194 protein-coding genes, 1 tRNA gene and 1 pseudogene (1 of these 196 only partly in view) are annotated in these 228,718 nt (G+C 71.4%); 95 read left to right on the plus strand and 101 right to left on the minus strand.

All coding sequences use genetic code 11. From position 1 onward, the window contains the following. Positions 1 to 341 precede the first annotated feature (341 nt). The gene (locus AC07DF_RS34740; RefSeq protein ID WP_478980402.1) at positions 342 to 1,229 is read left to right on the plus strand and encodes an arginase family protein; all 888 of its coding nucleotides are present in this window, start codon (positions 342 to 344) and stop codon (positions 1,227 to 1,229) included. Positions 1,230 to 1,298: 69 nt separating this feature from the next. On the opposite strand, the gene AC07DF_RS34745 is transcribed toward AC07DF_RS34740, so the two are convergent. Beyond that, positions 1,299 to 2,765, minus strand: coding sequence for an amino acid permease (locus AC07DF_RS34745; RefSeq protein ID WP_478980404.1), 1,467 nt, complete (start codon positions 2,763 to 2,765; stop codon positions 1,299 to 1,301). A gap of 234 nt (positions 2,766 to 2,999) precedes the next feature. Between AC07DF_RS34745 and AC07DF_RS34750 the strand changes: the two genes are divergently transcribed. Next, positions 3,000 to 3,716 carry a MerR family transcriptional regulator gene (locus tag AC07DF_RS34750; RefSeq protein WP_478980406.1) on the plus strand — a complete coding sequence of 239 codons (717 nt, stop codon included), beginning with the start codon at positions 3,000 to 3,002 and terminating at the stop codon, positions 3,714 to 3,716. Here AC07DF_RS34750 and AC07DF_RS34755 read toward each other — a convergent pair. The 4 genes from AC07DF_RS34755 to AC07DF_RS34770 all read right to left on the minus strand — a co-directional run bounded on the left by AC07DF_RS34755 (position 3,702) and on the right by AC07DF_RS34770 (position 8,786). Beyond that, positions 3,702 to 5,888, minus strand: coding sequence for a 3-hydroxyacyl-CoA dehydrogenase NAD-binding domain-containing protein (locus AC07DF_RS34755; RefSeq protein ID WP_478980408.1), 2,187 nt, complete (start codon positions 5,886 to 5,888; stop codon positions 3,702 to 3,704). The two genes, AC07DF_RS34750 and AC07DF_RS34755, sit on opposite strands and share 15 nt — an antisense overlap. A 34-nt stretch (positions 5,889 to 5,922) precedes the next feature. Beyond that, a complete protein-coding gene (locus AC07DF_RS34760; RefSeq protein ID WP_478980410.1) occupies positions 5,923 to 7,137 on the minus strand; it encodes an acetyl-CoA C-acetyltransferase in 1,215 nt (404 codons plus the stop codon). 11 nt (positions 7,138 to 7,148) lie between these two features. Further along, complete coding sequence (locus AC07DF_RS34765) at positions 7,149 to 8,294, minus strand: CaiB/BaiF CoA transferase family protein (RefSeq protein ID WP_478980412.1); 1,146 nt, start codon at positions 8,292 to 8,294, stop codon at positions 7,149 to 7,151. Between the two features lie 111 nt (positions 8,295 to 8,405). Beyond that, the gene (locus tag AC07DF_RS34770) at positions 8,406 to 8,786 is read right to left on the minus strand and encodes an MmcQ/YjbR family DNA-binding protein (protein WP_478980414.1); all 381 of its coding nucleotides are present in this window, start codon (positions 8,784 to 8,786) and stop codon (positions 8,406 to 8,408) included. Between the two features lie 92 nt (positions 8,787 to 8,878). Here AC07DF_RS34770 and AC07DF_RS34775 point away from each other — a divergent pair, with 92 nt between their 5' ends. After that, positions 8,879 to 10,057, plus strand: a complete 1,179-nt coding sequence (locus tag AC07DF_RS34775; protein ID WP_478980416.1) for a saccharopine dehydrogenase family protein — start codon at positions 8,879 to 8,881, stop codon at positions 10,055 to 10,057. Positions 10,058 to 10,079: 22 nt separating this feature from the next. Here AC07DF_RS34775 and mmpA read toward each other — a convergent pair whose 3' ends face one another. Beyond that, positions 10,080 to 10,226, minus strand: a complete 147-nt coding sequence (gene mmpA, locus AC07DF_RS34780) for a morphogenic membrane protein MmpA (protein ID WP_478980418.1) — start codon at positions 10,224 to 10,226, stop codon at positions 10,080 to 10,082. Between the two features lie 180 nt (positions 10,227 to 10,406). Between mmpA and AC07DF_RS34785 the strand changes: the two genes are divergently transcribed. Then, positions 10,407 to 10,601, plus strand: coding sequence for a hypothetical protein (locus AC07DF_RS34785; RefSeq protein ID WP_478980420.1), 195 nt, complete (start codon positions 10,407 to 10,409; stop codon positions 10,599 to 10,601). On the opposite strand, the gene AC07DF_RS34790 is transcribed toward AC07DF_RS34785, so the two are convergent. The 3 genes from AC07DF_RS34790 to AC07DF_RS34800 all read right to left on the minus strand — a co-directional run bounded on the left by AC07DF_RS34790 (position 10,589) and on the right by AC07DF_RS34800 (position 12,776). Continuing rightward, positions 10,589 to 11,281: an endonuclease V gene (locus AC07DF_RS34790; protein WP_478980422.1), complete on the minus strand. Its 693-nt coding sequence runs from the start codon at positions 11,279 to 11,281 to the stop codon at positions 10,589 to 10,591. The two genes, AC07DF_RS34785 and AC07DF_RS34790, sit on opposite strands and share 13 nt — an antisense overlap. Before the next feature lie 75 nt (positions 11,282 to 11,356). After that, the gene (locus tag AC07DF_RS34795) at positions 11,357 to 11,680 is read right to left on the minus strand and encodes a plasmid stabilization protein (protein ID WP_478980424.1); all 324 of its coding nucleotides are present in this window, start codon (positions 11,678 to 11,680) and stop codon (positions 11,357 to 11,359) included. A gap of 70 nt (positions 11,681 to 11,750) precedes the next feature. Continuing rightward, the gene (locus AC07DF_RS34800) at positions 11,751 to 12,776 is read right to left on the minus strand and encodes a WD40/YVTN/BNR-like repeat-containing protein (protein WP_478980426.1); all 1,026 of its coding nucleotides are present in this window, start codon (positions 12,774 to 12,776) and stop codon (positions 11,751 to 11,753) included. 324 nt (positions 12,777 to 13,100) lie between these two features. Between AC07DF_RS34800 and ssgD the strand changes: the two genes are divergently transcribed. Continuing rightward, complete coding sequence (ssgD, locus tag AC07DF_RS34805; protein WP_184588159.1) at positions 13,101 to 13,517, plus strand: spore wall synthesis regulator SsgD; 417 nt, start codon at positions 13,101 to 13,103, stop codon at positions 13,515 to 13,517. Between the two features lies 1 nt (position 13,518). Here ssgD and AC07DF_RS34810 read toward each other — a convergent pair whose 3' ends face one another. After that, a complete protein-coding gene (locus AC07DF_RS34810; RefSeq protein ID WP_478980428.1) occupies positions 13,519 to 14,355 on the minus strand; it encodes an isocitrate lyase/PEP mutase family protein in 837 nt (278 codons plus the stop codon). A gap of 61 nt (positions 14,356 to 14,416) precedes the next feature. Further along, positions 14,417 to 15,070 (minus strand): GOLPH3/VPS74 family protein, encoded by a 654-nt coding sequence (locus tag AC07DF_RS34815; RefSeq protein WP_478980430.1) that lies wholly within the window; start codon positions 15,068 to 15,070, stop codon positions 14,417 to 14,419. Between the two features lie 293 nt (positions 15,071 to 15,363). Here AC07DF_RS34815 and AC07DF_RS34820 point away from each other — a divergent pair, with 293 nt between their 5' ends. From AC07DF_RS34820 to AC07DF_RS34835, 4 genes are all read left to right on the plus strand, one after another. Continuing rightward, positions 15,364 to 16,989, plus strand: a complete 1,626-nt coding sequence (locus AC07DF_RS34820) for an ABC-F family ATP-binding cassette domain-containing protein (protein WP_478980432.1) — start codon at positions 15,364 to 15,366, stop codon at positions 16,987 to 16,989. Positions 16,990 to 16,999: 10 nt separating this feature from the next. Next, on the plus strand, positions 17,000 to 19,273 hold the full coding sequence (locus tag AC07DF_RS34825; RefSeq protein ID WP_478980434.1) for an ATP-binding cassette domain-containing protein: 2,274 nt from the start codon (positions 17,000 to 17,002) through the stop codon (positions 19,271 to 19,273). Positions 19,274 to 20,038: 765 nt separating this feature from the next. Further along, positions 20,039 to 20,815: a dimethylargininase gene (ddaH, locus tag AC07DF_RS34830; RefSeq protein WP_478980436.1), complete on the plus strand. Its 777-nt coding sequence runs from the start codon at positions 20,039 to 20,041 to the stop codon at positions 20,813 to 20,815. A 189-nt stretch (positions 20,816 to 21,004) separates the two neighbouring features. Further along, complete coding sequence (locus AC07DF_RS34835) at positions 21,005 to 21,985, plus strand: acyl-ACP desaturase (protein ID WP_478980439.1); 981 nt, start codon at positions 21,005 to 21,007, stop codon at positions 21,983 to 21,985. 55 nt (positions 21,986 to 22,040) lie between these two features. Here AC07DF_RS34835 and AC07DF_RS34840 read toward each other — a convergent pair whose 3' ends face one another. Then, positions 22,041 to 22,286, minus strand: coding sequence for a WhiB family transcriptional regulator (locus tag AC07DF_RS34840; RefSeq protein ID WP_478980441.1), 246 nt, complete (start codon positions 22,284 to 22,286; stop codon positions 22,041 to 22,043). A 235-nt stretch (positions 22,287 to 22,521) separates the two neighbouring features. Between AC07DF_RS34840 and AC07DF_RS34845 the strand changes: the two genes are divergently transcribed. Continuing rightward, complete coding sequence (locus tag AC07DF_RS34845; RefSeq protein WP_478980443.1) at positions 22,522 to 23,307, plus strand: VOC family protein; 786 nt, start codon at positions 22,522 to 22,524, stop codon at positions 23,305 to 23,307. A gap of 4 nt (positions 23,308 to 23,311) precedes the next feature. Here AC07DF_RS34845 and AC07DF_RS34850 read toward each other — a convergent pair whose 3' ends face one another. Beyond that, the gene (locus tag AC07DF_RS34850; protein ID WP_478980445.1) at positions 23,312 to 24,361 is read right to left on the minus strand and encodes a LacI family DNA-binding transcriptional regulator; all 1,050 of its coding nucleotides are present in this window, start codon (positions 24,359 to 24,361) and stop codon (positions 23,312 to 23,314) included. A gap of 80 nt (positions 24,362 to 24,441) precedes the next feature. Next, entirely contained in the window at positions 24,442 to 25,422 is a 981-nt protein-coding gene (locus tag AC07DF_RS34855; protein WP_478980448.1) for a multicopper oxidase domain-containing protein, read from the minus strand. 189 nt (positions 25,423 to 25,611) lie between these two features. Here AC07DF_RS34855 and AC07DF_RS34860 point away from each other — a divergent pair, with 189 nt between their 5' ends. Next, the gene (locus AC07DF_RS34860) at positions 25,612 to 28,089 is read left to right on the plus strand and encodes a ThuA domain-containing protein (RefSeq protein WP_478980450.1); all 2,478 of its coding nucleotides are present in this window, start codon (positions 25,612 to 25,614) and stop codon (positions 28,087 to 28,089) included. Between the two features lie 44 nt (positions 28,090 to 28,133). Then, positions 28,134 to 30,278 carry an OmpL47-type beta-barrel domain-containing protein gene (locus AC07DF_RS34865; RefSeq protein WP_478980769.1) on the plus strand — a complete coding sequence of 715 codons (2,145 nt, stop codon included), beginning with the start codon at positions 28,134 to 28,136 and terminating at the stop codon, positions 30,276 to 30,278. A gap of 3 nt (positions 30,279 to 30,281) precedes the next feature. Here the strand turns inward: AC07DF_RS34865 and ligD are convergent, their stop codons facing one another. Together ligD and AC07DF_RS34875 are read right to left on the minus strand one after the other, a co-directional pair. Further along, positions 30,282 to 31,310, minus strand: a complete 1,029-nt coding sequence (ligD, locus tag AC07DF_RS34870) for a non-homologous end-joining DNA ligase (RefSeq protein ID WP_478980452.1) — start codon at positions 31,308 to 31,310, stop codon at positions 30,282 to 30,284. Positions 31,311 to 31,362: 52 nt separating this feature from the next. After that, positions 31,363 to 33,123 (minus strand): SpoIIE family protein phosphatase, encoded by a 1,761-nt coding sequence (locus AC07DF_RS34875; RefSeq protein WP_478980454.1) that lies wholly within the window; start codon positions 33,121 to 33,123, stop codon positions 31,363 to 31,365. Positions 33,124 to 33,281: 158 nt separating this feature from the next. Between AC07DF_RS34875 and AC07DF_RS34880 the strand changes: the two genes are divergently transcribed. Then, a complete protein-coding gene (locus AC07DF_RS34880; RefSeq protein ID WP_478980456.1) occupies positions 33,282 to 34,346 on the plus strand; it encodes an ATP-dependent DNA ligase in 1,065 nt (354 codons plus the stop codon). Positions 34,347 to 34,353: 7 nt separating this feature from the next. Here AC07DF_RS34880 and AC07DF_RS34885 read toward each other — a convergent pair whose 3' ends face one another. Continuing rightward, complete coding sequence (locus tag AC07DF_RS34885) at positions 34,354 to 35,544, minus strand: zinc-dependent alcohol dehydrogenase (protein ID WP_478980458.1); 1,191 nt, start codon at positions 35,542 to 35,544, stop codon at positions 34,354 to 34,356. Positions 35,545 to 35,750: 206 nt separating this feature from the next. Here AC07DF_RS34885 and AC07DF_RS34890 point away from each other — a divergent pair, with 206 nt between their 5' ends. After that, positions 35,751 to 36,731 (plus strand): DUF3048 domain-containing protein, encoded by a 981-nt coding sequence (locus AC07DF_RS34890; protein WP_478980460.1) that lies wholly within the window; start codon positions 35,751 to 35,753, stop codon positions 36,729 to 36,731. Positions 36,732 to 36,754: 23 nt separating this feature from the next. Here AC07DF_RS34890 and AC07DF_RS34895 read toward each other — a convergent pair whose 3' ends face one another. Beyond that, complete coding sequence (locus tag AC07DF_RS34895; protein WP_478980462.1) at positions 36,755 to 37,219, minus strand: MarR family winged helix-turn-helix transcriptional regulator; 465 nt, start codon at positions 37,217 to 37,219, stop codon at positions 36,755 to 36,757. A 208-nt stretch (positions 37,220 to 37,427) separates the two neighbouring features. Here AC07DF_RS34895 and AC07DF_RS34900 point away from each other — a divergent pair, with 208 nt between their 5' ends. The 7 genes from AC07DF_RS34900 (at position 37,428) to pcaDC (ending at position 43,906) form a co-directional block, all read left to right on the plus strand. Beyond that, positions 37,428 to 38,183: a CoA transferase subunit A gene (locus tag AC07DF_RS34900; protein ID WP_382486434.1), complete on the plus strand. Its 756-nt coding sequence runs from the start codon at positions 37,428 to 37,430 to the stop codon at positions 38,181 to 38,183. Beyond that, positions 38,183 to 38,827, plus strand: coding sequence for a CoA transferase subunit B (locus AC07DF_RS34905; protein WP_478980463.1), 645 nt, complete (start codon positions 38,183 to 38,185; stop codon positions 38,825 to 38,827). Before AC07DF_RS34900 ends, AC07DF_RS34905 begins: the two co-directional genes overlap by 1 nt. Continuing rightward, positions 38,824 to 40,026 carry a thiolase family protein gene (locus AC07DF_RS34910; RefSeq protein WP_478980465.1) on the plus strand — a complete coding sequence of 401 codons (1,203 nt, stop codon included), beginning with the start codon at positions 38,824 to 38,826 and terminating at the stop codon, positions 40,024 to 40,026. The genes AC07DF_RS34905 and AC07DF_RS34910 overlap by 4 nt, the downstream gene beginning before the upstream one ends. Before the next feature lie 87 nt (positions 40,027 to 40,113). Further along, the gene (gene pcaH, locus AC07DF_RS34915; RefSeq protein WP_478980467.1) at positions 40,114 to 40,887 is read left to right on the plus strand and encodes a protocatechuate 3,4-dioxygenase subunit beta; all 774 of its coding nucleotides are present in this window, start codon (positions 40,114 to 40,116) and stop codon (positions 40,885 to 40,887) included. Between the two features lie 6 nt (positions 40,888 to 40,893). Continuing rightward, positions 40,894 to 41,499, plus strand: coding sequence for a protocatechuate 3,4-dioxygenase subunit alpha (gene pcaG / locus AC07DF_RS34920; protein WP_478980469.1), 606 nt, complete (start codon positions 40,894 to 40,896; stop codon positions 41,497 to 41,499). Next, on the plus strand, positions 41,496 to 42,788 hold the full coding sequence (gene pcaB, locus AC07DF_RS34925) for a 3-carboxy-cis,cis-muconate cycloisomerase (protein WP_478980471.1): 1,293 nt from the start codon (positions 41,496 to 41,498) through the stop codon (positions 42,786 to 42,788). Before pcaG ends, pcaB begins: the two co-directional genes overlap by 4 nt. Next, positions 42,785 to 43,906 (plus strand): bifunctional 3-oxoadipate enol-lactonase/4-carboxymuconolactone decarboxylase PcaDC, encoded by a 1,122-nt coding sequence (gene pcaDC / locus AC07DF_RS34930; protein ID WP_478980474.1) that lies wholly within the window; start codon positions 42,785 to 42,787, stop codon positions 43,904 to 43,906. The genes pcaB and pcaDC overlap by 4 nt, the downstream gene beginning before the upstream one ends. 119 nt (positions 43,907 to 44,025) lie before the next feature. Here the strand turns inward: pcaDC and AC07DF_RS34935 are convergent, their stop codons facing one another. After that, positions 44,026 to 46,710, minus strand: a complete 2,685-nt coding sequence (locus AC07DF_RS34935) for an ATP-binding protein (protein WP_478980476.1) — start codon at positions 46,708 to 46,710, stop codon at positions 44,026 to 44,028. 180 nt (positions 46,711 to 46,890) lie between these two features. Between AC07DF_RS34935 and AC07DF_RS34940 the strand changes: the two genes are divergently transcribed. The 3 genes from AC07DF_RS34940 to AC07DF_RS34950 are packed head-to-tail and all read left to right on the plus strand — an operon-like array spanning position 46,891 to position 50,791. After that, complete coding sequence (locus tag AC07DF_RS34940) at positions 46,891 to 48,192, plus strand: MFS transporter (RefSeq protein WP_478980478.1); 1,302 nt, start codon at positions 46,891 to 46,893, stop codon at positions 48,190 to 48,192. Positions 48,193 to 48,196: 4 nt separating this feature from the next. Then, a complete protein-coding gene (locus tag AC07DF_RS34945; protein WP_478980480.1) occupies positions 48,197 to 49,351 on the plus strand; it encodes an anhydro-N-acetylmuramic acid kinase in 1,155 nt (384 codons plus the stop codon). Between the two features lie 57 nt (positions 49,352 to 49,408). Next, positions 49,409 to 50,791 carry a DUF2510 domain-containing protein gene (locus AC07DF_RS34950; RefSeq protein WP_478980482.1) on the plus strand — a complete coding sequence of 461 codons (1,383 nt, stop codon included), beginning with the start codon at positions 49,409 to 49,411 and terminating at the stop codon, positions 50,789 to 50,791. 160 nt (positions 50,792 to 50,951) lie between these two features. Here AC07DF_RS34950 and AC07DF_RS34955 read toward each other — a convergent pair whose 3' ends face one another. Further along, entirely contained in the window at positions 50,952 to 51,563 is a 612-nt protein-coding gene (locus tag AC07DF_RS34955; RefSeq protein ID WP_478980484.1) for a TetR/AcrR family transcriptional regulator, read from the minus strand. A 164-nt stretch (positions 51,564 to 51,727) separates the two neighbouring features. On the opposite strand from AC07DF_RS34955, the gene AC07DF_RS34960 reads away from it, so the two are divergent. Together AC07DF_RS34960 and AC07DF_RS34965 are read left to right on the plus strand one after the other, a co-directional pair. Next, on the plus strand, positions 51,728 to 52,552 hold the full coding sequence (locus AC07DF_RS34960; protein WP_478980486.1) for a phosphatase PAP2 family protein: 825 nt from the start codon (positions 51,728 to 51,730) through the stop codon (positions 52,550 to 52,552). Then, positions 52,549 to 53,502 carry a DMT family protein gene (locus AC07DF_RS34965; RefSeq protein WP_478980488.1) on the plus strand — a complete coding sequence of 318 codons (954 nt, stop codon included), beginning with the start codon at positions 52,549 to 52,551 and terminating at the stop codon, positions 53,500 to 53,502. Before AC07DF_RS34960 ends, AC07DF_RS34965 begins: the two co-directional genes overlap by 4 nt. Here AC07DF_RS34965 and AC07DF_RS34970 read toward each other — a convergent pair. Further along, positions 53,492 to 55,543, minus strand: coding sequence for a phosphocholine-specific phospholipase C (locus AC07DF_RS34970; protein WP_478980490.1), 2,052 nt, complete (start codon positions 55,541 to 55,543; stop codon positions 53,492 to 53,494). The genes AC07DF_RS34965 and AC07DF_RS34970 overlap by 11 nt on opposite strands. A gap of 169 nt (positions 55,544 to 55,712) precedes the next feature. Here AC07DF_RS34970 and AC07DF_RS34975 point away from each other — a divergent pair, with 169 nt between their 5' ends. Continuing rightward, positions 55,713 to 56,996, plus strand: coding sequence for an MFS transporter (locus AC07DF_RS34975; RefSeq protein WP_478980493.1), 1,284 nt, complete (start codon positions 55,713 to 55,715; stop codon positions 56,994 to 56,996). A 12-nt stretch (positions 56,997 to 57,008) separates the two neighbouring features. Here AC07DF_RS34975 and AC07DF_RS34980 read toward each other — a convergent pair whose 3' ends face one another. The 3 genes from AC07DF_RS34980 to AC07DF_RS34990 form a co-directional block, all read right to left on the minus strand. After that, positions 57,009 to 58,241 (minus strand): hypothetical protein, encoded by a 1,233-nt coding sequence (locus AC07DF_RS34980; protein WP_478980495.1) that lies wholly within the window; start codon positions 58,239 to 58,241, stop codon positions 57,009 to 57,011. Beyond that, positions 58,238 to 58,666, minus strand: coding sequence for a peptidoglycan-binding protein (locus AC07DF_RS34985; RefSeq protein ID WP_478980497.1), 429 nt, complete (start codon positions 58,664 to 58,666; stop codon positions 58,238 to 58,240). Before AC07DF_RS34985 ends, AC07DF_RS34980 begins: the two co-directional genes overlap by 4 nt. A 1,176-nt stretch (positions 58,667 to 59,842) precedes the next feature. Then, complete coding sequence (locus tag AC07DF_RS34990) at positions 59,843 to 60,049, minus strand: LysM peptidoglycan-binding domain-containing protein (RefSeq protein WP_478980499.1); 207 nt, start codon at positions 60,047 to 60,049, stop codon at positions 59,843 to 59,845. Between the two features lie 178 nt (positions 60,050 to 60,227). Between AC07DF_RS34990 and AC07DF_RS34995 the strand changes: the two genes are divergently transcribed. Genes AC07DF_RS34995 through AC07DF_RS35005 form a run of 3 tightly spaced genes read left to right on the plus strand, consistent with a single transcriptional unit; the run spans position 60,228 to position 62,406 of the window. After that, positions 60,228 to 61,298, plus strand: coding sequence for an aromatic ring-hydroxylating dioxygenase subunit alpha (locus AC07DF_RS34995; RefSeq protein WP_478980501.1), 1,071 nt, complete (start codon positions 60,228 to 60,230; stop codon positions 61,296 to 61,298). Next, a complete protein-coding gene (locus AC07DF_RS35000) occupies positions 61,295 to 61,474 on the plus strand; it encodes a hypothetical protein (protein ID WP_020273480.1) in 180 nt (59 codons plus the stop codon). The genes AC07DF_RS34995 and AC07DF_RS35000 overlap by 4 nt, the downstream gene beginning before the upstream one ends. Continuing rightward, a complete protein-coding gene (locus AC07DF_RS35005) occupies positions 61,471 to 62,406 on the plus strand; it encodes a PDR/VanB family oxidoreductase (RefSeq protein ID WP_478980505.1) in 936 nt (311 codons plus the stop codon). The genes AC07DF_RS35000 and AC07DF_RS35005 overlap by 4 nt, the downstream gene beginning before the upstream one ends. Here AC07DF_RS35005 and AC07DF_RS35010 read toward each other — a convergent pair. Then, positions 62,321 to 63,172 (minus strand): IclR family transcriptional regulator domain-containing protein, encoded by an 852-nt coding sequence (locus AC07DF_RS35010; RefSeq protein ID WP_478980507.1) that lies wholly within the window; start codon positions 63,170 to 63,172, stop codon positions 62,321 to 62,323. The two genes, AC07DF_RS35005 and AC07DF_RS35010, sit on opposite strands and share 86 nt — an antisense overlap. Before the next feature lie 192 nt (positions 63,173 to 63,364). Here AC07DF_RS35010 and AC07DF_RS35015 point away from each other — a divergent pair, with 192 nt between their 5' ends. From AC07DF_RS35015 to AC07DF_RS35030, 4 genes are read left to right on the plus strand one after another with little or no spacing between them, the layout of a single operon-like run. Next, the gene (locus tag AC07DF_RS35015) at positions 63,365 to 64,339 is read left to right on the plus strand and encodes an ABC transporter substrate-binding protein (RefSeq protein WP_478980509.1); all 975 of its coding nucleotides are present in this window, start codon (positions 63,365 to 63,367) and stop codon (positions 64,337 to 64,339) included. 13 nt (positions 64,340 to 64,352) lie between these two features. After that, positions 64,353 to 65,126: an ABC transporter permease gene (locus AC07DF_RS35020; RefSeq protein ID WP_478980511.1), complete on the plus strand. Its 774-nt coding sequence runs from the start codon at positions 64,353 to 64,355 to the stop codon at positions 65,124 to 65,126. After that, positions 65,123 to 65,902 carry an ABC transporter permease gene (locus AC07DF_RS35025; protein ID WP_478980513.1) on the plus strand — a complete coding sequence of 260 codons (780 nt, stop codon included), beginning with the start codon at positions 65,123 to 65,125 and terminating at the stop codon, positions 65,900 to 65,902. The genes AC07DF_RS35020 and AC07DF_RS35025 overlap by 4 nt, the downstream gene beginning before the upstream one ends. Positions 65,903 to 65,922: 20 nt before the next feature. Beyond that, on the plus strand, positions 65,923 to 66,702 hold the full coding sequence (locus AC07DF_RS35030) for an ABC transporter ATP-binding protein (protein ID WP_478980515.1): 780 nt from the start codon (positions 65,923 to 65,925) through the stop codon (positions 66,700 to 66,702). Here the strand turns inward: AC07DF_RS35030 and AC07DF_RS35035 are convergent. The 7 genes from AC07DF_RS35035 to AC07DF_RS35065 form a co-directional block, all read right to left on the minus strand. Beyond that, entirely contained in the window at positions 66,699 to 67,415 is a 717-nt protein-coding gene (locus AC07DF_RS35035) for a GntR family transcriptional regulator (protein WP_478980771.1), read from the minus strand. The genes AC07DF_RS35030 and AC07DF_RS35035 overlap by 4 nt on opposite strands. Positions 67,416 to 67,435: 20 nt before the next feature. Continuing rightward, the gene (locus tag AC07DF_RS35040; protein WP_478980518.1) at positions 67,436 to 68,437 is read right to left on the minus strand and encodes a proline racemase family protein; all 1,002 of its coding nucleotides are present in this window, start codon (positions 68,435 to 68,437) and stop codon (positions 67,436 to 67,438) included. A 5-nt stretch (positions 68,438 to 68,442) separates the two neighbouring features. Continuing rightward, on the minus strand, positions 68,443 to 69,333 hold the full coding sequence (locus AC07DF_RS35045) for a dihydrodipicolinate synthase family protein (protein WP_478980520.1): 891 nt from the start codon (positions 69,331 to 69,333) through the stop codon (positions 68,443 to 68,445). Next, positions 69,330 to 70,694, minus strand: a complete 1,365-nt coding sequence (locus AC07DF_RS35050; RefSeq protein ID WP_478980522.1) for an FAD-dependent oxidoreductase — start codon at positions 70,692 to 70,694, stop codon at positions 69,330 to 69,332. The genes AC07DF_RS35045 and AC07DF_RS35050 overlap by 4 nt, the downstream gene beginning before the upstream one ends. Then, positions 70,684 to 70,998, minus strand: coding sequence for a (2Fe-2S)-binding protein (locus AC07DF_RS35055; protein WP_478980524.1), 315 nt, complete (start codon positions 70,996 to 70,998; stop codon positions 70,684 to 70,686). The genes AC07DF_RS35050 and AC07DF_RS35055 overlap by 11 nt, the downstream gene beginning before the upstream one ends. Continuing rightward, complete coding sequence (locus AC07DF_RS35060) at positions 70,995 to 72,149, minus strand: NAD(P)/FAD-dependent oxidoreductase (RefSeq protein WP_478980526.1); 1,155 nt, start codon at positions 72,147 to 72,149, stop codon at positions 70,995 to 70,997. The genes AC07DF_RS35055 and AC07DF_RS35060 overlap by 4 nt, the downstream gene beginning before the upstream one ends. Before the next feature lie 70 nt (positions 72,150 to 72,219). Beyond that, positions 72,220 to 72,879 (minus strand): MmyB family transcriptional regulator, encoded by a 660-nt coding sequence (locus AC07DF_RS35065; RefSeq protein WP_478980528.1) that lies wholly within the window; start codon positions 72,877 to 72,879, stop codon positions 72,220 to 72,222. A 238-nt stretch (positions 72,880 to 73,117) separates the two neighbouring features. Here AC07DF_RS35065 and AC07DF_RS35070 point away from each other — a divergent pair, with 238 nt between their 5' ends. The 3 genes from AC07DF_RS35070 (at position 73,118) to AC07DF_RS35080 (ending at position 74,719) form a co-directional block, all read left to right on the plus strand. Further along, positions 73,118 to 73,777 carry a helix-turn-helix domain-containing protein gene (locus AC07DF_RS35070; protein WP_478980530.1) on the plus strand — a complete coding sequence of 220 codons (660 nt, stop codon included), beginning with the start codon at positions 73,118 to 73,120 and terminating at the stop codon, positions 73,775 to 73,777. A 32-nt stretch (positions 73,778 to 73,809) separates the two neighbouring features. Beyond that, complete coding sequence (locus AC07DF_RS35075) at positions 73,810 to 74,340, plus strand: toxin-antitoxin system, toxin component (protein WP_478980773.1); 531 nt, start codon at positions 73,810 to 73,812, stop codon at positions 74,338 to 74,340. A gap of 157 nt (positions 74,341 to 74,497) precedes the next feature. Next, positions 74,498 to 74,719 (plus strand): hypothetical protein, encoded by a 222-nt coding sequence (locus AC07DF_RS35080; protein ID WP_478980532.1) that lies wholly within the window; start codon positions 74,498 to 74,500, stop codon positions 74,717 to 74,719. 111 nt (positions 74,720 to 74,830) lie between these two features. On the opposite strand, the gene AC07DF_RS35085 is transcribed toward AC07DF_RS35080, so the two are convergent. Further along, positions 74,831 to 75,490 (minus strand): 4'-phosphopantetheinyl transferase family protein, encoded by a 660-nt coding sequence (locus AC07DF_RS35085; RefSeq protein ID WP_478980534.1) that lies wholly within the window; start codon positions 75,488 to 75,490, stop codon positions 74,831 to 74,833. Continuing rightward, positions 75,487 to 76,347, minus strand: a complete 861-nt coding sequence (locus tag AC07DF_RS35090; protein ID WP_478980536.1) for a metallophosphoesterase family protein — start codon at positions 76,345 to 76,347, stop codon at positions 75,487 to 75,489. The genes AC07DF_RS35085 and AC07DF_RS35090 overlap by 4 nt, the downstream gene beginning before the upstream one ends. A 257-nt stretch (positions 76,348 to 76,604) precedes the next feature. Here AC07DF_RS35090 and AC07DF_RS35095 point away from each other — a divergent pair, with 257 nt between their 5' ends. Then, positions 76,605 to 77,732, plus strand: coding sequence for an ATP-grasp domain-containing protein (locus AC07DF_RS35095; RefSeq protein ID WP_478980539.1), 1,128 nt, complete (start codon positions 76,605 to 76,607; stop codon positions 77,730 to 77,732). A gap of 52 nt (positions 77,733 to 77,784) precedes the next feature. Here AC07DF_RS35095 and AC07DF_RS35100 read toward each other — a convergent pair whose 3' ends face one another. The 5 genes from AC07DF_RS35100 to AC07DF_RS35120 form a co-directional block, all read right to left on the minus strand. Next, a complete protein-coding gene (locus AC07DF_RS35100; RefSeq protein ID WP_478980541.1) occupies positions 77,785 to 78,654 on the minus strand; it encodes a sulfotransferase family protein in 870 nt (289 codons plus the stop codon). A 140-nt stretch (positions 78,655 to 78,794) separates the two neighbouring features. Then, positions 78,795 to 80,045 (minus strand): alpha-L-fucosidase, encoded by a 1,251-nt coding sequence (locus AC07DF_RS35105; RefSeq protein WP_478980543.1) that lies wholly within the window; start codon positions 80,043 to 80,045, stop codon positions 78,795 to 78,797. A gap of 3 nt (positions 80,046 to 80,048) precedes the next feature. Continuing rightward, positions 80,049 to 83,090 carry an alpha-mannosidase gene (locus tag AC07DF_RS35110; protein WP_478980545.1) on the minus strand — a complete coding sequence of 1,014 codons (3,042 nt, stop codon included), beginning with the start codon at positions 83,088 to 83,090 and terminating at the stop codon, positions 80,049 to 80,051. 71 nt (positions 83,091 to 83,161) lie between these two features. Next, positions 83,162 to 84,499 (minus strand): 6-phospho-beta-glucosidase, encoded by a 1,338-nt coding sequence (locus AC07DF_RS35115; protein ID WP_478980547.1) that lies wholly within the window; start codon positions 84,497 to 84,499, stop codon positions 83,162 to 83,164. Next, on the minus strand, positions 84,496 to 85,260 hold the full coding sequence (locus AC07DF_RS35120) for a DeoR/GlpR family DNA-binding transcription regulator (protein ID WP_478980775.1): 765 nt from the start codon (positions 85,258 to 85,260) through the stop codon (positions 84,496 to 84,498). Before AC07DF_RS35120 ends, AC07DF_RS35115 begins: the two co-directional genes overlap by 4 nt. A gap of 147 nt (positions 85,261 to 85,407) precedes the next feature. Here AC07DF_RS35120 and AC07DF_RS35125 point away from each other — a divergent pair, with 147 nt between their 5' ends. The 9 genes from AC07DF_RS35125 to AC07DF_RS35165 all read left to right on the plus strand — a co-directional run bounded on the left by AC07DF_RS35125 (position 85,408) and on the right by AC07DF_RS35165 (position 98,138). Continuing rightward, positions 85,408 to 86,460, plus strand: a complete 1,053-nt coding sequence (locus AC07DF_RS35125) for a carbohydrate kinase family protein (protein ID WP_478980549.1) — start codon at positions 85,408 to 85,410, stop codon at positions 86,458 to 86,460. Positions 86,461 to 86,506: 46 nt separating this feature from the next. Beyond that, the gene (locus tag AC07DF_RS35130) at positions 86,507 to 87,781 is read left to right on the plus strand and encodes an ABC transporter substrate-binding protein (protein ID WP_478980551.1); all 1,275 of its coding nucleotides are present in this window, start codon (positions 86,507 to 86,509) and stop codon (positions 87,779 to 87,781) included. A 126-nt stretch (positions 87,782 to 87,907) separates the two neighbouring features. Further along, positions 87,908 to 88,792, plus strand: a complete 885-nt coding sequence (locus AC07DF_RS35135) for a carbohydrate ABC transporter permease (RefSeq protein WP_478980777.1) — start codon at positions 87,908 to 87,910, stop codon at positions 88,790 to 88,792. Further along, the gene (locus AC07DF_RS35140; protein WP_478980553.1) at positions 88,789 to 89,637 is read left to right on the plus strand and encodes a carbohydrate ABC transporter permease; all 849 of its coding nucleotides are present in this window, start codon (positions 88,789 to 88,791) and stop codon (positions 89,635 to 89,637) included. The genes AC07DF_RS35135 and AC07DF_RS35140 overlap by 4 nt, the downstream gene beginning before the upstream one ends. Before the next feature lie 171 nt (positions 89,638 to 89,808). Then, the gene (locus AC07DF_RS35145) at positions 89,809 to 90,699 is read left to right on the plus strand and encodes an alkaline phosphatase family protein (protein WP_478980779.1); all 891 of its coding nucleotides are present in this window, start codon (positions 89,809 to 89,811) and stop codon (positions 90,697 to 90,699) included. Further along, on the plus strand, positions 90,696 to 93,671 hold the full coding sequence (locus tag AC07DF_RS35150) for a glycoside hydrolase family 2 TIM barrel-domain containing protein (protein ID WP_478980555.1): 2,976 nt from the start codon (positions 90,696 to 90,698) through the stop codon (positions 93,669 to 93,671). The genes AC07DF_RS35145 and AC07DF_RS35150 overlap by 4 nt, the downstream gene beginning before the upstream one ends. A gap of 58 nt (positions 93,672 to 93,729) precedes the next feature. Continuing rightward, entirely contained in the window at positions 93,730 to 95,556 is a 1,827-nt protein-coding gene (locus AC07DF_RS35155) for a LamG-like jellyroll fold domain-containing protein (RefSeq protein ID WP_478980557.1), read from the plus strand. Positions 95,557 to 95,578: 22 nt separating this feature from the next. Further along, on the plus strand, positions 95,579 to 97,258 hold the full coding sequence (locus AC07DF_RS35160) for a PHP domain-containing protein (RefSeq protein WP_478980559.1): 1,680 nt from the start codon (positions 95,579 to 95,581) through the stop codon (positions 97,256 to 97,258). Positions 97,259 to 97,310: 52 nt separating this feature from the next. Next, complete coding sequence (locus AC07DF_RS35165; protein WP_478980561.1) at positions 97,311 to 98,138, plus strand: PaaX family transcriptional regulator; 828 nt, start codon at positions 97,311 to 97,313, stop codon at positions 98,136 to 98,138. Here the strand turns inward: AC07DF_RS35165 and AC07DF_RS35170 are convergent. From AC07DF_RS35170 to AC07DF_RS35185, 4 genes are read right to left on the minus strand one after another with little or no spacing between them, the layout of a single operon-like run. Continuing rightward, positions 98,129 to 98,584 carry a MaoC family dehydratase gene (locus tag AC07DF_RS35170; protein ID WP_478980563.1) on the minus strand — a complete coding sequence of 152 codons (456 nt, stop codon included), beginning with the start codon at positions 98,582 to 98,584 and terminating at the stop codon, positions 98,129 to 98,131. The two genes, AC07DF_RS35165 and AC07DF_RS35170, sit on opposite strands and share 10 nt — an antisense overlap. Before the next feature lie 15 nt (positions 98,585 to 98,599). After that, the gene (locus AC07DF_RS35175) at positions 98,600 to 100,105 is read right to left on the minus strand and encodes an acyl-CoA synthetase (RefSeq protein WP_478980565.1); all 1,506 of its coding nucleotides are present in this window, start codon (positions 100,103 to 100,105) and stop codon (positions 98,600 to 98,602) included. A 10-nt stretch (positions 100,106 to 100,115) separates the two neighbouring features. After that, positions 100,116 to 100,991 carry an amidohydrolase family protein gene (locus AC07DF_RS35180; protein WP_478980781.1) on the minus strand — a complete coding sequence of 292 codons (876 nt, stop codon included), beginning with the start codon at positions 100,989 to 100,991 and terminating at the stop codon, positions 100,116 to 100,118. A gap of 11 nt (positions 100,992 to 101,002) precedes the next feature. Next, positions 101,003 to 101,920 (minus strand): SDR family NAD(P)-dependent oxidoreductase, encoded by a 918-nt coding sequence (locus AC07DF_RS35185; protein ID WP_478980567.1) that lies wholly within the window; start codon positions 101,918 to 101,920, stop codon positions 101,003 to 101,005. A gap of 218 nt (positions 101,921 to 102,138) precedes the next feature. Between AC07DF_RS35185 and AC07DF_RS35190 the strand changes: the two genes are divergently transcribed. The 7 genes from AC07DF_RS35190 to AC07DF_RS35220 all read left to right on the plus strand — a co-directional run bounded on the left by AC07DF_RS35190 (position 102,139) and on the right by AC07DF_RS35220 (position 112,149). After that, positions 102,139 to 102,564, plus strand: a complete 426-nt coding sequence (locus AC07DF_RS35190; RefSeq protein ID WP_193477522.1) for a MarR family winged helix-turn-helix transcriptional regulator — start codon at positions 102,139 to 102,141, stop codon at positions 102,562 to 102,564. A 137-nt stretch (positions 102,565 to 102,701) separates the two neighbouring features. After that, entirely contained in the window at positions 102,702 to 103,991 is a 1,290-nt protein-coding gene (locus AC07DF_RS35195) for an MFS transporter (protein ID WP_478980570.1), read from the plus strand. After that, positions 103,988 to 105,361: an alpha/beta hydrolase family protein gene (locus AC07DF_RS35200; protein ID WP_478980572.1), complete on the plus strand. Its 1,374-nt coding sequence runs from the start codon at positions 103,988 to 103,990 to the stop codon at positions 105,359 to 105,361. Before AC07DF_RS35195 ends, AC07DF_RS35200 begins: the two co-directional genes overlap by 4 nt. Further along, positions 105,358 to 106,188 carry an IclR family transcriptional regulator gene (locus AC07DF_RS35205; protein ID WP_478980574.1) on the plus strand — a complete coding sequence of 277 codons (831 nt, stop codon included), beginning with the start codon at positions 105,358 to 105,360 and terminating at the stop codon, positions 106,186 to 106,188. The genes AC07DF_RS35200 and AC07DF_RS35205 overlap by 4 nt, the downstream gene beginning before the upstream one ends. A gap of 66 nt (positions 106,189 to 106,254) precedes the next feature. After that, positions 106,255 to 109,461, plus strand: a complete 3,207-nt coding sequence (locus AC07DF_RS35210; protein WP_478980576.1) for a hypothetical protein — start codon at positions 106,255 to 106,257, stop codon at positions 109,459 to 109,461. Between the two features lie 4 nt (positions 109,462 to 109,465). Next, entirely contained in the window at positions 109,466 to 110,452 is a 987-nt protein-coding gene (locus AC07DF_RS35215) for a hypothetical protein (RefSeq protein ID WP_478980578.1), read from the plus strand. Positions 110,453 to 110,754: 302 nt separating this feature from the next. Beyond that, complete coding sequence (locus AC07DF_RS35220; protein WP_478980580.1) at positions 110,755 to 112,149, plus strand: glycoside hydrolase family 16 protein; 1,395 nt, start codon at positions 110,755 to 110,757, stop codon at positions 112,147 to 112,149. Positions 112,150 to 112,199: 50 nt separating this feature from the next. Here the strand turns inward: AC07DF_RS35220 and AC07DF_RS35225 are convergent, their stop codons facing one another. After that, positions 112,200 to 113,087, minus strand: coding sequence for a helix-turn-helix domain-containing protein (locus tag AC07DF_RS35225; RefSeq protein ID WP_478980784.1), 888 nt, complete (start codon positions 113,085 to 113,087; stop codon positions 112,200 to 112,202). A gap of 166 nt (positions 113,088 to 113,253) precedes the next feature. On the opposite strand from AC07DF_RS35225, the gene tkt reads away from it, so the two are divergent. The 8 genes from tkt to AC07DF_RS35265 are packed head-to-tail and all read left to right on the plus strand — an operon-like array spanning position 113,254 to position 123,792. Next, positions 113,254 to 115,338: a transketolase gene (gene tkt / locus AC07DF_RS35230; RefSeq protein WP_478980582.1), complete on the plus strand. Its 2,085-nt coding sequence runs from the start codon at positions 113,254 to 113,256 to the stop codon at positions 115,336 to 115,338. 19 nt (positions 115,339 to 115,357) lie between these two features. Next, complete coding sequence (tal, locus tag AC07DF_RS35235) at positions 115,358 to 116,503, plus strand: transaldolase (RefSeq protein WP_478980584.1); 1,146 nt, start codon at positions 115,358 to 115,360, stop codon at positions 116,501 to 116,503. Continuing rightward, positions 116,500 to 118,176, plus strand: coding sequence for a glucose-6-phosphate dehydrogenase (gene zwf, locus AC07DF_RS35240; protein WP_478980586.1), 1,677 nt, complete (start codon positions 116,500 to 116,502; stop codon positions 118,174 to 118,176). The genes tal and zwf overlap by 4 nt, the downstream gene beginning before the upstream one ends. Further along, positions 118,173 to 119,108 carry a glucose-6-phosphate dehydrogenase assembly protein OpcA gene (opcA, locus tag AC07DF_RS35245; RefSeq protein WP_478980588.1) on the plus strand — a complete coding sequence of 312 codons (936 nt, stop codon included), beginning with the start codon at positions 118,173 to 118,175 and terminating at the stop codon, positions 119,106 to 119,108. The genes zwf and opcA overlap by 4 nt, the downstream gene beginning before the upstream one ends. Further along, complete coding sequence (gene pgi / locus AC07DF_RS35250; protein WP_478980590.1) at positions 119,101 to 120,789, plus strand: glucose-6-phosphate isomerase; 1,689 nt, start codon at positions 119,101 to 119,103, stop codon at positions 120,787 to 120,789. Before opcA ends, pgi begins: the two co-directional genes overlap by 8 nt. 1 nt (position 120,790) lies before the next feature. Next, positions 120,791 to 121,675, plus strand: a complete 885-nt coding sequence (gene gnd / locus AC07DF_RS35255; RefSeq protein WP_478980592.1) for a phosphogluconate dehydrogenase (NAD(+)-dependent, decarboxylating) — start codon at positions 120,791 to 120,793, stop codon at positions 121,673 to 121,675. Between the two features lie 4 nt (positions 121,676 to 121,679). Then, a complete protein-coding gene (locus tag AC07DF_RS35260) occupies positions 121,680 to 122,267 on the plus strand; it encodes a histidine phosphatase family protein (RefSeq protein WP_478980594.1) in 588 nt (195 codons plus the stop codon). A gap of 58 nt (positions 122,268 to 122,325) precedes the next feature. Further along, on the plus strand, positions 122,326 to 123,792 hold the full coding sequence (locus tag AC07DF_RS35265; RefSeq protein ID WP_478980596.1) for a membrane-associated oxidoreductase: 1,467 nt from the start codon (positions 122,326 to 122,328) through the stop codon (positions 123,790 to 123,792). On the opposite strand, the gene AC07DF_RS35270 is transcribed toward AC07DF_RS35265, so the two are convergent. Together AC07DF_RS35270 and AC07DF_RS35275 are read right to left on the minus strand one after the other, a co-directional pair. Beyond that, positions 123,779 to 125,584, minus strand: a complete 1,806-nt coding sequence (locus AC07DF_RS35270; protein ID WP_478980598.1) for a bifunctional sugar phosphate isomerase/epimerase/4-hydroxyphenylpyruvate dioxygenase family protein — start codon at positions 125,582 to 125,584, stop codon at positions 123,779 to 123,781. The genes AC07DF_RS35265 and AC07DF_RS35270 overlap by 14 nt on opposite strands. A gap of 14 nt (positions 125,585 to 125,598) precedes the next feature. After that, on the minus strand, positions 125,599 to 126,474 hold the full coding sequence (locus tag AC07DF_RS35275) for a shikimate dehydrogenase (protein WP_478980600.1): 876 nt from the start codon (positions 126,472 to 126,474) through the stop codon (positions 125,599 to 125,601). 141 nt (positions 126,475 to 126,615) lie between these two features. Between AC07DF_RS35275 and AC07DF_RS35280 the strand changes: the two genes are divergently transcribed. Beyond that, the gene (locus tag AC07DF_RS35280; protein ID WP_478980602.1) at positions 126,616 to 127,281 is read left to right on the plus strand and encodes a TetR/AcrR family transcriptional regulator; all 666 of its coding nucleotides are present in this window, start codon (positions 126,616 to 126,618) and stop codon (positions 127,279 to 127,281) included. Positions 127,282 to 127,443: 162 nt separating this feature from the next. After that, positions 127,444 to 128,802: an MFS transporter gene (locus AC07DF_RS35285; RefSeq protein ID WP_478980604.1), complete on the plus strand. Its 1,359-nt coding sequence runs from the start codon at positions 127,444 to 127,446 to the stop codon at positions 128,800 to 128,802. Positions 128,803 to 128,872: 70 nt separating this feature from the next. Here AC07DF_RS35285 and AC07DF_RS35290 read toward each other — a convergent pair whose 3' ends face one another. Together AC07DF_RS35290 and AC07DF_RS35295 are read right to left on the minus strand one after the other, a co-directional pair. Next, on the minus strand, positions 128,873 to 129,283 hold the full coding sequence (locus AC07DF_RS35290) for a VOC family protein (protein WP_478980606.1): 411 nt from the start codon (positions 129,281 to 129,283) through the stop codon (positions 128,873 to 128,875). Between the two features lie 108 nt (positions 129,284 to 129,391). Continuing rightward, positions 129,392 to 129,781 (minus strand): VOC family protein, encoded by a 390-nt coding sequence (locus tag AC07DF_RS35295; protein ID WP_478980608.1) that lies wholly within the window; start codon positions 129,779 to 129,781, stop codon positions 129,392 to 129,394. Positions 129,782 to 129,932: 151 nt separating this feature from the next. Here AC07DF_RS35295 and AC07DF_RS35300 point away from each other — a divergent pair, with 151 nt between their 5' ends. Next, entirely contained in the window at positions 129,933 to 131,162 is a 1,230-nt protein-coding gene (locus AC07DF_RS35300; protein WP_478980610.1) for a serine hydrolase domain-containing protein, read from the plus strand. A 5-nt stretch (positions 131,163 to 131,167) separates the two neighbouring features. Here AC07DF_RS35300 and AC07DF_RS35305 read toward each other — a convergent pair whose 3' ends face one another. The 3 genes from AC07DF_RS35305 to ribA form a co-directional block, all read right to left on the minus strand. Beyond that, positions 131,168 to 132,322, minus strand: a complete 1,155-nt coding sequence (locus tag AC07DF_RS35305; RefSeq protein ID WP_478980786.1) for a saccharopine dehydrogenase family protein — start codon at positions 132,320 to 132,322, stop codon at positions 131,168 to 131,170. Next, positions 132,315 to 133,406 carry a saccharopine dehydrogenase gene (locus AC07DF_RS35310; RefSeq protein WP_478980612.1) on the minus strand — a complete coding sequence of 364 codons (1,092 nt, stop codon included), beginning with the start codon at positions 133,404 to 133,406 and terminating at the stop codon, positions 132,315 to 132,317. Before AC07DF_RS35310 ends, AC07DF_RS35305 begins: the two co-directional genes overlap by 8 nt. A 157-nt stretch (positions 133,407 to 133,563) precedes the next feature. Continuing rightward, positions 133,564 to 134,223, minus strand: coding sequence for a GTP cyclohydrolase II (ribA, locus tag AC07DF_RS35315; protein ID WP_478980614.1), 660 nt, complete (start codon positions 134,221 to 134,223; stop codon positions 133,564 to 133,566). A 41-nt stretch (positions 134,224 to 134,264) separates the two neighbouring features. Here ribA and AC07DF_RS35320 point away from each other — a divergent pair, with 41 nt between their 5' ends. Further along, positions 134,265 to 135,029, plus strand: a complete 765-nt coding sequence (locus AC07DF_RS35320; RefSeq protein WP_478980616.1) for a creatininase family protein — start codon at positions 134,265 to 134,267, stop codon at positions 135,027 to 135,029. Positions 135,030 to 135,154: 125 nt separating this feature from the next. Here the strand turns inward: AC07DF_RS35320 and AC07DF_RS35325 are convergent. The 5 genes and pseudogenes from AC07DF_RS35325 to AC07DF_RS35345 all read right to left on the minus strand — a co-directional run. Then, positions 135,155 to 136,147: pseudogene (locus tag AC07DF_RS35325) on the minus strand (lysylphosphatidylglycerol synthase transmembrane domain-containing protein); the annotation flags it as partial. Further along, positions 136,144 to 137,244 carry a class I SAM-dependent methyltransferase gene (locus tag AC07DF_RS35330; RefSeq protein ID WP_478980618.1) on the minus strand — a complete coding sequence of 367 codons (1,101 nt, stop codon included), beginning with the start codon at positions 137,242 to 137,244 and terminating at the stop codon, positions 136,144 to 136,146. The gene AC07DF_RS35330 and the pseudogene AC07DF_RS35325, both read right to left, overlap by 4 nt. Continuing rightward, a complete protein-coding gene (locus AC07DF_RS35335; protein WP_478980620.1) occupies positions 137,241 to 138,440 on the minus strand; it encodes a glycosyltransferase family 4 protein in 1,200 nt (399 codons plus the stop codon). The genes AC07DF_RS35330 and AC07DF_RS35335 overlap by 4 nt, the downstream gene beginning before the upstream one ends. After that, a complete protein-coding gene (locus tag AC07DF_RS35340; protein WP_184588322.1) occupies positions 138,437 to 138,835 on the minus strand; it encodes a 6-pyruvoyl trahydropterin synthase family protein in 399 nt (132 codons plus the stop codon). Before AC07DF_RS35340 ends, AC07DF_RS35335 begins: the two co-directional genes overlap by 4 nt. A 172-nt stretch (positions 138,836 to 139,007) precedes the next feature. Next, entirely contained in the window at positions 139,008 to 139,988 is a 981-nt protein-coding gene (locus AC07DF_RS35345; protein ID WP_478980623.1) for a zinc-dependent alcohol dehydrogenase, read from the minus strand. Between the two features lie 108 nt (positions 139,989 to 140,096). On the opposite strand from AC07DF_RS35345, the gene AC07DF_RS35350 reads away from it, so the two are divergent. Then, positions 140,097 to 140,858: a CDP-alcohol phosphatidyltransferase family protein gene (locus AC07DF_RS35350; RefSeq protein WP_261678874.1), complete on the plus strand. Its 762-nt coding sequence runs from the start codon at positions 140,097 to 140,099 to the stop codon at positions 140,856 to 140,858. 12 nt (positions 140,859 to 140,870) lie between these two features. On the opposite strand, the gene AC07DF_RS35355 is transcribed toward AC07DF_RS35350, so the two are convergent. After that, entirely contained in the window at positions 140,871 to 141,254 is a 384-nt protein-coding gene (locus tag AC07DF_RS35355; RefSeq protein WP_382826103.1) for a winged helix-turn-helix transcriptional regulator, read from the minus strand. 115 nt (positions 141,255 to 141,369) lie between these two features. Here AC07DF_RS35355 and AC07DF_RS35360 point away from each other — a divergent pair, with 115 nt between their 5' ends. Further along, positions 141,370 to 141,771 carry a Rid family hydrolase gene (locus tag AC07DF_RS35360; protein ID WP_478980626.1) on the plus strand — a complete coding sequence of 134 codons (402 nt, stop codon included), beginning with the start codon at positions 141,370 to 141,372 and terminating at the stop codon, positions 141,769 to 141,771. Positions 141,772 to 141,778: 7 nt separating this feature from the next. Here the strand turns inward: AC07DF_RS35360 and AC07DF_RS35365 are convergent, their stop codons facing one another. Next, entirely contained in the window at positions 141,779 to 143,293 is a 1,515-nt protein-coding gene (locus AC07DF_RS35365) for an ABC transporter substrate-binding protein (protein ID WP_478980628.1), read from the minus strand. Positions 143,294 to 143,400: 107 nt separating this feature from the next. Here AC07DF_RS35365 and AC07DF_RS35370 point away from each other — a divergent pair, with 107 nt between their 5' ends. After that, a complete protein-coding gene (locus AC07DF_RS35370; RefSeq protein WP_478980630.1) occupies positions 143,401 to 144,357 on the plus strand; it encodes an ATP-binding protein in 957 nt (318 codons plus the stop codon). A gap of 20 nt (positions 144,358 to 144,377) precedes the next feature. On the opposite strand, the gene AC07DF_RS35375 is transcribed toward AC07DF_RS35370, so the two are convergent. After that, a complete protein-coding gene (locus AC07DF_RS35375; RefSeq protein ID WP_478980633.1) occupies positions 144,378 to 144,920 on the minus strand; it encodes a hypothetical protein in 543 nt (180 codons plus the stop codon). Positions 144,921 to 145,091: 171 nt separating this feature from the next. Here AC07DF_RS35375 and AC07DF_RS35380 point away from each other — a divergent pair, with 171 nt between their 5' ends. Beyond that, entirely contained in the window at positions 145,092 to 145,739 is a 648-nt protein-coding gene (locus tag AC07DF_RS35380) for an HD domain-containing protein (RefSeq protein ID WP_478980635.1), read from the plus strand. Positions 145,740 to 145,746: 7 nt separating this feature from the next. Here AC07DF_RS35380 and fusA read toward each other — a convergent pair whose 3' ends face one another. From fusA to AC07DF_RS35400, 4 genes are all read right to left on the minus strand, one after another. Beyond that, a complete protein-coding gene (fusA, locus tag AC07DF_RS35385; RefSeq protein WP_478980637.1) occupies positions 145,747 to 147,786 on the minus strand; it encodes an elongation factor G in 2,040 nt (679 codons plus the stop codon). Positions 147,787 to 148,128: 342 nt separating this feature from the next. After that, complete coding sequence (locus AC07DF_RS35390; protein ID WP_478980639.1) at positions 148,129 to 149,043, minus strand: YceI family protein; 915 nt, start codon at positions 149,041 to 149,043, stop codon at positions 148,129 to 148,131. 151 nt (positions 149,044 to 149,194) lie between these two features. Next, positions 149,195 to 150,031, minus strand: coding sequence for an NmrA family NAD(P)-binding protein (locus tag AC07DF_RS35395; RefSeq protein ID WP_478980641.1), 837 nt, complete (start codon positions 150,029 to 150,031; stop codon positions 149,195 to 149,197). Between the two features lie 85 nt (positions 150,032 to 150,116). Then, positions 150,117 to 150,710, minus strand: coding sequence for a TetR/AcrR family transcriptional regulator (locus AC07DF_RS35400; RefSeq protein ID WP_478980643.1), 594 nt, complete (start codon positions 150,708 to 150,710; stop codon positions 150,117 to 150,119). Between the two features lie 95 nt (positions 150,711 to 150,805). Here AC07DF_RS35400 and AC07DF_RS35405 point away from each other — a divergent pair, with 95 nt between their 5' ends. After that, entirely contained in the window at positions 150,806 to 151,849 is a 1,044-nt protein-coding gene (locus AC07DF_RS35405) for an NAD(P)-dependent alcohol dehydrogenase (RefSeq protein ID WP_478980645.1), read from the plus strand. On the opposite strand, the gene AC07DF_RS35410 is transcribed toward AC07DF_RS35405, so the two are convergent. From AC07DF_RS35410 to AC07DF_RS35430, 5 genes are all read right to left on the minus strand, one after another. Further along, positions 151,813 to 152,826: a hypothetical protein gene (locus AC07DF_RS35410; RefSeq protein WP_478980647.1), complete on the minus strand. Its 1,014-nt coding sequence runs from the start codon at positions 152,824 to 152,826 to the stop codon at positions 151,813 to 151,815. The two genes, AC07DF_RS35405 and AC07DF_RS35410, sit on opposite strands and share 37 nt — an antisense overlap. Before the next feature lie 93 nt (positions 152,827 to 152,919). Further along, positions 152,920 to 153,786: a GNAT family N-acetyltransferase gene (locus tag AC07DF_RS35415; RefSeq protein ID WP_478980649.1), complete on the minus strand. Its 867-nt coding sequence runs from the start codon at positions 153,784 to 153,786 to the stop codon at positions 152,920 to 152,922. A gap of 65 nt (positions 153,787 to 153,851) precedes the next feature. After that, entirely contained in the window at positions 153,852 to 154,931 is a 1,080-nt protein-coding gene (locus AC07DF_RS35420) for a maleylacetate reductase (RefSeq protein ID WP_478980651.1), read from the minus strand. Continuing rightward, entirely contained in the window at positions 154,928 to 155,797 is an 870-nt protein-coding gene (locus AC07DF_RS35425) for an intradiol ring-cleavage dioxygenase (protein ID WP_478980653.1), read from the minus strand. Before AC07DF_RS35425 ends, AC07DF_RS35420 begins: the two co-directional genes overlap by 4 nt. A gap of 84 nt (positions 155,798 to 155,881) precedes the next feature. Continuing rightward, positions 155,882 to 157,630, minus strand: coding sequence for an FAD-dependent oxidoreductase (locus tag AC07DF_RS35430; RefSeq protein WP_478980655.1), 1,749 nt, complete (start codon positions 157,628 to 157,630; stop codon positions 155,882 to 155,884). Positions 157,631 to 157,821: 191 nt separating this feature from the next. Here AC07DF_RS35430 and AC07DF_RS35435 point away from each other — a divergent pair, with 191 nt between their 5' ends. Continuing rightward, complete coding sequence (locus tag AC07DF_RS35435; protein ID WP_478980657.1) at positions 157,822 to 159,558, plus strand: sigma-54-dependent Fis family transcriptional regulator; 1,737 nt, start codon at positions 157,822 to 157,824, stop codon at positions 159,556 to 159,558. 106 nt (positions 159,559 to 159,664) lie between these two features. Here the strand turns inward: AC07DF_RS35435 and AC07DF_RS35440 are convergent. Further along, positions 159,665 to 159,749 (minus strand) — tRNA-Leu (locus AC07DF_RS35440). A 142-nt stretch (positions 159,750 to 159,891) separates the two neighbouring features. Here AC07DF_RS35440 and AC07DF_RS35445 point away from each other — a divergent pair. Further along, a complete protein-coding gene (locus AC07DF_RS35445; RefSeq protein WP_478980659.1) occupies positions 159,892 to 161,268 on the plus strand; it encodes a DUF2254 domain-containing protein in 1,377 nt (458 codons plus the stop codon). Positions 161,269 to 161,285: 17 nt separating this feature from the next. On the opposite strand, the gene AC07DF_RS35450 is transcribed toward AC07DF_RS35445, so the two are convergent. Genes AC07DF_RS35450 through sucC form a run of 3 tightly spaced genes read right to left on the minus strand, consistent with a single transcriptional unit; the run spans position 161,286 to position 164,913 of the window. After that, the gene (locus AC07DF_RS35450) at positions 161,286 to 162,827 is read right to left on the minus strand and encodes an aldehyde dehydrogenase family protein (protein WP_478980661.1); all 1,542 of its coding nucleotides are present in this window, start codon (positions 162,825 to 162,827) and stop codon (positions 161,286 to 161,288) included. A gap of 41 nt (positions 162,828 to 162,868) precedes the next feature. After that, the gene (gene sucD / locus AC07DF_RS35455; protein WP_478980663.1) at positions 162,869 to 163,768 is read right to left on the minus strand and encodes a succinate--CoA ligase subunit alpha; all 900 of its coding nucleotides are present in this window, start codon (positions 163,766 to 163,768) and stop codon (positions 162,869 to 162,871) included. 14 nt (positions 163,769 to 163,782) lie between these two features. Next, positions 163,783 to 164,913 (minus strand): ADP-forming succinate--CoA ligase subunit beta, encoded by a 1,131-nt coding sequence (gene sucC / locus AC07DF_RS35460; protein ID WP_478980665.1) that lies wholly within the window; start codon positions 164,911 to 164,913, stop codon positions 163,783 to 163,785. Positions 164,914 to 165,057: 144 nt separating this feature from the next. Between sucC and AC07DF_RS35465 the strand changes: the two genes are divergently transcribed. From AC07DF_RS35465 to AC07DF_RS35480, 4 genes are all read left to right on the plus strand, one after another. Further along, a complete protein-coding gene (locus tag AC07DF_RS35465) occupies positions 165,058 to 166,740 on the plus strand; it encodes a thiamine pyrophosphate-binding protein (RefSeq protein WP_478980667.1) in 1,683 nt (560 codons plus the stop codon). Positions 166,741 to 166,749: 9 nt separating this feature from the next. After that, on the plus strand, positions 166,750 to 167,991 hold the full coding sequence (gene frc, locus AC07DF_RS35470) for a formyl-CoA transferase (RefSeq protein WP_478980669.1): 1,242 nt from the start codon (positions 166,750 to 166,752) through the stop codon (positions 167,989 to 167,991). A 4-nt stretch (positions 167,992 to 167,995) separates the two neighbouring features. Beyond that, positions 167,996 to 170,140, plus strand: coding sequence for an acetate--CoA ligase family protein (locus tag AC07DF_RS35475; protein ID WP_478980671.1), 2,145 nt, complete (start codon positions 167,996 to 167,998; stop codon positions 170,138 to 170,140). A 120-nt stretch (positions 170,141 to 170,260) separates the two neighbouring features. Next, on the plus strand, positions 170,261 to 171,649 hold the full coding sequence (locus AC07DF_RS35480; protein ID WP_478980673.1) for an OFA family MFS transporter: 1,389 nt from the start codon (positions 170,261 to 170,263) through the stop codon (positions 171,647 to 171,649). 97 nt (positions 171,650 to 171,746) lie between these two features. Here AC07DF_RS35480 and AC07DF_RS35485 read toward each other — a convergent pair whose 3' ends face one another. The 19 genes from AC07DF_RS35485 to AC07DF_RS35575 form a co-directional block, all read right to left on the minus strand. Further along, positions 171,747 to 172,826, minus strand: coding sequence for a sugar phosphate isomerase/epimerase family protein (locus AC07DF_RS35485; RefSeq protein ID WP_478980675.1), 1,080 nt, complete (start codon positions 172,824 to 172,826; stop codon positions 171,747 to 171,749). A gap of 82 nt (positions 172,827 to 172,908) precedes the next feature. Next, a complete protein-coding gene (locus tag AC07DF_RS35490) occupies positions 172,909 to 174,327 on the minus strand; it encodes an alkaline phosphatase family protein (protein WP_478980677.1) in 1,419 nt (472 codons plus the stop codon). Next, positions 174,324 to 175,493 carry a metabolite traffic protein EboE gene (gene eboE / locus AC07DF_RS35495; protein WP_478980679.1) on the minus strand — a complete coding sequence of 390 codons (1,170 nt, stop codon included), beginning with the start codon at positions 175,491 to 175,493 and terminating at the stop codon, positions 174,324 to 174,326. Before eboE ends, AC07DF_RS35490 begins: the two co-directional genes overlap by 4 nt. A 3-nt stretch (positions 175,494 to 175,496) precedes the next feature. After that, complete coding sequence (locus AC07DF_RS35500) at positions 175,497 to 176,417, minus strand: TatD family hydrolase (protein WP_478980681.1); 921 nt, start codon at positions 176,415 to 176,417, stop codon at positions 175,497 to 175,499. After that, positions 176,417 to 177,142 carry an EboA domain-containing protein gene (locus AC07DF_RS35505; RefSeq protein WP_478980683.1) on the minus strand — a complete coding sequence of 242 codons (726 nt, stop codon included), beginning with the start codon at positions 177,140 to 177,142 and terminating at the stop codon, positions 176,417 to 176,419. The genes AC07DF_RS35500 and AC07DF_RS35505 overlap by 1 nt, the downstream gene beginning before the upstream one ends. Beyond that, positions 177,139 to 178,119 carry a sugar phosphate isomerase/epimerase family protein gene (locus AC07DF_RS35510; protein WP_478980685.1) on the minus strand — a complete coding sequence of 327 codons (981 nt, stop codon included), beginning with the start codon at positions 178,117 to 178,119 and terminating at the stop codon, positions 177,139 to 177,141. Before AC07DF_RS35510 ends, AC07DF_RS35505 begins: the two co-directional genes overlap by 4 nt. Continuing rightward, positions 178,116 to 179,153 carry an SCO3242 family prenyltransferase gene (locus tag AC07DF_RS35515; protein ID WP_478980687.1) on the minus strand — a complete coding sequence of 346 codons (1,038 nt, stop codon included), beginning with the start codon at positions 179,151 to 179,153 and terminating at the stop codon, positions 178,116 to 178,118. Before AC07DF_RS35515 ends, AC07DF_RS35510 begins: the two co-directional genes overlap by 4 nt. Further along, the gene (locus tag AC07DF_RS35520) at positions 179,150 to 180,337 is read right to left on the minus strand and encodes an inositol-3-phosphate synthase (protein ID WP_478980689.1); all 1,188 of its coding nucleotides are present in this window, start codon (positions 180,335 to 180,337) and stop codon (positions 179,150 to 179,152) included. The genes AC07DF_RS35515 and AC07DF_RS35520 overlap by 4 nt, the downstream gene beginning before the upstream one ends. A 79-nt stretch (positions 180,338 to 180,416) precedes the next feature. Further along, positions 180,417 to 184,139, minus strand: a complete 3,723-nt coding sequence (locus AC07DF_RS35525) for a ThuA domain-containing protein (RefSeq protein WP_478980691.1) — start codon at positions 184,137 to 184,139, stop codon at positions 180,417 to 180,419. A gap of 101 nt (positions 184,140 to 184,240) precedes the next feature. After that, complete coding sequence (locus AC07DF_RS35530) at positions 184,241 to 185,239, minus strand: sugar phosphate isomerase/epimerase family protein (protein ID WP_382486637.1); 999 nt, start codon at positions 185,237 to 185,239, stop codon at positions 184,241 to 184,243. Between the two features lie 15 nt (positions 185,240 to 185,254). Beyond that, positions 185,255 to 186,469: a Gfo/Idh/MocA family protein gene (locus AC07DF_RS35535; protein WP_478980693.1), complete on the minus strand. Its 1,215-nt coding sequence runs from the start codon at positions 186,467 to 186,469 to the stop codon at positions 185,255 to 185,257. A gap of 61 nt (positions 186,470 to 186,530) precedes the next feature. Next, positions 186,531 to 187,577, minus strand: coding sequence for a substrate-binding domain-containing protein (locus tag AC07DF_RS35540; RefSeq protein ID WP_478980696.1), 1,047 nt, complete (start codon positions 187,575 to 187,577; stop codon positions 186,531 to 186,533). Positions 187,578 to 187,594: 17 nt separating this feature from the next. After that, positions 187,595 to 188,614, minus strand: a complete 1,020-nt coding sequence (locus AC07DF_RS35545; RefSeq protein WP_478980698.1) for an ABC transporter permease — start codon at positions 188,612 to 188,614, stop codon at positions 187,595 to 187,597. Beyond that, on the minus strand, positions 188,611 to 190,128 hold the full coding sequence (locus tag AC07DF_RS35550; RefSeq protein ID WP_478980700.1) for a sugar ABC transporter ATP-binding protein: 1,518 nt from the start codon (positions 190,126 to 190,128) through the stop codon (positions 188,611 to 188,613). Before AC07DF_RS35550 ends, AC07DF_RS35545 begins: the two co-directional genes overlap by 4 nt. Before the next feature lie 104 nt (positions 190,129 to 190,232). Then, positions 190,233 to 191,414, minus strand: a complete 1,182-nt coding sequence (locus AC07DF_RS35555) for an ROK family transcriptional regulator (protein WP_399016471.1) — start codon at positions 191,412 to 191,414, stop codon at positions 190,233 to 190,235. A gap of 209 nt (positions 191,415 to 191,623) precedes the next feature. Then, the gene (locus AC07DF_RS35560; RefSeq protein WP_478980703.1) at positions 191,624 to 192,301 is read right to left on the minus strand and encodes a GntR family transcriptional regulator; all 678 of its coding nucleotides are present in this window, start codon (positions 192,299 to 192,301) and stop codon (positions 191,624 to 191,626) included. Positions 192,302 to 192,454: 153 nt separating this feature from the next. Further along, positions 192,455 to 193,393, minus strand: a complete 939-nt coding sequence (locus AC07DF_RS35565) for a beta-ketoacyl-ACP synthase III (RefSeq protein ID WP_478980705.1) — start codon at positions 193,391 to 193,393, stop codon at positions 192,455 to 192,457. A gap of 174 nt (positions 193,394 to 193,567) precedes the next feature. Further along, the gene (locus tag AC07DF_RS35570) at positions 193,568 to 193,708 is read right to left on the minus strand and encodes an MFS transporter small subunit (RefSeq protein ID WP_478980788.1); all 141 of its coding nucleotides are present in this window, start codon (positions 193,706 to 193,708) and stop codon (positions 193,568 to 193,570) included. Beyond that, complete coding sequence (locus tag AC07DF_RS35575) at positions 193,677 to 195,008, minus strand: OFA family MFS transporter (protein WP_478980707.1); 1,332 nt, start codon at positions 195,006 to 195,008, stop codon at positions 193,677 to 193,679. The genes AC07DF_RS35570 and AC07DF_RS35575 overlap by 32 nt, the downstream gene beginning before the upstream one ends. 227 nt (positions 195,009 to 195,235) lie before the next feature. On the opposite strand from AC07DF_RS35575, the gene AC07DF_RS35580 reads away from it, so the two are divergent. The 5 genes from AC07DF_RS35580 to fdhD are packed head-to-tail and all read left to right on the plus strand — an operon-like array spanning position 195,236 to position 201,675. Further along, on the plus strand, positions 195,236 to 196,207 hold the full coding sequence (locus AC07DF_RS35580) for a 2-dehydropantoate 2-reductase (protein ID WP_478980709.1): 972 nt from the start codon (positions 195,236 to 195,238) through the stop codon (positions 196,205 to 196,207). After that, positions 196,204 to 198,123, plus strand: a complete 1,920-nt coding sequence (locus AC07DF_RS35585; protein WP_478980711.1) for a molybdopterin oxidoreductase family protein — start codon at positions 196,204 to 196,206, stop codon at positions 198,121 to 198,123. Before AC07DF_RS35580 ends, AC07DF_RS35585 begins: the two co-directional genes overlap by 4 nt. A gap of 6 nt (positions 198,124 to 198,129) precedes the next feature. Then, positions 198,130 to 199,962: an NAD(P)H-dependent oxidoreductase subunit E gene (locus AC07DF_RS35590; RefSeq protein ID WP_478980713.1), complete on the plus strand. Its 1,833-nt coding sequence runs from the start codon at positions 198,130 to 198,132 to the stop codon at positions 199,960 to 199,962. Continuing rightward, complete coding sequence (locus AC07DF_RS35595) at positions 199,959 to 200,819, plus strand: 2Fe-2S iron-sulfur cluster-binding protein (protein ID WP_454362412.1); 861 nt, start codon at positions 199,959 to 199,961, stop codon at positions 200,817 to 200,819. The genes AC07DF_RS35590 and AC07DF_RS35595 overlap by 4 nt, the downstream gene beginning before the upstream one ends. Positions 200,820 to 200,826: 7 nt before the next feature. Then, positions 200,827 to 201,675, plus strand: a complete 849-nt coding sequence (gene fdhD, locus AC07DF_RS35600; protein WP_478980715.1) for a formate dehydrogenase accessory sulfurtransferase FdhD — start codon at positions 200,827 to 200,829, stop codon at positions 201,673 to 201,675. A 94-nt stretch (positions 201,676 to 201,769) separates the two neighbouring features. Here the strand turns inward: fdhD and AC07DF_RS35605 are convergent, their stop codons facing one another. Next, on the minus strand, positions 201,770 to 202,207 hold the full coding sequence (locus AC07DF_RS35605; RefSeq protein WP_478980717.1) for a MarR family winged helix-turn-helix transcriptional regulator: 438 nt from the start codon (positions 202,205 to 202,207) through the stop codon (positions 201,770 to 201,772). A 104-nt stretch (positions 202,208 to 202,311) separates the two neighbouring features. Here AC07DF_RS35605 and AC07DF_RS35610 point away from each other — a divergent pair, with 104 nt between their 5' ends. From AC07DF_RS35610 to AC07DF_RS35620, 3 genes are all read left to right on the plus strand, one after another. Further along, entirely contained in the window at positions 202,312 to 203,229 is a 918-nt protein-coding gene (locus AC07DF_RS35610) for a quinone oxidoreductase family protein (RefSeq protein ID WP_478980719.1), read from the plus strand. Between the two features lie 156 nt (positions 203,230 to 203,385). After that, positions 203,386 to 205,257, plus strand: coding sequence for an exo-alpha-sialidase (locus AC07DF_RS35615; RefSeq protein WP_478980721.1), 1,872 nt, complete (start codon positions 203,386 to 203,388; stop codon positions 205,255 to 205,257). Positions 205,258 to 205,268: 11 nt separating this feature from the next. After that, positions 205,269 to 206,507, plus strand: coding sequence for a DUF4185 domain-containing protein (locus AC07DF_RS35620; protein ID WP_478980723.1), 1,239 nt, complete (start codon positions 205,269 to 205,271; stop codon positions 206,505 to 206,507). On the opposite strand, the gene AC07DF_RS35625 is transcribed toward AC07DF_RS35620, so the two are convergent. Beyond that, positions 206,443 to 207,456, minus strand: a complete 1,014-nt coding sequence (locus AC07DF_RS35625) for a bile acid:sodium symporter family protein (RefSeq protein ID WP_478980790.1) — start codon at positions 207,454 to 207,456, stop codon at positions 206,443 to 206,445. The genes AC07DF_RS35620 and AC07DF_RS35625 overlap by 65 nt on opposite strands. A 176-nt stretch (positions 207,457 to 207,632) precedes the next feature. On the opposite strand from AC07DF_RS35625, the gene AC07DF_RS35630 reads away from it, so the two are divergent. The 3 genes from AC07DF_RS35630 to AC07DF_RS35640 all read left to right on the plus strand — a co-directional run bounded on the left by AC07DF_RS35630 (position 207,633) and on the right by AC07DF_RS35640 (position 211,588). After that, positions 207,633 to 208,511, plus strand: coding sequence for a LysR substrate-binding domain-containing protein (locus AC07DF_RS35630; RefSeq protein WP_478980725.1), 879 nt, complete (start codon positions 207,633 to 207,635; stop codon positions 208,509 to 208,511). A gap of 298 nt (positions 208,512 to 208,809) precedes the next feature. Continuing rightward, entirely contained in the window at positions 208,810 to 210,636 is a 1,827-nt protein-coding gene (locus AC07DF_RS35635; RefSeq protein ID WP_478980727.1) for an AMP-dependent synthetase/ligase, read from the plus strand. A 160-nt stretch (positions 210,637 to 210,796) separates the two neighbouring features. Beyond that, positions 210,797 to 211,588, plus strand: coding sequence for an aldo/keto reductase (locus AC07DF_RS35640; RefSeq protein WP_478980792.1), 792 nt, complete (start codon positions 210,797 to 210,799; stop codon positions 211,586 to 211,588). Positions 211,589 to 211,677: 89 nt separating this feature from the next. On the opposite strand, the gene AC07DF_RS35645 is transcribed toward AC07DF_RS35640, so the two are convergent. After that, positions 211,678 to 212,586: a class I SAM-dependent methyltransferase gene (locus AC07DF_RS35645; protein ID WP_478980730.1), complete on the minus strand. Its 909-nt coding sequence runs from the start codon at positions 212,584 to 212,586 to the stop codon at positions 211,678 to 211,680. Positions 212,587 to 212,723: 137 nt separating this feature from the next. After that, positions 212,724 to 214,445 (minus strand): glycoside hydrolase family 6 protein, encoded by a 1,722-nt coding sequence (locus AC07DF_RS35650; RefSeq protein ID WP_478980732.1) that lies wholly within the window; start codon positions 214,443 to 214,445, stop codon positions 212,724 to 212,726. A gap of 416 nt (positions 214,446 to 214,861) precedes the next feature. On the opposite strand from AC07DF_RS35650, the gene AC07DF_RS35655 reads away from it, so the two are divergent. Both AC07DF_RS35655 and AC07DF_RS35660 read left to right on the plus strand, forming a co-directional pair. Further along, complete coding sequence (locus tag AC07DF_RS35655; RefSeq protein ID WP_478980734.1) at positions 214,862 to 217,780, plus strand: glycoside hydrolase family 48 protein; 2,919 nt, start codon at positions 214,862 to 214,864, stop codon at positions 217,778 to 217,780. 216 nt (positions 217,781 to 217,996) lie between these two features. Next, positions 217,997 to 220,654: a cellulose binding domain-containing protein gene (locus AC07DF_RS35660; protein WP_478980736.1), complete on the plus strand. Its 2,658-nt coding sequence runs from the start codon at positions 217,997 to 217,999 to the stop codon at positions 220,652 to 220,654. Between the two features lie 44 nt (positions 220,655 to 220,698). Here AC07DF_RS35660 and AC07DF_RS35665 read toward each other — a convergent pair whose 3' ends face one another. Together AC07DF_RS35665 and AC07DF_RS35670 are read right to left on the minus strand one after the other, a co-directional pair. Then, entirely contained in the window at positions 220,699 to 222,570 is a 1,872-nt protein-coding gene (locus tag AC07DF_RS35665) for a rhamnogalacturonan lyase (protein ID WP_478980738.1), read from the minus strand. 38 nt (positions 222,571 to 222,608) lie between these two features. Beyond that, positions 222,609 to 223,577, minus strand: coding sequence for a helix-turn-helix transcriptional regulator (locus AC07DF_RS35670; RefSeq protein ID WP_478980740.1), 969 nt, complete (start codon positions 223,575 to 223,577; stop codon positions 222,609 to 222,611). 39 nt (positions 223,578 to 223,616) lie between these two features. On the opposite strand from AC07DF_RS35670, the gene AC07DF_RS35675 reads away from it, so the two are divergent. Both AC07DF_RS35675 and AC07DF_RS35680 read left to right on the plus strand, forming a co-directional pair. Next, positions 223,617 to 224,096, plus strand: a complete 480-nt coding sequence (locus AC07DF_RS35675; RefSeq protein WP_478980742.1) for a hypothetical protein — start codon at positions 223,617 to 223,619, stop codon at positions 224,094 to 224,096. Continuing rightward, positions 224,093 to 224,569 carry a hypothetical protein gene (locus AC07DF_RS35680; RefSeq protein WP_478980744.1) on the plus strand — a complete coding sequence of 159 codons (477 nt, stop codon included), beginning with the start codon at positions 224,093 to 224,095 and terminating at the stop codon, positions 224,567 to 224,569. The genes AC07DF_RS35675 and AC07DF_RS35680 overlap by 4 nt, the downstream gene beginning before the upstream one ends. On the opposite strand, the gene AC07DF_RS35685 is transcribed toward AC07DF_RS35680, so the two are convergent. Together AC07DF_RS35685 and AC07DF_RS35690 are read right to left on the minus strand one after the other, a co-directional pair. Further along, positions 224,538 to 225,281: a class I SAM-dependent methyltransferase gene (locus tag AC07DF_RS35685; protein WP_478980746.1), complete on the minus strand. Its 744-nt coding sequence runs from the start codon at positions 225,279 to 225,281 to the stop codon at positions 224,538 to 224,540. The two genes, AC07DF_RS35680 and AC07DF_RS35685, sit on opposite strands and share 32 nt — an antisense overlap. 4 nt (positions 225,282 to 225,285) lie before the next feature. Continuing rightward, positions 225,286 to 225,591, minus strand: coding sequence for a 4a-hydroxytetrahydrobiopterin dehydratase (locus AC07DF_RS35690; protein WP_478980748.1), 306 nt, complete (start codon positions 225,589 to 225,591; stop codon positions 225,286 to 225,288). 127 nt (positions 225,592 to 225,718) lie between these two features. Between AC07DF_RS35690 and AC07DF_RS35695 the strand changes: the two genes are divergently transcribed. After that, positions 225,719 to 226,534 carry a helix-turn-helix domain-containing protein gene (locus AC07DF_RS35695; RefSeq protein ID WP_478980750.1) on the plus strand — a complete coding sequence of 272 codons (816 nt, stop codon included), beginning with the start codon at positions 225,719 to 225,721 and terminating at the stop codon, positions 226,532 to 226,534. Here AC07DF_RS35695 and AC07DF_RS35700 read toward each other — a convergent pair. Then, positions 226,516 to 226,941, minus strand: coding sequence for a hypothetical protein (locus AC07DF_RS35700; protein ID WP_478980752.1), 426 nt, complete (start codon positions 226,939 to 226,941; stop codon positions 226,516 to 226,518). The two genes, AC07DF_RS35695 and AC07DF_RS35700, sit on opposite strands and share 19 nt — an antisense overlap. Before the next feature lie 239 nt (positions 226,942 to 227,180). On the opposite strand from AC07DF_RS35700, the gene AC07DF_RS35705 reads away from it, so the two are divergent. Together AC07DF_RS35705 and AC07DF_RS35710 are read left to right on the plus strand one after the other, a co-directional pair. Further along, the gene (locus AC07DF_RS35705) at positions 227,181 to 228,044 is read left to right on the plus strand and encodes a helix-turn-helix domain-containing protein (RefSeq protein WP_478980754.1); all 864 of its coding nucleotides are present in this window, start codon (positions 227,181 to 227,183) and stop codon (positions 228,042 to 228,044) included. Between the two features lie 93 nt (positions 228,045 to 228,137). After that, a complete protein-coding gene (locus AC07DF_RS35710) occupies positions 228,138 to 228,605 on the plus strand; it encodes a nitrate reductase molybdenum cofactor assembly chaperone (protein ID WP_478980756.1) in 468 nt (155 codons plus the stop codon). A 21-nt stretch (positions 228,606 to 228,626) separates the two neighbouring features. On the opposite strand, the gene dnaK is transcribed toward AC07DF_RS35710, so the two are convergent. Then, a protein-coding gene (dnaK, locus tag AC07DF_RS35715; protein WP_478980758.1) for a molecular chaperone DnaK crosses the window boundary here: on the minus strand, positions 228,627 to 228,718 show its final stretch. The gene runs 1,774 nt beyond the window's last position; the window shows 92 of its 1,866 coding nt (coding positions 1,775–1,866); the start codon falls outside the window, past its right edge — the gene reads right to left on this strand; the stop codon is at positions 228,627 to 228,629.

Consider the following 228,718-nt stretch of genomic DNA (forward strand, 5'->3'; position numbering starts at 1 on the left):
GGGCCGCACACGGAGGCCCCACCGCATCACGCCGACAGGGCCGCACACGGAGGCCCCACCGCATCACGCCGACAGGGCCGCACACGGAGGCCCCACCGCATCACGCCGACAGGGCCGCACACGGAGGCCCCACGGCATCACGCCGACAGGGCGGCACACGGAGGCCCCACGGCATCACGCCGACAGGGCGGCACAAGGGGGCGCGGCGGCCTCACGCCGGGCCGGGCTCGGCTGCGCTCTCGCTCCGCCCGGTCGTCGGCGCGACTGCTCCCCGGTGTCGGTCTACCGTGGGCCCATGCGCCCGGGTGTACGGGCCCGGGCCTCGTTCGGAGGAGCCGGGCGTGCGGGATGTGGCGATCGTCGAGGCGCCGTCCGTGCTGGGGCTGCGGCCGACCGGGGTCGAGGGACTGCCGGAGGCGCTGCTCGGGGCCGGGCTGGCCGAGGGGCTGAGAGCGGTGCGGGCGGGCCGGGTGGAGCCGCCCGCCTACGCGCCGGAGCGGGATCCGGACACCGGGGTGCTCAACCCGGACGGCATCGCCGAGTACTCCGTGGCGTTGGCCGACGCCGTCGGCGGGGTCCTCGACGACGGCCGGTTCCCGGTGGTGCTGGGCGGCGACTGCAGCGTGCTCCTCGGCAACCTGCTCGCGCTGCGCCGCCGGGACCGGCACGGGCTGCTCTTCCTCGACGGGCACACCGACTTCTACCAGCCGTCGGCGGAACCCACCGGTGAGGCGGCCTCCATGGAACTCGCCCTGGCCACCGGGCGCGGCCCGCGCGTGTTGGCCGACCTGGAGGGCCGGGGCCCCCTGGTGCGGGACGAGGACGTCGTCGCCCTGGGCTTCCGGGACACGGAGGAGTCCGCGTCCTACGGCGTGCAGCCGCTGCCGCCCGCGCTGCACGCGCTGGACCTGGACACGGTGCGTGCCCTGGGGGCGCCCGAGGCGGCCCGGCACGCCGTCGGCCTGCTGACCGACGACGGCGCGGGCGCCGGGTACTGGATCCACCTCGACGTCGACGTACTGGACGACACGGCCATGCCCGCCGTCGACTACCGCCTGCCGGGCGGCCTGACCTGGCAGGAACTGGAGACCGTCCTGCGCACGGCACTGTCGGGCGGCGGAGCCGTGGGCCTCGACATCGCGATCTTCAACCCACGGCTGGACCCCGACGGGTCGATCGCGGAGCGTCTGACCGCGTGCCTGCTGCGGGGCTTCGACCGGCGGGGCTGAGCATGTCGCGACCACTGGCCAGGCTTCTGAAGGGGGCCCGGACCAAGGCCGTGAAAGGGCCCTGGCCCGCTACTTCGTCAGCTGCGACAGCTCCTGGTCGGCCGTCGTGGAGACCCGGCGGCGGACGCCGAACCAGCCCGCGATCAGCATGGCCGCGATCAGCGGGACGAGGAGGAGGGTCTTGCGGCCGACCTCGGGGTCGTTCCACATCATGCCGAGGCAGGCCAGCAGGAAGACGATCGTGGCGATCTCCGTGACCGGGGTGCCGGGGAGGCGGAAGGAGGGGCGGTCGACCAGGCCCGCCTTGGCGCGGCGGACGAAGACCAGGTGACAGATCATGATGATCACCCAGGTGCTGATGATGCCGAGGGAGGCGACGTTCAGCACGATCTCGAAGGCCTGGGCCGGCACCAGGTAGTTCAGGCCGACGCCGAGCACACACACCGCGCAGGTCAGCAGGATGCCCCCGTAGGGGACCTGGCTGCGGTTCATTCGGGCCGTGAACTTCGGGGCCGAGCCCGCCATCGCCATCGAGCGGAGGATGCGGCCCGTGGAGTAGAGGCCGGAGTTGAGGGAGGACATCGCCGCCGTGAGGACCACCAGGTTCATCACGTCGCCCGCCGCCGGGACGCCGATCTTCGACAGGACCGTGACGAAGGGGCTCTGGTCGGCCGAGTAGACCGAGCCGGGCAGGAGCAGGGCCAGCAGGACGACGGAGCCGACGTAGAAGAGCCCGACCCGCCACATGATCGAGTTCACCGCGCGCGGGACGACCTTCTCCGGCTCGGCGGTCTCACCCGCGGCGACACCGACCAGCTCAAGCGCTGCGTACGCGAAGATCACGCCCTGCATGACCAGGACGACGGGCATCATGCCGTGCGGGAAGACGCCGCCGTTGTCCGTGATCACGCCCAGGCCCGGCGTCTGGCCGCCCACCTCGTGCTGTGTGGCGATCAGGAAGATGCCGATGAACATGAAGCCGACGAGCGTGGCGACCTTGATGATCGAGAACCAGAACTCCATCTCGCCGAAGATCTTCACGGAGATCAGGTTCACGGCCAGCACGACCGCGAGGGCGGCCAGCGCGAGCGCCCACTGCGGGATGTCGGTGAACAGGCTCCAGTAGTGCGTGTAGAGCGCGATCGCGGTGATGTCGGCGATGCCGGTGGTCGACCAGTTCAGGAAGTACATCCAGCCGGCGACATAGGCGCCCTTCTCGCCGAGGAACTCGCGCGCGTACGACACGAAGGAGCCCGAGGAGGGGCGGTAGAGCACGAGTTCGCCGAGGGCCTTCACGACGAAGAAGGCGAAGACGCCGCACACCAGGTAGGCGATCGCCAGCGCCGGGCCCGCGTTGTGCAACCGCCCGCCGGCACCCAGGAAGAGTCCGGTGCCGATCGCGCCGCCGATGGCGATCATGTTGACGTGGCGGGCCTTGAGGTCCTTGCTGTAGCCGGCGTCACCCGCGTCCGCGGGCACCTGGGCCGCGTCGCTGGGGGATGCGGCTGCTGCCGTGTTCACGGCGTCCTTGCTCACGGTGGATCCACTTCTCTGGTGCGCCCGAGCGGGTCACGCTCGGCTTTCCGGACGTACATAAGGTCTGCGCCCTCTGTAAAGGCACAGACCAAGGGGCCACCTTCCCCCACCGAGCGCGACTCACGCGGTGGCATGCGTCACAGAGCGCTACTTCTCACAGCACCGTCACATCGGTCACCGGAGGTTTCACAGCACAGGTTTCACAGCACTGGTGAGACAGCGATACTGCTGCACATGACGACCGACACCGAGGAGCCGACCCTCACGATCGACGAGCTGGCCGCCCGGGCCGGTGTCACGGTGCGCACGGTCCGCTTCTACGGCACGAAGGGGCTGCTGCCGCCCCCGGTGCTCGGCCCCCGGCGTGTGGGGCACTACGGGCGGGAGCACCTGGCCCGGCTGGCGCTGATCGAGGAGTTGCAGCGGCAGGGCATGACGCTGTCGGGCATCGAGCGCCAGCTGCGGCAGCTGCCCCCGGACCTGAGCGCACACGACCTCGCCATCCACCGGGCCGTGGTCGCCTCCTGGACGCCGGACACCGTGGAGACGGTCACGCCCGGAGAGCTGGAGCGGCGGGCCGGGCGGCCGCTCGGCGCCGAGGACGTCGAGCGGCTGGTCGCGATGGGCGTGGTCAGGCCCACGGACGGCGGGTACGAGGCTGGCCTCGGTCTGCTCCGGCTGGGCGTCGGGCTGCTGGACGTGCCGCTCTCCCAGGAGGCGATCTTCGCGGCGCGCAAGGTTCTCATCGAACACACGCGCGCCGCGGCCCGTGAACTCTCCCAGCTCTTCCGGGGCGAGGTGGCGGAGCGTGACGCCCGGGACGTGCGGTCCCTGTCGGCGCACATGCACCCCTTGGTGGTGCAGGCGCTCCTCACGGTCTTTCAGCGGTCGCTGAAGGAAGAACTGGGCGAGTGGCTCACGGAGCCCGGGGAAGGGTCAGCCCCGGGCTGAGTCGCTGAACCGCTCCCCCTTCTCCGCCTTGTCCACCAGCAGCGCGGGCGGGGTGAACCGGTCTCCGTAGCGCTCGGCGAGTTCCCGCGCGCGTGCCACGAAACCGGGCAGGCCCCCCTCGTAGCCGTTGATGTACTGGAGCACGCCGCCGGTCCAGCCCGGGAAGCCGATGCCGAAGATGGAGCCGATGTTGGCGTCGGCGACCGAGGTCAGCACGCCCTCCTCCAGCAGCCGGACCGTGTCCAGCGCCTCGGAGAAGAGCATGCGCTCCTTCATGTCCTCGAACGGGATCTGATACCCCGGCTTGGTGTAGTGCTCGCGCAGTCCCGGCCAGAGTCCGGCGCGCTTGCCGTCGTCCCCGTAGTCGTAGAAGCCGGCGCCACCGCTGCGGCCCGTGCGGCCGAACTCGTCGACCATGCGGTCGATGACGGACTCGGCGGGGTGGGCCGTCCAGGTGCCGCCCGCCTCCTCCACGGCACGCTTCGTCTCGGCCCGGATCTTGCGGGGCAGGGTCAGCGTCAGCTCGTCCATCAGGGACAGCACCTTGGCCGGGTAGCCGGCCTGGGCGGCTGCCTGCTCGACCGACGCGGGCTCGATGCCCTCGCCGACCATGGCGACGCCCTCGTTGATGAAGTGCCCGATGACGCGGGAGGTGAAGAAGCCGCGCGAGTCGTTGACGACGATCGGGGTCTTGTTGATCTGCCGGACCAGGTCGAAGGCGCGGGCCAGGGCCTCCTCGCCGGTGCGCTCGCCCTTGATGATCTCGACGAGCGGCATCTTGTCGACCGGCGAGAAGAAGTGCAGTCCGATGAAGTCGCTCTGGCGCTCGACGCCCTCGGCGAGTGCGGTGATGGGGAGGGTGGAGGTGTTGGAGCACAGCAGGGCGTCCGGCTCGACGATGTCCTGGATCTCCTGGAACACCTTGTGCTTGAGGGAGGTGTCCTCGAAGACGGCCTCGATGACGGCGTCACAGCCGGCCAGGTCCTGTGCCTCGGCGGTGGGGGTGATCCGGGCGAGCAGGGCGTCGGCTTTCTCCTGGGTCGTGCGGCCCTTGGAGACGGCCTTGGCGCACAGCTTCTCGGAGTAGCCCTTGCCCTTGAGGGCCGCCTCCAGGGAGACGTCCTTCAGGACGACGTCGATGCCGGCGCGGGCGCAGGAGTAGGCGATGCCCGCGCCCATCATGCCGGCGCCCAGGACGGCGACCTTGCGGACCTTCGTGGGCTCGATGCCCTTGGGGCGGTTGGCGCCGGAGTTGACGGCCTGGAGGTCGAAGAAGAAGGCCTGGATCATGTTCTTCGAGGTCTGCCCGGCCGCGAGGTCCACGAAGTAGCGGGCCTCGATGACCTGGGCGGTCTCGAAGTCGACCTGGGAGCCCTCGACGGCGGCGGCGAGGATGCCCCGCGGGGCCGGGTAGGGGGCGCCGTTCGTCTGCTTGCGCAGGTTCGCCGGGAAGGCGGGCAGGTTGGCGGCGAACTTGGGGTTGGCGGGCGTGCCGCCGGGGATCCGGTAGCCCGGCTTGTCCCAGGGCTGCTGGGCCTCGGGGTTGGCGTCGATGAAGGCGCGGGCCTTGGCGAGCATGTCCTCCCGGGTCTCGGCGACGTCGTCGACGAGGCCGTTCTCCAGGGCGCGGCGCGGGTTGTACTGGGTGCCCTGGAGGAGGACCTTCAGCAGGGCGTCGGCGATGCCGAGCAGCCGGACGGTGCGGACGACGCCGCCGCCTCCGGGGAGCAGGCCGAGGGTGACCTCGGGGCAGCCGATCTTGGAGCCGGGCGCGTCGAGCGCGACCCGGTGGTGGCAGGCCAGGGCGATCTCGTAACCGCCGCCCAGGGCCGCGCCGTTGAGCGCGGCGACGACCGGCTTGCCGAGGGTCTCGATGCGGCGCAGGTTCCGCTTGATCGCCATGCCGCCGTCGAACAGCTCCTGGGCCGTTTCGGGGGTGACGCGGATCAGGTCGCGCAGGTCGCCGCCGGCGAAGAAGGTCTTCTTGGCGGAGGTGATGATGACGCCCCGGATGGAGTCCTTTTCGGCCTCCAGGCGGTCGGTGACGGCGGCGAGGGAGTCGCGGAACGCCTGGTTCATGGTGTTCGCGGACTGGTTCGGGTCGTCGATGACGAGGGTGACGAGGCCGGTGCGGTCCTGTTCCCAGCGGATGGTGGTGGATTCAGTGCTCATGTGGAGGTGCTCCGTGTGATCCGTCGGGAGGGGGTCAGATGCGCTCGACGATGGTGGCGACGCCCATGCCGCCGCCGACGCACAGCGTGGCGAGGCCGTAGCGCTTGTCCTGGCGCTCGAGTTCGTCGACGAGGGTGCCGAGGATCATCGCGCCGGTCGCGCCGAGGGGGTGGCCGAGGGCGATCGCGCCGCCGTTGACGTTGACCTTGTCCAGGGACAGGCCCATGTCCTTCACGAAGCGCAGCACGACCGCCGCGAACGCCTCGTTGATCTCGACGAGGTCGATGTCGTCGATGGTCAGTCCGGCCTTGGCGAGGGCCTTGCGGGTGGCGGGGGCGGGGCCGGTGAGCATGATGGTGGGCTCGGAGCCGGACACGGCGGCGGAGACGATCCGCGCACGCGGCGTGAGGCCGTAGCGCTCGCCGACCTCCTTGGAGCCGATCGCGACGAGCGAGGCGCCGTCGACGATGCCGGAGGAGTTGCCCGCGTGGTGGACGTGGTCGATCTTCTCCACCCAGTGGTACTGCTGGAGCGCCACCGCGTCGAAGCCGCCGAGTTCGCCGATGTCCGCGAAGGACGGCTTGAGCTTGGCGAGGGAGTCGGCGGTGGTGCCGGGGCGCGGGAACTCGTCGTGGTCGAGGACGACGAGGCCGCTGCGGTCCTTCACCGGGACGACGGACCGCTCGAAACGGCCGTCCTTCGTGGCGGTGGCCGCGCGCTCCTGGGAGAGGGCCGCGTACTCGTCGACGTCCCGCCGGGAGAAGCCCTCGATGGTGGCGATGAGGTCGGCGCCGATGCCCTGCGGCACGAAGTTCACCTCGAGGTTGGTCATCGGGTCGTTGAACCAGGCGCCGCCGTCGGAGGCCATCGGCACCCGGGACATCGACTCGACACCGCCCGCGAGGACGAGGTCCTCCCAGCCCGAACGCACCTTGGCGGCGGCCAGGTTGACGGCCTCCAGGCCCGAGGCACAGAAGCGGTTCTCCTGCACACCGGCGACCGTGTCGGGCAGGCCCGCGGCGATGGCGGCGATCCGGGCGATGTCGGAGCCCTGGTCGCCGACCGGGCCGACGACGCCGAGCACGATGTCGTCGACGGCGGCCGGGTCCAGGTCCGGGAAGCGGGCGCGGATCTCGTGGATGAGCCCGACGACCAGGTCGATGGGCTTGGTGCCGTGCAGGGAGCCGTTGGCCTTGCCGCGCCCGCGCGGGGTGCGGATCGCGTCGTACACATACGCTTCGGTGCTCACGAGGGGGCCTTTCACTGAGGGTTTCGGGACGACGGGAGGAGCCCGGGGACGTCCCAGTCCCGGGCGATGTCCGCCGTGTCGGCGCCCGGCCGCGCCGGGCCGGTGCGGACGGAGGTCGGGGTCGCGGAGAAACGGGGGGCCGGGGCGGGCTGGGTGATGCCGCCGTGGTCGGTGAAGGTGCCGCGGGCGGCGAGATGCGGGTGGCGCGGGGCCTCGCGCAGGGACAGGACGGGCGCCACGCACGCGTCGGAGCCCTCGAAGACGGCCGTCCACTCGTCCCTCGTCCGGGTCTTGAAGCGGACCGCGATCTGTTCGCGCAGTTCACCCCACCGGGTGACGTCCTTGCGGGCCGCGGCCTGGTCCTCGATGCCGAGGAGGGTCAGGAACTCCTCGTAGAACTGCGGCTCCAGCGCGCCGACGGCCATGTGCAGGCCGTCGGCCGTCTCGTACGTCCCGTAGTACGGGCAGCCGCCGTCCAGGAGGTTGGCGCCCCGGCGGTCCTGCCAGCCGCCGGCGGCGAGCATGCCGTGGATCATCGTGGCGAGGTGGGCGGTGCCGTCGACGATGGCGGCGTCGACGACCTGACCGGTGCCGGTCGCCCGCGCGTGGTTCAGGGCGGCGAGGACACCGACGACGAGGTACAGGGAGCCGCCCGCGTAGTCGCCGAGCAGGTTGGCCGGGACGGCCGGCGGCTCGTCCGGCCGGCCGATCATGCCTAGCGTGCCGGTGGGGGCGATGTACGCGATGTCGTGCCCGGCGCGCTCGGCGAGCGGGCCGTCCTGGCCCCAGCCGGTCATCCGGCCGTAGACGAGGCGCGGGTTGCGGGCGTGGCAGGCCTCGGGGCCGACGCCCAGGCGCTCGGCGACTCCGGGGCGGTATCCCTCGACCAGGATGTCGGCGCGTGCGGCGAGGTCGAGCACGCGGCCGGGGCCGTCCGGCGACTTCAGGTCGACGACCACCGAGCGCTTGTTGCGGTTGGTGACGTCGTAGGCCGGGTCGATGGTGAGTCCGGGGCCGCCGGGGCGGTCGACGCGCACGACGTCGGCCCCGAGGTCGGCCAGAAGCATGGCGGCGAACGGGCCGGGCCCGATGCCGGCCAGCTCGACGACGCGCACGCCGGTGAGCGGGCCGTGTCCTGGCGTCCTTGCCGTGGTCATCCAGCCCCCAGTGCTGTGACACAACTGATGTAACACCAGTGATGCTAAGAAGGCGCTCCGATCGGCACAAGACCTGAAGAGAGCAAGCGCTTAGTAATCTGCCCGACGGAGTCAGTCCGCGTCCAGTTCCGCTATCAGCCGTTTCGGCGCGATCACCCGATAGCTCTCCTCCACCCAGTCGCAGAGCATCTCCGCGGCAGGGGCTCCCTGCGCCTCCAGGGGGATGCTCACCCAGCCCGCCTTGCCCAGGCCGTAGCCGGCGGGCTCGGCTCCGGGGCTGGACATGGCGTGGGCGTGGGCCGTGTCGTCCTTGAGCTTCACCGTCACACCCAGGGGGTAGCTGCCGTCCTGGACGCCGAGGAAGACGAACACCTTCTTGTTGACCTTCGCGACGGACTCGCCCCAGGGGAACTCCTCGACGGCGCCCGGCAGCCTCAGCGCGAACTCGCGCACTTTCTCCCACTTCTTCAGGGCATTCCTGGGCACGGCCATCGTCGTTCCTCCGGGCTCGTCGTCGGGCTCCGCACCCCTCACGCTAGCCTCGGCCACCGACAGCGGCACGGGCTGCACGACCGAGGGGTGTCATGAGCAGGCTGAAAAGGACGGACCGTCCGTACGACATCGTGCTCTTCGGAGCCACCAGTTTCGCCGGAGCGCTCACCGCGGAGTACCTGGCCGCGCACGCACCGGACGGGCTGCGCTGGGCGATCGCGGGCCGCAACGCGCAGAAGCTGGAGCGGCTGCGCGAGCGACTGCCGGACAACGCGGAGGTGGGCGTGCTGCGAGCGGACGTCACCGACCCGGCCTCGCTGCGCGCCCTGGCCGAGCAGGCGCGCGTGGTGGCCACGACGGTCGGCCCGTACGTGAAGTACGGCGAGGAACTCGTGGCCGCCTGCGCGGACGCCGGGACCGACTACCTCGACCTCGCGGGCGAGCCGGAGTTCGTGGACCTGATGTACGTCCGGCACGACGCCCGCGCGCGGGAGACCGGGGCGCGGCTGGTGCACGCCGCCGGCTTCGACTCGATCCCGCACGACCTGGGCGTGTACTTCACCGTGCGGCAGTTGCCCGAGGACGTGCCGCTGACCGTGGAGGGTTTCGTCACCGCCGACGCGGCCTTCTCGGGCGGGACCTTCAACTCGGCCCTGAACCAGTTCGCCCGGCAGCGGGAGATGGCGGCGGCCGTGCGGGACCGGCGGCGGCACGAGCCGCGGCTGGTGGGACGGCGGGTCTCCGCGCCGATGGGTTCGCCGCGGTTCGCCAAGGAGGTCGGCGCCTGGGCGCTGCCGATGCCGACCATCGACCCGCAGATCGTGCGGCGGTCGGCGGCGGCCCTCGACCGGTACGGCCCCGACTTCCGCTACCGGCAGTACGCGGCCGTCCGGCACCTGCCCGTAGCGGTGGGCGGGGTCGCGGCCGTCGGCGCGCTGGTTGCGGCGGCCCAGGTGCCGCCCGCGCGGCGCTGGTTGTCGGACCGGCTCAAGCCCGGGGACGGGCCGAGCCCCGAGAAGCGGGCGAAGAGCTGGTTCTCCCTGCGCTTCGTGGGCGAGGGCGGCGGCCGGCGGGTGTACACGGAGGTCTCGGGCGGCGACCCGGGGTACGACGAGACGGCGAAGATGCTCGCCGAGTCGGCGCTGTGCCTGGCCTTCGACGAGCTGCCGAAGACGGCGGGCCAGGTCACCACGGCGGTCGCGATGGGCGACGCGCTGATCGACCGGCTGCGCGCGGCGGGCATCCGCTTCCGCGTCGCGTCGGCCCGCTGAGGGACCGCCGAGGGGCTCCGTCCTACATCGGCCACTCGGCGATGGTGTAGATCATCCCGGCGATCCAGGCGAGCCCCGCCAGCACGGCCAGGACGAGCCCGATCGTGACGGCACGCTCGGCCGTCTGGGTCGGTGCGGCAACAGGCTTGGGAGCGCGGTGCGTTGTCATGCGCCCCAGCCTGCCGACCGGGGTGACGGCCGGGCATCCGTACAGGTACTCAGAGCCGGTACTCAGATCGGCCGCCCGCCTCGCCGGCCCCTCTTCCCCCTGCTTGAGACTTTCGGCGTTCCACCCCTGGTGGGCCGCTCGAAAACTGCCAACAAGGAGTTCAATGAAATCCTTGAAGGCATGAGATTCCTCCTGGAAGTTTCCCTGGACGAGGCGGCGTTGGCGAAGGACCCGGCGGGCGAACTGGGCCGGATCCTCAGGTACTGGGCCGGCAATCTGCGCCACTACGACCTCGTCCCCGGGGACGAATCGGCGATCTACGACTCGGAGTATCGCGAGGTGGGCCGCTGGCGGGTGGACGGTCAGGCCGAGTAGGTCTCCCTGAGCGCCTCGCGGCACAGCGCGTCCGCTCTGCGGGTGGTTTCCGGGAGGCGGTACCCGGGGGTCAGCGCGAGGGTGTGGGCGCAGGCGACCGCGAGCGTCACGCGGTGGCCGACCGAGACGAAGACCGGCTTGACGGCCTCACGGGTGCGCAGGGCGCGGCCGACCTCCTCGGAGCCGGCGAGCAGCGGGGAGCTGCTGCCGCGCGGGGTGTCCGGGTCGTCGTAGGCGAAGGTGAAGGGGTTCTTGGCGACGCCGATCGTGGGGAGGCCGGTGAGGACGCCGAGGTGGCTGGCGAGGCCGAAGCGGCGGGGGTGGGCGAGGCCGTAGCCGTCGCAGACCACCAGGCCCGGCGGGAGCGGCAGGGCGTCGAGCGCGGCCAGGACCGTGGGGATCTCGCGGAAGGCGAGCAGTCCGGGCACATAGGGGAAGGAGACGCGGCCCACCGCCGTGGCCTGCGCGACGACCTCGAGGCTCGACGCGTTGAGGACGACGGCTGCCGCCGCGACGACGTCGCGTTCGTCGTCGTAGGCAACGTCGACCCCCGTCACATGGCCCGTGCCGGGCGGTGGTCCGGGTTCGTCGAGGATCACGCGCTCGCGCAGTTCGTCCTGGACGGCGCGGGCCTGTTCCTCGGTCGCGGGCCAGCTTTCGGGGATGCGTACGGTCGTCATGGTGGGGCCGAGCCTACGGGCAGCGCGGAGGCCGGCGGGACCAGGGCGTCCCGCCGGCCTCGGGAGACCCGCGCCTCACTTGTTCAGTGCGCGCTGCAGCTGGCTCTTGTTCATGTTCGAACGGCCCTCGACGCCCTTGCGCTTGGCCTCCTGGTACAGCTGGTCGTAGGTGGGGCCCTGAGAACCCTGGCCCGACCGCCGGCCACCGCGCTTGCCGGAGGACATGTCCTTCGTGGAGGTGCGGCTTGCGGTCTTCGACTCGCCGGAGCGGGCGCGTTCCTTGTTCACCGTCCGCGCGGCGATCTCCTTGGCGCGGCCGGTGCTCTCGCCCCGGTCCTTCGCGCTGTCCTTGATGTGCTCGTACTGGCGCTCCCGCTTGGAGCTGGAACCGCGTGGCATCACCGCTCACTTCCTTTCACGACCAGTGAACGAGTACCCACATTGCCAACGATCAGGGCGGTCCGCATGCTCAGTGCTCCAGGCGGGCAACCCGGCCCTTCTCACCGGCGGCCCAGCACCCTCGGTCCGGGGCGCAGTCGACGGTGTCGTAGGAACCGGTGTCGACCGTCCGCCAGGTGCGGCCGCCGTCCGCGGTGAGGTCGGTGCCGGTGGGGCCGACCGCGAGGGCGGTGGTGCGGCTGTGCGGCAGCCAGGCGACGCCGGAGCGGTAGGCGGGCGGGGGTGTGGCGGCGGGGTGCCAGGTGCGGCCGCCGTCGGGGGTGCGCGCGGCGGCCCGCGGGGAGGGCTGGTCGGGGCGGAAGTCACCGCCGACGGCGAGGCCGTGGCCGCGGTGGCGGAAGGCCAGCGCGAAGACGCCGCGGGCCGGGTCGCCCGCCGGGAGGGCCGTGTCGGTGGCCGTCCAGGTGCGCCCTCGGTCGGCGGAGTGCAGCACGCGTGCGCGTGCGGCCCCGCCGGTGGCGAGCCAGACGTCCTTCGGCCCGGAGGTGACCAGGCACTGGCCGCTCGCCGCGAATCCGGCCTCGCCGTCCTGCGCGGCCGGCATGCCCGCGTTCGGCAGCACCTTCCAGGTACGGCCGCCGTCGCCGGTCGACAGGATGCGGAACTTCCCGTCCACCGGGTCGCTCATGGCGAGGCCGTGGCGGGGGCCGAAGAAGGCGAGGCAGTCGTAGAAGGCCTTCGGGTCGGTGTTGCGGAAGGACTCCGTCCAGGTCGCCCCGCCGTCGTCGGTGCGGTACACCCGGGACGCCTCGCCCTCGCCGATGGCCAGGACCACGGCCCGGCGCGCGTCGAACGCCTCGACGTCCCGGAACTGCAACTCCGCCGCGCCCGGGGGCGAGACGTTCCGCCAGGTCGCCCCGCCGTCGGTGGTGCGCAGCACGGTGCCGCCGGTCCCGGCGGCCCAGGCGGTGTTCCGGCTGACGGCGGCGAGGCCGCGGAACCGTACCTCCGGGGTGCCGGTGTCCTTCAGTTCCCAGTGCGGGACCCGGTGCTCGGGCTCGTGCGCCTGCGCCGGTAGCGCGGTCAGGGCGGCCATTGCCGCCGCGCATGCCGCCACCGCGGTCGTTCCGCGCCGTGTTCGTCCCGTCCGTCGCGTGCTCCCCAAGCGCCTCATGGCCGGGGAAGCTAGCCCACCGCCCGGGCGCCGTCCAGACGGCCTCGCGGGCGTCCCGGGTGTTCCGGCGGTCGCCACAAGTGCCCGCCGTGGCACATGAGGAGAGTCACGTCACTCTGGTGCATGAACGCGGTGACGGAGGTCACTCGCCTTTCGTGTGCACGGATTGGCTGAATCCGGCGTCTCTTCCAATGCCCGGCCTCATACGGCCGGAAGTCCGTCCAGCCGTCACAAGGGAGCAAGGCGTTGTCCATCGTCATCGAGCAGCCCGTGGAGGCCCGTCTCGTCGCCGCCGCGCCGCGAATGCCGAGCATTCCCGCGACGCTCCACTACGACCGACGTGACCCGTTCGCCGTCCGCATGACCTTCCCCGCCCCGGCCACGCTGGAGGGCGTGGAGGTCTGCTGGACCTTCTCCCGTGAGCTGCTCGCCGCGGGCCTGAAGGAGGCCGAGGGACACGGCGACGTGCGGGTGCGGCCCTACGGGTACGACCGCACGGTGCTGGAGTTCCACGCCCCCGAGGGCACCGCCGTCGTGCACGTCCGTTCCAGTGAGGTGCGCCGGTTCCTGGAGGCCACGAGCGAGCTCGTGCCCGTCGGTCTCGAGCACCTCCAGCTGGATCTGGACCACGGTCTGGCGGAGCTGATGCGGGACGCGTGCTGAGCTAACGTCCCCGCGCCAGCAGGGCGTTGACCTCGCCGTAGTCCAGAGCGTCCGCGAGTGACCCGTATGTCCCCGTCTCCAGCAGCTCCCGCGCGGCTCGGCGGACCAGGGCGTGGGCGGCCTGGGCGACGCCCGAGCCCACACTGACACGAGCCACTCCCAGGGCCGCGAGTTCGGCGACCGGCGGTGCGCCCGGGCCTGCCATGACGTTCAGCGGCCCGTCGACACCGTCCACGAGTTCCTTCACGATCCCCGGGTCGACGGCCCCGGGGACGAAGATCCCGTCGGCCCCGGCGGCGAGGTACGCGGCGGCCCGCTCCAGTGTCGGACCTACTCCCCCGGCACCGCTCAGGAAGGTGTCGGTCCGGGCGTTGACGAACAGCGGCACGCCCGCCGCGTCAGCCGCCTCGCGGGCGGCGGCGATCCGCCCGGCCTGCTCCTCGACGTCCCGCAGCGCTCCGCCCGCTCCGGCGCCGGCGTCGTACAGCGCGTCCTCGATGTTCACGCCCACCGCTCCCGCGGCCAGAACCGCTCGGACGGTGCCGGCGACGCCCTCGGCGTCCTCTGCGTAGCCGCTCTCGATGTCCGCGGTCACGGGGACGGTCACGGCGCCGGCGATGCGGGCGACGGCTTCGAGGGCCGCGTCGCGCTCCACCCGTTCGCCGTCCGGCGCGCCGAGCGCCCAGCCGAGCCCGGCACTGGTCGTCGCCACGGCGGCGGCCCCCGCCTCCTCGACCAGCCGGGCGCTCACGGCGTCCCAGGCGTTGGGCAGGACCAGCGGGGTCCCGGGGACGTGCAGGGCGCGGAAGGCCGAGGCCAGGTCGTTCTGTTTCGTCATACGGGCAACCCAAGCAGCGGGGCGGGGGCCGTGGCTGGCGGGAATCCGGCATGAACGTGGGTCAGGTCCGGGCGGGCGCCCTCGACTCCGCCGCCACCGCCCCACGCACCTCGCGCACGATCTCCCCCAGCCCGGGCGCCACCGCCCCGGCGCGCACGGTCAGCTCCTCGACCCGCTGCCCATGGGCGCGGACGTCCTTCTCGGGCAGCAGGTCCGCCGCGGCGCCGAGGGCGACGAGCGCCGCGTCCCGCTCGGACGTCTCGGCGACCGGCAGGGGCCCCAGGAGGATCCGTCGTGTCTCGTCCCGCAGCGCGTCCACGGCGGCGGCGCGCTCCAGCGCGTACTCGACGGACGGGAACACACCGAGGACCCGCTTCTTCTCCGCCCGCAGATACCCCCCGGCCACGAGCTGCTCCCGCACGGCGTCGAGGGTCACCCGGGCCCGCAGTGTCACCCAGGTGCGCCAGGAGTGCGGGCACGATTCGTGGACCAGTTCCAGCAGCCCGTCGAGGACCGCGTCACCGGCGCGCGCGTCGAGGTCGACCGGTGTGGCGATGCCGTCATCGTCGGTGAGCAGGCCGCGCTGGGCCAGTTCGGTGAGGGCGCCGGCCCGCACCAGGCCGGCCAGGTGGCCGGCGTGTGCGGCCGGCGGCCGCGCGGAGTCCCAGGCCAGCAGGCAGAGCCGGGCGGGCAGCGAGAGCGGGCCGTCGGTCACGGGGCCTCCTGGAGGCGCTCGGGCCTGACGTTAATGCGTTGACAGGCCTGACACCCCCTCGTACGTTGGGGAGCGTCCTGTTGCCGCCGATTGGAGAAGGACGTTGCTCGTCTGAGGTCCTGAGACACCGCGTCACACACATCAGGTGTGTGCGCTGCGTGCGACCTCGGCGATCGAGCCGTCCTCCGGTGCGGGGCTTTTCTCATGCCCGTGGACTCCTTCCTCCCTGGTCGCAGGTGTCTCGATACGCGTTTGCCCCTGACCGCATCAAGCAACCGCGAAAGAGGCCCCGTATGCCTGCTTCCATCACCGTCACGTCCCTCTCCTTCACCTGGCCCGACGGCTCCTCCGTCTTCGAGGGCCTGGACGTCGCGTTCGGCCCGGGCCGCACCGGCCTGGTCGGTGTCAACGGATCGGGAAAATCAACCCTGCTGAAGCTGATCGCCGGTGAACTCGCACCGGCCGACGGCGCCGTCCGCGTCGCCGGCGAGGTCGGCTACCTCCCGCAGAACGTCACGCTCGACACCACCCTGCGCGTCGACCAGGCACTCGGCATCGCCGCACAGCGGGCCGCGCTGCACGCCATCGAGGCGGGCGACGTGGCCGAGGCGCACTTCGAGACCGTCGGCGACGACTGGGACGTCGAGGAGCGCGCCCTCGCCACCCTGGGCGAACTCGGGCTCGGGCACGTCGAGTTGGACCGCACCGTCGGCGAGGTCTCGGGCGGCGAGTCGGTCCTGCTGCGCCTGGCCGCGCTGCTGCTGCGCCGGCCCGACGTGCTGCTGCTGGACGAGCCGACCAACAACCTCGACCTGTACGCGCGCAGGCGGCTGTACGGGGCCGTCCAGTCCTGGCCGGGCGTGATGGTCGTCGTCAGCCACGACCGTGAGCTCCTGGACCTCGTCGACCAGATCGCGGATCTACGCTCCGGGGAGATCACCTGGTACGGCGGTAACTACTCGGACTACGAGGAGGCCCTGGCCGTCGAACAGGAGGCGGCCGAGCGCATGGTGCGCGTCGCCGAGTCCGATTTCCGCAAACAGAAGCGCGAACTGGCCGACGCCCAGGTCAAGCTGGCCCGCCGCAAGCGGTACGGACAGAAGATGTTCGAACAGAAGCGCGAGCCGAAGATCGTCATGGGGGCGCGCAAGCGCGCGGCACAGGAGTCCGCGGGCAAGCACCGCATCATGCACGAGGAGAAGCTCGCCGAGGCCAGGGAGCGTCTCGACGAGGCGGTGGAGGCCGTACGGGACGACGACGAGATCCGTGTCGACCTGCCCTACACGGCCGTGCCGCCGGGGCGTACCGTCCTCACCCTCCAGGATCTCGGGCTCCGCTACGGCGCCCGCGTGGCGGGCGGCTTCGAGCTGCGCGGTCCCGAGCGGGTCGCGCTGATCGGGCGCAACGGCTCGGGCAAGACCACGCTGCTGCGCACGATCACCGGCGAGCTGGACCCGGAGTCGGGCGACGTGCGGACGCATGTCCCCCTGCGGTTCCTGCCGCAGCGGCTCGACGTTCTCGACGGGGAGCTGACCGTCGCCGAGAACGTGGCCCGGTTCGCGCCGGACGCCACCAACAACCGGATCCGGGCGCGCCTGGCCCGCTTCCTGTTCCGGGGAGCCCGGGCCGACCAGAAGGCGGCGACCCTGTCCGGCGGCGAACGCTTCCGGGCGGCGCTGGCCGCGCTGATGCTGGCGGAGCCCGCGCCGCAGTTGCTCATGCTCGACGAGCCGACCAACAACCTCGACATGGCGAGCGTGCGGCAGCTGACGACGGCCCTGGAGTCCTACGAGGGGGCGCTGATCGTGGCCAGCCACGACCTGCCGTTCCTGGAGTCGATCGGCATCACGCGCTGGCTGCGGCTGGAGGACGGAGAACTGAAGGAAATCACGCCAGAGGCTGTCGGGTATCCCGCCTAGCGTCGGCGGCATGACCGACTTCACGCACGATGCCATCACCCTGACCGGAGCACGCGAGAACAACCTCAAGGACGTCACCCTCCGCATCCCGAAAGGCCGGCTGACCGTGTTCACCGGCGTTTCGGGGTCGGGGAAGTCGTCCGTCGTCTTCGACACGATCGCGGTGGAGTCGCAGCGCCAGCTCAACGAGACGTATCCCTGGTTCGTCCGCAACCGGCTGCCCAAGTACGAGCGGCCGCACGCGGACGGCCTGGAGGACCTCTCCCCCGCGATCGTCGTCGACCAGCGGCCGGTCGGCGGCCACTCCCGGTCGACCGTCGGCACCATGACCGACGTCTACTCGGTGATCCGGGTGCTGTTCTCCCGGCACGGCACCCCGAGCGCCGGACCGGCCACGGCCTACTCATTCAACGACCCGTCGGGCATGTGCCCCGACTGCGACGGCCTCGGCCGTACGGTCCGGCCCGACTGGGACCGCATCGTGGACCCGGACCGCTCCCTCGCCGACGGGGCGGTCCGCTTCCCGCCGTTCGCCGCCGGGACCTGGCAGGGGCAGACGTACACGAACAGCGCCGAGCTGGACCCCGACAAGCCGGTGGGCCGGTTCACGGCCGCCGAGCGGGAGTTCCTGATGCGCGGGCGGCCCGGCAGCAAGGTCACCGTCAACGGCACCGGCGGCACCTGGAACACCGACTACGAGGGGCTGGCCGACCGGTTCGAGCGGCTGTACCTGAAGCGGGACCTGTCGGCCATGAGCCAGAAGACCCGCGACCTGGTCCGGGAGTTCCTGGTGGAGGGCGTGTGCCCGGCCTGCCGGGGAGCCCGGCTCAACCCGGCGGCGCTGGCGACCCGGATCAACGGGCGTTCCATCGCCGACTGCGCCGGGATGCAGGTCACCGACCTCATCGCCGTACTGAAGGAGATCGACGACCCGGTCGCCGGGGTGGTCGCGGGGGCTGCGGTGGCCGCACTCGAGCGGATCGAGACCATCGGGCTCGGCTATCTCAGCCTCGACCGGGAGACGGCCACGCTCAGCGGAGGGGAGGGGCAGCGGCTGAAGACGGTGCGGCACCTCGGCTCCAGCCTGACCGGGATGACGTACATCTTCGACGAACCGAGCGTGGGCCTGCACCCGCGCGATGTGGGCCGCCTCGGCGATCTGCTGCTGCGGCTGCGCGACAAGGGCAACACCGTGCTGGTCGTCGAGCACGACCCGGACGTGATCGCGCTGGCCGACCATGTGGTGGACATGGGGCCGGGGGCGGGCGCCGGGGGCGGCCATGTGGTGTTCGAGGGCACCCCTGAGGAGCTGGCCGCGTCCGGCACGCTCACCGGCCGCTGTCTGCGCACGCGTACGACCGTCAAGGACGAGGTGCGCGGGCCCGTCGGCGACCTCTGGGTCAAGGGGGCGGACCGGCACAACCTGCGCGACGTCACCGTACGGTTCCCGGCCGGTGTGCTCACGGCGGTGACCGGGGTCGCCGGGTCGGGAAAGAGCACCCTGGTCGCGGAGTTCACCGACGCCCACGACGAGGCCGTGGTCGTCGACCAGTCGTCGATCGGGGTCTCGGGCCGGTCCACTCCGGCGACCTATCTGGGGATCATGGACACGGTACGGAAGATCTTCGCCCGGGAGACGGGGGCCGAGGCGGGCTTCTTCAGCTTCAACTCGAGCGGTGCCTGCGGCACCTGCGAGGGCCGGGGGATCATCTACACCGACCTCGCCTTCATGGACCCCGTGACGACGACCTGCCACGACTGCGAGGGGCGGCGCTTCAGGGACGAGGTGCTGCGGCTCACCGTGCGGGGCGGTTCCATCGCCGACGTCCTGGAGATGACGGCCGAGCAGGCGCTCGGCTTCTTCGACGACACGGGCGTACGGCGCCGGCTGCGAGCCCTGCGGGACGTGGGGCTGACGTATCTGACGCTCGGCCAGCCCCTCTCCACGCTCTCCGGGGGCGAGCGGCAGCGCATCAAGCTGGCCACGCGGCTGCACCGGACGGGCGTGGTCTACGTTCTCGACGAACCGACGACCGGTCTGCACATGGCGGACGTGGAGGGGCTTCTCGTCCTGCTGGACCGGCTGGTCGACACGGGCAACACGGTCGTCGTCGTCGAGCACAACCTGGACGTGGTCGCCCGCGCCGACTGGGTGATCGACCTCGGCCCGGACGGCGGCAGGGGCGGCGGCGAGGTCATCTTCGAGGGAACGCCGCGGCAGCTCCTGGAGGCGGAGGGGTCGTCCACCGGGGAGCATCTGCGGCGGGTGGTGCGGCGGGGGTAGGGGGCTTGCCTTTGCCCACCCACCCGCCCGAATCGGTTGGGCAGAAGGCTGGACTTGCCTTACTCCGGGGCTCCGCCCCGGGCCAGGGCCCCAGCGGGGGCTTCGCCCCCTGCGCCCCCAGCGGGGACTCCGTCCCCTGCACCCCTGAGCCGGGCTCCATCCCCCCTGAGCCGGGCTCCACTCCCTCCACCCCCGAGCCGGACTCCGCCCCCTTCACCCCCGAGCCGGGCTTCGTCCCCACCACCCCCCGAGCCGGACTCCACACCCACCACCCCCCGAGCCGGACTCCACACCCACCACCCCCGAGCCGGGCTTCGTCCCCTCCACCCCCGAGCCGGACTCCACACCCACCACCCCCGAGCCGGACTCCACACCCACCACCCCCCGAGCCGAGCTCCACACCCACCACCCCCCGAGCCGGACTCCACACCCACCACCCCCGAGCCGGACTCCACACCCACCACCCCCGAGCCGAGCTCCACACCCACCACCCCCCGGGCCGAGCTCCACACCCACCACCACCGAGCCGGACTCCGCCCCCTCCACCCCCGAGCCGGGCTTCGTCCCCTCCACCCCCGAGCCGGGCTCCACACCCCTGCGACCCCCCGGCGCCGCACCCAGGTCCTCCCTCCCTCCCCTCCCGGGGGTGTCCTCCTGCGGGATCGACCTGCATCATGGTCGGCTGACGCCCGATGCGTTCCGGTCGATCCCGGAGGTCCTGTCGGTGCGGTCCAGACACGTCCCATCCGATACGGAGTCACGCTCGTGCCCAGCAAGAAGGCCCTCGTCCGCCGCCCCAGCCCGCGTCTTGCCGAGGGGCTGGTGACGCACATCGAGCGGGAGAGGGTCGACGCCGACCTCGCGGTCGAGCAGTGGGAGGCGTACGTGACGGCCCTGCGCACGCACGGCTGGGACACCGTCGAGGTGGATCCGGCCGACGACTGCCCCGACTCGGTGTTCGTCGAGGACACGGTCGTGATGTACCGGAACGTCGCGCTGATCGCCCGGCCGGGTGCCGAGTCCCGGCGTGCGGAGACCGCCGGGGTGGAGGAGGCCGTGGCCGGTCTGGGCTGCTCGGTGAACTGGATCTGGGAGCCGGGCACGCTGGAGGGCGGCGACGTCCTGAAGATCGGCGACACCGTGTACGTGGGCCGGGGCGGGCGCACCAACGCCGCCGGCGTGCAGCAGCTGCGCGCCGCGTTCGAGCCGCTGGGCGCGCGGGTCGTCGCCGTGCCGGTGAGCAAGGTGCTGCACCTGAAGTCGGCGGTGACGGCGCTGCCGGACGGCACGGTCATCGGGCACATCCCGAAGATGGACACGCCGTCGCTGTTCGCCCGCTTCCTGCCGGTGCCCGAGGAGGCCGGCGCGCACGTGGTCCTGCTCGGCGGTGACAAACTGCTGATGGCGGCGAGCGCGCCGAAGACCGCGGAGCTGTTCGCGGACCTGGGGTACGAACCGGTCGTCGTGGACATCAGCGAGTTCGAGAAGCTCGAGGGCTGTGTGACGTGCCTCTCGGTGCGGCTGCGGGAGCTGTATGCCTGACCCGGCCGCCCCGTCCCTCTTCCGGCCCTCGGCCTGCGGCTCCCGGGGACGGCGCCGAGCGCGCGAGCGACCCGCTGATCAGCGACCTTTACAGCGCCCTTAACCTACGGCATCGTAACCTACGGAAACGTAGCCTACGATGCCGTAGGTTACCGCTCACCGCTCGTACGCATGTCCCCTGGAGAGTCCATGACGATCGCCACTCCCCACCTCGGCAGCCCCGCCGGCGCCTGGACCGACGCTCAGCTGCTGTACGCACTGGAGGAAGTGGTCGAGAAGGAACTCAACCGGCATCTGCAGGTCGCCAAGGACTGGATGCCGCACGAGTACGTTCCGTGGACCGACGCGCGCAACTTCCCCGGCCTCTTCGAGGACGGCGAGGCCTGGGAGAAGGAGCAGTCCAAGGTCACCGAGATCGGCCGCATCGCGCTCGTCGTCAACCTTCTCACCGAGGACAACCTGCCCAGCTACCACCACGAGATCGCCTCGCTGTTCGGCCGCGACGGCGCCTGGGGCACCTGGGTGCACCGCTGGACGGCGGAGGAGGGCCGGCACGGCATCGTGATGCGCGACTACCTGCTCGCCTCGCGCGCGGTGGACCCGGACAAGCTGGAGGAGTTCCGGATGTCCCACATGAGTGAGGGCTTCGAGTCGGACAACCGGCACTCGATGCTGCACTCGGTGGCCTACGTGGCCTTCCAGGAGCTCGCGACCCGCGTCTCGCACCGCAACACCGGCCACCAGTCCGGGGACCCGGTCTGCGACCGCATGCTGGCGCGCATCGCCACCGACGAGAACCTGCACATGGTCTTCTACCGGAACCTGCTGAAGGCCGCCTTCGAGCTGGCGCCCGACCTGACGATGATGGCGGTGCGCGACGTCATCGTGAACTTCCGGATGCCCGGCCACGGTATGCCCGGCTTCGAGCGGGCCGCCGCGCAGATGGCGATCGGCGAGATCTACAACATGCGCATCCACCACGACGACGTGCTCCAGCCCGTGCTGCGCTTCCTGAAGATCATGGAGGTCGACGGCCTCGGCCCCGAGGGCCGCAAGGCTCAGGAGGAACTCGGCCTGTTCATGGGCGGCCTCGACTCCGAGGCGTCGAAGTTCGACGAGAAGCTGGCCGCGCGCAAGGCCCGCATGGCGGCCCGGGCGGCCGGCGCCTGACCCTGTGCACACGGCTTTGAGGCCCCGGCCGGCACGATCGGCCGGGGCCTCGCGGCTAGCTGGACGTACGTCGCAGCGCCAGCCGTTCCTTCTCCGACAGACCGCCCCAGACGCCGAAACGCTCGTCGTTGTCCAGCGCGTACTCGAGGCACGCCGTGCGGATCGGGCACAGGCCGCAGATCCGCTTCGCCTCCCGCACCGAACTGCCCGGTTCGGGGAAGAAGAAGTCCGCCCCGGTCTGCGCGCACAACGCTTCCTGCTGCCAGGCGAGTTCGGGCGAGGTGATGGTGTCGATGTGCATGGCCAGAAGCGTTGCGGTCGGCGAAAAACGTTCGATCAACGCGGGATCAACACCGCGTTCACCCACCCCGGGCCACTCCGATCATCACCTCTTGAACAAGCCGACGCACGGCGGCGCGCTGGGACGTCGCGCGGCACACCCCCGGCGGCGCTCCGGCGCGCTCCGGCGGCGCTTGTCGGTGGGCGGTGCCAGACTCGACGGTGAGACGACGGGACCCTGTGCGAGGAGGGCGACCATGCTCACCACCCGGTATGTCACCGGCGCTCCGAACTGGATCGATCTCGGCACACCCGACATCGACGGCGCCGCCGCCTTCTACGGGGACCTGTTCGGCTGGCGGTTCCAGCCGGGCGCCCCGGATGTCGGGGGGTACGGCCTCTTCCAGCTCAGTGGCAGAACCGCCGCCGGCGGTATGCAGACCACACCGGAGCAGGGCCCGCCCTCCTGGTCGGTGTACTTCCAGGCCCCGGACGCGGACGCCACGGCGAAGGCGGCCGGGCAGGCGCGCGGCTCGGTGCTGATGCAGCCGATGGACGTGCGGGACCTGGGCCGTATGGCGATCCTCGCCGACCAGGCGGGGGTGTCGTTCGGCCTGTGGCAGCCGGGGCGCAACAAGGGCCTGGACGTCGTCCAGGAGCACGGCTCGCTGTGCTGGGTGGAGCTGTACACGTCGGACGTCCCCGCCGCGGCCGCCTTCTACCACTCCGTGCTCGGCCTGGAGACCGTCGGCGTCGAGTTCCCCGGCGGCACCTACACCGCTTTCGTCCCCGCCGGAGAGCCCGAGGGCGCCATGTTCGGCGGCGTCGTGCCGCTGGCCGACGACCCGGTCGAGGAGGAGGCGTACTGGCTGCCCTACTTCGAGGTCGCCGACCCGGACGCCATCGCCGACCTGGCACAGGAGCTGGGCGGCACCGTCCGCCTGCCCGCCACGGACCTGCCGGGCGCCGGCCGCCTGGCCAAGCTCGCGGACCCGTACGGGGCGCGCTTCGCGGTGATCCGCAGCGAGCCGCAGGCGGCCTGAGGCACTACGCCGACGCGCGCCGTACCAGTGTCGTCGGGAGCACCACGCTCGAGGGCGCTTCGGCGGCGCCCTCGTCCGGACCGCCGTGCGAGGTGCCGCGGTCGAGGTCGCGCAGCAGCAGGCGGGCCATCAGGCGGCCCATCTCCTCGATGTCCTGACGGACCGTCGTGAGGGGCGGGTCGGTCTGTTCCGCGACGGGCAGCATGTCGTCGAAGCCGATCACGGCGACGTCGTCGGGGACACGCCGTCCGGCCTCGCGCAGGACGCGCAGGGCACCGGAGGCCGTGAGGTCGTTGGCGGCGAACACCGCGTCCACGTCCGGGCAGCGGTCGAGGAGCTCGCGCATCGCACGCTCGCCCCCGGCCGGGGTGAAGTCGGCCTCGGCGATCAGCCGCGGGTCGGCGTCCGCCATGACGTCCCGGTAGCCGTCGAGCCGGTCCGCCGCGGAGGTCTGGTCGAGTGCGCCGGTGATGTGCGCGATCCGGGTGCGACCGAGGCCGGCCAGATGGCGGACGGCGTCGCGGGCACCACCCCGGTTGTCGCTGTCGACGTACACCACACCGCGCCGGTCGCCGCTCCAGCCCGGCCGCCCGCCGAAGACGGTGGGGACACCGGCCCGCTGGATCAGCTCCGGCAGCGGGTCGTCGAGGTGCAGGGAGAAGACGAGGGCCCCGTCGACATGTCCGCCGGCGAGGTACCGGCCGACCCGGGCGTGATCGTCCCGGCCCTCCGTGAGCAGCAGGACGAGCTGGTTGTCGTGGGCCGTGAGTTCCTTGCTGATGCCGCGCAGCTGGAGCGCGAAGAAGGGGTCGGCGAAGACCCGGGTCTCGGGTTCGGCGACGACGACCGCGATCGCGTCGTGCCGCCGGGTCACCAGGGAGCGGGCGGCCTGGTTGGGCACGTACCCGAGTTCGTCGACGGCCTTGCGGACCCGCTCCACGAGGACGTCCCGCACCCCGTCACCACCGTTGACCACACGCGAGACGGTGGCCCGCGAGACACCGGCCCGGGCGGCCACGGCCTCCAGAGTGGGACGCGGCGCGGTGTCGGTCACTTCGGGCTCCTCATCTGCGGCTGCGGATCAGGATAGCCCCGGGTGCGCGTCCTGGTGAGAGCGCTCTCGCCCCGCGTTCCTCAGTGCTCGTGCGCCTGCTGCTCGCCTCCGAGTTGCCCGTGCTCGTGCGGGTCGTACCCGGGGATCGTCCCGTCCGGCTTCTTCACGAGGAACAGGCCCACCATCCCCATGTCGGAGTGGCTCTGCACATGGCAGTGGTACATCCAGGCGCCGGCGCCGACCCCCTCCCCCGCGATCACCTGGAAGCCGAAGGAGTCGGCCGGGCCCGTGATCTTGTTGTCGATGACCTGGCTGGGGTCGTCGGGGCCGGTCAGCATGCCGGTGCGGTTGTCCGCCCAGCGGTGACCGTGCATGTGGAACGTGTGGTAGAACTCGCCGTGCGTGATCACGACGAACTCGACGCGATCCCCCACCGTGGCCTCGAAGTTCGGCCCGGAGTGCGGCGGCCTGTTGTTGATGCGCATGTCGTTGAAGACGACCGTGTGCGTCCGGTCCGGCAGGACGTCGCCCTTGCGGCGGACGATGACGGGGCCGAACAGGCCTTTCTGCAGTCCCACCGTGCCGTGTTCGGTGCCGACGACGTGGTCGTGGTAGTGCCAGTAGCCCGCGCTGCCCGCCCGCCAGGTGCCGTCCTTGCGGCGGCCGGGGGCGTGGGTGCGCCAGGTGTAGGTGCGGGTGCCGCCCGGTTCGACATGGCTGCGGTTCATCTTCGTGCCGTCGCTGGTGATTTCGTAGTCCAGGCCGTGGACGTGCAGGCTCACGGCCACGTCCATGGTGTTCTCGAACTCGATGTGCAGGGTGTCGCCCTCGTTGAGCTCGATCAGCGGGCCGGGGACGGTCGCCTTGCCCTTCTCGAGGCCGTAGCCCATCTGACCGTCGGCGAGCTTCTCGGCGTACAGCTTGATGCGCTTCACCTCGCCTCCGGCGGGTGCCGTCTTCGCCGGTCCGTCGGCGCTGATGGCCTCCGGCGCCACGGACAACGATGTCGCGACGGCCGCGGTGCCCAGCAGGACCCGCCGGTTGAAGCTGCGTCTGTCCATGCGGAACTCCCCACCCTGGTAAGGCTTTTACGGAGGCGTACCTGTGATGAACCTGTGCGACGGTACCGGCCGGGCCCCCGTTTATCCACACTCAAGACAAAGTTGGAGCCATCCCGGTCATAGGTATTGGCGAGAGATGCAAAGGGGTTTAGCTTCCTTGGCGGTGTTGCTGTGACCGTGGAGGTGCCCATGCACTTACGAGGGTTGAGCAAGAGAAGACGCGTCTGGGCGGCCTCCGTGGCCGCCGGAGTCGTGACCGCCGGGCTGCTGTCGGGGCCGGCCGCGAACGCGCGGCCCTATCCGGAACCCCCGCTGACAACGATGTCGATCAAGTCGCCGCCGGGCGGCGCGAACGTACGGGTGCTGATCTTCCACGGTTCCGCGGCGGCCGGGGAGGAGTCCCCGGTCGTGAACGCCGGGATCGAGGCGATCGAGAAGATCGGGCTCTCGGGCCCGGCGAACCGCCGGTTCAAAGTCGAAGCCACCGGTGACGCCTCGGTGTTCACCAATGAGACGAGGCTGGGCCGCTTCAACGCGATCGTGTTCCTGACCGGCGGGGGCGACGTCCTCGACGCGGAGCAGGAGGCGGGCCTGGAGGCGTACATGGAGGCCGGCGGCGGTTTCGTCGGCCTCCATGACGCGGCACGCGCGGAGCCGTACTCGGACTGGTTCACCGGACTCGTGGGAGCCCGCCCGGCCGCGTCGAGCCCCTCGGCCGTGCAGCGGGCGACCGTCGAGGTCGGCGACCGCAGGCACCCGGCCACCAAGGAGCTGCCGGTGCAGTGGAAGCACCCGGACAAGTGGCTGAACTGGGTGAAGAACCCGTCGGGTGACGTCCATACGGTGGCCCGGGTACGGGAGTCGAGCTACCAGCCGGGCTCGGGCGCCAACGGCTGGGACCACCCGGTCAGCTGGTGCCGCGACTACGACGGCGGCCGCTCCTTCTACACCGGCATGGGCGGCACGGTGTCGTCGTACGACGAGACCGACTTCCGCACCCATCTGCGCGGCGCGCTGCTGTGGACGACCCGGCTGGAGCAGGCCGACTGCAAGGCGACCATCAACGCCAACTACCAGGCGGAACGGCTGACCAAGCCCAACCAGCCGGGGCAGAACGACCAGATCGGCGAACCGCACGGGCTGGTCACCGCGCCCGACGGCCGGGTGTTCTACATCGGCCGGGGCGGCGCCGACTCCTCGCAGCCGGTGGTCACCGACTGGAACAACCCCGACATCGGCAAGGGCAAGGGCGAGATCCACGTCTACGACCCGAAGACCAAGCAGGTCACACTCGCGGGTGCGCTCACCGTCTTCGGCAACAAGGGCGGCGGCGACGAGCTGGTCAAGGTCGAGGAGGGGCTGCTCGGTATCGAGCTGGACCCGCGGTTCGCGCAGAACGGCTGGGTGTATCTGCACTACACGCCGCACTCGCAGATCAACCGCGACACCCGGATGGCCGAGCGGCGGGTCTCCCGTTTCACACTCGACCAGGCCACCAACAAGCTGGACCTGTCCAGTGAGAAGGTGCTGCTGAAGTGGCCGGTACAGATTCACAGTTGCTGCCATTCGGGCGGCGGGATGGCCTGGGACTCGAAGGGCAATCTCTACATCGCCACCGGTGACAACAACTCCAGCGGATTCAGCTCCGGTTACTCGGGCAACAACCCGCAGCCGAACTACAAGGGCGTCTCCTTCGCGGACGCGCGCCGCACGGCCGGCAACACCAACAACCTCAACGGCAAGATCCTGCGCATCCACCCGGAGCCCGACGGGACGTTCACGCTCCCCGAGGGCAACCTCTTCACCGGGAAGGAGACCGACGAGGGAGGCGGCAAGACCCGCGGCGAGATCTATGTGATGGGGGTCAGGAACCCCGCCCGTATCTTCGTCGACAAGTCGACCGACGTGCTCTACGCGGGATGGGTCGGTCCGGACGCGAGCGCGCCCTCGACGACCTGGGGTCCGGCCAAGTACGACACGTTCGCCGCCATCACCGAGGCGAGCAACCGCGGCTGGCCGTACTGCATGGGCAACAAACAGCCCTACCGGGACCGCAATCTGCCGGACCCGTCCAAGCCGCTGGGCTGGTACGACTGCGACCGCCCGAAGAACGAGTCGCCGAACAACGACGGCCTGGTGAACCTGCCGCCGGTCACCGGCAACAACATCTGGTACTCACCGCAGGGGGGTGCGCCGGACTACCCGCGGGACGCGAACGGCGTCCCGTCGTACAAGCCGGAGGAGGCGACGTACCGGCTGCCCTGGCTGAAGGGCGGTGGCCAGGCCGCGATGAACGGCCCGGTCTACCGGTATGACGCCGGCAGCACGAGCGGGGCGAAGTGGCCCGCCTACTGGGACGGCAAGTGGTTCGTCGGTGACTTCTACGACGCCGACCAGCCGCGCAACGCGGTGCTCATGGACCCGAAGACGCAAGGAGACGGCGGTCTGCCAGTGCACTCGGAGTCGCTGAAGAAGATCGTGCCGATCGGCAACGACGGCATCAAGAACCTCATGGACTGGAAGTTCGGTCCGGACGGCGCGCTGTACGTCCTCGACTACGGCCGCGGCTTCTTCACCTCGGACTCCAGGTCGGCCCTGTGGCGGGTCACCTACAAGGGCGGCGGGCCGACCCCGGCCGCCGACCAGCTGGCGAGGGGGACCGAGTGACCCGGCACGCAAGAATCTGGGCCGCCCTGCTGGCCGCCCTGCTCATGATGCTCGGCGTGCAGGCGATGCCGGCGTCCGGGCAGCCGAAGGCGAAGGCCGCCGAGCAGGTCCTCACCTGGACGGCCGGCAACGACATCGACAAGTACCTCTCGGCGCCGAAGACCGCGGTCGCCGGCTCGGCCACGATCGTGTTCGAGAACAGCGTGGCCACCGGCAACACCACGGGCATGCCGCACACGCTGACGTTCGTGACGAGCGATCCCGAGTTCAACGACGACGTCCAGCTCAACATCCTGGCCAACCCGAACGACGCCCAGGGCGGCAAGTACACCGCCCAGGTCACGCTCACGCCCGGCCGGTACTTCTACCACTGCACGATCCCCGGCCACGGCCAGATGCAGGGCATCCTGACGGTGACCGAGGGCACCGGCGAGGACACCACCGCGCCCGAGGCGTCGGCGCACGTGAGCGGGACGCAGAACACCGAGGGCGAGTACGTCGGCTCGGCGAGCGTGGCGCTGCACGCCACCGACGAGGGCGGCTCCGGCGTCGAGAAGGTCGAGTACGCGATCGGTGACGCGGGTGCCTGGCAGCCGTACACCACGCCGGTCGTCTTCGACCAGGTCGGCACCCACAAGGTCCGATTCCGGGCCTTCGACAAGGCGGGGAACGTCTCCGCCGAGAAGAGCACCGCGTTCACGGTCGTGGCGCCGCAGTCGGACGACACGACCGCGCCGGAGACCTCGGCGACGGTGAGCGGGGAGCGCAACCCCGACGGGGCGTACATCGACATGGCGACCGTCACCGTCTCCGCCTCCGACACCGGCTCCGGGGTCAACACCATCGAGTACGCGATCGGCTCGGGCGCATGGCAGCCGTACACCGCGCCCGTGATGGTGCACGAGGTGGGTGCGCACACCGTCCGCTACCGCGCCGCCGACAAGGCGGGCAACGTGGCGGCGGAGAAGAGCGTGCGGTTCACGGTCGTCGCCGCGCCGCCGCGGGACACCACCCCGCCGGTGACGGGCGTGGCCGTGGAGGGCACGAAGAACTCCGCCGGGGCGTACGTCAACAGCGCCCGGGTGACCGTCACGGCGACCGACGAGCACGGTTCGGGCGTCGAGAGGATCGAGTACTCGCTCGACGGCGGGCCGTACCTCGCGTACGCCGCCCCGGTGGTGGTCGACCGGGCGGGTGCGCACACCGTGGCGTACCGGGCCACGGACAAGGCCGGCAACACCGCGGCGGCCCGCACCGTCACCTTCACGGTCGTCTCGGGCCAGGTTCCGGCGCCCGACTGCCCCGAGTACGACGAGCGGACGACGGTGTTCGTCGGCACGGTGGACTCCGGGGTGCGCAACCGGGTCACCGACAACCGCTGCCGGATCGGCGAGTTGATCGAGGACGAGAAGGAGTGGACGTCCCACGCGCTGTTCCTCAAGCACGTGACGTCCGTCCTCGACGCGCTGCTGAAGGAGGGCGTGATCGACCAGCGCGAGTACAACGCCGTCCGGAAGGCCGCCCGCCAGTCCGGCATCGGCAAGCCCGGCCAGACCGAGGGCTATCGCGCGCTCTTCGACGGCAGCGCGGAGTCCCTGGCCAAGTGGCAGCAGGTGGGCGGCGGTTCGTTCGGGCTGAACGCCGACGGGACGATCACCTCCAGCACCACGACGCCCGGCATGGGCATGCTGTGGTTCCCGGAGCGCAAGTACGGCGACTTCTCGCTGAAGCTCCAGTGGCGTGACGACGCACCGGGCACGGGCAACGCCAACTCCGGTGTGTTCGTGCGCTTCCCCTGGGTCCACGACCACCCGGAGGAGTCGCGCCCGGAGTGGGTCGCCATCAAGTACGGGCACGAGGTGCAGGCGCTCGACCGGCCCGACGGCGACATGTACAAGACGGGGTCGGTCTACGGCTTCGACCGGGTGGGGCTCGCCGGAGCCGGCGTGACCCAGAAGGGCACCTGGAACGACTACGAGATCCGCGTGGTCGACCAGCACTACTCGGTGTACCGCAACGGTGTGCTGATCAACGAGTTCGACAACACCGGCGGCCAGGCGTTCACCCCGCCCCGCTCGGACGACCCGGGCACGGACGGGCGGCGGTTCGCCTCCGGCTACCTCGGGCTCCAGGTGCACGGCACGACGGACGTGGTGTCCTACCGGGACATCCGGATCAAGGAGCTGTAGGCGTCAAGGAGCCGTAGGAGGCTTCTCCTTGCGGGCCCTGCTCGGCTGTACCCGTCTGGGTTCTCCCGGCATCTTCGGATACTCGGGCGGGTACGGCAGGTCCCCCAGCCCGTGGTCGTGCTCGTCACGGCGGGCGAGGTCGAGCAGGGACTCCAGGGAGTAGCGGTGGTCGTCCATGTCCGCGTGCACGTCGCCGAGTTCGGCGAAGCGCGCGGGCATGGTCGAGAGGTCGAAGTCCTGGGGGTGGGCGACCCCCACCTCGTCCCAGCGCAGGGGCGCGGAGACCGGGGCGTGCGGGCGGGGCCGTACCGAGTAGGCGGAGGCGATCGTGCGGTCGCGTGCCGTCTGGTTGTAGTCCACGAAGATGCGTCTGCCCCGCTCCTCCTTCCACCACTTGATGGTCACCTGGTCCGGCATGCGCCGTTCCAGCTCCCTGCCGACGGCGATGGCGGCGCGCCGGACCTGGGTGAAGGTCCAGCGCGGTTCGATGGGCACGAAGACGTGCAGGCCCCGGCCGCCCGAGGTCTTGGGGAAGCCGCGCAGCCCGCCGAACTCGTCGAGGACGGCACGGAGTTCGTGGGCGGCGCGGACCGCGTCCTCGTAGTCGGTGCCGGGCTGCGGGTCGAGGTCGATGCGGAGTTCGTCCGGGCTGTCGACGTCGTCGCGGCGCACCGGCCAGGGGTGGAAGGTGAGGGTGCCGAACTGGGCGGCCCACACCACCGCTCCGACCTCGGTGGGGCACATCTCGTCGGCGCTGCGGCCGCTGGGGAAGGTGATGTGCGCGGTCGGGATCCAGTCGGGCATGTTCTTGGGCGCCCGCTTCTGGAAGAAGTTCTCGCCGTTCACGCCCTCGGGGTAGCGCTCCAGGGTGGTGGGCCGGTCGCGCAGGGCGCGCAGGATTCCGGGGCCGACGGCGAGGTAGTAGCGGGCGAGGTCCAGCTTGGTGAAGCCGCGCTCCGGGAAGAACATCTTGTCCGGGCTGGACAGCCGTACGGTCCGGCCGCCCGCTTCCAGTTCCACCGCGTCACCCATGCTCGCCACGGTAGGCGCAGGGCGTGGGCCGCGCATGCGGAGCGTTCGGGCGTCACGGGGCGCGCAGGCGGGTGGCGAGGAGGGTGACGTCGTCCTCGGTGGTGCCGTGCACGAGGCGGGCGAGGAGGGCGTCGACGACGCTCTCCAGGGGACCGTCGATGTCGAGGCGCAGATGCGTCAGGCGTCGCAGCGAGGAGTCGATGTCCCTGCGGCGGTCCTCGATCAGCCCGTCGGTGTACATGAGCAGCACGGTTCCGGGCCGCACCGGCAGGGTCAGTGCCTCGTACCCGCCGAGGTCGGTGCCGAGGGGCGGTCCGGTCGGGACGTGCACGAGTTCGGCCGGTTCGTCGGGGTGCAGCAGCACGGGCGGCGGGTGCCCGGCGCCGGCGAAGGTGCAGGTGCCCTGGCCGGGGTCGACGAGGGCGAGCAGACAGGTGGCCACCCGGTCCAGGCCGATGCTCGCCAGCCGGTGGTCGGCCTCCTGGAGGATCCGTTCGACGGGGGCGCCGGTGGCGGCGATGCTGCGCAGCAGGGAGCGGTACTGGCTCATGGCGACGGCGGCGGTGAAGCCGTGGCCCATGACGTCGCCCATCACCTGGAGGGTGCGGCCGCAGGGCAGGGCCATCGAGTCGAACCAGTCCCCGCCGACGAGGGCGCGCTGCCCGGCGGGGAGGTAGCGGGAGGCCGTCTCGATGTCCGGGTGCGGGGTGCCGGGCTCGGACATCAGGGCGCGTTGCAGTTCCAGTGCCATGGTGTGTTCGAGGGTGTACTGCCGGGCGTTGTCGATGGAGACGGCGGCCCGGGCGGCGAGTTCCTGGGCCACGACGACGTCCTCGTCGGTGAAGGGCGCCGAGTCTCCGGCGCGGCACAGGTACAGGACCCCGACCGGGTGGTCCCGCGTGGGCAGGGGAACCACGACGACGGAGTGGATCCCGACGTCGCGGAGCACCTCCACGTTGAGTTGCGTGCGCAGCATCTTCAGCATGACGTCGTCCGAGGCGAGGTTCCCCACCCACGGGCGCCCGGTGTCGAGGCAACGCCGGGTCGGGGAATCGCGAGGGACGTCGAAGTAGTACCCGGACTCCGCGGTGAGACCGATGCGGCCGACGACGTCCGGGCCGCCCGCCGAGGCGATGACCCTCAGCCGGAGGACGCCGGGGGCCGGGGGCGGCAGATCATCTGCCCCCTCCGTGTCCAGCGTCCATACCGCCGCCCGGTCGGCGAGGCTCGGCACGACGAAGTCGGCCAGTTCCCCACAGGTCTGCTCGACGCGGAGTGTGGTGCCGACCCTGGTCGCGGCGGTGTCCAGCAGGGCAAGGCGCTGGTGAGCCCGCTCCAGGTCGTCCATGTACTGGCGCAGACCGCTGACCTCCACGGCGACGCCGCACAGGCCGAGCACACGGTCGTGGTCCTCCAGCCGGTGGTAGACCGCGCTCCACTGCCGCTGCCGGAACGGCGTCGGGGCGCGTGTGGTGCCGGTGACGGTCAGGGCCCTGGAGCGGCCGTCCCCGAGGACCATGCGCAGGACGTCCTCCGAGCGGTGGATGTTCGGCAGTACCTCGGCCATGGTCCGGCCGTGGAACTCATCGGGCCGCACACCGCCCATACGGGCCATGGCTTCGTTGACGTACCGGAAGCGCAGCCGTTCGTCGAGGATGGCCACCGCGGCCGAGGTGCCGTCCAGGACGTTGCGGAGGATCTGGTACTCGTGGGCCTGCTCGACGGCCTCGTCGGGTGCGCCAGAGAGCATCGACACGAGGGCGTCCTCGGCACCGGAGAAAAGCGACTTCAGCGGTAGCTGGTCGAAGCCCACGCGGATCCTCCTCGTCCGCCCCCCGCATCAGAGCACGCCACGTTCCAGTGTGTCGCCGGGGCCCCGCCTCCGCATCCTCGGATGATCCCATCCTGACCTGCGGCTTTCCCCTCCGTGCTCAACAGGCGGAGCCCGGGGGCGGCTCTTAGAGTCAAGGCATGGACCTCCCGGTGATGCCCCCCGTGCTGCCCATGCTCGCCAAGTCCGTGGCGGCGATCCCCGTAGGTATGCAGTACGAGGCCAAGTGGGACGGCTTCCGGGCGATCGTGTTCCGCGACGGGGACGAGGTCGAGCTCGGCAGCCGTACGGGCAAGCCGCTGACCAGGTACTTTCCCGAGCTGGTGACGGCTGTGCGGGAGCGGTTGCCGGAGCGCAGTGTGGTGGACGGGGAGATCGTGATCGCCCGGGAGGGGCATCTGGACTTCGACGCGCTGACGGAGCGGATCCATCCGGCGGACTCGCGGGTGCGGATGCTGGCGGAGCGGACGCCGGCCTCGCTCGTCGCCTTCGATCTGCTGGCGCTGGGGGACGAGTCGCTGATGGACGTCCCGATGACCGACCGGCGGGAGCGGCTGGCCGGGGAGCTGGCGGGGGTGACGGCGCCGGTGCATCTGGCTCCGGCGACCACCGACATCGAGGTGGCGCGGCAGTGGTTCGAGCAGTACGAGGGGGCGGGCCTGGACGGTGTCATCGCCAAGCCGCTGACCGTGCGCTACCGCCCGGACGAACGCGCGATGTTCAAGATCAAGCACGAACGCACGGCGGACGTGGTGGTCGCCGGGTACCGCCTGCACAAGAGCGGCCCCGTGGTGGGCTCGCTGCTGCTCGGCCTCTACGACGACCGGGGCACCCTCCAGCATGTGGGCGTGTCCGCCGCCTTCCCGATGAAGCGGCGCGCCGAGCTGGTGGAGGAGCTGGAGCCGCTGCGGATGGACGACGCCACAGGGCATCCGTGGGCCGCCTGGGGTGAGGAGGCCGCGCACGAGAAGGCCCGGCTGCCCGGGGCGCCGAGCCGCTGGTCGGGCCGCAAGGACCTGTCGTGGGTGCCGCTGCGGCCGGAGCGGGTGGCCGAGGTGGCGTACGACCACATGGAGAACGGGCAGCGTTTCCGGCACACCGCCCGCTTCCGCCGCTGGCGCCCGGACCGGACCCCCGAGAGCTGCACCTACGCGCAGCTCCAGGAGCCGGTCCGCTACGACCTGGCGGAGATCCTCGGGGGCTGAGCGAGGCTCAGGGCTGCATCAGCACCTTGACCGCGCCGTCCTGCTTGCGCTGGAACATCTCGTACGCGTGCGGAGCCTCCGACAGCGGCACCCGGTGGGTGGCGAAGTCCTCCACGCCGAGCGGGTCCTCGTCGGTCAGGTACGGGATGATGTCGTCGCTCCAGCGGCGGACGTTGGCCTGGCCCATCCGCAGCTGGATCTGCTTGTCGAACAGGGTGAGCAGCGGCAGCGGGTCCGCCATGCCGCCGTAGACGCCCGAGAGCGAGATGGTGCCGCCGCGGCGCACCAGCTCGATGGCTGTGTGCAGCGCGGCCAGCCGGTCGACGCTGAAGCGCTCGGCGATCGGGCCGCCCAGCTTGCGGGGCAGGACCGCCGCGGTGTTCTGCACCATGCGGGCGGCCGCGCTGCCGTGGGCCTCCGTGCCGACCGCGTCGATCACGGCGTCCGGGCCACGGCCGTCGGTCTCGTCGCGGATCGCGGCGACCAGTTCCTTCTCGTCGTCGAAGGACCTGAGGTCGTACGTCTCCACGCCTCGCGCGCGGGCCCGGCGCAGCCGCTCCGGGACCAGGTCCACGCCGAACACCCGCCCGGCGCCCTGGAGCTGGGCGACGCGGCAGGCCATGTCGCCGATGGGTCCGAGGCCGAGCACGGCGACGCTGCCGCCCTGCGGGACGCCGGCGTAGGCGACCGCCTGCCAGGCGGTGGGCAGGACGTCGGAGAGGTAGACGAACCGGTCGTCGGGCGGGCCTTCCGGGACCTTGATCGGGCCGAACTGCGCCTGCGGGACCCGCAGGTACTCGGCCTGGGCACCCGGCACGGCGCCGTACAGGCGGGTGTAGCCGAACAGGGCGGCACCCATGCCCTCGCCGCTGACCTGGGTGGTCTCGCACTGGGTGGGCAGGCCGGTGAGGCACATCCAGCAGTTTCCGCAGGCGATCTGGAACGGCACCACGACCCGGTCCCCGGCCTGGAGGTCGGGTACACCGGCGCCGACCTCCTCGACGATGCCCATGGGTTCATGGCCGAGGATGTCCCCCGGTGTCATGAACGGCGTGAGCACTTCGTACAGATGCAGGTCGGAGCCGCACAACCCGGTGGAGGTGATGCGGATGACCGCGTCCGTCGGCTCCTGGATCGTCGGATCGGGCACGTTCTCCACCCGCACGTCACGCTTGCCCTGCCAGGTCACTGCCCTCATCGCCTCGCGCTCCCTCCGTCGGCGTGCGCGTCGGTCGTTTCGGCGAGTCCCCGAGTACCCGGGTGCCCCGCACTGAACCTTGAGCCGATCGGCGGATGCGACGGGGACACCGTCCCGCCAGAAACGATCGCCTGTGGCCATTGATGCTCAGATAAGCGCACAATCAGGACAAACGGATGACATGAGGCGCGGTGGCGACGGTGGGCATGGGACGAGAGGCGCGCGGACGGCGGGCGGCGACGACAGCGGCGCTGCTGGCCGCGACGGTGACGGCGGCCCTGGCGGCGGGCTGCACCAGCGGGGGCGGTCCGCCGGACGACGGTCGGGGACCGGCCAGTGCGTCGGAACGCGGCGCCTCACCCACGGCGACCGGCGGATCCGTGCTCGCCGTCAAGATCGACAACGCCGGCGCGGCCCGGCCGCCCACGGGTGTCGACGCCGCGGACGTGGTGTACGTGGAGCAGGTCGAGGGCGGGCTGAGCCGCCTGATGGCGGTGTACGCGACGAAGCTGCCGCAGGCGGTCGGCCCGGTGCGCAGCGCACGCGAGTCCGATCTGGAGCTGCTGCGCCAGTTCGACCGGCCCACACTCGCCTTCTCCGGCGCCCAGACGAAGCTCCTGCCGCTGATCGACAAGGCGCCGCTGCGCGCGGCGACGCCGGGCAGCGCCTCCGACGCCTTCTTCCGCGACCCCGACAGGTCGGCCCCGCACAACCTCTATGTGCGGCCCGAGCGGATCATGCCGGAAGCCCCTGGCCTGGCCGCCCTGACCACCGGCTTCCGCTACGGCTCCGCCCCCGCGGGCGGCACCGGGACGAACTCGCAGACGGTGCGCTATCCGGCGGCCCGTTTCACCTTCACCTGGTCGGACTCCCGGGACCGCTGGCTGGTCGGCATGGACGGCACGCCGGCCACGACGGCGGACGGCGAGCGGATGGCGGCCGCGACGGTCGTCGTGCAGTACGTGAAGGTGCGCGAGTCCGCCTTCCGGGACTTCCTCGGCAACAACACGCCGTACACCGAGACGGTGGGCTCGGGGAAGGCGAAGGTGCTGCGCGACGGGCGGGCCTTTGACGTGAACTGGGAGCGCGAGGACGCGACGGACGGCACGGCGTTCACCACTCGCGACGGCACACCCGTGAACTTCGCGAAGGGCCAGGTGTGGGTGGTGTACGCCGAGGCGCCCTGACCGGCCCGCGCGGGCCGCGCCGGTCAGCGGGGCGCCACCAGGGACTCGCCCGGATTGCGCAGGCCTTCGGCCGCGTCCGACACCCGCCGGATCAGGTCGAAGAACACCGTCTGCTCCTCGGCGGTCAGCGGCGCGAGGAAGATCTGGTTCATCCGGGCGGTGCGCACGGTCAGCTTGCGGTGGGTGCGCACACCGTCTTCCGTGAGGCGCAGCAGGAAGCGGCGGCCGTCCTGCGGGTCACGGACCTTGTCGAGCAGCCCGCGCCGGATGAGCCGGCTGATCACCTCGGCGATGGTGGACCGGTCGAGCCCCACCCGCTCCCCCACCGTGCGCTGGTCCAGGCCGGGCTCGGCGACGAGTGTGTTGAGGACCGCGTACTGGGGCGAGGTGATCTCCTCGGAGACCATCGTGTTCCACAGCAGGTAGTGCGCCTGCTGGAGCCGCCGGGCCAGGTGCCCGGGGTGGGTGGTGAGGTCGGCCGCCGCCATGTGCACCCCTCGGTCGGTTTTCGTTGGTGCACTGAACAATACCGGTCTGCTCCCGGGCTGTCTGCCGACCACACAGGGGAGCGGAGGCGCATACGTCGAGCTCTTGACGCCCTGCTGCGGCGATGGCAGCGTGAGAGGAGCTTCACGGAAATACTCAGTGCGCTGACTAATCAAGGTCGGGGTGCTCGGAAGAGATGGGGCTTCTCGGATGGACAAGGTGGTCGCCACAGCCCTGGAGGCGGTGGCCGATGTGCCCGACGGCGCGTCGCTCGCGGTGGGCGGTTTCGGGCTGAGCGGTGTGCCGAACGTGCTGATCCAGGCGCTTTACGAGCGCGGGGTGGCCGGGGTGTCGGTGGTCTCCAACAACTGCGGGGCGATGGAGTCGGGCCTCGCGGTCCTGCTCGCCGCCGGCCGGATCGCCCGGGTGACGGGCTCCTACATCGGCGCGAACAAGGAGTTCGCCCGGCAGTACCTGGCCGGGGAGCTGGAGGTCGAGCTGATCCCCCAGGGCACGCTGGCCGAGCGGCTGCGGGCCGGCGGCGCCGGGATCCCCGCCTTCTACACCCCCGCCGGGGTGGGCACCCAGGTCGCCGAGGGCGGTCTGCCGTGGCGCTACGACGGTGAGGGCGGGGTCGCGCTGGCCTCGCCGCCGAAGGAGGTCCGGGAGTTCGACGGGGAGGAGTTCGTGCTGGAGCGGGGCATCCGCACCGACTTCGCCCTGGTCCGGGCGGCGAAGGGCGACCGGCACGGGAACCTGGTCTTCAACAAGTCCTCCCGCAACTTCAACCCCCTCGCGGCGATGGCCGGGCGGGTGACGATCGCCGAGGTGGAGGAACTGGTGGAACCCGGCGAGATCGATCCGGACGCGGTGCACCTGCCCGGCATCTTCGTGCAGCGGGTGCTCGCGCTCACCCCCGAGCAGGCGGCGGACAAGAAGATCGAGCAGCGGACGGTGAGGTCCTGATGGCCTGGACGCGTGAACAGATGGCCGCGCGGGCGGCGCGGGAACTGCGGGACGGCCAGTACGTCAACCTCGGCATCGGCCTGCCCACCCTCATCCCCAACTACCTGCCCGAGGGCGTCGAGGTCGTCCTCGAATCGGAGAACGGCATTCTGGGCACCGGCCCCTACCCCACCGAGGACACCGTCGACCCGGACCTGATCAACGCGGGCAAGGAGACGGTGACGGTCCTGCCGGGCGCGTCCTTCTTCGACTCGGCGCTGTCCTTCTCCATGATCAGGGGCGGGCACATCGACGTGGCCGTGCTCGGTGCCATGCAGGTGTCCGAGCGGGGCGACCTGGCCAACTGGGCGATCCCCGGCAAGCTGATCACCGGTATCGGCGGGGCGATGGACCTGGTGCACGGCGCCCGTACGGTCGTCGTCGTCATGACCCACACCGCCAAGGACGGCTCGGCGAAGATCCTCACCGAGTGCGCCCTGCCGCTGACCGGCAAGGGTTGTGTGAACCGGATCATCACCGACCTCGGCGTCCTCGACGTCACCGAGGACGGGCTCGTCCTGGTCGAGACCGCACCGGACGTGAGTGCCGAGGAGATCGTCGCGAGGACCGACGCCGAACTGACCGTCCCGGAGGGCCTGAAGTGAAGGACGTCTACCTCGTCGACGCGGTCCGCACCCCCATCGGCCGCTACAACGGCTCTCTCGCCTCGGTCCGCCCGGACGACCTCGGCGCGCACGCGATCCGCGAACTGCTCGCCCGCACCCCGGACCTGGATCCGGCGCGCATCGAGGACGTGTACTTCGGCAACGCCAACGGCGCTGGAGAGGAGAACCGCAACGTCGGCCGCATGGCGGCCCTGCTGGCGGGGCTGCCCACCTCGGTGCCGGGCGTGACCGTCAACCGGCTGTGCGCGTCCGGTCTGGAGGCCGTGATCCAGGCGGCTCGCGCCATCGCCGTCGGGGACGCCTCGATCGCCGTGGCCGGTGGCGTCGAGTCGATGACCCGGGCGCCCTATGTGCTGCCCAAGTCCGACAAGCCCTTCCCGGCCGGGCACACCGAGTTGTACTCCACCACCCTCGGCTGGCGCATGGTCAACCCCCGCATGGAGCCGCAGTGGACGATCCCGCTGGGCGAGTCGGCCGAACTCATCGCCGACAAGCACAAGATCAGCCGTGAGCAGCAGGACGAGTTCGCGCTCCGCAGCCATGCCAAGGCGGCGGGTGCGCAGGCACAGGGGCTGTTCGATGCGGAGTCGGCACCCGTGGCGGTCCCGCAGCGCAAGGGCGACCCGGTGGTCTTCGCCGCCGACGAGTGTGTCCGTCCGGACGCCTCCCTGGCGGCGATGGCCAGGCTGAAGCCGTCGTTCCGGGCGGAGGGCGGCACGGTGACCGCGGGCAACGCGTCACCGCTCAACGACGGGGCCGCAGCGTTGCTCCTCGTCGACGAGGAGGGCCTGAGGGCCACGGGGCGCGAGCCGCTGGCCCGGGTGTCCGCCACCGGCGTCTCCGCGACCGACCCGCACTACTTCGGGCTGGCGCCCGTGGAGGCCGTCAACCGGGCGCTGGCCAAGGCGGGCAAGGGCTTCGACGACCTGTCGGTGCTGGAGCTGAACGAGGCGTTCGCGGCGCAGGTGCTGGGGTGTGTGGCCGAGTGGCCCGAGTTCGACCCGGCGATCCTCAATCCGCAGGGTGGTGCGATCGCCCTTGGCCATCCGCTGGGTGCGTCCGGGGCACGGCTCGCCGGGACTGTCGCCCACCAGCTCGCCCGGCGCGGCAGTGGCGTCGGTGTCGCCACGCTGTGTATCGGCGTGGGCCAAGGGCTTGCGCTTGTTCTGGAACGTTAGGCGTTCGGCTGCGGGCCGTGTGTGGCTGGTCGCGCAGTTCCCCGCGCCCCTGACGGGGCACGATCCTCAAGAACCTCAGGGACCCCCATGACTCTCACTCAGCACGACATCGACCAGGAGATCGCGGCCGAGCACGCCGCGTACGAGAAGCGGCTCGCCGACGGCGGGCCCGTCGAGCACCAACCGCGTCGCGACTACGCGCCGTACCGCTCCTCGGTGCTCCGGCACCCCAAGCAGCCGCCGGTCACCATCGACGTCAGCAAGGACCCGGAGCTGGTGGAGCTGTCCTCCCCGGCCTTCGGGGAGCGGGACATCACCGAGATCGACAACGACCTCACCCGGCAGCACGACGGCGAGCCGATCGGCGAGCGCATCACCGTCTCCGGCCGGCTGCTGGACCGCGACGGCCGTCCGGTGCGCGGCCAGCTCGTGGAGATCTGGCAGGCCAACTCGGCGGGCCGCTACGCCCATCAGCGCGAGCAGCACGACGCCCCGCTGGACCCGAACTTCACCGGCGTGGGCCGCACGCTCACCGACGCCGAGGGCCGCTACCGCTTCACCACCGTCCAGCCGGGCCCGTACCCGTGGCGCCAGCACGTCAACGCCTGGCGGCCGGCCCACATCCACTTCTCGCTCTTCGGCTCGGCCTTCACCCAGCGGCTCGTGACGCAGATGTACTTCCCGAGCGACCCGCTGTTCCCCTACGACCCGATCATCCAGTCGGTGACGGACGACGCGGCCCGGCAGCGACTGGTCGCCACGTACGACCACAGCCTGTCGGTGCCGGAGTTCTCGATGGGCTACCACTGGGACATCGTGCTCGATGGGCCGCAGGCCACCTGGATCGAAGAAGGGCGCTGACCTGCCATGACGAAGATCGACACCAGCAGGCCCGAGAGCGTGCTGCCCACCCCCTCGCACACCGTCGGCCCGTTCTACGGCCACGCCCTGCCGTTCCGCGGCGGTGAGGACATCGCGCCCGCAGGACATCCGGACACGGTCACCGTGCACGGCTACGTCACCGACGGCGAGGGCAAGCCGCTGCCCGACGCCCTGATCGAACTGTGGGGCCCGGACCCGCAGGGCAACCTGGCGACGGCCGACGGTTCGATGCGCCGCGACCCGGCCTCGGGCGGCTTCCTGGGGCGCAACGGCGTGGAGTTCACGGGCTGGGGACGCGTCCAGACCGACGCGAACGGCCACTGGTACGCGCGCACGCTGCGGCCCGGTGCGCGCGGACGGAACGCCCCGTACCTCAGCGTGTGCGTCTTCGCGCGCGGGCTCCTCCTGCATCTGTACACCCGGCTCTACCTGCCCGGCGACGTGGCGGCGCTCGCCGCCGACCCGCTGCTGTCCCGGCTGGAGGACGGGCGCCGCGACACGCTGATCGCCGTGGAGGAGGCGCGCGGCACGTACCGTTTCGACATCCGCCTTCAGGGCGAAGGCGAGACGGTCTTCCTGGAGTTCCAGTGACAGCTGCGCACGGCGACACCGGCCTGCTCGCCCCCGGGTGGGCCGACTCGGCGGCCGCGTCCGCCACGAGCGACCACGCGTATCTGCGGGCGCTGCTCGAGGCGGAGGCGGCGCTGACCCGGGCCCAGGCGGCGCTGGGACTCGCCCCCGCCGAGGCCGCGACGGCGGTGACCGAGGCGGCCGCGGGCGCCTTCGACGTACCGTCCCTCGCCGCGCGGGCCCGCGCGGGCGGCAACCCCGTCATTGCGCTGGTCGCGGAGCTGACGAAGGCCGTCGGCGAGGAGCACGGCCCCTACGTCCACCGGGGCGCGACCAGCCAGGACATCATGGACACGGCCACGATGCTGGTCGCCGCGCGGACCCTGGACCTGCTGCTCGCCGACCTCGGACGCACCGAGCGGGCCCTCGCCCGGCTGGCCGCCGAGCACCGGGACACCGCGATGCCGGGGCGGACGCTCACCCAGCACGCCGTACCCACGACGTTCGGGCTGAAGGCGGCCGGATGGCGGGCGCTGGTCCTCGACGCACGGGACCGGACGACGGCCGTACGGGACTCGTTGCCCGCCCAACTCGGCGGCGCGGCGGGCACGTTGGCCGCGTTCGGGGCGTACGGCGCGAGCGATCCGACCGGGCTGCCGGCGGCGTACGCCCGTGAACTCGGCCTCAGGGCACCCGATCTGCCCTGGCACACCCTGCGGACGCCGGTCGCCGACCTCGCCGGATGCCTCGCCTTCACGGCGGGCGCGCTCGGGAAGATCGCCGTGGACGTCCTCACCCTGTCGCGCACCGAGATCGCCGAGGTCGCGGAGGGCAGCGGCGGGGGCTCGTCCGCCATGCCGCACAAGTCCAACCCCGTACGGTCCACCCTCATCGCGTCCGCCGCGCGACGGGCACCGCAGCTCGCGGCCACGCTGTACGGCTCGCTGGCGGCGGAGGACGAGCGGCCGGCCGGGTCCTGGCACGCCGAGTGGGAGCCGCTCAGGGACCTGCTGCGGCTGGCCGGCGGGGCCGCCAGGGACGCCGTGGAGCTGGCCGAGGGACTACGGGTCAGGCCCGAGGTGATGCGCGAACACCTGGACCTGACCGGCGGGTTGATCGTCTCCGAGCGGCTGTCCGCCGAACTGGCCCCGGTGCTGGGCCGCGCCCGCGCCAAGGAACTCCTCACCCGGCTGGCCGCCGGGGGACGCCCGCTCGCCGAGGCACCGGAGCTGGCGGGCGTCGACCTCGACCCCACCCACTACACCGGCTCCGCCGGAGCCCTCACCGACCGTGCTCTGGAGCGACGTTGACACTCCTGAACCACCGCAGCGAAGGCCCCGCCTCCGCTCCCCCGCTGCTGCTCGGCCCCTCCCTCGGCACGTCGTACGCCCTGTGGGACAAGGTGGCGCCCGAGTTGTCGATCACCCACCGGGTGGTCCGCTGGGATCTGCCGGGGCACGGCGGTTCGGCGGCCGGGCTCATCGAGGCCGGCGCGACGGTCGGTGACCTCGCCGGCCTGGTGCTGGCACTCGCCGACTCGCTCGGCATCGAACGGTTCGCGTACGCGGGCGTGTCGCTGGGCGGGGCCGTGGGCCTGCATCTCGCGGCGCACCGTCCGGAGCGGCTGTCGTCGCTCGCCATGATCTGCTCGTCGGCGCACTTCAACGGTCCCGGGCCGTGGGAGGAACGGGCCGCGCTGGTGCGGCGGGAGGGGCTCGCCGGGCTCGCGGAGGGCGCGGACGCGCGCTGGTTCACGTCCGGGTTCACCGTGCCCGAGCTGGTGCGGGACCATCGGGACGCCGACCCGGGCGCGTACGCCGCATGCTGTGACGCGCTCGCCGCGTTCGATCTGCGGGACCGGCTGCCCGAGATCGCCGTGCCGACGCTGCTGGTCGCCGGCCGCGAGGATCCGGCGACACCGCCCGCGCATCTGCGGGAGATCGCCGACGCGGTGCCGGGCTCGACGCTCGTCGAGCTCCCGGGCGCCTCGCATCTGGCCCCCGCACAGTGCCCGGAAGCCGTGCTGACCGCGCTGCGGGCCCACTTCGGCGAGTCCGCCGGACGCGGGATGGAGGTGCGGCGCGAGGTGCTCGGCGACCCGCACGTCGACCGGGCGCAGGCCCGGCAGACGCCCTTCACCGCGCGCTTCCAGGACTTCATCTCGCGCTACGCCTGGGGCGAGATCTGGACCGACCCGACGCTGTCGCGCCGCGAGCGCAGCATGATCACCCTGACCGCGCTGGTCGCGCACGGCCACTACGACGAACTGGCCATGCACGTCCGGGCGGCCCGCCGCAACGGACTCACGCCCGACGAGATCGGCGCCGTGCTGCTGCAGACGGCCGTGTACTGCGGGGTGCCGGCGGCGAACTCGGCGTTCGCGACGGCCCAGCGGGTACTGGCCGAGGAGGACCCCACCGGAGGGTGATCCCGCTGGTCGTGGGCCGCGACGGCGCACCCGAGCCCTGTGGGCGCACGCTGCGGCGTCCGACCCCGCGGTGCGCGGTCGGCTCGCGGCGGTGACCGACCAGCCGCTCCGCGTCTGAGCTACGCCGGTCCGACGCCGGCCTTGAGCACGGCCCGGGCCCGCTCCGCCAGTCCGTCGGCACCGCACGAGACGGCCAGGTCCAGGCCGCGCTCGAGCTCGCTCACCGAGCGGGCCAGGATGCCGTACTCGATGCGGGCCGCCGCGTGCTCGTACTGGCAGGGCGACGCCTCCAGGTAGGTGACGGCCTGGGCGGCGAGCCGGACCGCGCGCTGCCCGGTCTCCAGGGCGGCGGCGCAGCGCAGGGCCTCGCCGATGGCGGTGTCCGTGCCGAAGCGCTCTGCCTGCCGGCGGACGTCGACGGCGAGCCGGGCGGCACGGGCCGGGTCCTCGGTGCTGAGGGCCCGGGCGAGGTCGGTGGCCCAGGGGACGAGTACGGGGTTGTGGTGGCCGCGTGCCGCCGCGGCCTTCTCGGCGGCCTCCAGTTCGTTGATGCCGTCCTTGGTGCGGCCGACGGCCAGCAGCAGCCGGCCGCGCACCGAGCGCGGGTCCGGCAGGACGATGGTGGAGGGGTAGGGCGGGGCGAAGCCGTACCGTTCGGCGACCTCCCACGCCTCCTGGACATGGCCGCGGGCGAGCAGCGTGTCGACGAGGTTGCAGGTCGCGGACCAGTACAGCGGCAGGCCGCGGCCGACGCGCTCGGCGAGGCGCAGCGACTCGCGCAGGGACGACTCCGCCTCCTTCAGCCGGCCCCGCCTGCGGTGGCCGAGCCCGACGTAGGCGTGCGCGAGAGCGAGGTGGCCGCCGCTCCAGCCGGCCGTCTCGTAGGCGCGCAGGGCCTCGTTGTAGAGGGTCTCGGCGCGGTCGAGGCGGTCGGTGAAGGCGTACGCGTTGGCCAGCATCAGCAGCAGTTCGATGCCCCACTCGGTGTCGGTCCAGCCGAGCCCGGGGGCCAGGCGGCCGTTGACGAGGGCACGGTCGCACAGTTCGGCGACCTCCTCCGCGTTCTCGCCGTGCATGAGGGCGTCGAAGCCGCGCAGCATGAGCAGCGCGCGTTCGGAGTTGTCCCGGCCGGTGCAGGTGGCGGCGAGATCGGCGAGCCGCCGGGAGCGGTCGGGTGAGCCGGCCTCGCCGGCGTGTATGCCCTCCCACATGAACTGCACGGCCTGGAGCCGCATCCGGGCGGGCCCGGGCCGGAGCCGGGCGGCCTCCGCCTCGACCGTGCGGACCGCTTCCTCCAGCTGGTCGTTGTGGAGCAGCGCCTGGGAGAGGCGGAAGACGGCGTCGACCCGCTTGTCCCCGCCGAGGCCGGGCATGCCGAGCGCGGTCCGCAGATGGCCGATGGTGCGGGCGGGCGCGGTCAGGAAGGTGGCCTCGGCCAGTTCGTACAGCACGTGCGGGTGCGACTGAGGCCGGGGTGGTTCCCTCAGGGCGCGCTCCAGGCAGCGGCGGGCGGCGTCGGGGGCGCCGACGGCGAGGTGCTCGCGGGCGGCCTCGCGCAGCTGCCCGACGAGTTCCTCGTCGTCGTCCGGGTGGACTTCGAGGAGGTGGCGGGCGGCCGCGGCGGCGCCGCGCCCCTCGTCGGTGACGATCCGGGCGGCGATGCCGTGCATGGCGGTGCACAGGGCGTCGGGTATGGAGTTGTAGACGGCGGTGGCGATCAGCGGGTGGACGAACTCCAGGTCGCCGTCGGCGCCGCGGCCGGTCGCGGGGTCGGGTGTGGTGAGGATGCGGGCGGTGCGCAGCAGTTCGGCGCAGCGGCGGGCGTCGTCGGGCCCCAGGGTGGCGAGTTTGGCGACCAGGCCGGTGGTGATGCCGGTGCCGAGGATGGCGGCGGCCCAGGCGAACCGAGTCGCGTCGATGCCGAGTTCCTCCAGGCGGGCGACGAGGCCGCCGCCCCGGGCCGAGCGGTTCAGTTCGCGCAGCTCCCCGGCCCGGGCCTCGACGGGTTCGACCTCGCTGTCCTGGACCTTGGCGAGGAGTTCGACGGTCTCGTAGGGGTTGCCCGCGGTGACGGCCCAGACCTCGCGGCAGAACGCTGCGTCGGCGTGCGGGCCGAGGGTGGCGCGGGTGAGTCCGGCCGTCGCGTCCGGGGTGAGCGCGCTCAGCGTCGCGACGGGGCCGTCCGCGGCGGCGGCGACGGTGTCGAGGTGGCGGGCGCTGGTGCCGGAGACCTCGCCGGGGCGGCGGGTGACCACGACCAGCACGGACATCTCGTCGAGGCGCTCGGCGAGCCCGGCCAGCCAGTGCAGGGTCTCCTGGTCGGCCCAGTGGGCGTCGTCGATCAGCAGCACCAGCGGCCAGTCCCGGCGGGCGAGCCGGCGCACGGCGGCGACCAGTCCGTCGCACACGCCCTGCGGGTCGGCCTGCCGGTCGCCGGGTTCCGCTATGCCGAGGGCGGGGCCGGCGATGTCGTACCAGTCGCCGAGGTACTCGCGGGCCTCCTCCGGGAGCATCGACACCAGTGCCGGCTGCAGCAACTGCCGTACCACGTTGAAGGGGACCGACCTCAGGGTCTCGCCGCCGCGTGCCGACCAGACCGTGCAGCCGCGGGCTTCGGCGATGCGGCGGGTTTCGGCCAGCAGCGTGGTCTTGCCGAGTCCGGCCTCGCCGCGGAAGACCAGCAGTCCGCCGGACGAGGAGCGGTCCGCGCACAGGCCCTCGACCGCCCGCGCGACGGCGGCGACTTCCTCGTCGCGCTCCCAAAGGGAAGCCGAGGCGCCGGCCGTGGGCCGTACCTCCGTCATCCCGCTACCTCCCCAAGTCGCCCGAACGACGTACAGACGTCGAGCGTAGCCGTCCGATTGCCTGAGCGGAGGGCGGTCCGGGCACCAGTTGCCGTGACGGGTGACACCGACGGCGATCGGACGGCACAACCGGCCCGTCACCAGCCGCCTTCGAGTCAACAAGGCACAACGGTACGGGAGGTGACGTTCATTCACCAGGGACGGGACACACGGCGCGGCCGGCGGGCGCTGGTCGCGGGGTCGGTGGGCAATCTCATCGAGTGGTACGAGTTCGGCGTCTACGGCTACTTCGCGACGATCATCGCGGCGCGGTTCTTCACGCCGGAGGGCGGCAGCGAGATCGAGGCTCTGGTGAAGACGTACGCGTCGTTCGCGCTCGCGTTCTTCTTCCGACCGGTCGGGGCGGCGCTTTTCGGCCGTCTCGGGGACCGGGTCGGCCGTCGCCCGGTGCTGATCCTGGTGATCACGCTGATGACGGTGGCGACGACGCTCATCGGCGTGCTGCCGACGTACGCCCAGGCGGGCGCTCTGGCGCCCTGGCTGCTCACCCTCCTGCGGGTCCTCCAAGGGCTGTCGGCCGGCGGGGAGTTCGGCGGGGCGGTGTCGGTGATGACGGAGTTCGCTCCGCCGGGCCGGCGGGGCCTGTACGGGTCGTGGCAGTCGTTCACGGTGGCACTGGGGCTGCTGGGCGGTGCGGGCGCGGCGGCGCTGCTGGCCACCGTGCTGACCGAGGAGCAGCTCGGCGCGTGGGGCTGGCGGCTGCCGTTCCTGCTGACGCTGCCGCTGGGGCTCGGGGCGTTGTGGCTGAGGCTGCGGCTGGACGAGACGCCGGAGTTCGTGGCGGAGCGGTCGCGGGAGACGCCCCCTCCGCGCGAGGTCGCGAGGGCGATCGCGCTGGGCGCGGGGCGGATCATGGGCTGGGCCGCGGCCGGATACACGTTCCTCGTGGTGCTGCCGTCGTATCTGCAGAGTTCGCTGGGTGCGAGCTTCCAGCAGGCGCTGGTCGCCACCGTGCTGGCCAATCTGGGCTTCGCGGTGACGATCGTGCCCGCGGGGCTGCTCAGTGACCTGCTCGGACGGAGGGCGGTGATGCTGACGGGCGCCGTGCTGGTCGTGGTCCTCTCGGTGCCCTTGCTCAACCTTCTGCAGGAGCCCGGCGTTTCGAACACCGTGAAGGGTGTGGCGGTGTGCGGCGCGGGTGCCGTGGTGGGGCTGATGGCGGGGCCGGGCCCGGCGATGCTGTCGGAGATGTTCCCGGCACGGGTGCGATATACGGGCCTGGGACTCGCCTACGCGCTGTCCAATGCGGTGTTCTCGGGGTGCGCCGGGCTCATCATCACGGAGACGATCGAGCGGACGGGGAGCGTGGACATCCCCGCGTACTACGCGGCGGCGGCGTGCGCGGTGAGCGTACCGGCCCTGCTCACGCTGCCCTCGCGGAGGGTGCGCGGGGCGGAAGCGGCAGCGGAGAGGACGGGTTGAGGCGATGCGGGTGATCGGTCTGATGTCCGGCACGTCGTACGACGCGATCGACGCGGCGGCGGCCGAGCTGGACCTCGTCGGCGACAGCCTGGTGCTGAAGCCGCTCGGCATGGTGAGCGAGGCGTACGACGGCGAACTGCGCGAGACCCTGTCGGCCGCCCTGCCGCCGGGGACCACCACACTGGGCGAGGTGTGCCGGCTGGACACCCGGATCGGGCAGGCCTTCGCGGCGGCCGCGCTCCGGGCCGGCCGCGAACTCTGCGACGGGCGGGCCGAGTCGGTGGCCTCGCACGGGCAGACCGTCTACCACTGGGTCGCCGAGGGAGAGGTCCACGGCACGCTTCAGCTCGGACAGCCGGCCTGGATCGCCGAGGCGACCGGGCTGCCGGTCGTCGCCGACTTCCGGCCGCGTGACATCGCCGCCGGCGGGCAGGGGGCGCCGCTGGTCAGCCTGGTCGACCAGCTGTGGCTGCGCGGCCGGCCGGGCCGGCCCGTCGCACTCAACGTCGGTGGTATCGCCAACCTCACCGCACCCGACGGGACCGCCTTCGACACCGGCCCGGGCTGCGCGCTGATCGACGCGGCGGCGCGGGGGTTCAGCGGCGGGGCCCTGTCCTACGACACGGACGGGGCCCTGGCCGCCCGGGGCCGGGTGCACGGGCCGCTGCTGGACCGGCTGCTCCAGGAGCCGTACTACGCGCTGCCCGCCCCCAAGACGACGGGCAAGGAGCTGTTCCATCTCGGTCATCTGCGGGACGCGCTGGCCGGGTTCGGGACGCTGCCCGCCGAGGACGTCGTCGCCACGCTGACGAGGCTCACGGCGCGGACCGTGGCGGACGCGGTGCGGTCGGTGGGCGCGACGGAGGTGATCGCCTCCGGCGGCGGGACGCGCAACCCCGTGCTGATGAGGATGCTCGGGGAGCTGCTGCCCGGGGTGGCGGTGCGCGCGTCGGACGAACTGGGCCTGCCGTCCGGGGCGAAGGAGGCCTACGCCTTCGCCGTCCTGGGGTTCCTGACCCTGCACGGCCTGCCCGGCAGCTCACCCACGAGCACCGGTGCCCGGCATCCGAGCGTGCTGGGATCGGTGACCCCGGGCCGGGACGGGTTGCGGCTGCCACCGCCCGCCCGCACGTTTCCGTCCCGCTTGATCCTGGAATGACCGGTCCTGGTCGACTCCTCTCATGCCTCTTTCACCGACGCCTCATACGGTGGGGGCATGACGCAGGAGACTCCTTCCGGGTGGTACCCGGACCCCGGACAGAAGAGTGACGGGCCCGCCACCGAGCGCTGGTGGGACGGCAAGGCCTGGACGGCCCGCATCCGTCCGGCCCAGCCGCGGACGCATCCGGCGGCTGAGGAGGGTTCGGCTTCTGCGGGGGACTCGGGCGCGGCGAAGGGCCCGGCCCCTGCCACAGGCTCCGCTTCGGGGGATCCGGCCGCCGCCGAGGGCTCGGCACCCGCAGGGGACTCGGGCACAGCGGGCAGCCCGGCCCCTGCGGCAGGCTCGGCCTCTGCGGGGGATTCAGCCCCTCCGGAGGATCCGACCACGGCCGGGCACGGCAGCGCCGCCGGACATCCGAGCGCCCCCGTACCCCCGGGCGCCGCTGGGCACCCCGGAGCCGCCGGGCACCCAGGCACCCCCGGGCACCCGGACACCACCGCACACCCCGGCACCGCCGGATATCCGAGCACCCCCGGGCAGCACCCCCCGGGCTCGCCCCAGTACCCCAACTCCCCCGGATACCCGGGCGTCGGCGCCTACCCCTCCTACCCCGCCGCACCTCCCACCGCCAAGGGAAGCCGGCTGCGGGTCGGGATCGCCGTCACGGCGGCCGTCGTTGTGCTCGCGAGCATCGGGGTCGGGGTGTACGCGCTGACCGACAGCGGCGGCTCGGGCGGCGGTTCGGCCACCTCGCAGGGGCCGGGCGGCCCGGGCGCACCCGGCGGCCAGGGCGGGCCGTTCGGCGGGCCGGGCGGGTCGGGTGGATCCGGAGGCGATGGCGGCTCCGGAGGTTCCGGAGGTTCCGGTGGGCAGAGCCCGTCTCCCGAGCGGTCCGAGCCGCCGAAGATCAGGAGCGGGTCGGTGACCGACGCGGTCAGCGGGATCAGCATGCCGATCCCGAAGGGCTGGTACGGCCAGGAGATCACGGTCGGCGCGCAGGTCACGTCCGACGACTCCTACAAGTGCCCCGGCGACACGTCCTCGACCTGCACGAAGGGTGGAGCGTACTCCGCACCGGCCCTGGCCCTCGGAAGCAAGGGCAGCACCGCCGAGGAGGTCGCCAAGGCCGACATCTCCGCCAACGCCGAGGAGTCCTACGGCGGCAAGCCCTACGGCGGGATCACCTCGCACGACGTACTGGCCGCCAAGGCGGTGACCGTGGCCGGGCAGAAGGGCTACCTGGTCCGCTGGAAGGCCGTCACCAGCAAGGGCGCCGACGGCATCGTCGAGTCGCTCGCGTTTCCCTCCCCCGCGAACGCGAAGCAGATGGTGGTCGTCCGGTTCGGCGTGGACGCCGACCAGAAGGAGTCCGTCCTGGACGAGATCACCCAGGGCATCAAGGTGTCCACCGGCAGCGGCAACGGCCAGGACGTCTGACAGGGAACGACCGCCGCGCCCGGAACCGGTCGGCCGGGTGGGGCGCCCCCGCCGCTCACAGGGGCACCCCACCCGGCCGGGGGGTGCGCGCCGCCCCCGTCCCCACGGGTCGGCGCGGTCGGGTCACCGTCCGGTCATCCGACGGACGGCGGCCCGGGTCTCATCTCAGGCCCAGAGCCGGCAGCACGGCGGCCTCCACGAACCGGACCAGATAGTCCGGATCGGCCCACTCGCCCTCCAGGACGGGCCGCACCCGCAGAACGCCGAACATCTGCGCGGGGACGTACTCCAGCGCCGGATGGTCGGCGGGCACCTCTCCCCTCTCGACCCCACGCCGGATGATCTCCTTCAGCGCGGCGATCTCCGGTTCGATCAGCGCCTCGCGCAACGCGCGCTGCAGCTCCGGGTCCTGGGGGGCCGCGTGGGCGAGCGCCTGGAGGAGCTGGGTGTCCCGGCCCGACAGCTCCCCCGCCGCCCGGGCGGCCTCACGCAGGTCGTCCGCGAGCGAGCCGGTGTCGATGCAGCGCGTCCGCCGGTGGGAGCGCAGCGCCGCCGCGACGAACTGGGGCTTGGTCTTCCACTGACGGTAGAGCGTGGACTTGCTGCAGCGGGTGCTGGCGGCGATCCCCTCCATGGTGACGGAGTCGTAGCCGCACTCGCGGAGCTGCTCCAGCACGGCGTCGAAGAACTCCTGCTCACGCTCCGGCGTGATCTTGGAGCGGCGTGTGGCACCGACCGGCTCGGGTCGGTCGTCCGCAGCCTGCGGCGTCATGCCCTGCTCCTGGCTTCCCTCGGGCGGCCGAAAAATTCCGGCCGGCAGTGTGTTCTAGATCTATCGATACGCCAGTGTACCGGAACGCGACCGTATCGGTACACTGGCGTATCGGTACGCACTCGTACCGATAACAGCACCACCGTCACCGAAGGGGCCGGGGGATGAATGCCCGCACCGAGCCTGCGCCGGCGGGGTCCGACGCGACAGCGCCACCACCGCACGTCATAGCCCGACCGCCGCTCGTCCGGGAGCTCCTGCTCGTCGTGGGGCTCTTCCTCGTCTACAAGTTCGGCCGGCAGCTGGCCACGGGCCACACCGGCGAGGCCTTCCACAACGCTCAGCGCGTGTGGGACTTCGAGCGAGCGGTCCATCTGCCCGGCGAGGGCGCGGTGCAGTCCCTGCTGCTGCACGGCGACGGTCTGGCGCATGTCGCGAACACCTACTACGCGGCCGTCCACTTCCCGGCCACCGTCGCCTTCCTGGTCTGGCTCTATCTGCGCCGCCCGGCCCACTATGTGTGGGCCCGCCGGGTCCTGGCCGCCGTCACCGCCGCCGCGCTGGCGCTGCACCTGCTTTTCCCGCTCGCCCCGCCCCGGATGCTGGCCGCGACCGGGCTGGTGGACACGGCGCGCGTGTACGGGCCGTCGGTCTACGGCGATCCCGCGACCGACTCCCTGTCGAACCAGTTCGCGGCGATGCCGTCGCTGCACTTCGGATGGGCTCTGATGGTGGCCGTCGGCCTGATCGTCGCGACCCGCACGCGGTGGCGCTGGCTCTGGCTGGCACACCCGCTGCTGACGCTGCTGGTGATCGTCGGCACCGCGAACCACTACTGGCTGGACGCGATCGTGGCGGCGGCCCTGCTCGGTCTCGCGCTGGCGGTGATCTCCTTGCCGCACCGCACGGCGACCACGGCGGGCCGCGCGCGGGACAGCCTCCTACCGGCTCAGCGGGACGAGCGGGCACTCGCGGGAGCCGGCCGATGAACGCCGTCGTCGTGGCCGTCGCCCTGTCCCTCGTCTCCGCCGTCGCCTACGCGGCAGCGGCCGTCGCCCAGGAGCGGCTCGCCTCCCGCTCCCCCGGCGCGGGCGTGCTGCGGCTGCTCGGCAGCGGCGCCTGGTGGTCGTCGGTCGGACTCAACGCGTCGGCCGCGCTGCTGCACGTCGTGGCCCTGAGGTACGGGCCGTTGACGGTGATCCAGCCGCTGGGTGCGCTCACCCTGGTCGCGGCGGTGCCCATGGGGGCGCGGCTCGCGGGACGGCGGGTGAGCACGGTCGAATGGAAGGGCACCGCGCTGACGCTGCTCGGCCTGGGCGCGATCCTGGTCACGGCGTCCGGCCCGGCGCCCGACGATGTGCTGAGCGTTCCCGAGGCACTGACGGTGGCCGGTGCCACCGCTGCCCTCATCGGTGTGCTGTCCCGGCCGGGCACCCGCCCCGGGCTGCGGCACGCGACCGCTTCCGGCATCACGTCGGGAGTCGCCTCGGCCCTCACCCAGACGGTGACGGTGGCCGCGACGGACCGGTCTGGTCCGCTGCTGAGCGTCCAGGTGGTCGGGGTGGCGCTGCTCGTGGCGGCCTTCGCGGCCGGCGGGCTGCTGCTGTCACAAGTGGCGTACCGGGGCGGTCTGGGCGCCCCGCTCGCGATGGTGACCCTGGCCAACCCGCTGGCCGCCGCGGTGATCGGGCTGTCGCTGCTGGGCGAACGCCTCCAGGGCGGCCCGGCCGGCGTACTGCTCGCGCTCGCCGGGGCCGGCCTGGCGTCCTGGGGCGTGGTGCTGCTCAGCAGGGCGGCACCGGTGGAGGAGAACCGCCCGGTGGACGACGACCATCCGGTGGCCGCCGTACTGGCCCTGGAACCCGGCTCGGCCACGGCCGAACCGGCGTTGGTGCCCCGGACGCACGATCCGGGGCACCTCACCCCGGCTACCCGGTGATGATCGCCGGGTCGCTCACACCCGGCCGGCCGTTCTCGACGTGTCCCGCGAACCGCCGCACGAACGCCGCGTCGCCCTCGTCGGTGACGGTCAGGTCGTACCAGCGGCGGCTGCGGTCGAGGTCGACGGTCCGCCGTACCTTCGCGCCCGGGCGGACGGTGACCGTCGAGGGCCGGCCGCCGTAGCCGTCGGAGAGCTTCAGCCGTGCCGTGCCTGAGCCCCTGTTGGTGAAGGTCAGTTCGACGTCGTCACCGGTGTGGCGTGCGGTGACCTCGCAGCCGGCCGTCTTGTTCGACCCCTTGAAGACCCGCACGAAGCCGTTCGGGCCGTGCACGGTCAGGTCGTACGAGCCACCGGAGTACGCGGAGTTCCAGGTGTCCGAGAGCGTCTTGCCGGCCCCGGTGGTGTACATCCAGGGGCCGTCTGCGCGGTTGCCGGACGTGATGTGGAAGGCGGCGCCGGCCTTCGGCCCGGAGGCGAAGGCAAGGGTGAGCTTCCCGGCGGCGGCGTCGACCGAGGCGTCAACGTGCGGGGCGTACTTCAGCGGCCGGGTACGGCGCAGACCGCGTTCCTGCCGGGGCATGCGCGGGTCGGCGGGCGGGGCCGGCTTGTAGTCGGGGTGGCGTTCGCGGTCCTGCGGCTCGTACTCGTCGGTCCCGGGCAGCGGGACCGGCCGCGCGTCCTTGCGGGAGAAGTCGAACGCGGCCGTCAGATCACCGCAGATGGCCCGGCGCCAGGGCGAGATATTGGGCTCGCGCACCCCGAAGCGGCGTTCCATGAACCGCAGGATCGAGGTGTGGTCGAGGGTCTCGGAGCAGACGTAGCCGCCCTTGCTCCACGGCGAGACGACCAGCATCGGGACCCGGGGGCCGAGGCCGTAGGGGCCGGCGGTCTTCTTGCTGTCGCCCGGGAAGAGGTCGAGGGAGACGTCGACGGTGGACAGGCCCCGGGAGGCGTCCTTCGGGGGCAGCGGCGGCACCACGTGGTCGAAGAACCCGTCGTTCTCGTCGTACGTGATGAACAGGGCGGTCTTCGACCAGACCTCCGGGTTGGAGGTGAGCGCGTCCAGGACCTGGGCGATGTACCAGGCGCCGTAGTTCGAGGGCCAGTTGGAGTGCTCGGAGAAGGCCTCGGGGGCCGCGATCCAGGAGATCTGAGGGAGCTTGCCCGCCTTGACGTCCGCCTTCAGCCGGTCGAAGTAGCCTTCGCCCGCCTTGGCGTTCGTACCGGTGCGGGCCTTGTCGTACCAGGGGTCGCCGGGCTGGGCGTCGCGGTACTTGTTGAAGTACAGCAGGGAGTTGTCGCCGTAGTTGCCGCGGTAGGCGTCCTCGATCCAGCCCCAGGAGCCCTTGGCGTCGAGGCCGTCGCCGATGTCCTGGTAGATCTTCCAGGAGATGCCGGCCTGCTCCAGGCGCTCCGGGTAGGTCGTCCAGCCGTAACCGAGCTCGGCGTTGTCGAGGACCGGTCCACCGCCGGTGCCGTCGTTGCCCGTGTAGCCGGACCACATGTAGTAGCGGTTCGGGTCGGTGGAGCCGATGAACGAGCAGTGGTAGGCGTCGCAGACGGTGAAGGAGTCGGCGAGGGCGTAGTGGAAGGGGATGTCCTCGCGGGTCAGGTAGGCCATGGTCGTGGTGCCCTTGGCGGGCACCCACCGGTCGTACTTGCCGCCGCTGTAGGCCTGCTGGCCGTCGGGCCAGGAGTGCGGCAGGCCCTCCAGGAACTGCATGCCGAGATCGTCGGCGTCCGGGTGGAACGGCAGGATCTCCTTGCCGTCCTTCTCCTGGTGCCAGACCGGTTTGCCGTTGTCGAGCGTGACCGGACGCGGGTCGCCGAAGCCGCGGACACCTCTCAGGGTCCCGAAGTAGTGATCGAAGGAACGGTTCTCCTGCATCAGGACGACGATGTGCTCGACGTCCTCGATCGACCCGGTGCGGTGGTTCGCCGGAAGCGCGGCGGCGCGCTGGATGCTGGCGGACAGCGCACTGAAGGCCGTGGTGGCACCCGCGAGTTGAAGAAAGCGGCGCCGGTTTACTTCGGACATGTAGGACAGACCTCTCATCCTGAGGTGCGGGATGGCCGGAACATGACGGAATCTGCGCGGAAGGAGTGTTTCAGGGACACCAAACGCCAAGGAAGGGGCGCGTGACACTCGTGTGAAAGTCACCGGTACGGAAGGTGTGCCCGGGCGTCGGCAGGGGAGGGTGAGGGGCGTGACAGAGACGCAGACGGTTTCCCCGCCGACGAAACGGCCCGTCCGCCAGCTCCTCGCCGCCTCCGTGGGCAACGCCGTGGAGTGGTACGACTGGTACGCCTACACGTTCCTGGCGACCTATATCGCCGCCCAGGTCTTCCCCGAGAGCGCGGACAACTCGCTGGTGCCGCTGCTGTCGACGTTCGCGGTCTTCGCGGTGGGCTTCTTCATGCGGCCGGTCGGCGGGCTGCTGATGGGCGCGGTCGCGGACCGGCACGGGCGGCGGGCCGCGCTCACGGTCACCATCCTGCTGATGGGCGGCAGCAGCCTGCTGGTCGGACTCACCCCGACCTATGCCTCGGTGGGCGTGCTGGCTCCGGTGGTCCTCGTCCTCGCCCGGCTGCTGCAGGGCCTGTCCGTGGGCGGCGAGTTCGCGGCCTCCACGACCTTCCTGGTGGAGTCGGCGGGCCCCGGCCGGCGCGGGCTGTTCTCCAGCTTCCAGTACGTGTCGACGACCATCGGGCAGCTCGTCGCCTCCGGCGTCGCGACACTGCTGGTGGACACGCTGAGCGACGGGCAGATGAACGGCTGGGGATGGCGGGTCCCGTTCGTGCTCGGAGCCGTGCTGAGCCTGGTCGGCTTCTGGATCCGGCAGGGCGCGCAGGAGACCCGCAGCGCCGAGCAGCAAGAGGCACCGCGTCCGGGCCTGTTCGAGGCGCTGCGCAGGCACCCGCGCGAGTCGCTCCTGATCTGCGGCATCACGGCGGGCGGCACCATCGCCTACTACACGTGGACGTCGTACCTGCCGACGTACGCCGAACTCAACGCGGGGCTGGAGAAGTCGGACGCGCTGCTCGCGGGCACCATCTCACTGGCATTCTTCGCCCTGCTGCAACCGCTCGGCGGGCTGCTCTCGGACCGCTTCGGCCGCCGCCCCCTGCTGCTCTTCTTCGGCCTGGGCTTCGCGCTCCTGTCGGTGCCGCTGCTGCACAGCCTGCGCGACTCGTTCGCCGTGCTGCTGCTCGTGCAGTGCGCGGGCATGGTGCTGCTGACCGGTTTCACCTCGATCAGCGCGGCCGTGAACGCGGAGGTCTTCCCGCCCCGGGTCCGGGCGGCCGGCATCGGCTTCCCCTACTCGCTGACGGTGGCCCTCTTCGGCGGCACGGCTCCGTACGTGGGCACGCTGTTCAAGGAGATGGGCCACGCCGGGCTGTTCCCCTGGTACGTCGCGGTGCTCTGCCTGCTGTCGTCGCTGGTGTATCTGCGACTGCCGGAGACGGCCCACGCACCGCTCCGCCGGTGAGCCGGCGGCCCGTCATGGCCCGGGCCGCCGGCCCGACTCCCCCGCTCGCTCCCCCGCCCGTTCCTCCTCGCGCGCGTCCTCCCTCACGCCCTCCCTCGCGCCCTCGAGAGGCCCTTCGTACTCTCCGTTTCCGGACTGGTCGGCGGCGGACGGTGAGGGCGCCGCGGGCTCGCCCTCGACCGCGACCTCCTTGACGGCGGCCCGCTCGGGGTCGGTCGCGGCCTCGGTGGGCCGGCCCACCTCCGCCAGGGTCATCTGGGCGCGGTCGTCGACGAGTCGGGTCACCAGGTGCTGGGCGGCCCCGAAGGCCGCGGCCCAGCCGAGGACCTGAGCCCTGCTGTCGAGGTCGCTGAGCCCGGGGACGAAGGCGCCCCGGATCAGCAGCAGCCCGAGGAAGGCGGACAGGGCGCCGGTGGGGAACTTCAGCACCGCCGACGCCAGGGGCAGCATGTAGGGGGAGTCGGTGCCCCGGATGCGGCGCAGTGAGGCGATCACGGTGAGTGCGGCGCCGGCGAGCCCGGCGATCTCGACGGTGAGGATGTCCTTCGGCTGGGCCAAACTGCTGGCGGGGGTGCCCGCCCTTTCGTCGGGATGCTCCGCCGTGGGGCACACGACATCGACCCCGCTCCCGTTCCCGGGCTCCACTTTGGGCGTGAAGCACAGGCTCAGCGACTGGGGGAAGAACCAGCCGTAGACGGCGAGGCCCGCCACACCGAGCAGGACGACGAACGTCGCGGTCCACAGGATGTTGCGCAGGCTGCGTACCCGGGCCAGCTCGTCGTCCAAGGCGTTGTACGCGGCGTCGAGCGCCCGGACCATGAGGTCACGGTCGCTCGGTGAGAGCTCGCCGGAGATGATGGAACGGAGCCGCCGGCCCAGGCGGACACGTCGCGGGTCGTCCGCTTCCAGATGATCCTTGACCAGGGCCATGACCTCGCTGGCACGGCCGGCGGCTTCCTCGTCGGAGACCAGCTGCAGGAGCGTCACCTCCGCGCTGCGTATGTTCGACCAGACGCCCTCACGCGCGGCCGATCCGGACCAGACACGCCGCCATCCGAAATCCTCGTCGGCAGCCGCTCCGGCCTCTTCCAGATGGCCCCGCATTCCCTCGACGAGCGTCTTGCGGTCTTCGGAGCACGGCTTGACACGTTCGCGTTCCAGCTGGGCTTCGAGATAGGCGATCCGGGTTTTCGCCCGTGCGCGCCAAGCGGTCCGCGGTGGCCTTCCCGGATCGGTTCCGGTCACTCGTAGACGGCGGGTACGCGCAGCTTGTTCCACGACTTCTTGCCCGGTATGCCGTCAGCGTCCTGGCCTCTGAATCCGCATTTCCACTGCCAATTCGCGTACGACTTCCGGTCCGCTTCGCTCCAGCGCAAGTCGGGCCCGTCGGCGTACACCCCGCAGCCCTCGTCGATGAGGCGGTAGCCCATGGCCTCGATGACCGGGCTGCTCACAGAGGGCTGGAAGAAGTCGGCCCCGGGAAAGCGTTCGAACTCACCCTCCATTTCCGGGGGAGCCACGCGGATCCGCTGTGCGGGGTAAATGACATCCGGATCCGCGATCTGGGGGTTCCACTCCAGAATCTGGTCCAGCGTCACGCGATGCATCCGCGCGATCTTACTGAGCGTGTCGCCACGTTTCACTGTGTAGAACTCTACTGTCTTTTCCATGTGTCCACACTAAGCGAATCGCCCGCCATGGAAAAGTCGAGAAATTCCGTTTCAGTTTCACTTTTTGATTCGGAAACGGCTTTCGTCGAAACCGCCTCACCGGCGGACGACGACCAGGGCGATGTCGTCCTGCCCTCCGTCGGCGACACCCTGTGGTGCAGCAGTCCGTCGGCGAGTTCTTCCACCTCGCACTCGACGTCAGGACAGGGGGATACGCGCCGCCACCTGCACGGGTGCGCCCGGCCGGTCGCTCGCCCGCCGCCGTGACTCGGGGTGAGCCGACGGGACGGCTCACCCCGAGTCACGGAGACTTCTTCCTCACCGGCATCTGGGCCAGCTTCGCCGGAGTGTCCTGTGAACCACGGCCGACACCGCCACCGCCTTCGACCACACCGGCAGCGTCCAGCTCCCCGCACGCGCCCAGAATCCACTCGATGCACCGACCGGTACCAGGCCCTGGCCTGGCTGGAGGCCGAACTCGCCGGCATGACCGCCGTGATCAGCCGCACCGCCGTTCCCGGCCCGCGCGAGATCTCCTGGCAGCTGGCCGACCAACTGCGCCTGCACTTCTACGGGCGGCGGCATACGGTCCAATGGCAGGCCGCGGCGACGCGTCCACCGCGACTTCGGCCGGCTCGAACTCGCCCTTAGCCGCGCTGAAAAGTCTCTACTCATCGCTCGCGAGGGGAGAGACCCCAGTCAGAAGACCGACTGCCTGATCACCCTGGGCACTGCACGGCGCCTGGAGGACCACCCCGACATCGCCGCCGCCCACCTCCAGGAGGCCGACGCGCTCGACAGGCCTTGGCCCTCGCCCGCGCCCTGGACCTACGCCCCGCAGAACACCGCGCCCTGACAGCCCTCACCGCGATCGCCCACATCACCGGCATCCCTGAATACGCGGCATCCCTGAACACGCGTGGCCGGAAGGCCGACGGTTGATGGCGGCCGGGAGATTTCTTATCGGCGGCGGTGCGAGCCCTTTCGAGATGCCCCGCTTCCTTCGATGAGCGTCTTGCTCTCTTCCGGGCGGGGACCGACGCTTTCGTACTCGAGTTGCGCTTCGAGATGGGAAACCCGCGTTTTCGCACGCGCGCGCAACGCCAACAGCGGCGGCCCGTTACGCAGGCCTGTCATTCGGCTGCGCGTACGGGCCGGCCAGCTTTCTGCTCTGGATCACTCGCTCTCGTACTCACCGTCCTCTCCGCCCGCGTCCCGGGGCGGGGCCACGCGAATCCGCTGGCCGGGGTGGATGAGGTCCGGATTCTCGATCTGCGGGTTCCACTCCAGAATCTGATCCAGACTCACGTGGTGCATCCGCGCGATCTTGGTGAGATTGTCACCGCGTTTCACTACGTAGAACTGCGTTCGTGTCTTTTCCATGCATCCAGCCTAAGACAATTCCCCGCAAGGGCAAACTGCAGAATTCTGTTTCGATTTCACTTTTTGATTCGGAAACCGCTTCTGCCGAAGGCGGCTTCCGCCTGGCGGAAGGGCCGTTGCGGCGCCCGGAGGGCCGCCCCGACGATGACGGCACGACCAGAGACGGGAGCCAGTGCCCATGCCTCACATGACCGCCTTCGCCAGGAACCAGTGGTACGTCGCCGCCTACAGTCACGAGGTGGGGCGGGAGTTGCTCGGACGGACGATCCTCGGTGAGACGCTCGTGCTCTACCGGACCGAGGGGGACGGCACGCCCGTCGTGCTGCACGACCGGTGTGTGCACCGGCGGTACCCGCTGTCCGAGGCCCCGACGCGCCTCGACGGCGACCGGATCGTGTGCGGGTACCACGGGTTCACGTACGACACGACCGGTACGTGCGTGTACGTGCCCGGGCAGAAACGGGTGCCGCGCACGGCCCGGGTCGCCTCCTACCCGGTCGTCGAACAGGACTCGCTGATCTGGGTGTGGATCGGCGACCCGGCGCTCGCCGATCCGCAGAGCATCCCGCGGGCCAGGCACCTCGACTCCCCCGGCTGGGTCACCGTGCGCGGCATGGAGCCCATCGACTGCGACTACGGCCTCCTGGTCGACAACCTCCTCGACCTGTCCCACGAGACCTATCTGCACGGCGGGTACATCGGCACCCCCGAGGTCGCCGAGACGCCGATCACGACGGAGGTCGACGAGGGCGCCGGGATCGTCCGGGTGAGCCGGCACATGGACGATGCCGCCTGCCCGCCGTTCTACGCCAAGTCCACCGGAATCGAAGGCCGGATCACCCGCTGGCAGGACATCGAGTACCACGCGCCCTGTCTGTATCTGCTGCACAGTCGCATCGCCCCGGTCGGTGTGCTGCCCGAGGCGGACGGCAGCGACCCGAACGGCTTCCACACCGAGATCACGTACGCGATCACCCCGTCCGGCGACGGCAAGGTGTACGACTTCTGGGCCGTCTCCCGCGACTGGGCGACCGACGACGCCGAGGTCACCGAGTTCCTGCGCGGCAACAACCACACGGTCGTGATGCAGGACGTCACCGCCCTCAACCTGCTGCAGAAGACCCTCGGCACCGAGCGCACCGGCTACCAGGAGCTGAGCATCAACATCGACACCGGTGGCCTGGCCGCCCGCCGTATCCTCGCCCGGCTGGTCGAGGAGGGCGAGAAGCCCGTGGAGAACGTCCAGTGACGAGCCCGACCGGAGAGGTCTACCGTATCGACTGGCTGCCCGGCACCGATGTCCTGCACGGCACCTGCCACTGCGGCCGGGAGCACACCGCGCAGGACCCGGTGGAGATGTGGGAGTGGATGCTCGCCCATCCTCAGGGGCATGACGTCGACGAGCCGCGAGGGAACAGTTCATGAGCGTGTACGAAGACGAACTCGTCGTCGAGCGGCGTGAGTCGGCCGCCGACGGCGTGCTCGCCCTCACCCTGCGCCACCCGCTCGGCGAGCCGCTCCCGGTGTGGGAGCCGGGCGCCCACATCGACGTCGTGCTCGGCCCCGGGCTGGAGCGGCAGTACTCGCTGTGCGGCGATCCGGCGGATCGGTCGGCCTGGCGGATCGCGGTGCTGCGCGAGCCGGACGGCCGGGGTGGATCGGCCCATGTGCACGAGCAGGTGGGGCAGGGCGACAAGGTCCGGGTGCGCGGGCCCCGGAACAACTTCGGCCTGGAGCCCGCCCCGCGCTACCGGTTCGTCGCGGGCGGCATCGGCATCACCCCGATCCTGCCGATGCTGGCGGCGGCCGAGGCGTCGGGCGCCGAGTGGACGCTGCTGTACGGCGGGCGCACCCGCCGGTCGATGGCGTTCGGCGAGGAACTGGCCCGGTACGGCGACCGGGTGACGATCGCGCCCGAGGACGAGACGGGGCTGCTGGACCTGCCCTCGGTGCTGGACGACGTACCCGCGGGCACGCTCGTCTACTGCTGCGGCCCCGGCCCGCTGCTGGACGCGGTGGAGGCCCGGAGCCCCTCCGGAGTGCTGCGCGTCGAGCGGTTCCGGCCGAAGGAGCAGGAGACGAGCGGCGACACCGGGTTCGAGGTGGAGCTGGCGCGGAGCGGCAGGACACTCGCCGTGGCGCCGGACGTGTCCGTGCTGGACGCCGTGCGCGACGCCGGGGTCGAGGTGCTCTTCTCCTGCACCGAGGGCACCTGCGGCACCTGTGAGACCGACGTCCTCGACGGCACGCCGGAACACCGGGACTCCGTGCTCACCCCTCAGGAGCGGGAGAGCGGCGAGACGATGATGATCTGCGTGTCCCGGTGCCGGGGGCGACGGCTGGTACTGGACTTGTGATCCGCAGGTCGGCCTCGATCCCGGCGACGGTCGCCAGCAGGTGCGGCAACAGGTCGCGCCGTACGGAATCGACGGAGTTGCGCCCGGCGTGCACGGCGATGTTGACGGCCGCGACCACCTCGCCGTCCCGGTCCCGCACCGGGGCGGCGACCGACCTCAGTCCCTCCTCCAGTTCCTGGTCGACGACGGCGTAGCCCTGCCTGCGGACGCGGCGAAGCTCCGCCCGCAGGGCCTGGGGCGTGGCGATCGTGCGCGGGGTGAGGGGCTTCAACTCCGCCCGGGCGAGCCTGGCTTCGACGTGTTCGTCCGGCAGGTGGGCGAGGATCACCCTGCCCACCGACGTCACGTACGCCGGGAAGCGGGTACCGACCGTGATGGACGCGGTCATGATGCGGCGGGTCGGGACCCGGGCGACGTACACGATGTCGTCGCCGTCGAGGACGCAGAGCGAGGACGATTCCCTCACCCGCGCGACGAGTTGCTCCAGATGGGGCTCGGCGATCTGGGGCAGCGTGTAGCTGGAGAGGTAGGAGTAGCCGAGTTCCAGCACCCGGGGGGTGAGGCGGAAGCGGCGGCCGTCGGTGTGCACGTAGCCGAGGTCGGCGAGGGTGAGCAGGAAGCGGCGTGCCGCCGCGCGCGTCAGCTCACAGGCCCGCGCGACCTCGCTCAGGGTCAGCGCCGGGTGCTCGGCGTCGAAGGCGCGGATCACGGCGAGGCCGCGCTCGAAGGACCGGACGAAATGCGGTGCGCGGGCTTCAGCGGACATCCTGGGCCTCCGGCGGGACGTACGACCGTGCGCTGTGCGCACGCTAGGAGTACGGGTCTCGGGATGTCAACGACCGGTACCGGCACGGGCATTGACCATGGAGCGAACCCGGCTCTACGTTCTCGCTGAGCACAAGCGTGCTGTCTGCGCACAACCTGTCGGAGAACCACAGCCGGTCCCACAGGAGGAGTCTTGCGTCGTCGTCTCTTCACCCGTCTCGCGGCCGTGTCCGTCCTGCTCACCGCGGCGGCCTGTGGCTCGTCCGACGGCGGTGGCGCCTCGGACGCGGGCGCCTCGTCCGGCGGTGTGACCACCGTCGAGGTCGGGCTCATTCCCATCGTCGATGTGGCACCGCTCTACCTGGGCCAGGAGAAGGGCTTCTTCGCGAAGCAGGGCCTGAAACTGCGGTTCACCACCGCGCAGGGCGGCGCGGCGATCGTGCCGGGTGTGGCCAGCGGTCAGTTCCAGTTCGGGTTCTCCAACGTGACGTCACTGATGGTCGCCCAGTCCAACAACGTGCCGATCAAGGCCGTCGCGAACGCGATCGCCTCGACCGGTGTCGAGGGCAAGGACTTCAGCGCGATCACCGTGGGCAAGGACAGTCCGATCAGATCGCCGAAGGACCTGGAGAGCAAGCGGGTCGCCATCAACACCCTGAAGAACATCAACGAGACGTCCGTGCGCGCGTCGGTGCGCAAGGCGGGCGGCGATCCGGACAAGGTCGAGTTCGTCGAGCTGGCCTTCGACCAGATGCCGGCCGCTCTCGACAGCGGGCAGATCGACGCCGCCCAGGTGGTCGAGCCCGCCCTCGCCACCGTCAAGAGCCAGGGCGGCCGTGAGATCGCCTCGAACCTGGTGGACGTGGCACCCGGCCTCACCGTCGCGCTGTACTTCACCTCGACCCGGTACGCCCAGCAGCACCCGGACGTGGTCGAGAAGTTCCAGAAGGCGACCGCCGAGTCCCTCGCCTACGCCGACGCCCACCCGGACGAGGCCCGGCAGATCGTCACCACGTACACGAAGATCCCGGCGGCGGTGCTGGACAAGGTGACCCTGCCGAAGTGGCCGGCGGAGCCGAACCGCGCCTCCATCGAGGCACTGATGAAGCTCGGCGAGGAGGACGGCCTGTTCAAGTCGACGCCGGATCTGGACAGGCTGCTGCCGTGAGGGGCACAGACGCATGAGGGGCGTGAACGCCGCACTCGGTGCGGCCGGGCTCGGCGCCTTTCTCGCCCTGGGTGAGGCGGTACCCCGGCTCGGCCTGGTCGAGGAGGCCTACTTCCCACCCACCAGCCGTATCGCCGCAGCGCTCGCGGACGAGACGGCCGACTCGGCCTTCTGGACGGCGCTCGGCGACACGCTCACCGGCTGGGCGCTGGGCCTGGCGATCGCGTCCTGCGCGGGGATCGTGGTGGGCGTGCTGCTCTCGGTCGTGCCGTATCTGCGGGCGGCGACGGCCTCGACGATCGAGTTCCTGCGCCCGATCCCGTCGGTCGCGCTGATCCCGCTGGCGGTGCTGCTGTACGGCACGGAACTGCGCTCGGTGCTCCTCCTCGTCGTCTACGCGTCGTTCTGGCAGGTCCTGATCCAGGTGCTGTACGGCGTCCAGGACGTCGACCCCGTCGCCGACGAGACGGCACGGTCGTACGGCCTCGGTCCCTGGGCGCGGATCCGGCATGTGCTGTGGCCGACCGCGCTGCCGTACGTCATGACGGGCGTCCGGCTGGCGGCGGCGGTCGCGCTGATCCTCGCCATCACCTCCGAACTCGTCATCGGGGCACCGGGGCTGGGCAGGCGCATCGGGGTGGCACAGGCCTCGCAGGCGGTGCCCGAGATGTACGCGCTGATCGTGGTGACCGGGCTGCTGGGTCTGCTGATCAACGTCGGCGCGCGCACGGTGGAGCGGCGGGCGCTGGCCTGGCACCAGTCGGTGCGCGGGGAGGTGGCGGTGTGAGGCGTCTGCTGCCGCGGCTGGTGTTCGCCGTCGCCCTACCGGCCCTGCTGGTGACGGTCTGGTGGGTGGCGTCCGCCGGCAGCACGGACGTGTACTGGCCGCCCCTGCGGACGATCCTGGAGGCCTTCCCGGACGTGTGGACGGCGGAGCGCCTGCGGGGCGACGTACTGCCCAGCGTGCTGCGGCTGGCGGGCGGTTACGCGCTGGCGGCGGTCGTGGGGGTGGCGGTCGGTACGGCCATCGGGTCGTACCGGCGGGTGCGGGCGGTGTGCGAGCCGGTCCTGGAGTTCCTGCGGGCGGTACCGCCGCCGGTGCTGGTGCCGGTCATCATGCTCTTCGCGGGGATCGGCGACACGATGAAGGTCACGGTGATCGCGGCCGGCTGCGTGTGGCCCGTCCTGCTCAACACGGTCGAGGGTGTGCGGGCGGTGGATCCGGTGATGGCCGAGACGGCGCGCTCGTACGGCATCACGGGTGCGGCGCGGCTCAGGAAGCTGGTGCTGCGGTCGGCGAGCCCGCAGATCTTCGCGGGCCTGCGCCAGGCCCTTTCCATCGGCATCATCCTCATGGTGATCAGCGAGATGTTCGCCGCGAGCAACGGGCTCGGCTTCACCATCGTCCAGTTCCAGCGCGGCTTCGCGATCCCGGACATGTGGACCGGCATCCTCGTGCTCGGTCTGCTCGGCTTCCTGCTGTCGGTGGTCTTCCAGTGGGTCGAGCGGCGGGTGCTCGGCTGGTACCACGGTCTGCGCGCCTCGGCCCGGCAGTCGCCGTGAACCTCTCGAAAGGGCGGACCATGCTCGACGTACGGGGCCTGAAGAAGGTCTACGAGGGTTCGGGGCGGCGTGTGGAGGCGGTCCGCGACCTGACCTTCGCCGTCGACGCCGGAGAACTCGTCTGTCTCGTCGGGCCGTCGGGCTGTGGCAAGACGACGCTGCTGAAATGCGTGGGAGGGCTGCTCGCACCGACCGGCGGTGAAGTGCTCCTGGAGGGGCGGAAGGTGAGCGGTCCGCCGCCCGGGATGGCGTTCGTCTTCCAGGAGTACGGGCGCAGCCTCTTCCCCTGGATGCGGGTCGGCGAGAACGTCGGACTTCCGCTGCGGCAGAAGGGCTTGGGAAAGGCCCGGCGCCGGGAACTGGTGCGCGACGCGCTGGAGTCGGTGGGGCTGGCGGACGCCGTGGGGGCGTATCCCTGGCAGCTGTCCGGCGGAATGCAGCAGCGGGTGGCCATTGCCCGGGCGCTGGCGTACGAGCCCCGTGTGCTGCTGATGGACGAGCCGTTCGCGGCGGTGGACGCGCAGACCCGGGCCGAGCTGGAGGACCTGGTCAGGGGGCTGTGGCGGGAGCGCGGCATCACGATCCTGTTCGTCACGCACGACATCGACGAGGCCGTCTACCTCGGGGAGCGGGTGATCGTGCTGTCCGCCTCCCCCACCGTCGTCCGGGAGCAGCTGAAGGTCGATCTGCCCGTCGAGCGCGATCAGCTGCACACGAGGGTGGATCCGCGCTTCGCCGAGCTGCGCACCCATGTGTACGAGCAGATCCAGGCCGCGAAGAAGGGAACCGCCGCGTCCTAAGAGCTCGGTCCGGTCTGCCGTCTGGAGGCTGCGGGTCGTGGGGGCTGGTCGCGCAGTTCCCCGCGCCCCTGAAGGGCGCTTGCCCACAGTCCCCGGACGTGTCCGAGGTGCCGTGTCATCACCGCCCGGACAGCCTCCTCGTCCCGGGCGAGCAGCGCTTCCAGGATCTCCAGGTGCTCCTCCGCCGACGCCTCCAGCCGGCCCTGCTCGACGAGCGCGGTCAGTCCGTACAGCCGGGAGCGGCGTCTGAGGTCCCGTACGACGTCGACGAGGTGGTCGTTGCCGGCGAGGGCCAGCAGGCCGAGGTGGAACGCCAGGTCGGCCTCGACGTAGGCGATGAGGTCGCCGGCCGCCGCGGAGGTGACGATCTCCTGGGCGACCGGGCGCAGTGCCTCCAGCGCCACCGGGTCGGCCGTGACCGCCAGGCCCGCCGTCGTGGGGATCTCGATCAGCGCCCGGACGTGGGTGTACTCGTCGAGTTGCTTCTCGGAGACGGCGGTGACCCGGAAGCCCTTGTTCGGCACGGTGTCGACGAGGCCTTCCTTGGCGAGGTCGAGCATGGCCTCGCGCACGGGGGTGGCGGAGACGCCGAAGCGGGCTGCGAGGCCGGGCGCCGAGTAGACCTCGCCCGGGCGCAGTTCACCGGCGATCAGGGCGGCCCGCAGCGCGTCCGCGACCCGCTCCCGGTGGCTGGGCTTTCTGCTGCCCAGCATGGGCAGCGCAGGGGTGCGGCTCACAGGACGAACCCCGCCGGGAACGGGTCATCGGGGTCCAGCAGGTACTGGGCGGTGCCGGTGATCCAGGCGCGTCCGGTGAAGCTGGGCAGGACGGCCGGGCGTCCGGCCACCTCGGTCGTGCCGAGCAGTCTGCCGGTGAACCGGGTGCCGATGAAGGACTCGTTCACGAACTCGGTGTGCAGCGGGAGTTCGCCGCGGGCGTGCAACTGGGCCATGCGGGCGCTGGTGCCCGTGCCGCAGGGCGAGCGGTCGAACCAGCCGGGGTGGATGGCCATGGCGTGCCGGGAGTGGCGGGCGTCCGAGCCGGGGGCGGCCAGGTAGACGTGGTGGAGGCCGTGGATGGACGGGTCCTCCGGGTGGACGGGCGGGTCCTCGGCGTTGACGGCGGCCATGAGGGACAGGCCGGCGGCGAGGATGTCGTCCTTGCGGGACCGGTCGAAGGGCAGGCCGAACCGCTCCAGCGGCAGGATGGCGTAGAAGTTGCCGCCGAACGCGAGGTCGTACGTCACCGTCCGGCCGTCGGCGAGGGTGGCCTCGCGGTCGAGGGCGACGGCGAAGGAGGGCACGTTCTGGAGGGTGACCGCCTTGGCGACACCGTCCTCGACGGCCACCTCGGCGACGACCGGGCCCGCGGGGGTGTCGAGCCGGATGGTGGTGACCGGCTCGACGACCTCGACCATGCCGGTCTCGACGAGCACGGTCGCCACGCCGATGGTGCCGTGCCCGCACATCGGCAGATATCCGGAGACCTCGATGTAGACGACGCCCCAGTCGCAGTCGGGCCTGGTGGGCGGCTGGAGGATCGCGCCGCTCATGGCGGAGTGCCCGCGCGGCTCGTTCATCAGCAACTGCTTGATGTCGTCGCGGTGTTCGCGGAAGTACAGCCGCCGCTCGTTCATGGTGGCGCCGGGGACGGTGCCGATGCCGCCGGTGATCACACGGGTGGGCATGCCCTCGGTGTGCGAGTCGACGGCGTGCAGGACGAGTCTGCTGCGCATGGTCACTACGCCAATCCGGCCGCTACGGCCTTCTCGGTGGCGGCTCGGACGGCGGCCTCCTGCTCGGGCAGCAGCGGCACACGCGGCGGACGGCAGGGGCCGCCGTGGCGGCCGACGAGGTCCATGGACAGCTTGATGGCCTGGACGAACTCCACCCGCGAGTCCCACCGCAGCAGCGGATGCAGCTGCCGGTACAGGTCCCGCGCGGTGCCGAGGTCGCCGTCGACGGCCGCGTGGTACAGCTCGACCGAGGCCTGGGGCAGCGCGTTCGGGTAGCCCGCGACCCAGCCCTTGGCACCCGCTACGGCCAGCTCCAGCAGGACGTCGTCCGCGCCGATCAACAGGTCCAGTTCGGGAGCGAGTTCGGCGATCCGGTAGGCCCGGCGGACATCGCCGGAGAACTCCTTCACGCCCCGGATGTGCCCCTCGCCGTGCAGCCGGGCGAGCAGCTCCGGCACCAGGTCGACCTTGGTGTCGATCGGGTTGTTGTACGCCACGACCGGCAGGCCCGCCTTCGCGACCTCGGCGTAGTGGGCGACGACGGAGCGCTCGTCGGCGCGGTAGGCGTTCGGCGGCAGCAGCATCACCGCCTGGCACCCCGCCTCGCCCGCCTGTTCGGCCCAGCGCCGGGACTCGGCGGACCCGTAGGCGGCGACGCCGGGCATGACGCGCTGCCCGCCGATCGCGGCGACGGCCGTCTCTACGACCCGGGCGCGCTCCTCGGGGGTGAGCACCTGGTACTCGCCGAGGGAGCCGTTCGGCACGACGCCGTCGCAGCCGTTCTCGACGAGCCAGGCGCAGTGCTCCGCGTACCGGTCGTAGTTCACGGAGAGGTCGTCGTTCAGCGGGAGCGCGGTGGCGACGAGGACGCCGCGCCAGGGGCGGTGATCGGTCATGACTGTCCCTCCTGGGAGTGTTGCCGTGCGAGGACGCCGAGCGGCACGGGACGGGCGAACGGCCTTCTGGACGGGGCGGGCGGGCAGCCGGCGAGGCCCGCGACGGCGACGGCGCACATCCGGCCCTGGCACCAGCCCATCCCGGCCCGGGTGAGCAGCTTCACGGTGCGTACGTCGCCCGCCCCGAGGTCCAGGGCGTCGCGCACGGCACCGGCGGTGACCTCCTCGCAGCGGCAGACCACGGTGTCGTCGGTGACCTGCTCGGGCCAGTGCGCGGGCGGCGCGTAGGCGGCTTCGAGGGCGGCGGCGGATCTGCTGAGCCGTGCACGGGCCTTGAGGGCTGCCGGGGCCGGGTCGGCGACGGTGCCGTGCAGGTACGCGGCGGCGGAGCACCCTGCGATGTGTCCCTCGGCGAGGGCGAGGGCCGCGCCGCCGACGCCGGTGGCCTCGCCGGCCGCCCACACGCCGGGCACGTCCGTGCGCTGCTCGGGGTCGACGGCCACGGTGAGCCCGTCGAGGCCGCAGCCGAGGCCCTCGGCCAGGTCGGTGTGCGGGAGCATGCCGTGGCCGACAGCGAGGGTGTCGCAGGGCAGTCGCCGCTCGGTGCCGGGCCGGACACGTCCGGCGGCGTCGAGGGCGGCGATCGTGACGCCGGCCAGCCGGTCGTCGCCGTGGGCACGGACGACGGTGTGCCGGGCGAGGAACGGCACGCGGTGACGCAGCAGCCGGGCGGCGTATCCGGCCCCCTCCGGGAGCTTGCCCGCCAGGGCCCGGCCATGGCGGGCAAGGCGCTTGGGGTCGGCGGACTCGACGAGCGCGGCGACCTCGACACCGGCCGCCGCGAGCCCGGTCGCCACGGGCAGCAGCAGCGGCCCGGTCCCGGCCACGACGGCTCGGCGCCCCGGCACCACGAGCCCGCCCTTGAGCATGGCCTGGGCGCCCCCGGCGGTGACGACGCCCGGCAGGGTCCAGCCGGGGAAGGGCAGCACCTGCTCGTAGCCGCCGGTGGCCAGCAGCACGGCACGGGCCCGCACCTCGGCCGGCTCCTCCTGCGCCGGCCCGAGCAGCGCGTGCACGACGAAGCCGCCGGAGCCGCGCTCCACACACCACACATGATGATCGGTCAGCACCCGTACGGCACTGGCGGCGAGTCCGTCGCGCAGCCGCTCCCAGGTCCGCCACTGGTGGTGCAGCGCCTCGGGCCGCCCGGCGCCGAGCCCGGCGGCGGGCTGCCGGTAGAACTGCCCGCCCGTCTCCGTCGCCCCGTCGACGAGCGCGACCCGCGTGCCCCGCGCGGCCGCCGCGAGGGACGCGGCGAGACCGGCCGGTCCGGCCCCGATCACGACCAGGTCAGTCCGCATGACGCACCCCATCGTGGCCCGTCCCCTCCTGTGTGCCGATCACGTCCCCCGGCCGTACCGGCACCAGACAGGCGCGTTGGTTGGGGCGGCCGTTGACGCTCACCAGGCAGTCGAAGCAGACGCCGATCCCGCAGAACACCCCGCGCGGACGGCCCTCGCCCCGGGTGGCGCGCCAGGAGGTGACGCCCGCCGTCCACAGCACGGCGGCGACCGTCTGCCCGGGCAGCGCCTCGACCGGCCGCCCGTCGAACGTGACCGTGAAGGCGGGGCCGGGCCTGGCTCCCGCCAGCTCCAGCGGATTCACTCGGCCTCCTCGGTGAAGCGATCGGGCCGGAACGGGCCGAGGTCCAGGTCGGGCACCCGCCCGGTCAACGCCTGGGCGATCAGCTGCCCGGTGCCGGTGGCGAGCCCGATGCCCGCGCCCTCGTGCCCGCAGGCGTGGAGAAGTCCGGGCGCCCGGGGGTCCGGGCCGATCGCCGGCAGATGGTCCGGCAGATACGGCCGGAAGCCCACGTACGTGCGCAGGGCCCTGACATCGGCGAGGAAGGGGAAGAGGCCCGTCGCTCCCGCCGCCAGCGCGCGCAGTGCCGGGAGCGACAACGACCGGTCGAAGCCGACCCGTTCGCGGCTGGCGCCGATCAGGACCGGCCCGGCGGGCGTGCCCTCCACCACCGGGGAGGTCTGCAGCGCCGCCGAGTCGCTCGCGACATCGCCCACGTAGTCGGCGGCGTACACCTTGTGCCGGACGCGCGGCGGTAGTGGCTCGGTGACCAGGACGAAGCCGCGCCGGGGCAGCACCGGCAGGGAAACGCCCGCCCGGGCCGCGATCTCGCCGCCCCAGGTGCCGGCCGCGTTGACGACGGCCGGGGCGTGGATGGCGCCCCGGCCGGTCCGCACCCCGCGCACCGCGCCGCCGGGGTCGCGCAGCACGGCGGTGACCTCCCGGCCGGTGAGCAGCCGGGCGTTCGAGGCGCGCAGCAGGTGGGCCGCCGCGAGAGCGGGCATCACCTGGGCGTCCTGCGGGTAGTGCATGCCGCCCGCAAGCCCGGGAGCCAGGTAGGGCTCCAGATCGGAAAGCCGGTCGGGCGGCACGGAGACGGCCTCGACCCCGGCCGCGCGCTGCCCGGCGGCGAGTTCCTCGAGACCGGCCAGTGCCCCGTCGGTGCCGGCGACGACGACACCGCCCTTGGCCTCGTACTCGACGGTCTTCCCCAGCCCTTCCCGGGCCAGTTGGTCCCACAGCCGGGCGGACAGCAGGGCCAGTTCGAGCTCGGGTCCGGGCTCCTTGTCGGAGACGAGGAGGTTCCCCTCCCCGGCGCCGGTCGTACCGCCGGCCACCGCGCCCCGGTCCACCACGACGACGTCGAGGCCGGCACGGGCCGCGTACAAGGCACAGGCGGCGCCGACCACTCCGGCTCCGACCACCACGACATCGCAGGTCAGCGACTCGCTCACGCCAGTACTATGTCACACACCACATCGTCTGGGAATGGGGCGAACACTGGTGGAACGCGGCGGGAAGGGCTCAGTCGGCCGCCGGTACGACCCTCAGGTGGGAGGCGGCACGACGCGTCCCGCGCTCCCGGGACGGGGCGCGGCGGGCCTCACGCAGCACGAACGTGAGGCGGGTGCAGCCCAGTTCCTCGAGCGTCCTGGACGTCTCGACGACGACCCGGCACTCGGTGGCACCCCTGCGCGGGTCCGGGTGCAGCAGCGGGCGTACGGCACCGTCGTGCTCGACGGCGTCCTCGCCGACCGAGCGGATCCAGTGCGGCAGGCCCTGCCGGTACGCGGCCTCCATGATCGGGTCCTGGGCGATGTCACGGCGGACGGCCTGGAGCCCGTGGTCGGGACCGTGGCTCTCCACGGTGCGCGCGAAGTGCGCCAGCATGGGCAGACACCAGCTCGACTCGTGCTCGCCGAGCACCGAGGGGGCGTCGGGGTGGAACAGCACGAACCTGAGGAAGTTGTCGCCCGGCATGGCCGTCTGGTGCGGACCCACGCCGGCGAAAAGTGACCGGAACGCGCTATTGGTCAGCACCACGTCCCAGGAGTGGTCGACGACGAGCGAGGGGGAGGAGACGGCCTCCAGAAGCCCGGCGTAGTCCTCCAGATAGGCCTGGGCCTCTGGAGTCTCGGCGACGGGCCGCGGTGCCGGCCGCTGCCCTCCTGCCTGATATGCCATCGGGAGGTCACCCCTCTTGCCTGTGCGGCCTTGACGCGGCGCCCCGATCCTGCTGCCCGGAGCTGAGGCGTGTCAACTATCGTGGCATTTCATGCCTGTTGACGGCTGAAATTGGCCACAGTTGTGGCGAGACCTGGATGTGAGTTCGAAGCACCGGCTACGCTCCGGGAAGTTCACGCCGGGGAAAGTCACGGCATCCACTTGTGAGAAGCCTGTGAGAGACGTAGGAGATCTGTCGGTGACGGGTGGCTTCGTCGAAAGTCCGGGCGCCACGTCGACGGCCGTGCTACAGGCCGTCGTCTCCCGTGTCACCGCGCTCGCCGACCGGCTCGGCGTGCCGCACGCCGAGGTCTTCGGCATCGGCCGGCTGTCCGTCGCCTCCGGGGTCCCGGAACCGGTGGTGAAGGCCCTGCTCTGCGGCAGGCCCGCGGGCGAGCCCGATGTGCAGGCCCGGTTCCTGCAGCGCCTGGACCTGCTGCGCCGGACCCGGCTCAAGCCCACCGGCCGCAAGTACACCCAGCAGGAGATCGCCGACGGCGCCGGCATGTCCCGGCAGCAGGCCGGCGCCCTCATCAACGGCGACCGGCGCCCGACCATGGAGCACTGCGACGCCCTCCAGCGGTTCTTCCGGGTGCACGCCGGTTTCCTCACGGCGGAGGACCCCGAGGCGCTCGTGAGCGCCCTCCAGCACATCGAGCAGGAGCTGCTGCAGAAGCTCGCCGACCGTGAGCGGGAGGCGGCCGCGGCGGCCGACGACCCGCTGGAGCGGCTGTTGCAGGACCACGGCGTGCGCGGCATCGCCTGGCGGGCCGCGCAGCTGCCCACCGACCAGCACCGTGACAAGGTCGCGGAGTGGCTGGACATGCTCCTGGAGAGCGTCAAGCGGCCCGATTCGTGACCGTGGGGAGAACTGTGGGCATCGGTAAGGAAATGCGCCGCCTGTGCGGCGAGCTGGTCGCGGAGCTGACCCTCCCCGCGCCGGCACGGCCGGACGAGCTGTACACCGCGCTGTGCGACGCCATGAGCAGACGCCGTGGCCGGCCCGTGCACGTCCGTACGGCCGCCTTCCCGATCGGGACCGCCAGCGGGCTGTGGCTCGACATGGCCGAGCAGGACCTCGTCGTGATCGAGGAACGCACCGCGCCGGACCACCAGTTGGTGATCCTGGGCCACGAGCTGTGGCACATGAACGCCGGGCACTGCTCCCACCATGTCGAGGGCGCGGCGGTCGCGGCCCGGCTGCTCGACGACACGGCCGATCTCCAGGCGACGGTCCTGAAGGTCGCGGCGCGCACCCGCTTCGACCTGGACGACGAGAAGGAGGCCGAGAGCTTCGGTCTGCTGCTGGCCAGCAAGTGCCGGGCGTGGCTGGCAGGTTCGTCGTCGCGGGGGCCCGTGCAGCGGGATCATCTGGCGGGGCGGATCGAGGCGTCGCTTGGGTACCGGGGTCCGCAGGGCTGACGGGCCGCCTGGCGCATCCGCCGAGCGGGCGAACCGAGGGGCGGCGGGGCCGGATTGTCAGTGGTGGACGGCAAGCTGGAGGTGCGCCCCTTCTGTGCGGGGCGTGCGCGCCGAGCGGCGCGGGACCGATGACGCCGACACGGGGAGAAGCCGACCGATGCAGACCGCCGTACTGACCGACCGTGAGCGCACCGCCGTCCAGGCCTATCTGCGACTGCTGCACACCGTCCGGGCCGCGTTCGATCTGGAGACCGGCGGTCGTCCCGCGATCGTGCCGCCGGCCGTTCTCGCCGAGGCGGAGGCGGCGCTCGAACGGGCCGGGCTGACCGGTAACGAAGAGGAGTTTTTCGGGTTGCTGCGGAGCTGGTGTCCTGAGTAGCGCCTGTGTGAGGGGGCGGAGTCGAGCTCGGGGGTACGGATGGTCTTCCGGGTGCGGGCCGTTCGGGGTTGTTCGCGCAGTTCCCCGCGCCCCTGAGAGGCGCGCGGCGCCTCAGGGATGCGGTACCGCGACCGCCGTCGCGACCAGGCCGCGGGACGTCGTCCAGCGGCCCTCGAAACGGTCGAGGCGGCTGCCGCCCACCAGCGGCCCGGGGACGAGGAGCGCCGCGCGGAAGCCGCCGTCGACGGAGAGCTCGATGTCCGCCTCCATGAAGTCCAGCCACTTCCCGGTGAGGGGGAACCACGCCTTGTAGACGGACTCCTTCGCGCTGAACAGCAACCGGTCCCAGTGGATGTCGGGGCGCTCGGCCGCCAGCCGGCGCAGCCGCTCCGCCTCGGACGGCAGGGACACCGAGGGCAGGACGCCCTCGGGCAGCGGCCCGTGGATCTCGGCGTCGATGCCGAGCGAGGCCAGGTCGGCGGCGCGGACCAGGGCGGCGGCACAGTAGCCGTCGCAATGCGTCATGCTGCCGGCCAGTCCGGCGGGCCAGCCCGGGGCGCCGCGCTCCCCGGGCAGGACCGGCTGCGGCGGCACGCCGAGCTTCTCCATGGCACGGCGGGCGCAGGAGCGTACGGCGGCGAACTCCCGCCGGCGCTTGGCCACCGCCCGCGCCACGAGCGCCGCCTCCTCGGGGTACAGCGGTGCGTCCGCGCCGTCCTGGCCGTAGGCCTCCACGGTGACCACACTCGCGGGCAGCAGTTCCTCGATCACCTCTCCTCACCCTCCCCCGGCAGGATGCGCCGCAGCCGCCCCGGCGGCCCGGGCCGCTTGCGCCACTCACGGGGATAGCCCACCGACACCTCCTCGAAGCGGACGCCCTCGTGCCAGGTGGTACGGGGGATGTGCAGATGGCCGTAGACCATCGTGTGGACGCGGAACCTGCGGTGCCAGTCGGCGGTCAGCTCGGTGCCGCACCACATGGCGAACTCGGGGTGCCACAGGACATCCATCGGATGCCGGTCCAGCGGGTAGTGGTTGACGGGGATCACCGGCAGGTCCTCGGGCAGCTCGGCGAGTCTGCGCTCGGTCTCGGCGACCCGGGCCCGGCACCAGGCCTCCCGGCTCGGGTACGGGTCGGGGTGCAGCAGGTACTCGTCGGAGCACACGATCCCCGTGCCGTGGGCGTACTCCAGGCCCTGCTCCTTGGTCGTGCAGCCGGCCGGCAGGAACGAGTAGTCGTACAGCAGGAACAGCGGGGCGACGGCCACCGGGCCGCCCGGGCCGTCCCAGACGGGGTAGGGGTCCTCGGGTGTCGTCACGCCGAGTTCCCGGCACAGCTCGACCAGGTACTCGTATCGGGCGACGCCGCGCAGGGTGACGGAGTCGCTCGGATGGGTCCACAGCTCGTGGTTCCCGGGCACCCAGACGACCTTGCGGAAGCGGCCCGCGAGCGTCTTGAGGGTCCAGCGGATGTCGGCCGCGGTCTCCGCGACGTCACCGGCCACGAGCAGCCAGTCGTCGTCCGTCACGGGCGCCATGTTCTCGACCAGGGCGCGGTTCTCCCGGTAACCGATGTGCAGATCGCTGATGGCCAGCAGTTGACCGGAGCCACCGGCCGTCGATGTCACCCTGCATCCCCCTCCGCACACACGAACGCCACCAAGAGATCACATCCCGGCGCCCGGGGACAAGAGCGGCCGGACGGCCGCGACGGGAGGAATCCTTCACACGCGCGTTGCACGAGAGGGCCCGGCGAAGCCGTATGATCGGCCGCAACACCACCGCTGAGAACTCCCTTTCACAGGGGCGGTTTGGTGTACCCACATTCATCCTGCCCGGGCACGGGCTGCTCAGCCCTGCCCGCGAACCGTGAAAGGCGGCCTGCATGGTCTCTCGCGTACGCGTCTGGCTCAACCGCACGTACGCGGAGAACGTGTTCTTCATGGATCAGCTGCGGAGAAATCCCAGCGACCGGGCCGTCGAGATCCATGCCACCCACGCAGACCCCGACTCCCCCGTGCTGGCCGCGGCCGACACCGCCGAGCTGGAGCCCGAGGGCCTGTCCCCTGCCGGGTACGTCGAGTACGCGCTGGTCCAGTGCGCCCGGCGCGGCATCGATGTGTTCGTGCCCCGGCTGCACCAGTCGGCGGTCGTGGCGCACCGCGCCGAGTTCGAGGCCGCCGGAACGGCGGTGCTGGCGCCCCCGCCCGAGGCGGTGGCCGTCTTCCACGACAAGGTGATCGCCTACGAGGCGGTCCAGGCGATCGGGGTGCCGGTGCCGCCGTGGTACCGGGTCCGCTCGGCGGACGAACTGGTGACCGCCGTCGAGGAGCTGGAGGCCGGCGGACACAAGGCGTGCTTCAAGCCGGCGTCCGGGGCGGGCGGGGTGGGCTTCCGCGTGATCACGCGCTCGCCCTTCTCGCTGTCGCACCTGAACGGATTCCCCAGCCCGTACGTGCCGCTCGATCTGGTGCTGGAGGCGCTGCGGCAGGCCGAGGAGCCGGTGGACTGGCTGGTGATGCCGCGCCTGGAGCAGCCCGAGGTGTCGGTGGACTGCCTGACCGGTCCGGACAACCGGGTCCGGATGGCCGTGGGCCGCACCAAGAACGGCCGCCGCCGGGGCTTCACGCTGCACGAGCAGTGGCTGGACCCGGCCCGGCGGATCGCGGAGGGCTTCGGACTGCACTACCTGTCCAACATCCAGTTCCGGATGTTCGGCGACCGGCCGGTCCTCATGGACGTCAACACCCGCCCGGCCGGCGGCCTGCACCAGCTGTCCCTGTGCGGCGTCAACGCCCCGTGGGCGGCTGTGCGGCTGGCGCTCGGCGAGGACCCGGGCGAGGTGGTGCCGCCGTTCCTGGGCCAGGACTACTCGGTGGTGTCGGGGCCGCGCCCGCTGCGTCCGGTGGCGCTGCCGCAGCAGCGGGCGGAGGCGGCCGGGCCGCTGCCGCCGGTGCCGGTCGACTCCGTCGGGGCGGCCCCGCAGGCCGCGGTCGGGGCCCTGCCCCTCTAGCTCCGGGCCCCTCTGGCTCCGGGCCCCTCTGGCTCCGGGCCCCTAGCTCCGGCTAGGCGCCGTACCCCCACGCCTGGGCCAGTTCCTTCAGGCGTGGGGGCAGTTCGACGTCCGGGTCGGCGGTGCGGGCCGTCTGGATGCGGCCGGACTTGATGGTGCTGGACCAGTCACCGAGCTGGGGGCGGAAGGTGCCGTGGTCCTTGCTGCCGTAGTCGAGCATGCCGGGCTCCCAGGGCACTCCGAGGTGGTCGCAGATGCCGCGGGTGACCTTCTCCGGTTCGGCGGTGAGCTCCTCGTACGTGATCACGTGCGGGTCGAGGTTGCGGCGGGCCTCCTCCAGCTTCTCGCTGTATTCGAGGACCTCGGCCCGGACGGCCTCGTGATCGGGGTCGGTGCGGCGGCTGGTGAGGGAGGCGACGACCGCGCCGGGGTGGCGGAGCAGCAGGATGTAGCGGGCGTTCGGCCAACATCGGCGCAGTCGGGGCCAGATGAGGGTGTTGGGCGGGGTCTTGTCGACGATGACGTCCTTGCCGCTGCGGGTGAGTTCGAGGTGCAGCACCCGGTCCCACAGCACGTGTTCCAGCTCGTCCTTGTCGAGCTGGAGGGCCTGCATGGCGTCCGCGGTGAAGTCGCGGGACAGGCTGACGTGCACGGTGCGCAGGTGCATCTCGTGCGGGGCACGAATGCCGCTGTGGCTGTTGAGCAGGACGCGCAGCAGGGTCGAACCGGAGCGCACCGACGACAGCACGAAGACGGGCGAGTCCACCAGCCGGGGAGCGGCCGGGGCGGTGTAGGTGTCGGCGGCCGGGCGGGGGGCGGGGATCGCCTCGAGATTCCGGCGCGGAGGACTGACCGCCTCTATCACCAGCCTTCCGCGACGCTTCAGTCCCTTGCCGATGGCGGACATACGCGGGTCTCGCACGGTGACACCTTTCTTTCGCTGTGCGTTCCGATCCCAGGGGGGCCGGGCGAACCGCAGGTGTCGTACAGGCGAACCGGCCTGCTCACGGGCGTCCACATACCGTCCGTGAGCAGGCCTTTCACCGCTTTCTTAAACTTTCGTCAGAACCGGCCCGCGCCGCGGTACAGCTCCAGTTCCCCTTCCAGTTCGACGGCCAGCACCGTGGCGTACGGGTCGAGGTCCGCCGCGGCGGGGGGCTCGATCCAGAGGATGCCCGGGGTCTCGTGCAGCCCGCCGGTGACACGGTGGGGCAGTTCCGTGCCGCTGCCCAGGACCGAGACCCGGCGCACCTTGCTGAGCAGGCCGCGGACGTTGATCTCGGCGCGTGGGGCGTCGAACAGGGTCAGGTAGAGGGTGCGGCGGTCCTTGGACAGGGTGCTCGGGCCGTAGTGGTGGCCCGGCGGCAGTCCCCGGACGGTGCCGTACACCGCTTCCGCGTGCTTGGCGATCCAGGCGCCGAGTCCTTCCAGCCGCTCCGCCTGCTCGGCCGGGATGGTGCCGTCCTCGCGCGGGCCGACGCTGAGGAGCAGATTGCCTCCGCCGCCGATGGTCTCGGTGAAGTAGCGGATCAGCTGGTCGACCGACTTGTGGTTGTGGTCGTGGTGCTGGTGGCCCCAGGAGTCGTTGATCGTGAGGCAGAGCTCCCAGGGGCCCTCCGGCGGGATGACGGGTGCGCCCTGTTCCGGGGTGGCGTAGTCGCCCTCGCTCAGCATGCGGGCGTTGAAGACGACGTCCGGGACCTCGGAGCGGATGAGGGCGGCCAGTTCGGGGATGCGCCACTGCTCCTCGCTGCGGTCCCACTCGCCGTCGAACCACAGCAGGTCGGGCTTGTAGCGTGACACCAGCTCCCGCATCTGGCCGTCCCGGTAGGCCAGGAAGCGTTCCCAGGCGTCCAGGTCCTCGAACTCGGCGGCGACCTCGGAGTACCGGTTGTCCTCCAGCTCCGGCGGGCGGCCGGGCTTGCGGGTGGAGGCGTAGTCGGGGTGGCTCCAGTCCGAGTGCGAGTAGTAGAGGCCGACCTTGAGGCCCTGCTCGCGCAGGGCGTCCGCGTAGCCGGCGATCAGGTCGCGGCCCACGTTCAGGTCGCCGTGGGCGCTGTCCCACAGGGCGACGCCGTCGTGGTGGCGGCTGGTCAGCACGGCGTACCGGGCGCCGGCCCGCGCGAAGAGCCCGGCCCAGTCGCGCGGGTCGTAGCGGGAGGCCGTGAAGCGGTCGAACTGGGACATGTACTGGTCGTAGGGGACGATGTCGTCGTAGAACGACCAGGACTCCTGCACGCCGTCGACGGCGTAGATGCCCCAGTGGATGAAGATCCCGAGCTTGGCGTCGCTGAACCAGGGTTGTATGGCCATGGGTCAGCCCCGGCGCAGACGCAGCGTGAGGATCTGGAAGGGCCGCAGGGTGACGGAGACACCGCCGTCGGTGAGGTCCGCGTCCTCGGTCGGCCGTTCCAGCAGGTCGGTGATCTGTGCGCCGGCGAGCGGGAAGCCGGTGCGCAGAACGCCCCGGGCGCGGCCGCCGCGGGACTCGTAGAGCCGTACGACGACGTCGCCCGAGGTGTCGTCGGCGAGCTTGACCGCCTCCACGGTCACGCCCTCGCCCTCGACGGAGACGACCGGTGCGGGGGCGCCGGCCGCTTCGGTCACCCGGAGCGGGAGGTTGAGGGCGTAGCCCTCGGCGACGGCGTCCTCGATGCTCGCGCCGGGCAGCAGCGCGTAGGTGAAGCGGTGGCGGCCCTGGTCGGCCTCGGGGTCCGGGATGCGCGGGGCGCGGACCAGGCTGAGGCGGACGGTGGTCGTGGTGCCGCCGTCCTCGCGGACCGTGCGGGAGACGTCGTGGCCGTAGGTCGAGTCGTTGATGACCGCGACGCCGTAGCCGGGTTCGCCCAGGTGCACCCAGCGGTGGCCGGAGACCTCGAAGCGGGCCGCCTCCCAGCTGGTGTTGGTGTGGGTGGGCCGCTGGATGTGGCCGAACTGGATCTCGGCGGAGGAGTGCGGGGCACGGATGTCGACCGGGAAGGCCGCCTTGAGGATCTTCTCGGTCTCGTGCCAGTCGATGTCCGTCTCGATGTCGATCCGGGGGCTGCCGGCGCGGACGGTGATCGTCTGGGTGATCGTGGAGCCCTTGCCGAAGGACCGCTCGACGCGGATGGCGCCGATCAGCGGGTCCTGCTCGACGACCGTGACGGACGAGACGTCCAGCAGGTCCGTGTAGCGGTTCCGGTAGTGCTTGTCGATGTCCCAGGCGTCCCAGTAGTTGGGCAGGTCGGTGTGCAGGCGCAGCAGGTTGCCCGGGTCGGCCAGGACCTCGCGGTTCGCGCGCAGGTCACGGACGGAGGACAGGGTGCCGTCCTGGGCGATCTCCACGCGGACCAGCCCGTTGTCGAGCACCCGGCCGCTGACCGTCACAGGCTGCGCGGGCCGGGCGTCGGCGAGGGGCGCGGAGCCGTTCGCGGGCACCTCGACGTACACCGGTGCGCCGTCGGCGGTGCGGATCACCTCGGCGCGGGCGTAGGGGCTGGTGTTGAAGGCGCGGGTCTCGCCGGCGCCGAGCGCGGCCACCGCCTCGGCTGTCAGCGTGTGCAGTTCCGTGGCGACTCGTGCGTACTCGGCCTCGGCCTCGCGGTGCACCCAGGCGATGGAGGAGCCGGGCAGGATGTCGTGGAACTGGTGCAGCAGCACCGTCTTCCAGAGCCGGTCCAGCTTCTCGTGAGGGTAGGCGTACCCGGGTGCGTGCAGCGCGGCCGTCGTCGCCCACAACTCGGCCTCGCGCAGGAGGTGCTCGGAGCGGCGGTTGCCCTGCTTGGTGCGGGCCTGGGAGGTGTAGGTGGCGCGGTGCAGCTCCAGGTAGAGCTCGCCGACCCAGACCGGGGCGTCCGGGTACTCCTCGCGGGCCTTGGCGAAGAACTCGTCGGGGTGCTCGACGACGACCTTCGCCGAGCCCTCCAGGTCCGCCAGGCGGCGGGCGCGTTCCATGATCTCGCGGGTGGGGCCGCCACCGCCGTCGCCCCAGCCGAAGGGGGCCAGAGAGCGGGAGGCGCCGCCCTTCTCCTGGTAGTTGCGGACCGCGCGGGACATCTCCTCGCCGCTGAAGCGGGCGTTGTAGGTGTCGACCGGCGGGAAGTGGGTGAAGATGCGGGTGCCGTCGATGCCCTCCCACCAGAAGGTGTGGTGGGGGAACTTGTTGGTCTGGTTCCAGGAGATCTTCTGGGTGAGGAACCACTCGTTCCCGGCGAGCTTGGCGATCTGTGGGTAGGCCGCGTTGTAGCCGAAGGAGTCCGGCAGCCAGACGCCCTTGGTCTCGATGCCGAAGTGCTCGATGAAGAACCGCTTGCCGTGGATGAACTGGCGGGCGACGGCCTCGCCGCCCGGCAGGTTGCCGTCGGACTCGACCCACATGCCGCCGACCGGCGCCCACTGGCCCTTCTTGACGGACTCCTGGATGCGGACCCACACCTTGGGGTAGTTGTCGCGCACCCACTCGTACTGCTGGGCCTGGGAGCAGGCGAAGATGAAGTCGTCGTACTCGTCGGCCAGGGACGTGACGTTGGAGAACGTGCGGGACGTCTTGCGCTTGGTCTCGCGGATCGGCCAGAGCCAGGCGGAGTCGATGTGGGCGTGCCCGACGCCGGAGACGGTGTGCGCGCTGGCGTGCGCGGGGCGGGCGAGGACCGGCTGGAGCGCCTCGCGGACGGCGGGTGCGGAGCCGGAGACGTCGTCCAGGTCGAGCAGGTCCATCGCCCGGTCGAGCGCGTGGGCGATCTCGTGCCGGCGCGGGTCGTGCTCGCCCAGCTCCAGCATCAGCTCGCGCAGCACCTGGACGTCGAGGTCGAGATGCCAGACCTCCTCGTCGAGGATCGCGATGTCGGCGCTGCGGAAGGTGTAGAGCGGCTTGTCACCCGCGGTCAGCTTGTCGCCGAGCGGGGTGGTCTTCGAGAAGTTGTCCGCGAGGATGTCCGGGTTGGAGGCGGCCTCGACCAGGTAGTCGACCGTCTCCCCGCCCGTCGCCGGGTCGGCGATCGCCACGTACTGGTTGAGCGGGTTGACGGCCTTCAGCGGGGTGCCGTCCGTGAGGTGCACGAGAGCCTCGGCCTGGTTGCCGGGCCAGTCGCCCACGAAGCCGAGGTCGATGACGGCCTCGACGCGCTTGCCGGCCCACTCGGCGGGCACCTGGCCGCGCATGCGGAACCAGGTGGTGCCCCAGGGCGGGCCCCACGGGGTGCCCATCGCGAACGGCTCGTACGAGGCGGCGGCGGCCTCCTCGAACGGGACCGGCTCCCCCGGCGCCTGCCAGGCCTCCACCTCGAAGGGCACGGTGGCCGCGTAGATCGCGGTCTTGATGCGCTGGTCGTGAAGGCGCTGCACGCGCTCTTCGATCCGGCGGCTTTCGTCATGCATGAGATGTCTCCAGGAAGCGGAACGAGCGAGCTGGCGGGAAGCGGCGGGAGAAAGCGCTTACCGGACGGCGTTCACCTAAGGTACGCCAGCCCGGGATGGACCTCGGTGTAGCCCTCGACCAGCCGGCGGGCCACATTGACGGAGTCGACCAGCGGGTGCAGTGCGAAGGCCTTCACGGCCGTCGCCCGCGAGCCGGAGTCGGCGGCGGACAGCACCTCGCGCTCGACGGCCTTGACCGCGCAGACCAGTCCGGTGGCGTGGTCGGGCAGCGGGGCGACGGTGACGGGGTGGGCGCCGTTGGCGTCGACGAGGCAGGGGATCTCGATGACGGCGTCGGTGTCCAGGACCGAGAGGCTGCGCTGGTTGCGGACGTTGAGGATCAGGGTCGTGCGCTCGTCGCGGGCGATGGCCCGCATCAGGGCGAGGGCCACCTTCTCGTAGCCGCCGGACAGATCGTCCTCGTCGCGTTCGCCTGCGCCCGCCGTCTCGCGGTTCTCGGCCATGTAGGTGGCCTCGCGTTCGGCGCGGGTGTCGTCCCAGACCTTCCACGCGGGGGCGTCCGGGTTCCTCATCTCGGCGTAGAAGCGGGCCTGCTGGTCGTGCAGGAAGGCCCCGCGGGTCTTCTCGGCCTGCTGGTAGGCGCGTACGGCTTCCCGGTTGAAGTAGTAGTAGTGCAGGTACTCGTTGGGGATCGCGCCGAGGGAGCGGAGCCAGTCGACGCCGAAGAGCTTGCCCTCCTCGAAGGAGCCGAGCAGGTCGGGGTCGCCGAGCAGGCGCGGGAGCTCGTCGCGGCCGGCGACGTGCAGGCCGCGCACCCAGCCGAGGTGGTTGAGACCGACATAGTCGATCCAGGCTTCCCTGGGGTTCGCGCCGAGCACGCGGGCGATGCGGCGGCCGAGGCCGACCGGTGAGTCGCAGATGCCGATGACGCGGTCGCCGAGGTGGCGGGACATCGCCTCGGTGACCAGGCCCGCCGGGTTGGTGAAGTTGATGACCCAGGCCTCGGGCGCGAGCCGGGACACCCGCCGCGCGATGTCGACGGCGACCGGGACCGTGCGCAGGCCGTAGGCGATGCCGCCGGCGCCGACCGTCTCCTGGCCGAGGACGCCCTCGGCCAGGGCCACCCGTTCGTCGTTCGCGCGGCCCTCGAGGCCGCCGACGCGGATGGCGGAGAACACGAAGTCGGCGCCGAGCAGCGCCTCGTCGAGGTCGGTGGTGGCGCTCACCTCGGGCGCGTCGGGGACGCCGGCCGCCTGCTCGGCCAGCACACGGGTCACCGCCGACAGCCGCCCGGCGTCCAGATCGTGCAGGACGACGTGCGTCACCCGGCCCTCGGCGTGGTCCTGCAGGAGCGCCCCGTACACCAGTGGCACGCGGAATCCTCCGCCGCCCAGAATCGTCAGTTTCACGCTTGCACCCTTCCCGCCACGACGACCTCGACGCCCGCCTCCTGCAAGGAGGCCCGCGTCGCCGTGTCGACCGGCGCGTTCGTCACCACCACGTCCAGGTCCTCGGGACCACAGACCTTCGCCATCCCGTGTCCGGGGAACTTCGCCGTGTCGGCGAGCAGGGCGACCTTCTCACTGGCCTTGATCATGGCGCGCTTGACCGGCACCTCCACGACCGTGGTGTCCATGACCTGCCCTCCGGGCCGCACACCGCTGGTGCCGAGGAAGAGCCAGTCGGCGTGCAGCTGGCGCAGGTTGTCCTCGGTGAGGAAGCCGACCAGGGAGCGGTACTCGCGGCGGACCATGCCGCCGAGCAGGACCAGCTCGATGCCCTCGTCGTCGGCGAGTTCCTCGTAGACCACCAGGTTGCTGGTGATCACGGTGAGCCGGCGGCCGTGCAGCTGCCGGGCCAGCCGGTAGGCGGTCGTCCCGATGTCCAGCAGGACCGACTGGCCGTCCTCGATCATCGCCGCCGCGCGCTCCGCTATGGCGTCCTTCTCGGAGACGCGCACCTCGGCGACCTCGGCGAAGGGCTGGTCGCCCTCCTCGACCACGGCGCCTCCGTGGACGCGGGTGAGAAGACCGTCTTCTTCCAGTTTGACCAGGTCACGCCTGATAGTGGCGGGGCTCACACCCAGCCGTTCGGAGAGGTCGGTCACAGCCGCGGGGCCTCCGGAGCGAAGGGCCCGCAGGATGAGTTGGTGTCGTCGTTCTGCCAGCACGGCCGGAACACTACTCGTCATCTTCAATCATTTCCATGCTCACTTCTGCTCGGGTATTGACCAATCTCTTCGAGCAGCGCACGATTCCGGTCACGGAAATGAAGAGTTTTGACGATCTCCGTCGAACTCGAGCGAGAGGACACATCCGTGGACGACGACCGGCCCGATGTGCTGCTGACCGGGCTGCTCTTCTACGACCTGGTCCTCACGGGGCTCGGCAAGCCGCCGACGCCCGGCGAGGAGATCTGGACCGAGGGCATGGGCTGCGGCCCGGGCGGCATCGCGAACCTCGCGGTGGCGGCCTCCCGCTTCGGCCTCCGGACCTCCCTGGCCACCGTGTTCGGCGACGACTTCTACGGCGAGCACTGCCGGGACGTCCTGTGCGACCAGGAGGGCGTCGACCTCTCGCTCTCCCGGACGGCGGACGGCTGGCCGACCCCGGTCACCGTCTCCGTCGCCTTCGGCCACGACCGTGCCCTGCTCACCCATGGCCAGGAGCCGCCGTACTCGCAGGACGCGCTGATGGGTGACCCGCCCGCCGCGCGGACCGCCCTGGTGCACATCGAGGCACAGCCTCGCGAGTGGCTGGCCAAGGCCGCCGCCAACGGCACGCAGGTCTACGCCGACGTCGGCTGGGACCCCACGCAGGAGTGGTCGACGGCCCTCCTGGACCAGCTCGCGCTGTGCCACGCCTTCCTCCCGAACGAGACCGAGGCGATGGCCTACACCCGCACCGACAGCGCGGTGGCCGCACTCGGCACGCTGTCCGAGCTGGTGCCGGTCGCCGTGGTCACCCGGGGCGGGGACGGCGCCCTCGCCGTCGACCAGATCACCGGCGAGTACGCCGACGTGCCCGCCCTGGACGTCGACGTGCTCGACGCGACCGGTGCCGGGGACGTCTTCGGCGCCGCGTTCGTCACCGCCTCGCTCGGCGGCTGGCCGCTGGCGGAGCGGCTGCGGTTCGCGGTCCTCGCGGCCGGGCTGTCCGTCGGGCACCACGGCGGGGCGCTGGCCGCCCCCGGCTGGTACGGCGTGCACCGCTGGTGGCACTCCCTGACCGATCCCGAACTGAAGCGGTCGTACGGCTTCCTGGCCGACCGGCTCCCGGCGAACCCCGGGCCGGCGGTCGCGTACGCCCCCCTCACCCCGCCGGCCCCTCACACGTCCGTCGGCCCACGCGCCTCCGAACGGCGGCACTGATCCCCGCACCCCTCCCCACGTCGAACAGCAACAACAGGAGTGACCCGTGGACCTTTCCCGCAGACGCTTCCTCCAGGCCGCCGCGTTCACCGCGGCCGCCTCCGGTCTGACCGTGGCATGCGGCAACGGCTCTGATTCGGCCGGCGGCAAGAACGGCAAGAACCTCACCTTGTGGTACTGGGGAGGCGGGCTCAGCGACAAGGTGGTCGCCGAGGCGAAGACGCACTTCAGCAAGGACGTGAAGCTGACCGTCGCCTCCATCGGCGGCGACTTCAAGTCGAAGCTCACCACCACCCTCGCGGCGGGCACCTCCGTGCCCGACATCACCGGTATCAAGGGCGAGGACATGGCGTCCTTCCTGCCCAACGCGAACCGCTTCCTCGACCTGAACGACCTGGGCTTCAAGGACCTCTCGTCCCAGTACCTGGACTGGAAGACCAAGCTCGCCCGGACCGAGGACGGCAAGCAGATCGGCTTCCCGATCGACATCGGCCCCACCGCGCTCTTCTACCGGGCGGACCTGTTCGACAAGGCCGGGCTGCCCACCGACCCCGACAAGGTCGCCGCTCAGGCGGGCACCTGGGAGGACTACTTCGCGCTCGGCACCGAGCTGAAGAAGCTGCCGGGCATCTACCTGGTCAACAACATCAGCTCAGTGTTCGACATGGCGGTCGGGCAGGGCACCGAGCGGTTCATCGACAAGGACAACCGCTTCATCGGCGACCAGGACCACATCCGCAAGGCGTGGACCACCGCGGTCCGCCCCTACACCCTCGGTCTCGACGCCAAGATCAACGACAACACCTGGAACGCCGCCGTCGGCAAGAGCCTGGGCACCGAACTCGGTGCGGCCTGGCACGCGCTGGACATCGAGCAGGCGGCCCCGAAGACCAAGGGCAAGTGGCGGGTCTGCGCGATGCCCGGCGGTCCGGCCAACCAGGGCGGCTCCTATCTGGCCCTGCCCAAGCAGTGCCGGAACCCCGAAGAGGCGTTCAAGATCATCAGCTGGATCCTCAGCCCGGAGAACGACGCCCGCGGCTTCGCCGACGCCGCGATCTTCCCCGCCGCGCCGGCGGCGTACGCCATGCCGGCCATGACCGGAGGCGACCCCTTCTTCGGCGGGCAGAAGGTCATCGAGGTGTTCGGTCCGGCGGCCAAGGCCATACCGGCCAGCTACGAGGCGCCCGCGGACGCCGCCGTCATGGCTCCCTTCAAGACCGAGCTGACCAGCATCGAGGCCAAGGGCAAGAAGCCCGACGACGCCTGGCAGGACGCGGTCAGCCAGGCCAAGCAGATCGCCCGCCGGCAGGGGGTGAGCTGAGCAATGGCCTCACCTCCGGTCACCGGCCCCGCCGCGGCGCCCCGGCGTCACGGCGGGCCGGTCCCGGCCCGCTTCCGCCCCCGGCGCACGCCGCCGGCGGGCGCCGTGCGGCCGAGGCGTCGCGGGGTGCTGTCCCACTGGCGGCAGTACCTGGCGATCTCCCCCTTCTTCCTGATCTTCGGCGCCTTCTCGTTCTTCCCGGTCTTCTACTCGCTGTACCTGGCCTTCCAGCGCTGGGACGGCATGGGCACCATCCAGTTCGTGGGCTTGCAGCAGTTCCGGTTCCTCATGGACGACCCGGTCTTCTGGATGTCGATCCGCAACACCCTGGTGATCTGGGTCCTGTCCACCGTTCCCACGCTGTTCGGCGCCCTGGTGCTGGCGACACTGCTGCACTCGGTGCGCCGCTTCAAGGGCTTCTACCGCATCGCCCTCTACATACCGAACGTCACCTCGATCGTCGCCGTGTCGATCTTCTTCGGCGCGGTGTTCAGCAACAACTTCGGCCTGGTCAACGCCATTTTGGGCACCGTCGGCATCTCACCCGTGCCGTGGCTGAGCAATCCGTGGCTGATCAAGCTGGTCATCGCCCTGCTGATGACCTGGATGTGGACCGGCTACAACATGATCATCTACTTGGCCGGCCTCCAGGCGATCCCCACACAGATCTACGAGGCGGCCAGGCTGGACGGCGCCGGGCCCATCCGCACGTTCTTCCAGATCACCATGCCGATCATGCGGCCCATCATCCTGTTCACGGTCGTCATCTCGACCATCAACGGCCTGCAGAGCTTCAGCGAGCCGCAGGTCCTGTTCGGCAGCAACGCCGCCAACCCGAACCTCGGCGGCCCGGGCCAGGCGGGCCTGACCACGCTGCTGTACTTCTACCAGTCGGCCTTCGTCAACAACGACTACGGCTACGGCGCGGCCATCGTGTGGGCCTTCTTCGTACTGATCATGGTGCTGGTCGTCATCAACTGGCGCGTCGTCCAGCGCGGGAGGAAGTCATGACCGCAGTGGTCAAGAGGCGGTCACGGCGTCCCAAGGGGCTGACCGCGCACATATTCCTCGTCCTGGCCGTGCTGATCTCGATCTTCCCGTTCGTGTGGACGATCGTCATGGCGACGAACACCACCGAGGACATCTACAAGAGCCCGCCGAAGCTGACGTTCGGCTCCCATCTGCTGGAGAACATCCGGCACGTGCTCGACACCATCGACTTCTTCGGGTCGATGCTGAACACGATCCTCGTCGCGACCGTCACCACCGTCCTGGTCCTGTTCGTCGACTCCCTGGCGGCCTTCACCTTCGCCAAGTTCGACTTCCCCGGACGCAAGGTGCTGTTCGCCATGCTGGTGGGGTTCATGATGCTGCCGCTCCAGCTGGCCGTCCTGCCGCAGTTCATCCTGATGTCCGACATCGGCTGGGTCGGCACGCTCAAGGCGCTGGTCCTGCCCGCCCTCGCCAACGCCTTCGGCATTTTCTGGCTGCGCCAGTACATCGAGAACGGCGTACCGGACGAACTCCTCGACGCCGCGCGCATCGACGGTGCCGGCTTCTTCCGCCAGTACTGGAACATCGTGCTGCCGATGATCAAGCCCGCGCTGTCCTTCCTCGCGATCTACGCCTTCGTCGGTGCCTGGAACGACTACATCTGGCCCCTCGTCGTGCTCACCGACCCCAGCCACCTCACCCTCCAGGTGACGCTCGCCCAGCTCCACGTCGGTCACACGACCGACTACAGCATGGTCATGGCCGGTGTGCTCATGGCGTCGATCCCACTGGTCGTGGTGTTCACGATCTTCGCCCGCGGGTTCATCTCGGGCGCCACGGAGGGGGCGGTACAGGGAAGCTGACGGCCTGCGGGCCGCGCCCTGCAGGGGCGCGGGGAACTGCGCGACCAGCCACAGCGGAGGCGCAGCCGAGAACCGGCAGTCGGTCCCGAGCTCGTAGGAGCCACATCAGAGAGGCACCCAGTGACGGACGTCAACACCGAGAGCCGACGCCCCAAGGTACTCGTCGTCGGCATGGACGGCCTGCGCTACGACCGGCTGACCCGCTCGCCGGCCAACGCCCCGGTGCTGCACGCCCTGATGGCCGCGGGCGCCGTCGGCACCAGCCTGCTTCCCTACGGCGAGGCCGACGGCCGGGCCGCGGACGGGCCGTCGACCAGCATGGCCTACACCGACTCCGGCCCCGGCTGGTCGAGCATCCTCACCGGGGTGTGGCCCGACCGCCACGGGGTCAAGGGCAACGATTTCAAAGGTGCCGACTACGCCCGCTACCCGGACTTCCTGACCCGCGCCGGCACCGCCCGGCCCGGTCTGCGCACGGCGGCCGCCGTGTCCTGGCCGGCCCTGGTGCGCCGCGGCACGCTCGGCCGGGCCATCGGCCGCCGGGTGCGCCACAACGGTGAACGCTGGGGCTACGAAAGCGCGGACCGCCGCGTCGCCCGCACCGTCATACGCTGGCTCACCAAGTCCGACCCGGACGTCCTGTTCGTGTACTTCGGCGCCACCGACGAGGCCGGTCACGCGACGGGCCCCCTCTCCCCCGCCTACGACCAAGCCCTCCTCGCCCAGGACGCGCACCTCGGGCGGCTGCTGGAGGCCATCGACGCCCGGGCATCGGATCCGGGGCGCGCCGACGAGCGCTGGACCGTGCTGGTGACCACGGACCACGGTCACCTCGACTCCGGCGGCCACGGCGGAGACACACGTGCCGAGCGGGAGGTCTTCGTCATCCTCGCCGAACCGGGCGGGCCCGCCGGGCCCGGAGGCGCCCGGCTCGACTCACCTCGCCTCATCGACATCGCCCCCACGGTCCTGGACCGTCTCGGCATCCCCGTCGACCCCGCCTGGGGCCTGCCGGGCCACGTCCTGCCCCGCCCCGCCGCACCGACTCCGGAATGGTCATGACCGACGCATCTCTCGATCCCCTGCTCGCCCTGCGCCCCTGGGAGGCACCCGAGGTCACCTCCTGGGGGCGGCTGCCGATGAACGCCGTCGACCGGCGGGCCGGGGCCGTCTTTCTGGACGGCGACTGGCGCTTCCAGCTGCTGCCCGCGCCGGACGCCCCGCTCGGGGAGGTCTGGTCGTCGTCGTACGTGCCCGGCGTGTGGACCATGCAGGGCACGGACGATCTCCCGCGGTACCTGAACATCCGCATGCCGTTCGCCGAGTTCCCGCCGGACGTGCCCGCCGCCAATCCGACGGGGGTGTACGAGCGGGCGGTGGACGTGCCGGCCGAGTGGGCCGGACGGCGGATCGTGCTCCAGGTCGGGGCCGCCGAGAGCGTGCTGCTGGTGCATGTGGACGGGCGGCCCGTCGGGATCTCCAAGGACTCCCATCTGGCCGCCGAGTTCGATCTGACGCCGGTGCTGCGGCCCGGCGAGCGAAGCGAGATGGGGGTCCCCCCGGCCGAAGGCTGGGGGAGGGCCACCCTGCGCCTGACCGTCGTGAAGTGGTCGGACGCCTCGCACATCGAGGACCAGGACCACTGGTGGCACGGCGGGATCACCCGCTCGGTGCTGCTGTACGCGCGGGACCCGCTGCATCTCGCGGATGTGGCCGTGCGGGCCCGGCGGGACGGCGACCTGCGGGTGGACTGCCGGGTGCGGGACACCGCCGGGGCGCTGCCCGAGGGCTGGTACGTCAGCGGGGAGCTGGACGGGCAGCTGCTGACGCAGGACGCGGAGTTCGACCGCGCCAACGCCGAGGACGAGCGCGTCTCCGACTTCCTCGGCGAGGCCCGGCTGCGCGCCGCCGTACCGAACGTGCGCGCCTGGACGGCCGAGACGCCCGAGCTGTACGGCCTGACCGTGCGGCTGCACCGCGCCGACGGCACGGTCGCCGACACCTCGCACCACCGGATCGGCTTCCGGGACGTCGAGATCTCCGGCCGGGACCTGCTGGTCAACGGCGAGCGCGTGTTCATCCGGGGCGTCAACCGGCACGACTTCCATCCGCTGACCGGCCGGACGGTGTCGTACGACGACATGCGCGCCGACCTCGTCCTGCTGAAGCGGTTCGGCTTCAACGCGATCCGCACCGCGCACTACCCGAACGACCCGTCCCTGTACGACCTGGCCGACGAGCTCGGCTTCTACGTCGTCGACGAGGCCGACATCGAGTCCCACGACCACGCGCACGAGATCGCCGACGACCCGCGCTATCTGGGCGCCTTCGTCGACCGGGTCGCGCGGATGGTGCTGCGGGACAAGAATCACCCCTCGGTCATCATCTGGTCGCTGGGCAACGAGTCCGACTACGGCGCCAACCACGACGCGGCGGCGGGCTGGATACGCCGGCACGACCCGGCCCGGCGGCCGGTGCAGTACGAGGGCGCGGCCAAGCTCGGCTGGGCCGATCCGGACCTGGCCTCGGACATCGCCTGCCCGATGTACGCGCCGCTCCAGGAGTGCCTGGCGCACGCCATGTCCGGGACCCAGACCAAGCCGCTCATCCAGTGCGAGTACTCGCACGCCATGGGCAACAGCAACGGCACGCTGGCGGACCATTGGGAGGCCATCGAGGCCACCCCGGGTCTTCAGGGCGGGTTCATCTGGGAGTTCTGGGACCACGGCATCCTCCAGCGTGTGAACGACGGCAGACCGGCCGGGCGTGGGGGCGCCGGGCTCTATGACAACGGTGTCGCCGCGCCCGGGCATCGCTGGGCGTACGGCGGCGACTTCGGGGAGACGGACCACGACGGCGCCTTCATCGCCGACGGGGTGGTCTTCCCCGACCGCACCCCCAAGCCCGTGATGTTCGAGCACCGGGAGATCGCCGCGCCGGTGCGGATCGAGTGCTTCCGGCACGAGGGCATCGTCCTCGGCAACCACCAGCACTTCCGCGGCCTGGACTGGCTGTCCGGCGAGTGGGAGCTGTCCCTCGCCGACGGCGGCACCCGCACCGCTCCCGCCGAGCTGCCCGATCTGCGGCCGGGCGAGACGGCCGCCGTGCCCTTGCCGTTCGAGCTGCCGGAGGACGGCGGCGAGGCATGGCTGACCCTGCGCGTCACGACGGCCCGGGACGAGGCCTGGGCGCCGCGCGGCACGGTCGTGTGCCTGCCGCAGGTGCGGCTGCGGACGGCGGAACCGGTGCGGCACATCCCGGTCACGAACCGCCCCGTCGAGGTCGACGAGGACGGGCTGCTGGTCCATCCGCTGCTGGCGGCCGCTCCCACGCTGTCGCTTTGGCGGGCGCCCACCGACAACGACGAGCTGGGCGGCATGGCGGGCCGCTGGCGGGACTGGGGGCTGGACGCGCCCACCCGGAAGGTCGTCGCCGTCCGGCGTGAACCGGGACGGGTCGCCGTCGTCGCCGACCATCTCTGCCCGGGCGGAACCGTCCGGCACGAGCAGGTGTTCACGGCCGTCGAGGGCGGGCTCCTGGTGGAGGAGAGCGCCGAGCTGCCCGAGGCGCTGGACGACGTGGCCCGGGTCGGGTCGGTCTTCGAGACGGTCGCCGGGCTGAATCTGCTCGAGTGGTTCGGGCAGGGCCCGTGGGAGTCGTATCCGGACCGGGGCGCGGGTGCGCCCGTGGGCCACCACGGTCTGCCGGTGGACGAGCTGTTCACGCCGTATCTGCGACCGCAGGAGAGCGGCGGGCGGCACGGCGTGCGGCGGTTCACGCTCTCCGCGCCGGACGCCACCGGGCTGGCGGTGCGGCTGGACCAGCCCTGCCAGGTGTCCGTGACCCGCCATCGCGCGGCCGACCTCGCCTCGGCGGCGCATCACGACGAACTGGTGCCGCGTGCCGGGTGCGTGGTGCACATCGACGCGGCGCACCGCGGGCTGGGCACGGCGTCGTGCGGGCCCGACACCTTCGCTTCCTATCTCGTCGCGGCCGGAGTCCATCGCTGGAGCTGGACGCTGCGCGTTCTCTGAGTTCTTCGAGTTCTACGAGTTCTTCCCTCCCTGTTCTCTGTCACCTCATGGAGCACCCATGTGCACTTCGCATGACCACGGCCTGGGCGAGGCGCCCCAGGCCGGTGCCGGAAGACGCAGTTTCCTTCGTGCCACGGCGCTGCTCGGCGCGACCGCGGCGGCCGTGACGGCGCTGCCGGCCGCCACCGCCGCTGCGGCGCCGTCGAGTTGGCGCCCCGATCCGCACAGCCGCCGCTTCACGCTCGCCGTGATGCCGGACACCCAGTACCTCTTCGACGGGCCGAGCATCGACAAGGCCCCCGTCGAGGCTTCACTGCGCTATCTGCTGGAGCACGGCAAGGAGGAGAACCTCGTCTTCCTGTCGCATCTCGGGGACCTCACGCAGAACGGCGCGAAGGACGAGTTCGCGGCGATCGGCGAGGCGTTCCGGCTGCTGGACCGGCGGGGCGTCGGCTACAGCGTCCTGGCCGGCAACCACGACGTGAAGTCGTCGACGACCGACCAGCGGGGTGCGACGCCGTACCTGGACGCCTTCGGTCCGGGGCGGTTCAAGGGGAAGCCGACGTTCGGGGGTGCCTCCCCGGACGGCTACAACACCTTCCACCTGTTCACGGCGGGCGGCCGCCAGTGGCTGGTGCTGGCGCTGGACTGGCGGCTGTCGCCGCAGGGCTACGCGTGGGCGAAGGAGGTTCTGGCGAAGCACCCGAAGACGCCGGTGATCCTCACGACGCACGAACTGGTCGTCGAGGACGACTCCCTGTCGGAGTACGGGCAGCAGCTGTGGGACCAGCTGATCGAGGAGCACGACCAGATCTTCCTCACCCTGAACGGGCACTACTGGCCCGCCGCCCGTGCGACACGGAAGAACGCGGCCGGGCACGACGTCCATCTGCATCTGACGAACTACCAGAACCGCTACTTCGGCGGCGCTGCGATGATCCGTCTCTACCGCTTCGATCTGGACCGGAACGTCATCGACGTGGAGACGGTCTCCCCGTGGATCCTGGGCCGGGCCAAGAAGGGGCTCAACGAGCTGGAGCGGCAGGAGATGGAGCTGAGCGGCGACGCCGACCGGTTCTCCGTCGAGATCGACTTCCAGAAACGATTCTCCGGCTTCGCGCCCGTGCCCGCCCGGCCGGCCCGGCCCGTCTCGAAGCTGCTGGTCCCGGGCACGATGGCGTACTGGCGCTTCGACAAGCCGTTGGACGGAACCGTCCGCGACCGGTCGGGCCGAGGCAACGACCTCTCCCTGGTCACGGTGGGCGGCGGCGCGCTGGGCTGGTCGGCGGACCACCACCCCGACCAGCCGGGCCACGGCAGCCTGGAGTTCCAGGGTTTCAAGTCACCGCTGAAGGGCGCCTATCTGCGCACGGTCGACGGTGCCCCGCTCAACTCGGCCACCTTCGGGGACGGCTACACCATCGAGGCGTTCTACCGGCTGCCCGCCGACTGGGACCCGGACCACCACGCCTGGTCGGGTCTGGTCTCGCGCACGGGCACGGGCGGCGCCGCGGGCAAGACCGCCGACGACCCGGACGAGCCACTGGCCACCCTGTCCCTGTCCAACGACCGTGAGCCGCAGTGGGCGATGCGCCCGCTCAACCAGCAGGGCATCGCCACCAACTGGGGCCAGGAGACACCGCTGGAGACCTGGTGGCACCTCGCGGTCGTCAACGACGGCAGGCACAGCACGCTGTACGTCGAGGGCTGCCCGGTGCTGCGCAATCCCAAGGCGGCCTCCGTCGGCATCACCTCCGTGGGACTGCCGTGGCTGCTGGGCGGCTACGAGTACGGCGGCAAGATCGACCAGATCTTCCACGGACGGCTCGGCGACGTCCGGATCGCCGCCCGGGCGCTGCCCGTCACCTCCTTCATGAACCACTGAGATCCCGAAGGGCTTGTCGATCATGACCGAGCAGCAGCTGCCCGCCTGGGCCGATCCGTCCGTCTCCCCCGCCGCCCTCGATCCGCAGGGCGTCTCCCGCCGCGGGCTCCTGCGCCGCGCGGGCCTGTTCGGCGCCGCGTTCGCCCTGGGCTCGGCGGCGACCGCCCAGACCCCCGCCCTGGCCGCCGGTGACCGACGGCTGGGCGGCGAGGACCCTCGCCTCGCGTACCTCGTCGGCGACCACCACATCCACACCGTCTACAGCCACGACGCCAAGTACACGTTCTCCCATCTGGCCGCCGCCGGCGCGAAGTACGGCCTGGACTGGATGGTGTTCACCGAGCACTCCAACTTCGGGCACGCCGACTACGGGGCCGCGCTGGAGCACAAGGAGATCCTGAAGGCACGTGCCGAGAACCCGCGGCAGCTGATCTTCCAGGGGCTGGAGTGGTACATCCCGGCGGCCGAGCACTGCACGGTGTTCACCACGCCCGGCCGGCACGAGGTCGACCTGCTCACCCGCTTCGAGCGCGCCTACGACGGCAAGCTGCTCGGCTACGACAAGGGCGGCCCCGCCGACGCGGACACCGCCCGCAACGAGGCCCACGCCGTCAAGGCGCTCAAGTGGCTGTCCCAGCAGCGCCGTGCGGGCTATGTCGACGATGTCCTGGTCCTCGCCAACCACCCCCTGCGCCTGGGCATCGACTCCCCGCACGAGATGCGCGCCTGGCGGGACGCGGCCCCCGAGATCATGATCGGCATGGAGGGCGCGCCCGGCGCCCAGGGCGCCGCCATCCCCGGCTGGCGGGGCGCCACCTCGATGCGCGGCGAGTACGAGAACAAGCCGTCCGCGCAGTCCTGGCCCGGCTACCCGGCGGACGCCTTTGTGACGTACGGCGGCTTCGACTGGGCGACCGCGACCGTCGGCGGCCTGTGGGACTCGATGCTCGCCGAGGGGCGGCTGTTCTCGATCACCACCAACTCCGACGCGCACCGGATCGTCTTCGACACCTGGAAGAACGGCGACTGGCCGGCCGGGCAGAACTTCGACAACACCGGCAAGCTGCCCGACCCGGTGAACACCGACACCCCGCAGCCCGGCAGCGACTTCTGGCCCGGCCAGTTCAGCCGCACCCACGTGGGCGTGACGCGCTACGGCTACCGCGCGGTCATGGCGGGCCTGCGCGCGGGCCGGGTCTGGCTGGACCACGGGCATCTGCTCGACGGGCTCGACGTCCGGGTCAAGCGGGACCGCGACGCCGGTCGCGGCGTCACCCTGGGCGGCCGGCTGCGCGTCCGCGAGGGCGAGAGGATCAGCCTGTACGTCACCGTCACGACCGCCTCCCGCCCCAACGCGCGGGGCATCCTGCCCGAGCTCCGGCACGTCGACGTGATCCGGGGCGCGGTGCGGGGCCCCGCCACCGACCGGGACACCTGGAAGGCGCCGGACACCAAGGTCGTCCACACCAAGGACGTCAGCGGCCGCAAGGGGACGTACACGCTGCGCATCCCGCTCACCGCCGGGGACGAGTCCTTCTACGTCCGGCTGCGGGGCAGTGACGGCAACCGCCATGGCGCGGGGTATCTCGGTGCCTCCGTCGACCCGAACGGGCCGATCCCGCACGAGCCCGGGAACGGTGACCCGTGGGCGGACACGTGGTTCTATTCCAACCCCGTGTTCGTCGACGTCGAGGGTTCCTGACTCCGGGTACCAGCAGGTCACCCAGTGATCCGGCGGAGGTACGGTGGGCCGCGTGACCGGTGAAGAGTCGCTGCGGCCCCAGTCCCTCATGCTGACGTTCCTGGGCGACCAGGTGCTCGGGCGCGATGTGTGCGTGTACTCGGGCAGCGTCATCGACGTGTTCGCCCGCGCCGGCATCGGCGAGCAGGCGACCCGCTCGACGCTGACCCGCATGGTGGGCCGTGACCTGCTGCGCCGCCAGCGCGAAGGCCGCCGGATGTACTTCGGGCTGACCGAGCGCTCGGAGGCGGTGCTGCGTGACGGCGAGCGGCGCATCTGGCAGACCGGCGCCGTCAATCGGCACTGGGACGGCACCTGGACCCTGCTCGGCTTCTCCCTGCCCGAGTCCTGGCAGCGCCAGCGCCACGACCTGCGCTCCCAGCTGACCTGGAGCGGCTTCGGACCGCTGTTCAACGGCCTGTGGATCGCCCCCGGCGAGGTCGACGTGTCGGCACTGGTCGCCGAGCTCGGCCTGTCCGCCCATGTGAAGGTCTTCCGGGCCCACGCGGACACCGGCATGGACATCGGCCAGATGATCGAGGAGACCTGGGAGCTGTCCGACCTGGCCGGGCACTACGAGGCGTTCGTACGGCGCTGGCAGCCCTGGGAGGACGAACTCCCGGAGGCGGACGACGCCCTCGTGCTGCGCCTTCGCCTGCAGACCGAGTGGCTGCGCATCGTCCGGCGCGACCCACGCCTGCCGGTCAAGCACCTCCCGGACGACTGGCCGGCGGACCAGGCCGAGAAGACGTTCCGGGCCGTGCACGACCGGCTCTCACCGCTCGCCCGCGACGCCTCACAACGCCTTCTGGACCTGGTGCCCGCGCGGCCTCAGACGTAGAACCGCGACAAGCTCTGCAGCACCGCCGCCGGCTTGGTGCCGTTCTCGATCTCGATGGCTCCCTCGACGGTGATCTGGGCGCCGCCCGGCACGTCCTCGACCTCGGTGAGCCTGGCCGTCAGGCGGATGCGGGAGCCCACCTTCACGGGGGAGGGGAAACGCACCTTGTTGAGGCCGTAGTTGACCTTTGTCGTGACTCCCTGGACGTCCAGCAGTTCGGTGAACAGCGGGATGAAGAGGGAGAGCGTGAGGTAGCCGTGTGCGATGGGGGCGCCGAAGGGGCCCTCCTTGGCCTTCTCGGGGTCCACGTGGATCCACTGGTGGTCCCCGGTGGCGTCGGCGAAGGTGTCGATCCGCTCCTGTGTGACCTCGATCCACTCGCTGGTGCCGAGGTCGCTTCCCGCGAGCTTCTTCAGTTCGTCGAGACCGTTGACGGTGATGCTCATACAGCTGTCCTTCGCTTAAGAGTTGGTGCCGTAGCGCTTGCGCACGCGGGACTTGAGGAGCTTTCCGGAGGCGGTGCGCGGCAGTTCGTCCGCGACCACGACCGACTTCGGGATCTTGTACTTGGCGAGGCGTCCCGCGAGCGACGCGAGCACCTCGTCGGGGTCGAGCGCGGTGCCCTCCCGGGGGACGACGACCGCGCGCGGCACCTCGCCCCACTTGTCGTCCGCCACGCCGATGACCGCGCACTCGACGATGTCCGGGTGGGCGAGGAGCTGGTCCTCGATCTCGGCGGGGTAGATGTTCTCCCCGCCGGAGATGATCATGTCCTTGATGCGGTCGACGATGTGGACGTAGCCGTCCTCGTCGACCTGGGCCGCGTCGCCGCTGCGGAACCAGCCGTCCACGAAGGACGCGGCCGTCTCCTCGGGCAGCCCCCAGTAGCCGGGCATGACGTGCGGTCCGCGCACCACGACCTCCCCGACCTCGCCCACGTCGACCGGCGCGAGGTCCGGCCGTACGACGCGTACGTCGCTGAAGAAGTGCGGCACGCCCGCCGAACCCGCCTTGCCGACGGCGTGCTCGGCGTCCAGGAACAGCGTGCCGGGCGCGGCCTCGGTCATGCCGTAGCCCTGGAGGAAGGTCAGGCCCCGCTCCTGGTAGGCCGCGATCAGCGGGCTGGGGACCGGGGAGCCGCCGCAGGTCAGGATCCGCAGCGAGGAGAGGTCCGCTCCCGGCCAGCGCGGGTGCCTGGCCACCTGGTCGAACATCGTCGGCACGCCGAACATGAAGGTGATGCGGTGCCGTTCGATCAGGTCGAAGGTGGCGTTCGGGTCGAAGGCCTCGACCAGGACGCAGGCGCCGCCCTTCAGCAGGACCGGGAGCGTCAGCATGTTCAGGCCGGCGGTGTGGAACAACGGGGCGGAGACGAGGGCGCGTTCGTCGGCGATCAGGTCGGTGTCGACGAGGACGTTGACCGCGTTCCAGGTGAGATTGCCATGGGTGAGCATGGCGCCCTTGGGGCGGCCGGTCGTGCCCGAGGTGTACATGATGATGCAGGTGTCGTCAGGGCCGACCGGTTCGTCGATCGGATCCCCGGGCGCCTCGGCGACGGCCCTCTCGTACTCCTCGCCGGCCTCCAAGTAGACGCGTACGTCCGTGCTGCCGGGCAGTCCCGCGACCAGACCGGCGTGCGAGGGGCCGTAGACGAGGGCCTTGGCGCCGGAGTCGGCGAGCTGGTAGGCGATCTCGGGGCCGGCCAGACGGGTGTTGAGAGGGACGAAGACCGCGCCGAGCGTGCCGGCCGCGAACAGGGTCTCCAGATAGGAGGGGTGGTTCGGGCCGAGGTAGGCGATCCGGTCGCCGCGCCGGATGCCCCGCTCGCGCAGGGCGTGGGCGAGGCGGGTGGTGCGCTCGTACAGGCCGGCGTAGGTGCGGGTGGTGTCACCGTGGATCAGGGCGGTGCGGTGCGGGGTCTTGCGGGCCCGGCGTGCGGGCCATGACCCCAGTCCCTCGTTGCGCATGTCACGCCCCTTACGGTTTCGTCAGCCCGAGCAGGCGGGCGGCGTTCTCCTTGAGGATCTTCGGCCGGACCTCGTCCTTGATCGTCAGCTTGCCGAAGTCGGCGAGCCAGCGGTCCGGGGTGAGGACGGGGAAGTCGGAGCCGAAGAGGACCTTGTCCTTCAGCAGCGTGTTCGCGTACTGCACGAGCTGCGGCGGGAAGTACTTCGGGGACCAGCCGGACAGGTCGATGTGCACGCCCGGCTTGTGCGTGGCGACGGCCAGGGCCTCGTCCTGCCAGGGGAATGACGGGTGCGCCAGGATGATCTTCAGCTGCGGGAAGTCGGCGGCCACGTCGTCCACGTGGAGGGGGTTGGAGTACTTGAGCCGGATGCCGCCTCCGCCGGGGACCCCGGCGCCGATGCCCGTCTGGCCGGTGTGGAAGAGGGCGATGGTGCCCGTCTCCTCGATCACCTCGTACAGGTCGTACGCCACCGACCGGTCGTTGGGGAAGAAGCCCTGGATGCTGGGGTGGAACTTGAAGCCCTTCACCCCGTACTCCTCGACCAGGCGGCGGGCCTGCTTGACGCCCGCCTTCCCCCGGAAGGGGTCGATGGAGGCGAAGGGGATGAGGACGTCGGCGTTGGCGGCGGCCGCCTCGGCGACCTCCTCGTTGGGGACGGGCGGGGTGCCGGTGGCGGACTCGGCGTCGACCGTGAAGATCACGGCGGCCATCTTCCGCTCGCGGTAGTACGCGGCGGTCTCCTCCAGGGTCGGCTTCCGCTTGCCCTCGACCTTGAAGTAGGCGGAGGAGGCGTCGTGCAGGTCGTCGTCCAGGGAGGAGTGGCCCTTGGAGGACACCTCGGCGTGGGTGTGGACGTCGATCGCGACGAGGTCGTCCGGGTTCATGGAGAGGTCCATCACGCCTCCGGGAACTTCGGCGCCGGGATGCCGACCGACTGGAGTTCGGCACCGACCGAGGTGGGCCAGGCGTCGGCCAGGGCACCGGGGGTCCAGCCGCCGTCGGCGTAGGCCGCCCTGATCTCCTGCGGATGCGACCAGAGTGCCACCTTGTCGCCGCCGATGCCGACGCACTGGCCGGTCACGCCGCGCGCCGCCTCGGAGGCGAGGAACGGGACGAGGGCCGCGCAGTCCTCCGGGGTGCCGAAGCCCTCGCCCTTGCGCAGGAAGTCCGGCAGCGGCTCGCCGCCCCGCATGGCCTCGATGTACGGGGCGAAGGCCGGGATCGTCTCGGTCATGGCGGTCGCGGCGACCGGCACGATCGCGTTGACGGTGATGTCGGCCCGGCCGAGTTCCATGGACCAGGTGCGGGTCATCGCCGCGATGCCGGCCTTGGCGGCGGCGTAGTTCGTCTGGCCGAAGTTGCCGCGCTGTCCGGCCGGGGAGCCGACCAGGATCAGTGAGCCGCCCTCGCCCTGCTCCCGCATCCGGACGGCGGCGGCGCGGGCGCAGGTGAAGGTGCCCTTGAGGTGCGTGGTGATCACCGCGTCGAAGTCCTCGTCGGTCATCTTCCACAGCACCTTGTCGCGCAGGATGCCCGCGTTGGTGACGAGGACGTCCAGCCGGCCGAACTCCTCGACCGCGCGGTTCACCAGCCGCTCAGCGGCCTCGGAGGTGCCGACCGGGACGACCTCGGCGACGGCCCTGCCGCCCGCTTCCGCGATGGACTTCACGGCGGCCTCGGCCACGGCCTCGTCCACGTCGTTGACCACCACGGACGCGCCGTGGGCGGCCAGGGCGTGGGCGTAGGCGAGGCCGAGGCCCCGGCCGCTTCCGGTGACGACGGCGACCTTGCCGGAGAGATCGATGCTGGGCACGGGTGGGTCCCTTCACGAGCTGATGCGGGTGGTGCGGCTGCCTGACGCGGGTGGTGCGCCTTCGAGATCGAAGCTAAGAGCAATAATTGTTGACGTCAATAGTTGTTGATGACCCACGGGTGCGAGATGCTGGAATCCCAGGAAGCACCGAGCACAGGGAGCCCGTCATCGCACGCCAGAACGTCACCCCGAAGCCCATCGACGCGCACGAGCCGTGGATGCGCGGGCTGCACGCCGACACGGGCTACCTGCTGTACCGCCTGGGCCTGCGCTCGGGGCAGCTCTTCAACGCCTGCCTCCAGGAGTCGGGCCTGCGCCTGCGCCACTACGCGGTGCTGCGCTTCCTCGCCACCACCGAGGGCACTCTCCAGCGCGAGCTGAGCACCCGGCTAGGCTACGACCCGAGCGCGATCGTCGGCCTGGTCGACGACCTGGAGAAGCAGGGCTTCGCCGAGCGCCGCCCCTCCCCCGACGACCGCCGCAGCCGGATCGTCGTGCTGACCGAGAGCGGCCGCGCGTTCCTGCGCGACACCGACGAGGCCGGACTGAGAGTGACCAACGAGCTGCTGGGCCCGCTGGAGGAGGCCGAGCGGGAGACGCTGCACGCGCTGCTGCTGCGGATCGCGGAGGACGGCCTGAACTGATGTTGTGCAAATGATTGACTGCTGCACGATGGATGCATAACTTCACGGGCTATCCGAGACCCGTCCCCAGGGAGCTCCCCGTGCAGCCATCCCCCTCAGCCGCTCAACCCGCCCCTGATTCAAGGCAGTTGCGCCGCGTGGCCATCTCCGGCCTGCTCGGCACGACCGTCGAGTTCTACGACTTCCTCGTCTACGGCACGGTCGCCGCGCTGGTCTTCGGCGACCTGTTCTTCCCTCAGGCAGACCCGGCCGTCGGCACCATCGCGGCGTTCGGGACCTTCGCCGCGGGCTATCTGGCCCGCCCGCTCGGCGGCATCGTCTTCGGCCACTTCGGCGACCGGATCGGGCGCAAGTCGATGATGCTGCTGACGATGGTCCTGATGGGCCTGGGCAGTTTCCTCATCGGCCTGCTGCCCACCTACGACGCGATCGGCGTCTGGGCTCCGATCCTGCTCGTCGCGCTGCGCGTCGTGCAGGGCATCGCGATCGGCGGCGAGTGGGGCGGCGCGATGCTGATGGTCGTCGAGCACGCCGAGCGCACGCAGGGCTCCCGGCGCGGCCTGTGGTCCAGCTTCACCCAGCTCGGCGCCCCGCTCGGCTCCGTGCTGTCGGCCGGTGTGGTCACCCTCGTCGCCGGCCTGCCCGACGACGACTTCCGCTCCTGGGGCTGGCGGGTGCCGTTCCTGCTGAGCATCGTGCTGCTGGCCGTCGGTCTTTTCGTGCGTCTCAAGGTCGCCGAGAGCCCGCTGTTCGCGCAGGCCAAGCGGGAGCCGGTGGACAAGCCCCCGATCGTGGAGCTGCTGCGCCGCCCGAAGCCCGTGCTGCTCGCCGCGTGCGTCGGCATCGGCGCGTTCACCACCCAGTCGCTGCTGACCAGTTTCATGATCTCCTACGCCGTCGACAACGGGTACACCCGGCCGCAGGTGCTGACCGCGGTGACCGTCGCCTCCTGCGTGGCCCTCGCCGTCCTGCCCGCCGCGTCCGCGCTGTCGGACCGGGTCGGCCGCCGGCCCGTCGTGCTCGCAGGCGCCATCGCCTCGGCCGCGCTCGCCTTCCCCGTGCTGGCCCTGGTCGACTCGGGCTCCCCCGGCCTGCTCATTCTCGCGCTCGCCCTCGGCCACGGTGTAGCCCAGTCCACCATGTACGGGCCGCTCGGGGCCCTGCTCACCGAGATGTTCGGCACCCGCGTCCGCTACACCGGCGCCTCCCTCGGCTACCAGGCGGCCACCCTGGTCGGCGCCGGATTCTCCCCGCTGATCGCCGGCAGCCTCCTCGCCTCGTACGGGGGTGGCAGCACGCCCGTCTCGCTGCTGCTGTGCGTCGGCGCCGCGATCACCGCCGTCACCGTGTGGCGGCTGCGCGAGACGCACACCGACGCCCTGGACTCCCCCGCCGCCACCCCCACTCTGGAAGGAACCCCGCGTTGAGGATCCGCCTCGCTTTACTGACCACCTGCCTGTCCCTGGCGACCGCCACCCTGCCCGCGCAGGCCGCCGACGCCACCGACAGTCACCTGGAGGGCAAACTCCCCTCCGGCGCCGCGTACGTGATGGACGTACCCGCGTCCTGGAACGGCACGGTGCTGCTGTACAGCCACGGCTACAGTCCGGCCGGAGCCCCCAACCCGGCGCAGAACACGCCGGGTTCGGCGGCGCGGGACAAGCTGCTGGCCGAGGGCTACGCCCTGATCGGCTCCTCGTACGCGACCAACGGCTGGGCGATCACCGAGGCGGTGCCCGACCAGCTCGCCACGCTGGACCTCTTCACCGAGAGGTTCGGGGCGGCCCGGCGGACGCTCGCCTGGGGCACCTCGTACGGCGGCTTCGTCACCACCATGCTCGCCGAGCGGCACGCCGACCGCTTCGACGGCTCACTGTCGATGTGCGGGCTGGTGCAGGGCGGCGTCGCCAACTGGAACAGCACCCTGGACCCGGTGTTCGCGCTGCGCACGCTGCTCGCCCCGGGCTCCGGCATCCGGCTGGCGGGGTTCACGGACCAGGCGGAGGCGGTCGCCGCCGCGAAGTCGCTCACCACGAAGGTGGACGCCGCCCAGCAGACCCCGCAGGGCCGGGCACGCATCGCCCTCGCGGCGGCTCTGCACAACATCCCCGGCTACAACGACGCCTCGCAGCAGAAGCCGGGCCCCACGGACTGGGGCACCCAGCAGTCCAACCAGTTCACCGCCGTCCGGGGGCTTCTCCAGAGGCCCGCCTTCAGCTGGCGGCAGGAGGCCGAGAGCCGGGCGGGCGGCAACCCGTCCTGGAACACCGGCGTCGACTACACCGCCATGCTCGCCCGGTCCCCGCTGTACAAAGAGGTGACCGAGCTCTACAAGGAGGCGGGACTGTCCTTGCGTACCGACCTCTCGGCCCTCGGCCGGGCGCCCCGGATCTCCGCCGACCCCTCGGCCGTGAAGTGGATGCGGGACACCAGCGTGCTCTCCGGCCGGCTCACCGACCCCCAGCTCAACATCCACACGACGGGTGACGCGCTGATCCCGGTGCAGGCCGAGAGCGCCTACCGTCGGGCGGCCACGGCCGGCGGCTCCGCGGGGCTGCTGCGCCAGGCGTACGTCGACGGCCCCGGCCACTGCACCTTCACCACCGGCGAGACACTGGCCGCCCTGGACACCCTGGAAGACCGCCTGGACACGGGCCGCTGGGACGTGTCGCCCGGCACGCTCAACTCCCGTGCGGGGCAGGAGGACCCGACGACCACGGCCCGCTACGTTCCCTACCGCCCGGCCTCCTACCCCCGCCCCCACGACCTCGCCCACCCGGGAGACATCCGGCCATGACCGGCCCCACCGCGCCCGACCGGCTGCTGTCCGTGCTCGCGGCCTTCGACCACGAGCACCCGGCGCTGTCCCTGACGGACATCAGCCGGCGGGCCGGGCTGACCCTGACCACCACCCACCGGCTGGTGGGCGCGCTCACCGAGTGGGGCGCCCTGGAGCGGGACGGGTCCGGCGTCTACCACGTCGGGCTCCGGCTGTGGGAACTCGCCGCGCTGGCGCCGCGCGGCCTGGCCCTGCGGCAGATCGCGCTGCCGTATCTGGAGGACCTGTACGAGGCCACGCACGAGAACGTGCAACTGGCCGTGCGGGACGGGTCCGACGTCGTCTACATCGAGTGGCTCTCGGGCCGCTCGGCCGTCGGCGTGCACATACGCGTCGGCGCCCGCTGGCCGCTGCACGCCACCGGCGTCGGGCTCGCCCTGCTCGCCCACGGCGCCCCGGAGCTCCAGAAGGAGTACTGCGCGGGCGAACTCGCGTCCTTCACGCCGTACACGATCACCGAACCGGCGCGGCTACGGCGGGAACTGGCCGAAGTGCGCCGCACCGGTGTCGCGGTGAGTGACCGTCAGATCACGGAGGACGCCCTGTCGGTGGCCGCTCCGGTACGGGCGGCGGACGGTACGGTGACCGCCGCCGTCTCCATCGTGGTACCGCAGGCCGACGCCCAGGTGCCCGTGCTGGCCCCCGCGGTGCGGGTGGCGGCGCGAGGGATCTCACGGGCCCTGGGGTGGCAGCCGGAGCGAGCCAGGGGCGGCGGGCTCCGCGATGACGGAGAAAGCACTCGTGAGAGTGAACTTCCGTCCGATCAGAGGCGATCGACCGCATAGTGAGGTGACAGGGAGGAGCGGATCGGGACGCGACCAGTGCCCCGCCCTCCCGACCGGGGGGTCACCATGGAGCCGCTCTTCCGCCTTGCCCTGCTGCGACCCGCGATCGCACAGGACCCCGACGACTCCGGCATCGAACTGGCCCAGCAGACGGACTTCCAGCGGGCGCTGACCGCCGCGGCCGGCGCGGCGGACCCACGGACCGAACTGCGGCGCGTGGTCGGCGAGTACGTCGCCGGACCGCTGTTCGTCGGAAAGCCCGAGCAGGCCCCGCTGGCCCGGGAGACGGCGAGGTTCGTGGCCGCGCTGGACCGGCTGCCCGCCCTGGCGGGGGCCCCGGCCGAGGCTCGTCCGGGAGCCGCCCCGCATCCCCCGCCGCCGCTGCGGGACACGGTGATCGCCGCCGTCCGGGACGCGTTCGGCGCGGCCCCGGCCGATGTCGTGCAGGGCACGCCGTACAAGGACGCGGTGGCCCGGCTCCGCGACAGCGTACTGGCCGTCAAGTACCTGCCCGCCGAGCACACCAGGCCCTTGGAGGAGCTGGTCCGCCGGCTGCGCCACCTGGAGATCGTCGCTCGCCTCGTGACGCACACCGCCTTCCCGGCCACCCCGCGGGACCTGCGGCGCGCTCGCAGGCGCCCCCTGCGGCTGCCGGGTGCCACGGGACTCGAACCCGCGCTGTCCACCGTCGAGGCCGAGCGCCGGCGTCGGGAGAAGGAGGCCGAGGCGGCCGGGCAGCGGCGGCAGCGCGCCGAGCGACTGCTCACCGTCTTCCGGCAGTTGCGCACCGCCATCGGTGAACTCACCGGTCTGGGCGGCGAGCACTTCAGCATCTCCCCGCAGAACCGGTCGGAGCAGGTGCTGCCGCCGGCCGAGTACACCCCGCCCGCCGAACTGGCCCGCCAGATCACCTTCCACAGCCTCCTCTCGGAGGCCAACCTGCGGGCCCTGGCCGGAGGCACCAGCACGGGCGGAGGCACGGGCGGCGGTACCGGCGGTGGCGGCATCGCGGAAGCGGCGGCTGAGGAACCCGCCCCGAACCCCCCGGAGCCCACCGCCGTGGCCGGAGCCGCCCAGCTCGCCGGGCAGGTCTTCGGCGCAAGGCCCGACCTCCTCGCCGGCACCCCCGGTTTCGTCCCGCCCCAGCTGAAGGACCTCGGTTTCCGGCTCGAGCCGACAGCGGTGCAGCAGCTGTCGGAGGCGACCCGGGCCCTGCTGACGGCACGCGGCATCGACGTCACGGCCCAGCCGCTGGACCGTGTCGTCGCCCTCCTCCAGAGCGAGGCCGACCGGACGGCGGCAGAGCTGGAGAAACTGTTCGGCAGGCCGGCCAAGCGCAGCGTGCGGCGACTCGGGGACACGCTGGTCATGACCTCCACTCCGGTGCCGTCCGTCTGGAACGCGATCAGCATCGGGGACCTTGATCCGATCGAGCAGATCCCCCTGGAGGCCGACCCCATCCCGACCACGCGGGGCAGCGTGAAGCCGTCCGGCGTCGCCGACCTGCTCGTGGTCCGCCAGCAGCTGATCGGCTACGAGGGCGCCGACGTCGCCCACATCGAGAACGTCCTCAAGGGCGAGACCAAGCTGCGCGAGCACATCCGGCGCGAGGAGACCGAGCAGACCACCGTGACCGAGACGGAGACGATCACCTCCGAGGAACGCGAGCTGGAGTCGACCGACCGGTTCGAGATGACCAGGGAGGCCAGTGCCGTCATCAAGGAGGACGCGGCGCTGAAGGCAGGCCTGACCGTCACCGGCAAATACGGCCCCACGGTGGAGTTCTCGGCCTCCGCCGAGGGCTCCGTCTCCCGTTCGAAGGAGGAGGCGACCAAGTCGGCGTCCACCTTCTCCCAGGACGTCACCCAGCGCAGCGCGTCCAAGATCTCCGAGCGGGTGCTCCAGCGCACGACCCTGCGGATCACCACCGAGGTCACCGAGAAGAACACCCACACACTCGACAACAGCCCCGGCATCGACCACATCTCCGGCGTCTACCAGTGGGTCAACAAGGTCTACCGGGCGCAGATGTACAACTACGGGCTGCGCACCATGTTCGACTTCATGATCCCGGAGCCCGCCGCGTTCCTCATCCACACCCTGCAGTCGGCCCACGCCGGAGCCGTCCAGGTGGACAAGCCGCCGCCGTTCACGCTCCAGGCCAACAAGATCGACGAGACCAACTACCACTACTGGGTGCAGGTGTACCAGGCCACGGATGTCGCGCCGCCACCAGAGATGTACCTGACCAAGTCCTTCGACTTCAAGGCGGGCGGCGGGGACAGCAAGACCAACTACAACCACTCCGGCCAGGTCACCCTCGACGAGGGCTACCAGGCGTTCCAGGCATCCGTGGCCCGCCTCTGCAACATCTGGGAGGGTCAGCACTCCCTCGACGTCGCCGTGGGCCGCCGGACCCATCGGTTCGGCCCCGACGACAACTGGGTGTGGATCACCATGCTGGACGAGGAGCAGAGTTCGATCCCGGTGGCCGTGGACAGCTTCCGTCTCTCCCAGGTGGCCGTCGCGATCGAGATCAAGTGCCGGCGCACCGAGCGCGCGATGGAGAAGTGGCGGGCGGAGACCCACGCCAAGCTGACCACCGCCTACCGGGCCCGGCTGGCGGAGTACGAGGAGAAGGTCGCCGCGCTGACCTTCGACGCGGGAGTGGCCATCGAAGGCCGCAACCCGCCGGCCAACCAGGAGCTGATCGCCCACGAACTGCGCAAGAGCTGCGTCAGCATCCTGACCGAGCAGCACTTCGACCTCTTCGACGCGATGAAGGGTGAGCCCGGCGAGATCCCGCGGTTCGACATCGACGAGGCCGCGGCCGAAGGCGCCTACGTCCGCTTCTTCGAGCAGGCCTTCGAGTGGGAGCATCTGACGTGGGTCGCGTACCCGTACTTCTGGGGCCGCAAGAGCGAATGGGACGAGCGCCTCGCCTACGACGACCCCGACCCCCTGTTCAACCAGTTCCTCAAGGCCGGCTACTGCCGGGTCACGGTCCCCGCGCGCCTCGGCTTCGAAGGCGCCATCGACCACTTCACGCAGTTCGGCGAACTGTGGGACGGCGGCCCTCTCCCCACCGTCTCCAGCCCCCTCTACCTGCCGATCGCCGACGAGATCGCAGAGCGCCTCGACCGCCCCGGCGACGAGATCCCCCAGGGCGACCCGTGGACGGTGCGCATCCCCACCAACCTGGTCCGGCTGCGCGAGGACGACCGGTTGCCCCGCTGGGTGCAGAACGCCCAGGGCGAGTGGGTCGAGGACTGATCCGGTGAAGCGCTTCGTTCTGGTGGCGGGCTATGGGAAGCCGCCCCATGATCTGCCGTTCCGGGCCTATTGCGAGAACCGGGTCCGACAGCATGTGGCGGCCAACAAGGCCATGGAGGAACTGGTCTTCCAGATCTTCGACGTGGGGAGCGGGGAGGTCGTCGTCCGGACGTTCACCTATCCGGCGGGCCGGCGGACCGAGTCGGTCGCCACGGCCCGCCCCTTCCACCGCGTCACCCCCGCCCACTACGACGGCAACGCCTTCAAGGACGGAGTGCGCGGCGTGATGTCGGTTCTGAACATCTACGCGGCGGTGCGGACCATCGGTGCGACCGCACCCGGCACCCTGATGGAACTCAGTTTCTTCTCCCACGGCTACGACGGCCCGGTCCTGGTCAACAGCTTCGACTACCGGCAGACCACCGACATGCTCCGCGATCCCGGCGACATGGATCCGCGCCCGAAGGACTTCCACACCGCGAACATGCCGCCCGCGGACCTCTCCGCCTTCCAGGCCGCCTACCACCCCGACGGCATCAACTGGAGCTGGGGATGCCACTTCCAGAAGCCCTACCACCGCATCCTGACCAAGCTGGAACTCCATCCCGACTACCGGTCCTCGGGTCTTCCCGACAGCAGGGTCCTGGTCTTCCGGAACTTCGACTCCGAAGACGCTTCCCTGCTCGGGGACCACCTGGGCAGGACCTTTCCGGACCACCGGAAGGTGGAGGTGACCTTCGGCGAGATGAAGTGGTTCTTCCGCAGGCACATCCTGGCCGGCTACTGCCACACCCTCGCGGTCAACTCCGAGCGGAAGACCTACGGCGGACTCCTCGGCACCTACGCCGAACGCGACACCACCGGCCCTCGCCCGCTCATGCACGTCAACAGGGGCTTCGGCAGGCATCTGGCCTTCTACAGGAACTACTTCGGCTTCGCCCTCGACCCCGAGCGCCGGTGGTACGGCCTCTACGACCCGGCTTTCACCTGATCCCCCGCACGAGGCAACCATCGCCGGCCCTCGCGAGCCGGACTGCGCGGAATGCACGCGCAGTATCCTGCTGCTGTTCCTCGACGACGTGCCGCGCCACCGCCCGACCCGCCCTCGGTGAAACGCGGCGCCACCTCAGCCGTCTCCCTCATCTGTCGCCGTAGCGGCCCCCGTTCAAGCTGTGCACTCATCGACCGGCCCGTACTTTTCCCGGCTTTACCTCTTGACGACCCGGGGGACGTGGAGCACATTGGCGGCACTTTGAGAGCGCTCTCACCCCTCCACTCGAGAGGCATCCCCCCATGAGCGATACCTCCCGCACCTCCCACAGACGCCGCCCCCTGCGGCGGGCGTTCGCAGCCGTCGTCAGCACGCTCGGTCTGGCGGCAGCCGCCACCACGGCCGCCGCGCCCGCGGCGAACGCCTCCGCTCCGCCGCCCCCGTCGGGCTGGACGCAGCTGTTCGTGGACGACTTCAACGGCGCCGCGGGCAGCGGCGTCAACACGTCCAACTGGCAGTACGCCACCGGCAAGGGCTACCCGGGCGGCCCCGCCAACTGGGGCACCGGCGAGATCGAGACGATGACGAGCAGCCCGGACAACGTCTCGCTCGACGGCAACGGCAACCTCCGCATCACCCCCCGGCGGGACGCCGCGGGCAACTGGACCTCCGGCCGCGTCGAGACCAACCGCACCGACTTCCAGCCCCCGGCCGGCGGCAAGCTGCGCGTCGAGTCGCGCATCCAGGTGCCGAACGTCACCGGCGCCGCGGCGAAGGGTTACTGGCCCGCCTTCTGGATGCTGGGCGCTCCCTACCGCGGCAACTACTGGAACTGGCCGGCCGTCGGCGAGCTGGACATCATGGAGAACACCCAGGGCATGAACACGGTGTTCGCGACCATGCACTGCGGCACCTCGCCGGGCGGCCCCTGCAACGAGACCAGCGGTATCGGCAGTTCGACCACCTGCCAGGGCACCAGCTGTCAGGCCGGCTTCCACACCTACCGGATGGAGTGGGACCGCTCGACGAGCGTCGAGGAGATCCGCTTCTACCTCGACGGCACCAACTTCCACACCGTGCGCGCCAATCAGGTCGACGCGACGACCTGGCGGAACGCCACCGACCACGGTTTCTTCGTCATCCTGAACGTCGCGATGGGCGGCGGCTTCCCGGACGCGTTCGGGGGTGGCCCGGACGCCGGGACGCAGCCGGGCCACGCGATGGTCGTCGACTACGTCCAGGTGCTGTCGTCGGGCGGGGGCACCACTCCCCCGCCGACCGGCGACCGCGACGCCTACTCCGCTATCCAGGCCGAGTCCTACGACGGCCAGTCCGGGGTGAGCACCGAGACGACGACCGACTCCGGCGGCGGCCAGAACGTCGGCTCGCTGGCGGGCGGCGACTGGCTGCACTTCAAGGGCGTGAACTTCGGCTCCACTGCTGCCCGGCAGTTCAGCGCCCGGGTCGCGAGCGGTGCGGCGGGCGGCGTCAGCGGGCTGGTCGAGGTGCGGCTGGACAGCCGTGGCAACGCACCCGTCGGAAGTTTCGCGGTGGGCAGCACCGGGGGCTGGCAGTCGTGGCGGACGATTCCGGCGAACATCAGCTCCGTGACGGGCACGCACGATGTGTATCTGACCTTCACCAGCGGTCAGCCGCAGGACTTCGTGAACGTCAACTGGTTCACCTTCGGACGCTGACCACGCCCGCAAAAGGGGCCCCGCGCGCGTGGGGCCCCTTTCCGCTGCCCTCAGCGCAGGTCCACCCGGAACGCGGCCGGGGTCTGGTCCGTGTGCTGGTGGAAGAACTTGGAGAAGTTCGCGGCGTCGGGGAAGCCGACCGCCGCGCCGACCCGGCCGATCGGCAGGTCGGTGTGGGCGAGGAGCCGTTTGGCCTCGAGGACCACGCGCTTGTCGATGAAGGCCTTGGGGGTGTCTCCGGTGGCGGCGCGGACCGCGCGGACCAGGGTGCGGCGGGAGTAGCCGAGGGCGTCGGCGTAGGCGCTGACACTGTGGTTGGTGGCGAAGTCCCGCTCCACGGCGTCCCGGAAGAGGGTGAAGGTGGAGTCCGACTGCCGGCGTACCGACTCCGCCGAACTCGCCGCGAGATGGGCGAGCCGCAGCAGAAACGCCGTCAGCGAGTGGCGCAGGACGGCGGTGTGCAGGCTGAGCGGCAGCGTGGCCGTGTCCTCGTACTCGCGCCGCAGGTGTTCGAGCGCGGCGCGCAGACCGGCGAGCTCGGCCGGGCCGGGACGCAGCAGCGGCGGCAGGTCGTAGCGGTACAGGCCGGTGGCCTCCACGGTCGCGCGGGGCAGGAAGCCGGGCTGCATGGTCAGCACCGTTCCGCGGTACTCGCTCGTCCGCGAGAAGCGGTGGACCTGCCCCGGGCGGATCCACAGCAGGTCCCCGGCCCCGGCCTCGTGCTCGGTGAAGTCGACCATGTGCCGGACCGGACCCTCGGCGAACAGCATCACGACATGGAAGTCGATGCGGTGCACACGCTCCAGCGGCGCGTCGGCGTGCCAGGTGCGGCCGGTGCCCATCGGGCCGACCTGCATGCCGACACCGCCGACGCTCAGCTCGACCGGAAAGGGGAACGTTCTGATCCCGTCGCCGCCTGGGATGGTTCTGTCCGCAATGTCCACCAAGTACCCCTCGTACCGCCCCGTTCGCGCCCCGCGCCGCATCCGGGTGTCCCACTTTCACCACACCCTGGCACACGGCGACCTTCCGCCGAAAAAGTCAGACTTTTAATTTTGAACACGTCAGACCAGCCACTTCGCTCCTATCGAGGACTTCTTGAAGATGAGCACGCAGACAGCGGACAGCGCGGACGGCTTCGCATGGACCGAACTCGACCGGCGTGCCGTCGACAGCGCCCGGCTTCTGGCGGCGGACGCCGTCCAGCGGGTCGGCAACGGCCATCCCGGCACCGCGATGAGCCTGGCGCCCGCCGCCTACACGATCTTTCAGAAGGTGATGCGGCACGACCCGGCCGACCCGGAGTGGGCCGGCCGTGACCGCTTCGTCCTGTCCCCCGGCCACACCTCGCTGACCCTGTACACGCAGCTGTACCTCGCGGGCTACGAGCTGGACCTGGACGACCTGAAGGCGTTCCGCACGCACGGTTCGAAGACACCCGGGCATCCCGAGTACGGGCACACCGCGGGTGTGGAGACCACCACGGGCCCGCTGGGCCAGGGCGTCGCGAACGCGGTCGGCATGGCGATGGCCGCCCGTTACGAGCGCGGCCTGTTCGACCCCGAGGCCCCCGAGGGCACCTCCCCCTTCGACCACACCGTCTGGGCCATCGTGTCCGACGGCGACCTCCAGGAGGGCGTCTCCGCCGAGGCCTCCTCCCTCGCCGGCCACCAGAAGCTCGGCAACCTGGTCTTCCTCTACGACGACAACCACATCTCCATCGAGGGCGACACCGCGACCGCCTTCTCGGAGGACGTGCTCAAGCGGTACGAGGCCTACGGCTGGCATGTGCAGAGGATCGAGCCGCGGGAGGACGGCGACGTCGACGTACACGCGCTGTACGCGGCCCTGAGGGCGGCTCAGGCCGAGACCGGGCGCCCCTCGATCATCGCGATGCGCACGATCATCGCCTGGCCCGCCCCGAACGCCCGGAACACCGAGGCCTCGCACGGCTCCGCGCTCGGCGAGGACGAGGTCGCCGCCACCAAGCGCCTCCTCGGCTTCGACCCGGAGAAGACCTTCGAGGTCGCCGACGAGGTGCTGGCCCACACCCGCGGGGCCCTGGACCGGGGCGCCGAGGCGCACACCGCCTGGGACAAGCGGATCGCCGCCTGGCGCGGTGACAACCCCGAGCGCGCCGTCACCTTCGACCGCGTCAGCAAGGGCGAGCTGCCCGAGGGCTGGGAGGACGCCCTGCCGGTGTTCGAGCCGGGCAAGGCGGTCGCCACCCGGGCCGCGTCCGGCAAGGTTCTCCAGGCGCTCGGCGCGGTCGTCCCCGAGCTGTGGGGCGGCTCGGCCGACCTGGCGGGCTCGAACAACACCACGATCGACAAGACCAGCTCCTTCCTGCCGAAGGGCAACCCGCTGCCGGAGGCCGACCCGTACGGCCGGACGATCCACTTCGGCATCCGTGAGTTCTCCATGGCCGCGGAGATGAACGGCATCGCGCTGCACGGCAACACCCGGATCTACGGCGGCACCTTCCTGGTGTTCTCCGACTACATGCGCAACGCCGTCCGGATGTCGGCCCTGATGCAGCTGCCGGTGACGTACGTGTGGACGCACGACTCCATCGGCCTGGGCGAGGACGGCCCGACCCACCAGCCGGTCGAGCACCTGGCCGCGCTGCGGGCCATCCCGGGCCTGAACGTCGTACGCCCGGCCGACGCCAACGAGACCGCGGCCGTCTGGGCCGAGATCCTCCGGCGGCACACCACTGACCCGGCCCCGCACGGCCTGGCGCTCACCCGCCAGGGCGTGCCGACGTACGAGCCGAACCCGGACGCGGCACGCGGCGGCTACGTCCTGAAGGACTCCTCGACCGAGGTGCCGGACGTGGTGATCGTGGCCACGGGCTCCGAGGTGCAGCTCGCCGTCGCCGCCCGCGAGGCCCTGGAGGCCGAGGGGGTCGGCGCCCGGGTGGTGTCGATGCCGTCGGTGGAGTGGTTCGAGGAGCAGCCGCGCGAGTACCGGGAGCGGGTGCTGCCGCCGTCCGTGAGGGCCCGGGTCGCGGTCGAGGCCGGTATCGGTCTGACGTGGCACCGGTTCGTGGGGGACGCGGGACGCATCGTCTCCCTGGAGCACTTCGGCGCCTCCGCCGACGCCAAGACCCTGTTCGCCGAGTTCGGCTTCACCCCCGAGAGGGTTGCCGCCGCCGCTCGTGAGTCCCTCACCGCGGCCCGTGGCTGATCCGACCGCCCGAAAGAAGATGATCACTATGAACGAAGCGACCGCGAGCGCGGGAGCACTCAAGCGCCTCTCCGACCAGGGCGTGTCGATCTGGCTCGACGACCTGTCGCGCCGGCGGATCGAGTCCGGCAACCTGGCCGAGCTCGTCGCCACTGGGAACGTCGTAGGCGTCACCACCAACCCGTCCATCTTCCAGGCCGCCATCGGCTCCGGTGAGGGCTACGAGGCGCAGCTCGCCGACCTGGCGGTGCGGGGCGTCACCGTCGACGAGGCCGTCCGGATGATGACCACCGCCGACGTCCGCGCCGCCGCCGACATCCTGCGGCCGGTGTACGACGCCACCGGCGGCCGGGACGGCCGGGTCTCCATCGAGGTCGACCCGCGCCTCGCCCACGACACCACGGCGACCGTCGCCGAGGCCCGGCATCTGGCCTGGCTGGTAGACCGCCCCAATGTGATGATCAAGATTCCGGCGACGAAGGCCGGTCTGCCGGCGATCACCGAGGTGATCGGTGCGGGCATCAGCGTGAACGTGACGCTGATCTTCTCGCTGGAGCGCTACCGCGAGGTCATGGACGCCTATGTCGCCGGCCTGGAGAAGGCCCAGGCGGCCGGTCTCGACCTGTCGGCCATCCACTCGGTCGCGTCCTTCTTCGTCTCCCGCGTCGACTCCGAGATCGACAAGCGGCTGACGCTGCTGGGCACGGACGAGGCCCTCGCCCTGAAGGGCAGGGCGGCCCTGGCCAACGCGCGGCTCGCCTACGAGGCGTACGAGCAGGTCTTCGCCGGGGCCCGCTGGCAGGCGCTGGGCGGGGCCCGAGCGAACCGGCAGCGCCCCCTTTGGGCCTCCACCGGTGTGAAGGACCCGGCATACAAGGACACCCTGTACGTGGACGAACTGGTCGCCCCCGGCACGGTCAACACCATGCCGGAGGCCACGCTGAACGCCGTCGCCGACCACGGCGACGTCCAGGGCGACACGGTCACCGGCGGTTACGCCCAGGCCCGCGCCGACCTGGCGGCCGTGGAGCGGCTCGGCATCGCATACGACGAGGTGGTGCGGCAACTCGAGAACGAGGGCGTGGCCAAGTTCGAGGTGGCCTGGCAGGACCTGCTGGACGCGGTCACCAAGTCCTTGAACAGCAAGGGAGTTGACGCGGAATGAGCGAGGGCATCCCCCAGACGGCCGAACAGGAGACCAAGGGGACCAAGGAGGAGAAGGAGGCCGTGGCGGCCCAGGAGGCGGCCGGGGTCGAGCAGACCGGGGTGGACGGCACGGCTGCGGCCACCGCCCCGCCCAGGGAGTACACCGAGGCCGACTTCGTCAACCCTCTGCGCGACGCGCGCGACCGCCGGCTGCCCAGGATCGCGGGCCCGTCCGGGCTGGTCATCTTCGGGGTGACCGGCGACCTGTCCCGCAAGAAGCTGATGCCGGCCGTGTACGACCTGGCCAACCGTGGTCTGCTGCCGCCGGGCTTCTCGCTCGTGGGCTTCGCCCGCCGGGACTGGGAGGACCAGGACTTCGCGCAGGTGGTGCACGACGCGGTCCGTGAGCACGCCAGGACCCCGTTCCGCGAGGAGGTCTGGCAGCAGCTCGCCGAGGGCATGCGGTTCATCCCGGGCGACTTCGACGACGACACGGCGTTCAAGCAGCTGCGCTCCGCCGTCGAGGAGCTGGACGCCTCCCGGGGCACCAGCGGCAACTACGCCTTCTACCTCTCGGTGCCGCCGAAGTTCTTCCCGAAGGTCGTGCAGCAGCTGAAGAAGCACAAGCTGGCCGACGCCCCCGAGGGGTCCTGGCGCCGCGCGGTCATCGAAAAGCCGTTCGGGCACGACCTGGAGTCGGCCGAGGAGCTCAACGCGATCGTGCACGACGTGTTCGACCCGGAGCAGGTCTTCCGGATCGACCACTACCTCGGCAAGGAGACCGTCCAGAACATCCTGGCGCTGCGCTTCGCCAACCAGATGTTCGAACCGATCTGGAACCGGTCGTACGTCGACCATGTGCAGATCACCATGGCCGAGGACATCGGCATCGGCGGCCGCGCGGGGTACTACGACGGCATCGGCGCCGCCCGTGACGTCATCCAGAACCATCTGCTCCAGCTGATGGCGCTCACCGCGATGGAGGAGCCGGCCGCCTTCGACGCGGCGTCACTGCTCACCGAGAAGCTGAAGGTGCTCCGCGCCGTGCAGCTGCCGGAGGACCTGGGGCTGAACACCGTGCGCGGGCAGTACGCGGCGGCCTGGCAGGGCGGCGCGAAGGTCGGCGGCTATCTGGACGAGGACGGCATCGACGCCTCGTCGAAGACCGACACCTACGCCGCGATCAGGCTCCAGGTGGACAACCGCCGCTGGGCGGGCGTCCCGTTCTATCTGCGCACCGGCAAGCGGCTCGGCCGCCGGGTGACGGAGATCGCGGTGGTGTTCCAGCGGGCCCCGCACTCCCCCTTCGACTCCACCGCGACCGAGGAGCTGGGCTCCAACGCGATCGTCATCCGCGTCCAGCCGGACGAGGGCATGACGGTCCGGTTCGGCTCGAAGGTGCCGGGTACGTCGATGGAGATCCGGGACGTGACGATGGACTTCGCCTACGGCGAGTCGTTCACCGAATCGAGCCCGGAGGCGTACGAACGGCTGATCCTTGACGTCCTCCTGGGCGACGCCAACCTGTTCCCCCGTCACCAGGAAGTGGAAGAGTCCTGGAAGATCCTCGACCCGATCGAGCGGTACTGGGCCACGCACGGCCGGCCCGCGCAGTACGCCTCGGGCAGCTGGGGACCCGCGGAAGCCGAAGAGATGCTCGCACGAGACGGACGGAGCTGGCGCAGGCCATGAAGATCGACCTGACCGACACCACGGCAAGCAAGATCAACAAGGCGCTGGTGCAGGGGCGCCGGGCCATCGGCACTCCCGCCGTGGGCATGGTCCTGACGATGGTGATCGTCACGGACGAGGAGAACGCCTACGACGCGATCAAGGCGGCCGAGGAGGCCTCGCACGAGCACCCCTCGCGCACTCTGGTCGTCATCAAGCGGCACGCCCGCACCCCGCGCGACCGCACCCAGTCCCGGCTGGACGCCGAGGTCCGGGTGGGCGCCGACGCGGGCACCGGCGAGACGGTGGTGCTGCGGACCTACGGCGAGGTGTCCGACCACGCCGACTCGGTGGTGCTGCCGCTGCTGCTGCCGGACGCGCCGGTGGTGGTGTGGTGGCCGATGGACGCCCCCGAGGTGCCCTCGAAGGACCCGCTCGGGGCACTGGCCCAGCGGCGAATCACCGACCTGTACGCAGTCGCGAACCCCCTGGAGGTGCTGGAGAGCCGGGTCCGCTCGTACGCGCCCGGCGACACGGACCTCGCCTGGACCCGGCTGACGCCCTGGCGTTCGATGCTGGCGGCGGCGCTGGACCAGGCCCGGGCGCGGATCGTCTCGGCGGCCGTGGAGGCCGAGGCCGAGAACCCGGCAGCCGAGCTGCTGGCCCGCTGGCTGGAGGCGCGGCTGCACGTCTCGGTCGACCGCGTGGTCACCGCCGGGCCGGTCGTCACCGCCGTACGCCTGGGTACCGAGAACGGCGAGATCGTCATCGACCGCCCCGAGGGCCCGCTGGCCACGCTGACCCTGCCGGGCCAGCCCTCCCGCACCCTGGCACTGAAGGTCCGTGCCACCTCCGAACTCATCGCCGAGGAGCTCAGGCGCCTCGACGCCGACGAGATGTACGCCATCGCCCTGAACGGCGAGGCCAACGAGGAGACGCCCGCTCATGTCTGACTCCCCCTCCGGCTCCCCCGAGCTCACCCGGCGGCCCGAGTGGACCGCCCTGGAGGACCACCGCACCGACACCCTGCCGCAGCCGGACCTGCGTGAGCTGTTCGCGGCGGACCCGGGCCGCGCCGAGCGCTACGTCGTGCGCGTGGGCGACCTGCGCATCGACTACTCCAAGCACCTGGTCACCGACGAGACGCTGGCCCTGCTCCAGGAGCTGGCCGCCGCCACCGGCGTCTTCGAACTGCGCGACGCCATGTTCCGCGGCGAGCGGATCAACGTCACCGAGGACCGGGCCGTGCTGCACACCGCGCTGCGGGCGCCGCGGGACGCGGTGATCGAGGTCGACGGCGAGAACGTCGTCCCGGGCGTGCACGCCGTGCTCGACAAGATGGCCGGCTTCGCCGACCGCGTCCGCTCCGGGGATTGGACCGGGCACACCGGCAAGCGCATCCGCAACGTCGTCAACATCGGCATCGGCGGCTCCGACCTCGGCCCGGCGATGGCGTACGAGGCGCTGCGGCCGTTCACCGCGCGGGATCTGACATTCCGCTTCGTGTCGAACGTGGACGGCTCCGACCTGCACGAGGCCGTGCGCGACCTGGACCCGGCGGAGACACTGTTCATCGTCGCGTCCAAGACCTTCACCACGATCGAGACCATCACGAACGCGACCTCGGCGCGCTCCTGGCTGCTGAACGGTCTCGGGGGCGACGAGAAGGCAGTGGCCAAGCACTTCGTCGCCCTGTCGACGAACGCCGAGAAGGTCGCCGGCTTCGGCATCGACGTCGACAACATGTTCGAGTTCTGGGACTGGGTCGGCGGCCGCTACTCGTACGACTCCGCGATCGGCCTGTCCCTGATGATCGCCATCGGCCCGGACGGCTTCCGGGAGATGCTCGACGGCTTCCGCATCGTCGACGAGCACTTCCGCAACGCCCCCGCCGAGGACAACGCGCCGCTGCTGCTGGGCCTGCTCGGCATCTGGTACGGCAACTTCCTCGACGCCCAGTCGCACGCCGTCCTGCCCTACAGCCACTACCTGTCGAAGTTCACCGCCTACCTCCAGCAGCTCGACATGGAGTCCAACGGCAAGTCGGTGGACCGCGAGGGCCGTCCCGTCACATGGCAGACGGGGCCGGTGGTGTGGGGCACACCCGGCACCAACGGGCAGCACGCCTACTACCAGCTCATCCACCAGGGCACCAAGCTGATCCCCGCCGACCTGATCGGCTTCGCACGGCCCGTCGCCGAGCTGGCTGACGAACTGAAGGCTCAGCACGACCTGCTGATGGCCAATCTGTTCGCGCAGGGGCAGGCGCTCGCCTTCGGCAAGACCGCCGAGGAGGTGCGGGCGGAGGGCGTGCCCGAGGAGCAGGTGCCGCACCGCACCTTCCGGGGCAACCACCCGACCACGACGATCCTGGCCACCGAGCTGACCCCGTCGGTCCTCGGCCAGCTGGTCGCCCTCTACGAGCACAAGGTGTTCGTGCAGGGCGCGGTGTGGAACATCGACTCCTTCGACCAGTGGGGCGTGGAGCTCGGCAAGGTCCTGGCCAAGCGCGTCGAACCCGCCCTGACCGAGACGTTTGCATCAGCCGCTGACGCGGCGGGCTCCGTCCCCGGTCTCGACCCGTCCACGGCCGCGCTGGTGGCCGCCTACCGCAATCTTCGGGAAGTGAACTGACATGCAGATCGGTCTTGTGGGTCTCGGCAAGATGGGCGGCAACATGCGCGAACGCCTGCGCAACGCCGGCCACACCGTCATCGGCTACGACACCAACCCCGAGAAGTCCGACGTGGCCAGTCTGGCCGACCTCGTCAACCAGCTGGAGGCGCCGCGCACGGTCTGGGTCATGGTCCCGGCCGGCGACCCCACCCAGCACGTCATCGACCGTCTGGCGGACCTCCTCAAGCCCTATGACACGGTGGTCGACGGCGGCAACTCCCGCTGGACGGACGACGAGAAGCACGCCGAGGAGCTGAGCAAGCGCGGCATCGGCTTCGTCGACGCGGGCGTCTCGGGCGGCGTGTGGGGCCTGAAGAACGGCTACGCCCTGATGGTCGGCGGCGAGAAGGAGTACGTCGACCGGCTGCAGCCGATCTTCGACGCGCTCAAGCCGGAGGGTCCGTACGGTTACGTCCACGCGGGCAAGGTGGGCGCCGGGCACTTCGCGAAGATGGTCCACAACGGCATCGAGTACGCGATGATGCAGGCCTACGCCGAGGGCTGGGAGCTGCTGGAGGCCGTGGACTCGGTGGACAACGTCCGCGAGGTGTTCCGCTCCTGGCAGGACGGCACCGTCATCCGCTCCTGGCTCCTCGACCTCGCGGTCAACGCGCTCGACGAGGACGAGCACCTGGAGAACCTCCGGGGATTCGCCCAGGACTCCGGCGAGGGACGCTGGACCGTGGAGGCCGCGATCGACAACTCCGTGCCGCTGCCCGCGATCACCGCCTCCCTGTTCTCCCGGTTCGCCTCCCGTCAGGACGACTCGCCGCAGATGAAGATGATCGCGGCGCTGCGCAACCAGTTCGGCGGCCACGCCGTCGAGTCCGCGAAGAAGGCGTAGCACCGTGGGCGATCTGCTGCTGGTCCGTCACGGCGAGACGGAGTGGAGCCGGAGCGGACAGCACACCAGCTTCACCGACCTGCCCCTCACCCCGCGCGGTGAGGAACAGGCCAAGTCGCTGGTTCCGCTCCTGGCGGACCGCCCCTTCGCGCTGGTTCTCACGAGCCCTCTCACCCGCGCGGTGCGCACCGCCGAACTCGCGGGCCTGACGGGGGCCGTGCGGGACGCGGACCTGCACGAGTGGTACTACGGCGCCTACGAGGGCGTCACGAGCGACGAGATACACCGCACCCGCCCGGACTGGGACCTGTGGACCGACGGGGGTCCGCCCGGTGCCGACGGCGAGCCCGGCGAGTCCCCCGAGGAGGTCGGCGAGCGCGCCGACCGGGTGCTCTCCCGGGTGGCGGGGGCGCTGCCCGAGGGCGATGTGATGCTGGTGGCCCATGGCCACTTCCTCCGCGCCCTGACGGCCCGCCGCCTGGGCCTGTCCGCGGCCGAAGGCCGCCTGTTCCGCCTGGAGACGGGCACGGTCAGCCGGCTGTCGACCGAACACGGCCGGCCGGTGATCGCGGAGTGGAACGCGAGGGCGTAACGCGCTTCGGCCGGGGGTGAGTTGACAGCCCCCGGCCGGCGCGCAAGAGTCCCCGCTGATGGAGATCGACAATATGACACCCGCCGAGGAGCGGGTGTGGCGTGCCTTCTCGCGTGGGCGGGACGTGGACTTCCGGGAGCCGGCGGACGAGGATGCGGAGCGGGGCGCGGACTGGGGTCCCGAACGGACCGTACGCGCAACCGTGTTGCGGGCGCTGCTGCTGAGCGCTCCGCAGGAGGACGGTGAGACCGCCGCCCTCAGACTGGGGGGTGCGCGGATCACCGGGGTGCTCGACCTCAAGTACAGCGAAATCGATCACGCCGTGCGCCTGAGTCACTGCTACTTCGAGAAGATTCCCGTGCTGTACGCGGCGCGCGTGCGCCACCTGAACCTGCGCGACTCCGTCCTGCCCGGCCTGGACGCCGCCACGCTGCGGGTGGACGGTGTCCTGCGCATGTCGGACTGCCTGTTCGACGGGCCCGTGCGGCTCGGCGGCGCGCAGATCGCCGGGGCGCTGTTCCTGGACCGGGCCGACGTCGACGAAAGGTCCTCCGGTCAGCCCGCACTCCAGCTCAACCATGTGACCGTCGGGGACGGCCTGTCGGCTCCGGGCCTGCGGACGCGGGGCGGGGTCCGGCTGACGGGCGCGTCGGTCGCCGGATCCGTGGACCTGAGCGATGCCCGGCTGCGGGGCGGCACGGGGGAGGTCGTCCTCGACGCGGAGCTGGCCGCGGTGGAGGGCGACGTCCTGCTGCGCGGCGTGGAGACATTCGGCTGGATCGGCCTGCGCGGTGCCCGGATCGAGGGCCGCCTCGACCTGTCGCACGCGCGTCTGTCGAACCCCGGTGACGCCGCGCTGCGGGCCAGCAGCTGCACCATCGGGGAGGTCTGGCTGCGCAAGAGCCCGCCCATGGAGGGCACGCTCAATCTGCGCCGCGCCCAGCTGGACGTCCTGTGGCTGGAGCCGGACGTGGTGCCCCAGGAGGTCCTGCTCGACAGCCTCGTCTACACCTCCCTCACACCGCACGCGCCCGCCGAGCGCCGTCTGGCGATGCTGGAGCGGGACGGCGAGGGCTATGTCCCGCACGCCTACGAGCAGTTGACGGCCGCCTACCGCCGAATCGGCGACGACCACGCCGCCCGCCAGGTCCAGCTCGCCAAGCAGCGCCGCCACCGCGGCACCCTCCCCTGGTTCGGCCGGCTCTGGGGCTATGTGCAGGACGCCACCGTCGGCTACGGCTTCCGCCCGCTGCGGGCCGCGGGCTGGCTGGTGTCGCTGCTCGTGATCGGCTCCGTCGCGTACTCCCTGCACCACCCCCAGCCGCTGAAGACCAACGAGGCCCCGCAGTTCAACCCGGTGTTCTACACACTCGACCTGCTCCTGCCCGTGATCTCCTTCGGGCAGGAGGGGGCGTTCGCACCGTCCGACGGCTACCAGTGGTTGTCCTACGCCCTGGTCCTCACCGGCTGGATCCTCGCCACGACGGTCGTCACCGGCATCACCCGGACCGTCAGCCGCCAGTGAGGGCACGCACCGTGTGCTGGGCCGCCAGCCGTACCGGGGCGTTGGCGGCGCCGTAGCCGCGGTAGCCGTCATCGCGCTGGACCAGCTCGAAGAAGACGCGGCCGATGGTCCGGGTGTAGCAGTGGCGGAAGACGCCGTGGGCGTCACGGTCGTAGAGGATGCCGAGGTCGCGGTAGGTCTCCAGCTCCCCGTCCGTGAACTCGAAGCGGGCGGCGAGGTCGTCGTGGTAGTTCGCGGGGACGGGCAGCAGCCGGCCGCCTGCCGCACGGAACCGGCGGGCCGCGGCGACCACGTCGTCGGTGGCGAGGGCGATGTGCTGGGCCTGCACGGTGTCGTCCGTGGGCGCGGCGCCGACGGTGAGGGCGATCCGGACGCTGCCGTCGGGGTTGGTGACGGCACGGCTGCGCAGCAGACCGTACGGGTCGGCGACGTCCACGCTCTCCTGGGCGTGCAGGCCGAGCACCCCGCGGTGGAAGAGGGCCGCCTCGTCGAAGTGGTGCCAGGGCTGGGTCAGGGCGAGGTGGTCGATGCGGCTGATGCCCGCCGGGGCGGGGGCCGGACCGGTGTCCTCGAAGTCGGCCCGCCAGTCGGGCAGTTCCGGGCGGCCGGTGGCGCAGAAGAAGAGCTCCGTGCCGTCGGGAGCGGCGACCGCGTCCAGCGGGGCGTCCTCGGGTGCGCGGCGACGGGGCAGGACGGGGGCGAGCAGCGCCTCGGCACGCCGGGCCGCCGCGGCCGGGTCGGGTGACTCCAGCCCGATCGCGGCGAGCTGGGTGCCGTCGCGGCGGACGGCCGGCCCGGTGTTGACGAGGATCCGGGCCTCGCCCTGCTCCCACAGGGCGACGGGCTTGCCGCGGTGCCGGGCGGTACGGGTGAAGCCGAGGCAACCGAGCAGGGCGGTGAGGGGCTCGGCGTCGGGTGTGACCAGCTCGGCGAAGGCGACGCCGGTGGGGACGACGGGGGCGGGCAGGGGCGCCCGGCCGACCGCCTCCTGGAGGACCAGCAGGGAACGCCGGGCGTCCACCGCGGTCGGGCCGGCGTCGGCCTGCCGGAAGACGTCGTTGAAGACCTCCAGGGAGAGCGGGCCGTCGTAGCCGGTGCGCAGGACGTGCCGCACGAGGCCCGCCACGTCGAAGCCGCCCTGGCCGGGGAAGCAGCGGTAGTGGCGGCTCCACTGGAGGACGTCCATGGCGAGCAGCGGGGCGTCGGCGAGCTGGAGGAAGAAGATCTTCTCGCCGGGGATGTCCGCTATGCCTTCGAGGTCCTTGGGTTCCGAGCCGCGCGAGAGGATGTGGAAGCTGTCCAGGCAGGTGCCGAGCGCCGGGTGATCTGCCGTCTCGACGATGCGCCAGGCGTGGTCGTACGTACTGACGTGCCGCCCCCAGGCGAGCGCCTCGTAGGCCACCTTGACGCCGGACTCCCGCGCGAGGTCGGCGAGCCGGCTGAGCTGCTCGGCGGCGAGGGCGTCGTCGTCCACCGCCTGCGGGGAGACGCTGGAGCAGACGAGGACGGTGCCGGCGCCGAGCCTGCGCATCAGCTCGAACTTGTGGCGGGCCCGCCGCAGGTTCCGGGCGAACTCGTCCTCGGGCACGGCCTCGATGTCCCGCACGGGCTGGAAGAGGTCGATGCTCAGGCCGAGATCGGCGCAGCGGGCGCGGATGTCCTCGGGGGTGAGGGGGCTGGCCAGCAGATCGTTCTCGAAGATCTCCACCCCGTCGAAGCCGGCCCGGGCCGCGGCGTCGAGCTTTTCGGTGAGGGATCCGCTGAGGGAGACGGTGGCGATGGACGTACGCACGTCGGTACCTCTCTCTAGTTCGGTGCCCCTACGGCCCCGGCGAGTGCGGTCAGGTCCGTCAGCATCCGCGCGGCGTCGGGTTCCCGGCCGGTGAACAGGCGGAACGCGTCGGCGGCCTGGAAGGCGGCCATGCCGCCGCCGTCGAGGGTGGCGCAGCCCAGCGCGCGTGCGGTGCGCAGCAGTTCGGTCTCCAGCGGGCGGTAGACCACCTCGGCGATCCACAGCCCGGGGTGGAGCAGGTCGGCCGGCAGGGGGAGTCCGGGGTGGGCCGCCATGCCGGTGGGCGTCGCGTGGACGATGCCGTCGGCGTGCGCGAGCAGTTCGGCCTGCCGTTCCGGGGGTGCGGCGGCCACCCGGCCGTCCCCGAAGGCGCGGTTCAGGGAGCCGGCGAGGGCGGCGGCCCGTTCGGGCAGCGCGTCGACGACGGTGACCCGCTCGGCGCCGAGGGTGAGGGTGGCGTGCGCTACGGCCGCGCCCGCACCGCCGGCGCCCAGCTGCACGACCCGCTCCAGCGGCGCGTCGGGCAGCCCGCGCGCGAAGGACGCGGCGAAGCCGGTGACGTCCGTGTTGTGGCCGACGGCGCGGCCGTCCTCGAAGACGACGGTGTTGACCGCGCCCAGCGCCTCGGCCTGCGGGGCGAGCGCGTCCAGGTGCTCGATGACGAGCTGCTTGCAGGGGTGCGTGATGTTGAGTCCGTCGAAGCCCAGGTCGCGGGCGGCTCGCACCAGATCGCCCACCGCCTCCGGCGGCACCCCGAGCGGATCGATGTCGATGAGCCGGTACAGCAGGCGCAGGCCCTGACGGTCGGCCTCCCGCTCGTGCAACGCCGGACTGAGCGACGGGCCGATGCCGGAACCGATCAGTCCGACGAGATACGAGTCCTTGGGCACACGGGCCTCCCGAGCAGCTCACTAATGTACGAACTAGTACGTTAGCTATATCAGCCGAGCACGGCCACGGGAAGCCCCCGCCGGGCGCGGGCCCCTGCTTCTAGAATCACCGGCACCGGCCCCTCCGCCCGAAGGAACCTGATGACCAGCGTCGAAGAACCGGCACGTCCTGGCGAGCGCATCCGTGACGCCGCCCGCACCCAGGCCGAGATCCTCGACGTCGCCACGCAGGAGTTCGCCCGGGCCGGCTACGACGGGGCCCGGGTGGACGAGATCGCCGCCCGCACCCGCACCACGAAGCGGATGATCTACTACTACTTCGGCGGCAAGGAACAGCTGTTCACGACCGTGCTGGAGCGGGCGTACGGCGTGATCCGGGAGGCCGAGCAGCAGCTCGACGTCGAGCACCTGGACCCGGTGGCGGCCATCCGGCGCCTGGCCGAGGTGACCTTCGACCACCACGAGCGGCACCCGGACTTCATCCGCCTGGTCAGCATCGAGAACATCCACGGAGCCCAGCACATCGCGGGCTCCGAGAAGCTCGGCAAGATCGGCTCCCCCGCCCTGGACGTGATCCGCCGGATCCTGGCCTCGGGCCAGGAGTCGGGCCTGTTCACGGCCGACGTGGACGCCGTCGACCTGCACGCGATGATCTCCTCCTACTGCTTCTTCCGGGTCTCCAACCGGCACACCTTCGGCGCGCTGTTCGGCCGCGACCTGCTGGATCCGGCACAGCGCGCGCACTACCGCACCATGCTGGGCGACATGGTGATCGCGTATCTGACCGCGGAACGCACGGCGGACTGAAGTCCCGCGCGCGACCCCTTGACACCGGCGGCACACGGGCGCAGCATCACTGGCCATCCCCTACTAACTACCCAGTGGGTTAATTAGCCGCGATCCGGCACGTCCCCTCTGCTCGCCGTTCGTCTCACTCCGCCTAAGGTGGAGCCCGCTAAGGAGCCGCACGTGTCCGTCCCCGCCACGCCCCGAGGGGCCGCCGTCCCGCCCGGCCAGCCCAGGAAAGCCGCGACCGCCGCCTGGATCGGCAGCGCGCTGGAGTACTACGACTTCTTCATCTACGGCAGCGCGGCCGCGCTGATCTTCCCCGAGGTGTTCTTCGACGAGTCCGACCCGGCCACCGCGACCCTGCTGTCGCTGGCCACGTTCGGCGTCGCGTACGCCGCCCGCCCGGTCGGCGCGCTGTTCCTCGGCCACTTCGGGGACAAGCTCGGCCGCAAGAAGATCATGGTCTTCACGCTGATGCTGATGGGCCTGTCGACGTTCCTCATCGGCTGTCTGCCCACCCGCGACCAGGTCGGCACCCTCGCCCCGGTCCTGCTGGTGCTGTGCCGGGTGCTCCAGGGCATCTCGGCGGCGGGCGAGCAGGCCAGCGCCAACTCCATGACGCTGGAACACGCGCCGCCGGGCCGGCGCGGCTTCTTCACCAGCTTCACCCTCAGCGGCACCCAGGGCGGCCAGCTGCTGGCCACGCTGGTCTTCATCCCGGTCGCCGCGCTGCCGGAGGAGCAGTTGCTGTCGTGGGGCTGGCGGGTGCCGTTCTGGCTGAGCGTCGGGGTCGCCGTCGTCGGCTATGTCATCCGGCGCAAGCTGGACGAGACCCCGGCCTTCGCGCAGCAGGCCGCCGAGGAGGGCGTCGTCAAGCTGCCGTTGGTGGTGCTGATGCGCGAGCACTGGGCGGATGTGCTGCGGGTGATCGCGGGCGCGCTCATCGCCTCGGTCAGCACGATCTTCACGGTGTGGGCGCTGGCGTACGCCACCAGCGACGCGGTCGGGATGTCGCGCACCTCCATGCTGTGGGTGGGCGCCCTGGCCAATGTCGTCGCGCTCGCCGCGATCCCGCTGTGGGCCACGCTGTCCGACCGGATCGGCCGCCGCCCGGTGTTCCTGATCGGCGCGGCCGGCAGCGCGGTGACGATGTTCCTGTACCTGTGGGCCGTCTCCACGGGCTCCTACCCGCTGACGTTCCTGACGGGCATCCTCTGCTTCGGCGTGGTCTACAGCGCCGCGAACGGTGTGTGGCCCGCCTTCTACGGCGAGATGTTCACGACCCGGGTCCGGCTGTCCGGCGTGGCCATCGGCACGCAGATCGGTTTCGCGGCGGCCGGGTTCGCGGTGACGTTCGCCGCGCAGATCGCCGGGCCGGGCGGCGACGACTGGTCGGCGGTGGCCCTGTTCACGGCGGCGCTGTGTGTGCCGCCGGTGATCGCGGCGGTGTCGGCGCGTGAGACGCACCGGGTTCCCACGGAGGTGCTCGGTGAGCGTGCGGCTCGGGGAACCGTTCAGCCGGAGAAGGTCACGGCCTGACCCTGCGATGCCCGGTGCGGGTGCGTGGGGGCTGTTCGCGCAGTTCCCCGCGCCCCTTGAGGGCCGGTCTTCAGCTGTTGGACCAGGCTCGGCGGCACAAGACCAAGCGGTAGCCGTCGGGGTCCTCGATGGTGATGCCCCACTCGTTCCAGTAGGGGTTGGGAGACCCCACCCGCTTGCCGCCGTGCGCCTCCAGGCGAGCGACGAGGTCGTCCGGGACGGCGCCGTCGGCGTAGATCACCAGCAGGTCCTCCTCGGTGGGGCGGGGCTCGACCGGCCGGGCGGCCTCGTGCACGAGCTCCAGATGCCAGTCGGCGTCGGGCCAGCCGAGCATCAGCAGGTCGTGCTCCCCCGGCTCGCCCCCGCCCTCGGCCCGCCACACCACTTCGAGTCCGAGCCCCTCGCGCCAGAACCGCTCGGCCGCCGCGAGATCCCGGGAGGGACGGGCGATCCGGATGTGGCTGCGACCGTGCACGGGCATGGCGACCTCTTCTCATGGCGTCCTGGTCCGCGGCGGCCGCGCACCCGTCTCGCAGCCTAGGAAGCCGACCGCCCCATGACATCGGCCATCGGTCCTGCGCCCCGGGGCTTAGGCCTTGGTGTGCACGATCTGGATGAGGTTGCCACAGGTGTCGTCCAGCACCGCGGTGGTGAGCGGGCCCATCTCCGTCGGCTCCTGTGTGAACCGCACCCCGAGCCCGCGCAGCCGCTCGTACTCGGCGTGTACGTCGTCCACGGCGAACGAGGCGGCCGGGATGCCGTCCTCGACCAGCGCCGTCTTGTACGGCTGCACCGCCGGATGGCCCGACGGCTCGAGCAGCAGCTCCGTCCCGTCGAGGTCCTCCGGTGACACCACGGTCAGCCAGCGGTCGGTCCCCACCGGGACGTCGTGCTTCTTCACGAAGCCCAGCACGTCGGTGTAGAAGCTCCGGGCTTTTTCCTGGTCGTCGACGAAGACGCTGGTGATGTGGATCCTCATGAGCTGCTCTCCGGAGTGTCGGACCTGATCTCGGACAGGCTGCGGCCGTCCGGTTCGACGGTACCGGTGACCTCTGACATTCACCTGTTCCTGCGCGGTCCTGGCGGGGTATGCCGGATCTCACCTCGACGAGCGCGACGGAGGAAGAGCGATGGCACAGCTGCGGCAAGAGGTCGATCCCGGCGAGGCGGGGCTGGATCCGAAGGTGCTGGACCGCATGGACCGGCACTTCACCCGACTGGTCGACGAGGGGCGGCTGCCGGGCTTCCTCGTGTCCGTCGCCCGCGCCGGACGCGTCGCCCACCTCACGACGCACGGGCTGCGCGACATCGCGGCCCGCCGCCCGGTCGAACCCGACACGCTGTGGCGGGTCTACTCCATGACGAAGCCGGTCACCGCGGTCGCCGCGCTGCTGCTGGTGGAGGAGGGCCGGCTGTCGCTGGACGACCCCGTCGCCGGCCATCTGCCGGCCTTCGCCGAGCCGCGGGTGTACGCCGGCGGCTCCGGGGCCGACGTACGGACCCGCCCCGCCGACGGCCCCATACTCGTCCGGCACCTGATGACCCACACCTCGGGTCTGACCTTCGGCTTCTACCACACCCACCCCGTCGACGCCCTGTATCGCGCGGCCGGCCTGGAGTCCTCGGTGCCGCCGGGCGCCGACCTGGCCGAGACCATCGACGTGTACGCGAGTCTGCCGCTGCAGTTCGAGCCGGGCACCGAGTGGAACTACTCGGTGGCCAGCAATGTCCTGGGCCGGATCATCGAGGTCGTCTCGGGTCAGCCGCTCGACGTGTTCTGCGCCGAGCGGGTCTTCGGCCCCCTCGGCATGACGGACGCGGGTTTCCACGTCACGGACGAGCAGGCGCCCCGGCTGTCGGAGATGTACGGGGAGAAGGAGGGCGGCGGCATCGAGCCGATCCCGGGGCTGCCGCTGCGCGGCCGGCCGCGGTTCCTGTCGGGCAGCGGCGGCATCGTCGCCTCCGCCCACGACTACCACCGCTTCATGGAGCTGCTGCGCCGGCGCGGCGAACTGGACGGCGTCCGGCTCCTCGCGCCCGGCACCGTGGACCTGATGACCCGCAACCACCTGCCCGACGGCGCCGACCTGCGTTCCTTCGGCAGCCGTCCCGCCCACGACGAGCCGGGGAACGACGGGGTCGGCTTCGGCCTCAACTGCTCCGTGGTCATCGACCCGTCCCGCACCCTCGTGCCGTCCGGGCTGGGCACCTATGGCTGGAGCGGGGTGGCGACGACGACGTTCTGGGTGGACCCGGGCCGCGACCTGACGGTGCAGTTCATGACGCAGGTGCGGCCCCGGTCCTCGCACACGGTGTTCCGGGACCTGAAGAGGATGGTCCACGAAGCCCTGTCGGGCTGAGCCCGCTACCGGTCGACGCGCAGCGTGAACTCGACTCCCTCCTGGGCGAGTTCACGCAGCCACTGTTCGGACCGTGCCGCCGTCTCGGCGGCACGGTTCAGACCCGGCGGCAGAGAGCCGTCCAGGACGTGGCGGACCCCCAGGGCGAGGGTGCGCGAGACACAGCGGGCCATCGCGCTCTCCCTCGCGTCCCCCACCAGGTCGAGGAGGTAGCCGCCGGACCAGGTTCGTCCCGCCTCGGCCCGTACCTCCAGCGACACGGCGAGGACGACCCGGTCCCGATCCTCGTCCGTCGTGGGATAGGCGGCGGCCAGCTCCTGGGCCAGGGTGGCGATCCGGGTGTCGTCGCCCGCCTTCAGCTCCTCGAAGACACCGTCCCAGGCCCGCAGCCAGCCCTTCAGCCGCAGGGTGCCGCGTACGAACGTCCGCGGTGTCCAGGCGTCCGGCAGTTCGTACTGCCCGACGAACGGGACACTGTCGCGGTTGGGATAGACCTCGAACGTCTCCCCCTCGACGACATGCCGCCGGGTGGCCTCCCACGGGCGGTCGGCGACGGTCTCGGCACCGCCCTCGATGTAACGGGCCGGTGAGCGCAGGGCGTTGAGGACGCCGGCCGGTGCCCAGCTGAAGCGGTACGTGAAGTCGTTCGGGACGGCGGGGACACCGCCGCAGTACGAGGTGAGGGTGAACGAGGCGGGCGTCCCGTCGCCGATGGCGTCCCGGGCCCGGGCGACCAGGGCGTGCGCGAAGAGATGGTCGATGCCCGGGTCGAGCCCGGCCTCGGTGAGGACGACGACCCCGGCCTTCTCGGCGGCGGGCACCTGATCCAGCACCGACTGGGACACATAGCTGGAGCAGGCGAAGTGCGCTCCCCGCCGTACGCACTCGGCGAGCAGTGGCGCGTGCTCCGGCGCGGGCAGCATCGACACGACGACGTCGCCGGGAGCGAGTTCGGCGGCGAGCGCTGACGGCGTGTATGCGCGGGGCTCGGCCCGTCCGGCGAGGCCCAGCCGGCCGAGGGCGTCGGCGGCGCGGCTCTCGGTGCGGTGCCAGAGCCGTACGCGCTCGGCGGTGTCGCACAGCGCGGCCAGTCCGCTGCCGGTGGAGAGGCCGGCGCCGATCCAGTGGACGGTACCGCTGGCGGACACCGGGTCAGCGATCACCGGGCTCCCCCTCATCGAACGACTGCTCATCGAATTCCCCCCTGTCGAGTCCGTGTTCACGGCAGGCCTGACGGAACCGGTCCAGGCAGCGTCCCCAGGGCCCGGCGACGCCGAAGTCGAGCAGCTGGGGATAGAGAGCGGCCGAGAAGTCGGCGCTGGACTCCAGCGGCAGCAGGGAGGGGAGGTTGTCGATGGCGATCAGGTCGAGCGGGGGTTCGGCGCGCAGCCGGCGTACGGGCTCGTCCCAGTCGGTGGTGTCGTCGTACACCGGGAGGACGTTGAGCGGGGAGCCGACGTCGCAGGTCACGTCGCACAGGGTGCGCAGCCGGCGGTCCGGGGTGTCGAGGTCCCGCTCGCGGAGGAAGGGCGGGACGGGGGTGGTGGCGAGCACCGCGTTCACCATCACGTCGTGCTCCAGCAGGGCGCGGCGGTCCAGGTCGCGGGTCTCGGCGAGGTCCCAGCAGGTCGGGGCGATCCCGGCGGCGGCGAACGCCACCCGGGCACCGCGACCGCTGCGTCCCAGGGCGCCGATGACCAGGCCGGTGAGCTCGGCGTCGCCGGCGGCGGGCTTCAGGGTCTCGTCCAGGTCCTCTTTGGTGGTGGGCGTCAGCGGTGCCCGCAGCCGGCCCCGGTGCTGGAGCACCGCCAGGGCGGCGCCCAGATAGCCGGCCCAGAAACCGAAGGCGGCGAGGCGCCGCCCGGTGTCGTCCACCAGGTACTCCAGGTCGAACAGCGTCCCGCCCCCGGCCGTGAACCGGCCCAGCAGGCCGGCCGCTCCCGGCTGGCCCTTGTAGGCGTGGCCGAAGAAGATGTGCCGGTGCGTCAGTTCGGCGGGGTCCGCGGGCAGTTCCTTCAGGCCGAGCACGACGGCGTCAGGGGGCGCCGTCACCCAGGAGCCCGCGGGCGCGACGCGGCAGCCGGCCGCCTCGTACTCCTCGATCGGGAAGACCCGCTGAGGGGACTCCTCAACGGTCAGTTCCACTCCGTTCCCGACGAGCCGCCGGGCGTCGTCGGGCACGATCGGTGTGCGTCGCTCGGTGGTTCGGGCCTCGTGGCGCAGCCACAGATGGAGCTCGGTCATACCAGGTGGGCCTCCGGCGTGAGGCGTCGGCCGCTGAGGGCCGACGCTCAAGGGGCTGACGTCCACGAAGCGTACGCGGCCCGCCTCCGGGTCGCGCACGAATGCGCCCAGGTCACGCCGAGGAGACCGGAGCCCGCCCGTGCGGGCACCCGTCGCCTCAGGAGGAGCTGACCACCGCGTCCAGGTGGGGCAGGTGGTGGTCGAGACGCTCCCGCTTCGTCCGCAGATAGGTGATGTTGTTCTCGCACGGCGGGATCAGCAGCGGCACCTGCTCGGCGACCTCAATGCCGTGGCTCACCAGGGCGTCGCGCTTGCGCGGATTGTTGGACATCAGGCGGACGGACTTCACGCCCAGGTCCTCCAGGATCCTGGCAGCCACCCCGTAGTCACGGGCGTCGACCGGCAGGCCCAGGGCGAGGTTGGCCTCGACGGTGTCCAGGCCCTCCGCCTGCAGGGCCATCGCGCGCAGCTTGGCGAGCAGGCCGATGCCACGGCCTTCATGCCCTCTGAGGTAGACGACGACACCGGCGCCCTCGGCGACGACCGCGCGCAGGGCTGCGTCGAGCTGGTCACCGCACTCGCAGTGCTGGGAGCCGAAGGCGTCGCCGGTCAGGCACTCCGAGTGCAGCCGGATGAGGACGTCGTCCGTGCCGAGCTCGCCGTAGACCAGCGCCACCTGTTCGTCACCGCGGTCGTGGTCCAGGTAGCCGACCGCCTCGAATTTCCCGTACACGGTGGGCAAGGGCGCATTCACGACGCGTTCCACGCCGGTCCGCTGCGGTGACTTCTTGCCGAGTACGCCAATTTTTTCTGTCATGATTCTCGAGTTCCTAAGCAGAGACGAAAGGCCGTGACGTTATGAGTGATCTGGTGCCGGCGGACACCACGGAAGACGTACGGACGCGGGGCGCCGGTGTCTCACGGCAGGTCGCGGTGCTTCCCGTGGGGAGCTTCGAGCAGCACGGTGCGTTTCTTCCCCTGGCGACCGACACGCTCGTCGCCTGTGCCGTCGCGCGGGAGATAGCCGGCGCGTACCCGGTGCACCTCCTTCCTCCGGTGACGATCTCGTGCTCGCACGAGCACGCGGCCTGGCCGGGGACCGTCAGCATCTCCTCGGTGACCCTTCATGCGGTGGTACGGGACATTGCGGCTTCGCTCCGCCGGTCCGGTGTCGAGGCCCTGGTGGTGGTCAACGGGCACGGCGGAAACTACGTACTGGGCAACGTGGTTCAGGAGTCCTCCGCCCGCGGCGAGCGGATGGCGCTCTTCCCGGCCCCGGAGGACTGGGAGGAGGCGCGGCAGCGGGCGGGTGTGGTCACCTCGCTGCTCACCGACATGCACGCGGGGGAAATAGAAACCTCCATCCTTCTGCACGCTCATCCCGAAATGCTCCGACCCGGTTATGAGACCTCCGATTTCGTCGCTGACGATCGGCGTCATCTGCTCACCCTCGGCATGTCCGGCTATACCGATTCCGGTGTCATCGGCCGTGCTTCGCTGGGTTCGGCGGAAAAGGGGAAGGAACTCCTGGCGAGCCTTGCGGATTCCTTCGGGGCGTATTTCTCGTTGCTGACCTCCGCGGACGACGGGGCCGCCTCCACGAGCGACGGGGCTGACGGGTAGTCGTTCCCGGCCCGGGAGCGGGCGCGCAGGCCCGTGTACCAGCGGGCGACGAGCACGATCAGGCCGGGCAGGCTCGCCACGAGGCTGAGCACCCCGTAGACGACCGCGACGGCGAGTCCCCGGCCGGCGCCCAGCCCCGCGGCGCCGAACGCCCATGCGGTGACGCCCTCCCGCGGACCCCAGCCGCCGACGTTCAGCGGCAGTCCCATCGCCAGCAGCGCGAGGACCGCGAGCGGCAGCAGGACGGCCACGGAGGCGGCGGCCCCGGCGACGCGGGCGGCGAGTACGAACATGGCCACGTAACCTGCCAGAACGACCACGGAGGAGACAATGACTCCGGGCCCGTTGCTGCGGGACAGCAGCCCTTCGCGCGCCTCGGCGAGGGCCCCGCGCAGCTTCCGGCCCCGGCGTGAGGGCGCCGCCCGGTTCATGCGCAGGGCGAGGACGACGGCGAGGGCGCCCACCGCGGCCAGGGCCGCGAGCGGGGCGATGTGCCGGGCCTCGGCCAGCACCGGGGACGGCATGGTCAGCAGCACCACGGCCCCGACGGCGAACAGCGCGACCTGCCCGGCGGCCCGTTCGAGGACGACCGCCTTCACGCCCCGGCTCAGGTCTCCCTCGCTCTGCCCGTGCCGGACCGCCCGGTGCACATCGCCGAGGACGCCGCCGGGCAGCGCCGCGTTGAGGAACAGCGCGCGGTAGTAGTCGGCGACAGCCGGCCCGAACGGCAGCCGGATCCTGAGGCCGCGGGCCACGAGCGCCCACCGCCACGCGCTGAAGACCGTGGTGACGAGGCCGATCCCGAGCGCCAGCGCCAGCGACGTCCCGTCGATCCGGCTCAGCCCGTCCAGGAAGACACCGGTACCCAGGCGCCACGACAGCACGCCGAGGATGGCGATCCCGGCGAGGGTGCCGAGATGCGTACGGACCTTGCGGGAGCCGATGCGGGCCAGTGCGGTCCGGATCGGGCCGGGCGACGGGGAACCGGCGGGGCGGGAAGCCTCCGGTGCCGGAGCACCGGGTTCCCCGAGCGGATTCCCGCTGTCGCCGCTCCGGGGCAGCCGGTCGCTCTCGATGGTCGTCGGTCGCGGACGCGTCCCCGTCGCCTGGGGGCTCATGACGCTCCGCCCACCGGACGGCACAGTGCCAGCAGGTCGGTGTGATGGACGGTGACGCGCAACTGCCCGGCGGCGCAGACGGCCAGGCGTTCGGCCAGGTAGGCGTCGGCACGGTCGCGCAGGTCGGGGCGTTGCTCGACGGCGGCGCCGACCCAGCCGCGCAGCCATTGTTCGGTGAGCGCGGCCTGCTCGGGGCCGAGCCGCCAGGGGCTCGGGTGCAGCCGTACGGTCGCGCCGTGCTCGGAGAACGCCTCGGCCGCCGCCGTGACCGCGTCGGGGCCGAGCAGGCCGTCGCGGCGCTGGTGTTCGTTGAACGCCTGGGCGATCTCCGCGTCCAGCGGGTGGGACGGGGTCAGTTCGACGCGCCCGGCGACCGACAGCGTCAGCAGGGCGGGGCAGCCGGCTCCGGCGCAGGCGGCGGCGAGGGCGCCGATCTCGTCGCGCGTGAGGACGTCCAGCAGCGCGGACGCCGTCACCAGGGACGCGCCCTTCAGGGCGTCCGGCGTGAGGCGGGCGACGTCACCGCGCCGTGTCTCGACCGAGACCCGGCTGCCGTCGGCGGCGGAGCGCGGGGAGGAGACGGCGGCGAAGTGCAGCAGGTAGGGGTCGCGGTCGTGCAGGACCCAGTGCTGGGCGCCGTCCAGGCGGGGGGCGAGCCAGCGGCCCATCGACCCGGTGCCGCAGCCCAGGTCGTGGATGGCGACGCCCGACTTCCCCGGCAGGTTGGCGAGCCGGATGCGCAGCGGGTCGAGCAGGTCGTGCGCCCGCGCGTCGGCGTCGGCCGGCTCCCGCAGCTCCAGCCACTCGGGCGCGTAGCGCGGCGGATCGCCGGGGTCGGCCTCGCGCAGCTTCACGGTGGGCCGGGAGCCGGGTGTGCCGCTGGGTCCTGCGCCCGGGATGACGGCGCCGTCGGCGCCCGCCGGGACGGCGTCACCCGCCCACGCGATGACCGCGTCACCCGGTGCCGCCGCGGTGCCAACCGGCTTGGGAGCCGTGGCGTCCACCTGCTTGACGGATTCCATCGCCTCGGCACCTCCTCTGGGTCCGGGCTGCGCCGGAATCGTCCCGCTCTGCTGGGTCGTAGCCGGGTTCGTCATGCGGCCCTCCGGGGTTCGGTCGGGAGCCGGCGCAGTACCGCCGCCAGGCTCTGTGCGGTCGTCGCCCAGCCGTCGAGGGAGGCGCGGCGACTACGGGCGGCGGCCTTGAGGCGACGCCGTACGTCCGCCTCGCCGAACCAGCCGCGCAGTTCGGCGGCGATGGCGGCCGGGTTCTCCGGCGGGACGAGGATGCCGGGCACGCCGCCGTCGGGGGCGCGGCCGACCGCCTCGGGGAGCCCGCCCACGTCCGTGGCCATGACCGGGATGCCCCGGGCCAGTGCCTCGGTGACGGCCATGCCGTAGGTCTCGGCGTAGGAGGTGAGGACCATCAGGTCGGCGGTGGCGTAACTGGCGTCGAGTGCGGCGCCGGACTTCGGGCCCGCCAGCTCCAGCCGGTCCTGAAGGCCGTGCTCGGCGATGAGGGACCGCAAGTGGGCGACGTACTCGGGCTCCTGGGTGAGGCTGCCGACGAAGACGCAGCTCCACCGCAGGTCGGTCACCGTGGCCAGCGCCTCCACCAGCCGGTGCTGCCCCTTGCGCGGGGTCACGGCGGCCACGCACAGCAGACGCGAGACACCGTCGGTGCCGGGAGCGAGGGGTGCGATGTCGGCACCGGGGGCCGCGACGTGGACGCGCTCCGGGGGAAGGCCGTGGTGGGAGACCAGGCGGCGGACCGCCCAGTCGCTGGTGGCGATGACCGCCGGCACCGCCCGCAGCACCGAGCGCTCCTTGACGTCCAGTTCGGCGGCCACGACCGGGTCGAGGCCGGTCTCGTCGCCGAGCGGGAGATGGACGAGGACGACCATGCGCAGCCGTTCCGCCTCCGGCACGACGATCTCCGGGACCCCGCAGGCCACCAGGCCGTCGAGCAGGACGACGGCACCGTCCGGCAGTCCGCTCAGGGCGCGGGCCAGTTCCGTACGGGCCTCGGCCCCCGGCCGGGGCCAGTCACCGGCGACGGCGTGCTTGGTCACCTGCCAGCCGAAGCCGGGCAGGTCCAGGCAGACGCGCCGGTCGTAGGCGTTGCCGCCGCTGGGCGCGGCCGGGTCGTCGATGCCGCCCGGGAGCACGAAGTGCACGGTGCGCAGGGACATGGGGATGATCTCGGCGTTCTTCAGGGCGGCGTGCTGCACCGGAACGTAGTTCAGGCGTGCCGGTCCGGTCTGCCCGGGCCGCTCGATGGTCGTGTCGGTCACAGCGCACGCTCGTAACTCGCCCAGGCGATGTGCGACTCGTGCAGGGTGACGGACAGGCCCGCGATGCCCTTGGCGCCCTCGCCCAGGGCCCCCTTGTGGATGCGCTCGGCGAGGCGGTCGGCGATGACCTTGGCGAGGAACTCCGTAGAGGTGTTGACCCCTGCGAAGTCGGGCTCGTTGTCGAGGTTGCGGTAGTTCAGCTCGCTGACGACCGCCCCGAGTTCCTGGGTGGCCAGCCCGATGTCGACGACGATGTTGTCCTCGTCCAGCTGCTCGCGCCGGAACGTGGCGTCCACGAGGAACGTGGCCCCGTGCAGGCGCTGCGCCGGTCCGAAGACGTCGCCACGGAAGCTGTGGGCGATCATGATGTGATCGCGGACGGTGATGCTGAACAACGGACGACCCTCCAGGTGCGGCGCGTCTGCTCCCCCGCTGTTTGCTGCCGGGGATGCCGGGTTATACGGCTCCTTGCCTTCCCCTGTTCAGCCTCGGCTACGTCTTTTCTCAGGTCAGGCGCTCTTGTCGTGACGATGTCGTACCGGATGGAACGAATCGTCAGCCGATGCGTCAATCGCTCTCGTCATAGCGGACGCGGTGGCACAGCGCGGGGATCTCGCCGGAGGCGAGCCTCGGCAGCACGTCCGGCAGCTCCTCGAAGGCGGATTCGCCGGTGACGAGGGCGTCGAGCGCCGGGTCGGCGAGCAGGTCGAGGGCGACGGCGAGCCGGTCGGCGTAGCTGCGGCCCGGCCGGGCCGGGGAGACGGTGCCGACCTGGCTGGAGCGGATGACGAGCCGCCGGGAGTGGAAGGCCTCGCCCAGCGGCAGGCTGATCCGCCGGTCGCCGTACCAGCTCAGTTCCAGCACGGTCCCCTCGGCGGTGAGGAGTTCCAGGGACCTGGCGAGTCCCTGCTCGGTGGCGCTGGCGTGGACGACCAGGTCGCACTCGCCCAAAGCGTCCCCTGGGGTGGCGAAGCCGACGCCCAGGGCCTTGGCGATGGCGGCACGGGACGGATCGGCGTCGACCAGCTGGACGCGGACGCCGGGGAACCGGGCGAGCAGGGCGGCCACCGAGCAGCCGACCATGCCGCCGCCGACCACGGCGATCCGGTCGCCGACCAGGGGCGCGGCGTCCCACAGGGCGTTGACGGCGGTCTCCACGGTCCCGGCGAGCACGGCCCGTTCGGCCGGCACGGTGTCGGGTACGGGTGTGACGGCATGCGCCGGGACGACGTATCGGCTCTGATGCGGATAGAGGCAGAACACCGTACGGCCGGCGAGGTCCTCGGGCCCTTCCTCCACCACTCCGACGTTGAGGTAGCCGTACTTCACGGGTCCCGGGAAGTCGCCCTCCTGGAACGGTGCCCGCATGGCCGTGTGCTGACTGACCGGCACGCCGCCGCGGAAGACGAGCGTCTCCGTGCCGCGGCTCACTCCGGAGTACAGCGCGCGGACCAGCACCTCGTCCTCGCCGGGCTCCGGCAGGGTGACGTCCCGGATGACGCCTCGCCCAGGCGAGTCGATCCAGAACGCCCGTGCGGTGTGCTTCATCGAAGTCCTCCTGAACGATCGGGAAGCTGCTTGCGTACCGAGGGGTGCACAGGCCGCGCACAAGGTAGCGGCGTTGATCGACTCTGTCACACGGCCGGAGGGTGTTCGGTGGCCCTGAACAACACTTACGACGCGAGGCTCGTCCAGCAGGAGACCGCCCTGGGGGCGGGAGTGCAGATCCTGCTGCTCGCCCTGATCGGTACGGCGATCGGGATGGGCCCGGCGGGCTGGCTGACCGGCCTCGCGTTCGCCCTCGCCACCTGGGCCGTGCTCTCCCGGGCCCTGCACCGCTCCCGGCTGCGCTCCTTCGGCGCGGCCAACCGGGTCACCCTCGGCCGTGCCACCCTCGTCGGCGGGGTCACCGCCCTGGTCGCGGACTCCTTCCAGAGCTCGCCGCCCGTGTCGCTGTTCGTCGGCCTGACGGCGGTCGCCCTGATCCTCGACGGTGTCGACGGCAAGGTGGCCCGCCGCACCGGCACCTCCACGGCGCTGGGCGCGCGCTTCGACATGGAGGTCGACGCGTTCCTGATCCTGGTGCTGAGCGTGTACGTGTCGATGGAGCAGGGCCCGTGGGTGCTGCTCATCGGCGGTATGCGGTACGTCTTCGTCGCCGCCGCGCGGGTCTGGCCCTGGCTGACCGCCGCCCTCCCGCCGAGCACCGCCCGCAAGACGGTGGCGGCGCTCCAGGGCGTGCTCCTGCTGGTGGCGGGCGCCGATCTGCTGCCGTACGCGGGCAACTTCGGGGTCGCCGCCCTGGCCCTGGGCCTGCTGGTGTGGTCGTTCGGGCGTGACGTGCTGTGGCTGTACCGGACCTCGCGCGTCGAGGAGACCGCCGCGCGACGGCAGGTGCGGGAGCTGGTCGCGAGCTGACGCCCCGGCCGGTCAGGCCTCGAACCGCCCTCGCGCGGTCTCGATGTGACCGAGGTACTGGTGGGTCCAGCCGCAGAGCAGGTCGACCGTGGCCCGCAGGGCCCGGCCCGGCTCGGTGAGCGTGTACTCGACCTTCGGCGGCACGGTGGGGTGCACCTTCCGGTCGACCAGGCCGTTGCGCTCCAGCATCCGCAGGTTCTGGGTGAGCATCTTGTGACTGACACCCTCGACCTCGTCGCGCAACTCGCTGAAGCGCAGGGTGCGTTCACCGAGGGCCTCGATGATCAGCAAAGCCCACTTGTTGGCGACGTCCGAGAAGATCTCACGCGCCAGCGAGTCCGCCCGCCGCAGATCCGCGTCCTCGGGCAGGCCGCTCAATTCCTGCTTGGTCACCATCTGGTTCCCCAGTCACCGAAAAGTGCGTTCTTCCAGGTCGGCGGTCACTCTCCTACAGTTCCCGAGTAACCGCAAGAGAGCACGTAGGCGCGTGCTCGACGGAAGGACAGGAACTGTGACGACTCCCGACGTCTACGACCACGCCATTCCGGCCGAGACCCAGTTCGGCTACGCCCAGGCGATCAGGTCCGGCGACCTGATCCATGTCTCCGGGCAGCTCGCGTTCGACGAGGCGGGCGGCTTTTCCCCGGACGACGACTGGGCCACCCAGCTCGAGCAGACCCACGTCAACATCGACAAGGTCCTGGCCCACTACGGCGTCACGCGCAACCAGATCGTCTCCCAGACGCTGTACGCGGTGGACCTGGTGCGCCACGCCGATGTGCTGGCCAAGGCCAACCGGGCGTACTTCGGCGCCCACCGCCCGGTCAGCACGGCCCTCGGCGTCACCGAGCTGACCTTCCCCGGGCAGTTGGTCGAGATCAGCTGCGTGATCGACACCAAGCTGCCCGCGTGACGGAGCTTCAGCGACGCGTCCCGGTACTCACCAGGGTCCGCTCGTAGGGGTCGAGGACGACGCCCCGGACCTTGGTGGAGACGCCGGCGATGATCTGCTGGTGGGCCAGCGGCACGACGGCGTCCGTACCGAGGATCGCGGCCTCGGCGGCCATGGCGGCGTCCTGCCGCTCGCCGGTGCCGTCGGTCCCGTCGGCCTTGGTGACGGCCCGGTCGACGTTCTTGTCGCACAGCAGGGCCAGGTTGTAGCCACCGTCGCAGGTGTAGTCGCTGCCGAGGACACCGACGGGGTCGCCGGTGTCGAGGAGGCTGTTGCGGGCGCCGATGAACGCGTCGAACTTCCCGGAGAGGGCGTCGCTCTCCAGCCGTGAGTACTCGCGCACTTCCAGCTTCACCGTGAAGCCGGCCTTCTCCAGCTGCTGTTGCACCACCTGGGCGGTCTCGGGGAGCTCGGGCCGGTTGTCGTAGGTGGCGAGGGTGATCGGCTCACCGTCGGGCTCGGCGGCGTCCGCACGTCCGGCCGGCTTCATCCGCTTGCTCTCGGCCCAGGTGACGGCGGGACCGTAGACGCCCGCGCCCGGGTCGGCGTACCCCTCGAAGACGCCCTTGACGATGGTGGAGGAGTCGATCGCCTCGCGGGCTGCGGCGCGCAGCTTCGGGTCCTTGAAGGGACCGGTCTTCGTGTTGAGCTGCAGGCTGGTGGTGCGGGTGGTGCCGGCTTCCTTCAGGGTCGCCTCGTCGAGCGTGGCGGCCTGGGCGACGGGGATGGCCTCGGCTATGTCGATGTCGCCGGTGCGGACCGCGTTGGCGCGCGCGGTGCCGTCCTTGACGAACCGTGCGTCGATGCCGGAGGCCTGGGCGCGGCCGCCCCAGTAGTCGTCGAAGCGGTCGAGGGTGGCGGAGCCGCCGCCGTTGACCTTGGTGATCTCGAAGGGCCCGGTGGCGGTTCCGACCGGGTCGGGGTTGCCCTTCTCGCCGTAGGCCTTCGGGGAGAGGATCGCGAGGCTCGGGCTGGACAGGCGCATCGGCAGGACGGGGTCGGCCGTGGCCGTGGTGACGCGTACGCCGCGGTCGCCGTCGGCCTTCGCGTCGAGCGTGACACCGGCGAGGGCGGCGGGCGAGGGCTTCGCCTTCGTGGCGCGGGTGAGCGCCGCGGCCACAGCGGTCGGGGTGACCTCCGCACCGTCCTGGAAGGTCGCCTCGCGCAGGGTGAACCGCCAAGTGCGGTCGTTCTCCCGGCGCCAGGACTCGGCGAGCGCGGGGGACGCGGCCCCGTTGGCGTCCAGGGCGGTCAGGCCCTCGGTGACGCCGAGACGGCTGAGGAGGGTGGCGTCGGCTCCGTACGGCGAGAAGTTCTCGGCTGGCGGGAAGGCGAGGGCGACCCGCAGCCGGGAGCCCGACTGCCCGCCGTTCGACGACGACTCCCCTCCCGGGGAGGCGAAGCAGCCGGCCAGGCTCGGAACGAGGGCGAGGGCGACGAGGAACCGGAAGGGACTGTTGATGCTCTGAACACGCACTTGCACAGCATATGCATCAAGCGATCTCGAACGGCCCAGGGGATTTGACAGTGGTGGCGATCACTCCCTAAACCTAGCCACATGACATCCGTTTTCAAAAAGGTGGGGCGGTCGTGAGGGTCGCGTTCGTCGGCAAGGGCGGCAGCGGCAAGACCACGCTGTCGGCACTCTTCTCCCGCCATCTGGCGCGCTCCGGCGCCCCGGTCCTCGCCATCGACGGCGACATCAACCAGCATCTGGCCGAAGCGCTCGGCGGGCCGGAGAAGTCCGCCGCTCCGCTGGGTGCCCACCTGTCCTCGATCAAGGACTGCCTGCGGGGCACGAACCCCCGCATCACCTCCCGCGAGGCGATGATCAAGACCACTCCCCCGGGACGCGGCTCCCGCCTGCTGCGCCCGCTCGGCGACGACGAACTGCACGCCCGGCACGTCGGCCGCGCGGGCGGCGTACCCCTGATGGTCACCGGCGAGTTCGAGGAGTCCGACCTGGGCGTGGCCTGCTACCACTCCAAGCTCGGCGCGGTCGAGCTGTACCTGGGCCACCTGCAGGACGGCCCCGGCGAATACGTCGTGGTCGACATGACGGCGGGCGCGGACGCCTTCGCCTCCGGCCTGTTCACCCGCTTCGACATCACCTTCCTGGTGGCGGAACCCACCCGCAAGGGCGTCTCGGTCTACCGCCAGTACCGTGACCACGCCCGCGAGTTCGGCATCCGTGTCGCCGTGGTCGGCAACAAGGTGACCTGCGAGGACGACCTGCTCTTCCTCAAGGAGGAAGTAGGGGACGACCTCCTGACCCACCTGGTCCACTCCCCCTGGGTCCGCGCGGCGGAGCAGGGCCGCACCGAGTCCGGTCCGAAGGCACTGGCGTCACTGGAGCCGCAGAACCTCCATGCCCTCCGCGTCCTCCGTGAGACGGTCGACGCCCACGTCCGCGACTGGAACCGACTCCACCGCCACGCGGTCGAGTTCCACCTGCGCAACGCCCGGTCCTGGGCAGACGCCCGCACGGGAAAGGACCTTGCGGACCAGGTGGACCCGGACTACGTGCCGGAGCCGGCCGTCCTGTAGACCGCCGCCCAGCCCACCGGCTACTCGATCCCCGTCGCATCGAGTAGCCGTACCACGTCCTTGCGCCCGTACCCGAGCAGCCTGGCGCGGTCAACGGCCATCAGCACCAAGTGCGCGACGGTCTTCGCCGCGTATCCGTTCTTGTTGTCCGCGTCGAACCATTCCTGAGGCTTCTCCACACCCAGGCTGTTCATCACCAGGCCGTGCTCCCGCCGGACCTCCGCGACGGTATTGGCGACCGCGTCCATGAGCGTCTTCCCCGGCCGCTCGCACTCCAGGGCGAAGCACCCCCGGTCCACCGGCACGCACCCTTCCGGCGGGCGGGCCCGCAGCCCCGCATACCTCTCGTCCCCGAACCCAGAGGCCCGGAACTCGTCGTGCACCAAGGAGAACCGATGGAACCCGGGCGGGACCGGAGGCGGTGGAGGCGTGTACTCCCACCCGGCGTCCTCGTACAACTGCCGCTTCACCTCTTCTGCTTCGGCATGGGTCACGGTGAAGCCGTTGGCCTCGTTGCGCCCGGTCGTCGTGCCGTCGGGGTTGCGGTGGAAGTGCAGGCCCATGGTGTGCTCCAGCTGCCGTGACGTCGATGGACGAGAAGTCCCCGTCACCAGCTCGAACGGTCCGCACGGCCGGCCCGTGCCCGCTGCTCCGCGACATCACCCGATCATGTGAAACAGGCAGGATCGGGAACTGGCCGACCGAGCGGGATCGGCGGTTGTTACGCTCCTCCGGTGAGCATCCCGGGCCCCGCAGAGATCCGAGCGCTGCACGAGAAACACGCGCCCACCGCCGAGGCGTTCACGCTCGTCCACACGCACTGCGAGATCGTCTGGGGAATCGCCGAGCAACTCCTCTCCGCGCCCGACCTCGCTCACCTCGACGCCGAACTGGTCCGCGCCGGCTGCCTCCTTCATGACATCGGCGTCTACCGCCTCTACGGGGACGACGGTCGCCTGGACCACGAGAACTACATCCGGCACGGCCTGCTCGGCCACGAGATCCTCGAAGCGGAGGGCTTCCCCAAAACTCTCCGCCGCTTCTGCTCCCACCACACCGGAGTGGGACTCACGCGGCACGACATCGAGAGCCAGGGCCTGCCCCTCCCTCCCGCCGACTACCTGGCGGTGACCGGGGAGGAGAGGCTGGTGATGTACGCGGACAAGTTCCACACCAAGTCCAGGCCGTCGGCGTTCCTCTCCCCCGACGAATACGCCGCCTACATCGGCCGCTTCGGCGCGGACAAGGTGACCGCTTTCCAGGCACTGCGCGCAGAGTTCGGCGACCCTGACCTCACCGGGTCGGTGCCGGGCATCGGAACGGAGGGCAGCGCGACCCGGATCGGCCCGTCCCCTCCCGGCGCAGGAAGGGGACGGGCCTGACCGTGCGCTACCGCACCGGCGTCGCAACCGGCGCCGGCGCATAGCCGATGGGCCGGGCCGTGAACGTGCCACGCCCCTGGGTGCGGCTGCGCAACCGGGTCGTGTAGCCGAACAGTTCGGCCAGCGGCACGGTGGCGGTGACGACCGCCGCGCTCGCCCGGGTGACCGAGCCGCTCACCCGGCCGCGCCGGGCGGCGAGATCGCCGAGCACGCCGCCCACCGCGTCCTCGGGCACGGTGACCGTGACCTCGACGACCGGCTCCAGCAGGACCATCGCGCAGGCGCGCAGGGCCTCGCGCAGGCCGAGCCGGCCGGCCGTGCGGAACGCCGTGTCCGAGGAGTCCTTCACATGGGTCGCCCCGTCGGTGAGGGTGACGCGCAGCCCGGTCACCGGGTGGCCGCCGAGCGGCCCTTCGGTGAGGGCGTCGCGGCAGCCGGCCTCGACCGCCCGGACGTACTCCTGTGGCACACGCCCGCCGACGACGGCCGAGCGGAAGGTGAAGCCGTCCTCGTACGGCTCGACGTCGAGGACGACATGCGCGAACTGCCCTGCCCCGCCGTCCTGTTTGACGTGCCGGAACACCAGCCCGGAGACGCCCTGGCCGACCGTCTCGCGGTAACTGACCCTGGGACGGCCGATGTTGACGTCCACTCCCAGCTCGCGCCGGAGTTTCTCCACCGCCACCTCAAGGTGCAGTTCACCCATGCCCGAGAGCACCGTCTGGCCGGTCTCCGGGTCGCTCCGCACGACCAGCGAGGGATCCTCCTCGGTCAGCCGCGCGAGCCCCGACCCCAGCCGGTCGGTGTCGCCGGTCCTGCGGGGCTCGACCGCGACCGAGACCACCGGCTCGGGCACGCCCGGAGGCTCCAGGACGAGCGGGGCGTCCGGCGCGCACAGGGTCGAGCCGGCGCGGGCGGACTTCAGCCCGACGACGGCGACGATGTCGCCGGCGACCGCCCGGTCCAGCGGTGCGTGCCGGTCGGCCTGGACGCGCAGGATCCGGCCGATCCGCTCGGTGCGCCGCGCGCTCGCGTCCCACAGGGTGTCTCCCTTCTCGATCGTTCCCGAGTAGATCCGCAGGTAGGTCAGCCGTCCCGTCGGGGTGGCGTGCACCTTGAAGGCGAGGGCCGCAGATGGCGCCGCCGGGTCGGCGGGCCGCTCCTGTTCCCCGCCGTCGTCGGTGCCGCGGACCGGCGGCACGTCCAGCGGCGACGGCAGATAGGCCACGACCGCGTCGAGCAGCGGCTCCACACCGCGGTTGCGGTACGCGGAGCCGCACAGCACGACCACGCCGTCGCCGTCCCGGGTCAGGTCCCGCAGCGCCGAGCAGAGGGTCCGCTCGCCGAGCGTGCCCGTGGCGCAGAACTCCTCCAGTGCGCCCGGATGGAGTTCCGCCACGGCTTCCTCCAGCGCCCGGCGGCGTGCCAGGACTTCGTCCCGGAGGCCTTCCGGGACCGGCGCCTCCTCACAGGCGTCACCGTCGCTCCACAGCAGCGCGCGCAGGCGTACGAGGTCGACGACGCCGGTGAAGGTGTCCTCGGCGCCGATGGGCACCTGCACGACCAGCGGGGCCGGGTGCAGCCGCTCCCGGATCGACGCCACGGCCGCGTCGAGGTCGGCACCGGCACGGTCCATCTTGTTGACGAAGGCGATCCTCGGTACGCCGTGCCGGTCGGCCTGCCGCCACACCGACTCGCTCTGCGGCTCCACCCCGGCCACCGCGTCGAACACGGCCACCGCACCGTCGAGCACCCGCAGCGCGCGCTCCACCTCGTCGGCGAAGTCGACGTGCCCCGGGGTGTCGATCAGGTTGATCCGGTGACCGTCCCAGGCGCAGCTCACCGCCGCGGCGAAGATGGTGATGCCACGGTCGCGCTCCTGCGGGTCGAAGTCCGTGACGGTGGTGCCGTCGTGGACCTCGCCGCGCTTGTGCGTGGTTCCGGTGGCGAACAGGATCCGTTCGGTGACGGTGGTCTTGCCGGCGTCGACGTGGGCGAGGATGCCGAGGTTGCGGACGACGGCGAGCGGGTTGTGGTTGATGCGCACGGCCCATGGCCTTTCGAGGCGATCAGGAAAGGGGCAGCGCGATTTCCGGGCGAGGCAGGTGTGATGACAGACGTCCGTTCCGGCTCGCTGACGTCATGTCAGCGAGCCGGAACAGGCGCTTCTCAGGCGTTCGTCCCGAACATCCGGCGCCGGCCGCGCAGCGGGCACCGGAGCGACGAGGACACGAGGATCACCTCGTAGCGCGGCAGGGAGACGACGGCAGCGGTGTGGTCACGCATGGCGGTCTCCCTTCGTTCGTCACGACGGCACGCGCCGCTCACCTCGTGGGCGGCACCGGGTACTCGGTGAGTGTAGGGAGGGCGGGTCGGATCGGGCCAGGGATTATTCCGGCGGGGTCGGGGTGTCGTGGGTCCGGTACATCGCCTGGACGTCCAGCTCCAGTTGGACCGTCGGCCCGACCACCGCGATGCCCCGGGCCAGCATGGAACGCCAGTTGAGGGTGTAGTCCTCGCGGTGCAGCTCCGCCGTCGCCAGGGCCGCGCAGCGCAGCTCCTGCCCGTAGCCGCCGTTCACCGTGCCGAGATACGACGTGTCGAGCGAGACGGAGCGGCTCACGCCGTGCATGTGAAGGGAGCCCTGCAGTGTCCACTTGCTGCCGCCGCGGTAGGCGAAGCGCGTACTCGTGAAGTCGATGTACGGGAAGCGTTCGACGTCGAGGAAGTCGGCGGACCGCAGGTGGTTGTCGCGGGTGGTGTTGCCGGTGGTGATGCTGGAGGCGTCGATGCGGACGGACACCCGGGAGTCGGCCATGTCCTGGGCGATCTGGATCCCGCCGTCGAAGCGTTCGAAGCGGCCGTGGACATGGGCCATGCCGACGTGCTTGGCGATGAACCGGATCGCGGTGTGCGGCGGGTCGAAGAGCCAGGTCCCGGGCGCCGGCAGCTGGAGGGCCTCGGCCGGACGCAGCCAGACCCGCTCGGTGGGCGTCGCCGTGCCCATCGCCACCTCGATGGTCTCGCGGTGCGGCTGGAGCCCCTCCGTCGCGATCAGCAGGCTGTACCGGCCGGGCGGGAGCGCCGCGAGGAAGTAGCCGTACGGGTCGGTCGTCCCGCGGGCGGCCACCCGGTGGGTGTCCAGGGCCGTGACGGTGACGTCCGCGGCCGCCAGGGGCGAACCCATCGGGTCCACGACCTCACGCATCACGGCACCCGCGCCGGACGGAAGGGGGAGGGCGAGGCCCGCCGCTGCGGCAGAGGTGTTCTTGAGCCACCGGCGCCGGAGCAGTGCGAGGGCCATGTGGTTCACCTTTCTTCGGGTGGCACGGCCGTACGAGCGGTGGTTCAGCGCACGCCGACGGCCGCACCCCTGTTGCGGTCACACCCCCCTTGTCGATCTTGCGGGACCGGGCTCGTTAACGGGTGTCTCAATACGAGACAGTCAAGGGTGTTTACGGCCTGAATGCGTCCGCGTGTTCCACGGCCCACTGGGCGAAGGTGCGGGCCGGGCGGCCGGTGACCTTCTCGACGGTGCCGGACACCGTACGGCCGACCTCCGGTGTGTTCCCGTAGGCCTCGAGCAGGAAGCCGATCACGTCCTCGGGGAGGAACGCCGCCCGCCACTGGGCGACAGCCTGCTCCTCGGTCAGCTCGACCAGGGCGATCTCCCGGCCGGCCGCGGCGGCGACGGCCGCCACCTTGTCGCCGACGGTGAGCACTTCGGGGCCGGTGATCACGTACTCCTGGCCCGCGTGGCCCTCCTCCGTGAGCGCGACCGCGGCGACGGCGCCGATGTCTCCCTCGTGGACCATGGCACTCAGCCGTGCGACGAACGGCTCCCGTACCTCGCCCGCGGCCCGGATCCCGTCCGCCCACTCCAGGGCGTTGGCCATGAACTCGACGGGCATGAGCACGGTCCAGCTCACTCCGTCGTCACCGCGCACCGCGTCCTCCAACGGGGTGGGCCCGCCGCCGTGCAGCACGGTGATCCGGCGGACACCGGCCGAGCGGGCCAGTTCCAGGATCCGGGGGCCGGTCTCCAGCGGGGTGAAGGCGGCCCCGCTGAAGGTGATCAGGTGGAGTCCGGTGATCCCCTCCAGGGCGGGAACCAGGCTGTCGGGGTCGGTCAGGTCGCCCTGGACGACCTCGACCCCGTCCGGGAAGGCGGCTTTCCCGGCGTCACGGGTGAGGGCGCGGACCGCGTGGCCCCGGGCGAGCAGTTCGGCGACCACCTGGCGGCCGACGGTTCCGGTGGCGCCGGTGACAAGAATCTTCTGCGTCTGCGTCATGCCACGACCGTAGGAACCCTTGCGGTCATCTTCTGTCCGCGAGCCGAGGGCTCATCGTCGGCGAAGTGCGGTTCGAGGGGCGGAACTAGCCCTGGTCGGCCGTCATGGCACGGCGGACGCTCTCGTGGAGCAGGGAGCGGCGCTGTTCGTGCAGTTCGGGGGGCTCCTGGGCGGTCGCTGCGTAGACATTGCTGACCGGTGACCAGGCCATGGACATCGCGATCACCATGGCCATCACGTCGAACGGGTCCCCCTGGCGCACCAGACCGGCGGCCTGGGCCTCGGCGATGGCGCGCAGCTTGTGGTCCTCCAGGCGGTCGGGGTCGTCGACCAGGTGGCCGGCCGGGCGTCGCTCCAGGCGCGCCCAGGTGGCCAGCCGGATGAGGTCGGGGCGGCGGAGATACTCGTCGTAGAGGCGCACGGCCCAGTCCGCGAGGTCGGCGGCGTCGATCGGGACGACGTTCACGATCCGCTCGAGCGAGCCGAGGAAGATGGCGTCGAAGAGCCCTTCCTTGCTGCCGAAGTAGGCATAGAGCTGCGCCTTGTTGGTGCGCGCGGCGGCCACGATCCGCTCGACGCGCGCTCCGGCGATCCCGTGCTCGGCGAACTCCTGGGTCGCCACATCGAGGATGCGCTGGTAGGTGGCGGCTCCGCGCGCGGTCAGGGGCTGATCGGCCATGTCCCCACGCTACCAAACAGAACAGTTGGTTTGCCTCATGGGCCGGATGGCCGTACCTTGAAATAGACCAACCAGTCTGTCTATAAGGAGGCGTCATGAGGAACACCGTCGGCTGGCAGATGGAAGGTCCCTCGCCGACCCTGCGGCGGGCGCCCCTGGAACGGCGCGACCTTCGCCCCGACGACCTCGCCGTCCGGGTGGACTACTGCGGTGTCTGCCACACCGATCTGCACGCGGTCAGCACCGGCGACGGCGAAAGGGGCCAACCCCTGGTACCTGGGCACGAGTTCACGGGCGTGGTGACCGAGACCGGACCCGCGGTCACCCGCTTCACCGCCGGCGATCCGGTCGCGGTGGGCAACATCGTCGATTCGTGCGGCGAGTGCGCGATGTGCCGGGCCGGTCAGCAGAACTTCTGTCACTCCTTCCCGACCCTGACCTACGACGGCACCGACCCCCACGACGGATCGGTCACCCTGGGGGGCTACTCCCGCGAGTACGTCGTCCGCGACCGCTTCGCCCACCCTCTTCCCGCCGGTCTGGATCCGGCCGCCGCCGCTCCCCTGCTCTGCGCCGGGATCACGGTCTGGGAGCCGCTGCACGCCCTCGGGGTGGGGCCGGGAACCCGCGTCGCGGTGGCGGGACTCGGCGGCCTGGGCCACCTCGCGGTCAAGATCGCCGTGGCGCTCGGCGCAGACACCACGGTCATCAGCCGCTCACCGGACAAGACGGACGACGCCCGTCGTCTCGGCGCCCACGGTCTCATCGTCTCGACGGCCCCGGATCAGATGGCCGGCGCCCGCGACCGGTTCGACGTCGTCATCGACACGATCTCCACGCCGCACGACCTCGGCCCCTACCTGCGCCTGGTCGCCATGGACGGGACGCTCAGCCACCTCGGGCACCTGGGGCCCGTCACCGTAGAGACCATCGACCTGCTCGTCGGGCGCAAGAAGCTCAGCTCCGCGGGCAGCGGCGGCACGCCCGCGACCGCCGCCATGCTGGACTTCTGCGCCGAGCACGGCATCACCGCCGACATCGAACTGCTCCCTTCGGCACGGGTGAACGAGGCCCTCGACCGTCTCCGGCGAGGCGACGTCCGCTACCGCTTCGTGCTCGACATGTCCGACCTGGACTGAAGGGCCTCCTCACGTGCGCGCAGCTCCCCGTGGAGCCGGGCGAACACCGCGCACACCAGTGGCATGGCCAGCGGGGGCAGCAGGAGAAGAGCCGCGGCTGTGGGCAGGATCTTCACCAGCACGCCGGTGATCCACACGTTGTCGTCGCTGAGCCACAGCATGCCGAGTCCGCCGAAGTGGGCGAGGGGTGCGGCCGCGTACCGGGCGAGCCAGAAGACGAGCAGGGCGGCCGCGGTGACGAGCGTGCCCAGGCCGAGGGCCTGCCACCGTGCGCTGCGGGTCAGCACCCAGGAGCGGTACAACGCCACGAACGGGGAACGGTGCTCCAGCACCGTCTCGGCGGTGGCCGGCGCCAGGCGGGAGTACAGCAGCGGGCCGAGACACCCGACGGCGATCGGCAGCACCCAGCCCACCAGTGTGTACTGCGGGGACGCGGTCTCGCCCAGGGGCGTGGGCTCGACACCGGGCACCTCGCCGCCCTCGACCAGGCTCCACAGCACCAGGGCCGCCAGCTCCACGGCGCCCACAGCCAGCCCGGTCAGCGCGTTGACCGCGAGGGCGGCGGGAAGGCGCCGGCGGGTGCGCCGCCACAACTCGCGGATGGTCAGCGGCCCGCCGTCGCGCGTGGCATGGGAGTCGCCTACGGCGTACGCGGTGTGCAGGACGGAGACGACGAGGAGTCCGAGCACGAGCAACAGCACCGACACCCCGGCGCCGACCCGTACCAGCGGGGGCAGGCCGCCGTCGGCGTAGGCCACGTAGGAGTCCTCGTTGGCGATGTTGCGGTCCGCGTAGTCCCGGACGTTCTCGAAGGCGTCCCATGCCGCCGCGAATCCGCCGGCCAGGATCGCGCAGCCGAGTACGACCGTCAGGAGGGACACGAGCAAGGTGAAGCCGTACAGCGCGCGGCGGTGGCGTCTGAGGACGTCGAGCGCCCCGCCGATGCCGTGGGTCGATCGGATTCCGTCGCGTGCCATGGCCTGGGCTGCCCTCCGTGCGGATCTGTGGTGGCAAGATCCAGGACGTCGCGCCGGGCACGTGGGGTTCCCGGGGCCCTTCCCGGACCGGGCCTAGGCGGGCCGGTACAGGTCCCGGACCTCGGGGCGTTGACGGAAGCCGGCTGCCAGGTAGGTGGCCACGGCGCCGGCATTGGAGCTCGGAGTACAGACGAGCGCGCTCGAAGAGCCCAGTTCCCGCAGTGCGGCCGCCGCGGCAACGGTGATCGCCTCGCCATAGCCCTGACCGCGATGTTCCTTGTGCACGCCCATCGGTTCGAGCAACCCGGGCCTCCCCGGGCCGGCCGACCACACCGTCACTGCCGCCACCGCGTTGCCCCGGTCGTCGTAGGCGACGAGACACCGGGCGTCGGCGTACGGCAGTCCGGCCGCCATCGCGTGCCAGTGCCCGTCCGTGAACGTCGACCCGTCGAACGACGCCCGCTGCACGGCGGTCCGCGCCCCCGCCCGCTGCGGCCCGACCACCTCGATCCGCACACCCGGGTCCTTCACCGGCTCCGTGAGGTCGCGGCGCAGCGGGGTCCACGGCTCGTCGATGTTCCAGCCCTCCTCGCGCAGCAGGTCCTGGACCGTCGCACCGATCGGCGCCTCGACGTTCACCTTCCCCTCGGGCAGCACGCCCCGTTCCGGATCGGTCACGTCAGCGACCAGCTGCCGCGCCAACTCCTCGTCCCCGTGGGCGCCCGGCTCGATCGTCAAACGCAACAGCCCGGGACCGTCCAGCAGCCCGACCGCGAGGATTTGTCCGTCCCGGCTCCAGGTCCGGACCGCCGCGGCGGTCGCTTCCGCGCCCGACCGCCAGAACCAGCCCAGGTCGCCCGGATGCAGTTGCGTCGGAGCCCCCTCGTACTGCCACTCCCGCAGCACGCCCACGGCCTCGCTCAGACCGTCGGCTCCCGGCTCGCCCAAGACAATCGCCATGCCCCGATGACACACCACGGCACCGACAGCCCGCACCCGGGTTTCCGACCGGCAGAAGGCACGGCCTACACGGCGGGCTCCGGTGGCCCTCCCCCGTACGCCGCCCGCAGCACGGCCCGGGCCCCGTCCGCCGTCACCGGGCGCGGATTGGCGTACGGCTCGCCCGCGACCCGGGCCGCCGCCGGTGCCACGTCGGCTTCCTTGAGGCCGAGTTCGGCGAGGGACCGCGGTGCGCCGAGGCGACCGGCCAGCTCCCACAGGGCGCGCGGCACGTCGTCGTCGCCGAGGGCCCGCCCCAGTACGGTCAATGCCCCCGGGGCGGCGGGGGCGTTGTAGGCCAGGGCATGGGGCAGCACCACGGTGTGCGTCTCGGCGTGCGGCAGCCCGAAGGTGCCGCCCAGCACGTGGCACATCTTGTGGTGCAGCCCCATCGTCGTCGCGCCGAGGCACGCGCCGCACAGCCATGCCGCGTACAGCGCCCGGCCGCGCGCGTCCAGGTCCCGCGGGTCGGCGGCCAGCTGCGGCAGCGCCCCGGCCATCGCCCGTACGCCCTCCTCCGCCATGACCGAGACCAAGGGCGAGGCGTCCGGGGCGTACAGCGCCTCGACGGCGTGCGCGAGCGCGTTGACACCGCTGGTGACGGTCAGCGGCACGGGCAGGGAGAGGGTGAGCCGGGGGTCGTAGACGACGCTGCGGGGCTGGACGACCGGGTCGCGGCCGGTGCGCTTGGCGCCGTGCTCGGTCAGGCCCCAGACCGGCGTCATCTCGGACCCCGAGTAGGTCGACGGCACGGCGATCAGCGGCAGCCCGGTGCGCAGGGCGATGGCCTTGCCGAGCCCGATCGCGGAGCCGCCGCCGACCGCGACGCACCCGTCCGCCCCGGCCGCGCGCGCCACCTCGACGGCCCGGTCGGCGTCCTCGGCGGGCACGTGCATCCGGGCCTCGGCGTGCAGTCCCGCACAGGTGTCGCCGAGCGCGTCGGCCACCGCCCGGGCGACCGGTTCGCCCCTGCTGCCGCACACCACGAGCAGTCGCCGCAGGCCCAGGCGTGCCGCCTCGTCCGGGGTCGCGGTGACGGCCGCGCCGGGCCGGAAGACGACCCGTACGGGCCGGGTCTCGTACGAGAATTCGCTCCGGAACGTCATTCGGCATGCTCCAGGACGAGGTCGAAGCGGGCGAGCCGGAACGGGTTCGGCACGCCGAATTCCGCTGCCTGGGAGGGGTCGTCGGTCTCCGCGAAGTCCTGGACCAGACTCTGCTTCACGGCGAACACCGCGTCGGTGTCCAGGTACTCCCCGCCCGCCACGAAGATGTGGGTGGTGACGGGCGTGTGTCCCTCGGCCGTGGCGATGAAGTGGATGTGCGCGGGACGGTAGGGGTGCCGTCCGGTCGCGCGCAGCAGCCCGCCGACCGGTCCGTCGGTGGGGATGGGGTAGGCGGCCGGAACGCAGGTGCGGAACCAGAAGCGGCCCTCGGCGTCGGCGGTGAACAGCCCCCGTCCGTTGCCGGCGGGCTGGACGCCGGGCTGCTGGACGTCGTAGAAGCCCTTGTCGTCGGCCTGCCAGACATCGACGACGGCGCCGGGCAGCGGTGTGCCGTCCCGCGCCAGGACCCGGCCGCTGACCACGCACGGCTCGCCGCCGCCCACCAGGTCGATGTCGTCGCCGAGTTCACGGACCGGCGATTCGGTCATGTGGAAGGGACCCAGCACGGTCGACTCGGTGGCCCCGGGCGCACGGTCGCCGTGGACGGTCTCCAGGAGCATGGACAGGCCGAGCACGTCCGACAGCAGGATGAACTCCTGCCGGGTGTCGGTGCAGGCCTGCCCGGTCGCTGTCAGGAAGGCGATCGCCCGCTCCCACTCCTCCTGCGTGAGCCGGGTCTCACGCGCGAAGTCGTGCAGATGCCGGACGAGTCCGCTGAGCAGCTCGCGCAGCCGCGGGTCGGCGGTCGCGCGGAGGCTGGCGAGGGCCTGCTCGGTGACGCCGGCCCCGGTCGCGTCGGTGGTCATCCCGGCTCCTCGTCGTCGACGGCTTCTTCCCTGATGGCGTCCGCTTCTTCCCTGATCGCATCCGCTGCTTCCATGATGGCGCGCTCAGGCGTGACCGAGGATCCGCCGCAGCGCGTCCGCGAGCAGTTCTCCGGCGTCCGGAGCGACGGAGGCGTGCCGGAAGGCGACGAAGCCGTCGGGGCGTACGAGGAGCGCGCCGGTGTCCGTGATCTCGCGCAGCCGCGCCCAGTCGCCGTACGGGTCCTCGTACTGCTGCCCGGGACCGATCACCACGGTGGCGATCTCGAGGTCCTGGGCCTCGGCCGCGCGCACCCAGTCCTCTCCCCCGATGCCGGTCAGCAGCGTGAAGCGGCCCCGGCCGACCGTGTCGAGGGTGGAGAGCGTGCGGGTGCCGGAGGTGATCCAGGCGTGCGGGAGCCGGGCGCCGGGGCGGGAGGACGGCTGGTGGTGCAGCTCGGGGTCGCGGGCGAAGCCGGGGTCGGGCGTGCCGTCCGGGACGATCGCGGCGGAGCTCTCGGCAGGATAGCGCTGGTTGAGGTCGACTCCGTGCGCGTTGAACTCGTACACCTTGAAAGCGATCGCCTCACGCAACTCGGCCCGCTGCTTCTCGGCCGCCTCGGTGGCGTCCTTGCGGGCGGCGATGTTGGCCCAGAGCTGTTCGGGAGTCTGCGGGGAGAGCCCGTCGAGGGCCTCGAAGACCGGGGCGGTCTCGCGAATGGACTGGTTGGCCCGGGTGACGATCTGCCGCCCGACCGGGGCGCGCTCGGCCGTGTAGGAGTCCAGCAGGGCGGGTCCGGCGGCGCCGTCGAGGACGAGCTTGAGCTTCCAGGCCAGGTTGTAGGCGTCCTGGATGGAGGTGTTGGAGCCGAGGCCGTTGGACGGCGGGTGGCGGTGCACGGCGTCGCCGGCGCAGAAGACGCGGCCGTTGGCATACCTCTCCGCGTACATCTCGTTGACCGTCCAGGCGGAGGACGACTTGATGGTCACGGGGATGTCGTCGTCTCCGACCAGCTTGCGGACGACGGACTCCGCGTACGCGGTGGTCAGATCCGGGGCGCCCGCGGTGACGTCATATCCCCACACGATCAGCCACTCGTTCCAGGGCCGGACGCAGCGCACCAGACCCGCGCCGATGCCGCCGACCGTCGCGCCGGGCGCGAGGACCCAGTACAGGGTGGACGGACGGTGGGCGGTGTACTTGGTCAGGTCCGCCTCGAAGACGATGTTGACGCTGCCGGCCACGCCCATCTGGCCGCCCATCGGCAGCCCGGCGTCCTCGGCGACCTTCGACCGTCCACCATCGGCGCCGATCAGGTACTTGGCGCGGATCTCGTAGGTGTCCCCGCGCAGCCGGTCGCGGACGGTGGCCGTGACGCCGTCCGCGTCCTGGGTGTGGGAGAGGTACTCGTTCTTGAAGCGGAGCTGGGTGCCACGGGCGACGGCCGCGTTCACGAGGACCGGTTCCATGAGGTGCTGCGGCATGTCGCACATGCGGGTGGGGCTGGCGAGTTCGTGTTCCGCCTGGACGAGCGGGTCGTTGCCCCAGGAGCGCACCCGGCCCAGCTCCTCGCCCGCCAGGCTGGTGCAGAACGTCGTGTTGCCCATCAGGTGCTGCGGGGTCGCCTGCGCGATGACCTCCTGCTCCACGCCGAGGTCGCGCAGCACCTCCATGGTCCGCTGGTTGGTGATGTGCGCGCGGGGGGTGTCGGCGAGACTCGCGTAGCGGGTCACCACGAGGTTGGGCACGCCGTAGGTGCTCAGGGCGAGCGCGGCCGAGGCACCGGCCGGGCCGCTGCCCACGATCAGGACGTCGGTCTCGACGACGGTGGACACGGGGCGCTCCTGCGGGGGGGTGGAGGGGGAAATCGGACTTCGGCCATTCGTGATCATGGAGGGGATCGGCGGGAGGCGGGTGTCTCATTACGAGACATCGTGTGCGCCGGTGACGAGACATCGTCCGCGCCGGACGTTCCGGACACGGCAGTTGTTGTCCGTTCAACGGAACCCGATACGGTGGACATGCCGTGACCACCACAGAGCACACCCCCGCCGCCACCGCACTCTCCTCGCTGCATGACGCCCGTGAACGCTTCCTGACGGGGCGCCCGTTGCCCGACGGCGTACCGGAGGAGATCGCCGCGGCATGGCGACGGGCGCGGTTCTTCGGAGTGCCGCACGACTTGAAGGAGCCGGCATCCCATCCGGTACGACCGCCGGAGTCGGCCCTGCTCGACGCCGCCCACCCGGTGCTCGAACGGATCGTCCCCGCCCTGGGCGCGGGCAGGTCGCTCCTCATCCTCACCGACGAGCGGCTGCGCGTGCTCTGGACGGCGGGGAGCGTGCCCGGGCTCGAGACGTGCCCCGTCCTGTCGGAGCAGGAGGTCGGCGACAACAGCGCGGCCCTCGCCCTGCGCACCCGGCGCCGGGCCGAGATGCACGGGCCGGAGCACTTCCTCGACCGGTGGCAGGACGTGTCCGCGGTGTCCGTCCCGCTGCTCGACCCGGAGGGTGCGCAGGTGCTCGGCACGGTGACCGTGGCGGCAAAGCTGTCCACCACGCGTTCACCCCATCCGCAGGCGGCACTCGCCGAGGCCGCCGCGGCCGCGGTCGAGACGGAACTGCGCGCACGGGCGGGCCGGGCCGAGCGGGTGCTGCTGGACGCGTATCTGCGGGCGGCAGCCGGGGCGGTGTGCGGTGCGGATCGGGCGGTGGTCGCCCTGGACGGCCGCAACAGGCTGGTCAGCGACGCGGCGCAGCGCCTGCTGACCCCGGCGGTGCTCGAGGCGCTGGAGCGTACGGCGGTGAGCGCGCGGCGTGGGGACGCCGCCGCGGAAGTGGCGTCCGTGACCGAGGGCGCCGGATGCACCACCCGGATCACGCCCGTGCGTCTGGACGACGGTACGGTCCTCGGGGTCGTCGCGGTCCTGGAACCGCTCGGCGATTCCCCGCCGTCGGCGCCGGCCCCGCCCCGCTCGCCCGTCGCCCTCACCGGTTCCTCGGTCCCCTGGCGGCACGCCGTCGCGCGCGCCGTCGAACTGGCGCGCTCCCCGGAGCCGCTGCTGCTGACCGGAGAGCGCGGAACGGGCAAGTCCGCGCTGGCCCGGGAGTTGCTCGGCCAGGGCGCCGTCCGGATCGCCGACGCGGCGCGGGACGCCGGGCTCGACGGGGCCCTGACCGCGTGGCCGGCCGACCGGCCGCTCCTGCTGCGGCACGCCGAGCGCCTCGAACAGCCGGGCGTCGCGGCGCTCAACTCCCTGCTCGACACGCGCCCTGACGCCCGCGTCCTGGTCACCTACACGCCCGGCGCGCCGGTCGGCCCCTGCCTGCAGCGTCTGCTGGACAAACTGTCCGCCCGCTCGGTGACCCTGCCCCCACTGCGGGAACGCGCCGAGGACATCCGGGAACTGCTGCCGGTCCTGGCGCCGCGGCCGGTGCCCGGACAGCCCCCGCTGACCTGGACCCTGGACGCCCTGCGCGCCCTCGAGCTGCACCCGTGGCCCGGGAACGTCACCGAGTTGGCCCATGTCGTCCGGGCCCTGGCGGAGCAGCGGCGGATGTCCGGCCCGGTCCGCCGGACCGAACTCCCGGACCCGGTGCGCGAAGGACCGGCCGCGCGGCCCCTCAGCCCGATGGAGCACGCCGAGCGCGCCGCGATCCTGGAGGCGCTGCGCCGCCACGGCGGCAACAAGGCACGCGCGGCGACCGCGCTGGGCATCGGCCGGGCGACGCTGTACCGCAAGTTGCGGGGGTACCGGGACTGAGCGATCGGGGCGTTCGGGAAGGGTGGACGACGCACAACAGCTCGGGCGGACCACGCAAACAGCTCGGGCGGGTCGAGGAGAACCTCGACCCGCCCGAGCTGGTCTGTGTCCGAGGGGGGACTTGAACCCCCACGCCCGATAAAGGGCACTAGCACCTCAAGCTAGCGCGTCTGCCATTCCGCCACCCGGACCAGGTGTCCGTCGCCTTGCCAGGGGTGTTCCCCGCGGCGACACGGACAACAATACCAAGGTTTCGGAGTGCCCTTCACCTGCGTTTCCGTCCGCCTGGCGGGGGTCCGGGACCTCGCGGCCCGATACCCCTAGGGTCGCACCATGAGTGACTGGATGGTTACGCAGAGCCCGGCTCGGGGTCACCGCCCGCGTGCGCTGTCGCCGCTCAGGGAGCATCTGCGGGACACGTTCTGGTTCGCTCCCACCCTGGCCATGGTGAGCGTCTTCGTGGTCTGGGCGGGGGCGCAGGCTCTCGACACGGTCATCGTCGAGGCGCTCCAGGAGGACGGCGACTACGAGACGCTCGACGAGCTGCTGCGGTTCGCGGAGGACGCGAAGGCCGTCGTGACCGCGGTCGGCTCGGCGATGATGACCTTCATCGGTGTGGTCTTCAGCATCTCGCTGGTGGCCGTGCAGATGGCGAGCGGGCAGTTCACCCCGCGCGTGGTGCGGCTCTTCGTGCGGAGCCGGATCACCAAGGCGACCTTCGCGGTGTTCCTGGCGACCTTCGTGCTGACCCTGCTGGTGCTGACCTCCTTCGACACCGCCGACGACCCCCGCGCCGTGACGTCGGTGCCGCTGGTGCAGTCGGTCCTCACGCTCTGCATGGTCGCGCTGAGCCTGTTCCTCTTCGTGCTGTACGTGAACACCACCCTGCGGCTGATGCGGATCAGCCACGTCATCGCGCGGATCGCCACGGAGTCCTTCCGGGTGGCCGCCTCGATGCCCGTGCCGGCGGGCGGACCCGACGGGCCCGAAGCGGACGGCGGGCCCGAAGCGGACGGCTGGCCCGAAGCCGCTCTCCCCGGCCCCGCGACCGCGTGGGTTCCGCACGAGGGCCGGGCGGGTGTGCTGCGGGACGTGCACATCGCGCGATTGGTGCGGGTGGCGCGCAAGCACGGGGTCGTGCTGCGGCTGATCCCCAGGATCGGGGACTTCGTGGTGCCCGGTACGCCCGTGCTGGCCGTCCACGGCGGGCCGGCCCCGCCGCGCGGGGCGCTGCGCTACACGGCCTCGGTCGGGGTGGAGCGGACGTACCACCAGGATCTCGGCTTCGGTCTGCGCCAGTTGGCCGACATCGCGCTGCGCGCCCTGTCGTCCGCGATCAACGATCCGACGACCGCCGTCCAGGCGCTGGACCGCATCATCCAGTTCCTGGCCTCGTTGAGTCGACGCCCACTGGACGCCGCACTGCACCGGGACCGGGCCGGTGCGGTGCGGCTGGTGCAGCCCGTGCCGGGGTGGACCGAGCTGGTGGATCTGGGGTTCACCGAGGTACGGGGGTGCGCCATCGGGAGCCCGCAGGTCTCACGGCGCATGCTGGCCGGACTGGACGACCTGCTCCTGCTCGTGCCGGCGGAACGGCGGGAGCCGCTGCTGCGCCACCGCGAACTGCTCCGCCAAGCGGTCGACCAGGCCGAAGCGTCCCCGTCGGACCGCGCGTTCGCCCTGCGCCCGGACCGGCAGGGCATCGGCTGAGTCCGCGGGGACTCTCCTCACGGCAGGAGCTGGTACTCCGGAAAGTTGCCGGGCAGCCGCTCCCCCGCCGGTCCCCGCGTCACCGCGCGTACCAGCAGTTCGCCGCCCACGAACGCGCCGCGCCAGGACGCGCCGAGCCCGCCGAAGAGCTCGTCCCGGTCGCCCCGGGAACGGGGCCGGCCGTGTCCGACCTTGAAGGCGCGGATGTGCGGGGCGAGTCGCTCGTAAGTGGCCCGGTCGTCGGTGGACAGTGTGGCCACGAGCGCGCCGTTCGAGGCGTTCATCGCGGCGATCAGCTCCGCCTCCGTGTCGACCAGGACGATGGTGTCGACCGGGCCGAACGGCTCCGCGTGGTGCAGCGGAGAGGACGCGGGCGGGTTGAGGAGCGTGACCGGCTGGACGTAGGCCGAGGTGTCCTGGCCGGGCAGGAAGCGGGCGTCGGCCGGGCTGCCGCGGTGCAGTGGCACGGCGCCGCGCTCGATCGCCTCGGCGACCTGGTCCTGTAGCTCCTTTGCCTTGGCCGCGTTGATCACCGGCCCGAAGTCCAGCTCGGCGTACGGGTCGTCAGGCTTCCCGACGGCGAGCGGGTGGCCGACCCTGACGTCGCGCACCGCCGGGAGGTACGCCGCCAGGAACGCGTCGAACAGGTGCCGCTGGACGACGAATCGCGGGTACGCCGTGCAGCGCTGCTTGCCGTAGTCGAAGAGCTTGGGGATCACGGCGGTGAGCGCGTCCCAGTCCGAGTAGTTCCAGATGCCCCAGGTGTTGAGTCCTTCCTGTTCGAGTACGTGTCGTTTGCCGAGGTCGGCGACGGCCGTGGCCACCGCGGCGCCGGTGTCGCGGCCGCCGACGAAGGAGACGCAGCCGATCTCGGGCGCCCGCACCAGCGCCTGGGAAAGCTCGCCTCCGCTGCCGCTGACGAGGGTCACGGGGATCCCCTCGCGCGCGGCGAGGGCACTGGCCAGGGTCAGGCAGGCGACACCGCCGTCGGTCGGGGTCTTGGCGATGACCGCGTTGCCTGCCAGTGCCTGTACCAGTAATGCGTGAACGAGCACGCTCATCGGGTAGTTCCAGCTGGCGATGTTGGACACCGGGCCCTCCAGCGGGGCCCGGCCGGCGACCATCGGTTCGATGCCGTCGACGTACCAGCGGACCCCGTCGATGGCCCGGTCCACATCTGCCTGGGCGAGCCGCCAGGGCTTGCCGATCTCCCAGACGAGCAGGAGCGCGAGCAGCCGGCGGTGTTCGGCGAGGGCGTCGAGCGTGGCGGCCACTCGGGCCCTGCGCTCCGGCAGGGGGATGTGCCGCCAGGCGCGGTGCTGATCGAGGGCCGCGCGCACGGCCTGACGGGCGGTGGAACCGTCCAGGCGCGGGGGGCCGGCGATGGGGCTGCCGTCGACCGGGCTGACGGCGGGCAGGACCCTGCCGTCAGCCTGCCAGGCGGAGTTCCAGAGGTTGAGGACCCGGTCGTCGCGGAAGGCCTCGGGCGCGACGGCGAGGCAGCGCCGCCACGCGTCGGGCCAGGACGTGCCGGGTTTGAGGGTGAGGGTGGGTGCCATGGGGTTGCTCCGCTCTCGGTGCACAGTCGGGGGCGGGGGGATCAGCCTGGAGGTGACGGCCAACGGCCTTCGAGGCGCGCCAGGACGAGCTTCGCTGTCTCGGTCGGTGTGCTTCCCACACTCACCCCGACCGCCTCCAGCGCCTCCTTCTTCGCCTGCGCGGTACCGGACGAGCCGGACACGATCGCGCCCGCGTGGCCCATGGTCTTGCCCTCGGGCGCGGTGAACCCGGCGATGTAGCCGACGACCGGCTTGGTGACGTGCTCGCGGACGTACGCCGCCGCGCGCTCTTCCGCGTCGCCGCCGATCTCGCCGATGAGGACGATCAGTTCGGTGTCGGGATCGTCCTGGAAGGCGGCGAGGCAGTCGATGTGTGTGGTGCCGACGACCGGGTCACCGCCGATGCCGACGCATGTGGAGAATCCGATGTCGCGCAGCTCGTACATGAGCTGGTACGTCAGCGTGCCCGACTTGGAGACGAGGCCGATACGGCCCGGCTTGGTGATGTCGGCCGGGATGATGCCCGCATTGGACTGGCCGGGGGTGATGAGGCCCGGGCAGTTGGGCCCGACGATGCGGGTGCCCTTCTGCTTGGCGTACGCGGTGAAGGCGACGGAGTCGTGGACGGGGATGCCCTCGGTGATGACGACCGCGAGGCCGATGCCCGCGTCGGCGGCTTCGACGACGGCCGCCTTGGCGAAGGCGGGCGGTACGAAGACGACGGTGACGTCCGCCCCGGTCGCGCGCATGCCGTCGGCGACCGAGCCGAAGACCGGCACGGCACGGTCGTCGAAGTCGACCGTGCGGCCCGCCTTGCGCGGGTTGACGCCGCCGACGACGTCGGTGCCTGCCGCGAGCATGCGCCGGGTGTGCTTCATGCCCTCGCCGCCGGTCATGCCCTGGACGAGGACCTTGCTCTCCTTGGTGAGGTAGATGGCCATGGCGTTCCCTCTCCTCAGGCGGCGGTGGCGAGTTCGGCGGCGCGGCGTGCGGCGCCGTCCATGGTGGTGACCTGCTGGACGAGCGGATGCGCGTGCTCGTCGAGGACGGCCCGGCCCCTGGCCGCGTTGTTGCCGTCGAGGCGCACGACGAGCGGCTTGGTCAGCCGGACGGTGTCCAGGGCCCGGACGATGCCGTCGGCGACGGCGTCGCAGGCGGTGATCCCGCCGAAGACATTGACGAAGACGGACTTCACGGCCGGGTCGGAGAGGATCAGCGACAGTCCGTCCGTCATGACCTGGGCGCTCGCTCCGCCGCCGATGTCGAGGAAGTTGGCGGGGCGGGCGCCGCAGCCCGCGACCACGTCCAGGGTCGACATGACGAGTCCGGCGCCGTTGCCGATGATGCCGACCTCGCCGTCGAGCTTGACGTAGTTGAGGCCCTTGGCGGCAGCGGCGGCCTCGAGTGCGTCGTCGTCAGCCCTGTCGTCCGCACCCCATCGCGCCTGCCGGAAGCGGGCGTTGCCGTCGAGGGTGACCTTGCCGTCGAGGGCGAGGATCTGTCCCTGCCGGGTGCGGACGAGCGGATTCACCTCCACGAGCAGGGCGTCCTCCCGGACCAGGACGTCCCAGAGACGTACGAGGACGTCGACCGTCTGCGGCGGCAGTCCGGCCGTCCGGGCGATCTCGCCCGCCTTCGCGGAGGTGACGCCCTCGGCGGGGTCGACGGGGATGCGGGCCACGGCCTCCGGACGACGGGCCGCCACCTCCTCTATCTCCATGCCGCCTTCCGCCGAGGCGATCGCGAGGAAGCGGCCGGCCGCGCGGTCGAGCACATAGGACACGTAGAACTCGGTCTCGATGTCGACGGGTTGCGCCAGCATCACCTTGCCGACCGTGTGGCCCTTGATGTCCATGCCGAGGATCTGACGGGCGGTGAGCTCGGCGGCGGCCGGGTCGGCGGCCGGCTTCACTCCGCCCGCCTTGCCGCGTCCTCCGGTCTTCACCTGGGCCTTGACCACGACCCGTCCGCCGAGGCGGCGTGCGATGTCACGCGCCTCCTTGGGCGAGTCGGTGATCTCGGCCCTCGGCACCAAGATGCCGTGTTCCTTGAAGAGTTCCCTTGCCTGGTGTTCGTACAGGTCCATTTTTCGGCTCCTGTCAAAAGTGCCGCACGCCCCCTGGACACCACCCATCGGATGCGGGATAACAAGCTTCATACAGTATTCGTCGACTGTATGCAATGTACCGCGAGCCGTTCCAACCCCCCTACGAAGGGACAGAACTTCGCCATGCCCGACGACACCCAGGACTTGATTTCCGGTGGTCATCTCGTAGCCAAGGCGCTGAAGGCCGAGGGGGTCGACCGCATCTACACGCTGTGCGGCGGCCACATCATCGACATCTACGACGGCTGCGTCGACGAGGGCATCGAAGTCGTCGACGTACGCCACGAGCAGGTCGCCGCCCATGCCGCCGACGGCTACGCCCGCATCACCGGCAAGCCCGGCTGCGCGGTGGTCACCGCGGGCCCGGGGACGACCGACGCCGTCACCGGTGTCGCCAACGCCTTCCGTGCCGAGTCCCCCATGCTGCTGATAGGCGGCCAGGGGGCCCTCACCCAGCACAAGATGGGGTCACTCCAGGACCTGCCGCACGTCGACATGATGAACCCCATCACCAAGTTCGCCGCGACCGTGCCCGACACGGCGCGCGCGGCCGACATGGTGTCCATGGCGTTCCGCGAGTGCTTCCACGGCGCGCCCGGGCCCTCCTTCCTGGAGATCCCGCGCGACGTACTGGACGCCAAGGTGCCCGCGGCCAAGGCACGCGTGCCCCAGTCAGGCGCCTACCGCGCCTCGACCCGCTCGGCGGGCGACCCCGAGGCGATCGAGAAGCTCGCCGACCTGCTGGTGCACGCCGAGAAGCCGGCCATCCTGCTCGGCAGCCAGGTGTGGACCACCCGGGGCACCGAGTCGGCCGTCGAGCTGGTGCGCACCCTGAACATCCCGGCATACATGAACGGCGCCGGCCGCGGCACCCTCCCGCCCGGCGACCCGCACCACTTCCAGCTATCCCGGCGGTACGCCTTCTCGAACGCCGACGTCATCGTCATCGTCGGCACGCCCTTCGACTTCCGCATGGGCTACGGCAAGCGGCTGTCGCCGGAGGCGACCGTCGTGCAGATCGACCTCGACTACCGCACGGTCGGCAAGAACCGCGACATCGACCTCGGCATCGTGGGCGATGCCGGGCTGGTGCTGAAGGCGGTCACCGAGGCGGCCTCCGGACGCGTCAACGGCGGTGCGTCGAAGCGCAAGGAGTGGCTGGACGAACTGCGGGCGGCCGAGCAGACCGCTCTGCAGAAGCGGCTGCCGAGCCTGAGGTCGGACGCCTCGCCCATCCATCCGTACCGTCTGGTCAGCGAGATCAACGACTTCCTCACCGAGGACTCGATCTACATCGGCGACGGCGGCGACATCGTCACCTTCTCCGGGCAGGTCGTGCAGCCCAAGTCGCCCGGGCACTGGATGGACCCGGGTCCCCTGGGCACGCTCGGCGTCGGCGTCCCCTTCGTGCTCGCGGCGAAGCAGGCACGGCCCGACAAGGAGGTCGTCGCGCTCTTCGGCGACGGCGCGTTCTCCCTCACCGGCTGGGACTTCGAGACGCTCGTCCGCTACGACCTCCCCTTCGTCGGCATCGTCGGCAACAACTCCTCCATGAACCAGATCCGCTACGGCCAGGCCGCCAAGTACGGCAAGGACCGCGACCGGGTCGGCAACACCCTCGGCGACGTCCACTACGACAAGTTCGCCCAGATGCTGGGCGGTTACGGCGAGGAGGTCCGCGACCCCGCCGACATCGGCCCGGCGCTGCGACGCGCCCGCGAGTCCGGCAAACCGTCGCTGATCAACGTCTGGGTCGACCCCGACGCGTACGCCCCCGGAACCATGAACCAGACCATGTACAAGTGAGGTGCCCCGATGACTGCTCCGTCCACCAAGGCCCTCGAAGGCATCCGCGTCCTGGACATGACCCACGTCCAGTCCGGGCCGTCGGCGACCCAGCTGCTCGCCTGGCTCGGCGCGGACGTCGTCAAGCTGGAGGCGCCGACCGGCGACATCACGCGCAAGCAGCTGCGTGATCTGCCGGACGTCGACTCCCTGTACTTCACGATGCTCAACTGCAACAAGCGGAGCATCACCCTCAACACCAAGACCGAACGCGGCAAGGAGATCCTCACCGAGCTGATCCGGCGCTCCGACGTCATGGTCGAGAACTTCGGACCGGGCGCGGTCGACCGGATGGGCTTCACCTGGGACCGCATCCAGGAGATCAATCCACGGATCGTCTATGCCTCCATCAAGGGGTTCGGCGAGGGCCCGTACACCAACTTCAAGGCGTACGAGGTCGTCGCGCAGGCCATGGGCGGGTCGATGTCGACCACCGGTTTCGAGGACGGGCCGCCGCTGGCGACGGGAGCCCAGATCGGGGACTCGGGGACCGGGGTGCACGCCGTGGCGGGGATTCTCGCGGCGCTGTACCAGCGGGAGAACACCGGGCGTGGCCAGCGGGTCAACGTGGCCATGCAGCATGCCGTCCTCAACCTCTGCCGGGTGAAGCTGAGGGATCAGCAGCGGCTGGCACATGGCCCGCTCCGTGAATATCCCAACGAGGACTTCGGCGACGAGGTTCCCAGGTCCGGAAACGCGTCCGGCGGCGGCCAGCCCGGCTGGGCGGTCAAGTGCGCGCCGGGCGGCCCGAACGACTACGTGTACGTCATCGTGCAGCCCGTCGGCTGGCAGCCGATCAGCGAGCTCATCGGCCGGCCCGAACTGGCCGACGACCCCGAGTGGGCGACGCCCGAGGCACGGCTGCCCAAGCTGAACAAGATGTTCCAGCTGATCGAGGAGTGGTCCTCGACGCTGCCCAAGTGGGAGGTGCTGGAGCGGCTCAACGCGCACAACATCCCGTGCGGGCCGATCCTGTCCACCCGGGAGATCATCGAGGACCGGTCGCTGGTCGCCAACGAGATGGTCGTCACCGTCCCGCACCCGCAGCGGGGCGAGTTCGTGACCGTGGGCAGCCCGCTCAAGCTGTCCGACTCCCCCGTCGAGGTGACCGGTTCACCGCTGCTCGGCGAGCACAACGAAGAGGTCTACGTCGGCGAACTCGGTCTCGGTGACGAGGAAGTGCGCCTGCTCAAGTCGAACGGAGTGATCTGACGTGATGGCAGAAGACCGCCTCCTGCGGGTGCGCGGCCTCCTCGACGCCGTGCGGGCCGAGGGGCGGACCGCACTCACCGCGCCCGAGGGCAAGGTGATCGCCGACGCGTACGGCATCGCCGTACCGGGCGAGGAGCTGGCGACCGACGTCGAGGAGGCCGTCGCGTACGCGGCGCGCTTCGGCGGACCCGTCGTGATGAAGATCGTCTCGCCGGACATCCTGCACAAGACCGACGCCGGCGGGGTCCTCGTCGGCGTCCAGGGCGCCGCCGACGTACGGGCCGCGTTCCACACCATCGTCGACAACGCGCGCGCCTACGACGCCGATGCCCGCATCGACGGGGTGCAGGTGCAGGAGTTGCTGCCGAAGGGGCAGGAGGTCATCGTCGGCGCGGTCACGGACCCGACCTTCGGGAAGGTGGTCGCGTTCGGGCTCGGCGGGGTGCTCGTCGAGGTCCTGAAGGACATCACCTTCCGGCTCGCCCCGGTGGACGCCGACGAGGCGCTGTCGATGCTGGACTCGATCCGCTCGGCGGAGATCCTGCGCGGGGTGCGCGGCCAGGCGGGTGTGGACCGGTGGGCCGTGGCCGAACAGATCCGCCGGGTGTCCGAACTCGTCGCGGACTTCCCGGAGATCGCCGAGGTGGACCTCAATCCGGTGATCGCGACCGCGGAGGGGGCCGTCGCGGCCGACATCCGGGTGATCCTCGCCGAGTCGCAGCCCCCGCCCCGCCGGCGGTACTCGAGGGACGAGATCCTCACGTCCATGCGCCGGCTGATGCAGCCGAGCTCGGTCGCCGTGATCGGTGCCTCCAACGAGCAGGGCAAGATCGGCAACTCGGTGATGCGCAACCTCGTCGACGGGGGCTTCGCCGGGGACATCCACCCGGTGAATCCCAAGGCCGATGACATTCTGGGCCGCAAGGCGTACAAGAGTGTCACGGACGTTCCCGGTGAGGTGGATGTGGCGGTCTTCGCGATCCCCGCCAAGTTCGTGGCCTCGGCCTTGGAGGAGGTGGGACGCAAGAAGATCCCGAACGCCGTGCTGATCCCCTCCGGGTTCGCCGAGACCGGCGAGCACGAACTCCAGGCGGAGATCGTGGAGATCGCCGAGCGGCACGGCGTGCGGCTGCTGGGTCCGAACATCTACGGCTACTACTCCACCTGGCAGGACCTCTGCGCCACGTTCTGCACGCCGTACGACGTCAAGGGCGGGGTCGCGCTGACCTCGCAGTCGGGCGGCATCGGGATGGCCATCCTGGGGTTCGCGCGCACCACCAAGACGGGCGTGTCGGCGATCGTCGGGCTCGGCAACAAGTCGGACCTGGACGAGGACGATCTGCTGACCTGGTTCGGTGAGGACCCCAACACCCGGTGCATCGCGATGCACCTGGAGGACCTCAAGGACGGGCGCGCCTTCGTGGAGGCCGCGCGGGCGACCGTGCCGAAGAAGCCGGTGGTCGTGCTGAAGGCGGGGCGTACGGCGGCGGGTGCGAAGGCGGCCGGTTCGCACACCGGTGCCCTGGCCGGAGACGACGCCGTGTACGACGACATCCTCAGGCAGGCCGGGGTCATCCGGGCGCCGGGGCTGAACGAGATGCTGGAGTACGCGCGCGCGTTGCCGGTGCTTCCCGCCCCCGAGGGCGACAACGTCGTGATCATCACGGGGGCCGGGGGCAGCGGCGTGCTGCTCTCGGACGCGGTGACGGACAACGGCCTGTCGCTGATGGAGATCCCGCCCGATCTGGACGAGGCGTTCCGGAAGTTCATCCCGCCCTTCGGGGCCGCGGGCAACCCGGTGGACATCACCGGGGGCGAGCCGCCCTCGACGTACGAGGCGACGATCAGGCTCGGTATGGAGGATCCGCGCATCCACGCGCTGGTCCTCGGCTACTGGCACACGATCGTCACTCCCCCGATGGTCTTCGCGGAGCTCACCGCGCGCGTGGTGGCCGAGTTCCGGGAGCGCGGCATCGAGAAGCCCGTCGTGGCGTCGCTGGCGGGTGACGTGGAGGTCGAGGAGGCCTGCCAGTACCTCTTCGAACGCGGCGTCGTGGCCTACCCGTACACGACCGAGAAGCCGGTGGCCGTACTCGGCGCCAAGTACCGCTGGGCGCGGGAGGCAGGGGTGCTGGGGGGCGGTACATGAGGTGAGGGAGCGGGGGCCGGCCGACGGTGCGCGTCGGCCGGCCCCGGGACCCGCACGCGCACGAAAGGCACGGGACAGGGGGCGCTGGCCAGTTCTTTCGACGCAAGGGGTGCAACCAACGTGACAACCACTGACGTTCCACGGGTCGCCACCTATCGCGAGGTGACCGACAAGAACGGACGCGTCTATCGCGTCGGCGAGTCCGACATCGACATCATGGGGCGCAAACGCAAGTGGATGGTGATCCTGCCCTGGATCGGCATGATGGGCATCTCCTCCGCCGAGTACGCGTTCGCGTCCGCCGAGGACACCCTGCACACGGCGCACAGCTGGAACAGCATGCACATCTTCTGGATGATGACCGTCTGGGTCTTCTTCCAGGCCGCGGTGGCCTTCCCCGCGGGCAAGCTGCGTGAGAGCGGAAAACTGCCGGCCCGCTGGGCGATGATGTGCGGCGCGACGGGCACCTTGCTCGGCTATCTGTCGCTGGCCTTCGCACCGCACGTCGTCTTCGCCTACATCGGCTTCAGCATGTTCAGCGGCATGGGCGCGGGCATGGTCTACGCCACCTGCGTCAACATGGTGGGCAAGTGGTATCCGGAGCGCAAGGGCGGCAAGACCGGCTTCGTCAACGGCGGTTTCGCCTACGGCTCGGTGCCCTTCGTCTTCCTCTTCAACGGCTACATGGACCTGACCAACTTCCGCTGGGTGCTGGTCTCGGTGGGCGTGTTCCTGGCCGGAATCGTGGCGTTCTCCGGCTTCTTCTTCAAGGACCCGCCGAAGAACTGGTGGCCGGCCGCGGTCGACCCGCTCAACCCGCCGAACGACCCGCGCGCGGCGCGCTCGCTGCGGATGAACCCGCCTGCGGTCCGCCAGTACTCCCCCAAGGAGGCGTGGAAGACCGGACGGGTGGCCCTGATGTGGTTCTGTCTGGCGTGCACCTCCGGCGTGAACATCTTCGGCATCGCCTTCCAGGTGGACATCGGCGAGGAGGCCGGATTCGCGGGCGGGATCGTGGCCACGGCCATGTCCCTGAAAGCGATCGTCAACGGTACGGGCCGCGGCGTCATCGGCTGGCTCTCCGACCTGTACGGCCGCAAGCGGTGCCTGCTCGTCGTGTGCGTCATCCTGGGTCTGTCGCAGTACGGCATCCTCTGGTCGGCGAACGCCGAGAATCTGCCGCTGTTCCTGGTCTTCTCCTCGATCTCCGGCTTCGGCGGCGGCGCGATCTTCCCGATGTTCGCCGCGCTCACCGCCGACTACTTCGGCGAGAACAACAACGCGTCCAACTACGGCATGGTCTACAGCGCCAAGCTCGTCTCCGGTCTGGGCGCGGGTATGGGTGCCGTGGTCGTGGGTGCCTGGGGACACTCCGGTGCCTTCATCCTGGCCGGCTCGATCTCGCTCTTCGCCGGCTGCGTGGCGGTGTTCCTCACCCCGCCGGGGCGCGACAAGGAAGAGAACCGCATCGTTCCCAATCCACAACCGCTCGGCGAGGACACGGCCTGATCGTGACGCGCCCGGACAGGGCTCGTGGGCTGACCGTCCCACGTGTGAGGAGGCCCCTCCCTGGTGTGGGAGGGGCCTCCTCATGCCGCTACGGCCCTCAGCACTTCTCCCTCAGGGAGTGCAGGTGCGCGCTGGAGCGGCGCGCGAAGGTGAAGGACTCGGCCGGGTTGTCGTGCTCGGCCTGCCAGTGGTGGGCCATGCGGTGGCCGCGCAGCCGGGTGACGGCGGAGATGAACCGCTGGTAGTCGATGTCGCCGTCGCCCACGTCGGTCATGGTGTAGCCGTACGGGTTCGACGGGTCGCTCTCGCCGTCCTTCACGTGGAACAGCGGGTAGCGGTCGGGCCGCTTGAGGACGTAGTCCAGCGGCTCGAACGGCGCGGGCTTGCCGTCGGGCCGCTTGGAGAAGCGGAACTGGCCGACGTACGCCCAGTAGATGTCCATCTCCAGGTACACGAGGTCCGGGTCGGTCTCCTTGAGCAGGACGTCGTAGAGGCGGACCTTGGGGTTGTCGGTGGCGAAGGCGAACTCCTCGGAGTGGTTGTGCTGGTAGAACTTCATGCCCCGGGCCTTCGCCGCCGCGCCGTAGGTGTTGAAGTCATCGGCCGCGCGCTTCCAGGCGTCGACGGTGGAGCCGTAGCGGAACGGGCCCGCGGCCGTGCCGATGTGCTTGAGGCCGAGGGCCTGGGCGTCGTCGAGGACCTTGGTGAGGTTCTGGGCGAAGGTGTAGGCGCCCGGGTCGTTGGAGTAGTAGCCGACGTGGCTGCCGATGGGGTTCAGGCCGTGGTTCCGTGCCAGCCGCTTGAGCTGGGCGAGCGTGATGGGGCCCGCGGAGCCCTGGGTGTAGCCGGCGAACTCGACCTCGTCGTAGCCGTACCTCTCCAGTTCGGCGAAGACCGGGCCGAAGCCGAGGGTGGAGACCTTGTCGCGCAGGCTGTAGAGCTGGATGCCGAGGCGGCCGGGCGGCAGCACGGGCCGGCCGCGGCCCTTGGCGCGGGACGCGGTGCCGGTGGCGGCCGTCGCGCTGCCCGTGGCACTCTGCGGGCTGCCGGTGGCGGCCGTCGCGGGGGCCGTGGCGCCGAGCAGGGCGGCGGCGGTGGCGCCGGCGGCCACGCCGAGCATGCCGCGTCTGCTGAGGCGGTGGGTGAGCTCGGGATCGGGCTGGGAGAAGCGGCTCATGCGTGGAACTCCTCGTGATCGCGGGGCGTTGTCAGTGGTGAGTGCTTCACTTGTGACCAGTCGGATACTGAGGGTGACGACCTCAGGTGAGACCGGCGAGTCGGAGCAGCAGTGACTTCACATCGGTGGCCGCGACGCGGTCGCCGACAGCACGGGGGGTGGAGCAGATGAGGAGCGGACCGTCGTCGTCGCTCGCCGGAAGGCGGCCGTGGCTGCCGCGAATAGGTGAGGGGTCCAGGGGCACGACCGCCATGCGGTAGCGCATGCCGAGTTTCTTGCGCGCCAGTGCGGTGGCCGCCTTGACCTTGACGTAGGGGTCGAGGGGATCCATGAAGAGTTCGACCGGGTCGTAGCCGGGTTTGCGGTGGATCTCGACCAGCTGCGCGAAGTCGGGCGCGCGGTCGTCGTCGAGCCAGTAGTAGTACGTGAACCAGGCGTCGGGTTCCGCCACGGCGACGAGTTCGCCCGCGCGCGGATGGTCGAGGTGATGGCTCTTCTTGCCCTCGTCGTCGAGGAGTTCGGCGATGCCGGGAAGTCCGTCGAGGGCGGCCCGGGTGGCGTCGAGGTCCTCGGGGCTGCGCACATAGACGTGGGCGATCTGGTGGTCGGCGACCGCGAAGGCACGGGACGCCATCGGGTCGAGGTACTCCATGCCGTCCTGGGTGTGCACGTCCAGCAGTCCGGCGCGGCGCAGGGCACGGTTGATGTCGACGGGCCGGCTGACGCGGGTGATGCCGTATTCGGACAGCGCGACGACCGTGCGGCCCTCGGCGCGGGCGTCGTCCAGGAGCGGGGCCAGGGCGGCGTCCAGGTCGGCGGCCGCCTTCAGGGAGCGCGGGTCGTCGGGGCCGAAGCGCTGCAGGTCGTAGTCGAGGTGAGGGAGGTAGCAGAGCGTCAGGTCGGGGTGCCGGGTGCGGATGATGTGGCGGGTCGCGTCGATGATCCACCGGCTGGAGACGAGGTCGGCTCCGGGGCCCCAGAAGTGGAAGAGGGGGAACGTGCCGAGTTTTTCGATGAGTTCGTCGTGCAGTGCGGGCGGCCGGGTGTAGCAGTCGGGTTCCTTGCGGCCGTCGGCGTAGTAGACCGGACGGGGGGTGACGGTGATGTCGGTGTCGGCGCCCATGGCGTACCACCAGCAGATGTTCGCGACGGTGTAGCCGGGGTGGGCGCGGCGGGCGGCGTCCCAGAGCTTGTCGCCGGCCACGAGCCCGTTGTGCTGGCGCCACAGGAGGACGTCGCCGAGTTCGCGGAAGTACCAGCCGTTGCCGACGATGCCGTGCTCCGAGGGCATGGTGCCGGTGAGGAAGGTGGACTGGGCGGCGCAGGTGACGGCGGGCAGGACGGTGCCCAGCGGGGCGCGGGAGCCGGACTGCCCGAGCGCCTTGAGGTGGGGCATGTGGTCGAGGAGACGGGGGGTGAGGCCCACGACGTCGAGGACGAGGAGGGGTGTGGGGCCTGCCGGGGCCGGGTGGGTGCCCGGGGCGGAAGGGTGGGTGCTCACGGCAGCTCCTTCAGGCCGAGATCCGTCAGCAGGTCGCGGGCGAGGGTGAGTTCGGCGGCGATGCCCTCGGCGAGCTGGGTGCGGCCCCGGGGGCGCAGTTCGGGCGGGAGGGCCTGCCAGGTGTAGGTCTCCACCTCCAGGTGGCGGGTGAGCGGGGCCGGGCCGCCGACGAGCCGGGTCAGTGCGCTCTTCAGGACCGGGAGTGTGGAGGTGAGGGGCGCGGCGGGGGGCGCGTGCAAGGGGACGTGGAAGTGGGCGCGCCAGGGTGCGCCGTCCGGCAGGGCGTGGCCGGCGAGGGCCTCGTCGAGGTCGTCGGTGGCGCGCAGCCCGGCGGCGGTGGCGGTACGGGTCTGGTGCAGGAAGCGGGGTTCGGCGAACGCGGCGAGGGCGTCGCGGACCTCGGGCAGATGGGGGTCTTCGGCGTGCAGGGCGGCCGAGAGCTGGGATTTGACGATGGGGACGCGGGCCTCGGTGAGGGCGTCCAGGGCGGTGTCCGGATCTTCGAAGGAGGTGGCGAGATGGCAGGTGTCGACGCAGATGCCGATGCGGTCGTGGCCGATCGCGGTGAGCGGGGCGATGGCGTCGCGGGTGGTCTCGACGACGCAGCCGGGTTCCGGTTCCAGGCCGACGCGGAGGGAGCGGCCGGTCAGTTCCTCGATGGCGTCGAGGCGTTCGGCGAGGGTGCGCAGAGCGGTGCGGGCGGTCTCCGCGCGCTCGTCGTCGTACGCGGTGCGCCAGGCGAGGGGCAGGGTCGAGATGGTGCCCTCGGTCACGTCGTCGGGGAGGAGCCCCGCGAGGAGGCGGGCCAGGGCGCTGGTGTGGTCGAGGCGTTCCGGGTCGGCCCAGTCCGGCTTGTAGACGCGGTACTTGACCTCCTCGGCGCCGAAGCCCTCATAGGGGAAGCCGTTGAGGGTGACGACCTCGAGGCCGCGCCGGTCGAGTTCGGTGCGCAGGCCGCGCAGCGCGGACGGGTCGGTGACGAGGGCGTGGGCGGCGTCCTTGGCGAGCCACAGCCCGATCCCGAGCCGGTCGCGGCCCAGGCGGCGGCGGACGGGCTCGCAGTGGTCGCGGAGCTGGGCGAGGACCCCGTCGAGGGTTTCGGCGGGGTGGACGTTGGTGCAGTAGGCGAGGTGGACTGTGGACCCGTCGGGGTGGCGGAAGCGCATGGTTCACGCCTCCGCGACGGGGACGCGGGCCGGCTCGTCGCCGTCGCCCGGGCCGGGATCCGGCTCGTGCGGGTCCTTCGGGGCGCCGCGCAGGATGGAGTTGCCCTCGTGGGTGGCGTCCGTGCCGGTGACGTCGAGGTTCAGGCGGCCGCTGAGCCCGTAGAAGGCAACCGGGTTGCGCCACAGCACCCGGTCGACGTCGTCCTCGGTGAAGCCCTCGGCCAGCATCAGGTCGCCGACCTTGCGGGTCTTGAGGGGATCGCTCCTCCCCCAGTCGGCGGCGGAGTTCACCAGGACCTGCTCGGGGCCGTAGGCGCGCAGGATCGCCACCATCCGTTCCTCGTCCATCTTGGTGTCCGGATAGACGGAGAAGCCCAGCCAGCAGCCGCTGTCCTTGGCCTCCTTGACGGTGGTCTCGTTGAGGTGGTCGACCAGGACACGCTCCGGAGGCAGGGCGGATTCCCGGACGGCGTCGAGAGTGCGGCGCAGACCGGCGAGCTTGTCGCGGTGCGGGGTGTGCACCAGGGCGGGCAGGCCGTGGTCGGCGGCGAGCTGGAGCTGCGTGGCGAGGGCGGTGTCCTCGGCGGGGGTCACGGAGTCGTAGCCGATCTCGCCGACGGCCACGACGTTGTCCTTGACGAGATACCGGGGCAGTTCGTCGAGGACCGGCAGGCAGCGCGGGTCGTTCGCCTCCTTGGGGTTGAGGGCGATCGTGCAGTGGTGGGCGATGCCGTACTGGGCGGCGCGGAAGGGCTCCCAGCCGAGCAGGGCGTCGAAGTAGTCGCGGAAGGAGGCGGGCGAGGTGCGGGGCTGGCCGAGCCAGAAGGAGGGCTCCACGAGGGCGCGGACGCCGGCCGCGTACATGGCCTCGTAGTCGTCGGTGGTCCGGGAGGTCATGTGGATGTGGGGGTCGAAGATGCGCATCAGGACTCCTTGCCGTGGGGGTGGTCCGTGCCGGGGGCCGGGGGCACTGACTCGGTCAGGTCCAGGACGCGGTACAGGTCCTCGGGGACGGTGCGGGCGGCGGCGGTGCGCTCGGCGGCGTAGTCGCCCAGCATGCGGGCGAGTTCGCCGTCGCCGTGGGCGCGCCGGGGCAGGTCGGCCACGTGCTCGACGGGGACGCCGGTGAACAGGCACTTCAGTACGGCGTGGCGCCAGTCGTGGGCCGCCAGATGCCGGGCGGCGTACGGGCCGACGGCGGCTGTGAGGAGCCGGGTGTCGTTGGCACGCAGGGCGTCCTCGACGAGAGGGAGGGCGCCGGGGCCGGACACGAGGTGGGGCAGGGCGTGCAGGACGGCGCGGCGTTCGTCGGCGGTGCCCTGGAAGTACACCCGGGTCAGGGCGTCGGTGCCGGCGCGGGCCGCGTGGAGGATGAGCACCCGGGCGGCGTCGGCGTGCGCGGCACCGCAGCGGCGGCCGGCTTCGGCGAGACGCAGTTCCCACGGGGAGATCGGCCCGTGGATGCCGGGGTGGGCGGCGGCCTCGTCGAGGGCGTGCTCGAGCCAGGACCGGGCGGCGGGCTCGAGCTGGGTGGTGAGGTGGTCCCGGAGATCGGCGGGCGAGGGGGTGAGGGCGGTGCCGGGACCGGGTTGGCCGGTGTGGGTGGTGCTCTCGGTTCTCGCTGCCGGTGTGGTGCGGGGCTGGGTCATGGGGTGCTGCTCCCTTCAGGGGTGGCGGAGGGAGCGCCGTGGGGTGGCGCGGCCTGCTGGAGGGCCGGAGCGGCGGACGGCGGCACGGTCGCCGCGACCTGCTCGGCGTGGCGGAGGTACGGCAGGGAGTGTGCGGCGAAGTGCGGGCCGGCGTGGGAATGGCGGGGCAGTTCGACGACGGTCAGGCCCTGGTATCCGGTGGCGGCGAGGGCCGCCAGGACCGGCGGGAAGTCGATCTCCCCCTCTCCGAAGGGGAGGTGCTCGTGGACGCCGCGCCGCATGTCCTCGATCTGGACGTGGCGCAGCCAGGGGGCGGCGGCGCGCACGCAGTCGGCGGGAGAAAGGGGTTCGAGGCACTGGCAGTGGCCGAGGTCGAGGGTGAGGCCGAGCGGCTCGGGATCGCCGAGCGTGCGGCGGAGGTGGTGGAAGTCGGCCAGGGTGGCGAGGAGGTGGCCCGGTTCGGGTTCGACGGCGAGCGGGACGCCGGCGGAGGCGGCGGCGTCCAGGACGGGCGTGAGGGTCTCGGCGAGACGCTTCCAGGCGGTGTCCGTGTCGGTGCCGTCCGGGAGGACGCCGCTGAAACAGTGGACCGCGTGGGCGCCGAGGTCGGCCGCGACCCGCACGGCACGGACGAGGAGGTCTGCCCGGCGCCCCCGGTCATCGGGGTCCGGGTCCAGCAGGGAGGGGCCGTGCTTGCGGCGCGGGTCGAGCACATAGCGGGCGCCCGTCTCCACCGTGACGCCCAGCCCGAGCTCGTCCAGCCGCCGCGCGACCCGTCGGGTGCGGGTGGCGAGGTCGGGGGCGAGCGGGTCGAGGTGCATGTGGTCGAGGGTCAGGCCGACGCCGTCGTAGCCGAGATCGGCGAGGAGACAGAGCGCGTCGTCGAGCCGGAGGTCGGCGAGACCGTTGGTGCCGTAGCCGAAGCGGAGGGGCTGGATGCGCTGGAGGGGCTCGAGAGAGGAGTTCTGCGGAGTCACGTCACACTCACCTTCTTCGCGAACCTCGCTCCCATCGGGGCCAGGGCCGCTATGAGGAGGGCCGTGGCCGTGCCTTTGGAGCGGGCGGCGAGGGTGGCCTGAAGGGGGATCGTGGCGCGGACGCCGGCGCCGACGGCTCGTTGGGTGAGCGGAGGTGAGGGGTTGAGCGTGGCGTGGAAGTAGGGGCGGGCGGTGGCCGCGGCGTAGGCGGCCGCGAGAGCGGTGGTGAGGTGCGCCGCGGGTTTTCGAGCGGGCACAGGTCCCGGAGGGCGAGTCGTTCGTGGCCCGAGGTGGTCAAGAGCTGGTGCCCGCCGGTGCTCTGGGGAGCGGTGTGTCACCACACGGGTCAGCAGGGCGGTCGTCGCGAGCGCCGCCAGAGGGGCCAGAGGCGATCCGCCCTGGGCTTCCTGGCGGGAGACCGTCGTGACGGCCAGGGTGTGGGTGCCGAGGAGGGCCGCCGAGGGGAGTGCCGGCCGGGTGCGGCCGGTCGTCGCGGCGGCTCCCAGGAGCAGGTCGAGTCCGCGCGCCGCGGCCATGGCCACGGGGCCCGCCGGTGTGTGCTTCAGGCCGAGGTCGTACGCCCAGACGGTCGCCGCGAGGGGTGCGGCGACGGCCAGGGCGGGGCGGCCGGCGCCGGCGGCCAGGGCCAGTCCGGCACCGGTGAGGGCACAGGCCGCCGTGAGCGCGGCGGCCGGGTGGACGCGGCCCGAGGGCAGGGGGCGGTGCGGGCGTTCGACGGCGTCGACGTCGCGGTCCGCACAGTCGTTGAGGGCCATGCCGGCCTCGTAGAGGCAGAGGGAGGAGCCGATGGCGAGCAAGGTGCGGGTGTTGGGCGTCGCGCCGGTCGCGGCCGTGCCGGCCAGGGCGTCGCCCGGGACGCTGAACAGGGCGGGCAGACGGAGAAGTTCGGCCCAGGCACGTGCGCGCTGTGACCGGCCGGAGCATGCGCAGGGGGCCGGGTCGGCGGCGCCGCCTCGAGGAGCGGCCGTGGCCGCGCCCTCGGAGCAGCCGCAAGAGCCTTCGCGCGGCGTCACAGCGCCTCCTCCGTCTCGTCGGGCAGTGCCACCGACCCGGCGCCCCGGTCCTCTTCACCGGCCCGCCCCAGGCTCCGTCCAAAGCGGAGCAGTTCCTCGTACTGCTCGGCAAGACCGGACGGTCCGTCCCCGACGGGGTCCTTGAAGTAGAAGCCGAGGGCGTGGAGCGGACCGGACAGCCCTGCCTCGTGGGCGCGGGCCGTGAGCCGGGCCAGGTCCAGCACCAGGGGTGCCGCGAGTGCCGAGTCGCAGCCCTGCCAGATGGTCTGGAGGATCATGCGGGTGCCGAGGAAGCCGTCGAAGGCGATGTGGTCCCAGGCGGTCTTCCAGTCGCCGAGGGCCGGGACGTCGTCGATGTGCACCTCGCCCTCGGGGACGGTGCCGAGGGTGTCGGCGAGGACACGTCCCTTGCCCGCGTTCTTCGCCGCGGCGGCGGCCGGGTCGGCGAGGGCGGCGCCGTCTCCGCCGCCGAGCAGGTTCGTGCCGGACCAGGCGCGGACCGTCAACGCCCGCTGCGCGAACATCGGGCCGAGCACGGCCCGCAGGAGGGTCTGCCCGGTCTTGCCGTCGCGGCCGGCGTACGGCAGGCCGCTCCGCTCGGACTCGAGGGCGGCGGCGGGGTGGTGCATGCCCTCGGACGGGGTGAAGTTGACGTAGGGGCAGCCGGCGCGCAGGGCCGCCAGCGCATACAGGGTGCTGGCGGGAAGCGGGGAGCCGGGACGGCCCTGGGACGCGGGTTCGGTGGAGGCGACGTTCACCACGACGGCCCGTTCCAGTGCGTGGCGGTGCACGAAGTCGCGTATGTCGTCGGCGAAGGCCGTGATCAGTTCGGACTCGCTCCTGGTGTCCCCCGGGGTGGGGCCACCGGGCCTGATCTCCCGGTCGGCGGCGTCCAGTTCGGCGGCGACGGCGCTGGCGACGCCCGGCGGGAGGACACCGCCGGCGGTCAGGGATTCGGCGCGTTTGGGCAGGGGGCAGTCGAGGGTGTCGTGGCCGCCGAAGACGAGATCGGACAGGGCGGGCAGGCCGCTGTCGGTGAACGCCGGGGCCTCGGTCACCATGCCGGTGGGCGGGTGCAGTCCCGCGGTGATGGCGGCGCACCCCGTGACGACGGTGGTGGCGACGGAGCCTCGGGCTCCGATCAGCCACACCCCCACACGCGGTCGGGAGAGGGACGCGGACATGGGCAGCCTCCTGGTCGTGCGCGAACCCGGGGAAGGGGAGACGGCGGGCGGGGGTCCGGCGTCCCCCGCCCGCCGCCGTTCAGTCGCCCTTGACGGGCAGTTCCTTCAACTGGATGTTGCGGAAGGAGACCTGGTCGTCGGCGCCATGGTTCTGGAGGCCGATGTAGCCGTCGGTCAGGCTCCGCTGGGGGTCGTTGTTGGTGAAGTCGTTGATCTTGACTCCGTTGAGGAACACCTGGAGGCGTTCGCCCTGAACCTTGATCTCGTAGGAGTTCCACTGGCCTGGCGGCCGCAGGACCTGGTCACGGGCCTTGATGTTCGCCGACTTGAAGGAGTAGACGGAGCCCGTGGTGCGCTCGGGCGCGTCCGTGGCGTCGATCTGGATCTCGTAGCCCTTGTTCACCGCGGACCAGGGGTCGTCGGAGGCCGGGAAGCCCACGAAGATCCCGGAGTTGTCGTCGCCCCGCATCTTCCAGTCGAGCTTGAGCGAGTACGACTTCAGCTCCTTGGCCTGGTACCAGAGCAGGCCCATGCCGCCCTCGGTCTCCATCACGCCGTCCTTGACGACGAACTTGCCGGGGCCGGCCTGCTTCCAGCCGTCCAGGGTCTGGCCGTTGAAGATCTTCCGGTAGCCCTTGCCCGGCTTGCAGTCCGCCTTGACCTGGCCGGTGGCGTATTGGAGGCCGCCGAGCAGGTGGGCCCGGAAGGCCTCCTCGGTGTAGGACTCCTTGGTGTGGCCGCCGCCGGTGTAGAAGGACCGGCCGCCGCCGTAGCTCTGGCACCAGGCGATCGGGTGGTCGCCCTTCATGTTCCCGCCCTGGTAGGTGGTCTCGTCGAGGGTGGCGAGGACCTTGGCCTGCTCACGCGGGTTGGTGCGGTAGTTGTACCACTCGTCGGTGCGCTCCCAGGCGTCGTCCAGGTGCCCGGTCGACGGGTGGTCGTGGTCCTCGACGCGGACGGTGGCCTTCTGGATGGCCGGGTGCGAGTCGAAGTAGGCGCCGACGAGTCCGCCGTAGAACTCCCAGTCGTACTCGGTGTCGGCGGCGGCGTGGATGCCCATGTAGCCACCGCCACCCGCGACGTAGTTCTCGAACGCCTTCTGCTGCTCGGCGTTCAGCACGTCACCGGTCGTGGAGAGGAACGCGACCGCGTCGTACTTGGCGAGGTTGGTGGTGGTGAACTGCTTGGCCTCCTCGGTCGCGTCGACCGTGATGCCGGCGGGGCCGCCGAGTTCCTTCAGGGCGGTGATGCCGGCCGGGATGGAGTCGTGGCGGAAGCCGGCGGTCTTGGAGAAGACCAGGACCCTCTTGCCGCCCTTGAACGGCTCCTTGGAGAACTCGAAGTCGTCCACGTCGTACAGCGCGCCCTCGCCGCCCTTGAAGACGAGGTAGATGTCCGTGGTCTTCTTCGGCAGCGACCGCAGGGGCACGTCGATGTTCTGGAAGGTCTCCCAGCCGCCGGTCGGCGGGATGTAGGCCGAGCCGTGCAGGGGGCCGTCGGGCGAGCCGGTGCGCAGTTCGATGAAGCCGCCCGCGCCGCCGGATGAGGCCCGCACGGTCATCTTCTTCTGCCCGTCGAACCGGTAGGGGGTGAAGGAGATCCAGTCGCCGTCGTCGATGTTGCCGACGGTCTTGCCGCCGTTGGCGCCGTTCTTGTCGATCACCGTCACGCCCGACTGGGTGGTGAAGTGCTCGCCCTGGCGGTGCAGCGGCTGGAGCACGGTGCGAGCGGTGCCGGTCAGCGTCTCCTGGCCGTTCGCCCCGCCGTCGGTGTAACTGGCGCCGACGACACCGTAGATGTTGGCGTTGGGGTCGTGGCCGCCGTCACCGGGGGGCGGCTTCAGGGTGCCCTCGCAGCCCATCTCGCTGGTCAGCTCGTGGGCGTGGGAGTCGTGGCCGAGGCTGTAGGTGACCTTGACCTTGGAGCAGTCGACGGTCTCCTCGGGGTCGGTGACGGTCACCTTGAACGGGACGGGCTTGCCGAATTCGGCGAGAGCGCCGTTGCCCGGGATGTCGATGCGCACCTTGGGTTCGGTGTTGCCGACCACGATCCGGGTGCTGGCGGTGCCGGTGTGGCCCTCGGCGTCCTTGGCGGTGAAGGTGGCGGTGTAGGTGCCGACCTTCTTGTACTTGTGGGTGGGGTTGAGGCCCTCGCCCTTGGTGCCGTCGCCGAAGTCCCAGCTGTAGGTGAGGTCCGGGGAGTCGGCGTCCTTCGCCGAGCCGGTGAACTTGACCTTCAGGCCGGCCGCTCCGGACGTCTTGTCGGCGCTGACCTCGGCGATCGGCGAGAAGCCGTCCTCGGCGTTCTCGATCCGGTACAGCGCGGAGTCCTTGTCGCCCTGGAACCAGGAGAGGCCGTAGTCGAGGACGTAGAGCGCGCCGTCGGGGCCGAACTCCATGTCCATGATCTGGGTGCCGGTCCACGGGAAGTCGTTGATCTTCGCGACGGAGCCGTCGGCGTTCTCCTCGATCCGCTTGATCCAGCGGCGGCCGAACTCACCGGCGAAGAAGTCACCGTCGTAGGCCTCGGGGAACTTCACCTTGGAGTCGAGGTTGGGGTCGTAGCGGTAGACCGGGCCGGCCATCGGGGACTCGGAGCCGCTGCCGAACTCGGGCAACGAATCGCCGTCGTACGGGATCCAGGCGGCCTGCGCGGGCGGCAGGTCGGTCAGGCCCGTGTTGTGGGGCGAGGTGTTCTTCGGGGCGGCGCAGTCGAACTTCTCGCCGGACTCCTTGGTGGCGAAGTCGTAGTCGACGTAGGCGTCGTTGTCGCCGGTGCAGAACGGCCAGCCGAAGTTGGCGGCCTTGGTGACCTTGGCGAACTCGACCTGTCCTCCCGGGCCGCGCTTCGGGTCGGCGGCGCCGGCGTCGGGGCCGTAGTCGCCGACGTAGACGGTGCCGGTCTTGTCGTCGACGCTCATCCGGAACGGGTTGCGGAAGCCCATCGCGTAGATCTCGGGACGGGTCTTCTCGGTGCCCGGGGCGAAGAGGTTGCCCGCCGGTACGGTGTACGAGCCGTCCTCGGCGACCTTGATCCGCAGGATCTTGCCGCGCAGGTCGTTGGTGTTGGCGGAGCTGCGGCGGGCGTCGAAGGCGGGGTTGCGGCCCTCGCGGTCGTCGATCGGCGTGTAGCCGTCGGAGGCGAAGGGGTTGGTGTCGTCGCCGGTCGACAGGTAGAGGTTGCCGTCCGCGTCGAAGTCGATGTCGCCGCCGACGTGGCAGCAGATGCCGCGGGAGGCCGCGACGTCGATGACCTTCTTCTCGCTGGCCGTGTTCAGCGTGCCGTTGGCGTTCAGGGTGAACCGGGAGAGCCGGTTGACGCCGTCGAACTTCTTGAACTCCTCGGCGGTGCCGGTCTCCGGGGCGTCGCCGGCGGGGGTGTCCAGCGGCGGGGCGTAGTAGAGGTAGATCGCCCGGTTGTTCTTGAAGTCCGGGTCGATGCCGACGCCCTGGAGGCCCTCCTCGTCGTGGCTGTAGACGGGGATCTTGCCGGCCACCTTGGTGACGCCGCCCTGGTCGGTGAGGCGCAGCGTGCCGTCGCGCGAGGTGTGCAGCACGCTGCGGTCCGGGAGGACGGCGAGCGACATCGGCTCGCCCGTCTCGGGTTCGCCCTTGGCGAGCGGCACCTGCTGGAACTGGCCCTCGGCGGCCGCCGGTTCGTCGTGCTCCGGGTGGCCGGGGTGGGCCCCGGCGACGGTGGCCGGGGTGCCCACGGCCAGGAGCAGGCCGGTGAACAGGGCTACGGTGGTGCGCAGCCCGGGATGTCCGGCGGTGCGGGTGCCTCTGAGTCTGGTTCTGTGCACGAAGTCCCTCCGGGAACGGGGTGGGCCGTACGGGATGGGTGCGTAGACGTGCGGTGCGGGCGCCGGGGTGCGCCGTCACCCCGGCGGTTCGATGTCCTGGTTCAGCTGTTGAAGGCGGCGTCGAAGGACGCGCTGGGCGGCTCGAAGTCGAAGGCCTTCAAGCGGGTCAGCGCCTCGGGCGCCCCCTGGAGCCGGTCCATGCCGGCGTCCTCCCACTCGACGGAGACCGGACCCTGGTAGTCGATGGAGCGCAGCATCCGGAAGACGTCCTCCCAGGGGACGTCGCCGTGCCCGGCGGAGACGAAGTCCCAGCCGCGCCGCGGGTCGCCCCAGGGCAGGTGGGAGCCGAGCCGGCCGTTGCGTCCGTCGAGGCGCTTGCGGGCCTCCTTGCAGTCGACGTGGTAGATCCGGTCGCGGAAGTCCCAGAGGAAGCCGACCGGGTCGAGGTCCTGCCACACGAAGTGCGAGGGGTCGAAGTTGAGCCCGAAGGCGGGGCGCCGGCCGACCGCCTCCAAGGCGCGGACGGTCGTCCAGTAGTCGTAGGCGATCTCGCTGGGGTGCACCTCGTGCGCGAACCGCACGCCCTCGGCGTCGAAGACGTCCAGGATCGGGTTCCAGCGGTCGGCGAAGTCCTGGTAGCCGCGTTCGATCATCGCGTCGGGGGCGGGCGGGAACATGGCGACCAGGTGCCAGATGGCGGAGCCGGTGAAGCCGATGACGGTGTCGACGCCGAAGGCGGCCGCGGCGCGCGCGGTGTCCTTCATGCGTTCCGCGGCCCGCTGCCGGACCCCTTCCGGGTCTCCGTCGCCCCACACCGCGTCCGGCACGATGGCCTGGTGGCGTTCGTCGATGATGGCGTCACAGACGGCCTGGCCGACGAGGTGGTTGGAGATGGCCCAGCACTTCAGGCCGTACTTGTCGAGCAGAGCCCGGCGCCCGTCGAGATACCCCGGGTCGGAGAGCGCCTTGTCGACTTCGAAGTGGTCGCCCCAGCAGGCGAGTTCGAGGCCGTCGTAGCCGAAGTCGCGGGCGAGCCGGCAGACCTCCTCCAGGGGCAGGTCCGCCCACTGGCCGGTGAACAGCGTGAACGTACGCGGCATCGCGCGTCAGCCTCCTCAGACCGCAATCGGGGTGTAGACGGAGTTCTTCTCGGCGCTCTCCTCGACCGCCGCGAGCACGCGCTGCACCTGCAGCCCGTCGGCGAAGGAGGGTTCGGGGCGGCGGCCCTCGGCGACGGCGTGGACCAGGTCGCGGGCCTGGTGGACGAAGGTGTGCTCGTAGCCGAGGCCGTGGCCCGGCGGCCACCAGGCGTCCAGGTAGGGGTGGTCGGGTTCGGTGACCAGGATGCGGCGGAATCCGGCCTCCGTACCCGCCTCGGTGCCGTCGTGGAACGACAGCTCGTTGAGCCGCTCCAGGTCGAAGGCGAGCGAGCCGCGCTCCCCGTTGAGCTCGATGCGCAGGGCGTTCTTGCGGCCGGTGGCGTAGCGGGTGGCCTCGAAGGAGGCCAGGGCGCCGGAGGGGAAACGGGCCGTGAAGAGGGCGGCGTCGTCCACGGTGACCTGGCCGGTGCCCGCGGACGACACCGCGGCCAGCCCGCTGGAGGCGCCGATGGGCAGCGGCCGTTCCCGTACGAAGGTCTCGGTCAGCGCGGAGACGCCCGCCAGCCGCTCCCCGGTCAGGTACTGCGCGAGGTCGATGATGTGCGCGCCCAGGTCGCCGAGGGAGCCCGAGCCCGCCTGCTCCCTGCGCAGCCGCCAGGTCAGCGGGAAGTCCGGGTCGACGAGCCAGTCCTGGAGGTACGTCACCCGCACGTGCCGCAGCCTGCCCAGGCGGCCCTCGGCGACCATGCGGCGGGCCAGGGCGGTGGCCGGCACCCGGCGGTAGTTGAAGCCGACCATCGCCACCTGGCCGCGTGCGTGTGCCTCTTCGGCGGCGCGTTCCATCGAGGCGGCTTCCTCGACGGTGTTGGCGAGGGGCTTCTCGCACAGGACATGCTTGCCGGCGGCCAGGGCGGCGAGGGCGATCTCGGCGTGGCTGTCGCCGGGGGTGCAGATGTCGACGAGGTCGATGTCGTCCCGTTCGACTAGGGCACGCCAGTCGGTCTCGGTGGACGCCCAGCCGTGCCGGTCGGCCGCTGCCCGCGCCGCGGCGGCGTCCCGCCCGCAGATCGCGGCCTGCACCGGGTTCAGCGGCAGGTCGAAGACACGGCCCGCGGTGCGCCAGCCCTGCGAGTGGGCGGCGCCCATGAAGGCGTAGCCCACCATCCCCACGCGCAGGGGTGGCTTGCCCGCCTCCTCGGTCCCTTCTGACTGCTGCTGCGGCTGTCCCATGTGGGAGTCCTCCTCGTCCTGGTCGGGGTCGCGCACGTGGGGGGTGCGGGGGCGAAACCGGTCACTGGAAGCCGGTGGGCATGTACTGGTCGACGTTGGTCTTGTCGACGACGGCCGAGTAGAGCGTGATCGACGCGGGGATCTCGAACTCGGCCATGCCGCCGATGCCCTTGCCCTGGCCGAGGGCCCGGGCGAGGTCGATCGCGGAGGCGGCCATGGTCGGCGGGTAGAGCACCGTCGCCTTGAGCACGCCGTCGTCCTGCTTGATGGCCTGGAAGGCGGAGAGCGCGCCCGCGCCGCCGACCATCAGGAAGTCGTCGCGTCCGGCCTGCTCGATGGCCCGCAGCGCGCCGACGCCCTGGTCGTCGTCGTGGTTCCACAGCGCGTCGAACTTCGACTGGGCCTGGAGCAGCTGGGCCATCTTGGCCTGGCCGGACTCGACGGTGAAGTCGGCGGCCTGGCGGGCGACCTTCTTGATGTTGGGGTAGTTCTTCAGGGCGTCGTCGAAGCCCTTGGTGCGCTGCTTGGTCAGCTCCAGGTTGTCCAGGCCCGCCAGTTCGATGACGCGGGCGCCCGACTTGCCCTTGAGCTTCTCGCCGATGTAGTGCCCGGCGTTGAGGCCCATGCCGTAGTTGTCGCCGCCGATCCAGCAGCGGTAGGCCTGCGGGGTGTTGAAGATCCGGTCGAGGTTGACGACCGGGATGCCCGCGCGCATCGCCTTCAGCCCGACCTGGGTGAGGGCCTTGCCGTCGGCGGGCAGCACCACCAGGACGTCGACCTTCTTGTTGATGAGCGTCTCGATCTGGCCGATCTGCTGGGCGGTGTCGTTGGAGCCCTCGGTGATCTCCAGCTTGACGTCCGAGTACTTCCCGGCGCGCTCCTTGGCGTTGTCGTTGATGGCGTTGAGCCAGCCGTGGTCGGCCTGCGGTCCGGCGAAGCCGATGGTGACCTGCTTGCCCGGCTTGTCGTCGGCGGCGGGCTGGTCGTTCCCGGCCGGCTCGTCCTTGGAGTCGGAGGGCTCGTTGCTGGTGCAGCCCGTGAGGAGGGCACCGGCGGAGACGGCGGCGGCCCCGAAGAGCAGTCCTCTGCGGCTCGTGATCTCTGTCATGGCGGTGAACCCTTTCCTCAGGTCGTGCTCGCGGTACGGCGCTGGACCAGCACGGCGGCGACGATGATCGCGCCCTTGGCGATCTGCTGGACGTCGCTCTGCAGGTTGTTCAGGGCGAAGATGTTGGTGATCGTGGTGAAGATCAGGACGCCCAGCACGGAGCCGGTGATGGTGCCGCGGCCGCCGGTGAGCAGGGTGCCGCCGATGATCGCGGCGGCGATGGCGTCGAGTTCGTAGAGGTTGCCGTTGGTGTTCTGGCCGGAGCCGGACAGGACGATCAGCAGGAAGGCGGCGATGCCGCAGCACAGGCCGGACAGCAGATAGAGGTAGAGCCGCTGGCGGCGTACGTCGATGCCGGCGAGCCGGGCGGCCTCCGGGTTGCCGCCGACGGCGACGGTGCGGCGGCCGAAGGTGGTGCGGTTGAGCACCAGCCAGCCGATGACCGTCACGACGGCGAAGACCATGACCAGGGGCGGGATGCCGAGGATGTAGGCGTCGCGTTCGCCCAGGTCGAGAACGGACGGCACGGTGACGATCTGGGTCTTGCCGTCGGTGATCTGCAGGGCGAGGCCGCGGGCGGAGGCCAGCATGGCGAGGGTGGCGATGAACGGCACCATCGCGCCGTAGGCGATGAGCACCCCGTTGACCAGCCCGCAGCCGACTCCGACGACCATCGCCGTGAAGAGGATGCCGGCGAAGCCGTACTCCTGGGTGGCCACCGTCGTCGCCCAGACGGAGGCGAGGGCGACGATCGCGCCGACCGACAGGTCGATGCCGCCGGAGACGATGACGAAGGTCATGCCGACGGTGACGACGCCGATCACGGAGGCCTGGGTGAGGACGAGTTGCAGGTTGCGGGTGTCGAGGAACTCGTCGGGCTTGGTGATGCCGCCGATGAGGATCAGCGCGGCGAGCACGCCGAGCAGGGAGAGGGTGCGGACGTCGGCGCGGAACAGCAGGCCGCGCCAAACCGGGGGCTGGGCCTGGGGCACCTTGTCGGTGCTGCTGTCCCGCGGCGGGGAGACGGGCTGCGTCATGACGCCGGGCTTCCTTCCATGACCAGGTCGAGTACGCGGTGTTCGTCGAGTTCGCGCGCGGGTGCCGTGTGGACGACACGGCCCTCGCGCAGCACCAGGACGCGGTCGGCGAGGCCGAGCACCTCGGGCACCTCGCTGGAGACCAGCAGCACGGCGAGGCCTTCGTCGGCCAGCCGGCGGACGACGGCGTACAGTTCGGCGCGGGCGCCGACGTCGACGCCGCGGGTGGGTTCGTCGAGCAGCAGCACCTTGCAGCCGCGCAGTAGCCAGCGGGCCAGGACGGCCTTCTGCTGATTGCCGCCGGACAGGGTGCGCACGGGCACGGACGGGTTGTCCGGCCTGAGCGACAGCTCGCGTGTCGCGGCCCGGGCGGCACCGAGTTCGGCGCCCCGGTCGATCCAGCCGCCGCGCGAGAAGCGGGACATGGAGGAGACCGACACATTGCGGGTGACGGACTCCAGCATCAGCAGGGCCTGGGCCTTGCGTTCCTCGGGGGCCAGCCCGAGCCCGGCGCGGACGGCGGCCCGTACGCTGCCCGGCTTCAAGGGCCGTCCGTCGACCAGTACCTGACCGGACGTCGGTTTCCGGGCCCCGTAGACGGTCTCCAGGATCTCGGAGCGGCCCGAGCCGACGAGTCCGGCGAGGCCGACGATCTCGCCCGGCCTGACCTCCAGGTCGAGGGAGTCGAACTCCCCTTGCCTGGCCAGGCCTTGGACCCTCAGGACGGGTTCGCCGGGCGGCGGGGAGACGGGCCGGTCGGGGAAGACGTACTCGACGTTGCGGCCCGTCATCAGCGCGACGACCTCGCGGGTCGGTGTCGACTTCGCCGGGAGCCCGTTCGCGACGGCCCGCCCGTCCTTCAGCACGGTGACCCGGTCGCCGATGCGCCGGATCTCCTCCAGACGGTGTGAGATGTAGACGACGGCGACTCCTGCGGCGGTGAGATCGCCGACGATACGGAAGAGGTTGTCGACCTCGTCCGGGTCGAGGGCGGCGGAAGGCTCGTCCATCACGATGAGCCGCACGTCGTGGGAGAGCGCCCTGGCCATGGACACGATCTGCTGCTGCGCGGCCGACAACTCCCCGACCAGGCGGGCCGGATCGACCTCGGGGTGCCCGAGTCGTTCGAGCAGGGCGGCGGTCGAGGCCTTGGCCGCCTTTCCGCGTACGACGAATCCGGCGGTGGTCGGTTCGTGGCCGAGGTGGACGTTCTCGGCGACCGACAGATGCTCCACCAGGTCGAGTTCCTGGTAGATGGTGGCGATGCCGAGGCGCATGGCGGCGATCGGCGAGCGGAGGGTGACCTCCTCGCCGCGCCAGCGGAGGCGGCCGGTGTCGGGCTGATGGGCACCGGCCAGGACCTTGATGAGGGTCGATTTGCCCGCGCCGTTCTGGCCGAGCAGGCAGTGCACCTCACCGGCCTGGACGTCGAGGTCGACGCCGTCGAGGGCCCGGACGCCGGGGAACGACTTGGTGATGCCGGACATGCTGAGCAGCGGTGGTTCTGGTGCCATGAGGTCCCCTTGGCGGGCGTGCGGGCCGGTTTCAGGGCAGGGCGGAGCGCGGAGCGGGGAACTGTGCGGTGCGCGGTACTGGTACGCGGTACTGAACGGTGCGCTTACGCGGGTGAGAACAGGTGATCGCTGATGAGCCGGGCCGCGCCGATGACACCGGCGGCGGGTCCCAGCTCGCCCAGGACGATGGGCAGATTGCCGGTCGCCAGCGGCAGCGACTGGCGGTAGACCTGGGTGCGGATCGCGGCGAGCAGCGTGTGGCCGAGGCCGGTCACCCCGCCACCGATCACCACCAGACCCGGGTTGAAGAAGCTGACCAGGCCGGCGATGACCTGGCCGGTGTGATTGCCGCCCTCGCGGATCAGGTCGAGTGCGGTGGCGTCGCCCGCGGCGGCCGCGGCGGCGACGTCGACGGCCGTGAGACCGCCGTTCGCCTCAAGACGCGACGCCAGTTCGGCCGAAAGTCCCTGCTGGGCGGCCTCCGTGGCGTCGCGGGCGAGGGCCGCCCCGCTGAAGTGGGCCTCCAGGCAGCCCCGGTTGCCGCAGGCGCAGGGCCTGCCGTCGGACACGGCCTGGATGTGCCCGATGTCGCCGGCGCTGCCCGTCGTACCGCGGTAGACCTCACCGCCGACGACGATGCCGCAGCCGATGCCGGTGCCGATCTTGACGCAGAGGAAGTCGGCGACGGTGCGGGCGACGCCCGCGTGCTGCTCCCCCATCGCCATGAGGTTCACGTCGTTGTCGACCATGACCGGGCAGCCGAGTTCCTGGCTGAGCGCCTCCCGCACGGGGAAGCCGTCCCAGCCGGGCATGATCGGCGGTGCCACCGGGATGCCCTCGGGGAAGCGGACCGGGCCCGGGACGCCGATGCCGGCGCCGTCGAACCCCTCCGCGAGCCCGGAGGCCTTCAGTTTCGCGGCCATGGCCAGGACCTGCTCGAAGACCGCGACCGGGCCTTCACGTACGTCCATGGGCTGGTTGATGTGGCCGAGGGTCTCCAGTTCGGCGTTGGTGACGGCGACGTCGACCGAGGTCGCGCCGATGTCGACGCCGAGGAAGCGCAGACCGGGGTTGAGCCGGATGTTGTGGGAGCGACGGCCACCGCGCGAGGCGGCGAGTCCGTCGGCCACGACCAGCCCCGTCTCCAGCAGCCGGTCCACCTCCACGGCGAGCTTGGACCGCGAGAGGTCGACCTGGTCGCCCAGCTGAGCCCGGGAGTTGGGGCCGCCGTCGCGCAACAGCGTGAGCAGTCGGGCCTGGTGGGCGTTTCCAGGTCGTGCGGTCATACGTCTCACGAGCCCCTCCCCGCCTCTGTCGGCCTGTGCGCGCCGGTTTTCCGCCACCTCAGTGGCTTGCTTTGGGAGGGAAACGTAGCAGCGGCTGCCGGAGGTGGGAAGAAGTCGCGCAGGAATTGCCCCCGACTTTTTCCACTCACAGGACAAAGGCGGGGGCGGGAGTCGAGGGGGACGGGAGTTGCTGACAGCCGCTGAGGGCCCTACGAACGCGCCCGCGCGTGGTACGACCGCCGCGTGTGCTCGGTGTGTTCGCGCATCAGCTGCGTGGCCCGCTGTTCGTCCCGGTCGGAGATGGCCGCGATCAGTTCGCGGTGTTCGATCCAGGACTGGTGGCCGCGCTGCCGGGCCACCGGCGTGTAGTACCAGCGCACCCGCCGGTCGACCTGGGCGGCGAGTTCGGCGAGGACCGCGTTGCCGGCGAGCTCCATGATCTTGGCGTGGAAGCGGGCGTTCATGGCGACGGCGCCGTCCACGTCATCGGCCTCGACGGCCTGCTCGCCCTCCGCGCAGAGGGTTTCCAGGGCGGTGAGGCCGGCGCTGTCGGCGTTGGCCGCCGCGAGCCGGGCCGCCTCGGCCTCCAGGAGCGTACGGACCGTGAGGAGCTGGTCGGCCTCCTCCTCCGTCGGCTCGTGCACGAACGCGCCCTGGGCGGGCCGCAGATCGACCCACCCCTCGGTGTTGAGCCGCTGCAGCGCCTCGCGCACCGGCTGCCGGGAGACCCCCAGATGCCCGGCGAGTTCGCTCTCGACGAGGTGCTGGCCGGGCTGGAGGGCGCGGGTGGTGATGAGTTCGAGGAGTGCCTCGTAGACGCGGTCACGCAGCGGACCCGGGCGTTCCAGCTTGGGTACCGCCCCCTGGGGCAGGCCTGTCGACAGCATCGCGGTCCCCCTCCTCGGCAGGGCCGTGCACAGCGCGGCGGCTACCGGTGTCGCCGCAGAGTCAGTATCGATTGTCTTTCGTCTACAGTCTACGGCGCACAAAGGCCAGGGATTCCGGCAGTTGGCCGCGTCACACCCGGGCGGCCGGAGGGCTCAGGGGCAGCGCACGACCTGTCCCGCGTACGACAGGTTCCCGCCGAAGCCGAACAGCAGAACCGGGTCACCGGAGGAGACCGCGCCCTGTTCGACGAGCTTGGAGAAGGCGAGCGGGATGCTCGCGGCGGAGGTGTTGCCGGACTCGGTGACATCGCGCGCGACGACGGCGTTCACGGCACCGATCTTCTCGGCGAGGGGTTCGATGATGCGCAGGTTGGCCTGGTGCAGGACGACCCCGGCGAGGTCGGCCGGCTCAAGACCGGCCCGCTCGCACGCCCGGCGCGCGATGGGCGGGAGCTGCGTGGTCGCCCAGCGGTAGACGCTCTGCCCTTCCTGGGCGAAACGGGGCGGAGTGCCCTCGATCCGCACCGCGTGGCCCATCTCGGGCACCGAGCCCCACAGCACCGGCCCGATGCCGGACTCCTCAGCGGCCTCGACCACCGCGGCCCCGGCCCCGTCCCCGACGAGCACACAGGTGCTGCGGTCGCTCCAGTCGGTCACCTCGGACATCTTGTCGGCCCCGATGACCAGCGCACGGCTCGCTCCCCCCGCGCGGACGGTGTGGTCGGCGGTGGCCAGGGCGTGGGTGAACCCGGCGCACACGACGTTGAGGTCCATGGTGGCCGGGTGCGGCATGCCGAGGCGGGCCGCGACCCGGGCCGCCATGTTGGGCGAGCGGTCGACGGCGGTGGAGGTGGCGACCAGCACCAGGTCGATGTCGGCCGGGGCGAGGCCGGCCGCCGCGAGGGCCTTGGCGGCGGCGTGGGCGGCCAGCTCGTCGACCGGCTCGTCGGGCCCGGCGATGTGGCGGGTCCGGATGCCCACCCGGCTCCTGATCCACTCGTCACTGGTGTCCACCAGGCCCGCCAGGTCCTCGTTGGTGAGCACCTTGGCGGGCTGGTAGTGGCCGACGGCGGCGATGCGCGAGCCGTTCATCTGGGTGGGTCCCCCTCGTTGCCTTGGGTACGGGACCCACCAGTCTGATCAGTGACTCGCGGGTACGACGGCAGCCAAGGCAACAGGAAACGGGCGCCAGGCTTGTCAGCTTCGGTCAGGAGCCCGGACGCCCGGACACCTGTCGAATGCCGGGACCCGGCGCCGCCACGGGCCTCATCCGGTGAACAGCTGTGCCGCCTTCCGGACGAGCTCGTACAGCCCGTAGGCGAGCGGTACGCCCACCCACACCCAGGCGAAGGCGATCAGCCACCGCCGGTCCGGGCTAGGCGGACTCTGACTGCTGCTGGACACGATCGGCCTCCTTCGGCTGCGGGGCGTGATGGCGGGGGTCGACGGGCCGGACGAGCTCGTTGGCGACGAAGCCGACGACGAGCAGGCCGATCATGATGACGAAGGACAGTCCGTACAGGGACGCGCCGTGCCGGCCCGCCTCCTCCTGCCGGTCGGCGATCCAGTTCACGATGAGCGGCCCGAGCACACCGGCCAGGGACCAGGCGGTGAGCAGCCGCCCGTGGATGGCGCCGACCTGGTAGGTGCCGAACAGGTCCTTGAGGTACGCCGGGATCGTCGCGAAGCCGCCGCCGTAGAAGGAGAGGATGACCAGCGCGCAGAGGATGAACAGCGGCTTGGAGGTGTCGCCGAACAGGGCGATGAGCGCGTACATCAGCGCGCCCACGCCCAGGTAGACGCGGTAGATGTTCTTGCGGCCGATCAGGTCGGACGTCGACGACCAGCCGATGCGGCCGGCCATGTTCGCCGCCGACAGCAGGGCGACGAAACCGGCGGCGGCCGTCGCGGACACCGGTGTGGAGGTGTCCGCGAAGAAGTCCGTGATCATCGGTGCGGCCTTCTCCAGGATGCCGATGCCGGCGGTGACGTTCATGCAGAGCACGAGCCACAGGCACCAGAACTGCGGGGTGCGGATGGCCTGGTTCGCCGAAACCTGCGGGCCGGTGGGGGCTTGTCGCGCGGTTCCCCGCGCCCCTGGGGCATGACGCGGAACCCGGACCAGGAGCACACCCAGCAGCATGAAGACCGCGTACGACAGCCCGTGCACCAGGAAGGCCAGTGCGATGCCGGAGCTGTCGCTGCCGAACGACTCCAGCATCTGCGCCGACCACGGCGAGGCGATCAGCGCACCGCCGCCGAAGCCCATGATGGCGATGCCGGTGGCCATGCCGGGCCGGTCCGGGAACCACTTGATCAGTGTGGAGACGGGCGAGATGTAGCCGATGCCGAGGCCGATGCCGCCGACGAAGCCGTAGCCGAACACGATCAGCCAGTACTGCTCGAGGGACGCGCCCAGCGCGGAGAGCAGGAAGCCGGAGGAGAAGCAGATCAGGGCGACGGTCATCGCCCAGCGGGGGCCGTTGCGTTCCACGAGCGTGCCGCCGAACGCGGCGGACAGGCCCAGCATGACGATGCCCAGCTGGAAGGGCAGCGCGCTCTGTGTGCCGCTGAGGCCGAGCGCGGACTCGAGGGGCGGCTTGAACACGCTCCAGGCGTAGGCCTGGCCGATGGAGAGATGTACGGAAAGAGCGGCGGGCGGAACGAGCCAGCGGCTCCAGCCCGGGGGCGCGACTGGGGGACTCATGAATCCCGGACGGTAGGCAGTCGCAAGGGAGTTGAGAAGGCGGCGCGTCGACCGTATGCGGTGAGCGGTATTCAGCATGCGCCGAACGGTCGCCGCACGGACCCTTGCCGCCCCAACCTCCATACTGTAGACAATATTTCGTCGACACAAGCCGCACGGCGCGTTCCTGAGCGGTCGTACGGCGGTCACACCTCCGCGGTATCCCTCAAACCGAACGGAGTGTTCCCGTGAAAGTCGCAGTTCTCGGCGCCGGTGCCATCGGCGCCTACGTCGGCGCCGCGCTCCACCGCGCGGGTGCCGAGGTGCATCTCATCGCCCGTGGACCGCACCTGGCGGCCATGAGGCAGCACGGAGTCCGGGTGCGCAGCCCGCGGGGCGATTTCGTCGCGCACCCCCACGCGACCGACGACCCGGCCGAAGTGGGCCCGGCCGACTACGTCTTCCTGGGCCTGAAGGCCAACGCGTACGCGGCGTGCGGGCCGCTGATCGCACCGTTGCTGCACGGGACGACGGCGGTCGTCGCGGCCCAGAACGGCATCCCCTGGTGGTACTTCCACCGGCACGGCGGCCCGTACGACGGCCACCGCGTCGAGAGCGTGGACCCGGACGGCGCGGTCAGTGCGGTGCTCGCGCCCGAACGGGCCGTCGGATGTGTCGTCTACGCGGCGACCGAGCTCGAAGAGCCGGGCGTCGTACGGCACTTGGAGGGCACGCGGTTCTCGATCGGCGAGCCCGACCGCAGCCTCTCGGCACGCTGTCTCGCCCTCAGCGAGGCGATGCGGGCGGGCGGGCTCAAGTGCCCGGTGGAACCTGACCTGCGGGACGACATCTGGGTCAAGCTGCTCGGCAACATCTCCTTCAACCCGATCAGCGCGCTGGCCCGCGCGACCATGCGGCAGATGTGCCTGCACGGCGGCACCCGCCGGGTCATCGAGATCATGATGACCGAGACGCTCTCGGTCGCCCGGGCCCTCGGCTGTGAGGTCGGCGTCTCCATCGAGCGCCGGCTCGCGGGCGCCGAGCGGGTCGGCGACCATCGCACCTCCACGCTCCAGGACCTGGAGCGCGGCAAACCGCTGGAACTCGACGTACTCCTCGCGGCGGTCGTCGAACTGGCGGATATCACCGGCGTGGAGGTGCCCACCCTGCGCACCGTGCACGCCATCTCGGACCTGCTCGCGCTGAGGAGCGCCGCATGAGGAAACGGCAACCGAAGACCTACACCCGGCTGACCCACCCGCTCGTACGTGACTCCCGCGACGAACCCTTCCGGCAGGCGAGCTGGGAGGAGGCCCTGGACCGGGCCGCCCGGGGCATCGCCCGGAGCCGCGGCGCCTTCGGGATGTTCAGCTGCGCCCGCGCCACCAACGAGATGAACTACGTGGCGCAGAAGTTCGCCCGGGTCGTCATGGGCACCAACAACGTCGACTCCTGCAACCGCACCTGTCACGCCCCGAGCGTGGCCGGCCTGTCGGCGGCGTTCGGCTCGGGCGGCGGGACGTCGTCGTACGAGGAGATCGAGCACACGGACCTGATCGTGATGTGGGGCTCCAACGCCCGTTTCGCGCACCCGATCTTCTTCCAGCACGTGCTGAAGGGGGTCAGGAACGGCGCCCGGATGTACGCGGTCGATCCGCGCCGGACCTCGACCGCCGAGTGGGCGGAGAGCTGGCTCGGCCTCAACGTCGGCACCGACATCCCGATGGCGCACGCGATCGGCCGCGAGATCATCCACGCGGGGCTGGCCAACGAGGCGTTCATCGAGCGGGCGACCACCGGCTTCGAGGAGTACCGGGCGCTGGTCGAGCCGTGGACGCTGTCGCTCGCCGAGAAGGTGACGGGTGTACCGGCCGCGGCGATCCGCGAGCTTGCGCACGCCTACGCCCGTGCCGAGCGCGCCCAGTTGTGCTGGACCCTCGGCATCACCGAGCACCACAACGGCACCGACAACGTCCGCGCCCTGATCAACCTGTCCCTGCTCACCGGTCATGTCGGCCGCTACGGCTCGGGCCTGCAGCCCCTGCGCGGGCAGAACAACGTGCAGGGCGGAGGCGACATGGGCGCGATCCCCAACCGGCTGCCGGGCTTCCAGGACATCCTCGACCCGGACACCCGGCTGAAGTTCGAGTCGGCCTGGGACACCGTGATCCAGCCGTACTACGGCCTGAACCTCACGGAGATGTTCGAGGCGATGGAGGACGGCGGCCTCAAGGCCGTGTACTGCATCGGCGAGAACCCGGCCCAGTCGGAGGCGGACAGCGAGCAGGCCGTACAGCGGCTGCGGCAGCTGGACTTCCTCGTCGTCCAGGACATCTTCCTCACGAAGACGGCCGAACTCGCGGACGTCGTCCTGCCGGCCACCGCCGGCTGGGCGGAGACCGAGGGCACGACCACCAACAGCGAGCGGCGGGTGCAGCGTGTCCGCAAGGCCGTCACCCCGCCCGGTGAGGCCCGCGAGGACATCGACATCATCTGCGACCTCGCGGCCCGCCTCGGCCACGACTGGAAGTACGCCGACGCCGAGACCGTGTGGAACGAGCTGAGGTCCGTCTCGCCCGACCACTACGGCATGACGTACGAGCGTTTGGAGGAGCACCAGGGCATCCAGTGGCCCTGCCCCAGCACGGACGGGCTCGAGCCGACCTATCTGCACGGCCGGTTGTGGGATCCGGACCCCGCCGGGCGGGGACGGCCGGCTCCCTTCGGGATCGTGCAGCACGACCCGCCCGTGGACCTCACGGACGAGCGCTACCCGATCCGGCTGACCACCGGACGGCGGCTGGACTCCTACAACACCGGTGTGCAGAGCGGCGGTTACGCCTCACCGCTGCGGCGCGGCGAGTTCATCGAGCTGTGCCCGGAGGACGCCGAGCGCTACGGGGTCGTGGTGGGTGAGCAGGTCCAGGTCACCTCACGGCGCGGGTCGGTGACCGCGCCCGTGTGGGTGGACACCGCGCTGCGGCCCGGACTCGCCTTCATGACCATGCACTTCCCCGACGAGGTGGACACCAACGCGCTGACGATCGAGGCGAACTGCCCGATCGCGGGGACGGCGGAGTTCAAGGCGTCGGCGATCCGGATCGAGAAGCTGCCCATCGCGACCATCGTGGGGTGACGCACTGTGGACCTGCACTTCGGTGACAGCAAACCGACGGACGAGGAGCGGGCGGCCGTGGACGCCCTGCTCGGTCCGCCCGAGTCCTCCTGGGAGGGCGCCGCCCGCGATGAGATGGGAGCCGCCGATCTGCGGTGGGCCCGTGGCGGGCGCGAGGCCCGCGACCGCCGCGACCTGCTGTTGCCGGGGCTGCACGCCATCAACGACCGGGTCGGCTGGATCAGCGACGGCGCCCTCGACTACCTGTGCCGGCGGCTGACGGTACCGCCGGCGGAGGCGTACGGCGTCGCCACCTTCTATGCCATGTTCTCGGTCGAGCCCCGTCCGGCGACCGTGCTCCATGTGTGCACGGACCTGGCGTGCGCGGCGGCCGGGGCGCCGGAGCTGTGCGCCGGGATCGAGGCCCGGCTGGGACTCGGCAGCGGTGTCACGGTGGAGCGCAGCCCCTGTCTGGGGCTGTGCGAACGGGCCCCGGCGGCGCTCGCGATCAAGGCCGGGAATCCTGTGCGTACGGCCGCGTCGGCGCCCGCGACCGTCGAGCGGGCCGTCCTCGCCGCGAGTGCGCCCGACTCGGCGCCGGAGGAGCCGCCCGCCGCTCTGGCGGTGCCCCAGGCCGGGCAGGACGGTCTGATGCTGCTCCACCGCGTCGGCGTGGTCGACCCCGCCTCCCTCGACGACTACCGCGCCCACGGCGGCTACACCGCATTGCGCCGGGCCTTCGAGCTGGGCCCGGCCGGGGTGATCCGCGAGGTCACCGACTCGGGCCTGGTCGGGCGCGGCGGCGCCGCCTTCCCCACGGGCCGCAAATGGCAGGCCACGGCGTCCCAGCCCGATCAGCCGCACTACCTCGTCTGCAACGCCGACGAGTCCGAGCCGGGCACGTTCAAGGACCGCGTGCTCATGGAGGGCGACCCGTACGCGCTGGTCGAGGCGATGACGATCGCCGCGTACGCGACCGGCGCCCACCGGGGATACCTGTACCTGCGCGGCGAGTACCCGCGCGCACTGCACCGGCTGGAGCACGCGATCACGCAGGCACGCGCGCGTGGACTGCTCGGCGACGACGTCCTCGGCCAGGGCTACGCCTTCGACATCGAGATCCGGCGCGGTGCGGGCGCCTACATCTGCGGTGAGGAGACGGCCCTGTTCAACTCCATCGAGGGCTACCGGGGCGAGCCCCGCTCGAAGCCGCCGTTCCCCGTGGAGAAGGGCCTGTTCGGCAAGCCGACGGTCGAGAACAACGTGGAGACGTTGGTCAACGTCCTGCCGGTCCTCACGATGGGCGCCCCGGCGTACGCGGCGATCGGCACGGAGAAGTCCACCGGGCCGAAGCTGTACTGCGTCTCGGGGAGTGTGGAGCGTCCCGGTGTCTACGAGCTGCCGTTCGGCGCGACGCTGGGTGATCTGCTCGCGCTCGCCGGGGTGCGGGAGGGGCTGCGGGCGGTGCTGCTCGGCGGGGCGGCGGGCGGTTTCGTCCGGGCCGACGAGCTCGGCGTTCCGCTCACCTTCGAGGGGACGCGGGAGGCGGGCACGACGCTCGGCTCGGGGGTCGTGATGGCCTTCGACGACTCCGTGCCCCTGCCCCGGCTGCTGCTGCGCATCGCCGAGTTCTTCCGGGACGAGTCCTGCGGGCAGTGTGTGCCGTGCCGGGTCGGGACCGTGCGGCAGGAGGAGGCGCTGCACCGGCTCGTGGAGCGCACCGGCGCCGACGCGGCCGGGGACATCGCGCTGCTGCGGGAGGTCGGCCGCGCGATGCGGGACGCCTCGATCTGCGGTCTCGGGCAGACCGCGTGGAACGCCGTGGAATCCGCCATCGACCGTCTGGGGGCGTACGAATGACCGTCACACCGCTGGGGATCCCGCGCCGTCTGCTGGAGTTCACGCTCGACGGGGAGCCGGTGCGGGCGCCCGAGGGCTCGACGATCCTCGACGCCTGCCGGGCCGCCGGGAAGGACGTCCCGACCCTGTGCGAGGGCGACACGCTCCGGCCCAAGAACGCCTGCCGCGTCTGCGTCGTCGAGGTCGAGGGGGCCAGGACCCTCGTCCCGGCCTGCTCCCGCAAGGCCGAGCCCGGTATGGAGGTGCGCACGGACACCGAACGGGCCCGGCACAGCCGGAAGATCGTCCTGGAGTTGCTCGCGTCCTCCGTGGACCTGTCGACGACCCCGAAGGTCGCCGAGTGGCTCAAGGAGTACGAGGCGAAGCCCGACCGCTTCGGCCCGGACGCGGCCCGGCTCAACGAGGAACCGAAGGTCGACAACGACCTGTACGTGCGCGACTACGACAAGTGCATCCTCTGCTACAAGTGCGTGGACGCCTGCGGCGACCAGTGGCAGAACACCTTCGCGATCTCGGTCGCCGGACGCGGTTTCGACGCCCGGATCGCCGTGGAGCACGACGCTCCGCTGACCGACTCGGCCTGCGTGTACTGCGGGAACTGCATCGAGGTGTGCCCCACGGGCGCGCTGTCCTTCAAGTCCGAGTTCGACATGCGCGCGGCGGGTACCTGGGAGGAGTCGCGCCAGACGGAGACGACCACCGTGTGCGCGTACTGCGGAGTGGGCTGCAACCTGACGCTGCACGTGCAGGACAATGAGATCGTGAAGGTCACCTCGCCGCACGACAACCCGGTGACCCACGGCAATCTCTGCATCAAGGGCCGCTTCGGCTACCAGCACGTACAGAACCGGGGCTGATCAGGACATGGGACGAGTCACGGAACGACGCAAGGTGATCCGCATCCGGGACGGGGCGGTCTCCACCCGCCCGGACACGCTCGTCGCGGAGGAACCCCTGGAGATCCGGCTCAACGGCAAACCCCTGGCGATCACCATGCGCACCCCGGGCGACGACTTCGCGCTGGCCGCGGGCTTCCTGGTGAGCGAGGGTGTGCTGGGCGGACAGGACGACCTCCAGAACATCGTCTACTGCGCCGGGGCGACGGCCGACGGCTCGAACACCTACAACGTTGTCGACGTGAAGACGGCCTCGGGTGTGGTGATCCCCGACATCACGCTGGAGCGGAACGTCTACACCACCTCCTCCTGCGGCCTGTGCGGCAAGGCGTCGCTGGACGCGGTACGCACGACGGCACGGTGGCCCATCGCCGACACTCCCCCGGTCCGGGTCACGCCGGAGCTGCTGGCGAGCCTGCCCGACCGGCTGCGCGCCGCCCAGCGGGTCTTCGACCGCACCGGGGGCCTGCACGCGGCGGCGCTGTTCTCCGAGGAGGGCGAGCTGCTGGACGTCCGGGAGGACGTGGGCCGGCACAACGCGGTCGACAAGCTGGTCGGCCGTGCCCTGCAGAACGGGGAGCTGCCGCTGGCGCGGACGATCCTGCTCGTGTCGGGCCGGGCCTCGTTCGAGCTGGCGCAGAAGGCCGTGATGGCCGGCCTGCCGATGCTGGCCGCGGTGTCGGCGCCGTCCTCGCTGGCGGTGGATCTGGCCGCCGAGACCGGCCTGACGCTGGTGGGCTTCCTGCGGGGCGGTTCCATGAACGTGTACGCGGGTGAGGACCGGATCGCTCTGCGGGCGGCGGCCGCCCAGGGCTGAACAGGTTCCTCCGCGACACGGCGGCGGGGCCCCGGCCCGGCGGGGAGCGCCCCCTGCGCCGGAGGGGCCCCGTCTCGACGTCTGTCCGGCGGCTTCAGCCCGCCGTGCCGGATATCCGCCGGAGCATGTCGGTGAACTGCTCGCGTTCGGCCGCCGACAACGGGGCGAGCAGCTCGTCGTTGGCGGTGCGGGCCGCCTTCTCGCAGCGCTTGAGCAGCCGGGCTCCCCGCGTGGTCAGGGACACCGCGTTCTTGCGGCGGTCCTTCGGATCGGGCTCGCGGACCACCAGGCCGGCCGACTGGAGGTCGTCGAGGATGCCGACCAGGTCCTTGGGGTCGAGCCGGATCCCGCGGCCGAGGTCGGCCTGGGCGACGGGGCCGAGGTCACGCACGGCGGAGAGCACCACGTGGTGCCACATCCTCATGTCCTCCTCGGCCAGCGCCTCGGCCACCAGGGTCCGGCCGCGGGCGGCGGCGCGGCCGAGCAGCCAGCTGGGCAGGGAGCGGATCGCGGGCAGAGGTGCTTCCGACATGGCCGCAGCCTAGCCAAGAAATCGTTGGTCCTTCCTATGATCGTCCTATACCGTTGGGCTCCCCAACGAATTCGTTGGGAGTACCAACGACCACCGGAGGTGCGATGCGCCGCGTCCGCTACGAATCCCGAGGCGGCCCCCTGTTCGTGGAGGAGGCTCCGGTCCCCGAGCCCGGCCCCGGAGAACTGCTCGTGCGCGCGGAGGCGATCGGCGTCACGCTCCCGGTCGTACGCAAGGTCACCGAGGCGGCCGAGCCGGGCCCGCTCGGCGGCGAGATCGCCGGGGAGGTCACGGCCGTCGGCGAGGGCGTCACGCGCTTCGGCACCGGCGACCGGGTGACGGGGCTCTGCTTCGGCCACGGCTACGCCGACTTCGCCCTCCTGCACGAGGCCATGGCCTCCCCGGTGCCGGCCGGTGTCCGCGCCGTCGACGCGGTCGCCCTGGTCCGCAGCGGCCTGGTCGCCCTCGGCGCCCTGGCGGCTGCCCGGCCCGAGCCCGGCGAGGCGGCCCTGGTCACCGCGGCGGCGAGCGGCGTCGGTCATCTGGCCGTCCAGCTGGCCAGGACGCGGGGCGCGGGCCGGGTCGTGGGGGCCGTTTCCGACCCGGCGAAGGCCGGGTTCGTCCGCGGTCTGGGCGCCGACCATGTCGTCACCTACGGCGACGACAGCTGGGGCACTCCCGTCGACTACGCCCTGGACGCGGTCGGTGGCGAGCTGCTCACCCGGGCCCTCACCGCGCTCGCCCCGGAGGGACGGCTGGTGGCGTACAGCTCGGGCGGCGGCACCGTCCAGGCGTACGACCTGCTGGTGGGCGCGAAGTCGGTGATCGGGTTCCAGATGGCGCGTATCGCCCGCGGGAGACCGGAGTTGTACGAGCGGTGGCGCGAGGAGCTGTGGCGGCTGTTCGCGGCGGGAGAGATCACGCCCGTGGTCCACGGGGAGTTCGTCCTGGCGGACGCCGCGAAGGCCCACGGAGAGATCGAGGCGCGGGCCAACCACGGAAAGGTCGTCCTGATCCCCTGACGCACGCTTCTTGTGGGGGGTCTGTGAGTCCAAGTACCGTCTGTGGCCCCACACATGGGACGTGGGATGTCCGGTTGTCCGCACTTCCGCCGCCCGGATGTCCGTTCCCATGCCTCGGTGGTCCAGCCGACAGACGCATGAAGGGCAGGTCGCACCATGCCGTCAAGTCTTCGCGCACGTCTGAGATCCACCCTGACAGCCGCTCTCGCCGCCGCCGCGCTGCTCGCGCCGGCCCTCCCCGCCCAGGCCCGACCGGCCACGGCCTTACCGGAGTTCGAACAGCAGGTCCTCTTCAAGGCCTCCCAGGACCCCGGCTACGCCTGCTTCCGCATCCCGGCGATCGTGCGGACCACGTCCGGAACGCTGCTCGCCTTCGCCGAGGGCCGCGTCCTCAACTGCGGTGACGCGGCCGACATCGACATCGTCCTCAAGCGCTCCACCGACGGCGGCCGCACCTGGGGGCCGCTCCAGGTCGTCACCGAGGGCGCCGGCGACACGCACGGCAACCCGGCGCCCCTCGTGGACCGCGGGACCGGCCGGATCCTGCTGGCCGAGACGTACAACACCGGCCGGACCGACGCCGGGAACTGCACCGTCCCCTGCGACCGCACCCCGCATCTGCAGTACAGCGACGACGACGGCAGGACCTGGTCGAAGCCGCGCGACCTGAGCGACCAGATCCTGCCCGCGCACTGGAACTCCTGGTACGCCACCGGCCCCGTGCACGGCATCCAGCTCACCCGCGGCAAGCACGCCGGGCGGCTCGTGTTCGGCGTCAACACCGAGACGTGGGACGGCAGCCGGGTCACCGCGAACCACGCCGCGCTCATCGTCAGCGACGACGGCGGCGACCACTGGCGGGTCGGAGCGACGGACTCCTGGCCCATAGCCCTCGACGGCACGTTCCGGCAGAAGCCGTCCGAGGTGACGCTCACCGAACGCACCGACGGCGCCCTCCTCGTCAGCGGCCGGGAACAGGACGGCACCGATCTGGGCCACCGTGCCCAGACCCTCAGCCGGGACGGCGGCGACAGCTTCGCCACCCCCTTCCGCGACCTGCCGGACCTCTACACCCCGCAGGTCCAGGGCGCGACCGTACGCCTGGGAGACCGGCTCCTGCTGTCCGCTCCGGCCGACCCCGACCGCCGCCGCACGATGATGGTCCGCTCCTCCTACGACGGCGGGCTCACCTGGGACAGCGTGGACCGGGGCACGGTCGTCACCAGCGACTGGTCCGGCTACTCCGACATGGCGGCCGTCAACGGCACGACGGTGGGCCTGCTGTACGAGGGCGGCGCGGTCGACGCCCGCGACGAGATCCGCTTCGCCCGCTTCACCGAGGACTGGCTGAAACCGCGCCGGGGCCCCGACCCGACCACCCGTGACGCCGCGTCGGCCGCGACGCCGGCGGCCGTGCTCGGCGGTGCGGGCCGGACCACCGGCGTGCGTGGCGGCGCGCTGTCCTTCGACGGCACCGACGACGCCGTACGGCTGCCGTACCGGTCCGGGCTCCCGCTCGGCGAAGGAGACTTCACCGCCTCGCTGTTCTTCCGCTACACGGCCACGACCGGCGAACAGCCCTTCCTGTGGATGGGCGGCATCGGCAGCACCCAGCCACAGATCTGGCTGCGCGGGGAGCCGGCGAGCAATCGGGTCCGGGGGCTCATCACCACCCGGTCGGGCGCGAGCACCGTCAGGTCGGCCTCGGTGTGGACCGACGGCGCCCACAACGACGGACGCTGGCACCATCTGGCCCTGCGCCGGGGCGACGGGAAGCTGACGCTCTTCCTCGACGGCGCGCCGCTCACCACCGCGGACGTGCCGGGCTCGGTCAGCCGTAACTCCCCGTTCGGCGTGCACATCGGCCAGCGGATGGACAGCAGGGCGTTCCTCAGCGGGGCCATCGACGACGTCCGCGTCTGGAACCGGGCGCTGTCCGACGGGGAGTTGGCGTCCGGGGCCGCGAAAGCGGCCGCCAGGGGCACCGTCCTGTGGCTGCCCATGGACCAGGTGAGCGGCAGCAACTAACGTCACGGAGCGTGCCCGACGACTCAAGAGCAGCACGAGCACGACAACGCACCGGAACCGGGATCGGCCTGCTGCTGGCCCTGGTTCTCGGTGCCGCCCTGATCGTCGCCCTGCCGGAGGACGAGAGCCGGGACGACGACGGCGCCTGCCGGGCCCGGACGGTGGCCTCCTGGCGGGCGGACGACGGCCTCACCGCCGAGTTCGCCCGCTACGGCGACGACGCGAGCCGCACCGACGACTGGACCGGCGGCGACGGCACCCACTCGCTGCGGCTGCCCGACGGCCGGGTGCTGTGGCTGTTCTCCGACACCTTCCTGGGCCGGGTGTACGGCCCGCCCAACCCGGCCGGCGAGTCCCACGCCTGGCGGGACACGGCCGCGCCGCTGGTGCGCAACTCGGCCGTGCTGATGCGGGACGGCCGGCTGGAGACCACTCTCCCCGCCCCGCTCTTCGCCGACCCGTTGCCGAACCAGTGGCGCTGGCCGGTCGCCGCCCGCGTCGAACCCCGCTCCCCCGGCTCCTCCGAACAGGTGGTCCGGGTGCTGCTGTGGGTGCGCACGGCCGGCCAGGCCCCATGGATCTACGGCGTGCCCACCGCGACCGAGGTCGCCACCCTGTCGCTGCCCGGCCTGCGTCTCGAGTCGATCGTCAAGGTGCTCGACCAGCAGCTGGTCCCCGACCCGTCCCGGCGAGTGCTGTTCGGCACGACGCTGGTCGAGGAGGACGGCTGGACGTACGTCTTCGGCGGCGACGACGGCCAGGCCGCCTCCCGCCCCGCTTCCCACGCCTACGTGGCACGTGTACGGGAGGGCGGGCTCGGGGATCCGGCGGCCTGGCGGTACTGGAACGGCTCGGCGTGGACGGCCGCCGCCCGCCCCCGGCCGGTGCTCGGGGACGGGCAGCGCAAGGGCGTCGGCAGCGCGTTCTCGGTCGTCCGGGACGGCGGAACATACGTGCTGTTCACCATGGCCACGGGCACCAAGGGCCTGACCACCGTCGCCTCGTACTGGGCGTGCTCCCCGGCCGGGCCGTGGCACGGGCCGGCGAAGGAGTTCAGTCCGTCGCTGCCGCAGGGCCAGGTGGCCGCCTACAACCCGCAGGTCCATCCGGTGCTGAGCGGCGACGGGCGTCTCGTCCTGAGCTACGACGTCAACTGGCTGGAGACGACCGGCGCCGCGGCCCAGCTCAGCCGGAACGTGTCCCTGTACCGACCGCGGTTCGTGTCGCTGCGGCTGGCTCCGGCAAAGTGACCTGCGCGCGGGGGTCGTGCGAGCGGCGCTTGGCGATCACCGCGCACACCATCAGCTGCATCTGGTGGAAGAGCATCAGCGGCAGCACCGCCAGCGAGGCGTGCGCGCCGAACAGGACGCTCGCCATGGGCAGTCCGGCCGCCAAAGACTTCTTCGAACCGGCAAACTGCAGGGTGATCCGGTCCTCCCGGCCGAAGCCCAGGGCCTTGCCGCCGTACCAGGTCAGCAGCAGCATCACGGCGAGGATCACGGCCTCGACCGCGAGCAGCCCACCCAGCCGGGCGGGGCTGACCTGGTGCCAGATGCCCTGCACCATGCCCTGGCTGAACGCGGTGTAGACGACGAGCAGGATCGAGCCGCGGTCCACGAGGCCGAGGACCTTCTTGTGGCGGGTGACGAAGCCGCCGATCCAGCGGCGCAGCAGTTGCCCGGCGAGGAACGGCACGAGCAGTTGCAGCACGATCCTCAGCAGCGAGTCGGCGGAGAACCCGCCGCCGCTGCCGCCGAGCAGCGAGGCCGCGAGCAGCGGGGTGGCGACGATGCCGATCAGGGAGGAGAAGGAGCCCGCGCAGATCGCGGCGGGCACGTTGCCGCGGGCCATCGAGGTGAAGGCGATCGACGACTGGACGGTCGACGGGACGAGCGTGAGGAAGAGCAGGCCCTGGTAGAGCGGGTCCGTGAGGATCACCGGCACCAGCCCCCGGGCCGCGAGGCCGAGCAGCGGGAAGACGACGAAGGTGGCGGCCAGGACCGTGATGTGCAGGCGCCAGTGCCGCAGGCCGTCCAGTGCCTCACGGGTGGAGAGCCGGGCCCCGTAGAGGAAGAACAGGAGGGCGATCGCCGCCGTGGAGGCCCCGGACGCCACATCGGCGACCGACCCGCGGGCCGGGAACAGTGCGGCGACTCCCACGGTCGCCAGCAGGAGAAGGATGTACGGGTCGATCGGCATCCGGCGCGGCCGGCGCAGGCGTTTCACGGTGCTCCACTTGCTCGGTATTTGTTGCTCGGTACGTACGGGCGGTACGGGGCCGGGGCGGCCCCCTCCCATCCTGCTCCCCGGTCCGGCGATCGGGAATCCCGTATACCGCTCTGACTGTCATCGCGCTTCGCGATAACCTTGGGCTCATGTACGACCCCGCCCATCTGCGCACGTTCCTGTCGGTGGCGCAGACGCTGAGCTTCACGCAGGCCGCGCGGCGGCTCGGGCTGCGGCAGTCGACGGTCAGCCAGCACGTGCGGCGGCTGGAGGACGCCACCGGGCGGACGCTGTTCACGCGGGACACGCACTCGGTGGAGCTGACGGAGGACGGCGAGGCCATGCTCGGTTTCGCGCGCCGGATCCTGGAGGTGCACGAGCAGGCGGCGGCGTTCTTCACGGGCACCCGGCTGCGGGGCCGGCTGCGCTTCGGCGCCTCCGAGGACTTCGTGCTGACCCGGCTGCCCGAGATCCTCGAGGGATTCCGGCACGACCATCCGGAGGTCGACCTGGAGCTCACGGTCGAGCTGTCGGGCACGCTGCACGAGCAGCTGGCCGCCGGGAAGCTGGACCTGGTCCTGGCCAAGCGCCGCCCCGAGGACCCGCGCGGTGAGCTGGTCCGGCACGACAGGCTGGTGTGGATCGGCGCGGAACGCCTCCGGCTCGACCCGGACCGCCCGGTGCCGCTGATCGTCTACCCGCCGCCGGGCATCACCCGCGCACTCGCCCTGGAGGCGCTGGAGCGGCAGGGCCGCGAGTGGCGTGTGGTGTGCACGAGCGGCAGCCTCAACGGCCTCGTCGCCGCGGCCCGCGCGGGCCTCGGCGTGATGGCCCACTCCCGCGGCCTCATCCCGCCGGGTCTGGTCCGGGTCCCGGACCGGGCGGGCCTGCCGGAACTGGGGCAGGTCGATTTCGTGGTGGTCCACGGCCGGCGCCGGCCCTCCGCGCCGGGCGCGGCGGACGCCCTGGCCGCGGCGCTCCTGGCGGGCGGGGACCGGTTGCGCCGCAGCTCACGCAAGGACCTGTGACAAGCGGAGTGACGGAATCCGTCGCCGTCACGCTGACAGAAGAGACCCTCCTCAGGGCGCTCCGCACCGCGCCTGAAGTCGTACAGATTCGGTGGAGATTACGGCACCGAAACTTACTCAACCGTCAGTAATCTGTCCGACCCTTCCCCATGTGAGCGCTTTTTCCCTCGCTGACCAGCGCCGATGAGAGCGCTGCTCACCTTCGGCCCCCCTCCCGCACCCTGGCCCCGTGGGGTAGCTTTCACGGCGCTGTGCGGAGCGTCACTCAACAGAAGCGCTGAGGAGCGGGGAGCGGGGTTTGCGCGAGTTCACCAACCCTCCGTTGGCGTTGGCACCTCCGGTGGGCGGTCTGGCCGACGTCGTCTTCGAGCATGCCCAGGAAGACCCGCTGTACATCGCCCTGGGCCGTAAGGACGACGCGGGGCACTGGCGGGATGTCACCACCGCCGAGTTCCGTGACGAGGTGCTCGCCCTGGCCAAGGGCCTGCTGGCGAGCGGCATCCGGTTCGGCGACCGGGTCGCGATCATGTCCCGTACGCGCTACGAGTGGACGCTCTTCGACTACGCGCTGTGGACGATCGGCGCCCAGGTCGTGCCGGTCTACCCGACGTCCTCGGCCGAGCAGTGCTTCTGGATGCTGTACGACGCCGAGGCGACGGCCGCGATCGTGGAGCACGAGGACCACGCGATGACGATCGCCACCGTCATCGACCGGCTGCCGCAGCTGCGCCGCCTGTGGCAGCTCGACTCCGGCGCCGTGCAGGAGCTGTACGACGCCGGCGCGCACCTCGACGACGAGGTGGTGCACCGCCACCGGCAGGCCGTCACGCCCGAATCGATCGCCACGATCATCTACACCTCGGGCACGACCGGACGCCCGAAGGGCTGTGTCATCACGCACGGCAACTTCGCGTACGAGGCGGACACCGTCATCGAGCGCTGGGAGCCGGTGTTCCACTCCAAGCGGGGCGACGAGGCGGCCACCCTGCTGTTCCTGCCGCTCGCACACGTCTTCGGGCGAATGGTCCAGGTCGCGGCGATTCGCGGCAGGGTGAAATTCGGCCATCAGCCCCAGCTGAACGCGGCGGCCCTGCTGCCCGACCTGGCCGCGTTCAAGCCGACGTTCTTCCTGGCCGTGCCGTACATCTTCGAGAAGGTGTTCAACGCGTCCCGCCGCAAGGCCGAGAAGGAGGGCCGTTCCGGCCCGTTCGAGAAGGCCGTGGACATCGCCATCAAGTACGCGGACGCCGTCGAGGCCAAGGCCTGGGGCGTCGGCCCCGGCCCCTCGGCGGGCCTGCGCATGCAGCACCAGCTCTTCGACAAGCTCGTCTACTCCAAGATCCGCGCCGCGATGGGCGGCCGGATCCGGCACGCCATGTCGGGCGGCTCGGCGATGGACCGGCGGCTCGGTCTGTTCTGGGCCGGGGCGGGCGTGCACATCTACGAGGGCTACGGCCTGACCGAGTCCACGGCCGCCGCGACCGCCAACCCGCCCGGACGGACCCGGTTCGGCACGGTCGGCCAGCCCATCCCGGGCATGACCGTGCACCTCGCGGACGACGGCGAGATCTGGCTGCACGGCCAGAACGTCTTCCAGGGCTACCTCAACAACCCCAAGGCCACGGACGAGACCCTGCACGACGGCTGGCTGGCCACCGGCGACCTCGGCTCGCTCGACGAGGACGGCTACCTCACCATCACCGGCCGCAAGAAGGAGATCCTGGTCACATCGGGTGGCAAGAGTGTTTCGCCCGGTGTGCTGGAGGAACGCGTCCGGGACCATCCGTTGGTCAACCAGTGCATCGTCGTCGGCAACGACCGGCCGTACATCGCCGCCCTCGTGACCCTCGACCAGGAGGCCGTGGAGCACTGGCTGGCGATGCGGGGCAAGCCGCAGCTGTCCGCGGCGGAGCTGGTGCGGGACGCGGACCTGGAGACGGAGGTGCGGCGCGCGGTGGTCGCGGCCAACACCCTTGTCTCGCAGGCCGAGTCGATCCGCACCTTCCGCATCCTGGCCCAGCCGTTCACCGAGGAGCACGGGCTGCTGACCCCGTCCCTGAAGCTGAAGCGCAAGGCGATCGAGAAGGCGTACGAGAACGAGGTCGAGGCGCTCTACCGGGCGTAAACCGCCTGTTGACGGATGGTGTGCCGCCCGTCTGAATCCTCCCGTCAGGAATGCATCACGGCTCGTGATCGTTGACGATGGGAGTACATCCGACCACATACCTAAGGATCGAGAGCTCGTGAGCAAGGTCCCCCAGATCACCCTGAACAACGGCATCCAGATGCCCCAGCTGGGGTTCGGCGTCTGGCAGGTGCCGGACGACGAGGCCGAGTCGGCCGTCGCGACCGCGCTGGAGGCCGGGTACCGCAGCATCGACACAGCGGCGATCTACGGCAACGAGGAGGGCACCGGCAAGGCCGTCGCCGCCGCCGGTCTCCCCCGCGAGGAGCTCTTCGTCACCACCAAGCTCTGGAACGCCGACCAGGGGTACGACTCCACGCTGCGCGCCTTCGACACGTCGCTGGAGAAGCTCGGCCTGGACTTCGTCGACCTGTACCTGATCCACTGGCCGCTGCCGGCCCGGGACACGTACGTCGACACGTACAAGGCGTTCGAGAAGCTGCACGCCGACGGCCGGATCCGGGCCATCGGCGTCTCCAACTTCCTGCCCGAGCACCTCGAGCGGCTGATCGGCGAGACGTCGGTCATCCCGGCGGTGAACCAGATCGAGCTGCACCCGCATCTGCAGCAGAGCGCCGCCCGTGAGTACCACGCGCAGCAGGGCATCGCCACGGAGGCCTGGTCGCCGCTCGGCCAGGGCAAGGGCCTGCTGGAGGTTCCGGCGGTCGTGGCCATCGCCCGGAAGCACAACCGCACGCCGGCCCAGGTCGTGCTCCGCTGGCACCTCCAGCTGGGCAACGTGGTGATCCCGAAGTCCGTGACGCCGTCGCGGATCAAGGAGAACATCGAGGTCTTCGACTTCGAGCTGGACACCGAGGACCTGGCGGCCATCAGCGCCCTCAACGAGGACCGTCGCATCGGCCCGGACCCGGCGACGTTCGACGGCGCCTGAGCGCTCACCCGGCGCTACGACTGCCCGCGGCCTGTTGACTCGGCCGCGGGCAGTTCGCTGCGTGCCACTCAGGACGGTGCGGGGCCTGCTCAGACCGCCCGGACCGCCGTGTGCACCGTGTGCGCCTCCAGCACGAACACATCCGCCCGCCGGTGCAGACCCGCCTCGTCGTCGGGATCGAGCAGCCGGTCGAGAGTGGCGAGATCATCCGCGTCGAAGCCCTCCGGAATGCGCTCCCGCAGATGCGAAAGGGATCCGACGACATACTCACGGGCCCGGTCCGAGACGGGTGCGGGGAGGTCCAGCAGGAAGGTGTGCGTCCGGCCCGGCTTCAGCCCCGCCGACGCCAGCAGGGCGGGCCAGTCCTCCGTCTCCGCGACGTAACCCGGCAGCTCCGTCCGCATCCGCGTGAACCACTCCGCCTCCAGCGCGTCGAGCCGCGCCTGGAGCCCCGGCCGGCCGATACCAATGTCACGCGGCAGATACCGCGGGGGCAGGCCGCCCTCCATGAGGGCCAGGGTGCCGCCGGGCGCCAGCCGGGCCGCGAACGCGGCGAGCGCGGCCCGCTGGTCGCCGAGGTGGTGCAGGCTGCGGCTCGCCCAGAGCAGGTCGGCCGGGTAGTCCAGCTCCTCGAGCACATCGGGGAGTTCACCGGCGATCGTGCCGAAGCGGTCGGCGACGCCCAGCCGCTCGGCGCGTGCCCGCGCCCGTTCCAGCAGCGGCTCGGAGCCGTCCACCGCGACGATCCGCGCACCCGGGAACGTCTCGGCGAACAGACACGACACGACGCCCGGCCCGCTGCCCGCGTCGACGATCAGGCCCGGCTCGGTCACCTCGTGCGCCAGCCAGCCCAAGGCCCGCTCGTACAGGGAAGCGAACAGCTCTGCCTGTGACTCCAGCCGCGGAGCCATCGCGGCCCAGTCGAGGTGCGTGTGGTCGTGACGGTCGTGATCGTGACGGTCGTGGCCGTGACGGTGGTGGTCGTGGTCGTGCGCCATGGTGGTCAGCCTCTCCCTCGGATGCCGCCAGACTGCGCCGACGCACCGGGAGAAGGCCACCGCTGTTGCCGCTCCCGCAAAAAGGGTCCGCCGGGGCCGAAGCCCCGGCGGACCCGTGGGGACGGGGTGTCAGCCGGTCAGGACAGCGGCGGGTAGGCGTTCTGCATCAGCTGCCGGAACTGGGCGGAGAACCAGTGCCCGGACAGCGGGGCGTCCGGCAGGGCACCGGACATGTTGTTGTTGTTGCGCGGATTGCCCGTGTAGGTCGGGTCGCACATCCGGTCGAAGCCCTTGCCCTCGTCGTTGGCGATCTCCTTGCTCGCGCCGTCGGACTCGCCCGGCGGCTTCATCCACACGTACGCGTCGATCCCGGTGGCCGGGTTGGCCCGCGGGCGCTCGCCGAGGCCGGCTCCGGACTGGTTGCACCAGTTGCCGACGTGGATGCGGCGGTCGTAGCGGCCGCCCTCGACGTAGGTGTCGACGGAGGTCTGCGCGCCGGGGCCGGCGGGCCGGGCCGAGCCGCCCCAGCCGTTGCGGGAGGTGTCGATCAGCATGCCGATCGAGGACGGGAAGCCCGCCGAGACCAGCTGGTTGCGGAAGCCCTGGGCGAAGGACTGCTCGTCGACGTAACGGTTCCAGTCGACCCACTTCGACTCGCGGACGGACTTGCCGGCCACGTTGTCGTTGATGGTGAAGTTGTTCTCCTTCAGGGCGCTGTAGTTCGCCGTGTTGGTGATGAAGCCGTGGACGTCGTTGACGGTCGCGCCCTCGGCGGTGGCCGCCTCCTTGAACAGGGTCGCGGAGGCACCGAAGTTGTCGTCCCAGCCGATCCAGCCGTGGTGCCCGGCGTCCACGTAGTTGTAGACGTTCGCCACGTCGCCGAGCTTGTTCAGCGCGTAGCCGACGCCCTTGACGTAGTTGCCGTTGGCCTTCATCACATCGCACTGCGGGGTGGCCGTCGGACGGCTTCCGGTGTTGGTGACGAGGTTCGGCAGCGAGTCGATCTCGACGGTGGTGACGATCCGCAGCGAGGCGTACTTCGAGTCGGCGAGGATCGCCTTGATCGGGTCGATGTACTGCGTCTTGTACCGGTCGATCTCCGTCGGGCCGAGCTCGCCGTTGGAGGCGAGGGCGGCACAGTCACGGCCGGGCAGGTTGTAGATGACGAGCTGGACGACGAGCTCGCCGGAGCCCTTCTGGCGCAGGGCCTCGTCGAGGTGGGCGCGCAGGCCCATCTTGCCGCCCGCGCCGTTGATGGCCGCGATCCGGTCCAGCCAGACACCCGTGGGCTGGCTGGAGACGCGGCTGCCGCCCGGCTCGGCGGCGGCCTTCGCGGACCACTCCGGGTTCACGTACACTTTGGCGCCGGCATAGGGGTTGTCGACCCGGTTGGACGGGCCGCCGGGGCCCGGCGGGTCGGTCGGATCCGGGTTGCCGCCGTCGTCGACGTTGCAGGTGACGCCGTCGAGGGTGAAGGTGGCCGGGATCGCGTTGCTGCCGCTGTAACTGCCCTGGAAGCCGAAGCTGACCGAAGCGCCGGTCGCGAGCTGGGCGTTGTAGCTCTCGTTGGCCGCCGTGACGGCGGCACCGCTCTGACTCAGCTTGGCGTTCCAGCCGCTGGTGACCTGCTGGTTGCCGGCGTAGGACCACTTGAGCGACCACGACGACTTGGCGGCGCTGTTGTTGGTGACCGTCACGGCGGCGGTGAAGCCGGTGCTCCACTGGTTCTGGATCTTGTAGTCGACGGTGCAGGGGACGGCGGCGATGCCGGCGCCGTCCGGGTCGACGGCGAACGCCGTGCCGGTCGCGCCGGCGACCAGGGCCATGGCGGCCACTAACGCTGTTCTCGTACGGCTCATGAGTGCGGGTTTCCCTTTCGCTGGTGGGGGTGTCAGCCGTTCAGGGCGCGCTCCGACAGGGACATGAGGGACTGAGGAACCGTGGAACCCGGCATGGCACTCGCGCAGCAGGGGACGACCGCGCTGGGGGCGGCTCAAAGTACTGAACGCGAGAGGTGTCGCTCGAGCGACTCCTTGCAGGCCGGACACGCCGTGACGGACGCGTCGACTGATGGAATCGCTCCCACTGGTGTCAAGGAAGGTAGCGCCAAGTGTCTGCAAAGAACAGGGGAGTCACTGACTTTCGCTCAACATGCGGCGTCGAATCTTTTCGACTCTTCAAGGCCCTTGACCGATACCACACCCGTCATCACGATGGGAGCGCTCCCACTGGTTCAAGCCTTGACTTCTCCGAGCCGCAAGGAGGAACCAGCACCATGCATCCCCCACCCCGGAGACGCGGAGCGGTGCGGCGCGTGTGGATCGCCGCCGTCGCAGCTCTCGCGCTTCCGTTGACGATGCTCTCCTCAGGGTCGACTCCCGCGCAGGCGGCCGCACTTCAGTGCAGTGTCGATTACAAGACGAACGACTGGGGCTCCGGCTTCACCGCGGATCTGACCCTCACCAACCGCGGCACAGACGCCATCGACGGCTGGACGCTGACCTACGCCTACTCCGGCAACCAGAAGCTGGGGAACGGCTGGAACGGCACCTGGTCGCAGTCCGGTCAGAACATCACCGTCAAGAACGCCTCCCACAACGCCCGGGTCGCCGCGGGCGCCGCCGTCTCCACCGGCGCCCAGTTCACCTACAGCGGCACCAACGCCGCGCCGGCGTCCTTCTCGGTCAACGGCACCGCCTGCACCGGCGCGCACCAGCCGCCGATCGCCGTGCTGACCAGCCCGTCCGCCGGCGCCGTCTACACCCAGGGCCAGGCGGTCCCGCTGGCGGCCACGGCGGCCGCGGCGGACAGCGCCACGATCAGCAAGGTGGAGTTCTACGACGACACCACGCTGCTGGGCACGGACACGAGTGCGCCCTACTCGCTTTCCGTTTCCGACTTGACCGTGGGCAGTCACTCGCTGGTGGCGAAGGCGTACGACAGCATGGGCGCCTCCGCGAACTCCACCCCGGTCGGCATCACGGTCTCCTCCGGTCCCACTGTCGTCGCCTCGCCGCTCCAACTGGGCGTCCAGTCGGGCAAGTCGGGCACCTACGAGGTGAAGCTGTCCAAGCAGCCTTCCGCGAATGTGACGGTTGCGTCGGCCCGCACGAGCGGCAACTCGGGCCTGTCGGTCACGGGCGGCGCTTCGCTCACCTTCACCCCGCAGAACTGGAACACCGCGCAAAAGGTGACCGTCACCGCCGCCGGCTCGGGCACCGGCTCGGCGGTCTTCGAGTCGACGGCCGCGGGCCATGCCAAAGCCTCGGTCACGGTGACCCAGCTGGCTGCGGCGAAGGACTACGACGCCCGCTTCCTGGAGCTCTACGGGAAGATCACCAACCCGGCGAACGGCTACTTCTCCCCCGAGGGCATCCCCTACCACTCGGTCGAGACGCTGATCGTCGAGGCGCCGGACCACGGCCACGAGACCACCTCGGAGGCGTACAGCTACCTCCTGTGGCTCCAGGCCATGTACGGCAAGGTGACCGGCGACTGGTCCAAGTTCAACGGCGCGTGGGACCTCATGGAGAAGTACATGATCCCCACCCGCGCCGACCAGCCGACCAACTCCTTCTACAACGCGTCCAAGCCGGCGACCTACGCGCCCGAGCTGGACACGCCGAACGAGTACCCGGCCAAGCTCGACACGGGTGCCTCGGTCGGCCGGGACCCGATCGCGGCCGAGCTGAAGAGCGCCTACGGCACGGACGACGTCTACGGCATGCACTGGCTGCAGGACGTCGACAACGTCTACGGCTACGGCAACTCGCCCGGCAAGTGCGAGGCGGGCCCGTCGGACACCGGCCCCTCGTACATCAACACCTTCCAGCGCGGCTCGCAGGAGTCGGTGTGGGAGACGGTTCCGCAGCCGACCTGTGACGCCTTCAAGTACGGCGGCAAGAACGGCTATCTGGACCTGTTCACCGGTGACGCCTCCTACGCCAAGCAGTGGAAGTTCACCAACGCCCCGGACGCGGACGCCCGGGCCGTGCAGGCCGCCTACTGGGCGGACCTGTGGGCGAAGGAGCAGGGCAAGGGCGGGGACGTCTCCGCGACGGTCGGCAAGGCCGCCAAGATGGGCGACTACCTGCGCTACTCCATGTTCGACAAGTACTTCAAGAAGATCGGCAACTGTGTCGGGCCCGCCTCCTGCCCCGCGGGCACGGGCAAGGACGCCTCGCACTATCTGATGTCCTGGTACTACGCCTGGGGCGGCGCCACCGACACCTCGGCCGGCTGGGCCTGGCGCATCGGCTCCAGCCACGCCCACGGCGGCTACCAGAACCCCCTCGCGGCCTACGCGCTCGGCAACTACGCCCCGCTGAAGCCCAAGTCGGCCACGGGTGCGGCCGACTGGTCCAAGTCCATGGAACGTCAGCTGGAGTTCTACCGCTGGCTGCAGTCGAGCGAGGGTGCCATCGCCGGTGGCGCGACCAACAGCTGGGCGGGCCGGTACGCGACGCCGCCCGCCGGGAAGTCGACGTTCTACGGCATGTACTACGACGAGAAGCCCGTCTACCACGACCCGCCGTCCAACCAGTGGTTCGGCTTCCAGGCGTGGTCCATGGAGCGGGTCGCCGAGCTGTACCAGCAGACGGGGAACGCGCAGGCCAAGACGGTCCTCGACAAGTGGGTCGACTGGGCGCTGTCCAAGACCACATTCAACCCGGACGGCACGTTCCGGATCCCGTCGACGCTGCAGTGGTCGGGGCAGCCCGACACGTGGAACGCCTCGAACCCGGGTTCCAACAGCGGACTGCGGGTCACCGTCGCCGACTACACGAACGATGTCGGTGTGGCGGCCTCGTACGCCAAGACGCTGACGTACTACGCAGACCGCTCCGGTGACACGGAGGCCGCCGCGGCTGCGAAGAAGCTGCTGGACGGGATGTGGGACAACCACCAGGACGCGCTCGGGATCGCCGTCCCGGAGAACCGGGCCGACTACAACCGGTTCGACGACCCGGTGTACATCCCGAGTGGCTGGACGGGGACGATGCCGAACGGTGACGCGATCAACTCGTCGTCGACGTTCGACTCGATCCGGTCCTTCTACGAGGACGATCCGGCCTGGTCGAAGATCGAGAGCTATCTGGCGGGCGGTGCGGTTCCGTCGTTCACGTATCACCGGTTCTGGGCTCAGGCGGACATCGCCTTGGCCATGGGCTCGTACGCGGAGCTTCTCGAATAGCCCCCGCCGGGCGCTCCGCGGGTGGGGCCGTGGTCGGCTGCGGGCCCGTTGTGGCTGGTCGCGCAGTTCCCCGCGCCCCCAAGACACAAGCAGGTGCGTCCGAAGCTCTGTGTACGTGGCCCCGCACCTGACGCGGGGCCACCACGGTCGGGCGGCTCCCCCCGCACGGGAGCCGCCCGGCCCTCGCACGTTCCCCCTCACGGAAGGAACCCCACCGTGCGAAGAACCCGCATTCTCACCACCGTGCTCGCGCTGGCCGCCGGTCTGCTGTCGGGCGCCCCCACCGCCCTGGCCGCCGATCCCCCGGCGCCGAAGCTCACCGCCGACACGTACACCTGGAAGAACGCCCGGATCGACGGGGGCGGTTTTGTACCCGGCATCGTCTTCAACCGCTCCGAGAAGAACCTGGCCTACGCCCGCACGGACATCGGCGGTGCCTACCGCTGGCAGGAGTCCTCGAAGACGTGGACACCGCTGCTGGACTCGGTCGGGTGGGACGACTGGGGGCACACGGGTGTCGTCAGCATCGCGTCCGACTCCGTCGATCCGAACCGGGTGTACGCGGCGGTCGGGACGTACACCAACAGCTGGGACCCGAAGAACGGCGCGGTCATGCGGTCGTCCAACCGGGGCGCGAGCTGGCAGAAGACGAATCTGCCGTTCAAGCTGGGCGGCAACATGCCGGGGCGTGGCATGGGCGAGCGGCTGGCGATCGACCCGAACCGGAACAGCGTGCTGTATCTGGGCGCGCCGAGCGGCAAGGGGCTGTGGCGGTCGACGGACTCGGGTGTCACCTGGTCGCAGGTCACCAACTTCCCCAACGTCGGCGACTACGTGCAGGACCCTAGCGACACGTCGGGCTACGCGTCCGACAACCAGGGCATCGTCTGGGTCACCTTCGACGAGTCGACCGGCACCTCGGGCAACGCCACGAAGACGCTCTACGTCGGGGTCGCCGACGCGCAGAACGCGGTGTACCGCTCGACGGACGCGGGCGCGACCTGGCAGCGGCTGGCCGGGCAGCCGACGGGCCAGCTGGCGCACAAGGGCGTCCTGGACGCGAAGAACGGCCACCTCTATGTCGCCTACAGCGACAAGGGCGGCCCGTACGACGGCGGCAAGGGCCGGCTGTGGCGGTACGCGACCGGGACCGGGACCTGGACGAACATCAGCCCGGTGGCGGAGGCCGACACGTTCTACGGCTTCAGCGGGCTGACGGTGGACCGGCAGAAGCCGGGCACGGTGATGGCGACCGCGTACAGCGCCTGGTGGCCGGACACGCAGCTCTTCCGCTCCACGGACAGCGGGGCGACCTGGACGAAGGCGTGGGACTACACGTCGTACCCCGACCGTGAGAACCGGTACACGATGGACGTGTCGTCCTCGCCGTGGCTGACGTGGGGTGCGAACCCGGCGCCTCCCGAACAGACCCCGAAGCTGGGCTGGATGACGGAGTCGATGGAGATCGACCCGTTCGACTCCGCTCGCATGATGTACGGGACGGGCGCGACGATCTACGGCACCGAGAACCTCACGAACTGGGACAGCGGCGGGAAGTTCACCGTCAAGCCGATGGTGCGGGGCCTGGAGGAGACGGCGGTCAACGACCTCGCCTCTCCCCCGTCCGGAGCCCCCCTCCTCAGCGCGCTCGGCGATGTCGGCGGCTTCCGCCACACGGAGCTGACCAAGGTCCCGTCGATGATGTTCACCCAGCCGAACTTCACGACGACCACGAGCCTGGACTTCGCCGAGTCGAACCCGAACACGGTCGTCCGTACCGGCAACCTCGACTCGGGTCCGCACATCGCGTTCTCGACGGACAACGGCGCCAACTGGTTCGCGGGCACCGACCCTTCGGGAGTCAGCGGCGGCGGCACGGTCGCGGCGGCGGCCGACGGCAGCCGGTTCGTGTGGAGCCCGCAGGGCGCCGGCGTGCACTACGCGACCGGCTTCGGCACGTCCTGGCAGGCCTCCGGCGGGATCCCCTCCGGGGCGGTCGTCGAGTCGGACCGGGTCGATCCGAAGACCTTCTACGGCTTCAAGTCCGGGAAGTTCTATGTGAGTACGGACGGGGGTGCGACGTTCAAGGCGTCCCCTGCGACCGGCCTGCCGAGCGGCGACAGCGTTCGCTTCAAGGCCCTGCCCGGCGGGAAGGGCGATGTGTGGCTGGCGGGCGGCGCGAGCGACGGTGCGTACGGCCTGTGGCACTCCACGGACGGCGGCGCGAGCTTCACGAAGCTCCCGAACGTGGAGCAGGCCGACACGATCGGCTTCGGCAAGGCGGCGCCCGGCGCCTCCTACCAGGCCCTCTACACGAGCGCGAAGATCGGCGGCGTACGCGGCATCTTCCGCTCCACGGACCAGGGCGCGAGCTGGACGCGCATCAACGACGACGCCCACCAGTGGGGCTGGACGGGCGCGGCCATCACCGGCGACCCGAGGGTCTACGGCCGTGTCTACGTCTCGACGAACGGCCGTGGCGTCATCTACGGCGACAGCTCCGGCGGCGGCTCCACGGACCCGGGGCCGGGCCCCGACCCGACACCGACGGGCGCCTGCAAGGTGACGTACAAGGTCACCAGCCAGTGGTCGGGCGGCTTCCAGGCGGACGTCCAGCTCACCAACACGGGTACGAGTGCCTGGAGCGGCTGGTCACTGGGGTGGTCGTTCGCGGACGGGCAGAAGGTGTCCCAGGCCTGGAACGCCGAGGTCTCACAGTCGGGTTCGGCTGTGACGGCGAAGAACGTCGGCTGGAACGCCAACGTGGCGGCCGGTGCGTCCGTGGGCTTCGGGTTCACGGGCAGTTCGTCGGGGACGGCCAATTCCAGACCGGCGTCGTTCAAGCTGGGTGACCAGACCTGTACGGTCGCCTGAGCCTGCGATCGAGGGCGCGTGCCGTTACGGCACGCGCCCTCTTGCTACGGCGTGTAGACCGTCGGGCGAGGGGCGGTCGCCATCCCGTTCCCGATGAAGAAGCTCGGGTGCGGGGGCTGGTTGTACGCCGTGTTCTGCCAGGCCAGGGCCGTGCGGTACTGCGTGTCGTGGAGCAGGGTCGTGATCTTCGTGTTCGTCTCGTGCGGGGTCGAGTAGACGCGCAGCGCCTTGTTGTCACCGGTGCGCCAGATGACCTCCTCGCGCCAGTCGCCGAGGATGTCGCCGGACAGTACGGGCGTGGACTTCGTGCCGTTGTTGGAGGAGACGCCGGATCCGGTGAGCAGGCGGGTGTCGCCGGACGTGCCGTACTTGTCGATGCGGGTGCCGTCGAGGAGTTCGCGGACGGAGTCGCCGTCCCACCAGGACAGGAAGTTGATGCTGGAGGGTTCCCGGCCGAGGGAGGCGCCGGTCGCCGAGCGCAGGGTGGTGTCGGAGGCGGACCAGGACTCGGCCCCCGCGCTGCCGGCGTGGATGTCGGCGGAGACTCCCCGGCCGTTGTCGGCGCCGGAGGCGGTCTTCCAGAGGATCGCGCCCGTGCGTGCGTCGGCCATCCAGGAACCCGGCTGGCTGGTGCTCTCCGAGACCTTGAAGTACTCCAGACCCGCGCGGGACGGGTTCAGGTCGCCGACATGGCCGGCGTCGCCGTGGCCCAGCTTGGTGGTCCAGAGCCCGCCTCCGTTGTCGTCCACGGTCATCGCGCCGTAGACGATCTCGTCCTTGCCGTCCGCGTCGACGTCCGCGACGGACAGGCTGTGGTTGCCCTGGCCGTCGTAGCCCTTGCCGCTGTTGGTGGAGGAGTTGGTGTCGAAGGTCCAGCGGCGGGTGAAGGAGCCGTTCCGCCAGTCCCAGGCGGCGATCACCGTACGGGTGTAGTAGCCGCGCGCCATGATCAGGGACGGGCGTGAGCCGTCGAGGTAGGCCGTGCCCGCGAGGAAGCGGTCGACGCGGTTGCCGTAGGAGTCGCCCCAGGAGGAGACGGTGCCACGGGCCGGGACGTAGTCGACGCTCTGCATCGCCTTGCCCGTCTGCCCGTTGAACATGGTCAGGAACTCGGGCCCGGCCAGCACGTACCCGCTGGAGTTGCGGTGGTCGGCCGAGGAGCTGCCGATGACCGCGCCGGTGCCGTCCTTGGTGCCGTCGGCGGTCTTCATGGCGACCTCGGCCTTGCCGTCGCCGTCGTAGTCGTACACCTGGAACTGCGTGTAGTGGGCGCCGGAGCGGATGTTGCGGCCAAGGTCGATACGCCACAGCCGGGTGCCGTCGAGCTTGATGCCGTCGACGATCGTGTTGCCGGTGTAGCCGGACTGGGAGTTGTCCTTGGCGTTGGTGGGCTGCCACTTCAGGACGAGGTCCAGGGCGCCGTCGCCGTCGAGGTCGCCGAGGGAGGCGTCGTTGGCCTCGTAGGTGTACGCGGAGTTGCCGGGGGCGGTGCCGCCGGCGGGCGGGGAGATCGGGATGTCCTTGTAGCCGGTGCGGAACTGGACCGCGTGCACCGAGTCGCCCTGCTCCGTGCCGTTCACGACCGCGCGGACGGTGTAGTCGGCCTGGGCGGGCGCGCCCGCGTGGAAGTAGTTCGTGGAGCCGGTGACCGGCGTGGAGTTGACCTTCGTACCGGCCCGGTAGACGTTGAAGGAGACGTTGTCCGGGTCGGTGCCGAGCCAGCGCCAGCTCACCAGGTTGCCGCTGCCGGTGTGGACGCTGACCACGCCCCGGTCGAGCTTCTCGACCTGCCGGGCGGTGGCGGCCTGGGCGGCGTCGGTGGCGAACGTGGTCAGGCCGGCGCCGGCGAGCGCCGCCGTGGCCACGGCCACCGGGAGGAGCACACGGCGTCTGCGGTGTCTGTGGGGGTGCTTCACGTGACGGACCTCCTGGGAGGACGGGCGGGTTCCGCCTCTCAGTCGCCGCCGGGGGCAAGGGAGTTGCCGTACCGCTCGGCCAGTTCGGCGACCGTGCGGGCGATGCGCGAGCGCAGTTCGTCCGGGGCCAGCACCTCGATGCCCGTGCCGAGGCGCAGGAACTCGGCGTGGGCGTGCTCGACGGACTCGATGGGGACCGTCGCGCGCGTCCAGCCGTCCTCGTCTGTACGCCCCTCGCGACGGACCGCCTCCCCCGCCGGGCCGGTGAGCGTCGTCCCCGGGGCCAGTCGCACCACCGCCTCACCGCGGTACAGCCGTGCATGGAAGTCGCGCTGGTACGCCGCCCAGTACGCGGCCAGGTCGAAGTCCCCGGGACGGGAGAACTCCTCGTCACCGATGGCGAGTTCGAGGATCTGGTCGACGCGGAAGGTACGCGGTCCGGGCCCGGCCACGACGTACCAGCGCCCCGCCTTCAGGACCAGCCCGTACGGCTCCAGGCGGCGCTCCACGTCGGTGGGCTCGCGCCAGCGGCGGTAGAGGACGTGCAGCACGCGGGAGCTCCAGACGGCGTCGGCGACGGCCGGGAGGTACGGGGTGTCGTCGGCGTCCGCGTACCAGCCGGGGGCGTCCAGGTGGAAGCGGCCGCTGATCCGGTCGGCGTGGCGGCGCAGCTCCGCGGGCAGGGCGGCCCTGACCTTCAGCTGGGCCGCGGCCAGGACGGAGCCGAGGCCCAGCTGGGCGGCGGCGCCCGGGGCACCGGCGAGGAAGAGCGCCTCGGCCTCGCCGGTGGTGAGGCCGGTGAGGCGGGTGCGGTAGCCGTCGAGGAGGCGGTAGCCCCCGGCGTGGCCCGCGTCGCCGTACAGCGGGATCCCGGCGGCGCCCAGGGCCTCCACGTCCCGGTACACCGTCCGCACCGACACCTCCAGCTCCTCGGCGAGCTGGGCGGCGGTCATCCGGCCGCGGGTCTGCAGCAGCAGGAGGAGGGAGACGAGTCGGCTGGACTTCACTGACACATGGTGTCAGTGAAGCGGCCTTAGCGTCCCGCCATGCCCTTCACGGAGAAACACCTGACCGTGCCGCCGCCCGTCGAGGTGGCGGGACGGTGGGTCAAGCGCTACCACGTCACCGCCGACCCGGCGGGCATCGCGCCCGAGGTCGAGGAGACCGCCTACCGCTTCCTGCCCACGCTGCTGCCGAAGCCGGACGGCACCGCGCCGGCGACGTTCGTCGTCCTGCACCGGGGCGGTGACGACGGCGCCTATCTCAACGCCTACAGCTGGGTGTGGGACAACGTCCTGCACTTCGGGGGCGCGGCGGCGGGCCAGCCCGTCCTCGGCTGCCCGGACGACGACCCCACGCACTTCGTCCAGACCGGCAAGCCATGGATCGGCTGCGTCTGGGAGCTGCCGCCGATCCTGCACGAACGCGACGCCTGGGTGCGCCACATGCTCGCCCCCGCCACATCCGACCTCGACGCCTACCTGGCCGACTCCCTGCCCGAAGGAACCACTGGAGACCGCGCATGAGCAGCCCGCACGACTTCGACTTCTTCCACGGCGACTGGGAGGTCCGCCACCGCCGCCGCACCGGCTTCCTCGACCCGGACAGCGCCTGGACGGAGTTCACCGGGACCAGCCGCTGCCGGCCGCTGTTCGACGGGGCCGCGAATCTCGACGAGGTCGACATGCCCGTCCTCTCGGCCAAGGGCGCGACACTGCGGCTGTTCGACCCACAGGCCGAGCGGTGGTCGCTGAACTGGGCCTCCAGCGTCACCGGGACGCTGTTTCCGCCGGTCTTCGGCCGTTTCGAGGGCGGACGCGGCGAGTTCCACGGCGACGACACCTACGACGGCAAGGACGTCCGCGTGCGGTTCGTCTGGTCGGGCGTCTCCGCCACGACGGCCCGCTGGGAGCAGGCCTTCTCCGTCGACGGCGGGGAGACCTGGCTGACGAACTGGACCATGGACTTCACCCGGGCTTGCGGAACGCCCGCAGGCTGAAGACCGGGTCGGGGCGCGGCCGGTCCTGGTCGGGGAGTTCCGCCAGCCGGGTGGCGAAGCCGTCGGCGAGCGGGTCGCCGGGCGGCAGCGTGACGAACCAGCCGCGTCTGAGGTCGGCCACCGTACGACGGGGACTGCGGCCCTGCCCGTGCCCCCGGAAGCCGGCCTGCCCGGCCGGGACCAGGCCGTGCTCGGCGGCGCAGGACACGACGTCCGCCGCCGCGTCCCGGACCGGACTGGGCGGCCGGGAGGACAGGACGACATCGATGTCACTGCCGACGTTGTGGGAGGCGGCCTTGTCGACCGTGGTGACGTAGACCCCGCCGGGCCGCAGCACCCTGGCGCACTCGCCGACGATGGTCCGCACATCGGCCGGCCCGGCGGCCAGATGCAGCAGCCACACGCTGCTGACGGCGTCGAACTCCCCGTCCCGGAAGGGCAGCCGTCTGCTGTCGGCGAGCACGACCGCACCGGGCAGCCGGGCGGCGGCCTGCCGGGCCATCGCGAGGGCGAGGTCCACGCCGGTCACCCGCATGCCGTCGCGCGCGGCCGCCAGCCGCCGGGTCACTATGCCGGTGCCGCAGCCGAGGTCGAGCAGGCTGCGCGTCCGAGGCGGTACGAGGCTCAGCACCGCTTCCGCGGCGGCGGCCGCCCTGGGCTCGCCGCCGCGCGAGGCGTCGTAGCGCTCCGCTTCCTTGTCGTAGTCGAGCACCCGGTCAGTGTGCCCCGTGCCCGGGGGCCAGGTCCTCCACCCTGCGGGCGAGCTCGAAGTCCTTCGCGGTGACGGCGCCGCCCGCGCTGTGCGTGTGGACGGACAGGGAGACCGTGTTGTAGCCGAGCGTGAGGTCGGAGTGGTGGTTCAGCTCCTCCTGGACCTGGGCGACGTGCACGACCATGGCCGTCGCCGCGAAGTGCGAGCCGAGCCGGTAGGAGCGGGTGAGGCGGTCTCCGTCGAGTGACCAGCCGGGCAGCTCGGCCAGCCGGTCCTCGACCTCCTTCTGCGACAGCGGTTCGACGGGCATGGGCTGCGCTCCTTCCCTTGCGCCGGGGTCCTCGGTGTTCTCTCAGCCTGCCACAGCGGGGCGCCCGGGACCCTGGTCAGAGGCGTGCGGCTGTCGGGCACGGCCGGTTCTCGACTACGGTCCTGACATGACCACTCACCCGTCCACGGCCGACCAGGGCGTGGGTCCGCTGCTGCGGGCCTGGCGGGAGCAGCGCCGGGTCAGCCAGCTGGAGCTGGCCCTGCGCGCGGACTCCTCGGCCCGGCACATCAGCTTCGTCGAGACGGGCCGGTCCCGGCCCAGCGAGGAGATGGTGCTGCGGCTGGCCGAACATCTGGACGTCCCCGTCCGGGAGCGCAACGCGCTGCTGCTGGCGGCCGGTTACGCCCCGCGCTATCCGGAGACGCCGCTGGACGACCCGGCACTGGACGCGCTGCGCGAGGGCATCGAGCGGCTGATCGGGGGCTACGAGCCGTATCCGGCGCTGGTGGTGGACGCGCTGTACAACGTGGTGGCGGCCAACCGGGGGATCATGACGCTGGTCGACGGGGTCTGCACGTCCCTGCTCGAGCCGCCGCTGAACGCGATGCGGCTCGCCCTGCACCCGAAAGGGCTGGCCCCCCGCATCCGTAATCTGCGCGCCTGGCGCGGTCACCTGCTGGAGCAGATGGAGCGGCAGATCGCGCTGCACCGCTCCGAGCCGCTGCGGGAGCTGTACGAGGAGGTGGCGGCGTATCCGGTGCCCGAGGAGGATCCGGATGCCGGGCCTCGGGAGCCCGCGGAGCCGGTGCCGTACTTCGCGCTGCCGCTGCGGATCGAGCACGAGGGGCGGACGCTGTCGTTCATCTCCTCGATCTCCACGTTCAACACCCCGATGGACGTGACCGTCGCCGAGCTGGCCATCGAGACGCTCCTGCCGGCCGACCCGGCGACAGCCAAGTACCTTCAGTCGCTGCTGTCCTGACGCGCCTTCAGTGCCGTGTGCTGGAGGACGGCGAACCCGGCCACGGTCAGGGCCTGGAGCACCGTCCACACCGCGCCCGGCGTGCTCGGCGTGAGCCACAGCGCCAGGGCCGCGAGGCTCACCACCGTCCAGACGAGATTGGCCTCGACGACGGCCCGCACGCCGAGCGCCGGCGGCCGCCGGCGGGAGGCAAGCAGTGCGACGCCCGCGGCGTAGGCGGCGAGGAAGGCGCCCAGTGCGAGCAGCAGCGTGGAGTCGACGCCGAGGAAGCGTCCGAGCGGGCCGGGGAACGCGAGGTAGGCGAGGGCGTTGGCGCCGGTCACCACGGCGTCCAGGGCCAGGAAGCGGCGCAGCATCGACTGCGGCTCGGAGGTCCGGGCGAGTGCGGCGAGCTGGATCGCGGACATGGGACATCACCCTCCGTCGGGTCATGGTGCGGCTGGGAACCGGGTCCCGGGCCGGAGTGCGCCGGCCCGGGACCCGTTACGTTCACGATCCCGTTCCGGCGGCGCCCGGTCGATTACCCGCGGGGTAATGCCCCGGCGGCACGTCCTTCTCCCGTGATCTCCACACCGTCGGCCCTGTGAGACCGTCAGCGGAACGTGACAGACTGAGCGCGGGCTTGGGCACGTTGGGGAGGCGTGGCGTGAGTGAACGGCGGGCCGCACCGACCGTGGGCCAGGTGGTGCTGGGCAAGCGGCTGCAGGAGCTGCGCGAGGCGGCGGGCCTGAGTCGTGACGAGGCCGCCCGGGTGCTGCGGGTCGCCCCCGCGACCGTCCGGCGGATGGAGACCGCCGACGTCGCGCTGAAGATCCCCTACGTGCAGATCCTGCTGACCGCGTACGGCGTGCCCGAGGACGAGGTGAGCGCGTTCGTCGACCTCGCCGAGGAGGCGAACCGGCCGGGCTGGTGGCAGCGGTTCCACGACGTGCTGCCGGAGTGGTTCAGCATGTACGTGAGCCTGGAGGGCGCCGCCCGGATCATCCGCTCGTACGAGCCGCACTTCGTGCCGGGGCTGCTGCAGACCGAGGGGTACGCGCGTGCGGTGCTGCAGGCCGGCACCATCGCGAACGCGGGACCGGAGGCGGTGGAGCGGCATGTGTCGCTGCGCATGGAGCGGCAGCGGCTCCTGGACCGGGAGAACCCGCCCCATCTGTGGGTGATCATGGACGAGACGGTGCTGCGCCGCCCGGTGAGCGTCGACGGCCGGGTGATGCGCGACCAGCTGGACAAGCTGCTGGAGTACGCCGCGCGCGACCGGGTCACCCTCCAGGTCGCCGAGTTCAAGGACGGCCCGCATCCGGGGACGTACGCCCCGTTCTCGCTGTTCCGGTTCGCCGAGCCCGAACTGCCCGACATGGTCTTCACCGAGTATCTGACGGGCGCGCTGTACCTGGACTCCCGCAAGGAGGTCTCCGCGCATCTGGAGGTCCTGGACCACATGACGGCCCGGGCGGGCTCGGCACAGCGCACGGAGACGCTTCTGCGGGAGTACCGCGAGGGCTTCTGACCCGTACGGGCCCTGTCGGCGGGTGTCCTCCCCGGCTCGCCCCTAGCGTCGGCATGACGGTGCAGGCAAGGGAGCGCACGCGAAGGAGGTCCGATGCCCGGATTCGAGGTGCTGTACCAAGCTGCCGCGCTGTGCCTGATGTATCCCGACGACGACTTCCGCGCCCGGCTGCCGCTGCTGCGCGAAGCCGCCCCACAGCTGAGGGAGTTCGCCGACCACGCGGCCGTCACCCCGCGCCGGGAGCTGGCCGCGCACTACGTCGAGGTCTTCGAGGCCGGGCAGGACCACAGCCTGTACCTGAGCGTCTGGCGCGAGGCGGCACCGGCGCCCTCCGAGGAGGTGTACCGCGCCCACGGTCTGGAGACCACCGGCGAGGAACCGCCCGACTTCCTGCCCGCGGTCCTGGAGTTCGCGGCCCGCACGGGCAGCACCGAGCTGCTCACGGAGCACCGCGACGGCCTCGACCGGCTCCGGGCCGGGCTCACCGACTTCGGTACGCCCTACGCGACGGTCCTGGACGCGGTGTGCGCGACGCTGCCGCCGGCGCACCACGGTCCCTAGGACGGCCGACGGCGGTCCGGCCTACGCGGCGCCGCCCTTCTCGTCCCGCTGGTCCTTCTCCTCGTCCACGATCTCCGCGTCGACCACGCCCTCCTCTTCCTGCCCGGAGCCGG

This window comes from Streptomyces sp. NPDC044719 (assembly GCF_056433405.1).

Excerpts from the sequence above, each read along its gene's own strand:
- AC07DF_RS34750 (WP_478980406.1), top strand. The coding sequence starts at position 3,000 with ATGACGACCGACACCGAGGAGCCGACCCTCACGATCGACGAGCTGGCC.
- AC07DF_RS34755 (WP_478980408.1), bottom strand. The coding sequence starts at position 5,888 with ATGAGCACTGAATCCACCACCATCCGCTGGGAACAGGACCGCACCGGC.
- AC07DF_RS34765 (WP_478980412.1), bottom strand. The coding sequence starts at position 8,294 with ATGACCACGGCAAGGACGCCAGGACACGGCCCGCTCACCGGCGTGCGC.
- AC07DF_RS34770 (WP_478980414.1), bottom strand. The coding sequence starts at position 8,786 with ATGGCCGTGCCCAGGAATGCCCTGAAGAAGTGGGAGAAAGTGCGCGAG.
- AC07DF_RS34775 (WP_478980416.1), top strand. The coding sequence starts at position 8,879 with ATGAGCAGGCTGAAAAGGACGGACCGTCCGTACGACATCGTGCTCTTC.
- mmpA (WP_478980418.1), bottom strand. The coding sequence starts at position 10,226 with ATGACAACGCACCGCGCTCCCAAGCCTGTTGCCGCACCGACCCAGACG.
- AC07DF_RS34785 (WP_478980420.1), top strand. The coding sequence starts at position 10,407 with ATGAGATTCCTCCTGGAAGTTTCCCTGGACGAGGCGGCGTTGGCGAAG.
- AC07DF_RS34790 (WP_478980422.1), bottom strand. The coding sequence starts at position 11,281 with ATGACGACCGTACGCATCCCCGAAAGCTGGCCCGCGACCGAGGAACAG.
- AC07DF_RS34795 (WP_478980424.1), bottom strand. The coding sequence starts at position 11,680 with ATGCCACGCGGTTCCAGCTCCAAGCGGGAGCGCCAGTACGAGCACATC.
- AC07DF_RS34800 (WP_478980426.1), bottom strand. The coding sequence starts at position 12,776 with ATGGCCGCCCTGACCGCGCTACCGGCGCAGGCGCACGAGCCCGAGCAC.
- AC07DF_RS34810 (WP_478980428.1), bottom strand. The coding sequence starts at position 14,355 with ATGACGAAACAGAACGACCTGGCCTCGGCCTTCCGCGCCCTGCACGTC.
- AC07DF_RS34820 (WP_478980432.1), top strand. The coding sequence starts at position 15,364 with ATGCCTGCTTCCATCACCGTCACGTCCCTCTCCTTCACCTGGCCCGAC.
- AC07DF_RS34825 (WP_478980434.1), top strand. The coding sequence starts at position 17,000 with ATGACCGACTTCACGCACGATGCCATCACCCTGACCGGAGCACGCGAG.
- AC07DF_RS34835 (WP_478980439.1), top strand. The coding sequence starts at position 21,005 with ATGACGATCGCCACTCCCCACCTCGGCAGCCCCGCCGGCGCCTGGACC.
- AC07DF_RS34840 (WP_478980441.1), bottom strand. The coding sequence starts at position 22,286 with ATGCACATCGACACCATCACCTCGCCCGAACTCGCCTGGCAGCAGGAA.
- AC07DF_RS34845 (WP_478980443.1), top strand. The coding sequence starts at position 22,522 with ATGCTCACCACCCGGTATGTCACCGGCGCTCCGAACTGGATCGATCTC.
- AC07DF_RS34855 (WP_478980448.1), bottom strand. The coding sequence starts at position 25,422 with ATGGACAGACGCAGCTTCAACCGGCGGGTCCTGCTGGGCACCGCGGCC.
- AC07DF_RS34860 (WP_478980450.1), top strand. The coding sequence starts at position 25,612 with ATGCACTTACGAGGGTTGAGCAAGAGAAGACGCGTCTGGGCGGCCTCC.
- AC07DF_RS34865 (WP_478980769.1), top strand. The coding sequence starts at position 28,134 with ATGATGCTCGGCGTGCAGGCGATGCCGGCGTCCGGGCAGCCGAAGGCG.
- ligD (WP_478980452.1), bottom strand. The coding sequence starts at position 31,310 with ATGGGTGACGCGGTGGAACTGGAAGCGGGCGGCCGGACCGTACGGCTG.
- AC07DF_RS34880 (WP_478980456.1), top strand. The coding sequence starts at position 33,282 with ATGGACCTCCCGGTGATGCCCCCCGTGCTGCCCATGCTCGCCAAGTCC.
- AC07DF_RS34885 (WP_478980458.1), bottom strand. The coding sequence starts at position 35,544 with ATGAGGGCAGTGACCTGGCAGGGCAAGCGTGACGTGCGGGTGGAGAAC.
- AC07DF_RS34890 (WP_478980460.1), top strand. The coding sequence starts at position 35,751 with ATGGGACGAGAGGCGCGCGGACGGCGGGCGGCGACGACAGCGGCGCTG.
- AC07DF_RS34895 (WP_478980462.1), bottom strand. The coding sequence starts at position 37,219 with ATGGCGGCGGCCGACCTCACCACCCACCCCGGGCACCTGGCCCGGCGG.
- AC07DF_RS34900 (WP_382486434.1), top strand. The coding sequence starts at position 37,428 with ATGGACAAGGTGGTCGCCACAGCCCTGGAGGCGGTGGCCGATGTGCCC.
- AC07DF_RS34905 (WP_478980463.1), top strand. The coding sequence starts at position 38,183 with ATGGCCTGGACGCGTGAACAGATGGCCGCGCGGGCGGCGCGGGAACTG.
- pcaH (WP_478980467.1), top strand. The coding sequence starts at position 40,114 with ATGACTCTCACTCAGCACGACATCGACCAGGAGATCGCGGCCGAGCAC.
- pcaG (WP_478980469.1), top strand. The coding sequence starts at position 40,894 with ATGACGAAGATCGACACCAGCAGGCCCGAGAGCGTGCTGCCCACCCCC.
- AC07DF_RS34935 (WP_478980476.1), bottom strand. The coding sequence starts at position 46,710 with ATGACGGAGGTACGGCCCACGGCCGGCGCCTCGGCTTCCCTTTGGGAG.
- AC07DF_RS34945 (WP_478980480.1), top strand. The coding sequence starts at position 48,197 with ATGCGGGTGATCGGTCTGATGTCCGGCACGTCGTACGACGCGATCGAC.
- AC07DF_RS34950 (WP_478980482.1), top strand. The coding sequence starts at position 49,409 with ATGACGCAGGAGACTCCTTCCGGGTGGTACCCGGACCCCGGACAGAAG.
- AC07DF_RS34955 (WP_478980484.1), bottom strand. The coding sequence starts at position 51,563 with ATGACGCCGCAGGCTGCGGACGACCGACCCGAGCCGGTCGGTGCCACA.
- AC07DF_RS34960 (WP_478980486.1), top strand. The coding sequence starts at position 51,728 with ATGAATGCCCGCACCGAGCCTGCGCCGGCGGGGTCCGACGCGACAGCG.
- AC07DF_RS34965 (WP_478980488.1), top strand. The coding sequence starts at position 52,549 with ATGAACGCCGTCGTCGTGGCCGTCGCCCTGTCCCTCGTCTCCGCCGTC.
- AC07DF_RS34970 (WP_478980490.1), bottom strand. The coding sequence starts at position 55,543 with ATGTCCGAAGTAAACCGGCGCCGCTTTCTTCAACTCGCGGGTGCCACC.
- AC07DF_RS34985 (WP_478980497.1), bottom strand. The coding sequence starts at position 58,666 with ATGGAAAAGACAGTAGAGTTCTACACAGTGAAACGTGGCGACACGCTC.
- AC07DF_RS34990 (WP_478980499.1), bottom strand. The coding sequence starts at position 60,049 with ATGGAAAAGACACGAACGCAGTTCTACGTAGTGAAACGCGGTGACAAT.
- AC07DF_RS34995 (WP_478980501.1), top strand. The coding sequence starts at position 60,228 with ATGCCTCACATGACCGCCTTCGCCAGGAACCAGTGGTACGTCGCCGCC.
- AC07DF_RS35005 (WP_478980505.1), top strand. The coding sequence starts at position 61,471 with ATGAGCGTGTACGAAGACGAACTCGTCGTCGAGCGGCGTGAGTCGGCC.
- AC07DF_RS35010 (WP_478980507.1), bottom strand. The coding sequence starts at position 63,172 with ATGTCCGCTGAAGCCCGCGCACCGCATTTCGTCCGGTCCTTCGAGCGC.
- AC07DF_RS35020 (WP_478980511.1), top strand. The coding sequence starts at position 64,353 with ATGAGGGGCGTGAACGCCGCACTCGGTGCGGCCGGGCTCGGCGCCTTT.
- AC07DF_RS35030 (WP_478980515.1), top strand. The coding sequence starts at position 65,923 with ATGCTCGACGTACGGGGCCTGAAGAAGGTCTACGAGGGTTCGGGGCGG.
- AC07DF_RS35035 (WP_478980771.1), bottom strand. The coding sequence starts at position 67,415 with ATGCTGGGCAGCAGAAAGCCCAGCCACCGGGAGCGGGTCGCGGACGCG.
- AC07DF_RS35040 (WP_478980518.1), bottom strand. The coding sequence starts at position 68,437 with ATGCGCAGCAGACTCGTCCTGCACGCCGTCGACTCGCACACCGAGGGC.
- AC07DF_RS35045 (WP_478980520.1), bottom strand. The coding sequence starts at position 69,333 with ATGACCGATCACCGCCCCTGGCGCGGCGTCCTCGTCGCCACCGCGCTC.
- AC07DF_RS35050 (WP_478980522.1), bottom strand. The coding sequence starts at position 70,694 with ATGCGGACTGACCTGGTCGTGATCGGGGCCGGACCGGCCGGTCTCGCC.
- AC07DF_RS35065 (WP_478980528.1), bottom strand. The coding sequence starts at position 72,879 with ATGGCATATCAGGCAGGAGGGCAGCGGCCGGCACCGCGGCCCGTCGCC.
- AC07DF_RS35075 (WP_478980773.1), top strand. The coding sequence starts at position 73,810 with ATGCGCCGCCTGTGCGGCGAGCTGGTCGCGGAGCTGACCCTCCCCGCG.
- AC07DF_RS35080 (WP_478980532.1), top strand. The coding sequence starts at position 74,498 with ATGCAGACCGCCGTACTGACCGACCGTGAGCGCACCGCCGTCCAGGCC.
- AC07DF_RS35095 (WP_478980539.1), top strand. The coding sequence starts at position 76,605 with ATGGTCTCTCGCGTACGCGTCTGGCTCAACCGCACGTACGCGGAGAAC.
- AC07DF_RS35105 (WP_478980543.1), bottom strand. The coding sequence starts at position 80,045 with ATGGCCATACAACCCTGGTTCAGCGACGCCAAGCTCGGGATCTTCATC.
- AC07DF_RS35110 (WP_478980545.1), bottom strand. The coding sequence starts at position 83,090 with ATGCATGACGAAAGCCGCCGGATCGAAGAGCGCGTGCAGCGCCTTCAC.
- AC07DF_RS35140 (WP_478980553.1), top strand. The coding sequence starts at position 88,789 with ATGACCGCAGTGGTCAAGAGGCGGTCACGGCGTCCCAAGGGGCTGACC.
- AC07DF_RS35145 (WP_478980779.1), top strand. The coding sequence starts at position 89,809 with ATGGACGGCCTGCGCTACGACCGGCTGACCCGCTCGCCGGCCAACGCC.
- AC07DF_RS35150 (WP_478980555.1), top strand. The coding sequence starts at position 90,696 with ATGACCGACGCATCTCTCGATCCCCTGCTCGCCCTGCGCCCCTGGGAG.
- AC07DF_RS35155 (WP_478980557.1), top strand. The coding sequence starts at position 93,730 with ATGTGCACTTCGCATGACCACGGCCTGGGCGAGGCGCCCCAGGCCGGT.
- AC07DF_RS35160 (WP_478980559.1), top strand. The coding sequence starts at position 95,579 with ATGACCGAGCAGCAGCTGCCCGCCTGGGCCGATCCGTCCGTCTCCCCC.
- AC07DF_RS35170 (WP_478980563.1), bottom strand. The coding sequence starts at position 98,584 with ATGAGCATCACCGTCAACGGTCTCGACGAACTGAAGAAGCTCGCGGGA.
- AC07DF_RS35175 (WP_478980565.1), bottom strand. The coding sequence starts at position 100,105 with ATGCGCAACGAGGGACTGGGGTCATGGCCCGCACGCCGGGCCCGCAAG.
- AC07DF_RS35180 (WP_478980781.1), bottom strand. The coding sequence starts at position 100,991 with ATGAACCCGGACGACCTCGTCGCGATCGACGTCCACACCCACGCCGAG.
- AC07DF_RS35190 (WP_193477522.1), top strand. The coding sequence starts at position 102,139 with ATGCGCGGGCTGCACGCCGACACGGGCTACCTGCTGTACCGCCTGGGC.
- AC07DF_RS35205 (WP_478980574.1), top strand. The coding sequence starts at position 105,358 with ATGACCGGCCCCACCGCGCCCGACCGGCTGCTGTCCGTGCTCGCGGCC.
- AC07DF_RS35210 (WP_478980576.1), top strand. The coding sequence starts at position 106,255 with ATGGAGCCGCTCTTCCGCCTTGCCCTGCTGCGACCCGCGATCGCACAG.
- AC07DF_RS35220 (WP_478980580.1), top strand. The coding sequence starts at position 110,755 with ATGAGCGATACCTCCCGCACCTCCCACAGACGCCGCCCCCTGCGGCGG.
- tkt (WP_478980582.1), top strand. The coding sequence starts at position 113,254 with ATGAGCACGCAGACAGCGGACAGCGCGGACGGCTTCGCATGGACCGAA.
- tal (WP_478980584.1), top strand. The coding sequence starts at position 115,358 with ATGATCACTATGAACGAAGCGACCGCGAGCGCGGGAGCACTCAAGCGC.
- zwf (WP_478980586.1), top strand. The coding sequence starts at position 116,500 with ATGAGCGAGGGCATCCCCCAGACGGCCGAACAGGAGACCAAGGGGACC.
- opcA (WP_478980588.1), top strand. The coding sequence starts at position 118,173 with ATGAAGATCGACCTGACCGACACCACGGCAAGCAAGATCAACAAGGCG.
- pgi (WP_478980590.1), top strand. The coding sequence starts at position 119,101 with ATGTCTGACTCCCCCTCCGGCTCCCCCGAGCTCACCCGGCGGCCCGAG.
- gnd (WP_478980592.1), top strand. The coding sequence starts at position 120,791 with ATGCAGATCGGTCTTGTGGGTCTCGGCAAGATGGGCGGCAACATGCGC.
- AC07DF_RS35265 (WP_478980596.1), top strand. The coding sequence starts at position 122,326 with ATGGAGATCGACAATATGACACCCGCCGAGGAGCGGGTGTGGCGTGCC.
- AC07DF_RS35280 (WP_478980602.1), top strand. The coding sequence starts at position 126,616 with ATGACCAGCGTCGAAGAACCGGCACGTCCTGGCGAGCGCATCCGTGAC.
- AC07DF_RS35290 (WP_478980606.1), bottom strand. The coding sequence starts at position 129,283 with ATGCCCGTGCACGGTCGCAGCCACATCCGGATCGCCCGTCCCTCCCGG.
- AC07DF_RS35295 (WP_478980608.1), bottom strand. The coding sequence starts at position 129,781 with ATGAGGATCCACATCACCAGCGTCTTCGTCGACGACCAGGAAAAAGCC.
- AC07DF_RS35300 (WP_478980610.1), top strand. The coding sequence starts at position 129,933 with ATGGCACAGCTGCGGCAAGAGGTCGATCCCGGCGAGGCGGGGCTGGAT.
- AC07DF_RS35310 (WP_478980612.1), bottom strand. The coding sequence starts at position 133,406 with ATGACCGAGCTCCATCTGTGGCTGCGCCACGAGGCCCGAACCACCGAG.
- ribA (WP_478980614.1), bottom strand. The coding sequence starts at position 134,223 with ATGACAGAAAAAATTGGCGTACTCGGCAAGAAGTCACCGCAGCGGACC.
- AC07DF_RS35320 (WP_478980616.1), top strand. The coding sequence starts at position 134,265 with ATGAGTGATCTGGTGCCGGCGGACACCACGGAAGACGTACGGACGCGG.
- AC07DF_RS35330 (WP_478980618.1), bottom strand. The coding sequence starts at position 137,244 with ATGACGAACCCGGCTACGACCCAGCAGAGCGGGACGATTCCGGCGCAG.
- AC07DF_RS35345 (WP_478980623.1), bottom strand. The coding sequence starts at position 139,988 with ATGAAGCACACCGCACGGGCGTTCTGGATCGACTCGCCTGGGCGAGGC.
- AC07DF_RS35355 (WP_382826103.1), bottom strand. The coding sequence starts at position 141,254 with ATGGTGACCAAGCAGGAATTGAGCGGCCTGCCCGAGGACGCGGATCTG.
- AC07DF_RS35375 (WP_478980633.1), bottom strand. The coding sequence starts at position 144,920 with ATGGGCCTGCACTTCCACCGCAACCCCGACGGCACGACGACCGGGCGC.
- AC07DF_RS35390 (WP_478980639.1), bottom strand. The coding sequence starts at position 149,043 with ATGGCCCTCGCACTGCTCCGGCGCCGGTGGCTCAAGAACACCTCTGCC.
- AC07DF_RS35395 (WP_478980641.1), bottom strand. The coding sequence starts at position 150,031 with ATGACGCAGACGCAGAAGATTCTTGTCACCGGCGCCACCGGAACCGTC.
- AC07DF_RS35400 (WP_478980643.1), bottom strand. The coding sequence starts at position 150,710 with ATGGCCGATCAGCCCCTGACCGCGCGCGGAGCCGCCACCTACCAGCGC.
- AC07DF_RS35405 (WP_478980645.1), top strand. The coding sequence starts at position 150,806 with ATGAGGAACACCGTCGGCTGGCAGATGGAAGGTCCCTCGCCGACCCTG.
- AC07DF_RS35410 (WP_478980647.1), bottom strand. The coding sequence starts at position 152,826 with ATGGCACGCGACGGAATCCGATCGACCCACGGCATCGGCGGGGCGCTC.
- AC07DF_RS35415 (WP_478980649.1), bottom strand. The coding sequence starts at position 153,786 with ATGGCGATTGTCTTGGGCGAGCCGGGAGCCGACGGTCTGAGCGAGGCC.
- AC07DF_RS35420 (WP_478980651.1), bottom strand. The coding sequence starts at position 154,931 with ATGACGTTCCGGAGCGAATTCTCGTACGAGACCCGGCCCGTACGGGTC.
- AC07DF_RS35425 (WP_478980653.1), bottom strand. The coding sequence starts at position 155,797 with ATGACCACCGACGCGACCGGGGCCGGCGTCACCGAGCAGGCCCTCGCC.
- AC07DF_RS35445 (WP_478980659.1), top strand. The coding sequence starts at position 159,892 with ATGAGTGACTGGATGGTTACGCAGAGCCCGGCTCGGGGTCACCGCCCG.
- AC07DF_RS35450 (WP_478980661.1), bottom strand. The coding sequence starts at position 162,827 with ATGGCACCCACCCTCACCCTCAAACCCGGCACGTCCTGGCCCGACGCG.
- sucD (WP_478980663.1), bottom strand. The coding sequence starts at position 163,768 with ATGGCCATCTACCTCACCAAGGAGAGCAAGGTCCTCGTCCAGGGCATG.
- sucC (WP_478980665.1), bottom strand. The coding sequence starts at position 164,913 with ATGGACCTGTACGAACACCAGGCAAGGGAACTCTTCAAGGAACACGGC.
- AC07DF_RS35465 (WP_478980667.1), top strand. The coding sequence starts at position 165,058 with ATGCCCGACGACACCCAGGACTTGATTTCCGGTGGTCATCTCGTAGCC.
- frc (WP_478980669.1), top strand. The coding sequence starts at position 166,750 with ATGACTGCTCCGTCCACCAAGGCCCTCGAAGGCATCCGCGTCCTGGAC.
- AC07DF_RS35475 (WP_478980671.1), top strand. The coding sequence starts at position 167,996 with ATGGCAGAAGACCGCCTCCTGCGGGTGCGCGGCCTCCTCGACGCCGTG.
- AC07DF_RS35485 (WP_478980675.1), bottom strand. The coding sequence starts at position 172,826 with ATGAGCCGCTTCTCCCAGCCCGATCCCGAGCTCACCCACCGCCTCAGC.
- eboE (WP_478980679.1), bottom strand. The coding sequence starts at position 175,493 with ATGCGCTTCCGCCACCCCGACGGGTCCACAGTCCACCTCGCCTACTGC.
- AC07DF_RS35500 (WP_478980681.1), bottom strand. The coding sequence starts at position 176,417 with ATGCGCATCTTCGACCCCCACATCCACATGACCTCCCGGACCACCGAC.
- AC07DF_RS35505 (WP_478980683.1), bottom strand. The coding sequence starts at position 177,142 with ATGACCCAGCCCCGCACCACACCGGCAGCGAGAACCGAGAGCACCACC.
- AC07DF_RS35520 (WP_478980689.1), bottom strand. The coding sequence starts at position 180,337 with ATGTCCGCGTCCCTCTCCCGACCGCGTGTGGGGGTGTGGCTGATCGGA.
- AC07DF_RS35530 (WP_382486637.1), bottom strand. The coding sequence starts at position 185,239 with ATGCCGCGTACGTTCACGCTGTTCACCGGCCAGTGGGCGGACCTGCCC.
- AC07DF_RS35535 (WP_478980693.1), bottom strand. The coding sequence starts at position 186,469 with ATGGGACAGCCGCAGCAGCAGTCAGAAGGGACCGAGGAGGCGGGCAAG.
- AC07DF_RS35540 (WP_478980696.1), bottom strand. The coding sequence starts at position 187,577 with ATGACAGAGATCACGAGCCGCAGAGGACTGCTCTTCGGGGCCGCCGCC.
- AC07DF_RS35545 (WP_478980698.1), bottom strand. The coding sequence starts at position 188,614 with ATGACGCAGCCCGTCTCCCCGCCGCGGGACAGCAGCACCGACAAGGTG.
- AC07DF_RS35550 (WP_478980700.1), bottom strand. The coding sequence starts at position 190,128 with ATGGCACCAGAACCACCGCTGCTCAGCATGTCCGGCATCACCAAGTCG.
- AC07DF_RS35555 (WP_399016471.1), bottom strand. The coding sequence starts at position 191,414 with ATGACCGCACGACCTGGAAACGCCCACCAGGCCCGACTGCTCACGCTG.
- AC07DF_RS35560 (WP_478980703.1), bottom strand. The coding sequence starts at position 192,301 with ATGCTGTCGACAGGCCTGCCCCAGGGGGCGGTACCCAAGCTGGAACGC.
- AC07DF_RS35565 (WP_478980705.1), bottom strand. The coding sequence starts at position 193,393 with ATGAACGGCTCGCGCATCGCCGCCGTCGGCCACTACCAGCCCGCCAAG.
- AC07DF_RS35575 (WP_478980707.1), bottom strand. The coding sequence starts at position 195,008 with ATGAGTCCCCCAGTCGCGCCCCCGGGCTGGAGCCGCTGGCTCGTTCCG.
- AC07DF_RS35585 (WP_478980711.1), top strand. The coding sequence starts at position 196,204 with ATGAGGAAACGGCAACCGAAGACCTACACCCGGCTGACCCACCCGCTC.
- AC07DF_RS35595 (WP_454362412.1), top strand. The coding sequence starts at position 199,959 with ATGACCGTCACACCGCTGGGGATCCCGCGCCGTCTGCTGGAGTTCACG.
- fdhD (WP_478980715.1), top strand. The coding sequence starts at position 200,827 with ATGGGACGAGTCACGGAACGACGCAAGGTGATCCGCATCCGGGACGGG.
- AC07DF_RS35605 (WP_478980717.1), bottom strand. The coding sequence starts at position 202,207 with ATGTCGGAAGCACCTCTGCCCGCGATCCGCTCCCTGCCCAGCTGGCTG.
- AC07DF_RS35610 (WP_478980719.1), top strand. The coding sequence starts at position 202,312 with ATGCGCCGCGTCCGCTACGAATCCCGAGGCGGCCCCCTGTTCGTGGAG.
- AC07DF_RS35615 (WP_478980721.1), top strand. The coding sequence starts at position 203,386 with ATGCCGTCAAGTCTTCGCGCACGTCTGAGATCCACCCTGACAGCCGCT.
- AC07DF_RS35625 (WP_478980790.1), bottom strand. The coding sequence starts at position 207,456 with ATGCCGATCGACCCGTACATCCTTCTCCTGCTGGCGACCGTGGGAGTC.
- AC07DF_RS35630 (WP_478980725.1), top strand. The coding sequence starts at position 207,633 with ATGTACGACCCCGCCCATCTGCGCACGTTCCTGTCGGTGGCGCAGACG.
- AC07DF_RS35640 (WP_478980792.1), top strand. The coding sequence starts at position 210,797 with ATGCCCCAGCTGGGGTTCGGCGTCTGGCAGGTGCCGGACGACGAGGCC.
- AC07DF_RS35645 (WP_478980730.1), bottom strand. The coding sequence starts at position 212,586 with ATGGCGCACGACCACGACCACCACCGTCACGGCCACGACCGTCACGAT.
- AC07DF_RS35650 (WP_478980732.1), bottom strand. The coding sequence starts at position 214,445 with ATGAGCCGTACGAGAACAGCGTTAGTGGCCGCCATGGCCCTGGTCGCC.
- AC07DF_RS35655 (WP_478980734.1), top strand. The coding sequence starts at position 214,862 with ATGCATCCCCCACCCCGGAGACGCGGAGCGGTGCGGCGCGTGTGGATC.
- AC07DF_RS35675 (WP_478980742.1), top strand. The coding sequence starts at position 223,617 with ATGCCCTTCACGGAGAAACACCTGACCGTGCCGCCGCCCGTCGAGGTG.
- AC07DF_RS35680 (WP_478980744.1), top strand. The coding sequence starts at position 224,093 with ATGAGCAGCCCGCACGACTTCGACTTCTTCCACGGCGACTGGGAGGTC.
- AC07DF_RS35690 (WP_478980748.1), bottom strand. The coding sequence starts at position 225,591 with ATGCCCGTCGAACCGCTGTCGCAGAAGGAGGTCGAGGACCGGCTGGCC.
- AC07DF_RS35695 (WP_478980750.1), top strand. The coding sequence starts at position 225,719 with ATGACCACTCACCCGTCCACGGCCGACCAGGGCGTGGGTCCGCTGCTG.
- AC07DF_RS35700 (WP_478980752.1), bottom strand. The coding sequence starts at position 226,941 with ATGTCCGCGATCCAGCTCGCCGCACTCGCCCGGACCTCCGAGCCGCAG.
- AC07DF_RS35710 (WP_478980756.1), top strand. The coding sequence starts at position 228,138 with ATGCCCGGATTCGAGGTGCTGTACCAAGCTGCCGCGCTGTGCCTGATG.